Below are 192,027 nucleotides of genomic sequence, written 5' to 3'. Positions count from 1 at the left end.
ACGTTCCGAGGTTTCTTCCGATGCTGCTGGTCGGCTTGTCGCCGTAAGCGCGCGGGTGCGTCGCGATATGCGCGCCTTTGGCGTCGAGTATCTCGATCCCGAGGGCGCGCAGGCCGACGATGACCTCGCGGCCGGCATGCTCGGGACCGGTCGAGTACCGGTGGCGTCCCTGAAGCGTGACCTGCCCGTACTTGTCCGTTTTCAATCGTTTCCAGGTGACCACGTCGAAGCGTTTGGACGGCAGGGGCATCAGCGCCTTGCGATCGTCCTCGAACAGGCCCGCCTGCCCTTCTCCTTTCCTGTAGTGCTCCCTGTCTCCCAACGCGAGGCAGCGTTCGGGCAGGCGCTCGTTGAAGCTTTCGATGTTCCATACGCTCGGCACCGGCACGAACAGTTTCCGTCTCACGGCCCCGACGCGAGCCTCGACCCCTCCCTTCTCATGGCCGGGATACGGGTTGCAGAACGAATACTCGAACCCGTAATGGGTCTGGAACGCCTGGAACAAGCGGGTCAGGCGGATCCCGTCGAACCGTTTGCGCCCCACGCCCGCGGCGTTGTCGTACACGATCCTGACGGGAACCCCGCCGAGCCATTCGAAGATATCCGATAATGCCTGGCACGTGCACTCCGCGTTCTCTGCCGGCATCAGCTGGCTCAGCCCGATATTCGAATACGGGAAATCAAGCACGAAATGACGCATGCGCGTCACCGAGCCGCGATACCGGACATCGACCTCGCCGAAATCGGCCTGGCATTCTCCCGGATGCCACACCAGATCCAGAAACCCGCTCTCGCGCTCGAACGCGAACTCGCGCTTGAGCTGCGCGACCTTTCTGGTCACCGTCGACAACGAGACCTTCACCCCATGCTCGTCTCGAAGCCGCTCCCAGACCCTGGTCGCTGTATGCCGCTGCTTGCGCCACGTGACACGATCCTCGGCGAGCCACTGCTCGATGACAGGCGTCCACTCATCAAGCATCGAGGCCCGCCCCTTCCTGACCGGCGGCCTGGCCGACAGGTCATCGACCTTCAGATACTTGCGCACCGTCGGCTCGCTGACGCCTTCGGCGCGCGCGATCGAAGCGATGGACTCGCCCTCCCTGCGCCGACGACGGATAGAATTGATTCTGGACATGTTGATCATTGCCTTTCCGGCCCTCCTCGATAGATAACGAAGCACTACCAAGGTACAGCCCGACTATGGTCAGCATGCCCCACGCCCAAACCCGAAAAAACTACCTGACCAAAACCACAAAAAACAATTGAACCAAAACACGTCGCCCTGACCGTGCTGCTGGTGCCTGCGCTACCGCGCAGCCGGGCCAGGCTCAGCCCTTGGCAGATCGCGCTGTACGCGTGCGGCCTGGCGCTGGTCGTGCTCGCCCTGCAGAACGCCACGTCCATGCACTCGCCGTGGCAGCCCGCCGCATTGGCCTTGGCTGGCTTGGCGCTGCTGGCTGGATTCGCACTCGCCCAGCGCGCCGATGGCGGCCTGGCGCTGCTGCCGCTCTCTCTATTCCAGATCCGCAGGTTCTCGCTGAGCACGATATGCGTCATTCTGGTATCCATAGCGGTCAACAGCACCTTCCTCGCCGTCATGTACTACCTGGAACGCATGCACGGCGACAGCCCGTTCATCGGGGCGCTGCGAACCGTCACGATGGCCGGCACGACCGTGCTGCTGGCGCGCTTCGTGGGCACGGTGATGCACCAGTGGAAAACGGCCCCGATGATGGCCGGCGCGTTCCTGATCGCGATGCTCGGCACGCTGACGCTGGCATACGTCATGAACCCGAGCGCGGCCGTCGTCTGGATCACGCTCGGCTACCTCGTGGTCGGGATAGGAGCCTCGTTCTTCTTCTCGCCACTGGCCTATTCCTCGACCTCGAACGTCGCCTCGGGACTGCAAGGCGCCGCCTCCGGAGCGTTCAACACAGCGAGAATCATCGGCTCGGCACTGGGCAACGCGCTCATCTCAGCAGCCATCAGCTGGAAGCTCGCAGCAAGCGGGCTCATATCGAACCCGGCGCTGAACGGCAGTCTGGCCATCGGCGATGCCTCGGTCGCCGAACAATACGCCAGCGTGCTCAGGTTCTCTATGATCGTCCCATTAGCTGCTTTGGCCGTCGCACTGGTTGCCGCACTGTTCTTCTCATGGAGTGCGCCACGCGAATCTACGAGTACGGAGAAATAAGTAATGGTATGCGATATGAATGGGCTGGTCATTGCAGACAGGGGTTTATAGGCTTATAGCTTATAAACCCCATGACCGGTATCAGATTGCAGTAAAACCCGAAGGAAGCTGAGAATGCTCGCAGACATTCCCAGCTTCCTTCGGGTTTGCAAATTGATTCTAGGCGAAGGCAGCATGCGGCCTGTGGGCATTGAGGCAGTCTGCCAAGGCCTTTCGCACCAGCGCACTCTTGCCGATATGCTCGCCTTCCGCCTGCTCGCGCACCTGCTGTTCCATGTCGACGGTCAAATAGATCTTGCACAGCACATCGGCCTTGGCTCGCGGTACCTCAGCCAATGGCCGCCCTGCGAAGATGTCGTCCAAATCATCCATGGTAATCGCCCGATGCCGATGGATGATCGCCCCGATAATAGCCGGAAGGTGAGCCGCGTAGTCGTCCGAGACCTTGCCCCAGTCAATATCCATGTTCGTTTCGTTAGTCATATCCCGCTCTTTTCAATCCCGTTCATTGAACTTGCGCAGCCATTCTGGCCGGCAGTTCATCGCATGGAATACCTTTCTAGTGCGTTGGAAGACCAGAACCTCCGCCTTGCGCCACTCGAATCGGTCCACGCCAGAGGGGTTGAAGGGCTTGGGACCACGCACAGCGGGACAATCAGCACACTATGATGGACGACCTTTGCCCGGGAGCCACTGCCAATGTGTCCCTGCCCATCGTGGGCTGCTCGTCGCCCGAGCGCGTGGAGCAGGCCGCCGCAGCGCTCAACATCCACCTCGACCAGAGCGACATCGACTACCTCGAAGAGCCGTATAACGCGCATGAACTCGTCGGCCCCCACGCCAGACCCGGCGACAAGCCCCTGGCCGGCACTACCACGCCACCCAGTCGATGATGCCGTTCTGGCGTTCGAAGTCTAGGTGGAATTGTAACTGGCCTATCTTCCTTAGTGCGGTCGGCGCGAAGATCGTCACCAGACTGCGGCCGCGCTTGGACAAGCTTGGGTGCTCCTATACCTCGTCGAAGAGGACTCTGGCGGTGTAATGCACCATGCCAGGCGCGAAATCCCCGAAGGCATTGAAGAGCAGGAACTGCCGAAGTAGCGACACCCACCAGCTTTCAGCCTCTACTCATGTTCGCCCATGCCTACGCGGATCATCGCGTACTGCGATTCGTAGAGGCGGTAGTAGGCGCCCTTCTTTTCGAGGAGTTCGGCGTGCGAGCCGTGCTCGACGATCTGGCCGTGGTCGATGTAGTAGATCTCGTCCGCGTTCTCGATGGTCGAGAGTCGGTGCGCGATAATGAAACTCGTGCGGCCGGTGAGCAGATGGTTCAATCCCGCCTGCAGCGCTTCCTCGGTGCGCGTGTCGATGTTGCTCGTCGCCTCGTCCAAAATCAATATGCGAGGATCGGCGAGCAGCACACGGGCGAAGGAAATCAGTTGGCGCTGCCCGGCGGAGAGCGTGGAGCCGCGCTCCTCGACCACGGTATCGTAGCCGTTGGGCAGTTCCATGATGAACTCGTGGGCGTGCACGGCCTTGGCGGCCGCCTCGATCTGCTCGTCAGCGGCGTCGAGTCTGCCGTAGCGGATGTTCTCGCGCACGCTGCCGGAGAAGATGAAGGTGTCCTGCAGCATGACGCCCATCTGCCGACGCAGCGATGGCAGGGTCACGTCGCGCACATCATAGCCGTCGACGGTCACCGAGCCTTCCGACACATCATAAAACCTTGACAACAGGTTGATGATAGTCGTCTTGCCGGCGCCGGTCGGCCCGACGAGCGCGACCGTCTCGCCCGGCTCGACGTGCAGATCGACCAGGTTGAGGATGTTGCGGCCCTCAGGCTCGTAGCGGAACACGACGTCGTTGAAGTCGACCTTGCCGCGGATCAGCGGCAGGTCCTCGGCGTCTGGCTTGCTGACGATCTCGGGCTTGACGTCCAGCGTCTCGAAGATGCGTTCGAGATAGGCTGAGCAGGTGATGAGCTGGTTGTAGAAGTTGCCGATGTTGATCACCGGATTCCAGAAGTTGTTCGCGTAGCCCACGAAGGCGATGAGTACGCCGGTCGTCACGCTCACGCCGCCAAAGCTCATGACGCCGATGTAGTACAGCAGCGCGATTGTCGTCGAGGAAATGATCTGCACGCCCGGCCACATGAGGAACTGGATATGCACGGCCTTCATCCACGCGCTGCGCACATCGCCCTGCTGCTCTTGGAATGCCGAGAATTGCGTGCGCTCCTGCGCGAAGGTCTGCGTGGTCTTCACGCCGGCGATCGACTCGTGGATGTACGCGTTCAGATTGCTCTGCTTGTTCGAGAGCTTCTGATAGGCGCGGCGCTGGAATACCTGCAGCACGCGCACCCAAGCGATGAGCAGCGGGAAGAGTACGAGGCTCCACAGCGCGAGCCGCCAGTCGATCGCGAACATGACGATCAGCGTGATGATGAAGGTGAACACGTCGGAGATCACGTTGATCAGGCCCGAGGAGAGCGTGTCAGAGAGCGTGTTCACGTAGTTGACGACGCGGATCAATATCTTGCCGTGGGGCCGCGAATCGAAATAGCTGAATGGCAGCGTCTGGATATGCGTGAAGATGTCTCTGCGCATATCCTTGAGCATGAGCTGACCGATGCGCGTGATCTCCAGCGTGCGGTAGCGCAGCCCCAGCTCGAAGAACACGATCAGCACGGCGAGTAGCGCGGTCAGCATGCCCAGCCGGCTGTAGCTCTTGCTTGGGATGATGTCGTCGATCACGATCTTCGTCAGGTAGGGCACGGAAACAGTGATGCAGCTCATCAGCACCACCACCAGCAGAATCCGCGCGACTGCTCCCGCGTATGGCCTCAGATACCTGCCGACGCGCACAATGTCGTGCATGTTGATCTGCTCTTCGAGTTCTTCGTCCTCGCGATAGGTGTTGCGTTGCGCCATGATATCCTCCCCTTTCCTACTCGCTGAAGCCCTGCGGCTGGCCTGATTGCAGGCCCAGCTGCTTGCGATAGATCTCCCAATAGCGTCCGTGCGCCGCGACGAGCTCCTCGTGCGTGCCGCGCTCGATGATGCGCCCATGCTCCAAGACGAGGATCAGGTCGGCGTCCTTGACCGACGAGATGCGATGAGCGATGGTCACGATGGTCTTGGCGACATCCAGCTCGCGCAGGTGCTGCTGGATCTCGGCCTCGGTCTCCATATCGACGGCCGAGGTGGTGTCGTCCATGATCAGAATCGCCGGATCGTCGGCCAAGGCGCGGGCTAGGCTCAAGCGCTGCTTCTGCCCGCCGGACAGTCCCACGCCGCGCTCGCCCACGATCGTTTTGTAGCCTTCGGGCATCGAGCGGATGAATTCGTCCGCGCCGGCAATGTTCGCCATGTGCTGAATGAAGCGGTCGTCACGTCCGCCGCGTGCGCCGAAGCCGATGTTGCTGCCGATCGTGTCGGAGAACAGGAAGGTGTCCTGCGCCACGATGTTGACTTGGCTGCGCAGCATAGCCAGCGGCCAGTCGCGCGCGTCGATGCCGTCGACGAGCACACGGCCGGAGGTCGGGTCGTAGAAGCGCGAAATCAAACTCACCAGCGTCGACTTGCCCGCGCCCGTCTCCCCCAAGATGCCCAGCTTCGAGCCGGCAGGCACGAAGAAGTCGAGGTCCTGCAGAACCGGGGTGTCGGGGTCGTCGGGAAAGGCGAAGCTGACATGCTCGAAGCGAATCTCGCCGCTGATGCGGTCGGGCGTGGCAGGTCGCTTGCCGTCGACGCCGATGCGGACGGCAGACGCCCGCTTCGTTGATTCATGCGCGTCGGCGTGCTCGGTGATGCGCGACTCGGCAGTAAGCAGCCGCCTGATCTTGACGCAGCTGGCGTTGAAGCGCTGCCAGTCGTTGATCAGCCAGCCGGAATAGCGCACCGGGCCGTCGATCATCCACAGGAAGCTGTTGAAAGCCACTAGGCTGCCCAGCGTCATGGATCCGCGCATAACCAGCAGGCCGCCGAAGCCGAGCGTGATCAGCTGCAGGGCGAAGCCCAGGCCGTCGAGCCATGGCATGTACTTGCGGCTGTTCATCGCCAGATCCATGTTGCGCTGCATATAGTCGTCGTTGCGCTCATCGAATTTCCGCGTCTCATGCGGCTCGCGCACAAAAGCCTTGACCACGCGATTGCCCTCGATATTCTCCTCGACCATAGAGTTCATATCGGCCAAGGAGTTGCGGATCGCAAGAAACAGCGGTCGTGCATGGCCGGCCAGCGCCCGCGTGAGGACGAACAGCAATGGCGTCACGCAGGCCAGTGCCAGCGCGAGTCGCCAGTCAAGCGCGAACATGACGCATAGTGCGCCGACGAACATCACCACGCTGTCGGTCACCTGGTAGCTCACCCAGCTCAGGAAGTGACGAATCGCATCGGTGTCGGAGGTCATGCGGCTCATGATGTCGCCCGTGCGCGTGTGATTGAAGTAGGTGAAGTCCAGCTCATGCAGCTTCTCGTACTCGTCGCTTACGAGACGGTAGATCGAGTTCTGCCCGAAGCGCTCCATCCACATCTGATAGCCGTATCGGGAGAAGACGCGCACGACCGTAAGCACGATCATGAGCACGCATAGTCGCGCGAGCCTGTCGACATGCCCTTGCCTGATGACCTGGTCGACAATCATGCCGGCAAGCAGCGGGATAGTCAGGGCCATTGCGTCGTTGACGATGAACAGGATGGCTGCTCCGGCCACACGCGGCAGGTCAGGCTTGCAATATGGCAGGATCCATCGAAGATTTCCCGCTTGCTGGTTGCGGGCCGGGTCGACATACATGTGAGAAACTCTCGCATTCCTTGAGGTTGCGTGCTTGCGTTCGGCTGCGGACTGCTGCGTGCCGCTGCACTGTTCGTCTTGTCTTGTTCGCGGTGTCTAATCGCTACTCATGGCGTGCGCCGTGGCGGTTGCTCCGCCGCCGCAAGACCGTTGCTCCTCGTGAGCATATTTCCATGCGACCGGCGTTGCCGTTATCACGAACTGTGTTCATTCTATGCGGGCCTTTGCGAACCGCAACCTTGCTCAGGCACGCGTGTTGCAGCGCGCGGGAAATAGTTGTATCCAAGATCGAGCCGCCCTATGCCGGGTTAGCTGCCCCGTTATCCCAGAATGGTGGGCAGACACGCCGATGATGTTGTCGCCATTGGCTTAAGCCCAAGCTTTTCCAGCCATATGCAGGGAGACGTGATACATTTCTTGCATACGGCATTTGACTTTTCGAGCTGGATGCCGAACTGCTGTACGACCCCGACGAACTCAGGCTTAAGGGCTTAAGGATATGAACAGCATAGAAGGAAGAGACTCCGATGGCGATAATGACGATGATGACCATACCGGGACTGGACAACAGCGAAAAGCTGCAGCGGGTACGCAAGGAGTCCATGCGCACAGCACACAGGAACCTGTCGCGTCAAACCCGCAGCAGGTTGACGATGACGGCCTTGGCGAAGCTGGCGGAGACCCGTTACCCAGAGGACTGACGAAGGACCAGCGCAACGATTTCAAAGCCATCGAGACCCTTATTGCTTCTCTTGGGGTGAGCGAGTCGTGGTCGGGCATGCTGCCCCGTGCCGAGGACTTCAATGCCTATTCGCCTGAAGTCCAAGAGCGCATCTGCCAGTGGAACGACGCCTTCACTACCGATGAGTCCAAACGCCAGGATCGTCTTGTGGACAATGAGATACGGCAGTCCAATCTTGGCACTTGGATAAGCGCTTTCATATTCCTGCTGTCGATAGCGTTTACTTTCATCGCGTTCATGAAGACGGGCAATGCTCTTTCGTTCGGTTTCCTTGCACTGCCGGTCCTCACCATGATAGGCAATCTGCTGACGCCGGTGTTCTCTCGCAGCAGCGTTCACGACAGCAGAGGAAACGATCAGGATGATGCTTCGAATGAAGCGGGGTCCGAAGGATAAAACTTCTCGAAAATGATCTATGGGCAGAACGAAAGTCGCGCTGCCCCAATGATGGACGTGCGCGGGTTCTGACTACAAACTAGGCTTGCATCGCGTTCCCCTGCGTATCGTGTTCCTGAGAGAAATGTGGTGCCGATGCAGCCTGTTTTCGAGTCGATGCCCATGCGTCGAGGATCGCGAGATTGTCAGAGCTGGCGGAACCCGGCACGGCGGTGTAGGTGACGATGGAGACCGCGGTGCAACAGCAGCGCGAAGTCGTTGTACTCAAGATCGAGCCGGCCCACGCCAAGGTGGTTGATGAGCTGGCGGCCGCGCGAATGGCGCCGCACGTTATGCTTGGCCCAGCGTTGGGCGAAGTCCTGGCTGCACGCGCACAACGTGCCAATCAGCCCGGTCAGCTCCCGATCCGCCGGATCGTGGCCTGCTGCGGCGCGCAGCGACGAGACGATGAGGTCATGCGAGGCGTCAGTGTCGATGTAGAAGGACTCGGAGCGTGGATCGAGGAACGCATACCGAGCGAAATTCGGGACGGGCCTCGGGCTGGAGGCGATCATGTCGCTGTACAGCGCGCACCCCATCCTGTTCGCCGCGAGCATATCGAGCCGCTCGTTCTGCACAATGGCCGGCACGCTCATCGAGTCGAGCACCTGCTGGACCGAGCCGTTGATCGGATTCGACTTGCGGGTGCGCGTCATGCGCACGCGGCCGGTCGACGTCACGTTGCGCGCCAGATCGCGCAGATGCGCGTACTCGTCATCGCTGAGCTGCAGCACGCGGGCGATGGCCTCCAGCACGCTGTCGGAAGCGCCGCTCAGCTTTCCCCGTTCCAGGCGCGTGTAGTACTCGACGCTGACCCCGGACAGCATCGCCACTTCCTCGCGACGCAGACCAGAAACTCTGCGGTTGCCCCCAGCGTATGGTAGACCAGCCTGCTCGGGCGTGATCCTGGCCCGCCGACTCATGAGAAAACTGCGTATCTCCTGCTCGATTTCCATGTACATAACAATACGTCCCGTGACATCGAGGGCGCATCATCGCGAGGGGCTACTGTCAGGGACTGTTTCAGTCTGTCTTCATCTCCCTGTACAAACACTGCTGGCCGAGAGGAGAATCCGTTGCCTACCGTAGAAGTACGCGCTTTGCCGGCTGGCTGCGCGCTATTAGAAGAGGCTGAGAGTTGATTCGGCTGCTGCGCTTGTTTCGAGAGGCTCGCCGATGGCGAAGCGCGCGCGCAGCAAGTTCTCCTCTCGCGAGTTGGGTCCTACGCGCAGCTCGAACTGGCCCGGCTCCACCACGCGCTCGGCGTCCGCGTTCACGATCGAGCAGGCCGAGGCGGGAATTTCGATCCGCACAGTCGTCTCCTCGCCCGGTTCCAGCGCCGCCTGCCGGTAGCCTTTGAGCTCCTTGTCCGCCCATGTCACCGAGGTCACCAGATCGGACACGTAGGCCTGCACGATTTCCAGCGCTGGACGGGTGCCAGTGTTGCGAAGCGTCACCTCGGCGACGATAGTGTCGCCGATTCCCAGTTCCGGTTCCAGAATATGGAGATTCGAGTATTCGACCGTCGTGTAGGAAAGTCCCTCGCCGAAGGCGAACTGCGGATCCTGCGTGAGATCGGCGTACTTGGCGCCGTGCTGCCCACGAATCTGGTTGTAGTAGATCGGCAGCTGCCCCGCGTGGCGGGCGAAGGAGATCGGCAGACGGCCCGAGGGCTCGATCTGTCCGAGAATCAGCTCGGCAATCGCCTGCCCTCCCCTCATTCCCGGGTTCGCAGCCCAGATAAGGGACGAGGCGTTCAGCACGCAGTCAGGGAGCACAAGCGGCTTGGATGCCATGAGCACTACGGTCATGGGCGTGCCCGTGGCCGCCAGCGCCTCCAGCAGAGCCTTCTGCCCTCCGATGAGTTCCAGCGTCGCCGTGGAATGACCTTCTCCCACGAGCTCTAATCGGTCGCCGACGACGGCGATGACATGATCGGCGTCCTTGGCCGCCGCGACGGCTTCGGCGATCATGCCGTCATCGGGTTCGCACGCAGTTACGTCAAGCGCCGGATATGGGACGGGCTCCACAATTCCTGCGCCCTGGGCATAGGCGATGGTCCAATCGGATGGCGCCTGCTGGCGCAAGCCATCGAGAACCGTCGTGATCATCGTGCGCGGCTGCTCATCAATGAACCCGGAAGCCTGCCCCGAGCCTCCGGCCCAGTCGCCGAGCTGCTGCTGGGCGTCATCCGCGAGCTGGCCCACGACGGCGACGCGCTTGGGAGCGTCGGATGCCAGAGGAAGCGTGCCATCGTTGTGCAGCAGCACGAGCGAACGCCGCGCCGCTTCCAGATTGAGGGCCGCGTGCTCCGGCGAGCCGATCTGCGAAGCCATGACCTCGGGCTGAGGAAGCCGCGGGTCTTCGAACAGACCCAGCTCGAACTTGATCGCCAGGATCCGGCGCACGGCCGCGTCCAGATCGGTCTCGGACAGCAGGCCGTCGCCCACCGCCTGCAATGCGCCATCGAAGAATTCCGGCGTCGTCATGGACAGGTCGACGCCGGCCTTCACGGCTGCCGCCGCGGCATGCGCATGGTCGGGCTGGACCTTCTGCTCCCATACCAGCCGGCCTACGTTCGCCCAGTCGGTGACGAGGATACCTTCGTAACCCCACTCCTTTTTGAGGACATCCTTGATGAGCCATTTGTTGAGCGTGATCGGAATCCCGTCAATCGACTGGTAGCCGAGCATGAAGGCGCGGCAGCCTTCCTTGGCGACCCGTTCGAAGGGCGGAAGATACCAGGAGCGCAGCTTGCGCGGGGATACATCCGCCTCGCTGGCATCGCGCCCGCCCTGGGTCTCCGAGTACGCGGCGAAATGCTTCGCCGTCGCCATGATTCCGGTCTTGTCCTGCGGGCCGTCGTCCTGGTATCCGCGCACCATCGCCGAGGCGAGCTCGCCGATGAGGAAGGGATCCTCGCCGAATGTCTCGCCTACGCGCCCCCAGCGCAGATCGCGTGCGATGCACAGCACCGGGGAGAAGGTCCAGTGCACTCCTGTGGGAGACACTTCCTGAGCGGTCGCGCGGGCGACTCGTTCCAACAAGCTCGGATCCCATGAGGCAGCCATGCCCAACTGCGTCGGATAGATCGTCGCGCCCTTCCAGAAGGAATAGCCATGAATGCAGTCCTCGCCGATCAGAACGGGAATATGCAGCCGCGTTTGCCGCGTCAGCTCGTGAGCCCTGACGATATTCTCCGGCGACACGTGCAGAATCGATCCGACTCCCACGCGAAGAATGTCGCCTTCGAGGTCTTCTCGCGCATCGGTCTGCATCATCTGGCCGACCTTCTCCTCCAAGGTCATGCGGGAAAGGAGATCGTCAACGCGGCCGGAAACCGGCAGCGAATTGTTCATATAGGGAAGTTGCTCCATGGACATGATAGGTATCCGCTTTCTTCAGGTGGAGCGCGTCAGCTCCTTGACATTCTCTTCGCCGCCGACGCCCTTGAGCACCGCGGCTGCTGTTGCTGCGTAGTCCAATTGATGACAACCTTTCCTTCACGATGCGTCATTGCAGCGAACCATTGGATTCGAAAGCAACTATAGAACCAAGCAGGATGCGACTCACCGGCTCTGGCAGTCCCTCTTCAAAGGAGTACTGCCAGAGCCTCTGCCGCAGGCGCGTCACCACGCATAGGATTGTGGGGCCTGGCCCGGCCCGGGCCAGATCTCATCGAGTTTAGCCTTGGATTCGGCATCGAGCGTGACGGTCATGGCTTGCACGGAGCTTTCGAGCTGCTCGAGCGTGCGCGCCCCGGCGATGACGGTGGAGACGACCGGCTGGGCGAGCAGCCACGCATAGGCCACAGCGGCAGACGTCTGCCCCAGCTGCGCGCTGAAGCTCTCATAGGCCGCGATCTGATCGGCATGACGCTCACGGTTGCTTACCGTCCTGTGCTCATTCCTGCGCACGCCCTTCGCTCCTGCCGCAGGCCCAGCCAGGAGGCCGGACATCAGCGGGCTCCACGGAATCAGTCCCATGCCGAAATGCTGCATTGCGGGAATCAGCTCCTGTTCGATGGCTCGGTTCGCGAGATTGTAGATGCTCTGCTCGGATATCAGTCCCAGCAGATTGCGCTTCTCGGCGGCCGCCTGCGCCACGGCCACGTCCCAGCCGGCGAAGTTGCTCGACCCGACGTAGGCGATCTTGCCTTCGGCTATCAGTTGGCTCATCGCCTGCCAGATCTCCTCGAACGGCGTGGCCCGGTCGACATGGTGCATCTGATAGACATCGATGTGGTCGGTCTGCAAGCGCTTGAGGCTCGCCTCGCAGGCGCGCTTGATGTGATAGGCCGACAGATGCCTGTCGTTGGGGCCGTAGCCCATCAGCTGATAGACCTTGGTCGCCAGCACGATGTCGTCGCGGTGCCCGGACTGCTTGAGCCAGCGGCCCACGATCTCCTCGGATATCCCGTAGCCCTTCTCCATATCCGGTCGCTGCGGGCCGCCGTACACGTCGGCGGAATCGAAGAAGTTGACGCCCGATTCCACGGCCCGGTCCATGATCTTGAAAGCCTCGTCCTCGTCGGTCGCATCCCCGAAGTTCATAGTGCCCAGACCGATGCCGCTGACCAGTAGCCCCGAACGCCCCAAATGACGATATTGCATGATGTACGCTCCTTACCGTATTGCCCGCTTGTCGCAGTCCTTGCGATGTCACTATCCAAGGTAGGCCGAGCAGAGCGTCGCAAACAGGCCCTGACAAGGACCGCTTCACTGAGACCATACACAATCAGCGTGTGGGGAGCAGACGAACATGAACGTAACCACCAAAAATTTAGGACCTGCATGCAATGGTTGCTCGGCATAAGCTATCACTTTACGCGCGCAACCACACCGCCGAGTCGCCTTCCAGCAGCGAGCCGTTGTAGCTACTGCTTGAGGCGAGCACCTCGCCGTCCGAGGGGAAGCTCACCGGTTTGCCCGAGCAGTTGACCGCGCAGATGAGGCTGCCGCGCCGGAACGCCACGACGTTCGGATCCACGTCGAGCCAGACGAATTCGGCGCCCGCCCACGCATTGTTCTCATGACGAATTCTGAGCAGCTGGCAGGAGCCGTAGGCACGGCGTTGTTCGTGTCGGTGATGACGCAGGTGAGCTGCGTTGGCGCCAGCAGTGGAATGGACCACGCTGCCGCGCAGCTGCAAGGCGTGCACAGCGCACTGCTCTGGGGAGTGTGGATATCAGCCGCGGCGCTGCTGCTGTCGTTCGCGCTCGGCAGGCACCAGCAGCAGAACACTACGGAAGCATAAGCCGCATGAAGCCGTACGTAGCCGATTGAGAAGACCGATTCGTCACTGCACTGCGATGATTCTGTCGTCGCCTTGGCGTGGATCGCCGCGCCCGTCGGTGTTGTTCGTCAGCACCCACAGCGACCCGTCAGGCGCTTGGGCCACATCGCGCAGGCGCCCGTACTGGCCCTTGAACAGGACGGTGGAATCGGAAAGATCGTCAAGCGGCACGGTCCGCAAGGACTCGCCCCGCAGATTCGCGATGTAGATGGTTCCGTTCGCTATCGCCATCCCGCTGGGGCTGGCGTCCGAAGGATGCCATTGCTGCACGGGATCGACATACCCGTTCCGATGCCCGATGCCTTCGACGACCGGCCAGCCGTAATTGGCGCCCGCCTTGATGACGTTGAGCTCGTCCCATGTGTCCTGGCCGAATTCGGAAGAATACAGCACGCCCCGATCGTCCCATGCCAATCCCTGCGGGTTCCTATGCCCGTAGCTGTACACGGGGGAACCGGCGAAGGGATTGTCCTGCGGGATCGTGCCGTCCGGCGCCAATCTGAGTATCTTGCCCGCCAGACTATCCAGATCCTGAGCGTTGCTGCGATCGCCCGCATCGCCTGTGGTCGCGTACAGCATGCCATCCGGTCCGAAGGCGATGCGGCCGCCGTCGTGGTAGCTCGCCGAAGGTATCCCCGAAAGAACCAGCTCCTCCCGGCCCAGCGACAGGGAGCCAGGCTGGCCTTGGATGCGCTGGCGCACGATTCGATTGTCCTGATCAGTGGTCATATAGGCATAGAGATAGCCGTCATGCGTCGCGATGCCAAGCAAACCGCCTTCGCCGGAGTGCGACGCGCCGCCAAGCGTACCGACTTCACGCGTCTCCCCTGATCCGTCGAACTCGAGAATCCTGCCGGAGTCACGTTCGCTGAGCAGCGCGGCATCTCCCAGAAAGGCGATCGACCAAGGGGATTCCAAGCCCTGAACAATCGATGTACCGTCGCCGGAACCGGTATGCGCCGATGATGGCTGCGTCCCCGTCGGCTCGGCATTCCGGCCCCCTGCCGTGCAGGCAGCCAAGGAAAAGGAAATCGCGCAAGCCGCGAAGGCGGCTGCTATCCGTCGTATGCTTTGCATCGTGTTCCTCTCCGCCACAAACCTGCGTATTTTCAGGCTCCTCTCATGCCGGTTCCCGTATTGCCATGCGCAGCATGTCGCTCGCTCTTGTCCGTTCTTTACTATCCAACTAGAATCTTCTGTCTTCGTCCCATAGCGAAGCGCATATCACAGCGTCGCGGCCGAAGGCAATCGCAGTCCCTCCCGCGCATGCACCGCTATTCAGCACCGCTCAGTGCTGCTGAGGGAAATGCATGCCCCGTCCGGGAGCAGCGCCTTTCAAAGCGTCCAACCTGCTCATCTCGGCATCGGTCAGGTGGAAGTCGAGTTCGGCGTTGAGCCGGATGTGCTCGCGCGAGGTCGCCTTGGGCAGCGGCAGCAATCTGCATATCGTAATCGCGTAATGCCTTGCAGCAACGTCACTGCATTGTGGAAAGGAGTCTGCGCATGGGCAAACACCATACATCACGAGGCATGATGCGACGATTCGTCGCGAGCGCGGCGGTTCTGTGCGCTTGTTTCACCATCGCATCCTGCTCGGGATCAGCCGGCAATTCATCGCCACAGTCGTCTGCGCAATCCCAGAGTCCCAGCGCAGGCGTCACCGCCTTGCCATCCGCACCCTCATCATCTGCGCCCTCAACATCTATGCCCTCGCCAAGCAGTACCGCTGACGGGCAGTCGTCAGGAGACACCATGAACAATGAAACGCCCATCCGCATCACCGTCGGCGGCAGCAGCCTGAACGCGACGCTCAGCAACAATCCAGCCGCCCGGTCATTGATCAGCCAGCTCCCCCTTTCGCTCGACTTCTCCGATTTTGGAGGGCAGGAAGTGTCGGCCCGTCCGCCGAAGCCGCTGACGATGGAGGGCATGCCTTCGGGTGAAAGCGCCCCGGAGGGAACCATCGGATACTACACACCCGATCACGTCATCGTGCTTTACTACACCGATGTCCCCCGTTTCACCGGCATCGTTCGCCTCGGCCGCATCCAGGGCGATATGTCGGCATTCCGCGGATGGAGCGGTTCGCAAAGCGTGACCATCGAACGCCGATAAGCATAATCAAGCAATCATCGAACAAGAGAGGGAGTTGACGTGCAAAGCGTCAACTCCCTCTCTTGTTCGCGTCCAAGGCCGCTTCTAGATATTCGGCGTTCTGGTCAAGGCCAGCAGCGGAATGAAATACAGCGCGGCGCAGACCGCTCCGACGACCACCGGCCCGGTGGCGCCTAGCGGGGTTGTGATCGCGTAGTCGGCGAAGGCCGTGCCGATGGCGGTGCCTGCGTTAAGTATTGCCGTGCACATAGCCGAGGACAGTGTCGGCGCGTCCTTGGCGTATCCGACGGACATGCCGATGAGCACCGGATTCATGGACATGCCGAACAACCCCAGCAGCGCGACCAGCACAATGGTAGGTACTGCAACGTGGGAAAGAAACGCCAGCGCGAGGATGATGAGCAAGGTCGCCCCAGCCGAGGAAAACAGCAGCAGGAGAGGCCTGGTGTCGCCTATGCGTCCGCCCACGTACGAGCCGACCGCAGCGCCTACGCCATATGCCACGAGCACCAGCGGCACTGTCGAGTTCGGCAGGCCGGCGTTGTCGGTCAGCAATGGGGAGATGAAGCTGTAGACGGTCATCACCGCGCCGTTGACGAAGACGCAGCAGACTAGGATGAGCAGAACACGCCTGTCTTTCAATGCCGTGATTTCGGCCTTCAATGAGGGCGGATTGGCTGTCGGCCTGTCCTGCGGGATCATGCGGTAGATGACGAACGCGGCGATGAAGGAGAGCACGGCCAGGGCCCAGAACGGCCCGCGCCAGCCGATGGACTGGCCGGCGAAGGATCCCAGCGGCACGCCGATGACGTTGGCGACCATGCCGCCGCCGAGCACGACGCCGACAGCCCGCGTGCCCATCTCCTTGCCGGCGCTCTGGGCCGCCACCACGGCCGATACCGCCCAGAAGCCTCCGGTCGCCAATGCGGTGAGGAAGCGGGCTGCGAGGATGATCGGATAGCTGTCGGACAAGGCCACGATGACGTGGCCCGCGCAGAACACGATCAGCGACAGGCTCAGGGCGATGCGGCGCGAAAGCCGCAGCGTGAGCGCGGCCACGGTCGGCGTGCCGATGATCATGCCGATGGCGAACACCGTGATCATCATCCCCGTGCCGGCGATCGAAAGGCGCAGGTCGCTGGCGATTTCAGGCAGGATGCCGGCCACAACGAACTCCGAGGTGCCCATGAGGAACACGCCCGCGGCCAGAATATACGTTACGAGCGGCAGATGCTGCTTACTCTGCACGGTCTGGTTGGCTGGTGAAGTCACCTGAAGGCTCCTTTTGCTTAACGTTGGATTTTGCTTAGGATACGGTCAACTAGGACAAGGTCGACATGTCGATGACGAAGCGGTAGCGCACGTCCGAGGACAGCACGCGCTTCCATACCTCGTTGATCTGGTCGGCTGAAATGACCTCGATTTCCGGAGATACCCCTTGCTCGGCGCAGAAATCGAGCATCTCCTGGGTTTCGGCAATCGACCCGGTAGCCGACCCTGCATAGGAGCGACGGGCTCCGAGCAGCGGCTGCACATGCAGGCTCATCGGCCTCGAAGGCGCACCGACATTGACCAGCGTCCCGTCCTGAGCAAGCAAACCTATATATCCATCGACGTCAAGCGCGGCGCTGACGGTGTTCACAATCAGATCGAAGGTACCGGCGAGCCGCTTGAAGGTATCCGGGTCGCTGGTCGCATAATAATGATGCGCACCGAAGCGCAGCCCATCGTCCTTCTTCTTCAGGGTGCGCGAGAGCACCGTCACTTCGGCTCCCATAGCAGCCGCGAGCTTGACGCCCATATGACCCAGTCCGCCAAGGCCCACGATCGCGATCTTTTTGCCCGGACCAGCTCCCCAGTGACGCAATGGCGAATACGTGGTGATTCCCGCACACAGCAGCGGGGCCGCGGCCTCGAAGGGTATCTGCTCGGGCAGGCGCAGCACGAAATGCTCGTCGACCACGATATGCGTGGAGTAGCCGCCCTGGGTGATGGTGCCGTCACGGTCCAGCGAGCCGTAGGTCTGGGTGTTGCCTTTCAGACAGTACTGCTCGAGCCCGGCCTTGCAGTTGGCGCATTCGCCGCACGAGTTCACGATCGTGCCCACGCCGACGCGGTCGCCGACCGCGAATCGGGTGACATCGGAGCCGATCTCCTGCACGATGCCGGCTATCTCATGGCCGACGGTCAGCGGGAAGGGCACCGGGCCCCAGTCCTCGTGCACGGTGTGGATATCGGAATGGCACACGCCTGCCCAGACGATCTTGATCAGGACATCATGAGGTCCTGTTTCGCGGCGCTCGATGCTGCCCGGAATCAGGGGATCGGTGCTCGAGGTCGCTCGTATTGCTGATACACGCATGGTCTGCGTCCTTTCTACGATGCCCGCGCCGCCCCATGCGGCCACGGAATCATCACCATGCATTGCACCACCGGCCGGAAGCGCCGGCAAGTCTCGGCTGAAAGGGGTATGCGCAGAGACTCCCTAGCGCCTCGTCCATGCTGCGATACCGCGTTCAAGTCGGCCGAGCCCGTCATCGAGCCTGCTGCGCGGGCAGGCGAGGTTCATACGCAGGAAACGGCTGCCATTGCCCCGGTACACCGCGCCCGCCGAAAGAATCAGACCGGTCTCTTGGCGCAGGAAGCCAGCCAGCGCGATGCTGTCTTCGCATATGGCACCACAATCGATCCACATCAGATAGGTGGCATTCGCCGCGGTGGCGTGCAGCCCGGGGATACGGCTGGCGATGAACGACGTGGCGTGCTCGCGGTTGGCCTGCAGGTATGCGCGCAGCTCGTCCAGCCACGGTCCACCCTTGGTGAAGGCAGCGATCGCGGCGACGACCGCGAAATCGTTGGACTCGGCCACTTCGTCCCGGTTCAGGCCCTTCACCACTCTCGCCCGCAGCTCGTCGTCGGGGATGATGACGGCCGCGCCCTGCAGCCCGGCGAGGTTGAAGGCCTTGGACGCGGACACGCAGGTGACGCTCACCCGCGCGTACTCATCGGACACGGAGGCGAAGGGCGTGTATGAGGTTCCGGGCGCGGTCAGGTCGCAATGAATTTCGTCCGAGATCACCGTCACCCCATGCCGCGCGCAGATGTCGCCGACTGCGCGCAGCTCGTCCGCAGTCCAGATGGTGCCGGTTGGATTGTGCGGGTTGCAGAAGATCAGCAGCCGCACCTGCGGGTCGGACAACGTGCGTTCCAAAGCGCCCAGATCCAAATGGTACGCGCCGTCCACATAGTCCAAGTCGCAGGAGATCGCCTCGCGGCCGCTATTGAGGATTGAGTTGAAGAAGATGTTGTAGACCGGCGCGACGACCGCGACCTTGCCACCTGGCTGGCTCAACGTGCGCACGCATGATGAGAGCGCCGGCACCACACCGGTGCAGAAATCCACCCATTGCGGGTCGACGTTCCAACCGTGCCGCTCGCGCCACCAGCAAGCCACCGACTGCCTGAATTCGTCGGGGATGTCCGTATAGCCGAAGACCCCGTGCTTGGCGCGGGCGACGACAGCCTCGGTGACCTCGGGAGCGGTGCGGAAATCCATGTCCGCCACCCACATGGGCAGCTCGCCGGGGGCCACATTCCATTTGGTGGCATAGGTGCCCGACCGTTCGACCGGCTCGTCGAAATCGTAAGTCATATCATGCCTCTTCTGTGTTGTTCTGCGACTGCGCTGTCCTGTGGCTGCACTGTTCTGCACCCGCACTATTTTGGCTTTGGCAGCATGTCAGTTCGCGCATATTGCCAAGCACTGTTCGCGCTAGTGCTGCTGGGTGATGATTGTAGTGCGGGACGGGTCGACTCGGTTCGGCTCCATGATCAGCTCGTCGATGCCCGCGCACTGGATGCGCCCGGCTGTCGGGTTCATCACCGAGTCGATGCTCCCCTCGATCTCGGCGTCCACCGTGGAATACTCGAACGCCAAGGTCGTGTTGATCAGCCGGCATCCGCGCATCACGAGATTGTCGATGTAGCACAGGCCCTGCAGGCTTTCGATGGTGCAATTGACGAAGGTGAGGTTCTTTGAGTTCCAGCCCAAGTATTCGCCGATGATCGTCGAATCGCGCACGGTCACGTTCTCGCAGTTCCAGAACGCATCCTTGGACAGCAGCGTCGAATCGCTTACCTCGATGTCATGGCCGCCATCGAAGGCGTAACTGCCGTTCAGACGAAAACGCTCGGCCTTGACGTTCCCCGAATTCATGCCGAAGTAGTCGCCGTTCGCCTGCACGTCGCTCATAGCCACATGCTCGCAGGTCCACAGCGTCTCCTGGGCGTTGGGCATGGACACATGATTGAGCGTGATGTCCGAGGACCGGCGGAAGGTCTTCGGCGCGGCGATCAGCGTGTCGGTCATCGCGATGCCGTGGGTGTACCAGATGCCCGAACGCGCCGTATCAAGCAGCTCCCCGCCACGGACCTCGGCCTGCCGGGTGTACCACAGCGGATACTTCCATTCGAAGGAGCTGTCATGGAGCTTGACGTCACGGCTTTCCTTGAGCGGCGACTCCCCGTCGCGGAACACGCTATGGCTGATATCAAGCCCTTCGCCATGGAACAGCGTGCGCTCCCCCCACCAGAACCCGCTGTGACACTTGACCTTGAGAACCCTCAGACCGGCAATCTTTTGACTGGCACTCACCCATACAGCGGTTTCCTTCCTTTCATCCTCTTGCGCAGCGCTCCCGGCAATGCACCTGACCGCCTGACATCGACGTATCAGTAGGCCGCGCAATCGTGCCCGCGCATACGGAGATATCGTATGCACGCCGCCGCGTGCCGGTCAATCGGCTAGGGGGACCCTGTTACAGACTCTTTAGCCACTCGGATGCCTATTCGGACATCTCGGTCGAAATTTCAACAGCCCCGCATCGAATCTGTACTCATCCGTATTCGTGCAGGCCCACCTGCGAAAATCGGAAGATATGCAATGCGGGGAATGGCTCCTTACAAGCCCATCCCCCGCATATGCAGCTCCAGCTCTATTCCTCAGGCGAGCTCAAGCACCGACGATTCCCATGGTTTGAGTGTGGTGACGCCCTCCAGCGCACGCTCCCCGATCAGCAGCTTGGCGCCGGCCAGCTCGGGCAGGCCGTCGACGGGCAGCGCGTTTTCGTGCGAGGAGAAGTTGGCGACCACGAGAATCGTCACGCCCTCCAGGGTGCGGGTGAAGGCCCAGATGTTCGGGTCGTCGGCCAGCAGCAGCTCGAAGCGGCCCTCGCGCACGACGGGGCTGCTATGCCGCAATGCGATGAGCTTTTGGTAGTGGGCGTAGACGGAGTCCGGGTCGGCCACGGCCGCCTTGGCATTGACGCTCGCATAATTCGGGTTGAGCGTGTACCACGGCGTGCCCGTGGTGAACCCGGCGTTAGCCGTATTATCCCACTGCACCGGCGTGCGCGCGTTATCGCGGCTCTTGACCTGCAAGGACTTCAGGATCGTGGCCTCGTCCAGCCCGGCCTTCTTCGCCTGATGGTAGTAGTTGATCGACTCGACGTCCTCATACTCCCCGATCGAATGCAGCGGCAGGTTGGTCATGCCGAACTCCTCGCCCTGGTAGACATACGGGGTGCCCTTGTGCAGATGCAGCACCGTGGCCAGCGCCTTCGCCGAGGCGACCCGGTACTCGGGGCTATCGTCGCCGAAGCGCGACACCACGCGCGGCTGATCATGATTGTTCCAGTACAGCGAGTTCCAGCCCGCTTCAGCCAGACCATCCTGCCAGTGGGCCAGGTTCTTCTTGAGCACCGGCAGCGGCAAGTCGGCCAGATCCCACTTCGTTCCATCCGCCGTGTGATCCAGCTCCATATGCTCGAACGTGAACACCATCTTGAGCTCATGCCGAGTCGCGGCCGTCGCGCGAATCGCGGTCTCGACCGTGGAACCGGGCATCTCGCCCACGGTGAAGAGGTTATGCTCGTCCAAGCCGACCTCGCGGTTCATCTCGGCAAGAAACTCATCAAGACGCGGACCGTTGGAGACATCACCGGACAAATCAACCGGTACAGGACCGCCGCTGGTAAGCGCTTCGGGCTTGGAGATCAGGTTGATCACGTCCATGCGGAAGCCATCGACGCCGCGTGACACCCACCAGCGCATCATGTCGTACACGGCGTGCCGCACATCCGCATTCTCCCAATTCAGATCAGGCTGCGCCGGGCTGAAGATACCCAGATAGTATTCGCCGCTGCGCTCGTCATACGTCCAGGCCGACGGCGCGAACGCCGCAGGCGTGTCGCTGGGCTCCGCCCCCGGCTCGCCGGGAACCGCGCCCTCGCGCGCCGGCCGCCAGTAGTACCAATCGCGCTTCGACGAGGCCGGGTCGCGCGACTCCTCGAACCACGCATGCCTGTCGGACGTGTGGTTGACCACCAGATCCATGACCAGCTTGATGCCGCGCTCGTGCGCGTCGTGGATGAGCTTGTCGATGTCGCCGAGCGTGCCGAACAGCGGATCGATGTCACGATAATCGCTGATGTCATAGCCGTTATCCACCTGCGGCGAGCGATACACCGGCGACAGCCAGATCACATCCACACCCAAATCGGCCAGATAATCGAGCCGCGAATCAATGCCCGGAATGTCGCCCACGCCGTCCCCGTTCGAATCCTGGAACGAGCGCGGATAGACCTGATAGACCACCGCAGACTTCCACCAACCCTCAGGACGATCCTCATCAAACTGATTCGATACCATGTACTACTCCCTCGCAAAAAATGTGGTTACCGGCGTTCATCGCCACGTTGCTTACCAGCGTACAGCCTCGCATGAAACCTTCGACCTCGGGTGTTTCATACCGTATTCCAGCGCCTCAGCAACAGGCAAGGAAACAGTAAACGACCCGAGATATTGCGTTTGCACATCGGCAACCATGCAAAACTCCAACAAGCGAGAACGTCAAAAAGCCAATTGAATTGGATACTGCATATGAACCAGCTCGCCGCTGGCATCGTAGAATTCTCGGAGATTCATCGTTGGCACACCGAGCGCCTCCGCGACGTCAGGTATCTTCGGCTCTTTCTTCATCGGCTGGTGCGAGGAAGGATTTACAGGCCGTTCATCGGTCACGATGGTCGCTCTGAAGGTTTTTGCCGCTGCAATCAGCCACGGATCCGCCTTGCCTTCGGGTTCCCACTGTGAATACGACTCAGCCAGATAACAACCGCAAGTCACCAGATAATCCTGAACCTGCGCGTACACCTCACCAATATCATCCGTCTTGTGAGAAATCTGCCTTGCAACGAACAGTGCACGGAACCAATCGGCAAGTTCATCGCTGTTGCCTTTGCTGTCTCGTTGAGTAATCTCCTGAAATACAATGTCGAGAATTTTCACCTTGCCATGTGCAGCCATCTTTTCCATCCAGTGCCAGAATGGGTGGAATTCCTTATAATCGAAAGGATGATGAATGCGGTGGGAACTGATGAAAACGTCGGAATCGAGCAAGAACACATCTTTCATCGGATCATGCCCTTCTCTTCGAGGAGTCCCTCGTAGGCATGAATGGATTTAAGCCCTAACAGCGAAAGCCCGTCCGAATAGCCGAGCGTGCCTCGTTCGATGCCACTGCTGACCAGCCGAACGAACCGCGTATCGAGATGGGATGCGTTCGTGCGATTTTGGTTTCCACCGGAGCTCGTTCGTGCATCTGTGCGCTCTTCGCCTAACATCCGTACTAAACGTATGTCTTCCTCTGTCGCCAAGCCAAGCTGATGGGCGTAGATGGTCAGGGCAAGCCCACTCAGCCCGTACCGTTTTGCGCAGGCGTCAGCTACATCCTGTGTTTGCCCATGAATCTCAGCAGACTTGCGCCAGTAGGCATGAAAATCAACATCGTTCACAACAGACATCACCACGGCCCGATTAATCACACGCTCATTCTTCGTGTTATCCGCGGCAAAAGAAAGGTCGTTGTACACTTCGTCCAATCCCAGCAGCACATGGCCTATCTCATGCAGCAAGGAAAACAGCATCCCCGCGTAGGAATCGTTGCAATTGATGAAAATCAGCGGAGCGATATCATCGAGCAAAACAAACGCACGAAAATCATGCACGTCTAGGCGTCGAGCGAACGTACCGACTTTGGAATCGATCATAACAAGCAGACCGGCGTCAGAAGCCCTATCTCGTACATAACGGAATCGCTCTCCGGAATCCTTATGCAAAGACCAATCGGCTTGCAAAGACAGTTTCTCGCGCATTGCATCTGCAAGTTCTCGGGCAGAAGCAGCCTGAGACACACTGCCGACGAGAAGGTTGCCTCCCAGACCTTGGGAAACCATTTCGTCCCGCGCCCAGCTCTGTCTGCCACGCATGATTCGAATGATGTCCCGCAGATTCTGAGTTGGCTCAACAGTTTGGTTGCCGATTGTACGGTATCGGATTACCGCATCCTCCTGAAACTCAGGAGACACCGAACGCACCAAAGAGCCAAACGGCATATTCAGCACTTTGCCAATTGCAGAAAGCTTGCTGAAGGAAAGATGCAGCGGATCCGTCGCCATCAGCCATTCCGGAAAGTCAGCCAATCCCTTTTTATGAGCAATCGCAGAGGGGTCGGCGTCGCTTTCTCGCACTGCCCAGCGAAGCGTGGTCGGATATACGGTGATATTCGCCATAGCACGCTCCTCTCCGCACCGGTACAGATTAAAAAAATCAGCTAGTACATCAATGGTAAACCAGCATTGGTCCGAATGGACACGACTCGAATGCGCCTAACGCAAAACGTCCGGAAAACTAAGCTGTCCATCCCATAATCAAGCGGGAGGGTGTTTTCTCGTCCAACGTCATTATCGGATTGGGAAGTATCCTCCTGCTGTATCTATACGTTCTATACGTTGAGCGTGTCATTCCACGACGACATCTTCGACACCCGCTGCACCCACGGCACTGGCTGATTTCCTGCGTCGACTGCGCAGCAGGCAGTATCCACCGAACACAATCAGCCAGCCCAGGCCGGCCAGCGCCGGGCCGCGCGTGTCGGCGGCCAGGAACAGCGTGAGGTAGATGAAAGCGAAGAACGCCATAGCGACGATGTCGAGTACCTTGTAGCCCGGCAGCACGAAGCCGTCGGTGATGAAGTCGGCGGATTGGCGGTATTTGCGGTGCGCGGCCACGGTGAGTATGTAGATGAAGATGATCACCGCGCTGGATGCCGAGGAGAACAGCACGAAGGCGCTGGAAATGCCGGGAATCGCGCTGAACAGCGGGGAGATGAGAATCAGCAGGGCCGAAAGTATGATCGCACGCGCGGGCACCTTGCTCTTCGAGACAGTCGCAAAATGGCACAGCCGCGGGGAATCAAACTCGTCGGCAACCTGATAGAGATGCCGCCCGGCGGAGTACAGCAGCGAGTTGAGCGACGACGAGGCCGCGGTGATGACCACGAAGAACACCAGCGCCGAAGCCCAGTTGAGCCCGGCGTACTGGAACACCATGACGAATGGCGAGGCGAAGGAACCGTCGCGGTTCGGCCTGAAAGTGCTCCACGGCACGATGAGCATGATCGCAACCAGCGCGCCGACGTAGAAAATCAGGATTCTGGCGATGAGCTGGTTGATCGCCTTGGGCAGCACCTTGCGCGGATTGTGCGTCTCGGAGACCGTCACGCCGACGAATTCGATGGTTTCGTAGGCGAAGAAGACCATCTGGAAGCTCATCAGGAATGCCATCCAGCCGTGAGGCAAGAAGGAGAATCCGCGCGTGATATTGTCGAAGCCCGCGTGGCCGGCCGACGAAATGCCGTCCATGCCGTGAATCTGCACGGCCGGGTAATGGTAGTCGATGATGACCATGACCGCAGCGGTGGCGATCATCGCCAGAATCAGCGTGATCTTGATCATCGAGAACCAGAATTCGGTTTCGCCGAAGACCTTGACTGCGATGAGGTTGACCATAGCGAGCACCGCCAGGAAGCCAATCTGAATCAGCCAGTTCCAGTGCCGCAGGTCGATGCCGAAGATGCGGAAGAAGGTCACGAAATACGTGCCGACCGCGCTGATTTCGGTCATGCCGACCAGCACCAGGACGACCCAGTACGACCAGCCGGCGAAATGGCCCCAGGCGTCGCCGAGATAGCGCCCGATGAAATTGATGAAGGTGTGCTGGCTCGGGTCGCGGTACATCATCTCGCCGATCGTCCGCATCAGCAGGAACATGACCGCACCCACGGCGATGTACACCGCAATGATGCTCGGCCCGGTCAGGCTGATGGACTTGCCCGACCCCAGGAACAGCCCCGTGCCGATGGTGCCGCCGATGGCGATGAACTGCACATGCCGGTTCTTCAGGCCCCGCTCCATATCGTTGCTGCGGTCCAGCGTCTCCACGGATTGCAGCCCGGAAGCCGCGTCGACTCCACCCTCCGATGCAATTGCCGCAGTTCCTTCTGCCGCATGCATGCTTGGTTCGTCGCCGTTGTTTTCATTCACATTCTCATTACGCACGCAGGCAACCATACTCCCTGCCTGTCCGTTTTGGCCAGAACCATGTCAGCTATAGGACAGCATGTACAAGGCATACAAGGGAATTCTGCCCCTTTTGTGACGCTCATTCGTGATAAGAGGCACGAAAGGGGCAGTACGCCTGATACGCAAATTCCCTGAACCCCAATTCGGGATTCAGGGAATCAGCAATCAGTCAGTCACTGCCAGCTACAGAGTCAGCTACATTCAGTCCGTGCTGACCTTGGCGAAGCGCTCGGCGACATCGGCCCAGTTGGCGATGTTCCAGAAAGCCTTCACATAGTCGGCCTTGACGTTGAGATAGTCGAGATAGTAGGCGTGCTCCCACATGTCCAGCTGCAGCAGCGGGACGATGGAAATCGGCACATTGGCCTGCTGGTCGAAGAGCTGGAAGATCAGCGGACGCTTGGCGATGGTGTCCCAGCCCAGGATGGCCCAGCCGGAGCCTTGCAGCGTCGTCGCGGTCGCGTTGAACTGCGCCTGGAGCTTCTCGAAGGAGCCGAAGTACTCGTCGATGGCCGCTGCCAGCTCGCCTTCGGGCTTGCCGCCGCCGTCGGGAGAAAGATTCTTCCAGAAGACGCTGTGGTTGATATGGCCGCCGAGATTGAAGGCGAGATCCTTCTCCAAGCGGCTGATATTGGCGAAGTCGTCCTTGTCGCGGGCTTCTTCGAGCTGTTCGAGGGCCTTGTTCGCGCCGGTGACATAGGTTTGATGGTGCTTGTCATGGTGCAATTCCATGATCTTGCCGGAAATATACGGTTCCAGCGCCGAATAATCGTAGGGAAGGTCGGGAAGCGTGTAGACGGTCATAAGAGGTCCTTTCGTCGTTGTCCTGTCCTTATACAGCGTAGCAATTTCAGCGGTGCGCCGTCGGCGAAGCGCTGTGCGCGAACAATGCGGCAACAATCTTGACTGCCTGTGCACGGTGACTTCGAGCCTCAAGGCCTTGTGCAAAAGACACCGTGAGCCGACACAGCCAGAAAACACAGTCAGGAGAGCAGATACAGCTCGGAAGACCAGCTCAGACTATCGGGATGCTCGCGCGACGTTGAGCCCGCTTATTCCTGCTGCGAAGACTGCTGGTGATGTTGCTCCTGCCCTCGCTCCCACGCACGCGGAGCCACAAACGCAACGCAGATCAGCGAGCCGATAAGCAGCGCCGTCGCTGGCATCACCAGCGAATCCTTCATCGCGCTGGTGAAGCGAATCGCCGCATTCAGCGGCATATGCGCACCGCTTGCGGATGCCCCGGAGAAATGCTGCGAGGCAGCGGGAAGGTAATGCTCAAGCCGCGCAGAGACAAGCGCTGCAATAGCCGCCGAACCAATGACGGTGCCGAGCTGACGGGCCGTGTTGTACACGCCGGAAGCCGCGCCCGCCATGTACGGCGGCAGATTGCGCGTGGACACCGCGCCCAGCGGCCCCCACATGAACGCGCTGCCGATGCCGAGAACCGCCGAGGGAACCAGCAGCCAGGCCCACGAGACGTCGACCTGCATGATCCATACATAGAGCCACAACCCCAGCGAGGAGCACAGCAGCCCCGGAACGGCCAGCGTGCGCGGGTGCATGCGGTCGATCATCTTGCCGGAGATCGGCGCGAGCACGATGCCGATGATCGGCGATGGCAGCGTCATCAGGGCCGATTGGGTCGGGTCGAGGCCGCGCACGACTTGGAAGTAGTAGTACAGCGGAACCGACATGGAGGCGATTGCGAAGCCGACGAAGACGATGGCGGCCGACGACACCGAGAAGTTGCGGTCCTTGAACAGGTTCAACGGCACCAGCGGCTCCCCTTCGGCGCGTGCTTGCCACAGGAAGAAGACAGCGAACATGACGGCACCGAACACGATGGACGCGATGATCCAGCCATCCCAATGGTGCGCGTTGCCCTCCTGCATGCCGAAGACGAGGAAGAAGACGGCAACAGCGGACAGCGCCACGCCAATCCAATCGAAGGAGTGCGTGTGCGTCTCAAGCTTCGGAATGTTCACCCAGCCAAGAATCAGCGCGACGATGCCGACCGGCACATTGATGAAGAAAATCCACTCCCAGCCGAAGGAGCTGACCAGGAACCCGCCCAGCACGGGCCCTACCATTGTGGCCACGCCGGCGACGGTCCCCCACACGGCCATAGCTCCTCCCCTGCGCGTCGGCGGGAAGATGCGCTGGATGACGGCCATGGTCTGTGGGCTGATGAGCGCTGCGCCAAAACCCTGCACCGAGCGCGCGGCGATCAGATTGCCGATCTGGCTGCCCGGCAGGCTGGACGACAGCCCGCACCACAGCGACGACAAGGTGAAAATCACCAAGCCGATAAGATAGATGTTGCGCTGTCCGAAGCGGTCCCCCAGCCTTCCCGCGATGAGCATCGGCACGGTGAGCGTCAGCAGGTACGCCGAGGTGACCCAGAGCACCGTTCCGACGTCCACGCCGAGGCCCTGCTGGATGCTCGGATTCGCCACGGCCACAATCGTCGTGTCCAGCAGAATCATGAAGAATCCGATGATCATCGACCACAGCGAAACCCACGGATTGATCTTCTTGCGATTGGATTTAATATTCTCTCCCTGCTGGGATGGCTCCACGGCCGAAGACGCCGCTACGTTGTGCTCCATATATTTCCTCTCCTCAAACAAGCTTCATATCGTTACGCCGCAACCTGCAAACTGGGTCCTGCAATCCATCCGGTTCGGGAATCTTTTCAATCCATCAATACGACAAAGCCATATCAATCCTCGCAAAGAACAATACACAGACTAGCGCATCGCATGCGTCGCTCGAAGGCGATTGCGCTTACCGGCTGTCACGTGCACGATCGCCATTTACATAGTTTCCATTTACGCAGTGGTTTCTATTCATGCAGTTGTCATTTACATAGTGGTTCCTAGTATGAGCATAGTCATCATAGGAAGCGTGCGGAGGAATCGTGAAAAAACAGTATACGGCCGGGATGCAACACCCGATCGACATCGATATCAACCTGTTCGACTTCGTGGAGTCCAGAGCCGAGCGCGACCCTGACGGCACGGTGATCGAATACAAAAGCAACGGAGCATGGGCGCATTTCAGCTCGCGGGAATTCCTTGAGATCGTTGTCACCCTCGCCAAGGGTCTTATCGCGAAAGGCGTGCGGAAAGGCGATGCCGTGGCGATCGTCTCGCACACCCGCTGGGAGTGGACGGCGCTCGACATGGCCATCATGGCAATAGGAGCAGTCACCGTGCCGGTGTACGAGACCAGCTCGGCCGCGCAGATTCGCGCGATTCTCAACGACGCTTCAGTCACTCTCGTTTTCGCCGAAGACGAGGGACAGCGGGAGAAGATCGAATCCGTGCGCAGCCAGATCGGCACGCTGGGCGATGTCTATGTCATCGAGTGCGGCGCAACCGATATCATCGAGGAATTCGGCGGGAGCGTGAGCGACGAGAACTTCCAAGAGCGCAGGAAGGCCGCGCACGGCAACGATTTGGCGACTATCGTCTATACGTCCGGGTCGACGGGAACGCCCAAGGGCGTCGAGCTGACGCATGCCAATTTTGCATTCCTGTGCCTTTCCGGCCTGCAATTCATGCCGCGCGCCTGCAACATCCCCGACCGCGGGCTGCTGCTGTTCCTACCGCTTTCGCACGTCTTCGCCAGATATATGGAGATATTGAGTTTCGCAGGAACCCTGCGGCTGGGGCTTTCCAGCGATTTCTCGACGATTATCGACGACTTCCAGACCTTCAATCCCACGCTGCTGCTCGCAGTGCCGCGCGTGTTCGAGAAGGTCTACAACGCCGCATCGCAACGGGCCGGCAGCGGGTTCGCAGGCAAGCTCTTCAAGCGCGCGGTGGAGAATGCCAGAGAATGGTCGATGGCCCAGCAGCAGGGGAAGCACCTGCCGTTGCCCGGACGCATCCGCCATGCGTTCTATGCGAAGACGGTGTACAGCCAGATCCTGCGCATCTTCGGCTCGAACGCCGACTTCTGCATCACCGGCGGCGCCCCGATGGATCCGATGATCTCGCATTTCTTCAATGGCATCGGCATGCCGCTGCTCGAAGGCTACGGCATGACCGAAACCGCAGGCCCCGTATGCGTGAGCCTGCCCGGCAGCAACCGGATCGGCACGATCGGGCAGCCGCTGTCCGGCGTGAGTTTCGGCATCGGCGACGATGACGAAATCTGCATCAAGGGTACGATGATCTGCCGCGGCTACCATAATCAGCCCGAAGTCAGCGCCGAGCAGATCACGGATGGCTGGCTGCACACCGGCGATCTGGGCGATATCGACGCTGCTGGATTCCTCCATCTGACAGGGCGCAAGAAGGATCTCATCATCACGGCAGGCGGCAAGAACGTCTCCCCCGGCGGCATCGAGGCCTCCGTCATGACCTCGCCCGTCGTGGACCAGTGTCTCGTCATAGGCGACCGCAGGCCCTTCGTCGCCGCGCTGGTCACCCTCGATCTGTCCGATGCCAACGAATGGCTCAAGGCCCAGGGCGCGAAGCCTGTCGAAACGTTGGAGCAGGCAAGCCGCAACGCCATCATCCATGACGAAGTCGAGCGCGCGGTCGCCGAAGCGAACACCTCGGTCTCCCGTGCCGAATCGGTCCGCAAGTTCGAGATCCTGCCCGACTCCTTCACCTCGGAGAACGGTCTGCTCACCCCGAGCCTGAAAACCAAGCGCGCCGCCATCGAGCAAGCCTATGCCAAGCTCATCGACACCGTAATCTATGTGCCGCGCGGCAAAAAGAGCGCGGAAGGCAAGTAGATCATGCCAGCCTAACGGTCTTGCTGTCACATCATGCCGTGCTTCAGCCGTTCAGACAATAACGATGGCCAGGCATATCGAATCGATTACATTTCCGATGCAATCGGCTCGATATGCTTATTAGCATCCCCCAGCTTGATCATCCGGACTGGCCCGAGGAAAGGAAGATCGTGTCATTCACACAGCTTGCGACGCAAATCGCCTTGGCCTTCTGTCTTATGTTTTTCGGAGTGATCATCCGCAGCAGCGGCCATCTGCACCAGACAACCGCCAATGACCTCACCGACATGCTGCTGTACTACATCTCGCCGCTGGTAATCATTCGGGCATTTCAGCAGCCGTTTTCATCATCCGGCCTCCATGTTCTCAGCGCAACCGCAGCGGCCGTCGTCACCGCCTGCCTGATCAGCATCGTCTTGTCCAAGCTGCTGTTCATGCGCGTGAAAGACCCTGCCAAACAACGGACGGCGAAATTCGGGAGCGTATATTCGAACGCGGGATTCATGGGCATCCCGCTTGCCCAAGCGCTCTTCGGCAGCGCTGGCGTGTTCTACGCCGTGGTTTCGCTGGCCGTTTTCAACATCTTTGCCTGGACGCACGGGACTTCGCTCTATCAAGGTCCGCATTCCAAAAATGGTTGGAGGGCAAAGGCAAAAGCCATTATCGTGAACCCGAATATAGCGGCGATACTCATCGGCCTGGCCATGTTCGTGCTTTCCATACATTTTCCAAGTCAGATCAATCAGTTCCTCACATACGTCAGCGATCTGTTCACGCCGCTCTCCATGATCGTCATTGGCAGCAGTCTCGTCGACATGCCGTTGCGATCCGTCACCTTCGACCTGCCGATCATGATCTCCCTGCTGCTGCGGAACCTGTTCTACCCGGTGATAGCCATATTGATGCTGAAGCTCTTCGCGGTCACAGGCACGGCCTTCACCACCTCGGTCATTTTATCATCGTGCCCCGCAGCCGGGATGGTAGTGCTCTTCGCCATGCGCAACGGAGACGACACCAAGCCCGGGGTCATGCTGATGAGCCTGTCAACCATACTGAGCCTGCTCACCATCCCGCTGGTGTACCTGCTCAGCACAGTCATATAGTGCATATGCATATAGGGCATATAGTGATAGCGATACGGTAATTTGCATCATTTCATCGGATTGTCGGAGGCATAGGCCGAAAAGCTCATAACCCGATTGCCGATAGGGAATCAGCTGCCAAGGCAGGCGTCAGAATTTCGAAATCATACGATCCCAATGTTTTGAAATGCTCAAAGAATATGAATGAATCTAAATATATGATATGTGGGTGATGCAGGAATCGAACCTGCGACCCCTTCCGTGTGAAGGAAGTGCGCTAGCCGCTGCGCCAATCACCCATATTCAATTGTCAAGAGCCGATTCCTCGGCTCTGCGTGGGCGATACAAGATTCGAACTTGTGACCCCTTCCGTGTCAGGGAAGTGCGCTACCACTGCGCCAACCGCCCGGGTCTTCCTTAGCTCGCCAGACTTGCATCTGACTCACCAAGAGGTGGGTACGAGAGTCGAACTCGTCTATACGGCTTTGCAGGCCGCTGCCTAACCGCTTGGCTAACCCACCAACAGGTCGTCAACTCTTCGGACCTCGAGCGGACAACGGGACTCGAACCCGCGCTCTCGACCTTGGCAAGGTCGCGCTTTACCAACTAAGCTATGTCCGCATGTGTTTTCCGCAGCTAACCGCTGCCGAAGCACGAGTCACTACTATAACCACATCCATGGCATTTGCAACTCCAGCGTGTCGCCATACAAAAACCGCCTGGTTGCAAGGATATCGGCCGGCTTCACCTATGGCTTCAATCGCGCAACCGGCCCGCAGCCAGCCTTGTTGAAGTCCTGCTGGTCGGATTGCTGCGTTTCTCCGCTGAAACGCAGCAATCCGACCAGCAGCGACATATCGTCATACGGTACTGGACAATTTCGTGCGTTTCCCTAGCCCAGCACGCATGAAATTGTCCAGCATCACCTGCCAGCACCCGGCGCGGGGCACGATGCCGGGCTTCACCTATGGCATAAGCTGGCGAGACGTTGTTTCCACAGGTTACATTAGAACACATGAAAGAAGAAGCGAAGACACCGAAGACCGCGATGATATGCGCTTTCGAGGGGTGGAATGATGCCTGCCAGGCAGCCACCAACGTCGTTCGCCACCTTATTGGGCGCTACGATGCGATAGAGGTGCGCCATATTCGATGCGATGCCTACTATGACTATCAGGTGACGCGGCCGATGTCCTGCATGGTGAGTGGGCGCAGACGCATCCTATGGCCGCAGACCACATTCTACGATATCGCAATCGATGCGGCCACCCATGTCTTCGCCCAGATCGCCCCCGAGCCCAACTACCGCTGGGTCGAATACTGCCATCAAAGCCTGCGCATCGCCGAGGAATTCGACGTCGACCAGATACTTACGCTGGGTTCGATGTTCGCCGACTGCCCTCACACCCGCCCACTGCCGATCGACGAATCGGACGCGAATTGCCGATGCGATATGGATCGGGAATACAACGGACCGGTAGGCATCCCCACTGTTCTTGACACGATAGCCTGCGACGAGGGGTTCGAGACCAGCACGCTCTGGGCCTCGATTCCGCAGTATCTCGGCAGCGACGAATGCGCCCAGGCCACGTTGCAGATGCTCAATCATCTTTCCGGCAGACTCGGCGTCGAGCTGGATCAGGGCGACTTGCCTGAAAAGGCGCAGGCGTGGAAGGCGCAGGCCTCCGTGCTCACGCATTGCAACGACGAGCTGGCCGAATACGTCGAGCACCTCGAGCATGAATACGATAGCGAGCAGAACGCTCGTGCGCTTGCCGACCTCGGAACGCCGCAGGCCGAAATGCTGGTCAAGGAAGCCGAGGAATTCCTCTCGCATATGGACGAGTAGCGAAAAACAGCTGCATCTGCGTTGTGTGAGGCGTTAACCCGACCCTGCGGAGGTCTATCTGCGTTATGTGAGGCGCTAATTCCAAGGTACCCCGAGTATCGCTGGCCGAAAACGGCGGTTCTGGGCCGTCTGATACTCGACGCTCTGCGAATTAACGCCTCACATAACGCAGATAGACCTCCGCAGCCGACCAATAACGCCACACTTAAGCGAGATATCGACTCGACCGGCATGAAACGGCGGGGTACGAGGACTGTTCCTCGTACCCCGCCGTAATCAACGCCGCCGATAGGCAGCTGGCCCTAGCCTAGCGGCCCATCATGCCTGCCAGCCCCTGTCACGCCCCAGCATCGATGGCGGGCAACGCGCCGGTGATCAGCAGAATCGCCACCACCACGGCCAGCACGATGCGGTAGATGGCGAACGCTCGATACGAGAACGTGGAGACGAATTTGAGGAATCCGATGATCACGATATATCCCACGAGGAAGCTGACGATCGTCGCGGCTATCGTCGCGCCCCAGCCGGGGAAAGTCGCTGCCACCTGGGGATTGCTCAGATCGGAAACCGCGGAAATCGCTTCGAGGATGCCCGCGCCGAACACGGCCGGGATGGCCATCAGGAAGCTGACACGCACGGCCGCCTCGCGGGTGTAGCCCATGGCGCGTCCGAAGGTGATGGTGCCGCCGGAGCGCGAGACGCCGGGGATAAGGGCCAGCATCTGGCCGATGCCGAACACGATCGCCTCTTTCGTATTCATGTCGTCGATGGTTTTGACCTGGCGCGAGCGAGCGTCGGCGATCCATAGCAGTACGCCGAAGACGATGAGCACGGTCACCGTGATCCACAGATTGCGCAGCGTCGTCTCGATGGTGCTTTTGAACAGCACGCCCGCGAGCACGATCGGGATGGTGCCGATGATGATGTACCAGCCCAGCGCAGCATCCTTGTCGCCCGAACCCATGCGGGACTTCAGGTCCTTGCCGTTGCGCCCGAACAGGCAGCCGAACCAGTGGCTCAGAATACGCGCGATGTCGTGACGGAAGTACAGCAGCACCGCGAATTCGGTGCCGAATTGGATGATGGCGGTGAACGCGGCGCCGGGGTCGTGCCCCAGCATCAGATCGCCGATGATGCGGATGTGGGCGCTTGAGGACACCGGCAGGTATTCGGTCAGCGCCTGGACCAGTCCTAGGAAAATCGCCTGGAAGAAATTCATAACCCCTCTTTTATTCAGTACTCAGGTTTTTGCTGTCGCTGCGACCATACTACCGAAGCCGCCCTAAGATTCCGGCAAGAATTGAAGATTGCTGGTACGGCGCCACTGCATGGAATCGGTCTGCGGTTCGCCCGCGGACCAAACGTGCCAAGGCGTTTGTCGGCTCTCGTGCACACAATGAAGGCAGGAAAAAGCAGGGAGGCATACGATGGGCAAATATCGCAAGAGCCGGGACTTTGCGCCCGAAGGATTCTTCGAATGCGAAGGGCGCGGATTGCAGTGGCTGGGGCAGGCGCAGGCATCCGGCGGGCCGCGGGTGGTCGATGTGCTGGGGTGGGGCCGTGATTGGCTCGATATCGAGCGGGTCTCCTCCTCGTCTCCCACGCCGAAGGCCGCGCACGATTTCGGCGTGGCGCTGGCGCATATGCATGACGCAGGAGCCCCATACTTCGGCTCCGCTCCCGAAGGATACGACGGCACATGCTATTTCGGGCCGTTGCAGGATCCGGTGCCGATGGATACCGGCGAGTGGAGCGACCCGGCCACGTATTACGGGCAAGGACGGCTCCTGCCCATGGTGCAGCTGGGTGTCAGGCGCGGCACGCTCAACCAGGGCGATCTTGAACTCACGCAGCGCATAGTCGACAAGCTCCCGGAATTGCTGGGGCGGGCCGCCGACGACAAGCCGGCGCGCATCCATGGCGATCTGTGGAGCGGCAACGTGATGTGGACCGCGGACCGCGGGCAGAGCGAGGCCGTGCTCATCGACCCGGCCGCGCATGGCGGCCATCGCGAGGAGGATCTGGCGATGCTGCACCTGTTCGGCATGTCGTATCTGCACGAGATCCTCGACGGCTATCAGTCGGCGCATCCATTGAAAGCCGGATATCAGGACCGCGTTACGCTTTGGCAGCTCTACCCCATAGCCGGCCACTGCGTCTTCTTCGGCGGCGGCTATGTGAGCGAGTATCGGGCGATGTGCCGCTCGTTGCTATAACGGATATGCTGCGGCTCACACTTTTCCGCACTCGGTCAACAAGTGTGAGCCAAGTAAACAGGACGAATGGTAGCTTTGTGCCACATAATTGGCGAAATTCCACAGTTCAGCAGTTGTAAAACCGAACGCAGCATGTTCGGTTTGGCTCACACTTTCTCCATTGCAGCCAAAAAGTGTGAGCCTCTCTCGCAACCCAGCTAGCTCAGCGCATCCTTGAGTTTGCCGAAGAAGCCCTTCCTGGCGCTGCCGCCGTCGGGCTTCGAGCTTTGCGCGATATGCTGCGAGTCCGTGTCATGCGAGTTCGCGAAGCGTTCGATGAGGTCGCGCTCCTCGTCGCTGAGCTTGGTGGGCACGTGCACGCCGATGTGAGCGATGAGATCGCCGCGCTCGTCGCCGCGTCGCATGCGGGTCACGCCAAGCCCCTTGAGCATCACCGTCTGCTCGGGTTGGCACCCGGCAGGAATGGAAAGCGTCTCCTCGCCGTCGAAGGTGTCGATGTCGAGATCGTGGCCAAGCACCGCCCAGCTCATGGGAATCTGGACCCAGCAATGCAGGTCGTCGCCATCGCGGGTGAAGCGCTTATCCGCTTTGATGCGGATGTCGATATACAGATCGCCGGCAGGGCCGCCGCCTTCGCCGACTTCGCCCTGATTGGCCAGTCGCAGCCGCGCGTCATCGGCGATGCCCGCGGGAATGGTGACGCCGACCTCGCGCGTGGTGCGCACGCGGCCATGCCCCATGCAGGCCGGACATGGATTGCTGATGATGGTGCCATGGCCCTCGCATCGCTCGCAGGGCGCCGTCGTCATCATCTGGCCCAGCATGGTGCGCACGACTTTCTGGCGCACGCCGCGCCCGCCGCAATCGGGGCAGGTCACCGGCTGCTCGCCGTTGGCCGAGCCGGAGCCGCCGCACTGCTGGCACAGGCCGAAGGTATTGATCTTGACATGCGCCGTGCCGCCGAACACCGCCGTTTTCAGGTCGATGGAGACGCGCGCCAGCGAGTCGCGGCCCTGCTGGGTGCGTGGAACGGGGCCTTGCGAGGCTCCCCCAAAGGCACCGCCGAAGAACTGGCCGAAGATGTCGCCCATATCGCCCATGTCGAAGCCGCCTGCGCCGTAGCCGCCCGCATTGGGGTCGTTGGGGTCGACGCCCGAGTCGTACATGCGTTTCTTGTCAGGGTCGGACAGCACCTGATAGGCGTTGTTGACCTCCTTGAACTTGTCCTCGAATTCCGGGCCGGCGATGTCGGGGTGGTACTTCCGGCTCATCTTGCGGTATGCGCGCTTGATCTCGTCCTCATTCGCCGAACGCTCGACGCCTAGCACCTCGTAATAATCTGCCACTGTTCAATCCTTGGGTTTGTGTTCGCAAGTCTATGTATTGCATGTCATAGCTGCATAAATCGTATTCGCGGGTTTGCATTCGCGCAGTCATTGGTTCGCGCAGTCATTGTGCCATAAGGCTGGGTCAGCATGCGTAAGCCGACCCAGCCGTATCAGCTTCCGGCGTCCTGCTCGTCAGCATCACGGGCGCCATAGGGATCGTGGGAGACCAGCACGGTCAGGTAGCGGGCGACGGCCCGTACCGCCGCCATGGTCGTGGAGTAGTCCATATGTGTCGGCCCGATCGATCCCACGAAGGCCACCGGCTGATCGGTGCCGGTCAGAACACCTTGCAGACCCTGCCCCTGCGTCTGCGCATCGCCATGCGGATCGTTCGAACTGTGCCCATACCCGCTGGTCACCACCGAGGAGTGCATCAGCCCAGGGGTGTGGGTTTCCGAGCCGATCGCCACGCCCACGCCGGAGGTCTCCTCGCTCAGCGAGCTCATGAGCCTCATCAGCACGACCTGCTCCTCAAGCGCGTCGAACAGCGGCGCAAGGTCCACGACGCTGCGCCGATGCGCAAGGCGCGAGGTGCCAGCCATATACATATCGCCCGCGGTCTCGTCCTCGGCCATGCTTTCGAAGGCCTGCGCCAGCACGGACGCCAGTCGGTGCGCATCGGCCATGTCCGGCCGCTTGGCCAGCTGACGCACCTGCTCGGCCGCCTTGGCCAAGGAGAGTCCTACGCACTGGCCGTTCACGCGGTTCGAGAACGCGGAGATGGTTTCGCGCTCCGGCATCGCCGGCACGTCAAGCGTGTGCTGGGCCACGCTTCCGGTATCGGTGATGATCACGGCAAGCACCGTGCTCATCGCGATGGGCACGAGTTCGACGTGCCGCAACGTCGTCTTGGAGAGCGCCGGCGAAGAGACCACCGCCACCTGCCCGGTGATGTTCGCCAGCAGTCTCGCCGCACGTTGCAAGGTGTCCTGCAGGCTGATGGAGCCTTGCAGGAACCGGCTGATTCCGCGGCGCTGGGCTTGAGACAGCGGCACGACGGTAGACAGCCGGTCCACGAAATAGCGATACCCTTGCTCCGTGGGGATTCGGCCGGCGGAGGTATGCGGCTGGATGAGGTAGCCTTCGTCTTCCAGAGCGGCCATATCGTTGCGCACCGTCGCCGAACTCACTCCCAGATCATGATGCTTCGTCAGTGAAGACGAGCCCACCGGCTCCTGGGAGCGGATGTAGTCCTCTATCACGGCACGCAGAACGATCATACGACGTGACTGCGCCATGCTGCCCTCCCTTGTATCCGTGCCCGTTACATTCCCGGCAATCCACATCAGCCGCATGCCTTGCCGCACGACCGTCTGCCGACCTTGACCTTGTCTTCTGGCCGTCCGTTGAAAAGCGAACCGCACAGTCGGCTGACGAGCCGTGCAACGCGTGAAAGCCGCGGCAAAACGCATTGATGCGTGGATTGTCTTGTTCTATTGTATTAGCACTCGGCTGACCGGAGTGCTAATACTTTCGTTCTGGGATGATTTCGGTGGAAATATGCGGATTCTGTGAACGCTCACGAACCGTAAACCGGCCGAACACGCCAACGCCGCGGCGTCAAGTCGTCTGCGAAAGCTACCATGAAGGGGCAATGTGAGGGCATATATGGCGCGGCATAAGCCGTATGCGTGATGCTCGCAGTATTGGAAGGAAAGTAGATCACCTATGACCGATTTCACTTGGTCTGACTTGGACGAGCGCGCTGTGAAGATGGCGAAGGCCCTCTCCGCCGACGCAGTCGAGAAGGCCGGACACGGACATCCCGGTTCCCCCATCTCGCTCGCCCCAGTGGCCTATACGCTCTATCAGCACTATATCAAGCACGATCCCGCCGACCCCCAGTGGGCCGGACGCGACCGTTTCATCCTCTCCGGAGGCCACGCCTCGCTCACGCAGTACGTGCAGCTCTTCTTCTCGGGTTATGACGTGACTCTCGACGACCTCAAATACTTCCGCGGCGGTGCCGACACGCGTACTCCAGGCCATCCTGAGGTCGGCCTCACCCCGGGCATCGAGATGACCACCGGCCCGCTGGGTCAGGGTCTCGCCTCGGCGGTCGGCTTCGCCTATGGCCAGCGCTACGAGCGCGGCCTGCTCGATCCCGACGCTCCGGCGGGCACCTCGCCCTTCGATCACAAGGTATGGGTCATCTGCGGCGAGGGCGACGTCGAGGAAGGCGTCTCCTCCGAGGCCAGCTCGCTTGCGGGCAACCAGGGCCTGGGCAACCTCACCGTGATCTTCGATGCCAACCACATCCAGATCGAGGGCGACACCAAGCTCACCTTCTCCGAGGACATCCTCAAGCGCTATGAGGCGTACGGATGGTACACCGACGAAGTGAGCTTCATTCAGCCCGACGGCTCCTACAAGGAAGACACCGCAGCGCTGGCCGCGGCCCTCGACAAGGCCGAGCAGGTCACCGATCGACCGAAGTTCATCAAGGTCGACAGCCTGATCGCATGGCCCACCCCGGGCAAGACCAACGACGAGTCCTCGCATGGATCCAAGCTCGGCGCTGAGCCGATTGCCGGACTCAAGAAGATTCTCGGCTTCGACCCTGAGGTCGCCTTCCCCATCGACGAGGAGGCTCTGGCCCACGCACGCGAAGTCGGCGAACGCGGCGCTGCAGCCCACAAGGACTGGAACGAGAAGCTCGAAGCCTGGAAGCAGGCCAACCCGGACAAGGCCGCTCTCTACGAGCGCATCAAGGCCGGCGAGCTGCCCGAAGGCTTCGACAAGGCCATCGACGATTTGGAAGCCTCCTTCGAGGCCGGCTCCAAGGTCGCCACCCGCAAGGCCTCCGGCGCCGTGCTCAACGCCATCGCGGCGGTCATGCCCGAACTGTGGGGCGGCTCCGCCGACCTCGGTGGTTCGAACAACACCAACATCAAGGGCGCCAAGTCCTTCGGCCCCGACGCCGATGCGACCAAGACCTGGCCTGAGGTCTCCGAGTATGGCCGCCAGCTGCACTTCGGCGTGCGCGAGTTCGCGATGGGAGCCATCACCAACGGCATCCTGCTCGGCTCGGACACCCGTCCGTTCAACGGCACCTTCTTCCAGTTCTCCGACTACGAGCGTCCTTCGGTGCGTCTCGCCGCGCTGATGGAGATTCCGAACCTCTACGTGTGGACCCACGATTCCGTGGCCCTCGGCGAGGATGGCCCGACCCACCAGCCGATCGAGCACCTGGCTTCCTTCCGCGGCATGCCGCAGGTCGAGGTCGTTCGCCCGGCCGATGAGTACGAGACGGCCGAAGCTTATCGTTACTTCTTCGAGAAGGACAACACCCTGCCCACCGCCATGATCCTGACCCGTCAGGGCGTCCCGACGCTTGCCGAGACCGCCGAGAAGGCCAAGGAAGGCGTAAAGAAGGGCGCTTACGTGCTCGTCGACGTCGACGGCACCCCGGATGTCATCATCCTGGCGACCGGCTCCGAGGTCCAGTGGGCCGTCGCCGCCGCCAAGACCCTGGCCGACGAAGGCATCAAGGCCCGCGTCGTCTCCGTCCCCTCGCTCGAATGGTTCGAAGAGCAGGACGAGGACTACAAGGAGTCCGTGCTGCCCAAGGCCGTCAAGGCTCGCGTCTCGATCGAGGCCGGCATCGCCATGCCCTGGTACAAGTACCTCGGCACCTATGGCAAGGCCGTTTCCATCGAGCGCTTCGGTCTGCAGGGCGATGGCGGGCAGAACATGATCGATCTGGGCATCGACGCCGAGCATGTGGTGGAGGCCGCCAAGGCTTCCATCGCCGAGGCCAAGGCCTGATTGAGTAACCAGCCGGGGGCCGCCGCCCGAAACGCTTGGCGGAGGCCCCCGATCTTTGAAATATTTACCCATGCCAGCATCTGGTTTGGAATAAGGAGATAAACAATATGACTGAAGCAACGCAGCGCACCAGCGATTCCGGCGTCTCGATCTGGCTGGACGATCTGTCCCGCACCCGCATCGAGTCCGGCTCGCTGCAGGATCTCATCGCCAACAAGAACGTCGTAGGCGTGACCACCAACCCCTCCATCTTCCAGAAGGCCCTGAGTCAGGTCGGCCCGTATGACGCGCAGCTCAAGGAGCTGGGCAAGGTCGACGTGGAGACCGCCGTGCGCGAGCTCACCACCACCGATGTGCGCAACGCCACCGACATCTTCCGCGAAGTCGCCGAGAAGACCGATTTCGTCGACGGCCGCGTGTCCATCGAGGTCGATCCCCGTCTGGCCCACGATACCGAGAACACCAAGACCCAGGCCGTGGAGCTGTGGGAGAAGGTCGACCGCCCGAACGCGATGATCAAGATCCCGGCGACGCTCGAAGGCCTTCCGGCCATCACCGCGACGCTCTCCAAGGGCATCTCGGTGAACGTCACCCTGATCTTCTCGCTCGAACGCTACGAGCAGGTCATCGACGCCTTCATCGAAGGCATCGCGCAGGCTGACGCCAACGGCCACGACCTGAAGCACATCGGCTCCGTCGCCTCCTTCTTCGTCTCCCGCGTCGATACCGCGGTCGACAAGCTGCTCGAGGAGAACGGCTCCGATGAAGCCAAGGCTCTGGAAGGCAAGGCCGCTGTGGCCAACGCCCGTCTCGCCTACGAGCTCTTCGAGAAGAAGTTCGCCGAGGATCCCCGCTGGGCTGGCCTCGAAGCCAAGGGCGCCAAGAAGCAGCGCCCGCTCTGGGCCTCCACCGGCACCAAGAACGCCGCCTACTCCGACTGCAAGTACGTCGATGAGCTGGTCGCCCCGTTCATCGTGAACACCATGCCGGAGAAGACGCTGAACGCCCTCGCCGACCACGGCAATGGTGCGCCTTCGATCGAGGGCACCTACGAGGAGAGCAAGGCCATCATGGACAAGCTCGCCGAGCTGGGCATCGACATCAAGCAGGTCACCGACAAGCTCGAAGCCGACGGCGTCGCCTCCTTCATCGCCTCCTGGGATTCGGTGCTGTCCGACACCCAGGCCGGCATCGACCGCGTCAACGCCTGATGCCTCCGATGCACCTGATGAAGTAGCGAACTGAATCTCACGATTCAGTTCACCATCAAGGAAGCCCTCCCGATCACACTGGTCGGGAGGGCTTCCTTCGTTATTGAGCGCACCGCACGTCACATCGGCAACAGGTCCGCCCAATAGCGCAGCGCCTCGCGCACGATGTCAGGCTGGTCGATGTGCACGTTGTGGCCGGCGTCATCCACCACGGTATAGACGGCGTTGGGGTAATGCGGCAGCAAATCGCGCTGATCCTCATAGCCGACGATCTGATCCTGCCTGCCGCAGATGATGGCGACAGGACCCGCGAATACGCCTATGCTCTCCTCGGGATCCGCATCAAGCCGGTAGCTGGCGTCGAGCCGCAGCGTTGCCTCGCGATCGCATAGCCGCGTGCCAGGCAGGATGAAGCGCTGATAGCGCCGCCATGCTTCGAAGGACTGATTGACGCCCATCTCGAGAAAATCGAAAACCTGTGATTCCGGCAGTGTCGCCGTCAGCTCATCATTGGGGTGGCTGATCGTATGCTCTGCGACCGTTCGATGCGCCCTCACCGGGTCGACCACAGGGGCGATGAGCGCCATGCCGGTTAAATGTTCTGGGCGGGCGCTGAGCAGATCGCGCACCAGCGCACCGCCCATCGAGTTGCCGACCAACGCGTAATCCTGATCTCCGACGAGCGCGGGCACGGTGTCACGCAGCCAGTCGGAAAGATCCTGCAGACCGCCAGTCCCTGTCAGAGCGGGCGTCTTGCTGGAGCCGGGCAAATCGATATAGATGCGTTTCGTCTCCTCGGGGAAGGCGTCATCAAGCAGGATCAGCGAGCGATGGTCCACGCCCATGCCATGCACGAGAAGAATCGGGAAACCTTCGCCGCGGATCGCCGCAAACGGCTCTGCTGCACCTGTCATATGGCGTCATTCTCCTGTTTCACACTCTGTTCCAAGCCTGTTTGCGAGCATCGGAACTTCTGGGCATTGTTGCCAAGCATCGCTTCAGGCAACCAGCTGCTCGACCCACTGCGCCACGCCGTCTTCGTTGTTGGCCGGGCACACTTCATCGGCGATGCCCAGCACACGAGGGTTTGCATTGGCCACGGCCACGCCCGTGCCGGAGCTTTTCAGCATATCGATATCGATGAGATCGTCGCCGAAGGAGGCCGTCTCCCCCAGTCCGATGCCCAACCGCTCGCACACGGTGCGCAGGGAGGATTCCTTGTTGGCCTGTGGGTTCATGAGCATCCACATCGTTCCTTCGGATATGCTCACTTTGAAATCAGCCGGTATCAGGCCTGTGAGCTGCGCGCATTGCTCAGACCGCGGCATGATGAAGATTTTGTCGGCCTGGCCGTTGGGCACGTCGGTGAAATCAGTGAGCCGGAATTCCTGCGTTTTCCATAGCACGCTGACATCGAAATTCGTGTAGCGCACGTCGTTCATCACAATGCCGAGCTGAAGGCCGGGCATGGCGCCGAGCAGCATGCGGCATACCTCGCACGCACGCTGCGAGGAGAAGCCTATGCGGCGCAAATGCCCGTCGACCGGCAGCTCGCCGGAGGTGAGCGTGTCGAAATCCGAGCATGCGGGATTCATGTCGATCAGCGCGCCATTGAGATACACGCAGGCGTCAACCGGCAATCGGCGGGCGAAGGACAGTCCCGTACTCACTGGCCGAGCGGTCGAAATGGCGAATTTCAGCCCTTGTTCATGTGCTTTCACGAGTGCATCGACGGAACGTTGCGAAAGAAAACGCTCCTCGAAGGTCGACGCATCATGCAGCAAGGTGCCGTCAAGGTCGGCGACAATCAATCGTGTGGATCTTGGTGCAGCGCTTACGGTCATGGCACGGTGTCCTTAAGGTTCGTAACTGGAATACGGCATATGGAGCAGAGCAAATGGCCCACGCAGCAGCACGAAGGGCTCCATGATCACAGCGATCATGGAGCCCTTCGTCACAGCAGTCTATGCAGACGCATCAGACGAGATTGAATTTCGACATCAGCCCAAGCCCTATCGCGACCGCCACCCACAGCAGGGCGATGATGACGGTCCACCGATTCAGGTTCTTCTCCGCCACGCCCGAGGTTCCGGCGTTCTGAGTCAGGCCGCCGCCGAACATGTCGGACAGGCCGCCGCCCTTGCCTCGGTGCATCAGGATCAGCAGCGTGAGCAGGATGCTGAAGACGACAAGAATGATTTGCAGGACAAGCTTGACGATAGCCATAGCGGACACGAGTGAACCTCCATATATACGAATACTTGCTTAAGAATAGCGCAAGGTGGTGAACAATGCGACGCATTCTCGCCGCAAACGCAGATTCGCGAATTCAGCGAGTCGATTTCCGGACGGATTTGAGCGTGAGCCTGGCGATGCGCGCCAGCTCCTCGACGTCCAGCGACGCGCCGCCGATGAGGAATCCGTCCACATCCGCTTCCTCGATCAGCTCGGCGGCGTTGCCCGAAGTGACCGATCCGCCATACAGGATGCGCACGCCCTCGGCCACTTGCGCACCGAAGGTCTCGCGCAAATCGTCCCGGATGGCCTTGGCGGCGTCCTGAGCAGTCTGAGGCGTGGCGACCATGCCGGTGCCGATGGCCCACACCGGCTCATAGGCGACAATGACCCTGGCCGCCTCCGCATCGGATAGATCGCGTGTGACGTCGTGCACCTGACCGACGGCGAATTCGAGCTGAATGCCCTGTCGACGCTCTTCGAAGCTCTCCCCTACGCACAGAATCGGCTGCATGCCCGCGGTCAGCACGGCACGAACCTGATCGACGATGTTGGCATCGTCCTCGGGATGGTATTTGCGTCGTTCCGAGTGCCCCACGATCACATAATCACAGGCGAGCCGAGCGAGCATGTCGGCGGAGACATCGCCGGTGAAAGCGCCTTGCGTGGTGACGGATACGGCTTGCGCCCCGTAATGGATGGAAAGCTTGTCGGCTTCGACCAGCACTTGTACGCTGCGCAGCGACGTGAAAGGCGGCATCAGGGCGATTTCGCAACGCTGGTAGTCGAATCGCGCATCGCGCAGGAGCCAAGCCAGCTTCTGCACGAAGTAGGTCGCTTCCAGATGATCGAAGTTCATCTTCCAGTTGCCTGCCACCAGAGGGGTGCGTATCGCTGTCATCCGCCGTCCTTTTCCGTGCCCGTTTTCCGTGCTCGTGCGAGTTCTATGAGCCTTGCCCAGTCCCATGCGGTTTCTCGCCGCATCGCAATAGTCGACCGCAAAGCCGATTACGACGTTGCGGGCATGACCGTGAAAGGCCATGCCCGCAACGAATGCGTGCGCTGCGCTTCCTCACCGTAGCCTTCGCAGGGTTCTGCAGCTTTCCGCACAAGATGCCCTTCACACACTAGCCGTTTGCCGAAGCAAGCGCCAGTCTGCGAAGGCCGCGAATCACCCAGGAGACTACTCGAGCACCTTCAGGCCCGGCAGCTCCTTACCCTCGAGGAACTCGAGGGAGGCGCCGCCGCCGGTGGAGATGTGCGAGAAGCCGCTCTCCGGGAAGTCCAGGTTGCGCACTGCGGAGGCGGAATCGCCGCCGCCCACGATCGTGAAGGCGCCGGCCGCGGTCGCATCCACCAGCGCCTGCGCGATGGCGCGGGTGCCTTCGGCGAACTGCGGGACTTCGAACACGCCCATCGGACCGTTCCACACGACCGTCTTGGAGTCGACGACCTTGTCGTGGAAGAGCTTGGCCGAATCCGGGCCGATGTCCAATCCCATCTTGTCGGCCGGAATGGCATCGGCCGGAACAACTTCGGGGTTGATCGGGGTATCGCCCGCCGGGAAGCCGGCGTTGACGACGATATCGGTCGGCAGCACGAGTTCGACGCCGTTCTTCTCGGCGGTCTCGATGTAGCTCTTGACCTTCTCGATCTGATCCTCTTCGAGCAGCGATTCGCCGACCTCGTAGCCTTTGGCCTTCAGGAAGGTGTAGACCATGCCACCGCCGATGATGAGGCGGTTGGCCTTGGACAGCAGGTTCTCGATCACGCCGAGCTTGTCGGAGACCTTGGATCCGCCAAGGATCACGGTCAGCGGGCGCTCGGGGTTGTCGGTGGCCTTGGACAGCGCAATGACTTCCTTCTCGACCAGCAGACCGGCTGCGGACGGCAGATCGGTGGCCACATCGTAGTTGGAGCCCTGTGCGCGGTGCACGACGCCGAAACCGTCGGAAACGAAGACGTCGCCCAGCGCGGCGATCTTCTTGGCATAGGCCGAGCGCTCGGCGGCGTCCTTGCTGGTCTCCTCCGGGTTGAAGCGCACGTTTTCGAGCAGCACGACGTCGCCGTCCTGCAAAGCTGCGACCTTGGCCTGCGCGTCTTCGCCGTAGGTGTCGGAAGCCAGCGTGACATCGGTGCCCAGCAGCTCGCCCAGTCGCTTGGCCACAGGAGCCAGGGACAGCTCGGGAACGACCTTGCCCTTCGGACGACCCAGATGCGCCATGAGAATCACCTTGGCACCTTCGCCGCGCAGCGCGTTGATCGTCGGCAGCGCGGCGCGGATGCGGCCGTCGTCGGTGATGGTAGTTCCTTTGAGCGGAACGTTGAAATCAGCGCGGACAAGGACGCGCTTGCCACTGAGATCTCCAAGATCCTTGAGAGTCTTCATGAATATCCTTTCCTAACCGCCCTGTCGCCCCCGCATCGGACGCGACTGAAGCGGGAAGAGTCTGACGTGATATACGCCACACTTATATTAGCGTCAGCAATAAACAAAGCGTCGTGTTCACTCATATGCGAACACGACGTCTCCATTGTATGCCTATATGTTTTCTGCGCTTTCGCCTGACCTCTCGCCAGCTCGGTCCCTCAGCCCTGCCGACGCGCCTTCTCAGTCTTGTCGGCGAGCTGCAGCAAGCGGCGGATGCGGCCTGCTATCGCGTCTTTGGTGATCGGCGGCTCAGCCAAGCGGCCCAGCTCCTCGAGACTGGCGTCCGCGTGGTCCAGCCGCAGCCGGCCGGCGACTTTGAGGTTCTCCGGCATATCGTCGCCGAGAATCTCGAACGCCCGACGCACCTTCTCGCTGGCTTCGGCCGCAGCCTTGGCGCTGCGCCGCATATTGGCGTCGTCAAAGTTGGCCAGGCGGTTGGCCTTGCCCCGAGCCTCGCCGTCCGAGCGTTTCCCAGTCCACTCGCGGGCGGAATGCGGGGCGTCCATCAGGATGAGCATGCGCTCGATAGCATCGGGGTCGCGCAGCGTGACGCGCTCCGAGCTGCGCAGCTGCCGCGCCTTCGCGCTGATGCCCAGCCGCCGCGCCGCGCCTTGCAGCGCCAGCGCCGTTTCATGCGAAGGGCAGATGATTTCCAAGTAGCTGGCCTTGCCCGGGTCGGAGATGGCCCCCCTCGCCAGGAACGCCCCGCGCCATGCCGCCTTGATCTGGGCTATGTTGCCGCCCACGATATCGGCGGACAGGCCCTTGACCAAGCGCATGCGGCGATCCAGCAAACCGGCCTGCAGCGCCAGCGCCGTCGCGCCGCGCTCCACAAGCACGTCGTAGCGCTGCACCACCCCGTTGGGGGTCTGCCGCGTGGTGCGGCTAATCACGGCTTCCTTCTGGAAGTAGGCGGCGATGGTGTTCTGCAGCCACGTAGCGGCCTGGAGCGAATCGAATTGCGCACGTATCACGGCCTGATTGTTCACCGGGCGCAATCCGCCGCCGAATCGCATCATCGTCGAGGCCTGCGCCATTTTCGCAGCAGGCGAATCGTTTTCTATTGCGGCGAGTTCGCCTTTGACATCGTCAAGAAGAGCCAAGAACCGACCTCCTACTTCCCGTTCCTTGATGCTGGTAAGGCATGTCAACGGGTGATTTTCCCGCAACGCCACGGCTATCTGTGATACCTAACGACTTGGACAAGATTACCTTTTTGTCGCTAGATTTGAGATGAAAATTCTCGCAATATGGATATTTGAAGAATACTAAATCCATTCACGCCTCGCCAAGCTTGCGTTGACGCCGATGCAGCTCCCGTGCGGAAACCGTCACCGATAGGCCATGCGCACGCAGCCGCTGCGCCAAGGCAGTGCTCATCGCCACCGAACGATGCTGTCCGCCGGTGCAGCCCACGGCGATGGTCACGTAATGCTTGTCTTCCTTCGCGTAGCCTTCGATGGCGGTCATCATGGCCTTCTCGTAGGCATCGAGGAATTCGTTCGCGCCGTCGCTGGACAGCACGTAGTCGCTCACCGGTCGATCCTGCCCGGTCAGCTCGCGCAGGCTAGGCACCCAGTAGGGGTTCGGCAGGAATCGCACATCGGCGACGAAATCCGCGTCGAGCGGAATGCCGTACTTGAATCCGAAGCTGAAGATGTGTACGGAGACCGTGGACGCCCCCGAACCCAGCAGCGCCTCGTAGAGCTTCGTGGAGAGCTGGTGGATGCTTAAGCTGGAGGTATCGATGACGGTGTCGGCGCGTTCCTTGAGATTGGAAAGCAGCTCGCGCTCCTCGTGAATGCCGTCGATCAGCCGATTGCCGTGCTGCAGCGGATGCGGCCTCCGCACGGATTCGTAGCGCTTGATCAGCACCTCGTCGCCCGCGTCGAGGAACAATATCCTAGTCTTGACCCCCAGATCGTCGAGATGGCTGAGCACCACCGACAGGTCGTCGAAGTAGCTGCGCGAACGCACGTCGACGACAGCGGCGAGCTTATGGACCTTTGATGCGGATGCCGTCATCATGTCGACCAGCGGCACCATCAGCTTCGGCGGCATGTTGTCGACCACATACCAGCCCATGTCCTCGACGCAGTCCGCGGCATGAGATCGGCCAGCGCCGCTCATGCCGGTGATGAGCAGCACCTCGAACTCGTCCGCAGGCTTCGGCTCGCCCGCGTCTATCCCCATCGGCGCTGCTGCGCTATTGGACGCGGCGGTGCCGGATGGCGCAATGCCGGTATCCGCACCGCTGCGTTCATCGTCCCCAGACGCGGCCGACCTTGCCGCATTCGCCTTGGACGCCTCTGGCTCGCTCACATTGCCTCCTCTAACGCTTCCCTCATAGTCTGCTCCAACCGTACATCGTCTGTGTCACCAGCTGATGTAGCATGCTCGGATTCCCAGCATGCGGACATGGCATGACCGGCCGCCGCCCTTGTCTCCGACTCGGCGACCCGGTAGTTGCCTGCATCGCGGCCAGTCATCAGGCAGACCTGCACGATCGCCTGATACAGCAGCATCTCCTCGCCGCCGATTGCAATGCCACCGGCCTGCGACCACGCAAGCTGCAAGGAGCTGGGGCGCGGATCATAGGCGACGTCAAGCAAAGCGCCATGAACAGCGCCCGGCACAAGCTTGGCGTACGCCAGCTGCGCGATGCCGTCGGCGGCATGCGCCGGCAATGTGCTGATCACGATATCGGCGTTGCCCAGGCGCTCGATGGCTACGTCAAGATCGTCGCCTGCCATGGAGAGCGGCTGCACGGATATCGTACCCGCATGACGCTGCGCAAACTGCGTGATGCTGAGATGCGCTTCAGGATGCCGGGCCACCATGGTGACGTGCGCCCCGTGGGTCATCACCACGCATGCGGCGAGCGCGGACAGCGCGGTGTTGCCGTTGCCCAGAATCACGACATTCGCCGGTTCGCCGGCCTTCGGCAACTGATCGGCGACCGTTGCTTCCCACGCATGACGGAAGGCGAGCACGATGCCATCGACATCGGTGTTGTACAGCGCAATGCCGTTGCGGGAGGCAGCACTGTGGGAATCGACACTGTGGGGGTCGATAATGTGCGAAACGACGTGCGGCGCGTCGTGAGCGCTTGGTTCGCCTCGGAACACCGCCGTGTTGGCAAGACCAAGCTCCCGGCTCCATCTGTCGCATGGCGTGCCATACGACATTATGGTTTTTTTCAGCGGCATAGTCAGACTCAAGCCGGCCCAAGTGCCATCCAGCGATGAGAGGAACCTTTCGAAATCCTCTTGGCCGACTTCCTCACGGCTGTATTCCCAGCCGATCAATCCCAATGCACGATACGCGGCATTGTGCAGCACCGGCGAAAGGGAATGCGCAATGGGCTTGCCCAGCACCGCGCAGCAATGTCTCAGCGCGGGCTGGGATGCATGCTCTTGCTGCACTGCACGCTCCCGATGATTCGACGCTGCCATGGAGGCCTCCTTCTCTGCGATCTCATGCTAGCCGAAGCCCGGCGACGAGCGCCATAGCGCAGCTGCGGCTCAGGATGCCCGGGAGCCTTCTTTGTGCAACGCGCGGTAAATGGTTTGGGCTTTCGCCTCGCCGATGCCTTTGACGGCCATAAGCTCTTCGAGCGAGGCCTGTCGCATCGCCCTGACCGAGCCGAAGGCGTTGAGCAGACGCTTCTGATAAGCCTCGCCGATGCCTGGGATGTCATCCAACGCCGAGCGCAGGGCCCCCTTTCGTCTCGTCTGTCGATGGTAGGTGATGGCGAAGCGGTGCGATTCGTCGCGCACGCGCTGCAGCAGGTACATGCCTTCGGATTGGCGCTTGAGAATGATCGGGTAGTCGTCATCCGGCACCCAGACCTCTTCCAGCCGCTTGGCCAGGCCGCATACGGCCACATCGTCCACGCCGGAGTCCTTCAGCGCACGCGCCGCCGCCATGACCTGCGGCTTGCCGCCGTCGACGACGATCAGATTGGGCTTGTAGGCGAAATGATGACGCTCGGCGTTCTGCTGGACGATCGGCTCTTCGATCATGGCCGCATGCGCGGGAGCCTCAGCAGCGTCTGCGACAGCAGCGGCGCCAATGACTCCAGCATTGGCGTTCTCTTCTTTCATGTCCCCGCCTTCGGCCAAGCCGCGCTCCGAGGCTTTGCGGATGCGCTGCTCGGTTTCGAGGTCCTCGCCGGAGTCGCCGGCGATATTGCCGTGCTTGAAGCGCCTGGTGAGGGTTTCGTACACGGCGCTCAAGTCGTCGAGCGCGCCTTTGCCGTCGTCGCCACGTATCGCGAAACGACGGTATTCCGACTTTTTCGCGATGGCATCCTCGAATACCACCATCGAGGCGACCTGGAAGACGCCCCCGATGGTGTTGGAGATGTCGTAGCCTTCGATGCGCAGCGGGGCCTGCTTGAGACCCAGCGCCTTGGCGACGTCGTTCATCGCCTGGGTGCGGGCGCCCATGTCGCTGATGCGGCTGAGCTTGCTGCGCTGCAGCGCCTGCTTGGCATTGTCGTTGGCGCGGTCCATCAGCGCCTTCTTCTCGCCGCGCGAAGGAACATGAATCGTCACCGAGGACCCGCGCAGCTGACTGAGCCATATCTCCAGCTCGGCCCGACGCGCAGGCTCGACCGGCACGATGATCTCGCGCGGTATCGGAGCGATCGGGGCCAGCAGATCGGCCCGGCCGGTCTGCTGCTGACGCTCCCTGCGGGTGCGCGTCGCCTGGGCGCGCGCTATGGCATCCGTGGCGGTTATGGTCTGCGTGGAGCCAAGGGCATCGCGTCTCGCGCGGATATGCACCGACGGACGGCCGGATTGCGACGCGGCATCGCTCGAGGTCTCAGGGTCAGCCGAATCGGGTTCGTCTTGCGCGTCAAGATCCTCTTCTGTTTCGGCGCAAGCTGACGTTGCAATGCCATGAATATCCTCATGCGATGCTATGCCATCGTCCGCATTGGCATCATCGTGCGACTCGGCGCCGTACTCCGCATCCGTTTCGACCCTGGAGCTTCCGTCGCCATCGGCGGCAATCTCATGCTCGCCAGCAGCTGCCACCTCAGATTCGAGCGCAGCCGGTGCAATCGAATCCTCATACTCGGGCAGAGCCAGCCCGCCGGAATCCTGTACTCCGGAATCCTGTACGTCATTGGCAGACGCCGTCTCGATATCCGAATAGACCTGCACGATGAGGTCCGAGATCAGCTCGGCGTCGCTGACGTCTTCGACGCGTTCGACGCTCCAATTGCGTTCGCCGCGTATAGAACCGAATCGCACGAAGAACGCATGCACCGAGGCTTCGAGTTCGTCGGATTCCATGCCGAACACATCCGCGTCGACATCTTGGCTGAACACGACGGCATTCTGCTCTCCGACGGTCTGCAGCATCTGGATCTGGTCGCGCAGCCGTGCAGCCCGTTCGAATTCCATGTCGGCGCTGGCCTGCTTCATCTCGCGGGTCAGCTGGTTGATGTAGCTCTTGCCGAAGCGCCCCGTAAGCACGCCGACGAGCCGCTCGCAGTCCCGGCGATGCTCATCCAAGCCGATTCTGCCCACGCAGGGCGCGGAGCATTTGCCGATCGAGGCGAGCAGGCATGGTCGCCCGGTCAGCTGCGCCCGATGGAACACGGCAGGAGAGCAGGTGCGCACCGGGAAGGTCTTGAGCAGCTTGTCCAGCGAATGCCGCAGATCCCACACCTTCGCGTACGGACCGAAATACCGCGTGTCTTTGCGTTTGCGGTTGCGCGTCACCCAGACGCGAGGCACGTCCTCGCCTACCGAAACCGCCAGATAGGGGTAGGTCTTGTCGTCGCGGAACACCACGTTGAAGCGCGGATCGAATTCCTTGATCCACGTATATTCCAGCGTCAGCGCCTCAAGCTCGGTGCCGACCACGGTCCATTCCAAGCTTCTGGCGGTGAGCACCATCGTCTGCGTGCGCGGATGCAGCTGATTGAGCGGCTGGAAGTAGTTGGTCAGCCGGTTGCGCAGGTTCTTGGCTTTGCCGACATAGATCACGCGGCCTTCGCCGTCGCGCCATTTATAGACGCCCGGCTCGGCCGGAATTTCGCCGGTCTTGGGCCGGAACAGGTCGCGCGAGTCACCCAGCTGCTTAGCCGTGCTGCTGGCTGTCCTGCGCCATTCGTCCGGGCTGTGCCTCTCGATGATTCCTGTCATGGCCTTTCCTTTGCGTCTCGTGCGGCTTTCGAGACATTCGCCTCTTGCCATCCCGCATTTACGCCGTTTATGTCTTCCGCCGCGTCTTCTCAGCTAGGCTTTCCCTGTCGCATGGGCTTCCGCCCCGCCGCGCTTTACCTGTCGCCGCCGCAGCTGATCCTCATATCTGCACATACATGTCCATCATGCCAGCATGGGCTTGAGGAAACGACCTGTCCAGCTTTCCTCGCATTGGGCGACCTGCTCCGGCGTGCCTTCGGCCACGATGGTGCCGCCGCCATTGCCGCCTTCCGGGCCGAGGTCGATAAGCCAGTCAGCGGATTTGACGACATCGAGATTGTGCTCGATGACGATCACCGTGTTGCCCTTGTCGACCAGGCCGTCCAACACGAGCAGCAGCTTGCGCACGTCCTCGAAGTGCAGACCGGTGGTCGGCTCGTCCAGAATATAGACGGTGCTGCCTGTCGAACGGCGCTGCAGCTCGGTGGCCAGCTTGACACGCTGCGATTCGCCGCCGGACAGAGTCGGCGCCGGCTGCCCGAGGCGGATATAGCCCAGTCCCACCTGCACCAAGGTGTCGAGATACCGGGCGATGGAGGGATATGCCTTGAAGAACTGCGCGGCCTCCTCGATCGGCATGTTGAGCACATCGGCGACGGTTTTGCCGTTGTAGGTGACTTCGAGCGTCTCGCGGTTGTAGCGCTTGCCGTGGCATTCCTCGCATTCCACGTAGACGTCCGGCAGGAAGTTCATTTCGATCTTGAGCGTGCCGTCGCCGTGGCAGGCCTCGCAGCGCCCGCCCTTGACGTTAAAGGAGAAGCGGCCGGGGCCGTAGCCACGCACCTGAGCCTCCGGCGTCTTGGCGAAGAGCGTGCGAATCTTGTCCCACACGCCGGTGTAGGTCGCCGGGTTAGAGCGGGGCGTTCTGCCGATGGGATTCTGGTCGACGTGAATCACCTTGTCGCACTGGTCCACGCCTTCGATGCGGGTGTGCTTGCCCGGCACGATGCGCGCGCCGTTGAGCTTGTCGGCCAGCACCGGGTAGAGAATCGAGTTGACCAGCGTGGACTTGCCCGAACCGGAGACGCCGGTGACGCAGGTCATGACGCCTACGGGGAAGTTCACGGTCAGGTTCTGCAAATTGTTCTCGCGTGCGCCCACGACCTTGAGCTGCTTGGTCTTGCGCACCTTGCGGCGCTTCGCGGACACGGCGATGCTGCGCCGACCGGCCAGATAGTCTCCTGTCACCGAGCGCGAGGCTTCGACGAGATGCTTCGAGGGCCCGGAGTAGATGACCTCTCCCCCATGCTCGCCGGCTCCCGGCCCGATATCGACCAGCCAATCGGCCTTCTCGATGGTCTCCTGATCGTGCTCGACCACGATCAGCGTGTTGCCAAGGTCGCGCAGATGGTGCAGCGTGGAAATCAGTCGCTCATTGTCGCGCTGATGCAGTCCAATCGACGGCTCGTCCAGCACGTACATGACGCCCACCAGCCCCGAGCCGATCTGCGTGGCCAGGCGAATGCGCTGCGCTTCGCCGCCGGACAGGGTTTTGGCGGCGCGCGACAGGGTCAGGTAGTTCAGCCCAACATCGTTGAGGAAGCCCAGTCGGGCGCGAATCTCCTTGAGCACTTCGCCGGCGATCTTCACGGCCGAACCGGTCAGCTTCAGCTCGTTGACCCATGCGAGAGCATGCTCCACGGGCATATCGCAGACATCCGCGATGGACTGGTCGTTGACCGTGACCGCCAGCACCTCGGGGCGCAGCCGCTTGCCGTGGCAGGCCTGGCACGGCACTTCGCGCATATAGGATTCGTAGTACTGCTTCATCTGGTCCGAATCGGTCTCGTCATGCCGGCGCATCAAGGTTCGCACCACGCCTTCGAAGCCGGTCGAATACTCGCGCATACGGCCCCACCGGTTACGGTAGGACACATTGACTTTGAAATCATGGCCGTACATGATGGAATGGCGCACGTCCTCGGGCAGCTTCTTCCACGAAGTATCAAGGCTGAAGCCCATCTCCTCGCCCAAGCCTTCAAGCACATGGCGATAGTATTCGCCGGTGCCCTTGGTCATGCCCCACGGTTCGATGGCGCCTTCGTTGAGGGTTTTGTCCGGGTCGGGAATCACCAGCTCCGGGTCGATTTCGAGGTTGAAGCCGATACCGGTGCATTCCGGGCATGCGCCGTACGGTGCGTTGAATGAGAAAGTGCGCGGCTCGATCTCATCGAGGTCAAGCTGGTGGCCGTTCGGGCAGGCGCGCTTCTCGGAGAAGGGCCGGCGACGGTTCGGGTCCTTGACGTCAAGATCCACGAAATCGACGATGACGATGCCTTTGGCCAGTTTGAGCGCGGTCTCTATGGAATCCGTGAGCCGCTGCCGTATGCCGTCCTTGATGACCAAGCGATCCACGACGACCTCGATCGTGTGCTTTTTCTGCTTGGTGAGCTTGATGTCATCGGAGAGCTGGCGCATCTCGCCGTCGATCAGCGCACGTGAATAGCCGTCGCCGCGCAGCAGTTCAAGCAGATCCTCGAACTCGCCCTTGCGCCCGCGCACGACCGGCGCAAGTATCTGGAAGCGCGTGCGATCAGGATAAGCGAGCATGGCGTCCACCATCTGCTGCGGCGTCTGGGCGCTGACGAGCTCGCCGCACACCGGGCAGTGCGGGACGCCCGTGCGGGCGAACAGCAGGCGGAGATAATCGTAGATCTCGGTGATGGTGCCGACCGTGGATCGCGGATTGCGGTTCGTGGTCTTCTGGTCGATGGAGACGGCGGGGCTCAGCCCCTCGATGAAGTCCACGTCGGGCTTGTCCATCTGGCCGAGGAACTGGCGAGCGTAGGCGCTCAGCGATTCGACATAGCGTCGCTGCCCCTCGGCGAACAAGGTGTCAAAGGCCAGCGAGGACTTGCCCGAGCCGGACAGCCCGGTGAACACGACCATGCGGTTACGCGGAATCGCGAGATCGACGTTGCGCAGGTTGTGCTCGCGAGCGCCTTGGATGGTGATCTTCAAATCGCTGGGAATGTGTGAGATATCCGCTACCAGCGAACCATTCGACCCCTTCAGCTGCGCCTTCGCCAGTTCCCTTGAGAGGAACGTTTCGCTGTCCAAGACATGTTCCGCAACCGAGTCATGCTGCGCCGTGACGCTGTGCGCTGCCGAATGAGAAGCCACTATGTGAGAAGCCACCGATACCTCCAAAGCCGTCTGTTGATTCCACCCAAGAATACCGCATCTTCGGACTATTTTCGAACATGTGTTCGACTTTCGACACGCGGCCCTTCATCTTCAGCGAACCGCGGCCGACTGCCAGGACCATGGCCGATATACTTATGCACAGGTTGTCTGACCGCCTCGCGCGACGGAGCTCGACGCATGAGTTCAGTACCGTAGCTGTTCTCTATCGCAGCTGGTGTATGGCACCGGGCGGGTGCGTCATGTTTCGAACCTGCCGAATTCGGGTACCACGCGGCTCGCAGGCATCGGGCCAGACCATCAGGGAGGGTCATATGACAACGGCCAATGATTTCACTGGCAACTCAGCAGCCGGCAATCCGGCCGCTGCTCGCGCCAATGACCATGATTCGGACGCGCGACTCGCGCAGCAGGCACGCGAAGGGGTCCCCGCGAAGCCGTCAGGCGATGGCGGCAATGCCGATATCGCCAACGGCAAAGCCCCACGGCATTGGACTCGCACCGAGGCGATAATCGCATGGACCGCTTGGGCGGTGATGCTGGGCTTCAACGCATTCGCGCAGATCGGCAAACTAGGCGGGGTCTCGACCGGAGAGATCTCCAATGAAGCCTTCTCCTGGTTCACGCCGGCGGGATATGCGTTCACCATTTGGGGCGCGATCTACATCGGTCTTGCGATTTGGCTGGTGACATTGTCGCGCGACAAGAGCCGCAAACAGCTCGGCCCGTTGCCGATGAGCGCACGCGGCGCGTTGTTCGTCCTCACCTGCGCGCTGAATATCGCATGGCTTGTCACATGGCATTACAAGCAGTTCACTGCCAGCATCATCATGATCGCGTTGCTGTTGGCCGCCGTCTGGACACTATGCGCGCTGAGCCGAGGCGATGGGCGCAACGTGCTGGACTGGGCCCCGCTGTCGCTGTATGGCTCATGGCTTGCCGTGGCGACCATCGCCAATATCATGCATGTGGTCTCGCGCCATTTCGACCCGAAGGGCGGCAACGTGCTCGTGCAGGCCGTCTCGACGCTCGCTTTGCTTGCGCTGCTGGTCGCCGTGTCCGCGTTCATGAACGCCCGCATGCATGACTGGATGTTCGGTCTCGTCGTCATCTGGTCGGCAGTGGCCATCGGCGTGCGGCTTATGGATACGTCAAAGATATTCGCCGTGGCGCTTATCGTGTTCGCCACCCTGAGCGCGATCGTCATCTACACCCCGTGGACGCGTCTGCTGCCGCGCCGCTGATGCGCATCGGCGTGCGGCATTGCCGAGCTGCTGGATGAGCGAGCGTGTTTTGACCGTCGAAACGCGCCAACCCATCCAGTAGCGAATATGCAGCCCGCCCTGCTGGGCGGGTTCGTCGCGTTGGACTGTGCCGAAACGCGCGAATCCGCCGAGCAGGCGATGTTTTCATGGCCGTAACGCCATTCATCGATACCCCCTCGCTATGATGATGCTCCGTTGCATGACATTGAATGACGATTGACACGAGGTCGATATGCGTGTCGACGATTGAGCGCGCGATCACGCGCGCATATTCACCACATAGCTGCAGAGGAAAGACGGTAGGTAGGCCATGGCGATTGAGGCACAGGGACTTGAGATTCAGATCGGCGCGCGCACGCTGCTCCATCCCACCGACTTCCACGTAGCCAAAGGCGACAAGATCGGCTTGGTCGGCCGCAACGGCGCAGGCAAGACGACGCTGACGCGCGTCGTCACCGGCGACATGCTCCCTTCAGCGGGAAAAGTTCGCATCAGCGGCAAACTGGGCTACTTGCCGCAGGACACCCACGCCGCCGATCCGCAGCAGACCGCACTCGACCGGCTGATGAGCGCCCGCGACATCGCCGCGATCATCACCCGCCTGCGCAAGTCGGAAAAAGACATGACCGATCCCGATCCGGATATCATGATGAAGGCCATGGACCGCTATGACAGGGCCATGCAGGACTTCGAGAAGGCCGGCGGCTATGCGGCGCAGTCCGAGGCCATCGCCATGGCCGACAGCCTGGGGCTGCCGCAGGAGACGATGGAGCAGCAGCTGGGCACCCTTTCCGGCGGCCAGCGCCGCCGCATCGAATTGGCGCGCATCCTGTTCTCGGATGCCGACACCATGATCCTGGACGAGCCGACCAACCATTTGGACGCTGATTCGATCGAGTGGCTGCGCAGCTATCTCAAGCGTTTCGAGGGCGGTTTCCTCGTCATCTCCCACTCCACCGAGCTGCTGGACGAGGTGGTGAATAAGGTCTGGCATCTGGATGCGCAGCTGGGGCAGATCGATATGTATTCGCTCGGCTGGAAAGCCTACCTGCATCAGCGCGTGGTCGATGAGGAGCGCCGTCGCCGCGAGCGCGAAGTCGCCGAGAAGAAGGCCGACCGTCTCATGAAGCAGGGCATCAGGCTGCATGCCAAGGCCACCAAGGCCGTCGCCGCCCAGAACATGATGCGCCGCGCCGAGCGGCTGCTTTCGCAGACCAGCGAGGCCGAAACGAAGGAGAAGGTGGCGGATATCCGCTTCCCCGAACCCGCGCCCTGCGGCCGCACGCCGATCACCGCCGAGGGCATTTCCAAGGCCTACGGCTCGAACATCGTGTTCGCCGGCATCAATCTGGCGATCGACAAAGGCTCGCGCGTGGTCATATTAGGCTATAACGGCGCGGGCAAGACCACGACGCTGCGTCTGCTGGCGGGCGAGGAGCAGCCCGACACCGGCGAGGTCATCTACGGCCATGGCTGCAAGATCGGCTACTTCGCGCAGGAGCACGATACGCTCGATCTCGATGTGTCAGTGCTCGAAAACCTGCAGCATGTGGCCCCCGAACTCGACGATACGCATGCCCGTTCGATTCTGGGTAGCTTCCTGTTCTCCGGCGACGACGCGATGAAGCCGGCCAAGGTGCTTTCCGGCGGCGAGAAGACGCGCCTGGCGCTGGCGACATTGGTGACGTCTCGGGCCAACGTGCTGCTGCTCGATGAGCCGACCAACAACCTCGACCCGGTTTCGCGCGACGAGATACTCAAGGCCATCGCCAAATACGAGGGCGCTATCATCCTGGTCACCCACGACGAAGGCGCGGTGCAGGCGCTCGACCCCGAGCGCGTGCTGCTGATGCCCGACGGCGACGAAGATCTGTGGAACGACACCTATCTGGATCTGGTCGCCGAGGAATAGACTGTGGCTGATTACGTCGGTCAGCCTCTCCTTTCCTTGCCCTAACTCTCAACTCGCCTTCGCCACGGCTCTGCCCCCAACCTTGCCCTGCCCTGCCCCATCGTCAGCGTACGTTTTCTGTCACGCTGACGGATCCGTATCGGAAAACGTGCACTGAGCTGCGGTTATCGTACGCTTTCCAACATGAGCCTGCGAAACGTGACAGAAAGCGTACGCCCGCCATGGCAAACGGCCCGTGGATAGGACGCAGGGATTGATTGGCGACCCACGCCAGGGACTACAGTTGGTGACGTAAGCAACCGCTGCAATCGGGAGATCATATGGAACGCAATACTGAGGATTCGGAACGTCTGAACACCCTGCTGCATAGCGCCTATGACGTGGACACCGTACGCGCGATGGAACGGCCGCTGCTCGATCGCGATATGCCACTCATGCGCATGGCGGCGCGCGCTGCGGCCAGCACGGCGTTGCAGATGCTTGCCGATGCCGATCTGGACGTCGCCGAATCGCAGATCGCACTGCTCGCCGGCGCTGGAGACAATGGCGGGGACGGCTTGTATGCGGCTGCTGACTTGGCCCGTGACGGAGCCGCAGTCACAGCCATCGCCGTAGGTCGCGCACTGCATGACGAGGCCTTCGCCGCATTTGTGCAGGCCGGCGGCAAGGTGCTGGTGCTCGACCCGCAGTCCGATATCCCCGGATGCGCTTCCGGATTCAGCGCGGGCGAGGCGGGCGAACGGCTCCACACCGCCATCACGCTGGCTTCGCAGTCAGATCTGCTGCTTGACGCGATGACCGGCATCGGCATTCACGGCTCGCTGCGCGGCATTCCTTCAACGCTTGCGAAGTCGCTAGGGCTCGATGGCGACCTGCCCTCCGAACCGGCAATTCACGACCCGCAGACCATCTACGATCGCGATACGCCTTTGGTGCTTGCCATCGACACGCCATCTGGCATCGACATCGACGAAGGAACCCTGTCTGGACCGTATATTCCCGCGGACGCGACGGTGATGTTCGGCGCGCTGAAACCATGTGCGATGCTGCCGCCCGCCGCATACGCGTGTGGCGCAATCACGCTTGTCGACTTCGAATTCGACATCGACGAACAGCAACCGGCGATCGAATCGGCCGATGATGGCCTGGCCCGCCAGGCCATTCGGCTCCCCCATCTGGATGACGCCAAATACTCGCGCGGCGTCGTCGGGCTAATCACCGGATCCGCTCGCTTCCCAGGCGCAGCAGTGCTGGGCGCTGAGGCTGCCGCCCGCACGAACACGGGCATGATTCGCTATCTGGGCCCCCAACGCGCCCAGAATATGGTGCTGACTGCCGTGCCCGAGGCAGTGATCGGCAAGGGACATGTGCAGTCGTGGGTCGTCGGGTCTGGCGTGCCTACTGCGAGTGCGGACGAAACCGGCATCGACGCGCAGCGCAGCACGATCGCCGCCCTGCTCGCTCACTATTCGACGGGCGATGAGCTGAGCGGCGACGCTGAGCCGGCTCCGACGACGCATGACGATGCCGATTCCCCGCAGGATGACCCGAGCACGATCGAGGCCTACGACATGCCGGCGATATGCGTCGACGCCGGAGCGCTTGATCTGCTGCCCGCCCACGTGCCGCCGCAGGTGGTGATCACCCCGCATGCAGGCGAGCTGGCCGATCTGCTTGCGGATCTTGGCGAGGACATCGACCGCGCCCAGGTGCAGGCCGAGCCGTGGCGTTGGGCGCAGCGGGCGCATGACATCACCGGGGCAACCGTGCTGCTCAAGGGCGCCATAACCATCGTGGTCGGCGACGACGGCGATGGCGGCACGCGCACGCTGGTTTCCGGTTCGGCGCCCGCATGGCTCGCCACTGCCGGGGCTGGTGACGTGCTGGCCGGCATTACGGGCGCACTGCTTGCCCAGCAGGACGGGCTCCTGCAGCAGGATTCGTCGCTGTGCGTCGAAGTGGCCGCCGCTGCGGCCTATGTGCACGGGATGGCTGCAGGCATCGCCTCGAATAGCGACCAGCAAGGCTGGCAGACGCCACAGGTCTTCGGCATGCCGCCCGTCGTCGCCGAGGACAATGCCGGACATCCAATTGTGGCTTCGGACGTCGTTCGTACGATTGGCGAGGCTCTCGAAGAGCTGTTGTCTTGAGACTCGGCTCACACCTTTTGAACCAGCCCGAAAAAGTGTGAGCCATGTCCCCGAATGCCTTCGCCGCACCCATGCGTTACGCTGGTTCACGCGCGCATTGCACTGCGCGATACCACGAGAAACGGAGCGAAACGATGACCGACATGACCCACGCGACTGAAGCTACGGCCGACAACGCGATCACCGACGTGATTTTCGATTTCTGCGGCGTGCTCATCGACTGGCAGTGCCGGGCATGCCTTGCTGGTCATTTCCCCGATGAGCTAGTGGACGAGATCTGCGCCGACGACGACCCGTATGGCTTCTACCGCTATGAGGACCATATGGATTCGGGCGAGGAATTCGCCGATCTCATCGTGCAATACCGTGAGGAATTCGGCGATGATATGGCAAAAGTCTTTACGTATTACATCGAGCATTACGCCGATTCGCTGCCCCGCATGGTTCCCGGCATGGAAGAGCTGCTCACCGATCTGCACAGCGCAGGCATCGGCGCATGGGGACTGACCAACTGGTCGCATGAGACCTTCCACACGGCGTTCGATCGATTCCCGCAGCTCGAAGCCGCACTCGGCGGCACTGTCGTCTCCGGCTTTGAGCGCAAGCGCAAGCCGAACGCCGATATCTACGAGCTGACGCTGCAGCGCTTCAGTTTGCAGGCCGCGCATTGCGTCTTCTTCGACGATACCGCCCGCAATGTCAGCGGCGCCAACGCCGTCGGCATCCACGGCCTGCTGTTCGCCGATGCGGATATGGCTCGGCACGACCTTCGCCAGCTCGGCGTACGTATCTAGGCCGATTGCCGCCCAAGCCCGAAGAGGCCGCAGACGGCAACCGAAAACCCGGCAAAGATCGGCCGCAATCCGCATGGCAGCTGGCGCCGAAGTCACGCTGTCGGCGATATCGGCGTCGTCTCACAGCCGCATGTCGTTATAAGTAGCCTTTACGTATACCCTCGATGCTATACAAGATATTTATGACTCTGCTCCAGCTCAAGTACATCGTCAAGATAGTCGAATGCGGCTCCATGAACGAGGCCTCGCATGAACTCTACGTGTCGCAGCCGGCTCTGAGCTCCTCGGTCAAGGAGCTGGAGAACGAACTGCACATCGAGATCTTCACCCGCTCCTCGCAAGGCATCGCGCTGACCATCGACGGCGCGGAATTCCTCACCTACGCCCGGCAGGTGCTCGACCAGGCCGCGCTGCTCGAGGAGCGCTACAAGAACGCGAAGCCGCGCAAGCAGCTGTGCGCCGTCTCCACGCAGCACTACATGTTCGCCGTGGAGGCGTTTGTGGAGATGATCAACTCGACCAAATCCGACGAATACGAGTTCACGATCCGCGAGACCCGCACGAAGGACATCATCACGCAGGTCGCCAACATGCTCTCCGAAATCGGCATACTGTACCTGTCGGATTTCAACAAGGACGTGATCGGCAAGCTGCTGCGCGAGAAGCATCTCGAGTTCCACCCGCTTTTCCGTGCGCCGCTGCATGTGTTCATCGCCCGCAGCAATCCGCTGGCCACGAGGCGCAAGGTGACGATGGACGATCTCAAGCCCTACCCCTTCATCCAGTACGAGCAAGGCGAGGACGGCAGCTTCTACTTCGCCGAAGAGGCGGTCTGGCCGGACTACTCCCCCAAGCAGATCAACGTGACCGACCGGGCGACCATCCTCAACTTCATCATCGGGCTCAACGGCTACACGGTATGCACCGGCATCGACAACGGCGACCTGAACAACGAGAAGATCGTCACCGTGCCCCTCGAATCAGACGAGACCATGCTGCTTGGCTGGATCAGCAACGAGCGCGCCAAACTCTCCAACGCCGCCGAAACCTACCTCGCCAAGCTGCGCGAAGTCGTCGCCTCGCACGGCTACACGCTGATCGACGCATAACGAACTCGCCGCACGGAACCACGTATCCTTCTGCCTTGCGCGGCGGCGGGGTGCGTGGTTTTTGCTTTCGCCTACGTGATCTCCCGATTCGTGGGTGCGCCAGTGCGTGAGACGCTCGTGCAGCCCTGCCGTCGTCCAAGCCGCATCGGCGCTGCACCGGCAATCGGCATTATCGGCACGACCACCCTGCACAGCTGAATCGTTTTGACCGGCCATCGCACGCATCAGTCAGCGCCCATCCCAGCTAGCGTTTATCGAAAACTCTCCCGGGCAGCACCATCGCGCCGAGCATGCCGCCGACCGTGAGCAGCAGCAGAATCCCCATACCGACGTGAGGCATGTCAGCGCCGGCTGAAACCGCGGCTACAGCCACGCCGGCGATCACACCAATAATCGCAATGATCCCTAATGCCGCCCACGCCAGCGACCATATCCACGTACCCTTGTTCATCTGCCTTCCACTCCCCTCAGCCAGCCGCAATCCCTGTCCGACGATCAGTTCCGCCTTTCGATTTCCACACTATCTGCGCCCAATCCAGACAGTCCCCATTTTCAAATGCTTTTCATCCGCGGTTCGCCGAAGATTCATCTTGCGCCACGACGCTGCGAAACTCTTCTCGTTGCAGCGCGCGATGCCGTATACGAGCGGACGACGAGCGGCGTGGACGGCGAGCTGAATATGACGGTTGACCGATACGACAAAGGTCCCGCCGTGAATACGACGAGACCTTTGCTCGGTTTCTTGCCAGTCGGCTGCGATACGCACCGCCCCCGGGAGAGCTCAGGAGCCTTCGGCATCGCCTTTGCGAAGCCTTGGCCGCACAGCAAGCGGCCGGAACGACGGGTCAGATGAACTGGATACCGCCGTCGATCTGCACCGCCTGGCCGGTCATGTAATCGGAATCGGTCGAAGCGAGGTAGGACACGTAGTTGGCCACATCCTCCGGCGTCTCCACGCGGCCCAGCGTGATCGACTGCGCGTACTGCTTGAGGTACTGACCCTTCTCGCCTCCGTTGAGCTCGACCATCTTCTCGTCGATCAAATCCCACATGGCAGTTCCCACGATGCCCGGGCAATAGGCGTTGACCGTGATATGGTAACGGCCCAGCTCCTTCGCCGACGCCTGAGTCAGACCACGCACGGCGAATTTGGTCGCCGAGTACGCGCCGAGCAGGTCGAAGGCGATATGGCCGGCGATGCTGGAAGCGTTGATGATCTTGCGGATGCGCTCGCCGTCATCCTGCTTGCGGAACTGCTCCGCCGCTGCCTGAATGCCGTAGAGGTCGCCGTAGACGTTGATGCTGAAGATCTTCTCGATGTCTTCGGGCGTCTCGTCCTGCAGCAGCTTGATCTGCGCGATGCCCGCGTTGTTGATGTAGGTGTCCAGCCGGCCGAACTCGTCGACCGCCTTTTGCACGAACTTCTCGTGGTCCGCCTTCTTGGAGACGTCGCCCGCGACGCTGACTGCCTTGAAGCCCTTGCTGACGAGTTCCTGCGCTGTCGCCTCGGAGGTGCCCGGGTCCAGATCCGCGATGACCACGGCGTATCCGTCCTTCGCCAGACGCTCCGCGATGCCCTTGCCGATGCCGCGACCGCTGCCGGTAATAACCGCAACTCTTTGATCAGCCATATGAACCACTCCATTCATGTGCTTGTGTGCTATGTGCTACTTTGCCGAGTCGCCTTCGTTGTGACTCAAGGCCACTGTAACACTCCATGGCTTTATCGTGATTCATTATCATCAGCAATATATGTAAGCATTATCACAGTATTGGCAACGTCGCGGCGCTGGCGACATCGCGCCCACGCGGGTATCGATCCGAAAGCCGGGCATTCAGCTACTACGCGACAAGGTACTGGTCAAAGCGCGCCGGATTCGTGTCGGGCTGGAGCTACTGGTTCCCGGCCATCCCCCAGTGGGTGTCCGCCGCGGTCTTCCTAGTGGCGATCACCGTGTTGAACCTGCTGGGCGTGGCGAAGTTCGGCGAATTCGAGTTCTGGTTCGCGCTCATCAAGATCGTAGCGGTCGTCGCGATGATTCTGGGCGGGCTGGCGATTCTACTGATGCATCTGCCGACTGCCTCCGGCATCCCCGCATCGTTCTCGAACTGGTTCTCGCTGAAAGGCGGATTCCTGCCGCACGGGCTGATGACACATGTCTCTGGCGGTCATTCTGGTGGCCAGTGGACCGGCCTGCTCATGGCGCTGTGCGTGGTGATGTTCAGCTTCGGCGGCACCGAGCTGATCGGCATCACCGCAGGCGAGACCGCCGACCCGCGGCGCACCATACCGAAGGCCACGAACGGCGTCATCTGGCGGATTCTCGTGTTCTACATCGCGGCCTTGGGCATCATCATGGCGGTGGTGCCGTGGAACACCATCGACGGTACTTCCAGCCCCTTCGTGCAGATCTTCGACTCCGTCGGTGTGCACGCGGCGGCCGGAATCCTCAATTTTGTATGCCTTACCGCCGTGATGAGCGTCTACAATTCCGGGCTGTACGCGAATTCGCGCATGCTCTACTCGCTGTCCAGACAAGGCAACGCACCCAAATACCTCGGCAAGCTCAATAGCAATGGCGTGCCGATTGCCGGCGTGCTCACGTCGGCCGCCGTCACCGCGCTGGCCGTGGTCGTAGTGTTCCTGTGGCCGCAGTTCGCCTTCAACTACCTGATGAGCATCGCCACCATCGCCGGCATGATCAACTGGACGATTATCATGATCACCGAACATCATTTCCGCCGCTGCGTCGCTGCGGGCAAAGGTCCGGGATCGTTGGCGGGCAAGACAGGCCGAAAGGCGCTCGACCAGCTGCAATTCACGCTGCCATTCGCCAGCGTCACGCCGTGGGCAGTGCTCGCCTTCCTCGCAGCCGTAGTCGTGCTCATGTGCTTCTCGCCCGGCTACGTAGTCGCCGTCATCGTCGGCCCCATCTGGATCGCCGCGCTGCTGGCCGCCTATCAGGTGCTCGTGCGGCGGCGTGGCGAAAGTGAAGCAATACTCGATGAGTAAGCAGCCGCATAAGCTGCAGTATCAATAAAAATAAGGCTTTTCGCTGTTTGTGGTGGGTGGGGTTGGTTGGTGGCTGGGTGTGTTTCGGGTAGGTTGGGGGCATGGATACTGCGAATTTGTTTACTGCCGCGCTGCAGTTGCCGGATCCTTGGAAGGTCGGGTCTGTGCAGTTCCGGGACGTCGAGGACGGCGGCCGTGAGCTGCATATGGGGATCGGTTTCGAGCCCGGGTCTCGTTTCCCCTGTCCCCAGGATGGGTGCGTCCAGGCGGATTGCATGGTGCATGACACGCGCGAGCGGGTGTGGCGGCATTTGGACTTCTTCCGGTACAAGGCGTTCATCCACGCCGCCGTGCCGCGCGTCATCTGCTCGCAGCACGGTGTCGGAACGGTTGGAGCGCCTTGGGCGCGTCCGGGCAGCGGGTTCACGCTCCTGTTCGAGGCGTGGGCCGTGGAGCTGGCCAAGCACATGCCGGTAAGCGTGCTGGCCGGGCTCGTTGGGCAGAGCGACACCCGCCTGTGGCGCTTCATCGCGCATTACGCGCAAGAGGCCCGCCGACTCCTGGACTGCACGGGAGCGGAGGCGATCGGCATCGACGAGACCAGCAGGAAGGGCCACGGCTACATCACGGTGGTCGCCGACCCGGCGGAGCATGACGTGGTCGACGTGACGCCCGGCAAGGACTCCTCTACGGTCGAGCGGTTCGCCCGGGATTTCATGGATCACAACGGCGTGCCCGAGTACGTGCGCTCGGTGACGTGCGACATGAGCCTGGGCTTGCAGAAAGGAGTGCGCGAGCACCTGCCCAACGCCAGGCGCATCGTGGACAGGTTCCATGTCATCAAGCACGCCAACGAGGCCGTCGACGAAGTCGGGAAGACGCAAGGACGAGGGAACAAGCTCCTGAAGAAGACCAAATACCTGTGGCTGGGCAACGAGCGCAGCCTCTCGCCGGCCCGTCTGCAGACCAAGCGCAACCTGATGAGGCAGCGGCTGAAGACGGCGCGCGCCTGCCGGATGCGCGAGACCCTGCGGGACATCTACCAGGACAGCCAAAGCCCGGCCGGGGCGTACGGCGGCCTGACCCGGCTGTGCTCGTGGATGACGCGCTCCAGGCTCGAGCCCATGAAACGATTCGCCGCCCTCATCCGCCGGCACTGCCATGAGATCATGGCCTACTTCCATCACCCCTACGCCAACGCGATCCTGGAAGGCCTCAACAGCATCATCCAGAACATCAAACGGCGAGCCAGAGGATTGCGCAACATGGACTACTTCGCCACCATGATCTACCTCAACAGCAGCAACCTCGACCTCAAAGCCGTCACCACCAACTAACAACCGCCCACCACAAACAGCGAAAAGCCTTGATTTACAAGCGCTACAATGTACCACAAGGCAATACCGTGGTGGAAATCAACAGGGGGGGCTCGCGTTGCTCATCAAGCTGGTGGTGCGTTCCGTGGCGAGAGATGTGGAATCGTGGCTGGCGCTGATTCTTGCGACCGCGATTCTCTTCGCCGCCGAGCCGACCGGTTCGCTCGGCCCCGCCACTGCCAAATCGGTGATGCAGCTCATGCGCGCCGGAATCACGCCGCGCAGCTCGCTCATCATGGTCACGCACGACTTCGATCTCGCCGCCACCGCCGACCGCGTCATCGTCCTCGCCGACGGCGTCAACCACGCAGCGCTGCGCCACCCCACCAGCGAGCAGCTCTTCGAGCTCATGCAGCAGGCGTCATAAGCAATTGGCGGACAGGGTGCTGACATTTCCCGACACAGTTGAGCCCTGACGTTGTCCACGATTCGATTGGCGTCGCGTAATATCTTGACGTCGTAGACGACAAGTTCTGTACACATCTTGTCGTCTACGACGTCAAGATATTACGGATTCAAGACCGAAGCATTGCCAGCGAACGAGCGGTATGGGAGTCGGACATGCGTTTGAGCAGCACCTCGGCGAAGTCCGCGCGATATTCGCGTTCCCGCTCCGCCAGCCTCCGCATGATGCTAGCGCACCGCCAGAGAGATTCCGCCGCAATCCCCTATGTGCCTGAACATATGCTTCCAGCAAACGCGACAGACCGACCTCCCATGCAACGCTCACAAGGATGATTCCAAGAAATCCCAGCTATCTGCGTTATGTGAGTCGTTAGTTCACCCCTGCGGAGGTCTATCTGCGTTGTGTGAGGCGCTAATTCCTTGGTACCCCGAGTATCGCTGACTGTAAACGGCGGTTTTGGAACGCCCGATACTCAGGCCTCCTCGAAATAACGCCTCACACAACGCAGATAGACCTAGGCAACACCGGTTTAACGCCTCACATAATGCGGATACACTCATAACTGCGCAGAATAAGGCCACAATGCTTGGCTATAATTTCGCGGTACAGTTCCGCAACTGTATATCTGCAACCCACCCGAGCCATTCGGATTCCCGCCTGGGCCGATGCAGCCAGCAACAGGTATCCGCAGCTTTCTTACCCACGGTTGCCATCAGCACCAATCAACGACGCTCGAAAGTACGTCGGCGAACCAGCGGAACCACGCATACTGTCATTGCGGCGGTAGAACTGCATTGAATCGACAAATCCAGCATGTCTTTTATCGCTCCCGATTATCGCGACTGCCATCGCGAATCGCGTCTGCCATCGCTCAGTTGACGAATCGACTGCCTATCCGTCAACGCTACCGGCCAACCAGTAGCCCTGTGGATGGCTTCAGCCACGCGTCGCGCCAGTCTCTCCTCTTGCTCCTCATCCCCAAGATTCAGCTTGGTCACCTGAATATACTCCCATCCCGCACCCTGAATAGCCTGGCGTCTGCTTGTGTCTGCCAGCCACTGCCCTGCATGGTCGCCGCCATCATATTCAATGGCAATCGAATATTCGGGATATGCCATATCGAGCAGCATCGCCTTGTTGGTATGCGGGTTTCGAATGGCATAATTCACCTGTGGGCATGGCAATCCATAACGCATCAAGGCTAACCGCGTTCGCGTCTCGAACGATGAATCGGAATTCTCCCGCATCAGCCGCAATGCTCTGTAGCAGTTACGAATTCCCTTGAATGCTTTTCTGCGCTGCCCTGAATCCACTGATTCCTGACAATACTCCTCCGCCCTTTTCAAAAATGCGATGAAATCCTCAAAAGTAGCGCGTTTAAGACGATTATCCCGGCGCATCATAGAGTCTCCGAGAATCGCCAATTCCGCTACGGAGAGGTATGCCGACATCATCGCCCAGGTGCAGGCAGGCGAAGTACACACAAATCTTCGCTCGACAGTTACAGTCTCTATCGGCCCCTGCCACACAATGAATGAAACTCCATCAACATGAGAACGGCGGAGGGCATCGGACACGACGACATACATCTTATCCTTAAACCGCATACGTTCAGGCAGCTTAGGTTTTTCGATGGCGAGCAGCTCCAAGGCCGTCGGTAGGGCATACACCAGCTCTGCGTCACTTCGTCGCCGTTTCGATGAGCACACCCTCATCCGCTGATACTTGAGCTCTGTAAGTGCGCTTAAACTTATCGATTCCTGTGCCATTCCTCGACCATATAGGTATCCACCTGCTCCTGCATCCCCGAAGCTCAATAATGTGGATATGTGGATAACTGGCAGTGGTTTGGCATGCAATCCGTTCTGTTCGTTGGCTGACAGGGAAAAATACGTCTCAGCTATCGCGCCGGACATGTCAGCACCACAACCGACTAGATGCACAAGAATATTCCTGAAATCTCAAGTCATGCATACGGACACTTCAAAGACATTGGCACAGTCACTATATTGCATACCTGTGATGATGCCGTTGGGCTGAAAACCCCAAGATTGGACAAGTCGCAGCATTATCTCGCGGTTTCGCAGGCAACCTTTGCAATGATGTTGCCCGTGCAGCCGTCCAGACGATGCACTCTTTCGCCTAGATAAGGCATATCCGAATCGTACTGAGGCCCATCTGCATTATGTGAGGCGTTAACTGCTGGCCGCGGATGTCTATCTACGTTATGTGAGGCGCTATTCCGTGGGGAGTCAAGTATTGGGCTGCTAGAAGCCGCCATTTTCAGCCGTCGATACCCGGGGTACTATGGTTTTAACGCCTCACATAACGTAGATAGATATCCGCAAGGGTGAGTTAACGCCTCACATAATGCAGATACCAGATCTTTCGTCTTATTTCATCGGGCAACAAGCTGTTTTGCCGTGGACATAGCAGCATTCACAACGTGAAATCGCCCATTCTGACAAAACAGCCGAACATAGCATCCGGCGATCACGCGCCATACTGGGCGAGGTAGTCCTTGGCCCGTTGGGCGAGATCGGCGCTAAGCAAGGGCTGACCTGCGGCATCGGTCATCTGCTCGGCTGCGGCGAAGATCTCGCGCACGTTGGCGATAGGGATTACCGGGAAGCCGAACTCCTGCTCCACAGACGAGACGGCAGAGCGGTCGGAATCCTTGGTTTTCTCCATGCGGTCCACCGCGAGAATGAGACCGACGATTTCGACGTCGGCCGCCGCCTTGATCTTGGGCACGACCTCGCGCACGGCGGTTCCGGCCGTCATGACGTCGTCGACGAGCAGCACCTTCATGCCGTCGCGCAATTGGGTTCCGACGAGCATGCCGCCGTCGCCGTGGTCCTTGGCTTCCTTGCGGTCGAAGGTGTAGCCGATCTGCGCATCGTGCATCGAGGTCAGTGCAATCGCAGTGGAAACGGCCAGCGGGATGCCCTTATACGCCGGCCCGAACACGGTATCGATGTCGCTGGGCAACGCCTCAGCGGCTATGGAGGCGGCGATTCGCTCGGCGTAGAAGGCACCGAGCGTGGCGATTTTGCGGCCATCGTTGAACGCGCCCGCGTTGATGAAATACGGCGATTGCCTGCCGGATTTCAAGGTGAAGTCGCCGAATTTCAAGGCTTGTGATTGCAGCAGGAAGGCAGTAAATCGGCTGTCCAACGAGTCCGCCGCTTCTCCATGCGCTGAAGCGGCGGAAATTCCTGTTTCCGTATTCATCGTATTGGCCGTGGTTGACGCATCCTTAGTGTCTACAGTGTTCATTTTCATCCTTCTGATTGCCGTTTCTTTGATTATTCAGTTGTGTCCCATCGCATTCGCCGCGTTGGCCATACTGCATACCATCGTTCGCCCGCTTGTCATGCCCGGCATACGAAAGAATGCCCTGAATTCGCGTCAGCACTCGTATCGCGCCGGATACCGGCAGCCAACAACCGGCTCCCATTGCCAGCAGCAGGCGGACAGCGGCCGGCTTGACTGAGCAAGATCAATACGTTCGGACTCTGCATTCCCAAGCTCACCGGTAGACGGCTACACGCAGCTCGTCGCGCATGTTGAGTGCCGCCTGCCGCGCTGCGGAGGCCACGAGGTCAAGTGCCTCGTCGGCGGTCATATCGCTGCGGTATCCGCCGGATTTCTTCCATGCTGCGATGATGCCGCGCGAGGAGTTGACGATGGCGCCCGACCCGTCCGCATCGAACATGCCAGCCACATCCTGCGCGGTGCCGCCTTGCGCACCAAAGCCCGGAACCAAAAAGAACGTGTGCGGCATGCGTTCGCGCAGCGCACGGCCTTCCTGCGGATGGGTCGCGCCCACGACGGCACCCACGCGCGAATATCCTTCGGCTCCCAGCGAGTCGCTCCCCCAGCCATTCACCAGATCGGCGACATGCTCGTAGAACCGTTCTCCTGAAGCCAGTTCAAGCTCCTGAATGTCTTTGCTCGACGGGTTTGACGTGCGCACCAGCACAAAAATCCCCTTGTCGGTCTGCTTCGCCGCGTCCACGAAGGGCGTGATGCCGTCAGCGCCAAGATACGGGTTGACCGTCACCGCGTCTTCGTGCCACAGGTCGTTGTAGGAGTCGGACTCATTCGGTTCTTCGGCGGCATGTGCAGCCGCTCGATGTGCGTCAACGATGCCCGCGCTGTTGTCTGTGCGTCCAGCGGAGTCTATGCGGTCGGCACGGACTGCATGACCGATATGGCCTGCATCAGCAGGTCGCACGATACCGTCGGCATCGGCAGGTTGGACTACAGACGTGTCCGCAATCCGCGGCAAACCGCTCAGATGCTGCGCATAGGCAGCGGCGGTGGAGCCGATGTCGCCGCGCTTGATGTCACCAATGACGTATAGCCCTTGCTGCTGCGCGTATTCGCAGGTCATCGTGTAGGCGTCGACGCCGGCCGGCCCCAGCGCCTCGTACATCGCGATCTGCACCTTGACGGCAGGCACGATGTCGGCGACGGCATCGATCACCGCGCGGTTGAATTCGAAGTACCCCAAGGCAAGGCGCGAAGCCGTTTGCTGCGCGCCACTTTCGGAAGCATACCCAGCGTCCGTCTTATCTCCCGCGGCGTCCAAATCATCGCCCACCGCGTCGAACACCTGGGGCGGCACCAACGCCGTGGTCGGGTCCAGCCCGATAACGCTCGGATTCTGTACGGCCTTGATTGCCGCGATCAGACGGTCCATGGCTTTGTTCCTTTCCTGAGAACTCCTGAAGTTCTCTTGCTTGGCCGTGTCACACCTGTGTCAAGCCAACCGTGGCTAGCGTATCTAGCCGTATCTAGCGCTCGGATTGCGCGATTCTGCTGAAGACCAGCCGTCCGTCCAGAATCGTGGCCATAGGCTTGCCGGTGACTTCCCAACCGCCGAACGGCGTGTTGCGGGCCTTGGAATGGAAGCGCTCGGGGTCGATGGTCCAGCGTGCATCAGTGTCGATGAGGACGAGATCGACGCCCGTCTGGTTTGCCGTTGCCGCAGCCGAAATCCCAGCAAGGTCAAGCACCCGACGAGTCGAAGATGCTGTGCCATCATGAACGTCACCAGCCATTAGGCCGCTATGGTCCACACCATGAATCGAGGAATCGCCCGATTCCACATCAACGCCTGCCAGATCGTCGTGCCCCACGCCAAGAGCAGAAACACTGCCGTTCGACGCACCATACGCCGACTTGTTCAGCAAACCATCAATATCAACCGCCTGCCGCCTCAGCAACTCCATCGGACGAGTCGACATCAGCTCGATAAGTCGCCTGTCATCGATGTACCCGCCGTCGACCAGCACCGTATGGCAGACCGCATAGGCGCTTTCCAAGCCGATAATGCCATTCGGCGCCGATTCCAAACCGGAGCGCTTCTCCTCGATGGTGTGCGGCGCATGGTCGGTGGCGATCATATCGACCGTGCCATCGACGACGGCCTCGATCGTGGCCTGCTTGTCGGCTGCAGAACGCAATGGCGGATTCATCTTGGCGAGCGCACCGTATTTGAGCAGGTCCTCGTCGCACAGGGCCAGATAGTGCGGCGCGGTCTCGCAAGTGATCGGCAGACCCTCGGCCTTGGCTTTGCGAATCGCCTCGAAGGAGCTGGCCGTGCTCACATGCTGAAAATGGATATGGACACCGGTTTCGCGGGCCTTGTCGATGTCTCTGGCGACGATTGCCAGCTCCGTATCCGCCGGGATCCCCGGCACGCCGAGCTGGCGGGAGATCTCACCCTCGTTGATGATGCCGGAATCATGGTGCTCGCAGTGCTCAACCACGCACAATCCGGTCTGCTTGGCGTTGTTCAGAGCCGCGTCCAGGGTTTCGTCGGTCACCGCCGACCCGTCGTCACTAATGGCGGCAATGGGGTGGGCCCGCTGCTCCGCATCTTTCGCGTCGTCGTCATGTCCTGCGATATACCGCTCCCAGTCGGCCGGATCGCTTGCTTCGACACCCGCGCGTCCCTTCGAGGCGCAGACCGAAAGATCGTAATGCGAGGGCAGCGGAACGCCATGCGCCTGCTCGTAATGCTGCAAGTAGTCGATGACCGTGCCGTATCCGGCATCGAGCACTTCCGCAGCGCCCGGCTGCCCGGCATCAACCGGCAGCCCATCGATGGCCGGCTCGGTGTTGGGCATGATGAGCAGATCGGTATATCCGCCGGCAGCCGCAGCCCGGCACCCGGAAATCATGGTTTCCTTGGCCGTCTGTCCGGGATCGCGGAAGTGGACATGCGGATCGGCGAAGCCGGGCGCGAGTGTGAGGTTCGAGCCGTCGATCTCGCCGGCCGTCACGCAGTCGGGATCGGCGAAGGCACGCTCTGAGTCGGCTTCGACGCTCAGGTCGATGCGTTCGCCAGTGTCCCATACGCGGATGTTGTGCAGTGTGAGCATTGTGCTCCCCGTTCCTAATGCCGTTCTTCTGTCAATTGCTGTCAATTGCTATCAATGCAATGCCGGATGTGATGCCGCCGATGCAGCAGGGTCGCCTTTACCGCTTCGCCTTTTCGTCGCAGTAGTCGCAGCGGTATTCGCCGCGCTCGCGTTGCGCGAGGTGGAACATCTGGTCGAGGCCTGTTTCGCTGCTGGTCACGCAGCGTGGGTTCGCGCAGGTCAGCACGTTGACGAGGTGGCTGGGCATCGTCGGTCTGACTTTGTTGACGATGGTCCCGCCGCGCACGATGTCCACCGTTGCCTGGCGAGCCACGAATCCGAGCACCTCAAGGTTGATGTCCTTCTCGGTTTCGATTTTGATGATGTCCTTCGAACCGAATCGGTTGCTCGTGGTGTTCATGATCAGCGCCAGCTGCGTCGTAGCCGGGTCGATTTTGAGATATTCGAGCACTTTCAATGCCTGCCCAGCCGGGACATGGTCGATGATGATGCCGTTTTGTATGCTGGTGACTTCCATCAGACCCGCACCTCCTCCTGCTGCAGCGGCTCATAGCCCGGCAGCTTGTCTCCTATCACCGCGCTTTCGAGCGCCATGCGCATCAGCATGCCGTTCTTCACCTGTTCGAAGTAGGCGGCTCGTGGGTCGTCATCAACTTCGACGGCGATTTCGTTGACGCGCGGCAACGGATGCAGCACTGCCATATCCGGCTTCGCTAGGCGCATTTTGTCGGCGTCGAGGATGTAGGTGTCGCGCAGGCGCAGGTAGTCGTCCTCGTTGAAGAAGCGTTCCTTTTGCACACGGGTCATATAGAGTACGTCGAGGTCGCCGATGCTGCCGGCCAAATCGCTCACCTCGACGTACGAGCAGGTCTCGGTCGCGTTGATGCGGTCGAGCACGTACTGCGGAGTCTTCAATTCGTCGGGGCTGATGAGCACGAAATTGACATGGCCGAAGCGGCACAGCGTTTCGATCAAGCTGTGCACCGTGCGGCCGAAGGTGAGGTCGCCGCACAATCCGACGGTCAGATCCTGGACACGCCCGAAGCGCGACTGCAAGGTGGCCAGATCGGCCAGCGTCTGCGTGGGATGCATATGCCCGCCGTCGCCGGCGTTGATGACCGGCACCGAGGCCGCACGTGAGGCGACGAGCGCTGCGCCCTCCTTGGGATGGCGAATGGCGACGACGTCGACGTAGTTGGACACGGTTTTGAGCGTGTCGGCAATCGATTCGCCCTTGCTCACCGAGGAGAGCTGTGCGCCGGCGAAGCCGATGACCTGTCCGCCGAGGCGGAGCATCGCGGTTTCGAAGCTCAGGCGCGTGCGCGTGCTCGGCTCATAGAACAACGTGGCCAGCACCCTGCCATCGCAAGTGTGGGCCACGGTCTTGCGGTGGGCGTCGATGTATTGCGCCCGGTGCAGCAGCTCGCGAATCTGGGAGGTCGATATATCGTCAAGCGTCACCACGCTGGTGCCGACGAGCGACGAAGGATAGTCAGGAGCATGATCCGAAGCTGCGGATCGATCGGCTGCGGAGCCGACGGCGGCACTTTCCATAGTGTTATCTTCGGCAGTGCTTTTTCCAGCAGTGGAATCGACTTGCGACACATATTCGACGGACAAGGGCACACCTTTCTTTCGCGCAAGGTGGCCACCGGCGGTGACCTCGCCAATCATACGCCGTTTTTCGGACATGGAGCTCCAACTCCGAGCGTTACGCCTCGTCCGCCGACGTATTCGCCTCCCCTGGTTCGCCGGTCGCCAGCAGGCGTTTGAACTGGGATTCGTCGAGCATGGGCAGACCCAGCGACTCGGCCTTGCTTGCCTTGGACCCGGCGTTTTCGCCGACGACGACGTAATCCGTCTTCTTGCTCACCGAGCCTGCGGCCTTGCCGCCGTGGGAGATGATGGCCTCCTTCGCCGAGTCGCGGCTGAAGTCTTCGAGAGATCCGGTGACGACGACTGTTTTGCCCGTCAGCGTTTGCGGCTCATTGTTGGTCTCGACGCCGCGCCCGACTCCTGCGGCCTTCCATGCGGCAAGTATCGCGCCGCGCCAATCGCCGGGCGTATGCGCGGCGGCGAACCATTCCACGATTGATTGGGCGATCTCCGGTCCGATGCCGTCAATGTCGCACAGCTCTTCGACATTGGCCTGCTCGATGGCCTCAAGAGAGCCGAGACGAGTGGCCACCAGCCGCGCGGTGGGAGGCCCAAGCCGCCTGATCGACAGCGCCACGAGCACCCGCCACAGGTCGGCGTCCTTGGCCTTCTGGATCTCGTCGAGCATGGCGAGCGTGGTGCGCGAGGGCTTGGCGGCGATTTCGCCTGATTTGCTCTGATTATAGAACGCGGGCACCCGGTGCCACAGGCCTGAGCTGCCGATTCGCCGGCGCTGTTTGTGCTTGCGCCCGGACTCGTCGATATGCGCGCTCACCTCGATGATGGGCGCCTCGCGCCAGACGTACACGCTGCGCAGATCCTCGGCCGTGATGGAGAACAACCCTGCCTCGCTGGTGAGCACTGGCATCTGCTCGGGCGGCAGCCCCAACCCTTCGACCGGTTCATAGGGCTTGGGCGATTCACCAGGATCGACGATTATCTCGCGCAGATTCGGCGCATAGGTATCCGCCGAGCTCGGCCGATTTTCCTCCGGATTGGTCAGCGCCACGGCGCTCTGCTCGCCGAGGTGCTCGATGTCGAAGGCCTTGCGCGAAGCCAGGCTGATGATGCGCTCGGTGAGCTGGGCCGGGCACGCCTCCACATTCGGGCAGCGGATGTCCTTGTCGCCCTCTTTGGCCGGCGCCAGCACTGCGCTGCAGGAGGGGCAATGCTTGGGCATCACGAATTCGCGCAGCTGATCCTCGCGCCCTTCGCGACGGCTCAAAACCGGCCCGACCAGTTCGGGAATCACATCGCCAGCCTTGCGTACCACCACCGTGTCGCCGATGAGCACGGCCTTGCGCTTGACCTCGAAGGCGTTGTGCAGCGTCGTGCGCGACACCGTCGAGCCGGCGACCAGCACCGGCTTCAGAATCGCGACCGGGGTGACGCGGCCCGTGCGCCCGACCTGCACCTGGATGTCGAGCAGCTCGGTGTTGACCTCCTCGGGCGGATATTTATACGCGATCGCCCAACGCGGGGCACGCGACGTGGCGCCCAGCGTGCGTTGCAGCGCCAGATCGTCGACCTTGACCACGATGCCGTCAAGCGCGTGCTCGATGTCGCCGCGATGCTCTTCGTAATAGTCGATCATCGTCAGAATCTGGTCGAAATCAGTGACCTCGCGATTGTGCGGGGAGACCGGGATGCCCCAAGTCTGGTACAAGGCATAGGCCTGCGACTGGTCTTCGAGATGGCCTGCGCCCTGGGGCACCCGGCCGCCCGGCCAGCGCAGCTGCCCCAGGCCGTGAGCATAGAAGCTCAGCCGCCGCGTGGCGGTGATGCGCGGGTCCTTCTGACGCAGCGAACCGGCTGCGGCGTTGCGCGGGTTGGCGAACGGAGCCTTGCCCTCATCCTCGTTGCGCTCGTTGAGGGTGCGGAAGTCGTCCCAGCGCATGAACACCTCGCCGCGGATCTCCACGAATTCGGGAATATCCTTGGCATCGCCGGACAGGTTGGCGGGAATCGTGGCGATGGTGCGCACGTTCATCGTGATGTCTTCTCCGGTCACGCCGTCGCCGCGCGTCAGGCCCTGCTGGAGCACGCCGTTGCGGTATATGAGATTGAGCGCCAGTCCGTCGATCTTGACCTCGCACGTCATCGGCAGCGGCTTGTCCTGCGGCCAGTCGAGATCGCGGCAAACCGAATCGTACCAATCGCGCAGCTCCTCGATGGAGAACACGTCGTCCAGGCTCATCATCCGCGAGGGATGGCGCACCGAGGCGAAATCGTTCGAGAACGCGCCGCCCACGCGATGCGTCGGCGACTGCGGCGAATCCAGCGTCGGGAACGCGGCTTCGAGCGCCTGCAGGCAGCGCATGCGCACGTCATAGGCGGCATCCGATGCGGTCGGAGCGTCGTTCACGTAATAGGCGATCTGGTCGGATTCCACCCATGAGGCCAGCCGAGCCCACAGTCTGGCAGCATTCTCGGCGCTCATCGCGCTCACGTCGAGATCGTCGAGCTGCATCGCATCGGCGTCGGCTGGCTGCAGCGCGGCGATCCACGCCGCCGAGCCTGGTTCCAACGAGGTTCGTATCGTGTCGCTCATAGTCGTTTCACCTGCATGACTTACGTGGATATGGATTGTCTGTCACGATTGTATATGCGCACTACGCATGCCGCGATTCGTGTAGTGCGCACGAACCGAACATCGGGGTCGAAGCAATTCCCCTCCAAAACGGCGGAATGGCAAGGTTCATGCCAGAGACCATCGACGCCGAGCATGTTCGCTTCGTGCGCACTATGCGATGAGCTATGAGAATAGTGCGCATAGCTCCGCCTCAGGTGTTGAGCGACCTCAGGAACTGCGCCTGCGCCATATCGATTCCGTCATCGCCCGAATCGTTCATCCGCGCTGCGGCGACCGAGAGCGTGCGTGCCGGGACGAACATGGCGTTGTCGACGCACACCCTCGCCGCATCGCGCACGATGGCGGCTGCCTCGGTATGCGGCCAGACCGGCAGGTCGTGCGCGGCAAGCAGGCGCTGCGCCTGTTCCACGTCGCGCGGAACGGCGATGCATTGCGACTGCGCGCGGGTGAGCAGCTCATGCAGCTCCGCATCCAGTGCGCCGATGCTCCCGGAGGCTATATGATCGCTCATGATGTAGGCTGCGGCCGCAACGTCCAGCTCGTCACGCATCCATTCGGCGTAGGCGAAGCGATAGTACGCGAATGCGGCGTCGTTGCGGTCCAGCGCGACGCGCAATGCGTTCAGGCAGGCGGCTCTGGCCGAGTCCCAGTCCTCGTTGCGGGCCAGCTGCACGGCAAGCTTGAGATGCGACAACGGGTAGGCCGGCGCATAGGACACCATCGCATTGAGCTGCGGCAGCGATTCCTTCGCCCCCTTGAGCTGCGCAAGCACATCGGCCAGTTCCATATGCGCATAGAACAGGTTGTCGGGTATCAGCACCGTGCGTTCGCCGGGCGTGGCGAAAAGACGGTTGTAGACCACGCGTTCCGCGTAGGAGTTGAAGTACCGCGGCACGCCGTCGCCCGCTGCGAACATCTCATCAAGCCGATCGACCTGCCCGATGAGATGCTGCAGGGCCTGATCGACCTGCCCCGAGAACAGCATGTCACGGGTTTTGATCCGTTCCTGATCGAGCTGCGGCGACAGCGAAAATTCGAAATCCGGCGTGTCCTGATTGTCGATCAAGGCGCTGCCGACCTGCGGAGCCAGCCCGGCAAGCTCCGGGTCGCCGAGCTCATCGACGATGCGCATGGCCTGCTGAGCCTTGGCTACGGAAGGCTTCACAGCGTCGGCGGCAAGCCGATGGAAATCGTCGACCGCGCGCTGCAGCAGATCCTCACGCTGGATCGAGAGCCCTACCGTGCTGCTGGCACCCAGCACATGCGCCACGCTCGGCGTGAAGTCCACATCCGAGAGCTCGGGCTCCTCCTGGGAACCGAGCGGCGAGAAACGCGCGTCGCGCAGATTGAAATCAGCGTTCACGGCGCGCAGCCCGCCGCGCTCGTCCACATCCATGACCGCGCCGAAAAGACGGTAGGTCTCGACTGGGTGGCGCAACCCGTCCTGGCGCAGCCGAGCCAGCAGCTCTTCGCGCGTGAAAGTGACCGTGACCATATTGCGCACGCTGGGGTTGCGGCGCAGGGCCTCAAGCGGATCGTCGCCGCCAGCCTGCCCATCCTCCCCCGCCGTCTGAATCTCGTGGGCAGCGCCACCGCCCATCGCGTCGAACGTCATTTCATCAATGTCGGGGAAGGCGATGCCCTGCATCAGATCCTCGAACTGCCGATCGATCGAAGGCTGCGTGCCCTGTTCGCCGCGCGGCCGCGCCTGATCCTCCCGCCCATGCGTATTCTCGGACGCCTCGTCGCGCACGGGTCCGCCGGCATTCTCATCGGCGCTCGCAGCATCGTCGGCGGCACTATTCGCGGCAGCGCCTCCATTCCCGCTCGCGGTCTCGTCTCCAGCGCTGCCGGCCTCGCCGGAAGCCGGATGCATATTCGACTCCGGACCTGTCTGAGTCGCCGGATTTTCGCCCCGGCGCCGCAAATCCTCGTCATGAGGCGCCGCGTTCGAACGTGAGGGGTCCCCATGCATGTCGCCGTCCTTGGGGCCGGCCTTGGACGAATCGAAGCGCAGATCAGGCGTGCGCATACGCTCAAAAGCGTTCAGCGCCTGGTTCATCAGCTGCGTGATCGCGCTGTCCTGCTCGGCCACGGCCTCCTCCAGGCCGATCGAATCGATGTGCAGCGACACCTTCCCGATACGGGGATTGGCACCGAAGCCGAGGACCGCCATGATCAGACCGATGCGCAGATTGTATTCGGCGCTCATCGCCGCCCGACGCTCCGGGCTGATCTCCGCCCACGTGTGCGTTTCGCGCTCATAGCGCTGCGTGGGCATCATCGACATGCCCGCCGTAGTGAAAGCGAAGGCGGCATTGCCATCTCCCAGATTCGAGCGGAATTCCACGTCGAAACGATAGGGCAGCCGCAGTCGGCGCAGCAGCGTCGCCAGCGTCTGGCGGTATACCCACTCCGAATCCGAACGGGCGTTCGCGTTGCCTGCCGGGTCGGGCGATTCATCGGCAATGGCATGCGCACTCTCCTGCGCCACGTCAAGCATATGCTCGATGGCCCGTATGCCATCGTCATCGCTCAGGTCAGCCGCCTGCTGGTCGTCGAAGCCGAGTGCGCTCAGGGCGGGGTCTTCGAGCAGCGCCAGATCGATCTGAGCGGCCTGAATGCGAGTGACCGTGTCTTCAATCGGCATGGCGCCGATGCGCGCATTGCGTTCCAGCCATCCGCTGACCGAGGAGAAGCGATTGAGATTGCCTTCGATGCGCAGCGCTGTAAGCGCAGGAGCAAATTCCATCGAGGAATCCCATGCGAAGAAGTAGCTTCCCGAGTAGCTCGACGTATACAGATGCAACGGCTCCGCCCCATGCACCGCCTCCAGGCCCGCAGTCGGCTCCATCGCGCCGGCCTGCTCCATGAGATCGGAGAAATATTCTTCCAGCCCTGAGACGCGCAGGCCGCGCGAGCGCGCGTCGTTCATGTCGCGCACGCATCGCCTGATGGCCCCCATCGGGGCCTCGCGGTTGAGTCTGCGGAAGATATTGCCCGAGCCGAAGCCAATCAGCTGCCCGCCGATCTGCACCAGCATGTAGGCGCCAAAGAAGGCGATGGCTATGGCGTCGCGATATTCCAGATCGAAGCGCATCGATTCGGGCAGCTCCATGCGCAGCTGCTCAAGCGTGTAGCGATTGGCGTGCTTGAGCCATGAGGCGAGCCACATCATCTGCCCGCTCGTATCGCGTCCCACGATGCCGCCGCGTACGACGTCGACGCCGTGCTGCCCTTGCCCCGACTGCCCGGGCTGCGCCGCCAGCCTCAGCTGCCTCAGCACTGATTCGAACGATGATTCCTGCGTCACGCCGGATTTGCCCAAACGGCTGTCCTGCGACAAGCGGGACAGCCCTTCCTTGCCGAAGATCAGACAGGGCTCCATGCCATGCGTGTCCATGGCCGGATCGGTGCCGATGAACACGCGTCCCTTGCCATCGGCGAGCGCAATCTGGGCGAAATGCCGTTCGCCCATGAATACGCCGAGCGAGAACGCCTGGCCATTGCTTTGCGGCAGCTGGGCCCAGCCCAGCGCCAAGGCATCGGGAACGCCTTCGAATTGCGTGAACATCCGGTGCTTGGTCAGTGCGGGAAGCGTCAATGCGCCTTGGCGCAAATCGTCTAGCAGACCGGCAACGCCGTCGTGCGAGGAGGTCGAGGGGCCGGCGTCATGCGCGCCGCCTGGCTGCCGCCTGCCATCACCCGCCATGCCGAGGGAGCGAATCGCGCGTCGCAACCGTGCGAATATGGCAGATCCGCGCCCTGAGCGGGCATGCTCGTTCGTATCGTGGATGAATTCAGGCATGCGTCTCATTGTTCCAATCCACTCAGACATGATGCTTATAGAATAATGGGGTGATCGCACGCATGAGACCCTTACGAAAGCACCGCCGGACGCTGCTACGCGCCCTGCTGGCGGCGGCGTTGACGCTGGTGATGGAATGCGTGGTCTTCAACCTCCCGTTCTGGACCACCCTCGCCGCCAGCACCGATTCCGATGGGGCGAGCAATGCGATGGGACCGGGCGTGGTCCGCACCGCCGACGGGCTGCTCAAGGTGGTCGATCCCACCCAGGCCTATCTCGAATTCGAAGCCGACGGCTCGTCGTCGTTCGCGCGGCTCGATCCGCTGCCGATGCCACACGGGCCGCGTGCAAAGGATGCGCCGGGCACGCTCTCGACGGTGCGTGTGCGACTGGATTCAGACGGAAACGCGGGTCGCTCGCAATCGGTGGATCTGCGTGCGCCTCGCTCCTTGTATCTGCATGCCGATGCAGGCGCGACTATACGCCTGTGGCTGCAGGAGCCGGCAGGGTCGCTGATTGCGATTCGCGCGGCTCGCGCCAACGTGCGCGTGCCGTTCCGGTTCGACTGGCTCAGGGTGGCCGTCATGGCCTCGATCATGCTGATCATCGCGGCCTTGCGCCCGAGATCGGCGTTGTGGCGGATCACGCTCGATCCGGCAAGCGCACGGCAGCGCCTCGCCTTCGCCGTTCCGCTGCTGCTCATGGTCGCGCTGGCTGCAGCTGGCATCATCGGCCAGCTGCGCACGGCGGCACCGTTGGCTTTTCATGTCCCCGGCGAATACACGTATGATTTCGACCAATACGGCCATATGGCCGATGCCTTGCTGCACGGCCGGACCTGGCTCGATCTGCCGGTGCCCGAGCAGCTGGCTGCCGCGGCCAACCCCTATGATACCGCGACGCGCGAGCAATTGCTTGCACGAGGGGTCAGCCCGATCTACTGGGATTATGCGTTCCATCAGGGTCATTGGTTCTCGTATTTCGGCGTGCTGCCTGCTATCGCGCTGTTTGCGCCGTATCGCATGATTTCCGCGCTGTGGACGCCGGGCGGGGAGATGCTGCCCGCCTCGGCCGCAGTGCTGCTGCTCGTGACGGGCTTCGTGGTCGTCGGCAGCCTGCTTATCGTCCGACTGGTGCGTCGCCTCGCGCCGCACGCTTCGCTCGGGGCCACGTCGATGGCGCTGCTGCTGTTCCTGATTGGATCGAATGTCGCATATCTAGGGCTGCGCAGGAATTTCTATTCCGTGCCCTTCGCGGCTTCGCTGCTGCTCAGCGCACTCGGCTTGTGGTTCTGGATAGCGGCGAGCGGCCCCAGGCACGACGGGCGTGGCATGTGGCGCATCGGCGATGCGCCGGCGATATCGCTGCCGCATCTGGCTGCGGGCAGCCTGTGCATAGCCGCCAACGTCGGGTGCCGGCCGACCTTCGCTCTGGTCGCGTTGCTGGGCTTCCCGCTCTTCCTTCGGCAGATCGCCGCCGTGCTGCGCGCAGCGCGACCGGGCGCAACGCCGGCGATCGGAGCGCTGCGCGCAGCGTGCGCGGTGCTGGTGCCGGCGTTATGCATGGTTGTGCCGATTGGCGCATACAATGCGGCGCGATTCGGCTCCCCCTTCGATTTCGGCGACAGCTACCAGCTCACAGTCACCGATATGACGCGGTATGCGCCCTCGTCGTCCAACATCCTGACGATCGCCGGTTATTATCTCGCGCTGCCATTGCGCGTGACGAGCGGCTTCCCCTTCCTAGCGCTCTCCCCGACCCCGCTGGCGCAATGGGCGTATACGGAACCGCTGGTCGGCGGCTTGTTCGTGCTGTGCCCGGCGCTGCTGCTGGCCTGGGCGCTGCCGTTCCTTCGACGCCGGCTGCGCGCCTCGGGATTGTGGGGCACCATGATGGTCTGCCTGTCGCTGGCCATGGCTCTGATACTGGTGGATGCCGCGCGAGGAGGGCTCGGCTGGCGCTATATGACCGATTCCGGATGGCTGTTCTCCCTTGGCGCCATCGCCGTCATGCTGGTGATGCTGCGGGAAACCGATTCGCCGCCATCTGCGGAGAGGGAGTTGAGCACGGGTCCGGATACGCGTTCGTCCGGGCTGCGTCGCCTGGCATCGCGCCACGAATCATGGCGCGGAGGAGAACGCCGCGGCAGCCATGGCACGGGCAGCTGCCGGCTATTCTCCGCGCTTTGGTTCATGCGGATCATGATGCTGGCGCTGATGCTTGCCAGCCTCGTGACAACGGTGCTGTCCTTCTTCGTCCCCGGACGCGATGACGCGCTGATCCACACGGCCCCCGCGCTCTACTACGGGGTGCGTTCTTGGTTCATGTAGTGTTTCAATCCAAAAGTCCTGCGACGGTGTCGAGCACCGCCCGCACGTTACGTGTGAATTCCTCAGGTTCGGGCAGCAATGACAGGGCGAGGTAGCCGTTCGACGTCATGTCGAAGAAGTAGCCGGGCTGACCGGAAAGCCTGTGATCGCGAATCATCGCCAGCACCACATCGTTCTCATCCAATACAGCCGGCAGTCGCAGCAGCACATTCCACCCGCCTTCCGCTCGCAGCACGGACACCAGTCCGTCAGGGTCCCGGCTCAGCATCGCATGCAGCGCGGCGAGATTCCCTTGCACGCGGGATCCGACTCGTTCCGTCTGCGCTGGGGCGGCGGCCAGCAGCTCCGGGATGCGTTCGGCGATGATATCGCTCATCGGCAGGTAATCGTCGGCGATTACGTCGAGCCGGCGTAGCGCCTCGTCCACGTCAGGCTTCGGCCCGGAGACCTCAATCCATCCGACTTTGGCGTGCGGGGCGGCCAGCATTTTGGAGAAGCCATCCAAGGCGAAGGTCACAACCCCATTTTCGCCGGCAAGACGCGCATTGCCGGCGAAAGGCTCAAGCGCATAATCGAAGAACACCTCGTCGGCGATCAGCGCGACGTCATGCGCGCGGCACAGCGCAACCACTGCGCCGCGTTCCTGCGGTTTGATGTACGAACCGGTGGGATTATTCGGATTGATGAGCACCAAGGCTCGAATGCGCGGGCCGTCCGGGCCGTTCAGCAACGTTTTCAAGGCCGCCGCGTCGATGAACCACGAACCGTCGAAGCCCAGCTGATATTCGCGCGTCCGCACGCATTCCAGGCGTGCGATCGATTCGATCAGCGGATAGCCGGGCTTGGGCACGAGCACGATGTCATCGGCGTCGCACAGCAGTTTGAACAGCCAGGAGTAGGCCTGCGAGGTCGAGCTGAGCAGATACAGCCGTTCGGGGTCGACAGCGCGCCGAGAGCCGCCGCGGCTCTCGAGATCGCCGCCGCCCTGGGAACCACGCATATCGCGCGAGCCAAGAAAATCCGCCAGCGCCTCGCGGGCCTTGAGCGGCCCGCGAGGCTGAGCGGCGTAGACGCCGGGAATCGCAGCGGGACCTAGGCCGTGCCGCGTCGGATTCGAATCGTTGAGCCTGCCCAATGCCATGCCTCGGCTCGCAGCCCGCGCATCTGCCTGAGCTATGGGATTGGGCTCGCTGATATCCACTCGTGAAGAAAAACGCACATGCCCAGCCTAGCCGCGCAACAAGAATTCGCGACGATATGCCTGCTTGCGAAGCGACGACAGCCAGTTTGCCGATGTGCGCAAGGCCGTGGTTCGACAAAAGTCGAGCGAGCGGCATGCGAAGGCCCGCCGACTCCCGCCGGCGGGCCTTCGCTCGAAGAACATCGATCCTTATTCGCCGCTTACTTTACTGCCCGTTTCGCTTCGTCGTCGCGTAGTAGGCGGCGCCGACGATACCGGCGGCGTTGCGCAGCGTGGCCGGGACGATGGGGGTCTTGATGTCGATATAAGGCAGGAACTTCTCGCTCACGCGGCTCACGCCGCCGCCGACGACGAACAGATCCGGGTTCAGATACGTTTCCAGCAGACCGTAGTATTTGGTCAGCCGCTTCGCCCACTTCTTGTAGTCCAGATCCTCCCGCTCGCGCACGGCGGAGGACGCCCACTTCTCGGCATCGCCCTTGCCTTTGGGAAGTTCGATATGGCCCAGCTCGCTGTTGGGGATGAGCACGCCGTCATAGATCAGCGCGGTGCCGATGCCTGTGCCCAGCGTCGTGGCGATCACAAAGCCATCCTGGCCCTTCGCGGCGCCGAATTGCTGCTCAGCCAAGCCCGCGGCATCAGCATCGTTGACCACGGTGACCGGGCGTCCGCAGGCGGCGGAGAAGACCTCGGTGACATCCACGCCGATCCACGACTGGTCGAGGTTGGCCATGAAATCGAGCTTGCGTCCGGGCTTGATCGGCGCGGGGAAGGCGATGCCCACAGGAACGTCCTCGGGCACCTCGAAATGGTCAAGCTGCTGACGCACGATCTGCGCCACCGAATCAGGAGTGGAGACCTCCGGGGTGAGGATCTTCAGACGGGGTTCGGCGAACTGGCCCTGCTCCAAGTCGACGGGTGCAGCCTTGATTCCCGAGCCGCCGATGTCAACGCCGAACGCCTGTGCTGTTTCAATCATCTCTTACCTCTCTGTAGGATAACGGTATCGATATCCGCGATTCTATCGCGCCCGGTGCCCGACACGCTGCTGGCCCTCGCAAAACTTAGGCAAACGTTTTCATGCAAGCTCGCGCAGGGGCGCGGTCTAGGGCAAAACCCGTTGCTTCGGCGTTCTCAATCGCTCGTCAGCGGCGTTTCCTGGATGCCATGCAGGCTGATATGCGCGATAATCTAAGTATGTCGCACACCCAGCTCATTGACGCCGTCGCCGTCCGCACAGCCATCCGTCGCTATGACCCCGTTCCTATCGACGAGGACACGGCCCGCCAGCTCGACATGACCCTCGACGCCGTCAATACGCTGTCAGGACTGCATCTTCAGCTCATTTGCAACGAGTACCGGGCGTTCTCCTCGGCTGTCGCATCCGGCCGCTTCGCGAACGTCATGAACTATCTGGCCATCGTGGGTCCGCGCGGCGACAACGAGGGCAGGGAAAAGGCCGGCTTCTATGGCGAGCGCGTGGTGCTTACGGCCGTGCAGCGTTCGCTGGGCACCTGCTGGGTGGCCGCAAGCATCGATCGCGAGCAGGTGGAGCGCCATTGCAGCATCAATCGCGGCGAGGAGCTCTACCTCGTGGCTGCCATCGGGCATCCGGAGCATCATGAGGACTATGCTCAGCGCAGCTACGAGGACCTTGCGCAGGAGCAGCGTGCACATCGCTCGAGCAGATCCTTCGAAGAGTTCACTCCGGCCATGAGTGCCGAGGACCGGGCTTCGGCGCTGAAGTGGTTCACCGCAGGAGTCGAGGCGGCGATGAAGTCTCCCAGCGCCAGAAATCTGCAGCCGATCCGCTTCCGTTACGATGCCGACGACGATACGGCCACCGCGCATATCGATTACAGCGTGCAGGACAATCACGCCTTCAACGATCTGGGGATAGCCAAGCTCCACTTCCAGATCGGAGCCGGCTCAGGCAGCTGGACATGGGGTGATGGCGGACGATTCTCGCGCCGGCAGGCCTGAACCGAGCACGCGGAATCGATGGGCTGCGCCGCCGCAGGACTCGGCGACGAGACCACGATGCCGCAGCTTCGCCAAGGCCGCGGCATCGTGGTCTGCAGACAGGCATTCGCCGCGCCTGCCCTCTGGTCATCTTGTCCGCTACAAGAGATGCCCCTTGCATCGCGCCCCGGCGAGGGGTATAAAAGAACTCGCAAGTTTCAGGGAAGGTGAAAATCCTTACTGGCGGTAACTTCCATTCCGATGTCTTTCGACGCATAACGGTGAAGAAGAAGCCCGCGACCCGCGTCAAGCGGCTGATCCGGTGGGAATCCGGGGCCAACGGTTACAGTCCGGATGGAAGAAACGAGGCTCTTATGAGCGACCTTTCGCGTGCCGGAAATGCTCCGGCGTCATCATCGACTTCGGCATCGCCGGAGCTTCAGCGCAATTCCCAAGGAAGGACCGAGAATCTTTCGCATGCGCCGTCCGGCGGGCAGACATCGGCATCGGCAGCGGAAGCATCGCATGAGCCGTCCTTCGACGTTGCCGCGGCGCAGTCGACGGCCGCGCGCAACGCGCATGATACCGGGGTCTCGGACTCCGGGCGCTGGTCGACCAGACGCATCGCGATCTACGCGCTGTTCGTCGCACTGGCCATGGCCACGAGTTTTGTTGAGTTCCCGATCATGCCGGGCGTCCCGTGGCTCAAATATGATCCCTCCGGCATCGTATGCCTTATCGCCGGATTCACCTTCGGGCCTTCGGCCGCGGGCATCGTCAGCGTGCTGGGCTTCACCCCGCACCTGCTGATGGACCCATGGGGCACGCTTATGGCGGTTCTGGTCTCCTTGGCGCTGAGCGTGCCGGCCGCATTGGTCTACAAATACCGTCGCAGCCAGGGCGGCGCCATAGCGGGCATTCTGCTGGGAGCGGCGTGTGCGCTGGTCGCGGCCATTCTGGGCAATCTGGTCGTCACGCCGATCTATGCGCATATGAGCGTCGCGCAGGTCGCCGCGCTTATCGTGCCGGCTCTGTTGCCGTTCAATCTCATCAAGTTCGCGATTCACGGCGTCGCCACATACTTGATTTACAAGCCGGTTTCGAATCTGCTGCATCGCTGAGCGCCGCATGACGAATGTGATCACGCAGTCGCGTCCCTCAGCACTCGCCGCCGCGATGCCATGCACCGAATCGTTCGGGCATGCCTCGTCGTTGGCAGGCGCTGGAATGCCAACAGGCATTGCGGCGCCAGCAGATCCTGCGCCGTCGCCAGGACAGGCGTTGCAGGCCGTGGAACTGCACGGCGTGCGCTTCAGCTATGACCGCGGCGCGACCTGGGCGTTGGACGGCGTCGACTTGAGCATTCGACCCGGCGAACGCATCTGCCTGGTCGGCCCGAACGGCTCGGGCAAGTCGACCTTGTCAAGAGTCATCGCCGGTCTGGTAGCGCCCGACAACGGCAGCGTGCAGCTGCTGGGGCATGAGGTCTTCGATGGCGCGAGGCCTGATCCGCAGGCGTACCGGCAGGCCCGCCACGGCATCGGCGCGGTGTTCCAGAATCCTGAGGACCAGATCGTCACCACCGTAGTCGAGGATGATGTCGCGTTCGGGCCGGAGAATCTCGGTCTTGAGCGCCCCTGCATCGCACGGCGTCTTGCTGCGGCACTCAGGGCCGTGGACATGGCGGCGTACCGACACGGCGATCCCGCGCATATGAGCGGCGGCCAGCAGCAGCGCATCGCGATCGCCGGAACGCTGGCGATGGCGCCCTCGATGATCGTGCTCGACGAGCCCACCGCCATGCTTGATGCGCAGGCGCAGGACGAGGTCATGGCCATACTCGACGAGCTGCAGGCCCGCGGCACCACGATCGTGCATGTCACGCATCGCGGCAGCGAAACCACGCGCGCCGACCGCATCATCCGCATGGAGCATGGCCGCATCGCCTCCGACGCCACCGTCGCCGGGGCCGGCATCCACGCTTTCGATGCCGATGCCGGCCCCGGCCTTGATGCAGACTTCGACACGGCTTTTGCCGCCGGATCCAGCGACCCTCTCAATGCCGAATGGCACGCCATGACGGCGGATTGGCGTGCGCATACCACCCGCCCCGCCATCGAGGTGAGCCATGTTTCGATGCGCTATCCGAATGCCGAGGAGCCGACGCTCCATGAGCTGTCGCTAACGATTGAGCCAGGCGAAACCGTTGCGATCATGGGTCGCAACGGCTCGGGCAAGACGACGCTCGCCCGGCTGCTGGCCGCGTTGGAGAAGCCCACTACGGGCACGATCCGCATCGCCGGCATCGACCCGGCCACACGGTCGAGACGCGCCCGCAAGGAGCTGCGGCGCCAGGTCGGGCTGGTGATGCAACGGCCCGAACGGCAGCTGTTCGCCGACACCGTGGCCCAGGACATCGCCTACGGCCCATCGAATCAGAATCTCGCTTCGGATGAAGTCGCCGGCCGCGTGGACGATGCCATGGCGATGCTGCACATCAGCCATCTTGCGCAGCGCTCCCCCGCCAGCCTCTCCGGCGGCCAGCAGCGCCTGGTCGCCATTGCCGGCGTCATCGCATGCCGGCCCGGCATCCTCATCATGGATGAGCCGACGGCCAGTCTTGACGCCGCAGCCGTCGCGCGCATCCATGAGCTGGTGCGCGTGCTGCACGGACGCGGTGTGACGATCGTCATGATCACCCACTCGCTCGCCGAGGCGCGAGCCTTGGCCGGTCGCATCATCACGCTTCCCGAGAACGAGGCCACCCCGCTTTCCGTTGTCGAAGAGGGCGAACAGGGCGAGCCGCGCCCCGCATCGTTTGTGGCCGGTCTCGACCCGCGGGTGAAAATGGTGTCCTTCCTGGCTCTCATGTTCACGGCGTTCATGATCCACACCCCCGCGCAGCTGGCGCTGAGCGCCGCGCTGGTGACCGGCATCGTCGCGGCGGCTCGAATCAGCCCGCTGCGACTGCTCGCCTCGATCCATATGTTCCTGGCGCTGTTCGTGATGATGGGACTGCTGAACGTGTTCTTCGTGCGCACGGGGACCCCGCTGTTCACGCTCGCGTCCGTGCCGGTCACTACGGACGGCCTGACCGTTGCGATGCTGTACATGTGTCGCTTCGCGCTTGTGGTTATACTCGGCGCCGTGCTGTTGGAGACCACGACCCCTACCGCGCTGACCGACGGCTTCGGCTCGCTGCTCTCCCCGCTGCGTCGCGTCATGCACACCCAGGAGCTTGCGCTCGTGATGAGCCTGGCGCTGCGCTTCCTGCCGACTTTGGGACGTGAGACGCGCGCCATCATCGACGCGCAGTCGGCGCGCGGAGGCAGCATCGAAACCGGGGCGCCCGCCAGACGGATCAAGGCGCTGAGCGCTATCATCGTGCCCGTATTCGCCGGCACCTTGCGGCACGCCGACAATCTGGGGCTGGCGCTCGACGCCCGCTGCTACGAGGAGGGCGTGCGCCGAACCCATTGGCGGCTCATGCGCGTCAGGTCTCGCGATATCGCGTTTGGCACGCTTGCGGCAGTCTATATCGCGGCTCTTGTCGTGCTGGGACTACTCTGATTCCTGCCTTGTCGGGCGCTTGATTGGTCGCTCGTTCTCGTCCGCACTGCGCTTTGCGCCTCGGGCGCATCGACGCCATATGCAGGTGATACAGTGAACGGATATCCACGACCATCAAAGGAGATTGACCATGGCGCTGCGCAAACGGAAAACCGTCATCGAACCGTTCGCTCTTGAGCATACGAACATCGTCACCGGCGATGAGGACGGCCGCACGCTGGACGATATGACAATCGTGATCGACGAGAACGGACGCATCTCGCAGGTCATGCCCAGCAAGCAGATCGGGGTGCCGCAGGGCTACCACCGCATCGACGCCTCCGGCAAGTTCGTGGCACCCGGGCTGATCAATCTCCACGTGCATCTCTTCTCCGACGGCAGGCCGATCGACCCCAAACAGGCTACGCCAAAAGGCCAGGCCCTGCTCTCCAAGCTGGTCCGCACCCCTGCAGGACGCGCGTATATCCGCACGAAGGCCATGTCGGGCATTGACGCGCTGCTCAATTCCGGCGTCACCACGATTCGGACCGTCGGCGATGTAGGGTACACCGTGGTCGGCCTGCGCGACAAGATCGCGGCCGGCAAGATGCTCGGTCCGCGGGTCTTCTCCTCCGGCCCGATGCTTGCCGCTCCCGGCGGCCACGGGGCTCCTTTGGTGGCGTTGGAATGCGATGATGAGGCTGCCGCCCGCACGAACGTGGAGGCGAATATCGATCACGGCGTCAACGCCATCAAGATCGCGGCCACCGGCGGTATCACCGACTCCCAAGTGCCCGGCGAGGCGGGAAGCCCGCAGATGGACGTCGAAAGCATGCGCACGATCTGCGATGCTGCGCACGCCTGCGGCATCCTGGTCGCCGCGCACGCTCAAAGCCCTGAAGGCGTCAGAAATGCGCTGACGGCCGGTGTGGATACGATTGAGCACGGCAGCGCACTTGACGATGAGCTGCTTGATTTGTTCCGCGAGAATCCCAATTCGCTCAATGGCTATTCCTCGCTCATCCCCACACTGTCCGCGGGCTTGTCCATCAATGCGTTCCCGCGCGAGGTCACGGGCATCACCGAAGTCCAGTACGAGAACTCCAAGCCGGTATCCGAAGGCATGCTTGCCGGTGCCCGGCAGGCGCATATGAACGGCATCCGCGTCGGCGTCGGCACCGATACCGGCATGACATTCGTCACCCAGTACGCCACATGGCGCGAGCTGTACCTGCTCTCTCATTACGCTGGATTCACTGCAGCTCAGGCGTTCCACGCGGCTACGCAGGTCAATGCGGAGATTCTCGGCATCGAGCAGGAAACCGGCTCGATCGAAGTCGGCAAGGCTGCTGATCTGCTGGTGCTCGACGCCGACCCGGCGCTTGATCTTCGCACGCTCACCGCGCCGAAGCTCGTAGTCGCCGCAGGACGACCCGTATGGCGCCCGAAAGTAAAGCGCTACGACGACATCGACACGATGCTTGATGAGCGGCTCTGACATTCCCAACGCATCAGCTTTGCAGCAGAGTCAGCCGATCGCCTCGCTCCTTGGCTAGCCGCTGCTGGGCGGGTTCGTGCGTTTTGGCGTCTGAAATGCAGCGATGCCCAGCACTTGGTCGAAGAGTCGGGTTTGGATGGATTCGTGCGTTTCAGCGTCTTAAATGCACGAATCCATCCAGTAAGGCATGCTGACGAACTCACTGTACGATCGCGGCTGCCGTGAGCAGATCGTGCACGTTGCCCGCGCACTCGCCCGGTCAGCGTCGACGGTTGACGAACGGCTCTCTGGCCGCATACCTCCTCACATTTTCGAGCGCGATTGCGATGATCGCGTCACTCGTCTGCGCAAGATGATTGCCGCCTGCGACATGCGGCGTGATCAGGCAGCGCGGCTCGTCCCACAGCGGATCATCCGCAGGCAGGGGCTCCGGCTCGGTCACGTCGAGTCCTGCGCCGTGAATGCCTCCGACCCGAAGCACATCCAGCAAGGCCTTGGGGTCGATGGCATCGCCGCGTCCGGCGTTAATCACGATTGCATTGGATTTCATCAGGCCAAGGCGACGCGCATCCAGCAAATGATGGGTCTGCGGCGTGGAGGGAACCACCATCGCCACGACATCCGCGAGCGCAAGCAGACCGTCGAGATCCTCGAAGCCGTACATGTCGTCGATGCCTTCGGCGCCTTGGTCCGCATTCCTGCGCACGCCGTAGGTGCGCATGCCCACTGATTTCACTAGTTTGGCGAAGCATGAGCCGATGTCGCCGGTGCCGATCACCACGGCCGCAGCGCCTTGAGGACTCATGACTTTGCCGGCATCGGCCCAGCGATGGGCCGCCTGATTGCGTGCATAATCGGGGAGCTGCTTCATCAGCGCCCACATCAGCGCGAACATATGCTCCGATACGGTAAGCCCGTAGGCTCCGGTGGCGTTGGTGACGGCCACAGGCTCAGCCAGCGCACCCGGCGCCACGTAGCGGTCGACGCCCGCGCTCGTGGTCTGCAGCCATTCCAGGCGCGGGCATTGCGCAGCGTCGGCGGGCGGCACGTTGCCGATGATCGCGGTCGTTTCGGGTCGAAGGGCGGCCGGCAGCTCGGCATGCCATATCATATTCTCACGGTCAGCGGTGTCGTTGACGAACTCCTGCCGGATGCCGTCTGCCGCTTGGGCGAATCGCCCGCGCTGCTCGGCGTTCAGCGGCAAGGTATTGACGATGAGGCGCGGGGAGTGAATGCCATTCTGCTGCGAGCCAGCGGACTCGGGCTGCGTTGTGTTCATGACTCCAATGTAAGCCCCGACATAGCCACCCGGTTACCTACGCTTCGCGCGAATCCGAAGCGGCTGTGCCCTGATTGCCGTCCCTGCTGCCGGTCGTATTCCCACTGCCATGCAGAATCGAGCGAATGCGTTCCAAACGCGGGCCGAGCTCATGCTCGTAGCCGCGCTCGTTGGGGTGGTAGTACTCGTGGCCGACCAGCTCGTCGGGCATGTACTGCTGCGCGGCGACCGCGCCGGGCGCGTCGTGGGCGTATTGGTAGCCTTCGTGGTTGCCCCAGGATTTCATGAGCTTGGTCGGCGCGTTGCGCAGATGCAGCGGCACCTGACCGATCAGCCCGGCGTCCACGTCGGCGAGCGCGGCGTTGATCGCATTGTAGCTGGCGTTCGACTTGGGCGCGGTAGCCACGGCGATGGTCGCTTCGGACAGGATGATGCGGGCTTCGGGCATGCCGATCATCGCGACGGCCTGCGCTGCGGCCACCGTCACCTGCAATATCTGCGGCGCGGCCATGCCGACCTCCTCGGCCGAGGCAATCATGATGCGCCGGGCGATGAACCGAGGGTCCTCCCCCGCCCTGAGCATGCGCGCCAAGTAGTGCAGCGCGGCATCGGGGTCGGAGCCGCGCATCGATTTGATGAAAGCGGAGATGACATCGTAGTGGTCGTCGCCCTTCTTGTCGTAGCGCACCGTGGCCGCGTCCATGACCTTGCCGACCGCCTCCGGCGTGATGATCGGCTTGCGAGCGCCCTTTTTGCGCTCCTTGTCACCGGTGACCGCGCCCGCTGCGGCTTCGAGAATGGTCAGCGACTTACGCGCATCGCCCGAAGCCATGCGGATGATCTCATCGATAGCCTCGTCACTGGCCTTCACCTCGCCTTTGAGCCCGCGCTGGTCGTCGAGCGCGCGCGTCAGCAGCACCTGCAGGTCGTCAGGCTCCAAGGCTTCGAGCTTGACCACCACGGAACGGCTCAACAGCGGCGAAATCACGGAGAAGCTCGGGTTTTCGGTCGTGGCGCCGATGAAGGTCACATCGCGGTTCTCCACGCTGGGCAAGAGCGCGTCCTGCTGCGACTTCGAGAAGCGGTGCACCTCGTCGATGAACAGCACGGTTTCGCGCCCCTGCGCCACCAGCCGCTCATGCGCCCGCTGCAGCACCGCGCGCACATCCTTGACCCCGGAGGTGACCGCCGAAAGCTCCTCGAACACGCGCCCGGACTGCTTGGCGACAATATAGGCCAGCGTCGTCTTGCCCACTCCGGGAGGGCCAAACAGAATAATCGAGCTCGGCGCGGTCAGCGAACCCTTCGATGCGGGATTGGCCAGCCGCCGCAGTGGCGACCCCTCCCCCAGCACACGATCCTGCCCCACCACCTCGGCCAGCGTCGAAGGCCGCATCCGCACCGCCAGCGGCCGCGTCATATCCTCGGGCGCATCGGCCGCGCCAAACAAATCCTCAGTCATACTGCCAGTGTAGTCAGGCCGCGTCCACCGCGCTCAGCCATATGGCTGCAAGACAACCGGACGCAGCAACGAAAACCTTCATATCAAGTATGTTTGTCAATCAGATTAGTCTATCTGCGTTATGTGAGGCGTTAACTGGGCCGTGCGGAGGTCTATCTGCGTTACGTGAGGCGCTAATCCTGCAGCACCCTGAGTATCACCGGCCGAAAATGGCGGTCTGTAGCCGTCTGATACTCAGCTCTCTATGAAATAGCGCCTCACATAACGCAGATAGACCTCCGCAGCATCCCGATAACGCTACACGTAGCGGAGATACCAGGATTATTCTGGTCAATTACGAGATATCAGCGCAACTGAAGTCGATGAGCGCGTCGGAGAGCCCTCGGCATATGCATAACAACACGAAATTCACCATTCGGCAGACTCGTACAGCAGATCCGTGCCGCCACAACCGCCCTTGAATCGAAAATGTGTCACACCGTCGCGACTGGGCCGACGTGGTAGTCGACGAAGACGACTTCGCCGCCTTCCTGCGTGGCGTCGAGATCGACGGTGCCGGTGATGGCCCAGTCGTGGTCGCCGTCGGAGTCGTCGATGATCTGGCGGATCTTCCACGTGTGCTCGTCGCGCTCACGGGCATCATCCAGGATGAACAGCTCGCCGCTGCGGGCCTTTGCGTCGATGCCGACGTACTCATGCTGGTCGTAGTAGTCGTCGAGCGTGTCCTCCCACTCATGCACGTTGTAGCCCCAGTCCTTGTCGAGCGCGCCAAGCTCGGCGGGCTTGTCGAGGTCCATGAGCTGGACGCGGCGGAACATGGCGTTGCGGATGAGCACGATGAGCCCGCGCCGGTCCTCGACCACCTGGTGGGCAGCACCCGGAGCGGCTGCGGATAGCGCGTCGAGTTCGCTCTGCGAGGCATCGCCCGCATGCTCCCACTCGTCGATGAGGCTCGAATCGACCGAGCGCACGACGACGCGCAGCCAGGAGATCACATCCTCAAGCTGCTCGTTGCGCTTCTCGACCGGCACGGTGCGGGCCAGCGACCGGTAGGCGTCCGACAGGTAGCGCAGCAGCGTGCCCTCCGACCGCGCGATGCCGTAGCGGGAGATGTACCCCGTGAAATCGCTCGCCGTCTCCACCATGTCGCGCACCACGGATTTGGGGCTCAGCCAATAGTCGTTCGCCCACGGCACATCCTTGCGATACTGCTCGAAGGCCGCGTCAAGCAGCTCCTCCAAAGGCTTGGGATACGTGACCTCCTGCAGGCGCTCCATGCGCTCCTCGTAATCGAGACCGTCCGCTTTCATCGTCGCCATCGCCGCGTCGCGGGCTTGGCGCTGCTGCGCCTTGAGCACCTGACGCGGGTCGTCCAGCGTGGCTTCGACCATCGAGATCACGTCGAGCGCATAGCTGCTTGACTCGGGGTCGAGCAGTTCCAGCGCAGCCAGCAGGAATGGCGACAGCGGCTGGTCGAGCGCGAAGTTGTCCGGCAGATCGATGGCGAGATAGTAGTCCTTGCCGCCGCGATCGTTGTCTTCCACCTCGATGAACTCCGAATCGAACATCGTCTGGAATATCTCACCGACGCGATTATGCAGGTGCTCTTTCTGATCCGGCGTCTGCGCAGAATCGTCAACGAGCTGGTCGAGCCGCGCCCGCGCATCGCCGCCCTGCGCGACTTCGTTCAAGACCATGGCATGCGTGATGACCATATGCGGCACCAGAGTCTCCGGCTCGGCGCTCACCAGCTTCTCGAAAGTGCCCTTGTTCCAGGTCACGAAACCCTCGGGAGCCTTCTTGCGCTTGATCTTCTTGAGCTTCTTCGGGTCGTCGCCCGCCTTGGCGATCACCCGCGCGTTCTCGATCTCGAACTCGGGCGCTTCAGTCACCACCAAGCCTTCGGTGTCGAATCCCATGCGGCCCGCGCGGCCGGCGATCTGATGGAATTCGCGGGCGCGCAAGCGGCGCATTTTCGTGCCGTCGAATTTGGTCAGCGCGGTCAGCACCACGGAATGAATCGGCACGTTGATGCCGACGCCGAGGGTGTCAGTGCCGCAGATGACCGGCAGCAGACCCTGCTGCGCCAGCTGCTCGACCAGGCGCCGGTAGCGCGGCAGCATGCCGGCATGATGGATGCCCACGCCGGTGCGCAGCAGTCGTTGCAGAATCTTGCCGAAGGCCGTCGTGAACTTCGTGCCCTTCATCGCCTCCGCGATGGCCTTGCGCTGCTCCTTGCTCGACACGCCGGTTCCAGCCAATGCCTGCGCGGTTTCCAGCGCGGCATCCTGCGAGAAGTGCACGACGTAGATCGGCGTGTCCTGCCGGTTGAACAGCAGCTCCACGGTTCCGGCAAGCTGCTTGTCGGTGTACTCGTAGCTCAGCGGCACCGGCCTGGGCGCGTCCGCGATGACATCGACATCCGTGCCGGTCATTGCCTCCAGCTTGTCGGCTATCGCGTCGACATTGCCCAGCGTGGCGCTCATCAGCAAGAACTGCGTATGCGGCAGCGTCAGCAGCGGCACCTGCCACGCCCATCCGCGCTCACGGTCGCCATAGTAATGGAATTCGTCCATCGCCACGCAGCCCACATCGGCGTGCTTGCCTTCGCGCAGCGCCTGATTGGCCAGAATCTCCGCCGTGCAGCAGATGATCGGCGCATCGGCGTTGATGCGCGTGTCCCCTGTGATCATGCCAACGTTCTCGCGCCCGAAGGCCTCGACCAAGTCAAAGAACTTCTCGGAGACCAGCGCTTTAATCGGCGCGGTGTAATACGACCGCCTGCCCGTGCACAGCGCGGCGTAATGCATGCCCAGCGCTGCCAACGACTTGCCCGAGCCGGTGGGCGTATTGAGCACCACATGGTCGCCGGCCAGCAGATCGGTGATGGCTTCCTCCTGATGCGGCCACGGCTCGATGCCCTTGACCTCGTCCACCCAGTCGAAGAAGCGCTCGTATATCTCGTCAACGTCGATCGCGCCGCCTTCGTCGCCCCAGCGCGGCGCGAGCTCGCCCAGTGTTTGTCTATCGTTCTTTTCCTGTGAATCCGCCATAATGCGCCCAGTCTATCGTTCAGCCGTTACCGAGCAGTCATCCGCGCCCGTATATCCCCTTCACAGGAATGCAACGAGATAGATAGGCAGGTAGTCGCGACCGTTCCCCCGTTTGATATTGGCGGTGTAACAGTTTTAAAGCGAAGTAAAAAACTCTGTCTCGTTTATGACAGTTATGGTGAATAAATGTCACAAACGAGACAGAGTACACATCTGCCACGTGATAGGGAACCAGCGCCTGCCGCTACTTGCGCTTTGCCGCAGCAGCCGGCGCCGACTGAACAGATTTCGCTGGCTGCGGCAGCTCCTTGGGTTTCTCAAGCGTATCCGGATGCGCGCCTTTGGCCAGCGGAATCAGATCACTGATGCTGTTGACGACGTGCGAGGGCTTGAAGGGGAACTTGTCGACCGAGTCGGCCTTGGAGATGCCGGTGAGCACGAGAAAAGTCTCGACGCCGGCCTCAAGTCCTGCGCGGATATCGGTGTCCAACCGGTCGCCGATCATCGCGGTGGTCTTGCTGTGCGCGGTCAGCTTGTTGAGCGCCGTCCGGAAGAAGATCGGGTTGGGCTTGCCGATGAAGTACGGCTCGAAGCCCGACGCCTTGTGAATCATCTCGGCCACCGCGCCGGCCGCGAGCAGGTCGCCGCTGGACGACGGGCCGGTGTAGTCAGGGTTCGTACAGATGAAGCGCGCACCGCCCTGAATGAGCTGAAGCGCACGAGTCAGCTGCTCGAAGGAGTAGTTGCGCGTTTCACCGATGATGACATAGTCCGGGTTCTTGTCGGTGAGCACATAGCCGACATCATGCAGCGCCGTGGTCAGCCCCGCCTCGCCGACAACATACGCCTTGCCGCCCGGCATCTGCTGGCTGACGAATTCAGCCGTAGCCAATGCGCTCGTCCAGATGTTCTCCTCGGGAATGTCGATGCCGCTGGCATGAAGCCGCCAGTTCAGATCGCGCCGTGAGAAGATCGAATTGTTGGTCAGCACCAAGAAGGGCGTGCCAGTCTCTTTCAGCGTTTCGATGAACTCGACGGCGCCAGGAAGCGCCTCGTCCTCGTGAACGAGCACCCCATCCATATCAGTGAGCCAGGCCTGTATGCCATGATTCTTCATTGATTCATTCATACGTTCAGCATACCCCACACTGTTGGCATCAGCAGGAGCCGCACTGCTCGTTTCATCGTCTCCGCCATCCGCCGCAGGCAATGGCACCGGAAAACGCCGAAGGCGGCAAAAATGCGCATTGCCCGGGCACAGGCAACCTGCCGGAATACATACGGAAAAGAGGGGCGCAGCATGATCACTCGTGCTGCGCCCCTCCTCTGGAGTTCAGCGCCATCTACTCAGTGCCATCTACTCAGTGCCGCCCATTTTCTCGCCGGTCTAATCCTCTTTGCGTTTGTCTCCGTCGAGTCCGGGAATGATCGGTTTGAGGAAGTCGGGAATCTGCAGGGATCGCACGTCGATCTGGGTTTCCGGATGCGTGAAATCGTAGCCCTGAACATACTCGACATGCTGCCAGTCCTGAATCGCAGCATTCGAACCCTGGTAGCGCACGTGATGCTGGAGCGGAGCGCCGCCGAAGGGCAGCTCCTCGCTTTCCTTGGCGACCGCTATCTGGCTGCGGTTGGACGCGTCCAGAATCGCGATGGGAGCAAGCGGCTCGGGCCCGGCGTCACCTGTGGTGCGCCGCTGCATGCGAGTGGGAAGCCATTCCGCGAACTTCGACAGCAGCCAGCAGATGATGAAGTAGATGACCGTGACGACGACCAGGGCCTGCAGAATATTGAAGTAGGAGGAGCCGAGTCGGCGGGCCTGCTGCAGCAGATCGGTGTAGACGATGATCGAGCCCAGCGCGGTGTCCTTGAGCACCACGACGAGCTGGGTGACGGCGGCGGGCAGCATGGCGATGATGGCCTGCGGCACCTCCACCGACAGCAGGGAGCGCAGCGGGCTCATGCCCAGCGCGGTCGCCGCCTCACGCTGGCCCTTAGGCAGGTTGCCCACGCCCGAACGCACCAGCTCGGCGATCACCGAACCGTTGTACAGAATCAATCCCAGCACGACCGCATAGAAGGCGGCCTGCTCGGAAATGCCCATCGCCGAGAACCAGCGCCAGAAGAAGATCATGAACATCAGCACCGGCACGGCCCGGCAGAACTCCACCACGACCGAGCATATGGCGCGCACCGGCCACGCGGGCATAAGCCGCCCGATGCCGAAGATGACGCCGAAGATGACAGAGCCAATCACCGCGATAATCGACGCCTTGAGCGTGCCGAGAAGACCGGGCAGGTAGAAGTTGATCCACGCATCACTCGACAGCGCGGGCTTCCACAGCTCGGCGCTCAGCTGGTTCTGCCCCTGAGGAGGCTTGTGCAGGCGCATAAGCACGAGCACTGCAAGAGCCACGAATACCAACACGCCAAGCACGTTGGCCACTGCGATCTTGCGCTTGGCGCGCGGCCCCGGCTCGTCGAACAGCACCGACGCGGAAACGCTTTTCTTGCGCCGGCGCGGCTGCGATTGCACTGCCGGCACGGAAGAAGCTGCGCTCGTCATATTCGATTCTCCACTCATCGTCTCACCGCCAGTTTGTTCGAAAGCCATGTGGTCAGCAGCCCGATCGGAATGATCAGGATGACGTAGCCAAAGGCGAAGATAAGGAATATGGTGATGATCGCGTTGGCGTTGTCCTCGATCATCGAACTCATCAGGCTCGAGCTCTCGGTAGCGACGGATGCGGCTGCAGCGACCGTGGAGTTCTTCAGCAAGGCGATGAAGGTGTTGCCCAGCGGTGCCACGGCCCCGCGGAAGGCCTGAGGAAGTATGATCTGCGTGGCCGACTGCACGAATCCCAAGCCGAGCGAACGCGCCGCCTCGGATTGGCCCAGCGGCACGGTGTTGATGCCCGAGCGCAGCGACTCGCACACGAAGGCCGCCGTATACAGGGTGAGACCGGTGACCGCGAGCCAGAAGAAGTTCGTGTCGAAGTTGTTCGAGAACTGAAACTTGAGCTGGCCGAAGACGCCCAGCACCATGAACACCATGATGATCGTCAGCGGCATGTTCTTGAAGAACTCCACGTACCCGGAGGCGAACGCCCTGAGCGAGGACACCGGGGAGATGCGCAGCGTGACCAGCAGCACGCCGAGCAGCAGCGAAAACAGCGAGCTCCACAGCGTCAGCTCGATATTGACCACGAACGCGCCCACGATATTGTAATTGCTAAATAGATTGATCAGAACATCCATAGTGCCTCATCCGCGATTCGGCGGCGCGTCATATGCGACGCGCCGCGCAGACCCATCCTCATCCTGTATGCCGTGTGCCGACCCAGCATCGAAAAAGCCATGTCGGCACATGCCCGCAACCGAGCCGCTCAGTCCTGGAGCCAGCTTGCATCGCCGATCTTGGTCGGCGGGTTGAACTTCGCGTTCGGCTTGTAGCCGGTGCCCTTGGTGGCCTTGTCAACGGCTGCCTTCCATGATCCGTCCTTGATCATGTCTTCGATGGCGGCGTTGATCTTCTTGACCATATCGGTCTTGCCCTTCTTCACGCCGATGCCATAGGGCTCCTCGGAGAACGGCGTGCCGAGCACCTTGAGCTGGCCGTTGCCCTTGGCGGCAGCAAGGCCGGCGAGGATGATGTCATCCGTGGTCACCGCGTCCACGGTTCCCGACAACAGCGCGGTCACGCACTCGGCGTATCCCGGCTGCTCCATGAGCTGCGTGTTGTGGGCGAATTCATCCTTGACGTTCTGAGCTGAGGTCGAGCCGGTGACGGAGCACAGCTTCTGGCCGTCCAGCGCCTTCGGTCCGGTGATCTTCTTGTCGTTCGAGCGAACCAGAATGTCCTGCGCCGCCACGAAGTACGGGCCGGCGAAATCGACGACCTTGGCGCGCGCCTTGTTCATGGTGTACGTGGCCACGACCATGTCCACAGTGCCGTTCTGCAGCAGGGTTTCGCGCTGCTTGGAAGGCGCTTCCTTCCATACGATCTGATCGGCGGAATAGCCGAGCTTCTTCGCCACGTACGTAGCGACGTCCACATCGAAGCCGCTGTAGCTGCTGCCCTGCTTGAAACCGAGCCCCGGCTGGTCGACCTTGATGCCAATGGTGATCTTCTTGCCGCCATCGGACGATCCGGACGACGAGCCTCCGCACGCCGCCATCGACGCCATCGTCGCAACGGTTGCCACCGCCGCGATGGCCTTCATTACCTTACCCATGCGCTTCATCATCAGATGCTCGCTTTCTCTTCTTCATTAATTGTTGGATACATGTTGATATTTATCGGTATCGCGAAACCGTCTCGTTCCCCGCCCGTCTCGCCGCAGCCCGGCAGCCAGCCAGGACAATGCATGGCCTGCTGCCGATTACGGCCGTTAAGACGCGAACAGCCTCGCGGATCAGGAATCAGTGCGTCAGGATCTTGCCCAGGAAGTCCCTGGCCCTTTCGCTGGTCGGATTCTCGAAGAACTCCTCAGGCGATCCCTCTTCGAGGATCTCGCCGTCGGCCATGAACACGACGCGGTTCGCGGCCTGACGCGCGAAGCCCATCTCGTGGGTGACGACGATCATCGTCATCCCCTCCTTGGCCAGATTCACCATGACGTCGAGGACCTCGTTGATCATCTCAGGGTCAAGCGCCGAGGTCGGCTCGTCGAAAAGCATGACCTTGGGATGCATGGCCAGCGACCTCGCGATGGCGACGCGCTGCTGCTGGCCGCCTGAAAGCTGCACGGGCAGCTTGCTCGCCTGCGTATCCACGCCGACCCGCGAGAGCAGCTCGATGCCTTCCTTCTCCGCATCGGCCTTGGACGTGCCCCGCACCTTGCGCGGGGCAAGGGTCACATTGTCGAGAATCGTCTTGTGCGAGAACAGATTGAAGGACTGGAACACCATGCCCACCTCGGCGCGAAGCCTGGTGAGCTGCCTGCCCTCCTGAGGAAGCGGCTGCCCGTCGATGAGGATCTCGCCCGAATCGATCGACTCGAGACGATTGATGGTGCGGCACAGGGTAGATTTGCCCGAGCCAGAGGGTCCGATGATCACCAGCACCTCGCCTTTGGACACCGAGAGGTTGATGTCCTTGAGCACATGCAGGTCGCCGAAGTATTTGTCCACATGCCGCAACTCGACCAGCGGACGTTCCGCCGCCTGCCCGGTATGCGTGGCATCGGATTTCGTCAGTTCTTCGACTGTGGTCGAATCCAAAGATGTCATAAGTGTCGCTCCTCTCCTTAAGCACAACTCGCGTTTTAGCCTAGCCAAGAATTATTACGATTAGGTACGAATAAGGCCGGCATGATGTTTTTTGATGAAGTTTCCCTCCAATGAAACACCATGCCGGCCTGAAAATAAAGGCATACGGCTGTATTTTTGTATGCTGTCCAAATTACGAGACAGACACCGCATCATATAGCCGGCCGCCTACGCTGGCCCGTTATGGCTCAGTCCTTGTCCTCGTCCGGGTCGTAGTCGACGCCGGTTTCGGCGCGCTGCGCGTCCGAGATCGGTGCGGGGGCGCCGGTGAGCGGATCGCGGCCGCCGCCGGCCTTCGGGAAGGCGATGACGTCGCGGATGGAATCAGCCCCGGCCAAGATCGACACAGTGCGATCCCAGCCCAACGCGATGCCCGCGTGAGGCGGGGCGCCGTACTTGAACGCCTCAAGCAGGAAGCCGAACTTCTCCTGCGCCTCTTCTGGCCCGATGCCGAGCACGTTCAGCACGCGGTCCTGGATGTCGTCGCGGTGGATACGCACAGAGCCGCCGCCCAGCTCCTCGCCGTTGCACACGATGTCGTAGGAATCGCTCATCGCATGTTCGGGGTCCTTGTCGAAGGTGTCGATCCAATCGGCCGAAGGCATGGTGAACGGATGGTGCATCGAGGTCCACTTGGAGTGGCCGACAGCCACATCGTCGTCATCGGGGTCGTCGGTACGCTTGAACAGCGGGAAGTCAACAACCCAGGTGAACGCGAATTCGTCCGGGTGCAGCAGCCCGGCGCGGCGGGCCAGCTCGACACGGGCGGCACCAAGCAGCAGCTGGGAGGATTCGCGCGAACCCGCGGCGAAGAACACGGCGTCGCCGTCCTCGGCGCCGACTGCGGCCTTCAGGCCGTTGCGCTCGTCGTCGGAGAGGTTCTTGGCGACAGGGCCCTTGAGCTCGCCGTCTGCCGTGAACTGCACGTATGCCAAGCCCTTGGCGCCGCGCTGCTTGGCCCATTCCTGCCAGGCGTCGAACTGGCGACGCGGCGTGGAGGCACCGCCTTTGAACACGATCGCGCCGACATACGGGGCCTTGAACACACGGAACGGAGTGTCCTTGAAGTATTCGGTGAGCTCGACGAGCGGGTTGCCGAAGCGCAGATCGGGCTTGTCGGAGCCGTACTTGTCCATAGCATCCTGCCAGGAGATGCGCGGCAGCGGCAGCGTGACCTCGTAGCCGCGGGTCTTCCAGATGGCGGCGATGACCTGCTCGGCCATGCCGATGACGTCTTCCTGGCTCACATAGCTCATCTCGATGTCGAGCTGGGTGAACTCGGGCTGACGGTCGGCGCGGAAGTCCTCGTCACGGTAGCAACGCGCCAACTGGTAGTAGCGTTCGACGCCGCCGACCATAAGCAGCTGCTTCAACAGCTGCGGCGACTGCGGCAGCGCGTACCACGAGCCCGGTACCATGCGGACCGGCACCACGAAGTCGCGTGCGCCCTCCGGCGTGGACTTGATGAAGGTCGGGGTCTCCACCTCGGTGAAGTCCATATCCTCCAAGGCGTGGCGGGCGGCGCGGGTCATGTCGGAACGCAGCTTCAGGTTGCTTTGCATCTGCGGACGACGCAGATCGAGGTAGCGGTACTTGAGGCGCACATCCTCGCCGGGCAGCTTGTTCTCGGACTCGTTCTCAAGCGCGGTCGAGACCTGGAAGGGCAGCGCGTCGGATTTGGCGAGCACGGTGAGCTCGCGCACCACGACCTCGATCTTGCCGGTCGCCAGATGCACGTTCTCATTGCCTTCGGGACGTTCGCGCACATCGCCGACCACCTGCACGACGAATTCGCTGCGCAGCGGGCGCGCAATCTCCTCATCATTGATGACGACCTGCACCAAGCCGGTGCTGTCGCGCAGATCGATGAAGGCCACGCCGCCGTGATCGCGACGCCGATCGACCCATCCGGCGAGCGTCACCGTGCTGCCGATAAGCGCCTCGGTCACCTCGATGGCATGATGTGTTCTGTAAGCCGTGCGGCTCATGCTGCCTCTATTCCTTGAATCCTTGTCAATCCGTAACATTTTCCATGCCGCGCCTGAAGTGCGGCCGCCTTGCAAAGCCTTGGAAATCAGGCCTTGAGGCTGACGGTTTGCCGAGCGTACACAGTATCCGGCTCCCACGACTTGATATCAGCCGACTGCTGCTCGCCGGACATGATGTCGCGCACCTCGTCGCCGGCCGTTTCACCGTTCTCCTCGTCGCCTTGCGCCGCCTGTGCCGGGAACCAGACATACGGTATGCCGAGCCTGTCCGCATACTTGATCTGCTTGCCGAGCTTCGCGGCCTTCGGCGCGACGTCGGCAGCGATGCCGCGGACACGCAGCGCATTGGCGATGGCGTTCGACTGCGCCCGGTCCGCCTCGTTCCATACCGCCACCAGCACCACGGCGGGAGAGACGCGCGAAGCGTGCGCCCCTGCGGTATGCAGCATATACGACACCAGCCGCGACAGCCCGATGGACAGACCCACTCCCGGATAGCGCTTGGAGCCCTGTGTGGCCAGATTGTCATAGCGCCCGCCGGAGCATATCGACCCCAGGGAATCCGCGCCATCGAGAAAGGTCTCGTAGACCGAACCGGTGTAGTAATCCAGTCCGCGGGCGATCTTCAAATCCGCGATCACCGACCCGGGGCGTATCTTCGCCGCCTCATCCACGATCATCGCCAGAGTATCGAGTCCTTCGCGAGCCAGCGTGTAGGCGTCACTGTCGCGGCTGATGCCTTGGCTTTCGCATAGCGCGTCGAAACGCTCGGCAAGCTCGGCGCCATTGGCGGCAGTCAGCTCGGCAAGCGCAAGACAAGCCCTGGCCTGAGCGACGTTCGCGCCGCAGGTCTCAACCAGCAGCCGTGCCACTTCGTCGGCGCCGACCTTATCGAGCTTGTCGATCTCGCGCAGCACGCCTTCGATATCACTTAAGCCAAGCCCTCGATAGAAGCCTTCGGAGAGCTTGCGATTGTTGGCATGCACCGTGGCCTTAGGCAGACCGAACGTGCGCAGCTCCTCCAAGGCGCTGACCATCACCAGCGGCACCTCAACTTCATAATGCGCCGGAAGATCGCCGTTGCCCACCACATCGATGTCGGCCTGCACGAATTCGCGGAAGCGGCCCTCCTGCGGGCGCTCGCCGCGCCACACCTTCTGAATCTGCCAGCGCTTGAACGGGAAGGCGAGCGCACCCGAATGCTCGACGACATACCGGCTTAGCGGCACGGTCAGGTCGAAATGCAGACCGAGTCGATCCTCGATCGGAGTGTCGGATTCATGGCCGACCTCCTGCAGCCGCGAGAGCAAGTAGATCTCCTTGCTGGTCTCGCCCTTTTTAAGCAGACTCGAGCCTTGCTCCACCGCGCGTGTCTCGATGCCGATGAAGCCATTCAGCTCGAAAACCCTACGTAGCGTATCGATGACGCGCTGCTCCACAACCCGCTCGGAGGGGAGCCACTCCGGAAATCCTGATATTGATGCACCTTTTGACACGATTCCCTATAATAGGTGAAGTCGCGGAAAAACACGGGAACAACTCCCGCGCCTGCGTACCCTGTGCACCACAAGCCGTAAGGAGCTGGCCATGGCCGACGAAACCGTCACCGAACCCGAACACACCCCACAGACCCCTCAACAGGCTCCGACGCCGGCAGCCCCCAAGCAGCCCAGCGCCGCGCCGCAGGCCAAAGCTCCCGTACCCAAGGCCCCTGTACCCAAGCCTCGTATTCCCTCCCCTGCGGCGCTGGCGAAAAAACCCGCGCAGCACAAGGTTCCACTCCCCGCGAGCATCCATTCCCAGGCCGATGTCACGACCGCCGAGTCCTTCGGACGCGTGAATGAGCAGGGCACTGTTTTCGTGCGTGAAGGCGAAGGCGAGCGTGAAGTCGGGCAATTCCCAGGCGCTACCAATGAGGAGGCCCTGAGCCTGTACGCGCACCGCTTCCTTGATCTGAAGGCGAAGCTCGAAGTGTTCGCGGCCCGTCTAGAGGCGACGAACATCAAGCCCAAGGAGATCGACGATTCGATCAAATCCCTTGGCGAGGAGGTCGCGCAGCCTGCGGTCGTCGGCGATATCGCCGCGCTGCAGGCACGTTACGAGGAGCTGAAGAAGTCCGGCGAGGCCAAGAAGGACACATTGGCGAAGGCGCACCGGGAAGCCGTGGCGAAGGCGGTGGCCGAGCGCACCGCGATCGTGGAGAAGGCCGAGGCGCTGACCGCATCTTTGGGAGACAGCACGAACTGGCGTTCGACTGCCGACAAGTTCCGCTCCCTGTTCGACCAGTGGCAGCAGCATCAGCGCACGTCGGTCAAAATCGACAAGGCAGATGCCGACGCGCTGTGGAAGCGCTTCTCTTCGGCGCGCACCGCCTTCAACCAGGCTCGCCGCAAGTGGGCGCAGAACCGCGACAACGAGCGCAACGAGACCAAGCGCCTCAAAGAGGAGATCATCACCGAGGCCAACGAACTCAAGGACTCGACAACCTGGGGCGAGACCTCACGCAAGTTCAACGAGCTTATGGACCGTTGGAAGCAGGCCGGCCGCGCCGGGCGCAACGAGGACGACGCGCTGTGGGCTCGCTTCCGCGAGGCCGCCGATACCTTCTTCAATGCGCGTCAGGCTGATCGCGAGCAGACGAATTCCTCCGAGCGGGAGAATCTGACCAAGAAGGAAGAGCTGCTCAAGAAGGCCGAGACGCTGGTTCCGGTCAAGGATGCGAAGGCAGCTAAGCAGGCCCGTCAGGCTTTGGCCGCCATCCAAGAGCAATGGGACGAGATCGGCTACGTGCCGCGCGAGGATATGCGCCGTATCGAAGGCCGTCTCGACGCTGTCGACAAGCAGATCAAGGCCGTCGAGGATGCCGAATGGAAGAGCCGCGACCCTGAGGCCGATGCCCGAAAGTCGAGCTTCGAGGAGCAGCTGACCGCGCAGCTCGCCGAGCTGGACGAGCAGATCGACGCAGCGAGCGATCCCAAGAAGAAGGCCAGGCTCGAATCCGAGAAGGCCACCAAGGAGCAGTGGCTCAACGCCGTGAAGTAGGGCAGGTCCGTGGCCTTCGGCCATACCCCTGCAACGTGTAAAGGCCGGTCTGCTTACCTGAGATCGATCTCAGGTAAGCAGACCGGCCTTTACACGTGCTGTTCAGGCACCTGCCCGTGCGGACTACTGGCTGCGGCGGCTACTCCTCAGCGTCGTCTTCGGCATGATCCTCGGCGTTGGGAACGTCAGCCGCAACCGGCGCATCGCCCGAGCCGACGGATGCGCCGACCAATTCGCCCTGAGGCTGCGGATCATCGAAGTCCTCGCCTTTGAAGGTGAATTCGCCCAGGATGCCTTCGCCCTCGGAATCGACCAGCACGCGCTGACCGTCTTCGAGCTTGCCCATGAGAATCTGCTCGGAGATGGCGTCTTCGATGTCGCGCTGGATGACGCGACGCAGCGGTCGTGCGCCCAGCAGCGGGTCGAAGCCCTTCTGCGCGAGCAGATCCTTGGCGTTGTCGGTCAGCTCCAGCGACATATGACGCTCGAAGAGACGATCGTTGAGCTGGCTGATGTCCAGGTCGACGATCTGGCGCACCTGCGGCTCAGTGAGCTGCTGGAAGACGATGATGTCGTCCAAGCGGTTGAGGAACTCGGGGCGGAACTGCTGCTTGAGCTCGCTCGTGACCTGATCCTTCATGCGTTGGTAGCTCGTTTCGGCGTTCGATCCTAAGTTGAAGCCGGTGTTGGCCGCCTTCGCGATGTCGCGTGTGCCGAGGTTAGTGGTCAGGATGATGATCGTGTTCTTGAAATCGACCTTGCGTCCCTGGCCGTCGGTCAGATGGCCGTCATCCAGCACCTGCAGCAGCGTGTTGAAGATGTCGGGATGAGCCTTTTCGATCTCGTCGAACAGCACCACGGAGAACGGCTTGCGGCGCACCTTCTCGGTGAGCTCGCCGCCCTCCTCGTAGCCGACGTACCCCGGAGGGGCACCGAAGAGACGCGAGGCCGCGTACTTCTCGGAGAACTCGGACATGTCGACGCGGATCAAAGCGTCTTCGTCATCGAACAGGAACTGCGCGAGCGTCTTGGCCAGCTCGGTTTTGCCCACGCCGGTGGGGCCGGCGAAGATGAACGAGCCTGCGGGCCGCTTGGGGTCCTTAAGTCCCACGCGCGTGCGTCGGATCGAGCGGGACAAGGCCGAAACGGCCTCATCCTGACCGATGATGCGCTTATGCAGCTCGGACTCCATGCCTAGCAGCTTCTTGGACTCGGCTTGGGTGAGCTTGAAGACCGGAATGCCCGTGCTGTTCGAGATCACCTCGGCGATCACGTCCTCGTCCACGACCATCTTGACGTCGGAGCCGCCTTCGCGCCAAGAGGCCTCCTTCTCCTTGCGCTGGTCTTCGAGCTTCTCCTGGCTGTCGCGCAATTCGGCAGCCTTCTCGAAGTCCTGGTCCTTGATGGCCTGATCCTTCTGCTCCGAGATCCTGGCGATCCTCGAATCAAGCTCCTTGAGCTCCGGCGGAGCGGTGAGACGCTTGATGCGCAGCCGTGCGCCAGCCTCATCGATCAGATCGATGGCCTTGTCGGGCAGGTTGCGGTCCTGGATGTAGCGCGAGGAAAGCTCGGCCGCGGACTGCAACGCGCCGTCGGTGATCGTCACATGATGATGGTTCTCATAGCGTTCGCGCAGGCCTTTGAGGATCTCGATGGTCTCGGCGATGGTCGGCTCGTGGACCTGGATGGGCTGGAAGCGGCGTTCCAGCGCGGCATCCTTCTCGATGTATTTGCGGTACTCGTCAGTGGTCGTGGCCCCGATGGTCTGCAGCTCGCCACGCGCCAGCAGCGGCTTGAGCATGTCGGAGGCGCCCAGTGCGCCGTCCGCGCTGCCCGCACCGACGATGGTGTGGATCTCGTCGATGAAGAGCACGATATCGCCGCGCGTCTTGATCTCCTTGAGCACCTTCTTGAGGCGTTCCTCGAAGTCGCCGCGGTAGCGCGAGCCGGCCACCATCGAACCCAGATCAAGCGAATACACCTGCTTGTCCTTCAAGGTCTCGGGCACATCGCCAGCGCTGATCTTCTGCGCGAGCCCTTCGACTACAGCGGTTTTGCCGACGCCTGGCTCGCCGATCAGCACGGGATTGTTCTTCGTGCGGCGAGAAAGCACGACCATGACGCGCTCGATCTCGTTCGAACGCCCGATGACCGGGTCCAGCTTGCCTTCGGCGGCCTCGGCCGTCAGGTTGCGGCCGAACTGATCGAGAATCGCGGAGCCGGTCTGCCGGCCCTTCTCCTGCACGCCGCCGGCATTGGCGAGATCACCCTTGCCGCTGGCGTCCGAAGATGCGGAGTTGCCGCGAATCATGTCGATGGTGGAGCTGCGCAGCTCGCCCAGATCCACATCCATCTTGATCAGCACCTGGGTGCCCACGCCTTCGCCCTCGCGTATCAGGCCGAGCAGGATATGCTCGGTGCCGATATAGCTGTGCCCCAGCTGCAATGCTTCGCGCAGGCTGAGCTCCAGCACCTGCTTGGCATGCGGCGTAAACGGGATATGCCCGTTCGGCGCGGCATTGCCCTTGCCGATCATCTCCTCGACCTGCTTGCGAGTGTCTTCGAGGTTCACGCCTTTCGCGGCGAGCGCTTTGGCGGCAACGCCTTCGCCCTCGCGTATCAGGCCGAGCAGCAAGTGCTCGGTGCCGATATAATTGTGCTGGAGCGCTCTGGCTTCTTCCTGCGCCAATACGATCACACGCCTGGCACGGTCGGTAAACCGTTCGAACATGCTTGTCCTTCCACTTCTTGATAATCCACTTCACTCTACCGATTCGCGGTGACGTTTATTTCCGGGCATCTGCGAATTGCGCTGTGAACGCAACGGCGAGTTAAGATTGAAGACATCAACCGGTATCAAGGAGGACACCATGGATGACAAGCAACAAACGCAAACCACGCGCCAAGGCGACGCTTCTCTCGGGAACGCTGCCGAAACGGATATCGTCGTCGGCGTGGACGGGTCGCCCGAGTCGTTCGCCGCGCTGCGATGGGCGCTGCACGAGGCCGAACTCAGCAGGCAGCATGTCAATGCGGTCTTCGGATGGACGACTTCGTGGGGCATGGGCGGCGAGCCGCAGACCGATGAGGACTGGTTCGCCATGCGTGATCGGATCACAGGCAAGCTGCGGGAATGGGTCGCCGAAGCCTGCCAAGACATCGACATTGACCCTCATGACATCACGCTGACGCCTGTCAGGGCCTCCGGCACGGCGGCGCTGCTGCACATCGGCTCGCAGGCGCAGCGGATTGTCGTCGGACGGCGTTCGCTGGGGCGCGTGATGCGCTGGCTCTCCCCCTCCACTTCCGCAGCGTTGGCTGAGGAGTCGCATGTGCCCGTCACCATCGTGCCGAGCGTGGAAGCCGACGAGGACGCTGTGAGCAACAGCATCGCGGCGGCTCTGGGATCGTCCCGGGATTACGCCACGACGGCAATAAAGCCAGCGCAGGATCAGCCCGTCGTGGCTGCTGTCGATGGCTCCCCCGCCGCGCAGCGCGCATTGCTCCTCGCATCGCGCACCGCGCAGCTGCATCGCGTGCCGCTGCATGTCGTGCTCTGCTGGCAGCTCAAAGAGCTGGGTCCCATACCAGGGTACGAGAATGCGGTCGCGCCGATCGCTGCCGGTCAGGCCCATGCCGAGGAGCTGGTCAAGGACATAGTAGAAACGGCGCACATCCCTGACCTGATTGAGGTTCAGGCGCACGCCTTCCACATTCCTGCGGCCAAGGGACTGCTCAATGCCTCGCGTTACGCCGGACAGCTCATCATGGGCTCCAGGGGTCTTAACGGTTTGGACGCGCGCTTTCTCGGGTCGGTCTCTCGTCAGGTCGTGAGCCTAGCTCAGTGCCCCATCACCGTGGTGCACTGAGCCGAACATCGTTTCTTCTGGCACCAAATCGGTTCCGGCTTCTCATTCGTTGTCGGAGGCTTCTTCGGAAATCTCCGACAACGGCGCCGTTCCCTGCAGTTCAGCGGCATTGGCATCGCTGGCAGCGGCGACATCCGTTTCGCCTATCGCGGCGCGATGCTCTTCGCTCCGGGCATCGGTCGCCGCGGGTTCTAAATCATCGGTGTCCGTGAGCTTCTCGATGAGTTCGACCTCGCTGCGCTCTTCGCGCGGAGCCTGCGCGACGACATCGATGTGCAGGTCATCGAACGCCGGCTCGGATTGGACCCACAAGGGAGCGGTCTCAGGCGGTTCGATCTCCGAATGCTCTCCACAGCCGTGGTCGATGGAAACGACACGTCCATCATCGGGACTCCACTTGTTCGCGCACACACCGAACAGCACGTTGAGGTCGCCCTTGAGCGGAATGAAGAAGCCGCAAGTCGAACAGACCTTGCCCGCAGCCGTCTTCGTAGACAGCGATTTGGGTCCACGCGGGCCCTCATACCAGCGCTTCGCGGTTTCCGAGCGGCCCAAAAGGCTCATCACATGGCGGCGCGACAGATCGAACTCCTCCACCATCTCGTCCACATCCGACTGCGAGGCGGCTGGCTCGGCCTCCTCGCTGCCGGAATCAGCGGCCGCGGCGGTTTGCGCTGCATTCGTGCCGTTCTCCTCGCCCGCAGGGCCTTGGGAGGTTCCGGAGTCCTGCGCCGGATCCGAAGGATCCGCATCGGACGACTCCTCAGCAGAGGACTGTACGTTGGAAGGCTGCGCGTCGGATGGATCTTTTTCTAGCGAAGGAGCGGTCCTGCGGAATCCGTCTTCCAAACGCGGATCATCCGGCTCGGTGCCGATCGAATCGGTCACCGACAGGTCGGCGGCCGTCAGACGATCCTTCCACGGCACCCATGCCGGCGGCCGCAGAGCCGCATCCGTGGGAATCAGCGTGGTCTCGTTAACCGTCCACCGGTCGAGTTCGACATCATGGTAGAGCATGGCCGACCACTGCCATCCTTCATAGCCGCGATTAAGCGCCACGAAACGGAAATCGGTGACGCCGCCATCCATATCGATGGATTCGACGAAGTCGCCGACCAGCTGCGCATCCTGAGCGGCCTCGGCTGCGGCATCGCGGGCGATGCTGCGGGGGTCCTGTGTCGTTTCAGTCATGCGTTCTCAGTCCTGCACATCGAAGTTATCAGCCACGGCGCGCAGCAGCGTGGCGAGTTTTCTGCTCTCCGCCGCCGAAGGATAGCGGCGGCGGCGCAGGCCGTTGCCTGCCGAATCGAGCAGCTTGATCAGATCCTCGACGATGGCCGCCATATCATCCGGCTTGGGCCGGGTCGCTTTGACCAGCGATGGCGCAGCCGCCGCAAGCGTGACGTCCATGGCCTGCGGGCCTTTGCGCCCATCGGCGACTGAGAATTCGACCTTGGCGCCTTTGCGCAGCGTCGTCACGCCTGCAGGCAGCGCCGCCGACGGCAGAAACACGTCTTTGCCGTCGTCGCCTGTGATGAACCCGTACCCCTTGTTCGCGTCAAACCAACGTACCCGTCCGCTGGGCATAGCAACACCTCACTCGTTCCATCGCTCCTTGCGGGATCTTCTGTGCATCCCGCGAATCAACACACCAGTTTAGCGCAACCCCGGCCAGAGCGCGGATCCCTGCGTTGCAGGCGCACCGTCACGCTCGCGAAGGTAACGGCTACTGGGCTGGTTCATGCGTTTCAACGCAGGAAATACACGAGTCCGCCCAGTATCGGCAGCATATGGGCAACAGCGCGGGGGATGGATACGCGCCTATCGCTGCTTGGGCTGCTTAGGATCTTTGGACTCCCTGCTCCTTTTCGGACGTTTCTCCTGCTTGGCTTTTGGTCTTGACCTGCCCTTGGCCTTCGCGCCTTCGGCCTCCTGGCCGCCCGCCTGCTCGGGTTTGACATGGCTGGTGCCGGTAGGCAGCACGACGGTAAGCGTCAGGCCGCCGCCTTCGGACGTGGAGGCGCAGATGAATCCGCGATGCGCCTTGACGACGGACTGCGCGATCGACATGCCCAGTCCCGTGCCGCCCTTCTGCCGCGCCCGGGAGGGATCCGCGGTGTAGAAGCGTTCGAAGATCTGGGATTGCGAGGATTCGGGAACCCCCGGCCCGTGGTCGATGAAACGCACCACGGCGTAATCCATGCCGTTGCGCAAAGACTGCCCCACTTCCGCGGCTTCGATGAAGCGTCGCAGGGATGCCGCGTCAGACGCCATTGCGGAGAGCCGCCCCAGCTCGATGGAGGCCGGCAGCACGCCCAAGGCTATTTCGACCGGCGAATCGGCCGGAGTGTAGCGGTGGATGTTGCCCACGATATTAGTGATCACCTGACGCAGCCGCGAGCCGTCGCCTTTCAGCGCCACCTGCGGCATATCGCCCTGTTCGAATCGCAGATAGGTCCCGCTCGTCCCGCCATCCAGCCGCACGATGCCACGGGTGATGCCCCGATCCGGATCCAGCGCATGCAGATCGTCGGCGGCGTCGGCGAGCAGGCCGGTCAGCTGCACATGCTGGGTGACGTCGATGCCGCGCCCTTCGTCGAGCCGCGCCAGCGAGAGCAGATCCTCCACGAGCAGCGTCATGCGCGCGCTTGAGGCTTCGATATGGGCTATGGATTCGTCGGCGCGTTCCAGTGCGCCCGGCGTGTCGCGCTGCATCGCGTAGAGCTCGGAGTAGCCGTGTATCGTCGCCAGCGGCGTGCGCAGCTCATGGCTGGCGTCGGAGACGAAGCGCTTCATCTTCTCCGTGGTCTCCTCCTGCTCGTGGAAGCTGCGTTCGATACGCGCCAGCATCGTATTGAGCGAGGCGGCGAGCGAGCCCACCTCCGTGTTCTCCGGAGCCGAGGGAACGCGTTGGCTCAAATCGCCGGCGGCGATTTTCGCAGCGGTTTTCTCGATGCGTTTCAATGGCGTCAGCGTCTGCTGGATCAGCAGGGAGGCGATCGCTCCGCCGAGCAGCACGATGACGATGCTCACCATCGTGCAGTAGCGCGTCAGCCTGTTTACTGTGTCGATCTGGTCGCTTAGGGACAGTCCGATGTATACGACCCCGCCCACATTGGTTGTGCTGTCGTCGACTTTGGCGACCCATCGCAACGCCAGCACGCGCCAAGGGGCTTGCGCCGCGACCATGGTGGCGCGCGAGGCGCTCGGACCGTTCATCTTCACGCTCGCCGGCGTGGTGAAGGGCTTGTTGAGCTCCACGCCGCCCATCGAGCCGTCAGCCGGCAGCGTGGGCATCGAAACGACGCCATCCTTGAGCGTGGGCACCAGAACGTCGCCGACCACGGCGTTATGCGTATTGCGTATCTGCAGGAAATAGTCGGTCGGCCCGGCCGCAGCCTGGTTCGTGTCTTTGCTGCGCAGCAGATCGACGTTGTTGTACACCAGCTCCGCCTGCTGGCTTAGCTGCGTATCGGTTTTGTCCAGCAGGTACTTGCTCACCAGCTGCCGGATCGACAACGAGATGCCGACGGTGCCGACCAGCAGGAGCACCAGCATGCAGGCGAGCAGCTTGGTGCTCAGCGGTATGGCGTCGAGACGTCGACGCGTTGCCGAACGAAGCCAATCAAGCGAATCGAGCGACGCGCCGCCCTCCGTCGTCATCAGGCGGCCTGGTTCGTCTTCGGCTCGCGGATCATGTAGCCGATGCCGCGCTTGGTCTCGATGAGCGGCACCACCTTGCGCTTGCCGCCCTGTCCGTCGTAGACCTCAAGCCCGTCGACCTTCTTGCGCAGATAGGAGATGTAGGACTCCACGATGGCTGCGTCGCCGCCCCAGTCGTACTGCCAGACATGGTCGAGAATCTGCGCTTTGGACAGCACCCGCCCCTCGTTGTCCATCAGATAGCGCAGCAGCTTGTATTCGGTCGGACTCAGATCGATGCTCTGACCGGCGCGCGACACGTCGTGCGAATCCTCGTTGATTTCAAGATCGGCGACCCGAATGATCGGGTCGTCTTCGATTTCATCCCGGGTGCGGCGCAATATGGCGCGGATTCGAGCCACGACTTCCTCAAGGCTGAAGGGCTTGGTGACGTAGTCGTCGCCGCCCACGGTCAGCCCCATGACCTTGTCCTGCGTGTCGTCACGAGCCGTGAGGAACAGCACCGGGGCGGTGATGCCCTCCTGCCTGATGCGACGGGTCACGGTGAATCCGTCGATATCGGGCAGCATGACATCCAGAACGATCAGATCGGGCAGCGTCTTTTCGATGACCTCGATGGCAGCCGATCCGGAGGCGGCCGTCTCGACTTCGAATCCCGAGAAATGCAGAGAGGCGACGAGCAGCTCCCTGATGGAGGGCTCGTCGTCTACGACAACAATCGATGCTTCTATGGAATTGCTCATAAACTTCAGCTTTGCTCCTACTGCTGATGATTTCCTGAATGTACCCTGAATCTTGCAGAACAACATTGCAGTCGCAGCAGGGCAGAAAACAGTGTGCTACGTTCGCTCAGCGCGGAACATCGGACGTCGGTGTGTTGTTCGATCCTTCACGGTCCTGCGGCCATCACCGACGATGCCGTCCGCTTCGACGCCCCCGGGTCGGCGCCGGCGCAGCAGAGTCCTCAGCTGCTTCGTCTGCTGCTTCCGTGCCATCGGTCCGCATCGAGCCGGCGGCGGCCGCATCGTCGGCAATGGCGCCGGCGGCGCGTCGCCGGCGCAGCAGCTTCACTATGGCGACCGCGGCCAGCAACGCCACGGGAATCGCAATCATCAGGCCCACGCCGATGCGCGAGGTTCCGCTCGATGTCGAAGTCTGGCTGAGCGTGTCGAGCCGATTCATCATCGCGATGGCGGAGCCGGACCAGTCGGGCGTATCCTTAGAAGTCAACGGATCCAAGGCGGCCTTCGAAAGCTCGTCGGCGGTTTTCTTGCTGCTGAGCCATTCATCGGACTTTGGCGAGACCACGACCACGAGATTGCCATCTCCCGATGCGATGGCGAGCATAACCGTGTTCGGCGCGGGCTTGGTCGATTCGAGCACATCCGAAGCCCATCGCTCCGGATTCGAGACATCGCCGAAGGTGTCCACATACAGCAGCCTGACGTCGACGCCCGACTCCTTCTTCGTCTTCTTGATGGCATCGGTGACGGCTCCCACATTGTCCCCGAGCAGATTCTGCGTATCGGTGATGTTGTCGGTGACGGTCATCTGGCCCGGCGTATTCCGGCTCTCATCGGCGAACGCAACGTTGACGGGCATCGCGCATAGGAGCAGCACGAGGCAGACCAACAGCGCAACGGCGCCGTAGCCGCCGGCATATTCGCATCGGTGCAGTGCCTTGCGCCGCCACGCAGTGCGGTTATTGTCTTCGCACGGCCGCGACACGCCGAAGCAGGCCGAAATCGGCAAGCCTTCGACCACATGACCCGTTTTTGCGCACCTGTTCCTCGTCATTCGCATAGCTTCTAGAGTAGCGGCCGGGTTCCACCGCCCGATCGCCAAGCAGTATCAGCAACCCAGCACAATAGCAGTGCGCCAACAGCAAAGGAGCCATCATGGCACAGTATCAAGTCGACTCGGAAGAGATCCAATCCTCAAGCGCGGCAGTGTCCGCATCCGTTGCATCGATCAGGGAGGCGGTGGCCGGCATGTATGCCAATCTCGCCGCCTTGCAAGGCGTGTGGAAAGGCGCGGCGTCCACGCAGTTCTCTGCTGTGGCCGAGCAGTGGAGGGCTTCGCAACAGCAGATGGAAGCTTCGCTGGAATCCATCCAGAATGCGCTGACGCAGGCTTCGAGCGTCTACGCCGACGCCGAAACGCAGGCTTCCCATCTCTTCGCCTACTGATATGACCCTGCGCATATGACGAGGTCCCGACCCTTTCGGATCGGGACCTCGTGCGCACCGTTTATTTCACCGGTTCGAACTCATGACTGAGTCACACGCCTCGGCTGAACTCAGTAGCCCATGTCGGCGCCTGGAGCGGGAGCGGCGGCCGGCGGTTCGGGCTTGTTGGCCACGACGGCCTCGGTGGTCAGGAACAGGCCCGCGATCGACGCCGCATTCTGCAGCGCGGAACGGGTCACCTTCACCGGGTCTGCGACGCCTGCGGCGAGCAGGTTCTCATACTCGTTCGTCGCGGCGTTGAAGCCTTCGCCCTCGGGCAGCTCGCGCACCTTGTTGAGCACCACGTCGCCGGAGACGCCGGAGTTCTCGGCGATCTGCTTGATCGGCGCCTCGACGGCGCGGAAGACGATGGCGGCGCCCGTGGACTCCTCGCCGGTCAGCGAGGTGATGTCAGCGGACTTCTCGGCCTTCACGGCAGCCTGCACCAGGGCCACGCCGCCTCCCGGCAGCAGACCCTCTTCGATGGCCGCCTTGGCGTTGCGCACGGCATCCTCGATGCGGTGCTTGCGCTCCTTGGCCTCGACCTCGGTGGCCGCGCCGACCTTGATGACCGCCACGCCGCCGGCCAGCTTGGCCAGACGCTCCTGCAGCTTCTCGCGATCGTAGTCGGAATCGGTGTTCTCGATCTCGCCACGAATCTGGGAGACGCGCGCAGCGACCTCGTCCTTGGAACCGCCGCCGGAGACGATGGTGGTCTCGTCCTTGGAGACGATGACCTTCTTGGCGGTGCCGAGCACGGACAGATCGATGGACTCGAGCTTGAGGCCCAGCTCATCGGAGACGACCTGCGCCCCGGTCAGGATGGCCATATCCTGCAGCATCGCCTTGCGGCGATCGCCGAAGCCGGGGGCCTTGACCGCGCAGGAGTTGAAGGTGCCGCGGATCTTGTTGAGGATCAGGGTCGGCAGCGCCTCGCCGTCGACGTCCTCGGCAATGATCAGCAGCGGCTTGCCGCTCTTCATGACGAGTTCGGCGATGTGCACGACATCCTGCTGGCTCGAAAGCTTGCCCGAGGTGAGCAGAATGTAGGGATCGTCAAGAACAGCGGTCTGCTCTTCGGCATTGGTCACGAAGTAGGGAGCGATGTAGCCCTTGTCGAAGCGCATGCCCTCGGTGAACTCGAGGTCCAGGCCGAAACGGTTGTTGTCTTCGACGGTGACCACGCCATCTTCGCCGACCTTGTCGAGCGCCTCGGCGATCTGCTCGCCGACCTCCGGATCAGAGGCGGAGATCGTTGCGGTGGCGGCGATCTGCTCCTTGGTCTCGACTTCCTTCGCGGAAGCGATCAGCTCCTTGACGATGGTGTCGGACGCCTTTTCGATGCCCCGGCGCAGCGCGATCGGGTTCGAGCCGGCGACCACGTTCTTCAGGCCCTCATGCACGAGGGACTGCGCGAGCACGGTCGCAGTCGTCGTGCCGTCGCCAGCCACGTCGTCGGTCTTCTTGGCGACTTCCTTGACCAGTTCGGCGCCGATGCGCTCGTACGGATCCTCAAGCTCGATCTCCTTGGCGATCGAGACGCCATCATTCGTGATGGTCGGCGCGCCGTAGCTCTTGTCGAGCACCACATTGCGGCCCTTGGGTCCAAGAGTCACCTTGACGGTATCGGCGAGCTTATCGAGGCCCGCGAGCATACCCTGGCGAGCTTCCTCGTCATATGCAATAATCTTTGCCATTATTCCTCCACATATGGCTACATGGGACATTTCCACACCGAACCCAGAAGCAACGACCAGCCGTCAGCTGCCGATTATCACTCTCAGGCTCCGAGTGCTAATTGGGAGATTAGCACTCGGCCCCGTCGAGTGCCAACACGAGTCTGCCGATTGCGCTGTTGGCAAGAAAATCGCAGGCGTCGCCGCCCGTACCCGCGCCATACAACGCAAAGGACCCCGACCGTATCGGTCAGGGTCCTCACAGACATTGGCATCGATTCCGCTCTCGCCTAAGCACTGTTAGCTTACAGCACCGCCGGACAGCACGGATTTCGCGTCCAATCGTCGAATCAGAGCTTCACCACGCTCGTGGCCTGCAGGCCCTTGGGACCCTGCTCGGATTCGAATTCAACCTTGTCTCCATCATCGAGCTTCTTGAAGCCGTTGCTCTGGATCGCGGAATAGTGCACGAACACGTCCTCGCTCCCGTCGTCGGGGCTGATGAAGCCGTATCCCTTGCCTGCATTGAAGAACTTAACAGTGCCTTGTGCCATAATTATCATCTCTCGTTCGAGTAGCCGCGAATACATACAGAAAGTCCGGTTGATTCCGGGCCTCCCACCTCGCAGCTGAAAATCATTGTAACGTTTGGCCACGTCAGAAACGCCGAGCGGCTCGCCGAAGCATCAGGGCAAGGCGTCAAAGGACCAAGCCGCGCAAACCGCATAAGCGGGCCGTCATGCGACATCGGACCGTGCGGCGGCCTGCGCCGTCCGCGCCTAGTTCAGCAGCACCACGACAATCGGCGTGCCGATCTGCTGCGACTGCTCGACGTTGGCGATGCCCAGGGCGTTGGCCACGTCCTGCGCCGTCGTCTGATCGGTCTCGTTCTGGTACCACACCACCGAAGCGGCCGGAATCTGGCCGGTGGAATTCGCGGCGGTCACGCTGGTGTAGCCGTTCTGCGTCAGCACGGCGGCCTTCTGCGCGGCATATCCTGTGACTCCAGTGGCATTGAGCACCTGCACGGCCGCGGCCTTGTTGACGGTCTGCTGAGGAGCCGGCTGCGAGGTCTGAGCCGGCTGCGACGGCTGATCACTGGGGCTTTGCGACGCCGTCTGCGACTGGGAATCGGAAGGCGCGGCCGTCGCAGACGACTTGCCCGGCGTGCTCGCCGGCTGCGACGACGTGGCCGCCGACTGCCAAGGCATGTGGATCTTGGCGATTTCACCGGAATAGATCCCCCATACGAGCAGACCCGCCAGCGCGGCGATGACGACGACCACGACGAATGGCATCGCGCGGCGCGAGAAGGCCTGCTTGCCACGATGCACGCCGACCGGCCCTGCCGGGGGCGTATCGAATGCATCCTTCTCGTAGGAATCCGCCGCGTTCTCTTCCTTGCGCGCCATACCACGTCCCTTTCCTTGCAGCCGCTGCACCAGCATGCACCTATCATGCTGCGTGCGATATCACACCGAGTGTAACGCGACCCGAAGGCCGAACCGCATTCGGCGCGAATCACGGCGCCGCGCAAATGCGGCATGCACAACTCATGCGCCGCTACTACAGTGGAGTCCATGACCCATACGCATGTCAAGCCGCTGTCCGAGATCATCGACCCGGGATGGGCGTCGGCACTGGCCGACGTCGAGCCCGAGGTCCACCGCATGGGGGATTTCCTGCGCGGCGAACTCGCCCAGGGGCATCGCTATCTCCCGGCGAGCAGAAACATTCTTCACGCCTTCACCATCCCCTTCGACAGCATCAAGGTGCTCATCGTGGGCCAGGACCCCTACCCCACTCCGGGGCATCCGGTGGGCCTGAGCTTCAGCGTCGCGCCTGAGGTGCGGCCGCTGCCCAAAAGCCTGATCAATATATATAAGGAGCTTGGCGACGATCTGGGCCTGCCGATGCCGGCCAACGGAGATCTGACGCCGTGGACGCGCCAAGGCGTGATGCTGCTCAATCGATGCCTCACCGTCCAGGCGGGCCGCCCCAACAGCCACCAAGGCAAGGGGTGGGAGATCGTCACCGACCAGGCCATACGGGCGCTGAACGCCAGAACGGACGATCAGGGCAGAGCGAAGCCGCTTGTGGCGATTCTGTGGGGGCGCAATGCGCAAAGCCTGGAACCGCTGCTCACCAACGCTGTCGTCATCAAGTCGCCGCACCCCAGCCCGCTGTCCGCCTCGCGCGGATTCTTCGGCTCACACCCCTTCTCCAAGGCCAACCAGGCGCTGACATCGATGGGATCCACGGCCGTCGACTGGTCGCTGCCCGCAGCCCCCTCTCGCCCATAGCCGCTACAATACTTGAGACTGTATTGCCCAAGACAACCGTAATGCTTGACAATAATCGCAACCGAACGCCGGATAGAGTGAAATAATGCCGTTAATCCCCACCCCACCGCATATGCCCGAACAGCCCAGCCTTGCGCCGGCGAATCCCCGAGGAGGCCATCCGCTTGCCGCCGAAGACCTCAGTCGTGCGCACGTGCTGGCGGACCGCCTTCGCTCACGCTTCGCCCAGACCCTCGTCGGCCAGGAGACCCTGCGCGAATCCCTGATCGTCACGCTGGCCGCCGGCGGCCACATCCTGATCGAATCGGTGCCCGGGCTGGCCAAGACGACGGCCGCGCAGACTCTGGCCACTTCGGTGTCCGGCACCTTCAAACGCGTGCAATGCACCCCAGATCTCATGCCCTCCGATCTGGTCGGCACGCAGGTCTTCGACTTCTCCACGCAGCGCTTCAGCACACAGATCGGCCCTATTCATGCCAATTTCGTGCTGCTGGACGAGATCAACCGTTCAAACGCGAAAACCCAGTCCGCGATGCTCGAGGCGATGGCCGAAGGCGCTACGACCATCGGAGGCGAGCGCATCGCGCTGCCAAAGCCGTTCATGGTGATCGCCACGCAGAATCCGATCGAGGAGGAAGGCACCTTCAACCTTCCCGAAGCGCAGATGGACCGTTTCATGATGAAGGCCGTCATGACCTACCCCACTGCCGACGAGGAGGAGCGCATGCTGGAAATGCTCACTCGCCGCGGCTCCGATACCTTCGACCCGCTGACGCTGAACCGAGATGCGCTCTCCATCCAGGACGTGGAGTTTCTGCGCTCCTGCGCGCGTCGGGTGCATGTTTCGGACTCGTGTCTGCGCTACGCGGTCGATCTCGCCGCGACTTCGCGCGGCGCCGGCACCCACCCGCTGCGCGATCTGTCCGCGTTGGTGCGGCTGGGAGCCAGCCCCCGAGCCTCGATCGCCCTGGTGCGCATTGGCCAGGCGAACGCGCTGCTGGCAGGGCGCGACTATGTCATACCCGAAGACATCAAATCATTCGTGCACGAAGTGCTGCGCCATCGCATCGTGCTGACCTTCGAGGCGATGGCCGATGGCGTGTCGGCCGATCAGGTCGTCGATTCGGTGCTGGAAGCAGTGCCGGTCCCATGAGTTTTGGGACACGAATCGGCAGGGCGCGTGCCGGCACGGCTCAGATACGGACCGGCAGGGCGCGAATCGGCGAGGCGGAAACCAGCAGCGCTCCGCACGACGGGACAGTGAGCGGCGCGGCGCGGCATAATGGGGCGCAGTCGCCCGCGAGTGTCTCGACCCGTCGGCGCATTGAGGCGCTCGCGGGCTCGCTCACGCTGCCGACTGTGCGCAAGGCCTTGGGCGTCGTGGAAGGCGAGCATACCTCGCGCCGACGCTTCGGCAGCGACGACGTGATGGATATCCGCTCCTACACCTTCGAGGACGAGGCGCGGCTCATCGATTGGAAAACGAGCGCTCGCGCGGGCCGGCCCATGGTCGTGCAGCGCGAGCGGCTGGTCACCTCGCGCACATGGCTGCTGCTCGATGTCGGACGCGAGATGTGCGGCACCTGTCCTTCAGGGGAAATGGCCCATCAGGTCGCCGCCAATGCCCTATGCATGTTCGCCGGGCTGAGCCTGAAACGCTCGGACGATGTCTCTGTGGTATTCGGTGACGCGGCGTCGATCACCCGGGTGCCCTTCCATGGAGGGTTCGCGCAATTCGAGCGTACGCTTGATGCCGCGCTTGAACGCGAGTGGCGTCAGGCGCGCAACATCGATGCGCTGCTGAGCTATGCCCGGCGCATCAAGGACCGCGAGGCGCTGATCGTGCTGGCCACCGACGAGCATGCGCTGCGCGAACGCCATCTGCGCACGATTCGCACCATAGCCCGCACCCATCCGCTGGTGCTCATCGACGTGGCGACCCTCAATCCTTTCGACGTCGAAGCGTGCGATCAGGTCGTCGACGGCGTTTCGCGCCGCCGCGTACCAGCGTTCGTGCGCGACGCGAAGGCCGCGCAGGAGGTCAGAACGCACCGCGAGTTTCTGGCCGCCGCGCTGGAGCATGAGCTGGCGATCTGCGGCTCGAAGCTGATACGCGCCGGCTCCAGCGAGGCGATGTTCTCCCGCTTCGTCTCCATGGTCTCGTTCGCGCTGATGCGCCCCGCCGCCGGCCAGCTCGCAGCCGGCGCGCATGCTGGCATACGCGCCGGTCTGCCGGAGATGCGCACGGTGCCGGAGGTGCAGGGATAATGAGGCTCAACGCCCTGAATCATGAGGACCTGAAGCCCTTGGAGCAGCTGCCGTTGTATGGGCCGCTGCTCATCGTGCTGGCTGCAAGCCTTGCGCTCGCCATCGTCGCGATCGTGCTGGCCGTGCTGCTCTCCCGCCCCCGGCGCGTCGAAAAACAGGCCAGGACATTGGGGGCGCATAGCCCAGCCAGCGGCAAATCCGTGTGGCACGGCAGAATCAACGAGGTGCTTGCCCGCCACCAGCGCGGTGAACTCGCCCGCGACGAGTCCTTCGACGAACTGGCACGAATCGCGCGGGATTACGCTTCGACGGCCAGCGGCTCGGACATGAGCACGCAGACCCTGCTCGATCTGAACCGGGGCACGCGCACCGACATGAATCGCCGAGGGCTGGATCTCTTGCGGCAGACCATCGCCGCGCTCTACCCGCCCCAGTTCGCCGACGACGCGCTCAACGCCCAGGCGCGTGACACTTCGGTGGAGCAGGCCTGCGCATGGGTGTCCCGGCTCGTGGAGAGGTGGCGCTGATGATGCTGTCATGGCAATGGCCGCTAGCCGCGCTGATCGCACTGCCCATAGTGCTGGCCGTTATCATAATCGCCGCCGCCTTCGGCGGCTCACGCCGGCGCGACACCGCTGGCGCCGCTCAGGTCTTCGACCTTGACGACGCCCTGGGCGGCGAGCATGCCTCGCAGCTGCTGCGGCAGTGGCGCACGCTGGGACGGCTGGCCGGCGCGGCGCTGGTTGCGGCGCTGATCATATCGATTGCGCTGGTGGCTCGTCCCGCACAAGTCGACCAAGGCGAGGAACGCGCCGGCAGCAGGGATATCGTGCTCTGCCTCGACGTCTCAGGCTCGACGCTTCCCTATGATCGCGAAGTGATCGCCACATACCTGTCGCTGGTCTCCAGCTTCCAAGGCGAGCGCATCGGCCTGAGCATCTTCAATTCGACCTCCCGCACGGTGTTTCCGCTGACCGATGACTATGCCTTGGTCGCCAAGCAGCTCAAGACGGCCGGCGCGATTCTCAAAGGAGTCGAAACGCAAAGCGATATCGACCATATGAGCGATTCCGACTACCAGAAGATAGCCGATTGGCTTGAGGGCACGCAGAACCGCACCGATGAGACCTCGCTGATCGGCGACGGCGTCGTGAGCTGCGCCGCGATGCTTCCCGGCTTCGCCTATGGTTCCAAGCCGGCGCACGATGCGCGGCGCGCCCGCGCCTCGTCCATTGTGCTGGCCACCGATAACGTGGTCTCCGGCAAACCCACCTACACGCTCGGCGAGGCGCTCGATCTGACCGCAAAGGCGCAGATAGGCGTGGATGGCCTGTATGCAGGCCCCAAAGCGAGCGAGCAGGACGAATCGGCCGTACAGATGAAATCGCTGATCGAATCGCATGGCGGCACGTTCATCACGCAGCGGGACGGCTCCTCGGTGAACGATCTGGTGCGCGACATCGAACGGCGCAAGGATGCTGCGGACCACGTCAATTCACGCGCCGCGATAATCGACGCGCCCGGATGGTGGACGCTGGCGCTGGCGGTGCTGCTCGCCGCGTGGCTCGCACTCGCCTGGAGGCTGCGACGATGAATGGACTGACTCTCTCCCCCGCATTGGGATGGCCGCTCGGAGCGGCCATAGCAGTCGCGATGGCCGTGCTCGCCGTGCTGACTGCGGTCATGCATGTGAAGCATCGCTTACGCAGCGACGAGACCCTTGCCGCCTGCATTCGCCGGACGGTTTTGTGCCTGCTGGTCGCCGTCATGGCGCTGACCCCCAGCATTGCGGCGCCCACTGCCTTGCGCGCGGTGAACACGACCGATGTGGTGCTCGCCGTCGACGTCACCGGCTCGATGGCCGTCGAGGACGCCGGATACGAATCCGCAGGCGGCATATCGAGAATCGATGCGGCCAAACAGGCGGTCGACGGGATTGCGGCGGCCTACCCGAATTCAAGCTTCGCGGCGCTGCGCTTCGGGGTCAGCGGCACATTGGATGTTCCGCTGACCCCTGACACGCTGGCGATCCGCAGCTGGGCGGACACGCTGTCCGTGGAGCCGACGTCGCTCTCCACCGGCTCTCGGCTCGACGCGCCAATCGACCAGCTGCTGCTCACTGCGAAATCCATACGCGCCGAGCATCCGCAGGACGCCATCGTGCTCTATCTCATCACCGATGGCGAGCAGACCTCGACGAAGGCCCGGCGCACTTACTCCTCGCTGCGCCAGTACTTCGACGACGCCTTCACCGTGGGAGTAGGATCGACGCAAGGCGGCAAGATACCGCAGACCGGCACGACGCCGGGCGCATCCCATGAGCAGTCGCAGTGGGTGATGGATCCGAGCACCGGCCAGCCCGGCATCTCGGCAATGAACGAGAAGAACCTCAAGGATATCGCCGACGAGTTGAGCGGGCGCAGCGTCATTCTGAGCCAAGGTCAGAGCGTCGCGAGCCACGTCTCCGACAAGGTCTCCCGACGCTGGAGGGTGAGCGATGACGCGAAGCGGCGCGAACGCGTCACGCCGATCGTATGGCCGTTCGCCATCGCCGCGGCGGCGCTGCTCACATGGGAGCTGGGCGCATGGATCGTCATGTCAAGGAGGTCGCTATGACGCGGAATGCGAAAATCCGGAACAATGCGGATCGAGGCCCCGGGAATCTCCGCAAAGGCACTCGTCACAGGACGGGCGCGATCCGCAGGACCCGCGCATCGCGCCCGACGCGCGTGGCGTTGATCGCCGTAGCGGCGCTGCTCACCGCCGTGGCAACGGTATGCGGATTCAATATAGCCGCCATCCACTCCTATAATCAGGCGACGCGGTCCCTTACTTCGAATCTCAAGTCGGCAGCCTCCCCCAATGCCGATCTCGATGATCTGAAAACCCGTCAGCAGCAGACCGACGAGCAGTTCGACGAAGCCGGAGCGTTCGGCTTCCTGCTGCTGCCGCAGGTCAAAACGTCGATTCACGCCAATTCCCAAGTCTCCAAAACCCTGACCACACGCACGAGCCAGGAAATCACCAAACAGCAGACAGGGCAGGCGAGCTCCTCCGGCACCGCCGGCAAGGGCACGCTGGAGAACGGCCAGCAGAGCGATGGTCTGAGCCAAGAGCAGCGCGACAAGCTCAATGATCTGCTCAAGGCGAATCAGCAGTCGCCTTCCCCTGACGACGCGCAATCGGATTCCGGGGACGCCGCAGGCACCGACAATGGGAATTCCGCCGTCAAACCTTGGTGATCGGCGTGTCTTTTGCGCCTCATCGCCAATGCCTTCCCGACGACACGCCGAAATGTGGATAACTGCGGGCGTTCGACCACATGCCCCTGCACCGCTTGCCGGCATGATGAGGCATCGCGTTCAATGACGGTATGCACTACACCGCCGATATCAGCCGCCCCGCGTCTTTGGCAGAGGCGCGGGGCGAGGTTCCTGTTCTGCCTGGGCTAGCCCAGCGACCGCTCGGCACGGGCTCATGCCCATGCCATAATGCCGTCGCCTCAAGCCGTGACCTCATCGCTTCGCTGGCGCGCTCCACGCTCGAAGCAACGGATTACGCGCGAGCCGCGATCACCCGATCCGCGACAATTGAATGGGAAGGCAAGGCCGCCGAATACTTCCACGCACGCATGAACGCCGACGCCGCCTCATCCGTGCGAACGGATGAGGATATCGGCGCGATGCAGACGATGCTCTGGCAGGACGGCGCATCATGAAATGGCGCGTCACCTCCTCCATCGGCGGCGGGAAAAGCTACACAGCGGCGGCACGGGAGGAATACGCCGGCATCGCACAGGTTTTGGACGATGCCGCGTCGCAGCTGTCCGGACAAGCCACAGCCTGGTCCGCTGCGGCGCTGCAACTGGGCAATTACCGCGCCAGCGGCATCTGCCAGCTGACCGGCAGCGGCGCGTCAGGACTGGCGGCTGGCTCGGACGCGGCTGATTTCGGCATCGGCATTGATCATGAAAGCCTGCCTTACCATGCGCTTATCGAAGGCTGCGACAATGCCGCAGTCCAATGCCAGACGCTCAGCCAGGGTCTCAGCGCCATGGCCAGTCTGCTGGTCCGGGCCCATTCGCTCTACTCGCAGGCGGAGCATGCCACCCGCGGCGCGATGAACTCGCTGATGGAAGGCTCCGGCACGATATTACCTTGGCAAACCGCCGCAGGGTTCCTCGCGCTGGCCACAGGCGGCGCCATAGCCAGCTCGGTCGGAGAACGTCGTTTCAATCCCCTAGGCGCACTGTCCAGCACCGCATGGGCCCAAGAAGGCGCACTGCGCGCGGCAAGCAACCATGTCAACGTCCGTGCGATGGGAGTAAGCGGTCTGGGAGCGGGTGTGGATCGCGCTGCAGGGATCCTGTCCATGGGAACCTCGCGCCTCGTCGATTTCGCGCAAGGCAATCTGCTGCGCGTCGAACGCGTGGAGGCCACCCGACCGGTGGTGGGCGAATCCCACAGCGTCGCGCAATCGCTGGCGAATCTGCAGCGTCTTGCCGCGCAGCGTCGCGACGCCGCCGGCGCCAGCGCGAACGGCAACGGCAGCAACCTCGACTACGGAACGATAGCGATTCAGAAGTACCGCAATGCGGATGGCACGCTCTCATGGCTGGTCACGATTCCCGGTACGGACGGCAAGCCGGATTCGGCATTCGGATGGCCGCATAATCTGGAGGTGATGAGCGCAGACGCGGGCCAGCGGATGCGCGGCGACAGCGCGCGCATGGTGGCCGAAGCGATGAAGCAGGCCGGCATCGGGTCCACGGATCAGGTGGCGCTGATCGGGCATTCCCAAGGCGGCATCGTCGCTGCGGCGATCGCCTCCGACATGAAGGACAGCTACCGCATCGAGCATGTCGTGACCGCGGGGTCGCCGGTAGCCAATCACCCCGTGCCGCATTCAACCTGGATGACGAGCATCGAGATGGAGGACGAGCTTGTGGCGGCACTCGACGGGGCGGCGAATCCATCGGATGAACATTGGCTGACCATACGCGGCAGGGCGCTGCCCGAACCCTCCGGAACGTCTCCGGCAATCAACGCCGACGAATCATGTCTGCCCGGGGCGGCGCCCGCGTTCGTCAACCCGTTCTCCTCCGCGCCCGTCGAAGGAGCGGCGGAGCGCAAGGAGAGCACCCATCATCTGCGATACCACCAAGCGGCGTACCGCAATGCGAGCGATCTCGGCTCCCCGGCCGTGCAGTGGCACGAACGGCATTTCCAGGACATCGTCAGCGGCAAGCTCGAAGAGACCTCCTATTGGCAGGGCCGCATGGCCTCGGGTCCGCCGACCGCGCCTGGCGAGCGCATCGGCGCCCGCACGCCAATGCGATAGGCAATGCAAGCGGCAAAGAAAGGCAGCGAACAAGGCGCGATGAATCACAGTGCGCGGCATCGCGTCACAATGCGCATGACCCGTGCATGACCCCATGCATGACCGGGCATGCACGGATGTGCACGAGCGGTTCTTCGCCCGTCCTCGAGGATCTGATTCGTTTCGAGGCAGAGCCATCCATGCGTGAGCGGTTCGTTGATGCGTTCGAACGTTTTGCGATCCTGAGCGGCATAGCCAGGCATGCGTGAGCGGTTCACGGCTCGAAGTACGCTGTAGCCTATGCAGCTGACTGATATCTCCCCCGCAATCGCCCTGACCTCATTGGATGGCCGCTATCACCGCCAAACCGCGCCGCTGGTTGAATTCTTAAGCGAACCCGCGCTCAACCGCGAGCGTATGCGCGTCGAGGTGGAGTGGATGATCCTGCTGAGCAACGGCTTCGACGGCAATGCCTCGGCACCGGTGCTCCAAGGTCTCAATCCGCTCAGCAAAGCCGAATGCGAATTCCTGCGCGCCATCCCCGAGGGCTTTGATGCCGCGGGCATCGCCCGCCATGCGGCCTACGAAGCGGTGACGCATCACGATGTGAAGGCGGTCGAGTACTACATCGACGACGAGCTGGACAAGGCCGGCAGCGTTCTCGGCTCGGACAGCGCGCTGCCGGGACTCAAAACCCTAGTGCATTTCGCCTGCACCTCGGAGGACATCAACAATCTCGCCACGGCCCGCTGCGTGAAGAACGCCGTCGAGCAGGTCTGGCTGCCCGCAGCGCGACGCGTAACCGACCAGCTGAGCGATATGGCGCAACGCTATCGCGCGTTGCCGATGCTCTCGCTGACGCACGGCCAGCCCGCCACGCCAACAACGCTGGGCAAGGAGATCGCGGTGTATGCGCACCGGCTCGGGCGCCAGCTGGGCCATGTCGAATCCCAAGAGTATCTCGGCAAATTCAACGGCGCGACCGGCACTTTCGGCGCACATGTCGCAGCCTGCCCGGACGCGGACTGGATCGCGATCTCGCGCGAGTTCGTCGCCAACCGCATGGGGCTGACTTGGAATCCGCTCACCACGCAGATCGAAAGCCACGACTGGCAGGCCGAGCTCTACGGCACGATCAGCCACACGAACCGCATACTGCACAATCTCGCCGTGGACATCTGGATGTACATCTCGCGCGGTGTCTTCGCGCAGGAGCCGGTCAAGGGAGCCACCGGCTCGTCCACGATGCCGCACAAAGTCAACCCCATCCGCTTCGAGAACGCCGAGGCGAATCTCGAACTGTCCTGCTCGCTGCTCGACACCCTCTCCGCCACGCTGGTGGAAAGCCGCTGGCAGCGCGATCTGACCGACTCCACCACCCAGCGCAACATCGGCGCCGCGCTCGGCCACGGGCTGCTGGCTCTGGACAATCTGGGCGGCGGGCTGCAATCCATCCACCCCAACACGATCGTCATAGCCCGTGAGCTCGAAGAGAACTGGGAAGTGCTCGGCGAACCCATCCAGACCGCGATGCGCGCCGCCGAGCTGGCCGGTCTGCCCGGCATGGAGAAGCCCTACGAGAAGGTCAAGGAGCTGATGCGCGGACACGAGATCTCGCGCGAGGACGTCGAAGGCTTCATCGACTCTTTGGCCTTCGACCCCGCCACCGCCGAGCGCCTCAAAACGCTGAGTCCTGCAGGATACACCGGCCTGGCAAGCACCTTGGTGGACTACGAGAAGCGATGAGCCGGAGCGAAGCATCCGCTCCGGCGGCGACGATGCAGGATTCTTCCCCATCATCGTCGTCGCCGGCGCCATCGCCGTCACCACAGCCTTCTCCCTCTGTGCGCATCAATGATGTCGCGCCTGAGCGCTCGCGTGACTTCGCCGACCTCATGCATGCCGCGCTGGCGCTGATCATCACTGTGGCGGTCATCCTGATGGCCGTGTATCTGCGCGGATTCACCACCGGCGTCGAATCCGACGCCCGCACCGCGAGCCGGGCCTTCGACTGGCTGCTGAACATGCCCATCTCGGTGGTGCAGCAGCTGACGACATTCGTCATCGTCGTCAGCGTGCTGGCCCATATGCTCATCGGGCGCGAATGGCTGCAATCCTCCATCGCGGTCATCGCGTTGTTCGGCGGCTACGTGGCGATTCGCGTCCTGTCCCTCGCACTGTCGCATTTCGGCGGGATGGCGCTGATCGCGCCATTCGCCTCCCCCGGCACGACGATGGGAGGCTCCGGCCTGCTGCCGGACATCTACGCCGGCATCGGCGCTTTTCTGACCGTCGCCGGCCCGCGCCGGCTGCGCTCCACGGTGCGCTGGAGCTGGAACATTCTCTACGCCGTGGCCGTCGTGCTCGTCATTCTCTCCTGGCATTCCCTTTCCGGAGCGCTCGCCTCCTTCGCGATCGGCCGTCTGGTCGGCATGCTGCTGCGTTTCGCCGCCGGCACGCAGAACAAGGGCGAATGGGGGCAGGAGATCGTTGATTCCCTGCGCAACATCAATCTGCGGCTGGTCAGTCTCACGCGCCGGCAGAGCGACAAAGGCGACGCCGGCGTGCTGCAGACCTCGCTGGACGATGATCTCATAGAGAATTCGCGCATCTACGACGCCGTGGACGATGCCGGCGAACGCTATATCGTCTCCGTCCTCGACGCCCAGACGCACAGCGCGGGCTACTTCAACCAGCTATGGCAATGGCTGCGGCTCACCGGCGTCCCGATGCGGCGGGATCGTTCGGCAACCGACGCCAACCACCATCATCTGGCGATGATTCTTGGGCTGGCTCACTTGGGGCTGTCCACGCCGAAAGCGTACGGCGTCACCGATAGCGAGGAATCCTCGCTTTTCGTCTTCCAAGCAGAGGGCGTCGCGCAGCCCTGCGATCCCGACTCGCTGAGCGACGAGGACGCGGTAGCGGCCATGCGCTATCTGCGCACCGCCAACAACCGCGGCTACACGCACCGGCGCATCACGCCCGAGTCGCTGGCCCGCACAGGCGAGGGCGCGATAGTGCTGGCCGGCTGGCATAACGGCGATTGCGCCAGCAGTGGCGCGAACGTCGCGCTCGACAAGGTGCAGCTGCTCAGTCTGCTCGCCTCCCTCATCGGCGTCGAGCGCACCGTCGCGGCGGCGCGTTCAGCCTGGGGCGACGACATGCTCATCGCGCTGACGCCGTTCCTGCAGAAGGTCGCCGTGCCCTACGCCACGCGCGCATTGCCCGGCTGGAGCAAGCAGCTGCTAGGCGAGATGCGCACTGCCGTGAATGCGCTGGCCCCTGAAGATCGCACGGAGAACGCCGAGCCCGTGACGCTGTCGCGCTTCAGCCTGCGGTCCTTCATCGTCATCGCCATGGCCGTCGTGGCCGTCGCCGTCATCCTGACCCAGCTGCAGCCCGACGAAGTCATCAACGCGGTGCGCCGGGCCAAAATCGGCCTGGCCTTCCTGTGCTTCGCGTGCAGCATTCTCGCTTGGGTGGGCGCTTCGATATCGCTGGGCGCGTTCATGGATAAGGACAAACGGCATCCATTCGCGCTCTTCTGCTCGCAGGCGGCGTCAGGATTCACGGCTGTGTCGATGCCCGCCGGCGTCGGCCCGGCCGTCGTGAACCTGCAGTACCTGCGCAAAAGCGGGTACCGCAGCGCCGCTGCGACGGCGATCATGAGCGCCACTTGGCTGGTGCAGGCGCTCAGCACCATTGTGCTGGTGCTGAGCATCGGCCTGTTCACCGGCCGCAATACGCTCTCGGGCATGATACCGGGCCCCACGCTGATCGTCGTGATCGGCATCGCCGCGCTCGCCTTCTGCGCTGCGATGGTCATCGCGCCGCTGCGCCGGCTGCTCGTCGTCAAATACCTGCCGATCATCAAGGCCTACGCACGCCAGCTCGTGGATGTGATTTCGCAGCCCACGAAGATGCTCGTCTGCGTGCTGGGCTCCCTAGTGCTCAATATCACCACTGGGCTGGGATTCTGGGCCGCGCTGCTGGCCTTCGGCTATCCGACGAATCCCATGGAGACGATTTTCATCTTCCTGCTCGCCAACACGCTCGGCTCCGCCGTGCCGACCCCGGGCGGCCTGGGGGCTGTCGAAGCGGCCCTGCTGTTCGCCTTCTCGTCAGTCGGCGTACCTTCCGCGGTGGCGCTGTCGGCCACGCTGCTCTACCGTGTGTGCTTCTATTGGCTGCGCATCCCGTTCGGCGCGCTGGCCATGAAATGGCTCGACCGTCGCAATCTGATATGACCACGCCGCGCGAACGCGCCTCAGCCGGCTTCCATTTTGTGAATCATCGGCTAAAACCGTTGAAAATGCGGCATTTGGGATGGATTTGCGCTAATATCAATGGGTGAACGTGGCTTTTGAAGAAATACGAAAGCCCCTGACTCAAGAAGGATGCTTTATGGCATACAACAAGTCTGATCTCGTCTCGAAGATCGCCCAGAAGTCGAATCTGACCAAGGCTCAGGCCGAGGCAGCGGTCAACGCATTCCAGGACGTGTTCGTCGAGGCTCTGCAGTCTGGCGAAGGTCTGAAGCTGACCGGTCTCTTCTCAGCCGAACGCGTCAGGCGCGCTGCCCGCACCGGTCGCAACCCGCGCACTGGCGAGACCATCAAGATCCCCGCCTCCTACGGCGTGCGCATCTCCGCTGGCTCGCTGCTGAAGAAGGCCGTGACCGAGTAAGGTCCGCCTTTCGCCATGCAGTGCAGGCGATTGATATGAGTGAGTCCTGGCTGAAAACAGTCAGGGCTCACTCATATCAGGCTCATTCATATCGATTGTGGAGCCGCGTCAATGAAAACGATCGGCAAGGCTGGCTCCGTGCAGACTCTTCGTGCCGGCTTCTTCGCCGATCGGCGTCATGCATGCCCAGCGGCGTGCTGCTACGCTCCGAGCCGGCTCATAAGACGGCGGTAGTCATCGCCGGGTTGCGTCTCGAAGGGGTCGATCAACACGGCTTCCGCCCGCTCGCCATCCTGGCCGGAGGTTCCCAGCGTCAGTCTCGTCCAGTCGCAGGAGAAGCGCGCGTCGCATTGCAGGGCCTTGGATACAAGGGCTCCACGCAACGCAGCGCGAGTGTCCTGTGGCGCATGCACCATGGCCTCGTGCACCTGCGACGGGGTAATAATCGTGCGCATCGCACCGTGCCGCACCAGCGAATCATAGGCTGTGCCGTTGGCCACATCGTGATAGTCCAGGTCGAGCTGCGCGAAACGCGCTGCAGGCATGCCGGGATGGCGTCGGCGCAGCGCTTCGAACAGCGATTGTTTCGCTATCCAATCCACGCGGTTCTCAAGAGCCGCGAAATCGCCTGTTCCCAGACGATCCAGCGCATCGTTCCATTCGCGCATCACAGCTTCGATATCCAGCCGTGGCATCGCCTCGCGCACCTGCGTGCCGTAGTCCTCAAGAAAACGCGCTACAACGGCCGCGTAGTGGCGTTGCATGCCCAGCGCATCGACGGCTTGCGCGCAGGGCTTTCCGCCGCCAGCCGCGGCCGAATTCATTTCGCCGTATTCAGCCTGCGCTTTGGCGAATCCTTGCGCGTCCGCAAGTTCCAGCGGCGTGCCGCTGAATTGCAGGTCGCGGCTGACCGCGCGATTGGCGCTGCTGGGGTCCTTCAATGCGCATGCTTCAAGACCTGAGCTCACGCCGCGCCGCGCCGCCTGCTCGATGACGCACAGCACGAGATGCGTCGTGGCGAGCTTCATCAGCCCCGCATGCTGCGAGCGGTTCGAGTCGCCGATGATGACATGGAGGCGTCGGTAGCGTTCGGGGTCGGCATGCGGCTCGTCGCGCGTGTTGACCATCGGACGCTCGCGCGTTGTGGCCGAGGAAATGGACTCATCCAAATAGTCGGCCCGCTGCGAGATCACCAGGCCGCGCTCGGAAAGCCTGCCGGCTCCTGAGAATATCTGACGCGTGATCAGGAATGGCAGCAGCGCCCGCTCGACATCGTGCAGCGAGACGAAGCGGCGCACCAGATAGTTCTCGTGGCAGCCGAAGGAGTGCCCTGCCGAATCGACGTTGTTCTTGAACAGGTGCACAGTCGTGCCCTCGCCGCATTCGAGGCTCAGCCTGCGTTGGGCATCGAGCGCCAGCTGGCGCATCAGCCGCTCCCCCGCCAGGTCCTGGGCCAGCGCAGTGAGCGGATCGCGCGCTTCGGCGGTCGCGTACTCGGGGTGCGAGCCGACGTCAAGGTAGAGCCTGGCGCCGTTGGACAGGTAGGTGTTCGTTGAGCGCGAACGCGAAACCACCGGCCGGAACATCGCCATGGCCACCGTCGCGGCGTCGCACGGCTTGTTTGAGCCGGTCACGCTGACGCCGTATTCGGTTTCGATGCCGAAGATCCTGGCGAAGCCGTGCTGCTTCTCATCGTCCCGGAGGCTGAACGCCGAGCCGGTATTGCCGCTGTCGCGCAGCTGAGGCATCACTGCCCGCCTTTTTGCACAAAATTGCCGACGTACTCCTCCGCATTGGACTCCAATGTGGACTCGATGTCGTCCAGAATGGAATCCAGCGCGTCGCCCTGATCGGCTTTGCTGTTTGTTTGCCGCGCAGCGGCAGCGTCTTCGGCTTCGCGCGTGCGCAGCGCCTCGACGTTGTCGAACTGGTCATCCTGTGATTGTCTGCGTTGGAATTGCTGTGGCATATCTCCTCGATTCTTGTCACGTTATCATGCGCGTCGCATGCGGCCTGCCAGCCGTGCGCCGCTGAAAACACTGCGAACGAACTGCCCGATTCCGTGGGCTTCAGGACAGATACGGGCGAAGCTCGTCGATGATCAGCCCGTTGGATGCCACGACGTCGTTCTCGCGACGCCAATGAATCGGCTCGCCGTTCCATTGTCGCAGCCTGCCCTCGGCCTCCCACACCACGACCGCTCCGGCTGAAACCGCCGGCACGTCCCACTGATGCAGATTCGGTTCGAAATAAGCGTCATATGTGCCGTCTGCGACCTTGCACAAGTCGAGCGAGGTCGGTCCGACGCGCTTGATGTCGGCCGGCTTGCCGGCGATGGCGGCGACCACATCCAGCGAACGCTTGGATTCCTCGGGGAAGTAGGACATGCCGTAGCATACGACCGATCCATTGAGCGATGCGGTGGTCGAAGGCATGATCTTCTCGCGCCGATCCCCGGTCTGAGCGTGCCAGATGCGGATCGCCCCTTTCCCCTTAGCGGCCAAGTAGGTCAAGCCGAGAGCCGGAGCGTGCACCACGCCGAGAATGGGCTGCGCCGAACCCTCTTCGTCGAATTCGAACAGCGATACCGTCACCGTCCATTCGGACATGCTGCGCATGAAGTTGATGGCCCCGTCGATTCCGCTCACGCACCAGAAGCGGCTTCCCGGCTCGCATTGCTCGGGTCGCGTCGCCCAGAAGCCATCGAAGGGATCGAGGTAGGTCAGACGGTTTTCGATGAAACGGATCAGCCAATCGTCGACGCCTGAGGTGACCTGCTCGCGGTCGTCGGGGATGCTCGGCGTGGACGCCGTAACGAGATCGCGGGGCATCAGCTGATCCCGCAACGCGCGCTTGCCCGCATCCTGAGTCACATCGGCCACTTTCAGCGCCAAAACCCGTAGATCCATAGTCTTCTCTCTCACCTCATGCCTTATGCTGCCTGTACTGTGGCCTGTTGGGACGCCGGCCGTGCTCGCTAGATTCTACTTGCCGTCCATGATGTTTATGCTGCACTGATGCTGCGATCGCATCGGCATTGATTGCACCGGCATTTCATGTAGCGCCGATGTCCATGATGCCTTTGAGCGCCGAAGCGGCCGTCGGTCCCTTATGTTCCCGCAGCGCCTCCGCGCATGCTGCGGCGGTCCAGCGCTGCGGATCCGACATATCCATGCTGAGCAGCCCTGCGGGCGAGTCGGGGTCGCGCACGGTGACGCGCGACCACGAGACGGCCGCCAATTGATCGGGATAATGCCTCAGCAGCCAGGCACGCAGCCAGGCACGCGTGTCGTCCGGCGGCTGGGCTTCGGCGCTCTGCAGTTGCGCGGCATCATCCAGACAGACCGTGCGCGTGCGCAGTTTCTCCCAAGGCGAAATCGCAGGGTCCAATGCGGCCCAGCGCAGATCCAATGCAGCTATGCGACTGTCCGACCATAGGCAATGCAGCCGGCGGCGCAGCCGTTCGAGCAGCTGCCATTTGAGCAGCCATTCCAAGCGCGAGGCCTCGGCGGCCATACCCAGCCGCTGATCGTCATCGGCATGGCGCACCGCCGCGGTGTCGGCCATGGCCTGCCGCCACATCGCCATGACGCGCACGGTGGGCCCATCCGGCCACAGCGGCTCCCCACGGCTGTCGGTGCCATACGTGCGGGCGCCGGCCTCGTACACCGCCGACAATAATCTGGCCTGCAGCTGCCAAGCGGTGATCGCGCCGCCGTTTTCGAGCGGCAGTTCGGCGGCAAGCCCCAGATCATGGGACACCGCATGTACTGCGGCCACCGGTTCGGCCAGGCGAACCGCCTCAAGCAGACCCGCGATATCCATGCCGCAGGCCTGAGCGTTTTCGAGCAGCCACAGCAGCATGCTCGTGGTGCCGAGCTTCAGCGCCTGCGGCGTATCCATGCGGTTGGCATCCCCGACGATGACATGCAGCCGGCGGTACTCCCCCGGCGCATGCGGCTCGTCGCGCGTGTTCACGATCGGCCGGTCGAATGTGGTCTGCAGGCCGATTGCCGTATGCAGGTAGTCCGCGCGCTGGCTGAGCTGGAATCCGGCCGTTTCGCTGCTTTCGCCAAGCCCCACGCGTCCGGAGCCGGCGTAGATCTGCCGCGAGACGAAATGGGCGGTCGTCAGCGCCGCGACCTGCTCGAAGGGCACGCTCCGCAGCATCATATAGTTCTCATGGGTGCCCCAGCTCGCGCCTTTGCCGTCCACATTGTTGCGATGCAACGCGATTGCCTTGCCGGAACATTCGCTGGCCTTCCGGGCCGCCTCACGCATCAGGATATCGCCCGCATGGTCGTATCGGACGGCCGTGAAGGGGTCTTTGGTCTCCGGGGCGCTGTATTCGGGGTGGGCGTGGTCGACGTAGATGCGCCCGCCATTGGGAGCCACGACATTCGTGATATTGCGCTGCGGCTCGTCGGTGAGCATGTCGGGGCGGGCCTGTGCGCGGGGCAGCCGTCCACCGCGTGCGTCGTTGACCGGGTCCTCCCGCTGGTAGTCCCATCGGATATGCGCCGTGCCCGGGTCGGCCGCGGCAGCCACCACGGCAAAGGAAAGTCGGACCGGATCATAGGACCCCGCGTTCGCCAGCGAAACCGCGTATTCGGTTTCCGTGCCCATCACGCGCACGACGCTCATGAGCGCATCGCCCCCGCCGGGCGCAGCGCGACGACCCGGCCGCCCGCCACGCCGTTGATCCGCGACCACTGCTGGGCGTCGACGTCCAGCACCGAATCCGCGCTCTCGCCATATTCCTCCTCGACCGCGGCGCCCAGCAGCTGCGCGTCAAGCCTGATGTCGCTGCGCGACTCGATGGACTGCTTGACGGCATGGGTTTTGGCCCGGTCGATGATATTGCGCAGCATGGCGCCGGAAACCAGATCCGCCAGATACAACGGACTCCAACGTCCCTGCTCGTCGCGCAGGTCGGCGATATGCCTCCGTTCATCGCGCGCGTAGATGTCGTTGACCAGAACACCGGACAGAGCGTCGGCGTCCATACCCGGATCGAGCGGCAGATCGTCGGTCAGGTAATGCCGGACGATCTGCTTCGCCTGCGCCGCGCCGGGCCGGTCCACGCGGATTTTCACGTCGAGGCGCCCAGGGCGCAGCACGGCCGGATCGATCATGTCGACGCGATTCGAAGCACCGATGACGATGACGTTGTCCAGTCGCTCCACGCCATCGAGTTCAGCCAAGAACTGCGGCACGATCGTCGTCTCCACGTCGCTGGAAACCCCGCTGCCGCGCGTGCGCAGCAGCGAATCCATCTCATCGATGAATACGATGACCGGCCGGCCGGATTCGGCCCGTTCTCGCGCCCGCTTGAAGATCATGCGAATCAGCCGCTCGGACTCGCCGACGTATTTGTTGAGCAGCTCAGGGCCTTTGACCGAGAGGAACACGCCGGAACCGGTGCCGCTTCCCTCGGCCAGCGCGTGCGCCACGGCCTTGGCGATCAGCGTCTTGCCGTTGCCGGGCGGGCCATACAGCAGTACGCCTTTGGGAGGGTTGAGATCATAGCGCTCGAACAAAGCACGATGCAGGAAGGGCAATTGCACGGCATCGCGAATGCGCTCGATCTGCGCGTCGAGACCGCCGATGTCGTCAAATGTGACATCCGGGGTCTCCTCGAGCACCAGATCGGTGGCGTCCTCGTTGGCAATCGCCTCAAGGGCGAGCCGCGCGGCAGGGTCGACGCTCACCCTGTCGCCGGCGGAAAGCGCGACACGGCTCAGCGCCGAGCCACGGCGCACGAGAGCCGCGTTGCCGGAGGCATCCGCCACGACCAGACGGCCGTCGCCGAGCACCTGCGTGATGCGCCGGACCATCCCCAAGCCGTCGACGTCGCGCTGATCGACCAGCACCATGTTCTCGTTGAGCAGCACCGTGCAGCCTGCGGCGAGCCGCGAGGCGTTGACGTTCGCCGCCACCGGGACGATCATGCGCCGGGCGCCCGAGATGACCTCGGCGCTGGCATGGCGCACGCCCTGCTCGTCGGTGTGTGAGGATTCCAAGCGCACCATGACAGCGAAGGTCATTGGCGGCTGGACGAGCTGGGCCAGCTGCGACTTCGCCTTGTTCAGCTCTCTGCCCGCGCGCTGCAACGCCGCCGCGAGCGCATGGTTCTTAGCCATGAGCTGGTCGTTGAATGCGGCAAGCGCCTCGGGGCTTCGCCCTATACCCCCATGGCTCTGCGCCGATTGCGCGCCGTCGGCCCCATCGGCCATATCCGGGGTCGCGCCGGCCGCACCCGTGGCCTCGTCGGCCTTGCTGTTCTCCATCACGTAAGTTGCCTCGTTCGCCTTGTCCGTGCTCGATCCATCTGCATCTGTTCGCCCGTGCCCATTTGCCTGCGCACGTTAAACATGCGCATGCCGCTCCACGTTCATTGTTCGTTCTCCTCGCGTCGTTTGCTCACCACCAGATTACGCATCCATCGCGCCAGAAGCACAATTATGGCCACAACGAACAGCGCAATGACGATATCCTCCGCAACGCCCAGCACTCCCAGGATCGCGCACCATTGATCGCCGAGCAGATATCCGGCCCCCACCAGCACCGAATTCCAAATGGCCGAGCCCAGCAGCGTCCAGCCTGAGAACTGCAGGAAGCTCATGCCGTTGAACCCTGCGGGGATGGAGATCAACGAGCGCACAACCGGTATGACACGCCCGAAGAGAACCGACCATGTGCCATAGCGGGTGAACCAGTCATTGGCTTTGTCCACGTCGGCTCGGGAGACGCCTGGAATGGCGTCGGCCGCGCGGCGGATGCGCACGATGCCGACCAGCCGGGAAACGCCGTACAGCGTCCACGCTCCGAGCAGCGAGCCGATGCTGGCCCATACGATCGCCTCGACAAGGCCCATGGAGCCGCGGGCCGCAGTGAATCCCGCCAACGGGAGAATGACTTCGCTGGGGATGGGAGGAAAGATGGATTCCAAGGCAATTGCCGCCGCCACGCCGATGCCGCCGACGGCATCCATCAGCGAGACCAGCCAGCCGGTAAGCGTGCCGATGAGACCGCCGCTCGCAGTCGGGCATGAAGCGATCGCGTTCGCCAGAACCGTTATATGCATGCCGGCCATTGTCCCAGTGACTCTAGAGAATCGAGAGCATGCACGAACAAATTTCGCAAGCCCTTGACAAGCCGACCCTTTCCCAGCCAGGACTGCTGGTGATGGATGTGGATTCCACGCTGATCGACGAGGAGGTCATCGACCAGCTCGGCAAGGAAGCTGGAGTGGGAGCGCGAATCGCCGATATCACCGCCCGGACGATGGCGGGCGAACTCGACTTCTGCCAAGCGCTGCGCGCGCGGGTCGCGCTGCTCGAAGGCATGGATGTCGCCGTGTTCGACGCGGTGTACGCGACGCTGCATTTCACCACCGGCGCGCTTGAACTCGTCGAAACCCTGCACCGGCACGGCTGGAAGGTGGGCGTGGTCTCCGGCGGCTTCCACGAAACCGTGGACCGGCTGGCGCAGGAGGCGCAGCTGGATCATTGGCTCGCCAACCGGCTCGACGTGCGCGACGGCCGGCTCACCGGCGAGGTGCTGGGCGATATCGTGTGCCGCACGACCAAGGAGCAGGCGCTGCGCAGCTGGGCACGGGAAGACGGTGTCGCAGCAGGACAGACCGTAGCCGTGGGCGACGGAGCCAACGACATTCCCATGATTCGGCGCGCGGCGCTCGGAGTGGCCTTCTGCGCCAAGCCTGCCGTGCGCGAAGTCGCTGATGCAGCCATCACCACACGCGATCTACGCCTAGTGCTCGACCTGCTGCGCGGGTAGTGCCAACGCGGATGCGTCCTGCCTGCGAGACGAGAGCGTCCTAGCGGCAGCGGGCCTGGGGCGTCAGTCGTGCGCCTCGCGCCCAGTCGGCGGCAGCCATGGCCTTCTTGCCCTGCGCCTTGACCTGCAGCAATTCGATGGGATCGCTCGCCGTGCCGACCCAGACGTGCTGCTTCGCCGTGGCGATAGCACCCGGAACCAAATCTGCCGGAGCGGCTTCTTGCGCCTGCGTATCGGCCCCATCGCCCTCGGACGTGCCAGGCGCATCAGCGACGCGGGCTTGCAGAACGTGCATCGTGATGGCATCGCCGCTCTCGACGTTGCCGCCATCGTTGCCGCCGCTATTGCCACCATGCGTTCCATCGATGTCAACGAGGCACCATGCGCCCGGATTGGGAGTGCAGGCGCGTATCTGGCGGTCCACGGCGAAGGCCGGCACATCGAAGCGAATATGGGCATCCTCGACGCGGATCTTCTCGGCGATCTCGTAAGCGCCCACCTGCTGCTCCACGGGCTGGATCTGGCCGTCCGCCATGGCCTGCAGCGCGGCGGCCAGCAGACGGGAGCCATCTTCGGCCAACCGGGCCAGCAGATCTCCTGCGGTCTCATGCGGACCGATCTCGATGGTCGATTGCGCCAGAATCGGCCCGGAATCCATGCCGCGCGTGATGCGGAACACGGTGGCCCCGGTCAGCGTGTCGCCAGCCCAGATCGCGCGCTGGACCGGAGCCGCCCCGCGCCACTGCGGCAACAGGGAGAAATGCAGATTGTACCAGCCCATCGGCAGCGCCTCGAGCACGGATTCCTTAAGGATCCTGCCATAGGCGACGACTGCTGCGGCCTCGGCGCCGGTCGCCAGCAGTTCATCGACGAAAGCCGGCTCGTTGGGGTCGCATTCGAGCACGGGAAGCCCCAGCTCCAGCGCCGCTTGCTTGACCGGGCTGGGTTCGAGACGGCGTCCGCGGCCACGTAACGCATCCGGCCTGGTGAGCACGGCGACCACCTCGAAATGCTCGGGGTCTCCCGCCAATGTTCGCAGCGAGGGCACCGCCACATCGGGAGTACCTGCAAACAACACTCGTACCATGTGTTTCTTCCATTCCACTGGTTATTTGAACTGATCAATATTTGAACTGATGAATATCTGAACCGCACGCAACCTGAACTGCCGTGGTCGCGAACCGCAGTGACGCATGACGAAGACCTGAAATATGCTGTTCGGCCTTTGCGATGCGTGAATTCGCATGGCCGCAGCCATCGTTATCGGCAGCCCGTAGCACGTCGAAGCAGACCGTCGTTGCGCATGGCCGCGTCAATAAGCGGTGCCGATCTCACCGGGCAAAGGCCTACGACCATGCTACCGAACGCTATGACACTGAACGGATTGGCGGAATACCGATTCCCAGATCGATCAGCACAGCCCGCAGCCGGTAGGGGTCGGAGAAGCGGATGCCGCGGATGCCGGCCTCGTTCGCACCGACGATGTTCATGGCCTTGTCGTCCACGAACACGCTGGTGCCGGCGTCGATACCGAAGGTGCTCAGCGCAAACTCGTAGATGCGGCGCTGCGGCTTGCGCATCGAGACGAGCCCGGATATGACCTTGCCATCGAGCTCGCGCAGCGCGGCGAACTGCTGCTCGGCCTGCGGAAAGCTCTCCTTCTGCCAGTTGGACAGTCCCCACACGCCTATGCCTGCGGCCTTAAGATCGCGAATCAGCATGCGCGCGCCGGGAATCGGCCCCGCCAGCGAATCCTGCGTGTGGCCGTAATAATATCGGATGACTTCAGCCCATTGCTCGCCGTGCTTTTCCCGCACCATCGCCAAGGCATCGTCCACCGAGCCGCCTTCGTCGACCATGTCGTCGACGTCATAGAATCCCGAAATCTCGTTATCGAGAAAACGTGCGATGGTGTCTTGATCGTAGCGCGGAACCAGCGCCGCGCCCGGGTCCCAGTTCAGCAGCACGTTGCCGAAGTCGAAGATCACATCCGTCACCGGCCGCCCTTGCGCCTGCGCCGCATTGCCTTCGGCCTGCAGCAGGTCATAGCGCATATCAGGTTCTCCTGGATAGCCTTGCACCAGCATCCTCCTTATGACTTCTCGAACGCTTCTGGCGCTCTTTCGCGGTCAAATTCGCGCCGAAGCCAAAGCCTTATCATACCTCGCCGCCCGTCGCCGTTCTATGCTTCCATGCCGTGCAGACCTCGCAGCCGGCCCACGCCCCGGCTACTGGCGCGAAAAGGCCACTGACGACTGGAAGTGCGGGCGGAAAGTTGGCTATGCTTTTCGTCCGCACCCCCTACGTTGAGCGTCCGTTTTGTAGCGCTAGCTATGGCCTGTCGCTACACAACGGTCTGTAAAGCTTCGCTAGCGGCAGGATTGTAGCGTCAGGACATAGCTAGCGCTACAAAACGGACGCTAAGCCTAGGGGGGCGGATGTTGTGTTCCATGAGCACAGCGGGCCCTTTCGTGGCAGTTGGCCACCGATAACGCTGATGAACGCTACAGCAGGTCCTTGGGGTCGACTTGGAAGCGCAGCTCCCCTGGCTCACGCGCGGCCACATGCCGGGCCACTTCGTCACGCAGCCGCAGCGCGAGCATCGCCCGGCGCTCGGGAGCTGCCCGAATCACCGCCTTGACACGGTCGCGCGTCGCCTCAAGCTCGTGCGCATCCATCGTGCGCGGCGCAGCGATCGGCACTGGCCCCAGGACGGCGGGCATCATCTCTCCTGCCATGTCAAGCGTGGCAAGATCGCCGTCCAATGCGCCCACATGACGCAGCAGCCCCATGACCGCGTCACGTCTGCCCCAGACGCAGGCGCAGGCCACGACTGGCGGCAGGCCAGTCTCCGCACGCTCTTCGAGCTCGCGCATAGCTAGCAATGAGGAATCCCACAGCACCAGCGAGCGAGCCAGCGCCGGGTCGCTCTCCCCGATCAACAGCGCCTGGCCGCCTCGGGAACGCGGCGCACACAAGGAAACCGCCCGCATCCACGCATTCAACGCGTCCACTCGCGCATCCACGCCCGGCGCATACAGGCTCGTCCAGGCGTCGAGTATCGCAACGGCAGCATACTCATTGCCAGGAACGCTGTCATTGCCAACCACGCTGGCGTGTTCGCTCTCGCCATTATCGCCGTTGCGGTTCACCGAAGACTGCGCGACGGCAGGAGACCACGTTGCTGACTGGGCAGCGGCAGCCGAATGCGGCGGCGCAGCCGAATGCGGTGCCAGACTATCGGCAGACCGCACTCGCGGCTCCGCGCCGGGCGTGGCGATCACCAGCATCGGGCGGCAGGGCACCGATTCCACGATGCCCTGGGGCTGGCTGGGGGCGGAAAGCACCATCGGCACATTGCGAAATAGGCCCTGCAGCTGCGCGGCTGTTCCCGCAGCGCCCACACGCACCGCGCGCATGCGCTCGCCCGAGCAATGCGAACAGCGCCAATTCGCAGCGGCGGCCCCGCACCACCGGCAGCGGGCCGTGCCATCGTTGCCCCGCATCAACGGCCCCGTGCAGCGCGAGCAACGGGCCTGGCGATGGCATTGTGCGCAGCTGAGCGCCTCGGCAACGCCGTCATGGGGTATCGAGAGCAGCACCGGACCGCGATCCAACGCTTCGGAAAGCGTACGGACAGCGAAATGCGGAACACGCGCTCCTACCGCCGAATCAGCCAGACGAGTCAGTTCCTCGCGATTGAGCCAGCGAATCCACGGGATATCCTCTTTGACGACGGAACGCAGCGGCCTGATTTCCTGACTTGCACCGCTGACCGGCGTGCTCTGTCCAGCCTTGCCTGACTCGGAAACCTCCCATTGGCTGATCGGACTGCGGGCATTGGCCATGGCCACGAACACCCCGCGATGCGCCTTCGCACGCAGCCGCAGCACGCCACGCGCATTCGCGTACGGCATCATGCCGTCGGCGTTCTGGTATGCGGCGTCCTCGACGATGGCGAACAGCCCCGGCCCCTCTACCGGCGCGTACATGGCCGCGCGCGTGCCGATCACGCAGCGTATCGCGCCACTGGCCGCAGCGCAGTATGCGCGGTATCGCTCGACAGGCGGCAGGGCGGCGCTCAGCACGATGAAGTCACCATGATACGAGCCGTGCACCGGCTGTCCGGCATCGAAGGCTCGCAGCCCCAATCGGCGCAGCTGCTCGGCGATATCCCGGGTCTCGCGCATGCCGGGCAGCACCAGCACCGCAGCTTTATCGGACGCCAACGCATCCACGGCCAGAATCGCCAAGTCTCGCGCCCAACGGGCGGCGCCGGGAAGCATATCAAGCACGAAGGAGGCGAATCCGCCGCCTTCGATCGCACCACGCAGGCGCGTCGCCGAGTCGTAGTCGCGCAGCACCCGCTCGAATTCACGAGCGAGCGCCGATCCGGCCGCGCGGGGTATGCCTCTGCTGCCGCCCACCGATTGGGCGGATGCGATGCCCTCGCGCTCCTTGTCAACACGCGCCACGCGGGCGGGGACCGCCAGCCGCAGAATGTTGGCCCGCGTCCCGCCATAGGCGTCGGCGATCATGGCGATGTCCTCGCGCATCGAAGGCCCCACCAGCGGCTCGGCGCTGAGCACGCGTTCGATGTAGCGCAGCGCGGAGGCTGGAGCATGCGAGGACGCGACCCGGTTCCAGATGACGCCGTTGACTCGCTGGCCGCCGAAACGCACACGAACCATCACGCCCGGCAATGCCTGGGCCGAGAGCCGCTCATCGATGAGATAGTCGAAGGTCTGCCCCAGATGCGTGGCTTGGACATCGAGCACCACCTGCGCTACCGGCAATTCGTGAGCCCGCTCGCGTACCGCGGCACGCTTGCGCCGTTTGCGGGGCGCCAGCCCGTCAAGCGCGAGCTGTTCGGCATGCGTTTCGATCATGGTTATAGCGTACGCTCCCGGCGCGGTCCAAATCCCGACGACCTAGATTCCAGCAGTTCAAGCCGCTCTGTCCGCCCAGACGGCAAATAGACTGAGCCGCCGCAGTGTGCGCTGCGACGACTCAGCCCGTGTCGATCTGCCGATTGACCCGGCGGAATACCGAACTATTGGCTATTGACGGCTGGACCCGTCATACCACCATGGGCGCAGCGGGTAGGAATCCGTGCCCTCCTTGTTTGGCTTGACGCACAGGAACTGATGGATCTGAATGTTGTTCAGTTCGAAGTTCAGCGCGCTGCCGGCGATGTACAATCCCCACAGCCGCGCCTTCGGCTCGCCGACCATCGCCACGGCCTCGTCCCAGTGGTCCTGCAGGTTCTTGTTCCACTGGTGCAGGGTCAGCGCGTAGTGCTGGCGCAGATTCTCCTGGTTCACGACCTCGAAGCCCGTGTCCTGGATCACCATTTCGATCTCGCCGGGCGAGGCCAGCTCGCCGTCAGGGAAGATGTAGCGGTCGATGAATTGCCCGGCGGTTTTGCCGTCGGTGGACCGCGTGCGCGTGATCTGATGGTTCAGGAGCGTGCCGTTGGGCTTGAGCTTGTCCAGAATCTCCTTGAAGTAGGAGGGATAGTGCTTGAAGCCGACGTGCTCCATCATGCCCAGCGAGCAGATCGCGTCGAAGTCGCCCTCCGGCACATCGCGGTAGTCCATAAGCCGCACTTCGGCCAGATCCTCAAGGCCTTCGCGCCTGATCCAGTCCTGCGCCCAATCGACCTGCTCCTGCGACAAGGTGACGCCGAGCACATGGATGCCGCGCTTGGCAGCCAGGACTTCCATGGAGCCCCAGCCGCAGCCGATGTCGAGCATCCGCTCGCCGGCCTTGACGCCGAGCTTGTCGAGCACCAGATTGAGCTTGCGCTCCTCGGCCTCTTCCAAGGAATCATCCGGCGTGTTGAACACCGCGCAGGTATACGTCATCGAGGGGCCGAGGAAGAGCCGGTAGAACTCGTTCGACTGGTCGTAGTGATAGCTCACTGTGGCCGCGTCGCCTGCCTTGGTGTGCGGCAGCAAGCCTTCGGTGATGCGCCGCAGCTTGCTCGGGCCTTCGATGGCCGGGCGTTCCGGATGCCTGATGCCGTGCTTGGCGACGGTGGACAGCATCTTGGCCAGGCCGATCGAATCGGGCCGGTGGAAGCTGCCTTCGAGTTCGGTCAGCCGTTTGAAAACCTCGTACGGGTCGCCGGGAAGAATCTCCGGAGAGGCGATGTCGCCCTGCAGATAGGCGCGGGCAAGCCCCAGATCATTGGGGTGCTCGACCATATAGTAAACGGCTCTCGAATTCTTGACGATGAGATGCAGCGGCGCATCATCAGGCCCGAACGTCGACCCATCGAACGCCGTGACATTCACCTGCCCGGTATCATCCGCAAACAGCCCGATCATGTCCGCAACGGTCATACCCGCCATATACACGCCTCCATCCACAGGAATATTCCTGTTTTAGCCTAGTTCTCCTATTCGCGCCCTGCGTGACGATTTCGCACTCGGTAAAGATTTTACTTATACCCAAAGCGCAAGGAATCGGCCCGCGCCTTTCCTCGAATGAGAAAAGGCGCGGGCCGAATCGTTATCACCGCAGCGCGGCCTTGAGCGCCGCCACTTTGTCAGTGCGCTCCCATGTGAAATCAGGGTCGGTGCGGCCGAAGTGCCCGTAGGCGGCGGTTTTGAAGTATATGGGTCGCAGCAGGTCGAGCTCGTCGATGATGGCGGCCGGCCGCAGGTCGAAGACCGTGCGCACCGCCGCCTGAATCTGCTCTCGGGTCACGCCCGCCGTTTCGGTGCCATAGGTCTCGACGTTGACGCTGACGGGATCCGCCACGCCGATGGCATACGCGATCTGCACCTCGACCTTGTGCGCAAGACCGGCAGCGACGATGTTCTTGGCCACCCAGCGCGCGGCGTAGGCGGCCGAGCGGTCGACCTTGCTCGGGTCCTTGCCCGAGAACGCGCCGCCGCCGTGATGGGCCGCGCCGCCGTAGGTGTCCACGATGATCTTGCGGCCGGTCAGGCCCGCGTCCGCAGCCGGTCCGCCCAGCACGAACGATCCGGTGGGATTGACCAGCACGCGGTAGTCGTCATGCTTGAGATCGCCGCCGCACACCTCGTCGAGCACCGGCTCGATGACATGCTCCTTGAGCTGGCCGAGCAGCCAGTCATGATCCACCTCGGGGTCATGCTGCGTGGAGATGAGCACGGTGTCGACGCGCACCGGACGGCCCTGCTCGTCGTATTCGATGGTCACCTGCGTTTTGCCGTCCGGGCGCAGATGGCCGATGATACCCTGCTTGCGTACTTCGGTCAGACGATATGCCAAGCGGTGTGCAAGGTGGATCGGCAGCGGCATGAGCACGGGCGTCTCATCGCTGGCATAGCCGAACATCACGCCTTGGTCGCCGGCGCCCTGCGCGGCGTAGCGTTCCTCGCGCGAGACGGCCGACTCCTCGTCGCACCCCAGCCGGGCCACGCCTTGGTTGATTTCCGCGCTCTGCCCGGTCAGCGAGACCAGCACGCCACAGGAATCGGCGTCCAGGCCGATATCCGAACTCGTGTAGCCGATGTTCTTGACGACTGAGCGCACGATGCTCTGAATGTCGCTGTACCCGTCGCTGGTCACTTCGCCGAAGACGAAGAACTGGCCTGTCGTGGCCGAAGTCTCCACGGCCACATGCGAATGTGGGTCCTGCCGCAGCATGTCATCGAGAATGGCATCCGAAATCTGGTCGCATATCTTGTCTGGATGGCCTTCGGTGACGGATTCCGCTGAAATCAGACGCTGTTCCATAATTCCCCCTGCTCCGGGCATCCAGAGCTCCGCCATGTCGTCACCGGATCGCATGGGCGGCTGCATGTCGCGCCCCGGCTCCTTGTCATGCCGCATATAGTACGCCCCGACCCGCGACGTGTCACGCCTTGCGTGCACATCGCGAATCGGGGCGAATGCGGTATGCTTCCTCGTTTGCCTCAGCTAGTCACCTGCTGCGCGATGCGGCTGCGGCGGGCGGAAACGTCCGGAGATTCAGTTGCCTTCGCTCAGATCGTCCTCGCCGAGAGTCTCTTCGAGCAGGCCCTCGTTGATTTCGCGGAAAGCGATAGACAGCGGCTTCTCCTGGTTCTTGTATTCCACGAGCGGCCCGACGTTCTGCAGCAGGCCCTCGTTGAGCTGCGTGAAGTAGGAATTGATCTGACGGGCTCTCTTCGCGGCGAAAATCGACAGCGCATACTTGGAATCCGCGTGCTCCATCAGATTGTCGATCGTCGGGTTCGCCAATCCCTGCGGATTAGGCTCGGTGCCAAATGCCATGTTGTTATCTCCCAATCGCGTTATCTCCCAGTCATCATCACATGAAACCCTAAGGCTTTCAAAGTATTTAGTATATCGCATCATGCCGATTTCAGCATTCGCAATTCAGCGATCGGGGTATCCGCTGAGAGCAGCGGCAGCGCCGCTCATCGGCGTGGTGCGCGATCCGCAGGCCATGAGCGCTACCGGCCTTTGGGTGCACAGACGTTTCACTATGCGGCCGTAAGCATGCAGGTGTCGCACGTTGACATTTGAATGGAATATATGCAAATGCGATCTGAAAAACTTATGAAGGGCCGGATGTTCGCCGGGGCCCGGGCACTCTATCGGGCGGCCGGCGTGGACGGCAAGGATTTCGGCAAGCCCATCGTGGCCATCGCCAACTCGTTCTCCGAATTCGTGCCGGGGCACGTCCACCTCAATAAGGTCGGGCGGCTGGTGTCTGAGGCGGTCAAGGCCGCCGGCGGCATCCCGCGCGAATTCAACACGATCGCCGTGGATGACGGCATCGCGATGGGCCACACCGGCATGCTTTACTCGCTGCCGAGCCGCGACCTGATCGCCGACGCGGTCGAATACTCGGTCAACGCCCACTGCGCCGATGCTCTGGTGTGCATTTCCAACTGCGACAAGATCACTCCCGGCATGCTGCTGGCCGCGATGCGGCTCAACATCCCCACGATCTTCGTCTCCGGCGGTCCGATGGAGGCCGGCACCACGACGCTGTCCGACGGCACCAAGAAAAGCACCGACTTGATCGACGTCATGTACGCTTCGGCCGACGACAACGTCTCGGATGCCGATCTGCTCGCTTACGAGACGAGCGTATGCCCGACCTGCGGCTCGTGCGCCGGCATGTTCACCGCCAATTCCATGAACTGCCTCAATGAGGCGCTGGGTCTGGCGCTGCCCGGCAACGGCACTGTGCTGGCTTCGCACGTCTACCGCAAGGAGCTTTTCACGAAGGCCGGCAAGATGATCGTGCGACTGAGCGACCGCTACTACCACGAGGACGACGCCTCGGTGCTGCCGCGCAGCATCGCCACCAAGCACGCCTTCGAGAACGCGATGACGATGGATGTGGCCATGGGCGGCTCCACCAACACCGTGCTGCACATCCTCGCCGCAGCGCAGAGCGCCGACGTCGACTTCACGCTCGAAGACATCGAGCGCATCAGCCACACCGTGCAGTGCATCTGCAAGGCCAGCCCCTCCGGCCCTTGGGAGATCTCCGACGTGCACCGCTCCGGCGGCATCAGCGGCATTCTGGGTGAATTGGATCGCGGTGGCAAGCTGCACCGCGACGTGCATTCGATCGACTTCCCCTCGCTGGAAGACAAACTCAACGCCTGGGACATCATGCGCCCGACCTGCACCGACGAAGCCAAGAAGCTCTTCCACGCCGCGCCCGGCCATATCATCTCCCCCGAACCGTGGACGCATGAAACGCTGTTCGACGATCTGGACACGGACCGCGTCAATGGCGCCATCCACGACATCGAGCACCCGGCCGTGACCGAAGGTGGACTCGCCGTGCTGCGCGGCAATCTCGCGCCCGATGGCTGCGTGGTCAAAACTGCCGGTGTGCCCAAGGAAATCTGGAACTTCCGCGGACCGGCGCTCGTCGTCGAATCGCAGGAGGAGGCCGTGGAGGTCATCCTCAACGACACGCTCAAGCCCGGTCAGGCGCTCATCATCCGCTACGAGGGTCCCAAGGGCGGCCCGGGCATGCAGGAGATGCTCTACCCGACATCCTTCGTCAAGGGGAAGGGCATCGGCAAGGACGTCGCGCTGATCACTGACGGCCGCTACTCCGGTGGCTCATCGGGCCTGTCCATCGGCCACGTCGCCCCAGAGGCAGCAAGCAAGGGTCCGATTGCATTGGTCAAGAACGGCGACATCATCAAGATCGACATTCCCAATCGACGCATTGATGTCGAGCTGAGCGGCGAGCAGCTTGCCCAGCGCCGTGCCGAACTTGAGGCCGGCGACGGCTATGTGGCGCATCGTGACCGCAAGGTCTCGCTCGCGCTCAAGGCCTACGCGGCTTTCGCCCGTTCCGCCGACAAGGGCGCGACCAGAGATCCCGAGCTGATTAATAAGCTGTCTGGTCTCGCCTGACAGCAGTCCATATTGGAGTTCTGCCCCTTTCGTGACGCTTATCCGTGGTTAACGTCATGAAAGGGGCAGAGCCCTTTGCGTAGTGCCCCTTTTGTGACGCTGATTCGAGTTATCAGTCACGAAAGGGGCATTGCACGTATCCAACCTGCCAAACCAGCCGCTGGCAGCTACTATTCCAGCCCGTATTCCTTGGCGATGATGGCCCAGAGGTCTTCGGCGCACTGTTCGACGGTGTTGTTGACGATGGTCACGTCGAATTCGCTCTCCGAAGCCAGCTCGAGTTTCGCGGTTTCAAGTCGCTTGCGACGCTGCTCCTCGTTCTCGGTCCCCCGGCCGATCAGGCGCCGCACTAATTCGTCATAGCTTGGCGGCGCTATGAACACATACACGACGTCAAGCCCCATGTCGCCGGCCCTGTCTTTGACGCGCCGAGCTCCTTGCAGATCGATTTCCAGGATCGTCGGCGTGTTGTCTGCGATATGATCGAGTACCGGTTGAAGCGGCGTGCCGTAATGCGCCATATTGTGCACAACCGCCGTTTCCAGGAACCAGCCTTGCGCTTCCTTGGCGAGGAATTCCGCTTCGCTCATGAACCAATAAGTGCGTCCGTCGACCTCGCCGGGTCTCGGTGCGCGCGTGGTGGCGGAGACGGATACCCAGACTTCGGGATGATGCGCTCGAAGCTCGGCCTCAACCGTGCCTTTGCCCACGGCTGTCGGCCCGGTCAAGACGATGAGCCGGCCCTTATGGTCAGCATGATGAGCGCAGGACTGAGCCTTCGTATCAGCATCATCAGTTCTCGTGGTCATCGTCCTGCCTCTCCTCGGTCGCCTCCAGCAATGCCTGACGTATATCCAGGGAAATGGATTCGGTTGCCTGCGACAGCTGGGAGATATCGGCGCTGTGCGAGGCGATGAAGCGCGACACCGTCATCAGCACATTGCCTTTGGTCCCTTTGAACACGGTTTTGAGATCTTTGGCATCAGCGCCCTGCCAGCCGTATCCGGGAGAAAGGATAGGACCGGAGAAGCTGGACGGATCCACGCCGCTTTCGTCCATCCACTGGCCGATGGTCGCGCCAACGATAAGACCGACGGAACCCATGCCTTCGCAGCCCTCATTGAATTTCTGAGCGCAGCTTGCGATGCCATAAGCCACCGTCTCGCCTTTGTATTCGCCCCGCTGCCGGATGGCGGTCTGCAGGCTCGCGCCCTCCTGATTCGAAGTGAGCGAGGCTACGAATACGCCACGGCCGTTGTCGAGCGCCTCTTCGACCAGCGGGCTGATCGAACGCGCCCCATAATAGGGCAGCAAGGTGATCGCATCCGCCAGCATCGGCGAATCCTTCTTGAAATAAGCATCCGACAGCGCGGAGATGGTCGTCGGCAGCCCGCCTCGCAGGCAGTCGACGATGGTGATGATACCCATCTGGCGTGCGGCGTACAGCACGCGCTCCAAGGCCGCAAACCCTTTGGAGCCGTAGCGCTCAAACATCGACGTCTGGAATTTGACCGCCGCAGCCCGGCCGCGCGACGCCTGCAGCATGCGCATCGAGAACATCTCGGCGCCATCAGCATCCACGTTGTAGCCCCAGTTGGTGAGAATCTTGCGGTGCGGATCGATGCCGATGCACAAAGGTCCGTACTTCGCCATCGAATTGCCAAGTCGCACTCCGAAATCACAGCGCTTCGCAAGCATCTCCGTTTGGCTGGGGCGTTCGGTCATCAGATATCACTGCCTTTCCATGGCGAAGAGCTGACGGGCATGCTCCTGTATGCTCATGATCTGGTAATCGTTTTTCTTCACCGCTTCGATCGCCATAAGCACGGCCGAGAACTCGGTCATGGTCGTGAACTGCGGCAGATCTGCGGCAATAGCGGCCGCGCGAATCGAATAGCCGTCGGAACGCGAGCCGCGCGAGTTCGGGGTGTTGAGAATCATATCGATGGTGCCATCCTCGATGAGGTCCACGACATTCTTGCCCACGCTGCCGTCGGCGTGCTCGATCGGAACGGGAGCGTCAGCGGCCGTGTCCACGCGGGTCGAGATCTTGTCGACGATCTTCGACTCGATGCCGTAGCGGCGCAGCACCGAAGCGGTGCCTTCGGTGGCCCAAATGGTGAAGCCGAACTCGATCAGGCGCACGGCCATCAGCGGCAGCTGACGCTTGTCGGTATCGTTGACCGACAGGAACACGTTGCCTGAAGTCGGCAGGCCGCCTGCATAGGCTGCCAGCTGGCTCTTGGCGAAAGCATGCGGGAAGTCGCGATCGAAGCCCATGACCTCGCCGGTCGAACGCATCTCCGGCCCGAGCAGCACGTCGACGGTTTTGCCCACCGGAGTGCGGAAGCGCTTGAAGGGCAGTACGGATTCCTTGACGGCCACCTGCTGGCCGGGGCGAATGATGCCGCCGTCGCCTTTGGGCAGCAGCAGGCCGTTGGCGCGCTGCTGGGCGATGCTCTCCCCCACGACGATGCGTGCGGCGGCCTTGGCCAGCGCCACGCCGGTCGCCTTAGACGCGAAGGGCACAGTGCGCGAAGCGCGCGGATTGGCTTCGATCACGTACAGCGTGTTCGCCATGAAGGCGTATTGCACGTTGATGAGCCCGCGCACGCCGCAGCCTTGCGCGATGGCCAGCGTGGCCTCGCGCAGACGGCGCATCTGATCGTCGGACAGCGTGCTCGGCGGCAGCGTGCAGGCCGCATCGCCGGAATGCACGCCGGCCTCCTCGACATGCTCCATGATGCCGCCGATGTACAGCTCATCGCCGTCGTACAGCGCATCGACGTCGATTTCGATGGCGTCCTGCAGGAATTTGTCGATGAGCAGCGGCGACGGCAGCCGGCCCGACACCACGGTATCGGCCTTGGCCTCGTCGAGCGCACGGTCGACATACTTCTCAAGCTGCGTATCGTCGTACACGATTTCCATGCCGCGGCCGCCAAGCACGTAGCTGGGCCGCACCAGCACCGGGTAGCCGATCTCATGGGCGGCAGTCCGCGCCTCGTCCAAGCTCAGCGCAGTGCCGTAGCGCGGCGCGTTCAGGTGCTCGCGGCGCAGAACCTCACCGAAGAGCTCGCGGTTCTCCGCCAAGTCGATGCTTTCAGGCGAGGTGCCCAAGATCGGCACGCCAGCGGCCTTCAGGCGCGCGGCCAGCGAGAGCGGAGTCTGCCCGCCGAGCTGCACGATGACGCCCTTGACCGGGCCCATCTTCTTCTCGGCCGCGTAGATCTCCATCACGTCTTCGAAGGTCAGCGGCTCGAAGTACAGCCGGTCCGACATGTCGTAATCGGTCGAGACGGTCTCCGGATTGCAGTTGACCATGATGGTGTCGTAGTTCTTGCCCAGCTCCTGCACCGCATGCACGCAGGTGTAGTCGAACTCGATGCCCTGGCCGATGCGGTTCGGGCCGGAACCGAGGATGATCACGGCTTCGCGCGTGCGCTCGCGCAGCTCGCTTTCGTCGGCGTAGCAGGAGTAGTAGTACGGCGTGAGCGCGTCGAATTCGGCGGCGCAGGTGTCGACGGTCTTGTAGACCGGCCGCAGGCCGTAGTTCCAGCGCAGCTCGCGAATCGTGTTCTCGCCCTCGTCGCCGAGGTTTCTCAAATGCGCAATCTGCAGATCAGACAGACCTGCCAGCTTGGCCTTCTTGAGCAATCTGGCGTCAAGCGTCTCGGCCTCGCGCACCTCCATGGCGGTCTGGTTGATGAGCGCCAACTGCCTCACGAACCACGGATCGATCTTGGTCGCGTCGAAGATCTGCTGTTCGCTGGCCCCGCCCCACAAGGCGCGCTGCACCTGCAGATAGCGGTTCTCGGTCGGCGTGGACATCTGCTCAAGCAGTTTGCCGACCTCATCGGCGCCCGGGCGTTCGCCATCCCAGCTGAAACCAAGGTGGCGCTTATCGATCGAGCGCAGCGCCTTGCCTAGGGATTCCTGGAAGTTGCCGGCCAAGGCCATGGCTTCGCCGACCGATTTCATCGATGTAGTGAGCAGCGGATCGGCGCCCGGGAATTTCTCGAAGGCAAAGCGCGGCACCTTGGTGACTACATAGTCGATGGTTGGCTCGAAGCTGGCCGGAGTCGACTGGGTGATGTCGTTGCGGATCTCGTCAAGCGTGTAGCCCAGCGCCAACTTGGCGGCGATCTTGGCGATCGGGAAGCCGGTGGCCTTCGAAGCCAGCGCCGACGAGCGCGAGACGCGCGGGTTCATCTCGATGACGATGATGCGGCCGTTCTCCGGGTTCACGGCGAACTGGATGTTGCAGCCGCCGGTTTCCACGCCGACGCCGCGGATGATGGCGATGCCGATATCGCGCATGCGCTGGTATTCGCGGTCGGTCAGGGTGAATACGGGCGCGACGGTGATGGAGTCGCCGGTGTGCACGCCGACCGGATCCACGTTTTCGATCGGGCACACGACCACGACGTTGTCGTTCTTGTCGCGCATGAGCTCGAGTTCGTATTCTTTCCAGCCTTCGATGCCCTCTTCGACGAGGACCTCGTTGGTCGGCGAATAGTGGATGCCGGCTCCCGCGATGCGGTGCAGCTCCTCGATATCATGCGCGATGCCGGAGCCGAGGCCGCCCATCGTGAAGCTGGGGCGCACGACCACCGGGTAGCCGAGCTCGTCGACGATGCGATCCACCTCTTCGAGAGTGTGGGCGACATCCGAGCGGGCGGATTCGCCGCCGGCTTTGTCCACGACCTTCTTGAACTGCTCGCGGTCCTCGCCGCGGTTGATCGCCTCAAGCGAAGCGCCGATCAGCTCAACGTCGTACTTCTTGAGGACGCCGGCTTCGCCCAGGGCTATGGCCGCATTCAGCGCGGTCTGGCCGCCGAGGGTCGGCAGCAGCGCATCCGGGCGCTCCTTGGCGATGATGCGTTCGAGAATCGGCGTGGCGATCGGCTCGATGTAGGTGGCGTCCGCCATTTCGGGGTCGGTCATGATGGTCGCGGGGTTGGAGTTAACCAGAATGACCCTGATGCCCTCCTCGCGCAGGACGCGGCATGCCTGAGTTCCTGAGTAATCGAACTCGGCGGCCTGCCCGATGACGATCGGGCCGGAGCCGATGACCATGACGGATGAGATGTCGGTGCGCTTAGGCATTGAGGAGTTCACCTTTCTTGGCGGAGGCCATGAGGTCCACGAAACGGTCGAAGAGATAGGCGGCGTCATGCGGACCCGCCGCCGCCTCGGGATGGTATTGCACGGAGAACGCTGGGATGTCGAGGCACTGCAGGCCTTCGACCACGTCATCGTTGAGGTCGATATGCGAAACGAAGACCCGGCCGAATTCGCCGTTTCCGTAGGGCGATGGCACCGTTTCGCCGATTGGCGCGTCGACGGCAAAGCCGTGGTTCTGCGTGGTGATCTCGACCTTGCCGGTGGTCATGTCCTTGACCGGCCGGTTCGAGCCGCGATGCCCGAATTTGAGCTTGTAGGTGCCGAAGCCCAGCGCACGGCCAAACAGCTGGTTGCCGAAGCAGATGCCGAAGAAGGGGTATCCGGCTTTCAGAACCTTGCGCAGCAGTTCGACCACCGGGTCGGACTGTTCAGGGTCTCCCGGGCCATTGGAGAAGAAGACGCCATCGGGATGCAGTGCCTCGATCTGCTCGAAGGTGACGGTCGAAGGCACGACATGCACGCGGCAGCCGCGCTCGGCCAGACGGTGCGGGGTCATGCCCTTAATGCCCAGATCCACCGCGGCGACAGTGAAAAGCGGCTCCTTGCCTTCGAATTCCCCAGCAGGCTCGATGGTGTAGCGCTCTTCGGTACTGACCTCGTCATAGAGGCTCAGGCCTTTCATCTGCGGGGTCTGCCTGACCTGCGCAAGCAGCGAGTCGACGCTGCGCAACGTGCCGGTCGCCGAATCCTTGAGCGTATCGCCGGAGAAGATGCCGGCCCGCATCACACCTGCGGAGCGCAGATGACGCACCAGCTTCCTTGTATCAATGCGGCAGATGCCGACGATGTCCTGGGCGGCGAGATCGTCATCAAGACTGCTCGAAGCCCTCCAATTGCTCACATTGGGGCTTGGCTCGCGTACGACGTAGCCGGCGACCCAGATGCGCGAGGATTCAGGGTCTTCGCCGTTCACACCGGTGTCGCCGATGTGCGGGAAGGTCTGCACGACGATCTGCCGGTCGTAGCTGGGATCGGTGAGCGTCTCCTGATACCCGGTCATGCTGGTCGAGAAGACGATCTCAGCGCAGGTCGAGCCGACTGCGCCGTACGGATCGCCGACATATACTTGCCCATCTTCAAGCACGAGCACGGCATCGGATGGCGTAAAACTGCTGGCCACGGAATCGTTCTGGTTCACCAAAACCCCTTTTCCCTCGAATTCGTATCGGAACTCAAGATTAGTGGCCGGTTGGGACTCGCGGCCCGGCCATTCGCCGCTGTCGGTTGCCTTATTCTGTCGTGTTGCTCACACCGGGATCCATTTGAGAAGAAGGTATAGCATCCTGCGATTGCGCTGAGATTTCCTGTGCCGCGGTTTCTTGCTCCGAGGCTTCCCGATCGCTGCCCTGCTGAGGCTGGTCGCCGGAAACTACAGGCTGCAGGGCATTGGCATCAGGTACGCTGCCTTCGGACTGCGCTGGTTCATTCGCTGCATCTTCCGCATCCGACTCCGCCGCTTCGTCATTTTCGGACGACTCATCGCTCTCGGATGCATCGGCTGCCTCTGCCTTATCGTCCTCATTACGGACGGGATACTGTTCCTTGTCGGCACACAGCGCGCTGAGCAGTCCGTGGATGAAGGACAGGGAATCGTCATCGCTCAATGTTCGGGCCAAACTCAGCGCCTCGTCGATGGCCACCTTGTCGGGGACTTCGTCGTTGCGCAGAATCTCCCAAGCGGCGATACGAAGGATGTTGCGATCGACCACGGCCATGCGGCGTATCTTCCAGCCGGTGGAGTGCTCGTCAAGCGCCCGATCGATGGTCGCGCGGCTATCGGCCACCCCGCGCACGATCTCGATGGCGTAATCGGGCAGAGGAGTCTGCGCCCCGGGCTGCGCGATGCGCTCAGCAAGAAGGGACAGGAAATCCTGTCCCTTCTCATCAGCCTCGTACAGCGTGTTCAGCGCTCTCTTGCGAGCAGTGGAACGTGCCATGGACTCGTCCCGCCTTAGTTCTCGCGGCCCAGATAGGAGCCGTCGCGCGTATCGACTTTCACCTTCTCGCCTTCGCCCACGAACAGCGGCACCTGAATCTCGGCGCCGGTCTCCACCGTCGCCGGCTTCGTGCCCGCGTTCGAGCGATTGCCCTGCACGCCGGGTTCGGTGTGCGTGATGGTGAGGATAACCGATGCCGGCAGCTCGACGCTCAACGGCGTGCCGTCATGGAAGCTCACGATGCAGTCCGTGCCCTCGAGCATGTACTTGGCCTGATCGCCGACGAGCTCATGAGGAATATTGACCTGATCGTAGGTCGTCATATCCATGAACACGAAAGTGTCGCCGTCGTCATAGGAGTACTGCAGCGTGCGGTTGTCTACCGTCTCGAATTCCATTTTCATGCCGGCGTTGAAGGTCTTGTCGACGATCTTGCCCGAAAGCACGTTCTTGATGGTGGTGCGCACGAAGGCCGGGCCCTTGCCGGGCTTGACGTGCTGGAACTTGGTGACGGCCCACAGTTGTCCGTCCAGGTTCAGAACCGAACCGTTCTTGATGTCATTGGTTGTTTGTGCCACGTAAAGTCACCTATTTTCAATCTGATGGGCAGGGTCAAAATTTGCCTTCGCTATTATGCCACGGTGCCTATACACACAGCATTCACGCAGCGACGACCTCATCTTCGTAGCACATTGTGCAGTGATTATCGAAAGCATCGAAAGCATCGAAAGCCATGTCCGCGTGAAAACGTGCACCGTGACCATGCCTCCAGCGTGGCCCTGCCGATTCGGAACGCGAACGCTCCCGGCCGGCCGCGTTGACAACAATATCCATAACTGCCTGCCGCAGAATTTCCGCATGCGCAAAGCCGCTGCTGGAAGCGATGCTCATTGTGGCAACGGACCGAGTTTGTTGCCACAATGAGTTCGCGAGCTGCCCAACTAGAACTGGCGGCGGTCTGCGTGGGCGATGCCTAGCCAGGTATGGCGGTTGTTCCACCAACACCAGCCAAGTTTCGGAGCGTCCTCGTTCTCTTCTGCATCGCGCCCGGTTCCATTACTGATCCAGAGCGCGGGAGTCCGCGCGTCAAAGCCGCCGTTTGCCTTCTTTTTACGGGATGCGATGGTCATATAGCAATGGTTCCGCTCCAGCATTCCGGGTGCCTGGATTGCCAACATCAAGCCTTCGACAATCGACAGGGCAACTCGATTCGATGCGGTTACTTCAGCCAGTGCCTCAGACGGGGAAGCACTCTCGAACTCGTCTCCACGCTGCGGGTCAACGAGCAGATACCAATCGTTCTCAGTCATCTGAACAGCATGCTGATCCGAACCTTCGAACACCTCGTAATCAGCAGCGTCGGTAAAGTCCACGACGACAAATCCACGCTTCCCCCTGTACTGAATCAACTGCGTCAGCGCGGAGTAGTTCGACGGTTTCCCTGAGGGAACAATCAGCGCCTTGGTCGGATAGCGATCAAGCTGATTAGCAAAATCGCGCAGGGATTTCTCGCTAAGACCGAACTGGGTCGGGACCCCAAGCTCTGCGAGACGCTCGACCTGTGCGGCAATGCCAGGGACCCGTTTCTCGTCATTCGTGCTCATACCATCTCCCGTCTAACCTGTTTCTACGAATGGGTGAATTATACTCGACGGTTCAATGGCATCGACTCTTCACTCTCTGCTTAACTGGGCACGCATTCGGTTGAGCAATAATGCCTGTCGTTTAACCCCCAATGCAAGAATCCCCAAGAGCCTAAGCCCTTGGGGATTCCTTCGTTCGTTGCCTATGCAGGCAGCATCAACGCAGCTGCGTCAGCGGATTGCTCACTTGAGGATCTTGGTGACACGACCCGAGCCGACGGTGCGGCCGCCTTCGCGCACGGCGAAGGTCAGGCCTTCCTCCATGGCGATGGGCTGGATGAGCTCAACGGTGAAGGTGGCGTGGTCGCCGGGCTGGACCATCTCGACGCCTTCCGGCAGCGTGATGACGCCGGTGACGTCGGTGGTGCGGAAGTAGAACTGCGGACGGTAGTTGGAGAAGAACGGCGAGTGACGGCCGCCCTCATCCTTGGTCAGCACGTAGACTTCGCCCTCGAAATTGGTGTGCGGAGTCACGGACTTCGGAGCAGCCACGACCTGGCCGCGCTCGACCTGCTCGCGGTTGATGCCGCGCAGCAGCAGACCGGTGTTGTCGCCAGCCTGAGCCTCGTCCATCTGCTTGTGGAAGGTCTCGATGGAGGTGACGGTGGTGGTCTGGGTGTCGCGAATGCCGACGATCTCGACGTTGGTGTTGATCGGCAGCTTGCCGCGCTCGACACGACCGGTCACCACGGTGCCGCGGCCGGAGATGGTGAAGACATCTTCGATCGGCATCAGGAAGGGCTTGTCGAGGTCGTGGACAGGAGTCGGGATGTAGTCGTCGACGGCGTCCATGAGATCCTTGACGGACTGGACCCACTTCTCGTGATCCGGGGCGTCGTCGTGCAGCGCACCGTAAGCGGAGGTGTGGATCACCGGGCAGTCGCGGTCGAAGCCGTTCTCCTCAAGCAGATCGCGGACCTCTTCTTCGACGAGCTCGACGAGCTCTTCATCGTCGACCATATCGCACTTGTTCAGGGCGACGAGGATCTTCGGAACGCCAACCTGACGGGCGAGCAGCACGTGCTCGCGAGTCTGGGCCATCGGGCCGTCGGTGGCGGCGACCACGAGGATCGCGCCATCCATCTGAGCGGCGCCGGTGATCATGTTCTTCACGAAGTCGGCGTGGCCGGGGCAGTCGACGTGCGCATAGTGGCGCTTCTCGGTCTGGTACTCGATGTGGGCGATGTTGATGGTGATGCCGCGCTGCTGCTCTTCGGGAGCGGCGTCGATCTGGGCGAAATCATACTCCGGGTTGACATCGGGGTACTCTTCGTGCAGCACCTTGGAGATAGCCGCAGTCAGGGTCGTCTTGCCGTGGTCAACGTGGCCGATGGTGCCGATGTTGACGTGCGGCTTGGTGCGCTCGAACTTTTGCTTTGCCATTATGTTTTGTCCTCCTGGACGTCTCGTAGTTTGCCTGTGCCCTGAGCACCAGGCACCCGCTACATTTTACTGGGTTTCTGGGTCGCTTGCCATAAACGGTGCCCGAACCCAGTCAGCGCTACAAAATCATAGTGCCGACTGGGGACAGATGCACCGTCTGCAGCCTCGCGTGTCACTCGCCGCGCTGGGCCTTGATGATCTCGTCGGAGACCGCCTTGGGGACCTCCGCATACGAATCCATCTGCATGGTGAACATCGCGCGGCCCTGCGTCTTGGAACGCAGATCGCCGATGTAGCCGAACATCTCGCTCAGCGGCACCTTCGCGTCGATGACCTTGACGCCAGTGGCATCGTTCATCGACTGAATGGAGCCACGGCGGGAGTTCAGATCGCCCATGACCTCGCCCATGTACTCCTCGGGAGTACGGACCTCGACAGCCATAATCGGCTCGAGGATGACGGGCTTGGCCTTGGGGGCCGCGGTCTTGAACGCCATGGAGCCTGCGATCTTGAACGCCATCTCCGAGGAGTCGACGTCATGGATCTGGCCATCGGTAACGGTCGCCTTGACGCCTACCACGGGGAAGCCGGCGAGGATGCCGGATTCCATGGCTTCCTTCACGCCCGCATCGATCGAAGGAATGAATTCCTTGGTGATGTGGCCGCCGGTGACCTTGTTCTCGAACTCGTAGGTTTCGCCGGACTCGGTGTCCAGCGGCTCGAAGTTCATCAGGACCTTGGCGAACTGGCCGGAGCCGCCGGTCTGCTTCTTGTGGGTGTATTCCTGATTCATGACGGCCTTGCGGATCGTCTCGCGATAGGCGACCTGCGGCTTGCCGACGTTGCAGTCGACCTTGAACTCGCGGCGCATGCGGTCGACGATGATGTCGAGCTGCAGCTCGCCCATGCCGGAGATGAGGGTCTGGCTCGACTCTTCGTCGGTCTTGACCTGGAAGGTCGGATCCTCTTCAGCGAGCTTGGCCAGCGCCAGGCCCATCTTCTCCTGATCGGCCTTCGTCTTGGGCTCGACGGCCACTTCGATTACGGGATCGGGGAAGGTCATCGATTCGAGGGAGATCTGGTTCTTCTCATCGCACAGCGTATCGCCGGTAGTGACGTTCTTGAGTCCCACGAAGGTGTAGATGTTGCCAGCCTCGGCCGAATCGACCGGATTCTCCTTGTCGGCGTGCATCTGGAAGATCTTGCCGACGCGTTCCTTCTTGCCCTTGGTGGAGTCGTAGATGGAGTCGCCGGGCGTGACCCTGCCGGAGTAGACGCGCACGAACACGAGCTTGCCGTAGAACGGATGGGTCGAGATCTTGAAGACCAGCGCCGAGAAAGGATCCTCGATGACGGGCCTGCGGTCAATCTCGATGGACTCATCCTTCGGATCGAAGCCGACGATGGACGGCACGTCCTCGGGGCTCGGCAGATAGTCGACGACCGCGTCCAGCATCGGCTGCACGCCCTTGTCCTTGAATGCGGAGCCGCACAGCACCGGATACGCTTCGCGAGCGACGGTGAGCTTGCGGATGCCGGAGCGGATTTCGGCTTCGGACAGCTCGCCTTCCTCGAGATACTTCTCGAGCAGCTCTTCGTCGGATTCCGCGACCGCGTCGAGCAGCTCCGAGCGGTACTGCTCGGCCTTGGCCTGCAGATCGGCGGGGATGTCGGTGGTGTCGTAGTGTGCGCCCAGATCGCCGGAGACGTCGTTCCAGACGTACGCCTTCATGCGGATCAGATCGACGACGCCCATGAAGTCGTTCTCAGCGCCGATCGGCAGCTGGACGACGAGCGGGGTGGCGCCAAGTTTGGACTTGATGGTGTCTACGGAGTAGTAGAAGTCGGCGCCGAGCTTGTCCATCTTGTTGATGAAGCAGATGCGCGGCACGCCGTACTTATCGGCCTGACGCCACACGGTCTCGGACTGCGGCTCCACGCCTTCCTTGCCGTCGAAGACGGCGACGGCGCCATCGAGCACGCGCAGCGAACGCTCCACCTCGGCGGTGAAGTCGACGTGGCCGGGGGTGTCGATGATGTTGATCTGGTACTTCTGCTCGGGATCGTGCGACTGGCGATTCCAGAAGCAGGTGGTCGCGGCGGACTGGATGGTGATGCCGCGCTCCTGCTCCTGCGCCATGAAGTCCATGGTCGAAGCGCCGTCGTGGGTCTCGCCGATCTTGTAGTTCTTGCCCGTGTAGAACAGAATACGCTCGGTCGTCGTGGTCTTACCGGCATCGATATGAGCCATGATGCCGATGTTGCGGACCTCATTGAGGTCGTTGAGCACATCTAGTGCCATGTGTATTTCCTTACGCTTTCGCTCTTGGACGGATTACCAGCGGTAGTGGGCGAAGGCCTTGTTGGCTTCCGCCATCTTGTGGGTGTCCTCGCGACGCTTCACCGAAGCGCCCAGGCCATTGGAGGCGTCGAGGATCTCGTTGGCGAGACGCTCGGCCATGGTCTTCTCGCGACGCTTGCGGGAGAAATCAGTCAGCCAACGCAGCGACAAAGCGTTCGCGCGGACAGGCTTGACCTCGACGGGGACCTGGTAGGTCGCGCCGCCGACTCGGCGGGAGCGCACCTCAAGGCTCGGGCGGATGTTGTCCAGCGCACGCTTCAAGACGGCAACCGGCTCCTGGTCGGTCTTGTCCTTGACCTGTTCGAGGGCGGTGTAGACGATGTCCTCGGCGATGGCCTTCTTGCCGTCGAGCAGAATCTTGTTGATGAGCTGAGCCACCACGGTCGAACCGTAGATCGGATCGGGCAGCAGCTGATGCTTCTTAGCGGGTCCTTTACGTGACATATCTCTTACTTCGCCTTCTTTGCACCGTACAGGGAACGTCCCTGCTTGCGATCTTTCACACCCTGCGTATCAAGGGCGCCACGCACGATGTGGTAGCGCACACCCGGCAGATCCTTGACACGGCCGCCGCGCACGAGCACGATGGAGTGCTCCTGCAGGTTGTGGCCCTCGCCCGGGATGTAAGCGGTGACTTCGATGCCGGTGCTCAGGCGCACACGGGCGACCTTACGCAGAGCCGAGTTCGGCTTCTTCGGCGTGGTCGTATATACACGGGTGCACACGCCGCGGCGCAGCGGGCTCCCCTTCATTGCCAAAGTCTTCGACTTCTTCGGCTTTGCCTGGCGTCCTTTGCGGACGAGTTGTTCAATAGTAGGCAACTGATTCTCTCCGATTCAGATGATGTATTTCGTCTCTTGTGAAGCCGCCGCGCTGCAGCCCCATCTCGAGCGACTTCGAATCGCGAAAGATAGCCACAGTCCACCGGCCCGATGGCCCTTCATCCTTTCGCCGGCCGCATTGCTGCGCGCGATCAAACGGATGTCGGGATATCCCAATGCCCACGCCTATCACATAAGGCATGCCATTGGCACATACAAGCGTTTATCGTATCACAAGGAACAGCTGCACACAAATCCTCGTATCCGACGCCAGCACATCAGCTGCGGACGAAGAAACTTATGCGCCAGTATGTGGAAAACGCCGTAGGCGACAGCTGGACCGAACGTCTGAACTGCGCGACGCAAGCTGCCAAACCACGTCACGATTCTCACGAAATTCCACAGGCATTGTTGCGGGCTGCTGCCATTTCGTGCCAACGCGTCTTGCATCTAGGCTGGGCCGCGGCAGGGACGAAGCCCTCGAACACGACAATATCAACGCAGCAACAGCGAACTTCAGCCTTCGGTCTTCGTCGAGATGCTTTCGCGGCGCATCACACCATCAGTGATGGAGTACAGCGCATCCACGTAGCGCTCCAGGCGCGTATCGTGCGTGACGACGACAATGGTCTTGTCGAGCGAGTGAGCCAGATCACGGAAGATCTCCATGACTTCGAAGGCGCGCGGGCTATCCAGTGAAGCCGTTGGCTCGTCGGCCAGCACAATTTTCGGATCGGCGTACAACGATCGGGCGATCGCCACACGTTGCCGTTGCCCACCGGAGAGGGACTCAGGGTATTTGTTCAGCAACGCATCGATCCCGAGTCGGCTGAGCACCCGGGCAAAGGTGTCCTGATCCAGATTCGGCGTGCGCTTGACTTTGCGCACGAGTTGGAACTGCTCATCGACAGTTAGGTAAGGGACGAGGCTGTAAGCCTGCAGCACGAACCCTATCGAATTGAGGCGCAGCTCTTCACGCTTTCCAGCCGAAAGCCCTTGGTACGGATGTCCGTCGATGGCAAGGGTGCCGGCAGTGGGAGGCTGCAATCCGCCGGCGATCTCCAAAAAAGTACTTTTGCCAGATCCCGATGGCCCAACAACGGCGATGAGCTGCCCGTAGCTGGCGCTGAAATCGACGTGCTGCAGCGCCTGTGTCTGATTGCCGGCACTGCCGTAGACCTTGGAGATGGCTTTCATTTCAATAGCTGTTTTGCCATGCCCGGCCGATCCAGCAACTGTCTTGAGTGTCGTATTCATATCAATTGCCTTCCATAATGGCGATGGGATCGATACGAGCGATGGTGTGTACCGAAGCCAACGAACCAATCGCCGACATAATCAACAGCAGCCCTCCTGCGGCCGCAAGCAAGGGGACGTTGAAACTCATTGGCACTGAAGGAGGAATGAATATCGCGGTGAGCGCGGTCAGGATCGCGCCGATAGCCACGCCGATGAGAGTGATGAGCAATGCCTGCGCAATGGTATTGCGGATGAGGTATCTCGTGAGGATACCTTGCATTTTGAGTACGGCGAAATTCGGTATCTTTTGCATCGTAAGGATATAAAGAAACACAGCGACAATCACCAGCGTAATGATGAACAGAAACACAAGCATAAATTGGAACGTGAGATTCTGCGCGCGATAGCCAGGAAGCTCCTGGATGAAATCGCCGATCGTCAAGCGCTCCACACCATCCGGAGTCGTTGAATGCTGCGCGTTATTGAACACGACAGCACTCGCAGCAGGCACCTCAGCCGGCGAGGCGCCGGTGAATCCATTAGAGCCGGAACCAAATTTCAGCTGGCTCCAAGCGCCCAGGGGCATATAGATCACGGGAGCTACACTCAGCTTGGCGCCGTCGGTGAATCCAACGATGGTGAACTCAGCATTGCTCGACCCGACCGTGATGGTATCGCCTAATCGATAGCCGACGTTACGCAAACCTGAATCGGCGATTACGTTATGCTCATCGAAGTCCTTGCGACCATCAGCAATGCGCAATTGCCGGTAAATGAACTCATCAGTCCGGATGCCGAGAATCTGAACGGTTGTTTTGTCCTGCCCAGAGTCTTTAGCGACAGTTGCGGCAAGCTGCCCGATGCGTGCAGCAGATCCCTCTGAGACAAGCGCCGATGTCTGTGCGGGGCTGAGCGAGGATTGGGTGAGCCCGCCGTCTGCGTCGGCGTTGAGCGCGATGGATTGCGCCTGCCAGGAATCGATGGCCTGACGGTTTGATTCGGCCAGACCGTACGCCAGTGCGGTGAGCACGAAAATGAGGTAGCTGATGAGCACGATCATAACGATGATAAGCGAGAAACGCAGCTTACTGTGCTTCATTTCCTTAAGTGCGAGGAACATGAGTCCGTCGCCTCCTTCGTATTAGCGTTTTCGACAACAGGACTCTCTGCGCAGTTCCCGGCACGGCATCGCAACCCGTCCCGCATGATTTGAAGCAGCATGGCGAAGTCAGCCATGACGTTCCCGACTGTTTTGCCTGCAAGTACATCGCGCACGCAGCAATGGCTGGCCTGCGTGAGCATGCGGACTGCGACGCAGTTCGCATCGCTGTCGCGCAGCGGTTGGCCAGCGATGATAAGCGGGTGGTCGCCGAAAAACCGTTCCACTTCGCTCCGCCCCTCCCCCATTTTTCCCCTGAGGCCGGCAGCCTCATCGTGGCCCTGGAGCTGGTCCTCATTGATCTGCCAGTGCAGCCGAAGCAGATCAGCATAAGGCGAGGAAGTCATTTGATGCACCACTGCCGAGGTGTACCGATAAAAGACGTCAAGAGTATCGTCGGGACTGTCCTGCAAAGCATCAATCAGTCCGCCGTGAATATCGCGCAACGCGATGGCAAGCGCACACCGATAGGCGTCGTCCAAATCATCGAAGTAAACATAGAAGGCGCCGCGCGCAATGCCGGCGTCACGCACGATCCTGGCCACCTGCGCCTCACATAGCGGATGGGATGAGAATTCATGCAGCAGCGCCTGTTCGATGCGCTCGCGCTTAGCCGCGCCGAGACCAAAGAACGTCTGCGTAGGCATGAGCCCCCTCCCTCTGCGATAGCGCTACGACAACCCACAGCTGTTGACACGATGTCAACTGCGAAATCACCATACGCCCTCGTTGACATGGTGTCAATCTTGCTATGCAATTCCGGCATCATTATCTATTCGCTTTCGCGGCTACGGTGTCGCAGACCCCGTGCTGGCGTTCCCCGGACCGGTCGAAACTTGCAGGCCTGACCGGAAGGCGTTGCCGTCGCGTCTGCTGTCGCATGTGCCCTTGATCCGGCGAGTGATCGTGGGTTTGCTGCAAGAACCTGCACCTGCCGGTGCAGGCCCTTCTTCGCCGTGCGGTTCAGGAACGCCTGAAGTCTGTGCGTGTGCGGCGGCGAGACCCGTCTATATGCCCCCGAACAAGGGCCTTCGCCTCTGGAAGCAGTCCGATCAAGCATCCATCTTTTCCGTTGCTGCTTTGGCTAGTGTTCGATAATCAAATTGAGTTTCTCGATTGAGGCATGAACCTGCTCAGGAGAGCCGATGTCCATGATTTCTTGGTTTGCGACGATGATGACGGTATCAACCATGCTCAGCACTTGAGGAGTGATGCGGCCATGCATGATGAGCAATCCTCCGATAATCCATACGCCGTAATGCAGAATATCCATGGCCACGGCTGTGCCATGGCGCGCGAGATCTACAGGTCGCTTCGCCACGATGGGTGCCAGTGCCATGGGAACGCATAGAACTAAGGCGCATGCTCCGAGAACTGGATTGATGAGCAGCACGGCGGCAACGGAGAACAGGAATTGCAACGATCACTAAAACTCGCCGCTCGTAGCTGCCGTTGGCGGGATTCGTGTTGCGCCGGATCTCGCGGCTGATGCTCGACGGGCTTCGACCCAGACGCCGGGCGATCGGGCGGATCGACTGGCCGGCGCGCGGATCGACTGGCCATCGTGATGCGTTCGACCTGGCTCAGATACCGCGAGCTGATGGGTCTGGGCTTACGATACCAGTCTACCGACGCGTGCTCGTTCCTTCCCGTGCTCCTGGTGCGCCCGTTGCGCCATACCTTGCCGGTGTGCTTGGATACTCCGGCCGCGCTGGCCGCCTGGGTGAAGTTCAACCCCTGGTTCAACACTTCGATATAGCGAGCGCGTTTCGCCGCGCACATCAGGCCCCTCCTGGGATAGATAATCCCCCGGTACTCGTAAAATGCGACATCCGTCCCCCCTCTCGAAAGAACAAGCGTTACAACAATCACTAAAACTCGCCCAGTCGTATCCCAGGTGAACACGTCTGGGTTGCGCGATCCCTTCACGGCCGACGGCTTCGCCACCGTCGGCGACGGGTTGGCGTGTGCGGTCGGCGCGGTACTGGGCGGTGTGGCTGCCGATGAGCGCGCGGCGGGTGGCGTGGGGCCGGCGGGCAGGCCGTAGATGCCGACCCCGGCCAGCAGCATGAGGGCGAGGGATGCGGCGATGAGCGCGTAGAGGTGGACTCGAGAACGGGAGTCAGTGGAAGTCTTCATGCCCGGAAGGTACGCACCGCGCCCCGCAGGATTGGTCTTCGAGAGGCTGATGATGCCCAGACTGCTGTGCGCGCGGCTCAGTCTGTTGCGTCTTGCAGGAGGCTCCGGGAACGAGTTCGTCGTTGTCAGCGCTGTCGATGAGGACAGCTGGCAAGAGCTAGGAGGACGGTGGGTCGGGTCAGGCTTTGTCGTGCATGGTCACGGTGTAGCCGTCGGGGTCGAGGAATGAGAAGGAGGCGGCGAGCGTGCTGAATGATTCGAGGATGAAGAGTTGACCGGCGAAGGCGATGGGTAGTCTGGTAAAGTCCTGGTCCCGGAACATGGTGGCCAGCCGTGAGGAGACGTGGTCGAGGGTGAGGCTGCCGAGCGCGAGTCCGGTCCAGTCGAATCCGGGCTGCGTGGATTTGCGCACGGTCCATGGCAGGGCGATGAGGATGAAGGGCAGAGTGGCGCGAGGACCAGGCGCCGCCGACGACGAGAGGCTGATTGCGGCGGCCGGCACTACTGCTCGATCACCTGCCAGGACCGCGCCCGGCAGACACAGTTCCGTGAGCGCTGCCAGGAGCCGACGACAGCAAAATCCGCCGGTCGCCGCCCGCAACCTGCCGCGGAGCAGGGACGGTGGCCATCCTGCTAAGAGGCTCGTCGCCGGCCCACGCCCCCGATGACGACGATCCGGAGCTGTCCTTCGATCGTCATCGCTGATGGGTCCGGTGACGATCGGCTCCGGACCGGCCGGGGTGGTGTCGACACGCGGTTTCTTGACTTGAAGTTGACTTCAAGTTCTATGTTCGATGGTATGAAGGTTGTCACGACGCGTATGTTGGGCGAGATTGACGGGGTGCCGCCCGCCTGGTTGGAGCCTCGCTGGTCGATTGGGCAAGTGGCGGCGCGCACGGGCGTGCCAGCGGACACGCTGCGCTACTACGAGCATGTTGGCGCGGTCATCCCGGCCGGTCGCACATCGGGTGGGGCCCGCCGCTATAGCGACCTCGACGTGGAACGGATCTCCTGCACCCGCTGGCTGCGTGAAGCGGGAGTGCCGATCCCTACGATTCTCCAGTTCAACAAGCTGCGCGAACAAGGTCGGCTGGGCCGTCAGGGTCGACGTGCCTTGCTTGCCGACTACCGTGACGAGCTGATTCGACGCCGCAAACAGCTCGATGCGTCCATCACCGCGGTCGAGGGCAAGATCGCCAAGTACGACCGTCTGACAGGCAGCGAACAATGAATGCGCATGCACGCGCCTACCTGGCACTGATTGCGGCGGCCTTGTTCTGGGCCGGCAATTACGTGTTCGGTAAAGTCGCGGTCGCTGGCATGAGCCCGTTCAGCATCGTATTCCTGCGTTGGACGATCGCATTGGTTCCACTCGTCGCGATCGCCAAGGTCGTCGAGCATCCCGACTGGATGGCCGTGCTGCACCACTGGCGGTTCCTGCTCATGCAGGGACTGCTCGGTCTGTTCGCCTACAACTTCCTGCTCTACGCGGCGCTGCGCACGTCAAGCGCGTTCGCCGCCTCGCTGATCAATGCGGCCAACCCGGCGCTCATCGCTCTGACTGCCCTCATCGTGCTCCATGAGCGGGTTGGGTGGCGTGGTGGGGTCGGCATCGCCTTGGCCCTGCTGGGCGTGCTCGTCGTGCTCACGCACGGCGATCTTGCCCACCTGCTCACCACGCCGTTCAGCGCGGCAGATCTGCTCATGCTCGGTGTGATCGTCGTATGGACGGCGTACACGATTGCCGCCCGGAAAGGCCCACGACTACCGCCCATCACCCAGGTCGCCATCCAAACCGCGCTCATCGTCGCCGGGCTCACCTTCGTCGCGCCCTTCGCGGGGGTCGCTCTGCCGGATTCGACCCCCGCATGGTGGTCGCTGGCGTTCATCGCGATCTTCCCCTCCGGTGGCTCCTACGTGCTGTGGAACCGCGCTCTCAGCGTCGTCTCCTCCGGCCGCGCTGGTGTCTTCCTCAACCTCATCACTCTGTTCACGGCCCTCGGGGCCCTCGCCACCGGCACACCGATCACCATCGCACAAATCGCAGGCGGCCTCATCATCATCGGCGGCGTCCTCCTCACCACACTCCCCGCACGCTCACACCGCGGCGCGGACAAGGCAAACACGTCAGGCACGTCGTAAATCATAAGAACCGGATTCACAAACGATCGTCACGTCCGTTTCCGCCAGCTTACGGTGAAGGGCGTGGACGTCCTAGCAGTGGAAACGGGTTTGTTGTGAGGTTGGTTGGCTGTGTTTCTTGTGTTTGTGTTATGCCTTAGTTGGTTGCTGATGGCAGGTACTGTTTCGTGTTCCGCTAGTGTGAGCTTGCTCAGGGAGTGTTGTCGTCTCTTGTTGTGCGTGCTCTCGATCCACTGGATGATCATGTGTCTGAACGTGGTGATGTCGGGCCAGCGGAGACGCTGGTTACGTACGTTCTTCTTCTGGCAGACAGAAGAACGATTCCATGGCCGCGTTGCCCGCGCACGTGCACGCCTGACCCATGGAACGACAGATTCTGACTCTCCTGCACATTGCAATATACCGGCGTGACCCGAACGGTGATCCTTTTCACCAGGATCTACATCGACGAAGACGGCGAGCGACGGGTCAGGGTCGAGTTCCAGAAGCCCTTCGACATGCTGTGCGATCCCGAGGTGCAGGGCAACGCCCTGAACTGGGCGGCCGAAGCGAAGCAGAAGGGCCAAGTTCAGACCGGACCGAGGATGGTTCCTTTGGTCGAAGGTTTGAACCTGGCCCAAGTGGGGTGGCTAACGCGGCTCGAACGCGCGACCTCCTGAACCACAATCAGGTGCTCTACCGACTGAGCTATAGCCACCATGTAGTGTCGACTCCGCTAGCGAAATCGCACAACAGATGGATACTATACACGATTCTCATGCTTTGCGCATACGGCGAGTCGCAGAAGTCTCGTTTGACACAGCCTTAATCTCACATTCCCAACTTGGCTCCCACGCGCACTTATCGCGACACGCCGGGCTCTCGGTAACCATGTTCACATCAATCGGAATCGCACATTCAAACCGCTTTGATGTCAGATCTTGTGCGTTTGACACAGCCGTGCAGGAACACTACTGAACATTATGTTTCCAAGGCATTGATTGCTGGCTTTTTGGCGAGGATCGCACTATACTATGAAGCGAAGGCCGGAGTTGCAATCGGTCGATTAGCCGATGGGTTGCAATGAAGCGCAAAGCCTGAGGAATGCCGAGGGCCCCTACGCAACGCCTTCAACAGATAATTGAAGAACATGACGACGGCGGCAATGAGGCAGTACGGTTTGGGAACCGGGCCGCGGATGTGATTGCTGGTGATTGAATGGTGCTGACGAATGATATAAGGCATCAGGATGATGCCAGAAACCGGCTCAGGTGAGTGGATTGAGTGAATGAAACACACAGGTCGCGCGACGTGGCGCGGCAGCAGGCACAGGAACACAGGGCGTTCCTCCTCGGAGTGGCCCCGGATGACGCAGTCTCCGGGGCCACTCTTTTGTCTTGTGCAGCTTGCGGGCTGCCGGACTTACGTCCGTAGGGAGGCGCACGCGATAGACTCGCAGCTGTTTGCCGGTTTTCGCTGTGCCTTATAACCCGCATATGCCTATTAAGCCATATGCGTGTGAGCACAGCGCCTGCTAACACAATGCTTGCCACTGCATTACCCGATCCAAGGAGTCTGCCATGCTTTCATTCACGAACGATTACAGCGAGGGCGCGCACCCGCGCATACTCGAACGCCTCGCCGCAACCAACATGGAGCAGGTGCCGGGCTACGGATCCGACCATTACAGCGAAAGCGCGGCAGCGAAAATCCGCGAGGCGTGCGATGCTCCCGAGGCTGACGTGTGGTTCCTGGTAGGCGGCACGCAGACGAATCAGACCGTCATCGACGCTGTCACACCGCCTTATGCCGGTGTCGTGGCCGCGACCAGCGGGCATGTCAACGTGCATGAGGCCGGAGCCATCGAACATACCGGCCATAAGGTCCTCACGCTGCCGGAGCACGACGGCAAGGTGGACGCCGACGAACTCGACCAGTATTGCAAGGATTTCTACGCCGACGGCAACTACGAGCACATGGTCTTCCCCGGCACGCTGTACATATCGCATCCCACCGAATACGGCACGCTGTATTCCAAGGCGGAGCTTGAGGCGCTTGCCGAGGTATGCCATCGCTATGAGCTGACCTTCTTCCTCGACGGGGCGCGGCTGGGCTATGGTCTGACCGCCGAAGGCACCGACGTGACGCTTGAAGACATCGCCCGGCTCACCGACGTGTTCTACATTGGCGGCACCAAGGTCGGGGCGCTGTGCGGCGAGGCGGTGGTCTTCCCGAAAGGCAATAGCCCGAAGCATTTCCTGACGCTGGTCAAGCAGCACGGTGCCTTGCTCGCCAAGGGCTGGCTGACCGGATTGCAGTTCGACACGCTGTTCACCGACGGGCTATATCTCAGCATTGCCCAGAACGCCAACGACAAGGCCGATCAGATTCGCAAGGCGCTGGTGTCCAAGGGCTACGAGCTGGCCTACGAGAACCCCACGAATCAGATCATGGTGAATATGGACACCGCCACCATAGAACGCCTGTCGAAGGACGTGGAGATGGGCTTCATGCGCAAGGTCGACGACGGGCATACGATCATGCGCCTGTGCACCAGCTGGGCCACCACGCAGGAGCACACCGACCAGCTCATCGCGCTGCTGTAGGAACATACCCGCATATCCTTTGTCGAATGGATTATGACGTACCGTTAGCCAGATTTTCCTAGGAATTGCTGCGAACAGGGTCTGAAACAGATCGAAACAAGTCAGCAACGCGATTTCCCGGAATTGTGTTGAGATCAGCTAGTACAGAAATTGGTTCACGCGAATCCCTACAGGTTGATTCCAGATATCGCACTGGACGACCGCGCATTGACGAGACTGTCATGCTCGGGCATGAATAATGATGACAGCCGATGCATAAGCAGCCTCATTCGGCGCATGCGACCAGCGCTTCGACCAGTTTGCGCGAGCCTTCGGCATTGAGATCGTATGCGTCTTGAATGCTGCCGCCGCTGATGGTGATGTTGCGGTCGCAGGCGGCCAGCGCAAATTCCGCGTCGTGCGTTACTACGACCACCGTACGCCCCATATCCGCGAGCCTGCGAATAAGCGCCGCGACCTGCTCCATGTGACGCATGTCCAAGCCGCTGGTAGGCTCGTCGAAAATAATGATCGGACGTTCGGAAGCGACTGCGGCCGCGATGGCCACACGCTGCTTCTGGCCGCCGGACAGCGACAACGGGTGCCGGTCAGCATAAGTCTGCAAGTCGAGCTGCTTCAAGATATCCACGGCCGCATCACGCCGCTCCTGCGGCTGCGCGAGCAGCACTTCGTACAGCACCGATTCGGTGAACAGCTCGCAGTTCACATCTTGCAGCACCGTAAAACAGGCTTTCAGCCGACGCTTTCGGTTCAGCCGCTCGCCGCTCGGCGCGATAAGCGTGCCGTGGCATCGTCTGTCCAGACCTTGCAGGCAGCGGGCGAAAGTGCTTTTGCCTGCGCCGTTGAACCCGGTGACAGCCGTGACCATTCCCTGAGGCAGCTCTGCACCCGCGATATGCAAAGCCGGAACGCGCTGTCCCTGATACGTGTACGAAAAATCGGAAATCCGGTATGCTCCGTCTTTGCTATGCGCTCCCCAGCTGGTTTCGTCGCAGGAGGTCAGTCGGTCTGTGAGGCCTAGGGTCTGCACGATCTGCTCGCCCGTCACCGGTCTCAAGCCCAAGGTCTGCCGCTCATGCACATCAAGGTCATGCAGCTGTTCAGCGCTCATTTCGCGTGCGATACGACCGTCTGCTATGTACCAAGCGCGGTCGATGAGACCGTCAAGCCAGTAGAGCCGGTGTTCGGCGATAAGCACCGTCTTGCCCTGCTTCTTCCACAGACGCACGATCTGCCGCAAATCAGCAATCGAACGCGCGTCGAGATTGCTGCTCGGCTCGTCAAGCACCAGCACTTGCGGCTCCGCCGTAGAGACCGAGGCGCAGGCCACTCGCTGCTTCTGGCCGCCGCTCATCTGTGCAATGCCGCGGTCAAGCAACGACTCAATACGAAAATCGCCAGCGGTTCCGTCGATTCTGCTGCGAATATCCTCAGGAGACATTTCGAAATTCTCACAGGCAAAGGCCAGCTCACCGGTCACGTTCAGCGTAAAGAACTGGCTTTTAGGATTTTGAAACACCGACCCGACACGACGCGCGATTCGAGCCAGCGGGGTATGCGCGTTGTCATTCCCAGCTACTTCGACATGGCCTTGGAGCGAGCCTTCGAAATAATGCGGCGCAAGGCCGTTCGCCAGTCTGGTGATGGTCGTCTTGCCACAGCCAGAGTCGCCGCATAGCAGAATCACCTCACCGGTTTCAATGCCGCCGCTGATGTCCTGGACTCCGGCATGCGAGCCCCCGCCGTAAGCGAAGGAAACGTGGTCGAAGGCGAGGATCGACTTTCCTGCAGACGGCATATCGCCATTGCGCAGATTCTCGCCCGCCTGCTCAGATGAAAAGTCTTGCATATCGCCGTGCGATTGCGCACGAAGAGGAGCCGAAGCGATGCCGGGCAGGCCGTTATCGGCATCCCGAGCCGTCATGCCAGCACTCCCAAAGAAGTCAGCGCCCACACGGCGAAACAGCCGAGACATAGCAGCCATACCAGTGCATCGGAGAAACGGAACCCTATCCGGGCGATGCTCGTACGCCGCTTGCCAGCGCCGAGTCCGCGCGTGAGCGCCACTTGGCTAAGCTCATCGGCTATGCGCACAGAATTGGTCATCAGCGGCATTACACGGTATTCCAAGATCTCCGACATCTTGCCGCCGCCGAAGCGCACGCCGCGCATGATCATGGCATCGTTGATCGAACGCTGTTCGGCAACAGCCGTCGGGAAGAACCGAAACATGACCGCCAGCGAGATGGTAACGCTTTGCGGCACATGCATGCGTTGCAGCGCAGCTATCAGCTCGCTTGCCGTGGTGGTGGAGAGCAGCCAGTAAGCGGTCATCGCGCTGGGCAGCAGCTGCGTGACGATGCCTGTGGAGGCATACAACATCCATCCAATGAAGCCGCCAGCATAGGGCAGCACGAACGACGCTACGAGGAAGCATCCCACTATTGCGATGAGGGAAAATACCGCGCCGCGAACCCGGCCGTTGGCAAGCAGCAGCAGGAACGGCGAGATTGCCAGCATACACCGCACCACCAGTATCCAGTAGGCGTCTGCGCCCAGCAGCGTCAGGCAGAAGCACCCCACCGTCAGCACGTAGAAAAGCTTGGTGCGCGGGTCGAAGCGCAGCCAGCCGCGATATTCTTCACTTCCGATGTCCATAAGCGTGCATTGTCCTATCTGCCATATGTCAGACTAAGCCGGCTTTTTCAAAGTGCTTTCGAATCACCAGTTTGGCGAACCACGCGCCCAACACGCCGCCGAGTACGCCGAGAACGGGCAGCGCCGGCAGCACCCAGCCGGGGAACAACCCTGCGAGACCGGCGGAGTACTGTGCGCCGTTTTTGGCCGTCAACGCCCCCAGATAGTCGTTTCTGCCGATGTAGAATGGCAGAAACATGCCGATGCTCCACAGGTTGAACACGCCTGCGGAGATGATATTCACATTGAGGCTGCGGTAGCGCCCGGCCCACGCGATCAGGTCGGCTCCCACCGACGCGGCCACAGCCGTGGCAATCGTGTAGTAATTGCCATGCATCGCGCCCATCAGCACGGCGAGCAGTATGCCCATGATGGTAATCGCCCCGAAACGATGCGATTTCGCAGCCACCATCATGTACGGAATTCCACCGAAAAGCCCGCAGGCGAAGCCCGTGAGCGGCATGCCCACGGGTATTACATGCGTCACGCCGGCGGCGACGGAGATGAGCACGAAATACAAGACGTTATACACGCCGATGGTGATGTAGTCCCGCGTCTGCAGCTTGCCGCTGCCTGGTAGCTGCGGCTTCGTCTCGCCCGCACCAGCGTCGCTGACGTGCGTTGCCATATGTGCCATGGTATTCCTCATATCCGCTGATCCAACTGTGCCTTCAGCCGTTGCGATGATGACGAAACCATAAAAACCATAGGCGCCTTATCGCAACAGACCTCTCATGACTGTAACGGCTATCTCTTGCAAAGTCACTACTATCGCCCGAGCAGAACATGTGCTACGCGAAATATCTGTCGCGGCCGCGGTTTCCCGAAGCATCGCGGGCGAGCGCACACAGCCCGCTGCTCGTAGCCGACGCCGCCGACGGCGACCAGGCCAACGCCGCACAGCGCAAGAGCACGCGCTCCCGATACACCACATCTTCGATACACCACAGATGGCACAATGGTCATATGAGCGAAAACAGCCTGAATCGTCCTGCCTCGACGTCCGCCACCATGCAGTCCATTTCTCCCATTTCTTCCTTGACTATCAATCGGCCCCTTGGCACGCCCTTGGGCGCGAAGCCGACCCGCGTGCTGCTGCTGGGTTCAGGCGAGCTGGGCAAAGAGGTCACCATCGAGCTGATGCGGCTAGGCGCGTGGGTATGCGCTGCGGACAGCTACCCTGGCGCTCCGGCGGCCCAAGTGGCGCATGAGGCGCAGGTGCTCGATATGGCGGACGCGCAGAAACTCAATGCACTCATAGCCCGCGTAAAGCCGGACATCATCATCCCCGAAGTGGAGGCCATCGCCACTGCAGAACTGGCCAAAGCGGCCCAATCGGGCATCCAGGTGGTGCCGAGCTCCGGCATCGCCGCGATCTGCATGGATCGGGAGCGGTTGCGCGTGCTGGCCCATGACGAGCTTGGCCTGCCCACGACGCCGTACCGCTTCGCCGGGTCCTTCGAGGAGCTGCAATCCGGCGCTGAGGCTGTGGGCTACCCCTGCGTCGTCAAGCCGATTATGAGCTCATCTGGACACGGACAGTCGGTCGTCAAGGGCGCAGAACAGCTCGAACAGGCTTGGCAGGAGGCGCAGACCGGCCGACGCGCGGCGAACGACGGCACGGTTTCGCGTGTCATCGTCGAGGCTTTGGTGCCATTGGCCTATGAGCTGACTGTGCTCACCGTCAGCTCCCGCGCGGGCGTGGTCACCTGCGCGCCTATCGGGCAACGGCAGGATCATGGGGATTACCGCGAGTCCTGGCAGCCGGCCAACGTCGATGACGCGACTCTGGCGACGGCGCAGCGCATCGCCTGCACTGCGGTGCTGGGCATGGTCGATCAGGCACAGCGCGAGGGCGAACGCGGCTGGGGCGTGTTTGGCGTGGAATTGTTCGTGCTCGACAACGGCACCGTGCTCTTCAACGAGGTCTCCCCCAGGCCCCACGACACGGGCATGGTGACCATGATGTCCCAGCGCCTGAGCGAGTTCGCGCTGCACGCCCGGGCCGTGCTAGGGCTGCCAGTGACGCAGGAGCATCTGAATCTGACCTTGCGGCAGGGTTCGGTCGCGGCCAGCCATGCGATTGTGATCGAGGGCGAAGGCGAGGCCGTGTTCTCGAATCTGCCCGAAGCACTGGCAGAGCCGGATACCGACCTGCGCATTTTCACCAAGCCCGCCGTGCACGGCCATCGGCGCATGGCGGTGTCGCTGGCGACCGGCAAAGACGTTGACGAGGCGCGAGCACGGGCCGCGCAGGTGGCGGATACACTGCACATCGCGATTAGCTGATGTTTTCATGCAATTTGTGTGCCATATCGGCTCGTTAGCCACCTTATTCGGGTGTCTTCAAGTTGCAATGCGTAGAAATTGTCCGGTTTTCGATGGTATCTGCGTTATGTGTAGCGCTAATTCACCCTTGCGGAGGTCTATCTGCATTGTGTGAGGCGTTAATTCCTTGGCACCCTGAGTATCGCTGGCCGAAAACCGCGGTTCTGACCACCTGATACTCGACTCTCCGAAAAATAGCGCCTCACACAACGCAGATAGACCTCCGCAGCACCTCGATAACGCTACACACAACGCAGATACCCGGTTTGTTGAGGTATGACAGCACAAAGTTCGTCGTCCGCCCGAGCAATCCGTGTCGTTGTAACCTCTGCTTGCTACGCTGTGAGCGTCAATTCACTGCTCCAAATCTTGTGGAAAAGGCATACGCGAAAGGCGGGTCATGGAGAAACTGGAGAAGCTCTACGAGGGCAAGGCCAAGAAACTCTACGCAACCAACGATCCGGACATTCTCTGGGTCGAATACATGAATCAGGCGACCGCCGGCAACGGCGCGAAGAAAGCCCAGATCGAAGGCAAGGGCGAGCTGAACAATCACATCACCTCTGTCATCTTCGACCTGCTCAAGGCCCGAGGCGTGGAAAGCCACTTCGTGCAGCGCTTGTCCGACACCGAGCAGCTGGTGCGCCGCATGGACATGTTCCCGCTTGAGATCATCATGCGCAACACCGCCGCAGGGTCGTTTGCGAAGCGCTACGGCGTCGCCGAAGGCACGGAGCTGAAAAAGCCGATTCTCGAATTCTGCGTGAAGTCCGACGAGCTGGGCGATCCCTTCATCAACGATGACGGCATCATCGCCCTGGGACTGGCCAGCGAAGAGGAGCTTGCCACGATCTCGCGCCAGGCGCGCGCGGTCAACGATGCGCTGCTCGACATCTTCACGAAGATCGGCGTGCAACTGGTCGATTTCAAAATCGAAGAGGGCAAGACCGGCGACGGGAAGATTCTCCTGGCCGACGAAATCACCCCCGACACCTGCCGCCTGTGGAACAAGGGCAGCAAGGATGGCAAGGTCGAGCATCTCGACAAGGACCTTTTCCGCCGGGATCTGGGCGATATCATCCCCGCATACGAGGATATCTACGCGCGCCTGACCGCATTGGCCAAGGACGAGGGCATCACCCCCAGCGCATGATCGCAATCGCCTGCATCCGTCAGCCTCGGGTGCAGGCGATGCTCATTTATCCAGTGTCATGTCACACTGCATTGACCACAAGCCATACGGCACTCTGTGGAATGAAACACTGTGAAACGAAATACTCAGTGCAGTACACACTTGACGCAATATGGCACTCAGTGCAATACAGCACTCGGTGAAGACCGCAAGCATCCAACAATAACCGCATAGGCATTCCGTGTATTCCGTGCTCAAGCACCGACCGAAGGACAGGACAAGAGTGGCTCAGACAAACACCGCGGCACAGGCAAACGCAACGGCGCATGACAATCATGACAATGCATCCGTGTTCCGTATCTACGTGGAGAAGAAGCCCGGATTCGACGTTGAAGCGCAGCAATTGCGCAGCGAGCTCGTCACGATTCTGGGCATCACGGGCATCACCGGGCTGCGCATGATCAACCGCTATGACGTGCAGGGCATCGATGCCGCGCTGTTCGATCAGGCCGTGGCGACTGTGTTCAGCGAGCCGCAGGTCGATACGGTTTCCGAGACGCTTCCCGGAATCGACAACAAGGCCGGCGACAATACCGCAGCCGGCGCCGCATCCAACGCCATCTTCGGCGTGGAGTACCTTCCCGGCCAGTTCGATCAGCGGGCCGATTCCGCAAGCGAATGCATCCAGCTCATCTCCCAGGGCGAGCGCCCCACCGTGCGCACAGCCAGAATCTACATCATCGCCGGCGACCTCTCCCCCGAGGACTTGGCAGCCGTCAAGCGCTATGTGATCAATCCGGTCGAATCGCGGCCGGCCTCGCTCGACCCGGTGACCAGCCTGAACGACGAGGTCAAGCAGCCCGGATCAGTCGAAATCCTCAGGGGATTCAACGAACTGGACGAACAAGGCCTGGGCGATTTCCTTGTGGATCGCGCTCTGGCGATGGATCTGGCGGATGCGCAATGCTGCCAGCGCTATTTCGCCGGCGAGAAGCGCGAGCCGACCATCACCGAAATCAAGGTCATTGACACGTACTGGTCCGATCATTGCCGCCATACGACCTTCGGCACGCGTCTTGACGACATCGCCTTCGACGATGACAAGGTGAGCGAGGCCTTCAACCGTTATCTTGCGATGCGCAAGGAGCTGGGCCGCGACGCGAAGCCGATATGCCTTATGGATATGGCCACCATCGGCGCGAAATGGCTTGCGACCAAGGGCCTGCTCACCGGGCTGGACGAGTCCGAGGAGATCAACGCGTGCACCGTCAAGGTCAAGGTCGACGTGGACGGGCGAGACGAGGACTGGCTGTTCCTGTTCAAGAACGAAACGCATAACCATCCCACGGAAATCGAGCCCTTCGGCGGCGCGGCCACCTGCATTGGCGGCTGCATCCGCGACCCGCTTTCCGGCCGCTCCTATGTATATCAGGCGATGCGGGTCACCGGTGCCGGCGACCCGACTGTGCCGGTGAGCGAGACATTGCAGGGCAAGCTTCCCCAGCGCAAGCTGGTGACCGGGGCCGCCGCTGGATACTCTTCGTATGGCAACCAGATCGGCCTAGCCACCGGGCAGGTGGACGAAATTTACCACCCGGGCTACGTGGCCAAGCGCATGGAAGTCGGTGCCGTGGTGGGTGCTACGCCAGCCGATCATGTGCGCCGCGAAACCCCGACTCCGGGCGACAAGATCATTCTGCTGGGCGGGCGTACTGGCCGCGACGGCATCGGCGGGGCCACGGGCGCTTCGCAGTCTCTGGACGTCACCTCGACCACTGAGCTCGGCGCCGAAGTGCAGAAGGGTAACGCACCTGTCGAACGTAAGCTGCAGCGGCTCTTCCGCCGCAAGGACGCCTGTCAGCTCATCAAGCGCTGCAACGATTTCGGCGCAGGCGGCGTGTCGGTGGCGACCGGCGAAATCGCCGACGGGCTGATCATCAATTTGGACGCGGTACCCAAGAAGTACGCGGGACTCGACGGCACCGAGCTGGCCATATCCGAGTCGCAGGAGCGCATGGCAGTGGATGTCGCCGCTTCCGATGTGGACGAATTCCTCGAATACGCGCGCCAGGAGAATCTTGAGGCCACGGTTGTCGCGACCGTCACCGAAGAGGCTCGGATGCGCATGAACTGGCAGGGCGACGCCATCGTCGACCTGAGCCGCGCCTTCCTTGCCTCGAACGGTGCCGAAAAGCATCAGCGGGTGCAAGTGGGGCCGAGCAGCAACTATGCCACGCCGGCATCGTGGAACTCGGGGACATTAGCGGCGCGCATGCACGCGCTGGTGAGCGATCTGAACGTCGCTTCGAACAAGGGGCTTGGTGAGCGCTTCGATTCGACCATCGGCGCAGGCACGGTGCTGATGCCCTATGGCGGTTCGCGTCAACTCACGCCGAGCCTGGCGATGGTGGCGAAGCTGCCGGTCTTCGGCGAAACGACCACTGCCTCAGCCATGGCGTGGGGCTTCAATCCCTACATCATGGAGCGCGACCAGTTCACCGGCGCGTATCTTTCCGTGGTCGAGTCGCTGTCGAAGCTCGTGTCCAGCGGCTTCAAGCGCGAGAACGCTTATCTGAGCCTGCAGGAGTACTTCGGCAAGCCCGGCACTGAGCCGAGCCGTTGGGGCAAGCCGTTGGCCGCAGTGCTCGGCGCGCTGAACGCGCAGGTCGATCTGGGCGTGGGCGCCATCGGCGGCAAGGACTCCATGAGCGGCAGTTTCGAGGATCTCGACGTGCCGCCGAGCCTGATCTCCTTCGCCGTGGCCATCGGACCGGTGAACCACGCCACTTCGCCTGAGTTCAAGGGTGCCGGTCATCGCGTCGTGCGCATCGCGCCGCGCTATGCCGCCGACGGATTGACTCCGGATACTGAGGGCCTGCTGGGTGCGATGACCGCCGTCGAGGAGCTTATCGAAGACGGTTCCGCGCTAGCGGTCTCCACGCCGGGCTACGGCGCGAGCGCCGCGGCGCTGTTCGAAATGACCGTAGGCAACGGCATCGGGCTTGCGCTTGAGCCGGAAATCGCGGTTGACGATCTCTTCAAAGCCGCATATGGCTCGTTCTTCGTGGAACTGGCCGATGGTGCCGCACTGCCGAAGGTGACTAACCGGGTGTGCATGGGCACAATCGGTACCACGACGGCGGATTATGCGTTCCGTACGAGTGCGGAAACGTTGGATCTCGCGCAGGTGCAGGAAGTCTGGGAGGGCGGCATCGAATCGGTGTACCCCTACCGCGCGGACGGCCCCCAGGTCGAGACGATCAGCCATATTGCTGGTCAGACGACTCGCCGTTCCGGCACGAGCATCGCCAAGCCGCGCGTCGTGATTCCCGTTTTCCCCGGCAACAACTGCGAATATGATTCGGCGGCGGCATTCGAACAGGCGGGCGCCGAGGTGAGCACGCTGATCATCAACAACCTCACCCCGGGCGCTGTCGCGGAATCGACCGCGCGTCTGGCGCAAGAGATATCCCGCAGCCAGATCGTCATGATTCCCGGCGGCTTCTCCGGCGGCGACGAACCGGACGGCTCGGCCAAGTTCATCACCGCGTTCTTCCGCTCGCCGCAGGTCACCGAGGCCGTGCGCGACCTGCTGAACAACCGCGATGGACTGATGCTAGGTGTGTGCAACGGCTTCCAGGCACTTGTCAAGCTCGGTCTGGTGCCTTTCGGCGACATCGTGCCGATGACGGCCGAATGCCCGACGCTGACCTTCAACACCATCGGTCGCCACCAGAGCCGCCTCGTGCATACGCGCGTGGCCTCCGATCTGTCGCCGTGGCTGTCCAAGACGCAGGTCGGCGACATCCACACGATTGCGATATCCCACGGCGAAGGCCGTTTCGTCGCCCCGCAGCCAGTGCTCGACCAGCTCAAGGCCTCCGGCCAGATAGCGACGCAATATGTGGACGAAAACGGCGTGCCAGGCATGAGTCTGGACGTGAATCCGAACGGCTCCCTGCTTGCCGTCGAAGGCATCACCAGCCCCGATGGCCGCGTCTTCGGCAAGATGGCCCACTCCGAGCGCTCCGGCGCAGGCCTATACCGCAACGTCCCCGGCACCGAACGCCAGCCGATCTTCGAAGCCGGAGTCGAGTACTTCACGGCGTGAGCGGGTTGCGCTGGATCGGCGCAGGCTAGAGCAAACCGGTATACATAGCATTGGTAAGGCCGCTGGGGAATCGGGCACCGCATGAGTGTCGTACGATTCTCTGGCGGCCTTGCTTGTCATTCCGTCCGTATACCTGTCAATGAACGAGTATCAAAAGATTGGCATACAGGCCAAACGGTTCCCAGTAGCCAGTAGATGTTGTGTGTGAATCTGAATTTACCCCGACCTCAGTTCGCTGGCAATGTCGTGGATATATAGCATGAGACCTGGTATAGCGGCGCCGATGCGCATTGTGCCTATGACGCACGTTTTGTTCCGGAGATAATGACGGCGTAACGCAGGACTTTTGGCGTGTTCATCGGCCATCGCAAGGGAAGTGCTGCGGACAGTACGGTCTGTTCCTCGATTCGACCGCCAGCATCACGGATAGCAGCCAATACGCACTCACGACTTCCGTAGATCTTCGTATCATCGAATAAATCAACAAAGGCAAAACGACCACCGTCCGCTACAACCCTGATGGCCTCGGCGATGCTCACGTTTTTGTTGTCAGCATCTTTGACTTCATGAAAGGTAAGGCAACTCACCACGCGATCAAACTCGCCATTTGAGAATGGCAACCTTGACACGGAACCATGAACGAATGCTATTTGCGGAACATGTTCCAATCTTGCATTCCGTTCTGCCTGAACCCGCGCAAACTGGCCCCACTCCCCAGGCCAGTAATCCAGGCCGATGAATTTCCCCGGCCACGTCTTCGCAAGCTTGATCAGCAGTTCGCCGCTCCCGCACCCGATATCGAGATAGTTCTCGCCGTCGCCAACTCGCTCGACGATCTGCTGATGAACCTTTGCCTGAATATCATCGCCTTGCGGGCTCAGCCGCCACGATGTCACACTGATGACGACCAGCGATGTAGATACAAGGCACCGCCACTATGGCCAACGCAAATCCAGGCCTCCAGATGACGCCAGCCACAACGGCTGCAAGCACAATCGCCACCGAAAGCATCCAGAACAATCGGATTCTCGATGGTTTGATCCAAGTCGGGTAACTGGGCATATCACGCATGGCTCCATGATAAGTCTGCGCCGTCCCACATTCGACTGACTACATTGCTCCTTCGCTGCCTATACCCGCGTCTTCCCATCACCCGGCTTATCCAAATCATCTAGGGCGATGATTTCTTCAAGCGGAATCGCCGTGTGGTCTTCGAGCACGAGGGCTTTCCGTTCTCGGTCGATAAGATGGATGATGCCTTCTGCGGTGATGTAGTCGCCGCCGTCCTTGCTGCCATCCTTGCGAAAATAGGTGATTGCGAGCCGATGCCGGGATTCGCGCTGATCCAAGGCGCGTTGCAGCTTCGCGTTGAGTTCGCGTTGTGCGTCCTCGTCCAGCAGCACGTGCTGATGCGTTTCGCGTGCCGCTTCCATGATGATGGCGTCGTATCCGGTGAGCGCAGCGAATGGCATGAACTGCGCGGCGCGACTGCGCAGAGCCATCCGCGCGTGGGTGCGTGACTGGTGGTGCGGCATCGCGATGATGTCATCGTAACGATGGGTTGCTTCAAGCGTCATGCGGCATGACCTCCTATCTGCGCGTTGCGCTTGATGCCGGTGGCGCCTTCTTCCAAATCCATGCCTTTGACAATGGAGTTGCGGCCGAATCGTCGCTTGACACCGATCATCGCACGCTGCACTTCGAGTTCGTTGCGCTGATCCTGTTCGGCTGCCTGACGGGCCGCCTCCTCGTCGTCTCCGCACGAGAACAGGTCAGGCTGCTCATAGCGCTGCTCCCCCGTGCCCGATGCATATGCCGGCCGCAGCCGACCCACGACGACGTTCATCCGGCGCACCATAAGCAGCGGGTCGGTCACGCGGTCGTAGAGCGCCATCATAGCCTTGATGATGACTTTGGATGACGACGTGTACGAACCAAGCTTCGTCGTGCCTCGTGAAGGTTTGGGCACCTTGCGTCCAAAACGGTCCTGCACCACGGCTCGCGATGACGGCTTGCGCATGACGGCACCGACGTCAATGCCTTCTGCACCGATGCTTTCGACGTCGGCACTTTCAGCGCTGCCGTTCTCCTCATCGGTACCTTCTCTGCCAGCATACCTACCGCCAGCATGTCCCTCGCCAGCACGGTCAGCGGCACCAGCACCAGCAGCACGTGCTTGGCCAGTGCTGATACTGGCACTGGTACCCGGCGCAACATTGTTCAGCCGCTCATAGCCGACATACAGCCCGATCTGATCGGTCTGCATCCGCTTGTCCACCATTTCCAGGACGAGCATATCGGTCATCTCCTTGATCACGAGCCGGGCATGCTTCCAGTCATAGGGCGTTTGGAGCACCTGACCGGAACTCATGCTGGTGGCCGCAGGCTTGTAGGCCTTGATCTCCTCGATGGTGCAGGGTTCGTAGCCCCAGGCATGGTCGATGAGCAGCTCGGCGTTGATGCCGAACATTCGGTAGAGCAGATCCTCGTTGTAATAATCGCAAGATCTGCCTGCTGAACAGCGAGCGATATCCCCCATCGTGAGCAACCCGTGCGCTTCAAGCTTCTTCGCATATCCGCGCCCAACCCGCCAGAAATCGGTCAACGGCCTGTGCGCCCACAGCAGCTGACGATACGACGTCTCATCGAGTTCGGCGACGCGCACGCCGTCCTCATCGCCCGGAATATGCTTCGCCACAATATCCATCGCGACTTTGCTCAGATACATATTCGTGCCGATTCCGGCTGTGGCAGTCAGCTTCGTATCCTTTTGGATATCATGCACTATCGCAACCGCCATCTCATGCGCGCTCATGCCCGAAGCCTTGAGATAATGGGTCACGTCCATGAACACCTCATCAACCGAATACACATGGATATCCTGCGCACCCACGTATCGCAGATAAATGGCATACACTTCCGCACTGCGCTGCAAATACCGCGCCATCTTGGGCTTGGCGGCGATGTAAGTCGCCTTCAGATTCGGCGACGCGCTCAGCTCATCGGCATCGAAAGACTCCCCTTCGAGACGCCTTCCCGGGGCGTTCAGGCGACGGCGCTCATTGACCTCCGCCATCTTCTGCACCACTTCGAACAGCCGCGCACGACCGGGAAGGCCATATGCCTTGAGCGAAGGCGAAACTGCCAGGCAGATCGTCTTCTCGGTGCGGCTGACATCGGCCACCACCAGATTGGTCGTCAGCGGGTCAAGGTTGCGCTCCACGCATTCGACGGAGGCATAGAACGATTTGAGATCGATCGCTATGTAAGTCCGATCTGCCATAGCTCGCCTCCTTATGCGCTCCTTCGTGGCCGGTTTCCGATTCGGTAGGTCATACAATACACAAGCAGTAGAACATATGTTCGAACTCGTGTCGTACGTAAGAATGCACGGTTTCGGAGTTTTGGGGAGTTGTTTTCGTATTATGGTTGCATGACTGTTGAACACAATGCGCCCGACGACAACGAGACGACCGCGAAGGTATTCAAGGCGCTGTCAGACCCGGTTCGGCTTGAGATCGTTCGCTATCTGAAAAAAGTCGGGCGAGGCGTGACGTGCGAGGAAGTCGGCCTGGCAGTCGATATCACCAGATCCGCCGGATCCTACCATTTCCGCACATTGCGCGAGGCTGGCCTGATTCACATGCGCAAGGACGCGCGGGAAAAGTACGTCACCCTCGACTACGAGGCCTTCGACCGGTACGTCACCCACTTCTTTGACTCCCTGAACTAGGAAATAAACACCCATTACGGCGTAGTCATCACTCCGTTTTATAGTTTAACAATTGTTTAATTATTCAACTATAAAACAGGAGATCCTATGCATAGGTTATATCCGGATGCCACCTCTTCCGAGGCGGAATGACCCAGCAACCACAGCGGTGCCCAGGAGGTCACGTCACCGTTGTCCAACCAAAGAGTTTCGCAGGGGTGGCTGATGGCACTAACCTCATTGGGCATCTTCATGGCGATGATGGATTCGATGATCGTGACGACGGCTTCGGGCGCGATAGGACGCCAGTTCGGCCTGGATGTGGTGCGCTTGCAGTGGGTGCTCAACGCGTACAACATCACGATTGCGGCGCTGCTTCTGCTGGGCGTCGCCATCGGCGACCGGATCGGGCGGCGCAGGACCTACATCCTCGCGCTTGGCCTGTTCACCTTGGGGTCAGCAGCCTGCGCCTTGTCGGTAAGCTTCGCATGGCTGCTGGCCGGGCGGATCGTCCAGGGCGTGGGCGCGTGCGCGATGACGCCCATGTCGATGACGATTCTGACCTCGGCGACTCCGGCAAGCAAGCGAGGCGGCGCCCTGGGCATATGGAGCGGCGTGGGCGGTCTGGCTCTGGTCGTCGGCCCTGCTTTGGGCGGGCTGATCACCGCGTCCTTGTCGTGGCAGTGGATCTTCTGGATCAACGTGCCCATCGGCCTGGCCGGCATGATCCTCGCGCACTATAAGCTGCCCGAGTCGCGCGTGCCCGCCTCCCGCATTGACCCGTTTGACGCGGTGCTGGTCGTGGCCGCGTCCGGGCTGGTGGTCTGGGCGCTCTCCGAGGCGCCGAACGTGGCGATGCGCCTGCCTGCGGGCGTGGCCGGCTTGGCCAGCGTGCTGGCTGCCGTGGCGTTCGTCACCAGGCAGCGGGGCAAGGACCATTCTCTGTTGCCGCTGCGCCTGTTCTCCTCCAAGGCACTCTCGGGCGGGGTGGCGGCCACGTTCCTGCTGTATGCGGCGATGTACGGCGTCGTGTTCTTCCTGCCGCAGTATCTGCACGCGGCCCTCGGCCTGGGCACGCTGAGCGCTGGACTGGGTCTGCTTCCCTGGACCGGCGCGTTCGCCGTACTCTCTCCCTTCGCAGGAAGGCTTGTCGACCACTATGGCGAACGCAACATGGCGCTGGCGGGCATGGCGATGCAAGTCGTCGGCTATGCGAGCCTTGCCGCTGCCGTGCTCTTCGGCGGCTGGTACTGGCTGCTCGCGGTCCTCTTGGTCCTATCAGGAGCCGGTCTCGCCCTGGCCGGGCCCGCGTTGCAGAAGGGCGTGCTGGGATCCGTCGAACCCATGCTCATGGGCAAGGCCTCGGGCGTGTTCAACATGTTCCGCCAGCTCGGCGGCGCGGCGGGAACGGCCCTGTCCGTCATCGCTGTTTTTAGTCAAGTTGGTTTTTTGTGGTTGGTCACTTATTTTTTTCGGGTTTCGGCGTGGAGCGTGCTGTTGGTTATTGGTTGTGGATTTCCTTGCCGAACATGAGGGCTTCGCTCACGCGCCGGCTTGGTCCGGTGAATTCGATGAGGCGGCCGTGGTGGACGATGCGGTCGATGATCGCGGCGGCGAGTTTGTCGTCGGCGAAGATCGTGCCCCATTTGCTGAACTCGATGTTGGTGGTGAAGATGATGCTTCTTCTCTCGTAGCTGCCGGTGATGATCTGGTAGAGGAGTCTGGCGCCGTCGATGTCGAAGGGCACGTAGCCGAACTCGTCGAGGATGATCAGGTCGGCGCGCGCGAGGTCTCT

General features: G+C 61.9%; 148 protein-coding genes, 5 tRNA genes, 2 pseudogenes and 1 riboswitch. Of the genes and pseudogenes, 49 read left to right on the top strand and 106 right to left on the bottom strand.

Features of this window, described 5'->3' with window-relative positions; translation table 11 throughout:
* A partial coding sequence (gene istA / locus BISU_RS01820; RefSeq protein ID WP_051921990.1) for an IS21 family transposase occupies positions 1-1,135 on the bottom strand: 1,135 nt, incomplete at its 3' end.
* Between the two features lie 162 nt (positions 1,136-1,297).
* On the opposite strand from istA, the gene BISU_RS01815 reads away from it, so the two are divergent.
* On the top strand, positions 1,298-2,194 hold the full coding sequence (locus BISU_RS01815; RefSeq protein ID WP_161787745.1) for an MFS transporter: 897 nt from the start codon (positions 1,298-1,300) through the stop codon (positions 2,192-2,194).
* A 159-nt stretch (positions 2,195-2,353) separates the two neighbouring features.
* Here BISU_RS01815 and BISU_RS01810 read toward each other — a convergent pair whose 3' ends face one another.
* Complete coding sequence (locus tag BISU_RS01810) at positions 2,354-2,677, bottom strand: hypothetical protein (protein WP_024463819.1); 324 nt, start codon at positions 2,675-2,677, stop codon at positions 2,354-2,356.
* Between the two features lie 182 nt (positions 2,678-2,859).
* On the opposite strand from BISU_RS01810, the gene BISU_RS01805 reads away from it, so the two are divergent.
* Positions 2,860-3,087: a hypothetical protein gene (locus BISU_RS01805; RefSeq protein ID WP_024463818.1), complete on the top strand. Its 228-nt coding sequence runs from the start codon at positions 2,860-2,862 to the stop codon at positions 3,085-3,087.
* Between the two features lie 231 nt (positions 3,088-3,318).
* Here BISU_RS01805 and BISU_RS01800 read toward each other — a convergent pair whose 3' ends face one another.
* Together BISU_RS01800 and BISU_RS01795 are read right to left on the bottom strand one after the other, a co-directional pair.
* The gene (locus tag BISU_RS01800; RefSeq protein ID WP_024463817.1) at positions 3,319-5,124 is read right to left on the bottom strand and encodes an ABC transporter ATP-binding protein; all 1,806 of its coding nucleotides are present in this window, start codon (positions 5,122-5,124) and stop codon (positions 3,319-3,321) included.
* Positions 5,125-5,140: 16 nt separating this feature from the next.
* Positions 5,141-6,988: an ABC transporter ATP-binding protein gene (locus BISU_RS01795; RefSeq protein WP_024463816.1), complete on the bottom strand. Its 1,848-nt coding sequence runs from the start codon at positions 6,986-6,988 to the stop codon at positions 5,141-5,143.
* A gap of 499 nt (positions 6,989-7,487) precedes the next feature.
* Between BISU_RS01795 and BISU_RS12385 the strand changes: the two genes are divergently transcribed.
* On the top strand, positions 7,488-8,126 hold the full coding sequence (locus BISU_RS12385; RefSeq protein WP_024463815.1) for a hypothetical protein: 639 nt from the start codon (positions 7,488-7,490) through the stop codon (positions 8,124-8,126).
* A gap of 185 nt (positions 8,127-8,311) precedes the next feature.
* Here the strand turns inward: BISU_RS12385 and BISU_RS01785 are convergent, their stop codons facing one another.
* The 4 genes from BISU_RS01785 to BISU_RS12380 form a co-directional block, all read right to left on the bottom strand.
* The gene (locus BISU_RS01785) at positions 8,312-9,121 is read right to left on the bottom strand and encodes a helix-turn-helix domain-containing protein (RefSeq protein ID WP_202805536.1); all 810 of its coding nucleotides are present in this window, start codon (positions 9,119-9,121) and stop codon (positions 8,312-8,314) included.
* A gap of 165 nt (positions 9,122-9,286) precedes the next feature.
* A complete protein-coding gene (locus BISU_RS01780) occupies positions 9,287-11,548 on the bottom strand; it encodes a glycoside hydrolase family 3 N-terminal domain-containing protein (protein ID WP_024463814.1) in 2,262 nt (753 codons plus the stop codon).
* Positions 11,549-11,794: 246 nt separating this feature from the next.
* Positions 11,795-12,778 carry an aldo/keto reductase gene (locus tag BISU_RS01775; protein WP_024463813.1) on the bottom strand — a complete coding sequence of 328 codons (984 nt, stop codon included), beginning with the start codon at positions 12,776-12,778 and terminating at the stop codon, positions 11,795-11,797.
* A gap of 211 nt (positions 12,779-12,989) precedes the next feature.
* The gene (locus BISU_RS12380) at positions 12,990-13,154 is read right to left on the bottom strand and encodes a hypothetical protein (RefSeq protein WP_155803822.1); all 165 of its coding nucleotides are present in this window, start codon (positions 13,152-13,154) and stop codon (positions 12,990-12,992) included.
* 42 nt (positions 13,155-13,196) lie between these two features.
* Between BISU_RS12380 and BISU_RS01770 the strand changes: the two genes are divergently transcribed.
* A complete protein-coding gene (locus BISU_RS01770; RefSeq protein ID WP_034532909.1) occupies positions 13,197-13,421 on the top strand; it encodes a hypothetical protein in 225 nt (74 codons plus the stop codon).
* A gap of 42 nt (positions 13,422-13,463) precedes the next feature.
* Here the strand turns inward: BISU_RS01770 and BISU_RS01765 are convergent, their stop codons facing one another.
* Together BISU_RS01765 and BISU_RS12375 are read right to left on the bottom strand one after the other, a co-directional pair.
* Positions 13,464-14,537 carry a PQQ-dependent sugar dehydrogenase gene (locus BISU_RS01765; RefSeq protein ID WP_024463811.1) on the bottom strand — a complete coding sequence of 358 codons (1,074 nt, stop codon included), beginning with the start codon at positions 14,535-14,537 and terminating at the stop codon, positions 13,464-13,466.
* Between the two features lie 211 nt (positions 14,538-14,748).
* Positions 14,749-14,898 carry a hypothetical protein gene (locus BISU_RS12375; protein ID WP_156100185.1) on the bottom strand — a complete coding sequence of 50 codons (150 nt, stop codon included), beginning with the start codon at positions 14,896-14,898 and terminating at the stop codon, positions 14,749-14,751.
* Positions 14,899-15,212: 314 nt separating this feature from the next.
* Here BISU_RS12375 and BISU_RS12760 point away from each other — a divergent pair, with 314 nt between their 5' ends.
* A complete protein-coding gene (locus tag BISU_RS12760; protein WP_024463809.1) occupies positions 15,213-15,575 on the top strand; it encodes a cyclophilin-like fold protein in 363 nt (120 codons plus the stop codon).
* Positions 15,576-15,659: 84 nt separating this feature from the next.
* On the opposite strand, the gene BISU_RS01755 is transcribed toward BISU_RS12760, so the two are convergent.
* The 10 genes from BISU_RS01755 to BISU_RS01710 form a co-directional block, all read right to left on the bottom strand.
* Entirely contained in the window at positions 15,660-16,847 is a 1,188-nt protein-coding gene (locus BISU_RS01755) for an MFS transporter (RefSeq protein ID WP_024463808.1), read from the bottom strand.
* 49 nt (positions 16,848-16,896) lie between these two features.
* The gene (locus BISU_RS01750; protein ID WP_024463807.1) at positions 16,897-17,937 is read right to left on the bottom strand and encodes an NAD(P)-dependent alcohol dehydrogenase; all 1,041 of its coding nucleotides are present in this window, start codon (positions 17,935-17,937) and stop codon (positions 16,897-16,899) included.
* A gap of 123 nt (positions 17,938-18,060) precedes the next feature.
* Positions 18,061-19,227, bottom strand: coding sequence for a MalY/PatB family protein (locus BISU_RS01745; protein WP_024463806.1), 1,167 nt, complete (start codon positions 19,225-19,227; stop codon positions 18,061-18,063).
* A gap of 120 nt (positions 19,228-19,347) precedes the next feature.
* On the bottom strand, positions 19,348-20,229 hold the full coding sequence (locus tag BISU_RS01740; protein ID WP_226839158.1) for a DUF3737 family protein: 882 nt from the start codon (positions 20,227-20,229) through the stop codon (positions 19,348-19,350).
* 347 nt (positions 20,230-20,576) lie between these two features.
* Complete coding sequence (locus tag BISU_RS01735; protein WP_024463804.1) at positions 20,577-22,283, bottom strand: glycoside hydrolase family 13 protein; 1,707 nt, start codon at positions 22,281-22,283, stop codon at positions 20,577-20,579.
* A 201-nt stretch (positions 22,284-22,484) separates the two neighbouring features.
* A complete protein-coding gene (locus BISU_RS11450) occupies positions 22,485-23,048 on the bottom strand; it encodes a DUF4411 family protein (protein ID WP_024463803.1) in 564 nt (187 codons plus the stop codon).
* Positions 23,045-24,205: an ImmA/IrrE family metallo-endopeptidase gene (locus BISU_RS11445; RefSeq protein ID WP_051246127.1), complete on the bottom strand. Its 1,161-nt coding sequence runs from the start codon at positions 24,203-24,205 to the stop codon at positions 23,045-23,047. Before BISU_RS11445 ends, BISU_RS11450 begins: the two co-directional genes overlap by 4 nt.
* Positions 24,206-24,433: 228 nt before the next feature.
* Complete coding sequence (locus tag BISU_RS01720) at positions 24,434-25,987, bottom strand: amino acid permease (protein WP_051246140.1); 1,554 nt, start codon at positions 25,985-25,987, stop codon at positions 24,434-24,436.
* Positions 25,988-26,257: 270 nt separating this feature from the next.
* The gene (locus BISU_RS01715; protein ID WP_033503039.1) at positions 26,258-26,860 is read right to left on the bottom strand and encodes a superoxide dismutase; all 603 of its coding nucleotides are present in this window, start codon (positions 26,858-26,860) and stop codon (positions 26,258-26,260) included.
* Between the two features lie 248 nt (positions 26,861-27,108).
* Entirely contained in the window at positions 27,109-28,668 is a 1,560-nt protein-coding gene (locus BISU_RS01710) for an MFS transporter (RefSeq protein ID WP_024463800.1), read from the bottom strand.
* Between the two features lie 335 nt (positions 28,669-29,003).
* Here BISU_RS01710 and BISU_RS01705 point away from each other — a divergent pair, with 335 nt between their 5' ends.
* Both BISU_RS01705 and BISU_RS01700 read left to right on the top strand, forming a co-directional pair.
* Entirely contained in the window at positions 29,004-30,809 is a 1,806-nt protein-coding gene (locus BISU_RS01705; RefSeq protein WP_081672725.1) for an AMP-dependent synthetase/ligase, read from the top strand.
* A 170-nt stretch (positions 30,810-30,979) separates the two neighbouring features.
* Positions 30,980-31,912 (top strand): AEC family transporter, encoded by a 933-nt coding sequence (locus BISU_RS01700; protein WP_024463798.1) that lies wholly within the window; start codon positions 30,980-30,982, stop codon positions 31,910-31,912.
* A gap of 205 nt (positions 31,913-32,117) precedes the next feature.
* Here BISU_RS01700 and BISU_RS01695 read toward each other — a convergent pair.
* The 4 genes from BISU_RS01695 to BISU_RS01680 form a co-directional block, all read right to left on the bottom strand.
* Positions 32,118-32,190, bottom strand: a tRNA-Val gene (locus BISU_RS01695).
* 37 nt (positions 32,191-32,227) lie between these two features.
* Positions 32,228-32,299, bottom strand: a tRNA-Val gene (locus BISU_RS01690).
* A 42-nt stretch (positions 32,300-32,341) separates the two neighbouring features.
* Positions 32,342-32,412: transfer RNA gene (locus BISU_RS01685), tRNA-Cys, on the bottom strand.
* Positions 32,413-32,439: 27 nt separating this feature from the next.
* Positions 32,440-32,512 (bottom strand) — tRNA-Gly (locus BISU_RS01680).
* A 394-nt stretch (positions 32,513-32,906) separates the two neighbouring features.
* Here BISU_RS01680 and BISU_RS01675 point away from each other — a divergent pair.
* The gene (locus BISU_RS01675) at positions 32,907-33,740 is read left to right on the top strand and encodes a PAC2 family protein (RefSeq protein WP_024463797.1); all 834 of its coding nucleotides are present in this window, start codon (positions 32,907-32,909) and stop codon (positions 33,738-33,740) included.
* A gap of 337 nt (positions 33,741-34,077) precedes the next feature.
* Here BISU_RS01675 and BISU_RS01670 read toward each other — a convergent pair whose 3' ends face one another.
* Positions 34,078-34,959: an undecaprenyl-diphosphate phosphatase gene (locus BISU_RS01670; RefSeq protein ID WP_024463796.1), complete on the bottom strand. Its 882-nt coding sequence runs from the start codon at positions 34,957-34,959 to the stop codon at positions 34,078-34,080.
* A 208-nt stretch (positions 34,960-35,167) separates the two neighbouring features.
* Between BISU_RS01670 and BISU_RS01665 the strand changes: the two genes are divergently transcribed.
* A complete protein-coding gene (locus BISU_RS01665; RefSeq protein ID WP_024463795.1) occupies positions 35,168-35,956 on the top strand; it encodes a fructosamine kinase family protein in 789 nt (262 codons plus the stop codon).
* Between the two features lie 197 nt (positions 35,957-36,153).
* On the opposite strand, the gene dnaJ is transcribed toward BISU_RS01665, so the two are convergent.
* On the bottom strand, positions 36,154-37,302 hold the full coding sequence (gene dnaJ, locus BISU_RS01660) for a molecular chaperone DnaJ (protein ID WP_024463794.1): 1,149 nt from the start codon (positions 37,300-37,302) through the stop codon (positions 36,154-36,156).
* Between the two features lie 152 nt (positions 37,303-37,454).
* Positions 37,455-38,582, bottom strand: coding sequence for a heat-inducible transcriptional repressor HrcA (gene hrcA, locus BISU_RS01655; protein WP_024463793.1), 1,128 nt, complete (start codon positions 38,580-38,582; stop codon positions 37,455-37,457).
* Between the two features lie 430 nt (positions 38,583-39,012).
* Between hrcA and tkt the strand changes: the two genes are divergently transcribed.
* The gene (tkt, locus tag BISU_RS01650) at positions 39,013-41,112 is read left to right on the top strand and encodes a transketolase (RefSeq protein ID WP_024463792.1); all 2,100 of its coding nucleotides are present in this window, start codon (positions 39,013-39,015) and stop codon (positions 41,110-41,112) included.
* 107 nt (positions 41,113-41,219) lie between these two features.
* On the top strand, positions 41,220-42,323 hold the full coding sequence (gene tal, locus BISU_RS01645; protein WP_024463791.1) for a transaldolase: 1,104 nt from the start codon (positions 41,220-41,222) through the stop codon (positions 42,321-42,323).
* Between the two features lie 119 nt (positions 42,324-42,442).
* Here tal and BISU_RS01640 read toward each other — a convergent pair whose 3' ends face one another.
* The 10 genes from BISU_RS01640 to uvrA all read right to left on the bottom strand — a co-directional run bounded on the left by BISU_RS01640 (position 42,443) and on the right by uvrA (position 56,273).
* Complete coding sequence (locus tag BISU_RS01640) at positions 42,443-43,237, bottom strand: alpha/beta fold hydrolase (protein ID WP_024463790.1); 795 nt, start codon at positions 43,235-43,237, stop codon at positions 42,443-42,445.
* A gap of 84 nt (positions 43,238-43,321) precedes the next feature.
* Positions 43,322-44,167, bottom strand: a complete 846-nt coding sequence (locus BISU_RS01635) for an HAD family hydrolase (protein WP_024463789.1) — start codon at positions 44,165-44,167, stop codon at positions 43,322-43,324.
* 133 nt (positions 44,168-44,300) lie between these two features.
* Positions 44,301-44,549: a preprotein translocase subunit SecG gene (gene secG / locus BISU_RS01630; RefSeq protein WP_024463788.1), complete on the bottom strand. Its 249-nt coding sequence runs from the start codon at positions 44,547-44,549 to the stop codon at positions 44,301-44,303.
* A 103-nt stretch (positions 44,550-44,652) separates the two neighbouring features.
* Positions 44,653-45,459 carry a triose-phosphate isomerase gene (gene tpiA, locus BISU_RS01625; protein ID WP_024463787.1) on the bottom strand — a complete coding sequence of 269 codons (807 nt, stop codon included), beginning with the start codon at positions 45,457-45,459 and terminating at the stop codon, positions 44,653-44,655.
* Between the two features lie 282 nt (positions 45,460-45,741).
* Positions 45,742-46,947, bottom strand: coding sequence for a phosphoglycerate kinase (locus BISU_RS01620; RefSeq protein ID WP_024463786.1), 1,206 nt, complete (start codon positions 46,945-46,947; stop codon positions 45,742-45,744).
* A gap of 200 nt (positions 46,948-47,147) precedes the next feature.
* Complete coding sequence (whiA, locus tag BISU_RS01615) at positions 47,148-48,092, bottom strand: DNA-binding protein WhiA (RefSeq protein ID WP_024463785.1); 945 nt, start codon at positions 48,090-48,092, stop codon at positions 47,148-47,150.
* 175 nt (positions 48,093-48,267) lie between these two features.
* Entirely contained in the window at positions 48,268-49,182 is a 915-nt protein-coding gene (gene rapZ, locus BISU_RS01610) for an RNase adapter RapZ (protein WP_051246137.1), read from the bottom strand.
* A gap of 125 nt (positions 49,183-49,307) precedes the next feature.
* Positions 49,308-50,444: a shikimate dehydrogenase family protein gene (locus tag BISU_RS01605; RefSeq protein WP_051246125.1), complete on the bottom strand. Its 1,137-nt coding sequence runs from the start codon at positions 50,442-50,444 to the stop codon at positions 49,308-49,310.
* A 69-nt stretch (positions 50,445-50,513) separates the two neighbouring features.
* Complete coding sequence (gene uvrC / locus BISU_RS01600; RefSeq protein ID WP_024463782.1) at positions 50,514-53,153, bottom strand: excinuclease ABC subunit UvrC; 2,640 nt, start codon at positions 53,151-53,153, stop codon at positions 50,514-50,516.
* 183 nt (positions 53,154-53,336) lie between these two features.
* On the bottom strand, positions 53,337-56,273 hold the full coding sequence (gene uvrA, locus BISU_RS01595) for an excinuclease ABC subunit UvrA (protein WP_226839157.1): 2,937 nt from the start codon (positions 56,271-56,273) through the stop codon (positions 53,337-53,339).
* 398 nt (positions 56,274-56,671) lie between these two features.
* Here uvrA and BISU_RS01590 point away from each other — a divergent pair, with 398 nt between their 5' ends.
* The 5 genes from BISU_RS01590 (at position 56,672) to BISU_RS01570 (ending at position 63,587) form a co-directional block, all read left to right on the top strand.
* On the top strand, positions 56,672-57,601 hold the full coding sequence (locus BISU_RS01590) for a TspO/MBR family protein (RefSeq protein WP_024463780.1): 930 nt from the start codon (positions 56,672-56,674) through the stop codon (positions 57,599-57,601).
* Between the two features lie 331 nt (positions 57,602-57,932).
* Positions 57,933-59,534, top strand: coding sequence for an ABC-F family ATP-binding cassette domain-containing protein (locus BISU_RS01585; RefSeq protein WP_024463779.1), 1,602 nt, complete (start codon positions 57,933-57,935; stop codon positions 59,532-59,534).
* A 320-nt stretch (positions 59,535-59,854) separates the two neighbouring features.
* Positions 59,855-61,684, top strand: a complete 1,830-nt coding sequence (locus BISU_RS01580; protein ID WP_024463778.1) for a bifunctional ADP-dependent NAD(P)H-hydrate dehydratase/NAD(P)H-hydrate epimerase — start codon at positions 59,855-59,857, stop codon at positions 61,682-61,684.
* Between the two features lie 134 nt (positions 61,685-61,818).
* Positions 61,819-62,478: an HAD family hydrolase gene (locus BISU_RS01575; RefSeq protein WP_024463777.1), complete on the top strand. Its 660-nt coding sequence runs from the start codon at positions 61,819-61,821 to the stop codon at positions 62,476-62,478.
* A gap of 182 nt (positions 62,479-62,660) precedes the next feature.
* Positions 62,661-63,587 (top strand): LysR family transcriptional regulator, encoded by a 927-nt coding sequence (locus tag BISU_RS01570; protein ID WP_024463776.1) that lies wholly within the window; start codon positions 62,661-62,663, stop codon positions 63,585-63,587.
* 244 nt (positions 63,588-63,831) lie between these two features.
* Here BISU_RS01570 and BISU_RS01565 read toward each other — a convergent pair whose 3' ends face one another.
* Both BISU_RS01565 and BISU_RS01555 read right to left on the bottom strand, forming a co-directional pair.
* Positions 63,832-64,038 (bottom strand): hypothetical protein, encoded by a 207-nt coding sequence (locus BISU_RS01565; protein WP_024463775.1) that lies wholly within the window; start codon positions 64,036-64,038, stop codon positions 63,832-63,834.
* A gap of 394 nt (positions 64,039-64,432) precedes the next feature.
* Positions 64,433-65,218 carry an acetoin reductase gene (locus tag BISU_RS01555; RefSeq protein ID WP_024463773.1) on the bottom strand — a complete coding sequence of 262 codons (786 nt, stop codon included), beginning with the start codon at positions 65,216-65,218 and terminating at the stop codon, positions 64,433-64,435.
* A 191-nt stretch (positions 65,219-65,409) separates the two neighbouring features.
* On the opposite strand from BISU_RS01555, the pseudogene BISU_RS01550 reads away from it, so the two are divergent.
* The 3 genes and pseudogenes from BISU_RS01550 to BISU_RS01540 form a co-directional block, all read left to right on the top strand.
* Positions 65,410-66,600: pseudogene (locus BISU_RS01550) on the top strand (amino acid permease); the annotation flags it as partial.
* A gap of 101 nt (positions 66,601-66,701) precedes the next feature.
* On the top strand, positions 66,702-67,937 hold the full coding sequence (locus BISU_RS01545; protein ID WP_024463771.1) for an ISL3 family transposase: 1,236 nt from the start codon (positions 66,702-66,704) through the stop codon (positions 67,935-67,937).
* 97 nt (positions 67,938-68,034) lie between these two features.
* Positions 68,035-68,343 (top strand): hypothetical protein, encoded by a 309-nt coding sequence (locus tag BISU_RS01540; protein WP_024463770.1) that lies wholly within the window; start codon positions 68,035-68,037, stop codon positions 68,341-68,343.
* Between the two features lie 872 nt (positions 68,344-69,215).
* On the opposite strand, the gene BISU_RS01535 is transcribed toward BISU_RS01540, so the two are convergent.
* The 8 genes from BISU_RS01535 to BISU_RS01495 form a co-directional block, all read right to left on the bottom strand.
* Positions 69,216-70,151: a hypothetical protein gene (locus BISU_RS01535; protein WP_024463769.1), complete on the bottom strand. Its 936-nt coding sequence runs from the start codon at positions 70,149-70,151 to the stop codon at positions 69,216-69,218.
* 724 nt (positions 70,152-70,875) lie between these two features.
* Complete coding sequence (pyrE, locus tag BISU_RS01530) at positions 70,876-71,616, bottom strand: orotate phosphoribosyltransferase (protein ID WP_024463768.1); 741 nt, start codon at positions 71,614-71,616, stop codon at positions 70,876-70,878.
* A 298-nt stretch (positions 71,617-71,914) separates the two neighbouring features.
* On the bottom strand, positions 71,915-73,090 hold the full coding sequence (gene pyrF / locus BISU_RS01520; RefSeq protein WP_024463766.1) for an orotidine-5'-phosphate decarboxylase: 1,176 nt from the start codon (positions 73,088-73,090) through the stop codon (positions 71,915-71,917).
* Between the two features lie 94 nt (positions 73,091-73,184).
* Positions 73,185-74,777, bottom strand: coding sequence for a dihydroorotase (locus BISU_RS01515; RefSeq protein WP_024463765.1), 1,593 nt, complete (start codon positions 74,775-74,777; stop codon positions 73,185-73,187).
* 97 nt (positions 74,778-74,874) lie between these two features.
* On the bottom strand, positions 74,875-75,294 hold the full coding sequence (locus BISU_RS01510) for an aspartate carbamoyltransferase regulatory subunit (protein ID WP_024463764.1): 420 nt from the start codon (positions 75,292-75,294) through the stop codon (positions 74,875-74,877).
* Positions 75,294-76,397, bottom strand: a complete 1,104-nt coding sequence (gene pyrB, locus BISU_RS01505) for an aspartate carbamoyltransferase (RefSeq protein ID WP_226839156.1) — start codon at positions 76,395-76,397, stop codon at positions 75,294-75,296. The genes BISU_RS01510 and pyrB overlap by 1 nt, the downstream gene beginning before the upstream one ends.
* Before the next feature lie 91 nt (positions 76,398-76,488).
* Positions 76,489-79,014, bottom strand: a complete 2,526-nt coding sequence (ligA, locus tag BISU_RS01500; protein WP_051246123.1) for an NAD-dependent DNA ligase LigA — start codon at positions 79,012-79,014, stop codon at positions 76,489-76,491.
* Positions 79,015-79,216: 202 nt separating this feature from the next.
* On the bottom strand, positions 79,217-82,834 hold the full coding sequence (locus tag BISU_RS01495; RefSeq protein WP_024463761.1) for a tetratricopeptide repeat protein: 3,618 nt from the start codon (positions 82,832-82,834) through the stop codon (positions 79,217-79,219).
* Positions 82,835-82,896: 62 nt separating this feature from the next.
* Here BISU_RS01495 and BISU_RS01490 point away from each other — a divergent pair, with 62 nt between their 5' ends.
* The gene (locus BISU_RS01490; RefSeq protein ID WP_081672732.1) at positions 82,897-85,164 is read left to right on the top strand and encodes a hypothetical protein; all 2,268 of its coding nucleotides are present in this window, start codon (positions 82,897-82,899) and stop codon (positions 85,162-85,164) included.
* A 4-nt stretch (positions 85,165-85,168) separates the two neighbouring features.
* Here the strand turns inward: BISU_RS01490 and BISU_RS01485 are convergent, their stop codons facing one another.
* Together BISU_RS01485 and ppgK are read right to left on the bottom strand one after the other, a co-directional pair.
* Positions 85,169-86,383 (bottom strand): pyridoxal phosphate-dependent aminotransferase, encoded by a 1,215-nt coding sequence (locus BISU_RS01485; protein WP_024463759.1) that lies wholly within the window; start codon positions 86,381-86,383, stop codon positions 85,169-85,171.
* Between the two features lie 187 nt (positions 86,384-86,570).
* Positions 86,571-87,344, bottom strand: a complete 774-nt coding sequence (gene ppgK / locus BISU_RS01480; RefSeq protein WP_024463758.1) for a polyphosphate--glucose phosphotransferase — start codon at positions 87,342-87,344, stop codon at positions 86,571-86,573.
* Between the two features lie 218 nt (positions 87,345-87,562).
* Between ppgK and BISU_RS01475 the strand changes: the two genes are divergently transcribed.
* The 4 genes from BISU_RS01475 (at position 87,563) to BISU_RS01460 (ending at position 93,374) form a co-directional block, all read left to right on the top strand.
* Positions 87,563-88,348 carry a nitroreductase family protein gene (locus tag BISU_RS01475; RefSeq protein ID WP_226839155.1) on the top strand — a complete coding sequence of 262 codons (786 nt, stop codon included), beginning with the start codon at positions 87,563-87,565 and terminating at the stop codon, positions 88,346-88,348.
* A 189-nt stretch (positions 88,349-88,537) separates the two neighbouring features.
* Positions 88,538-88,697: riboswitch (FMN riboswitch) on the top strand.
* Between the two features lie 4 nt (positions 88,698-88,701).
* Positions 88,702-89,448 carry an ECF transporter S component gene (locus BISU_RS01470; RefSeq protein ID WP_024463756.1) on the top strand — a complete coding sequence of 249 codons (747 nt, stop codon included), beginning with the start codon at positions 88,702-88,704 and terminating at the stop codon, positions 89,446-89,448.
* Between the two features lie 106 nt (positions 89,449-89,554).
* Entirely contained in the window at positions 89,555-91,897 is a 2,343-nt protein-coding gene (locus BISU_RS01465) for an energy-coupling factor transporter ATPase (protein ID WP_081672731.1), read from the top strand.
* Positions 91,898-92,027: 130 nt separating this feature from the next.
* Positions 92,028-93,374, top strand: coding sequence for a metal-dependent hydrolase family protein (locus tag BISU_RS01460; protein WP_024463754.1), 1,347 nt, complete (start codon positions 92,028-92,030; stop codon positions 93,372-93,374).
* A gap of 259 nt (positions 93,375-93,633) precedes the next feature.
* Here the strand turns inward: BISU_RS01460 and BISU_RS01455 are convergent, their stop codons facing one another.
* From BISU_RS01455 to hisS, 10 genes are all read right to left on the bottom strand, one after another.
* Positions 93,634-94,653 (bottom strand): D-2-hydroxyacid dehydrogenase, encoded by a 1,020-nt coding sequence (locus BISU_RS01455; protein ID WP_024463753.1) that lies wholly within the window; start codon positions 94,651-94,653, stop codon positions 93,634-93,636.
* Between the two features lie 37 nt (positions 94,654-94,690).
* Positions 94,691-96,115, bottom strand: coding sequence for a replication-associated recombination protein A (locus BISU_RS01450; protein ID WP_024463752.1), 1,425 nt, complete (start codon positions 96,113-96,115; stop codon positions 94,691-94,693).
* A 473-nt stretch (positions 96,116-96,588) separates the two neighbouring features.
* The gene (locus BISU_RS01445; protein ID WP_024463751.1) at positions 96,589-99,168 is read right to left on the bottom strand and encodes a DEAD/DEAH box helicase; all 2,580 of its coding nucleotides are present in this window, start codon (positions 99,166-99,168) and stop codon (positions 96,589-96,591) included.
* A gap of 244 nt (positions 99,169-99,412) precedes the next feature.
* Entirely contained in the window at positions 99,413-100,297 is an 885-nt protein-coding gene (locus BISU_RS01440; protein ID WP_233419496.1) for an HAD-IIA family hydrolase, read from the bottom strand.
* 258 nt (positions 100,298-100,555) lie between these two features.
* Complete coding sequence (locus BISU_RS01435) at positions 100,556-101,734, bottom strand: amino acid ABC transporter permease (protein ID WP_024463749.1); 1,179 nt, start codon at positions 101,732-101,734, stop codon at positions 100,556-100,558.
* A gap of 14 nt (positions 101,735-101,748) precedes the next feature.
* The gene (locus BISU_RS01430; RefSeq protein WP_024463748.1) at positions 101,749-102,426 is read right to left on the bottom strand and encodes an ABC transporter permease subunit; all 678 of its coding nucleotides are present in this window, start codon (positions 102,424-102,426) and stop codon (positions 101,749-101,751) included.
* A 128-nt stretch (positions 102,427-102,554) separates the two neighbouring features.
* Positions 102,555-103,403 carry a glutamate ABC transporter substrate-binding protein gene (locus BISU_RS01425; RefSeq protein ID WP_404801777.1) on the bottom strand — a complete coding sequence of 283 codons (849 nt, stop codon included), beginning with the start codon at positions 103,401-103,403 and terminating at the stop codon, positions 102,555-102,557.
* A gap of 187 nt (positions 103,404-103,590) precedes the next feature.
* Positions 103,591-104,400 (bottom strand): amino acid ABC transporter ATP-binding protein, encoded by an 810-nt coding sequence (locus BISU_RS01420; protein ID WP_033503050.1) that lies wholly within the window; start codon positions 104,398-104,400, stop codon positions 103,591-103,593.
* A gap of 227 nt (positions 104,401-104,627) precedes the next feature.
* A complete protein-coding gene (aspS, locus tag BISU_RS01415; protein ID WP_024463745.1) occupies positions 104,628-106,427 on the bottom strand; it encodes an aspartate--tRNA ligase in 1,800 nt (599 codons plus the stop codon).
* An 86-nt stretch (positions 106,428-106,513) separates the two neighbouring features.
* On the bottom strand, positions 106,514-107,923 hold the full coding sequence (gene hisS / locus BISU_RS01410; RefSeq protein WP_034532907.1) for a histidine--tRNA ligase: 1,410 nt from the start codon (positions 107,921-107,923) through the stop codon (positions 106,514-106,516).
* Positions 107,924-108,014: 91 nt separating this feature from the next.
* Between hisS and BISU_RS01405 the strand changes: the two genes are divergently transcribed.
* Positions 108,015-109,469, top strand: a complete 1,455-nt coding sequence (locus BISU_RS01405) for a DUF349 domain-containing protein (protein ID WP_024463743.1) — start codon at positions 108,015-108,017, stop codon at positions 109,467-109,469.
* Between the two features lie 139 nt (positions 109,470-109,608).
* On the opposite strand, the gene BISU_RS01400 is transcribed toward BISU_RS01405, so the two are convergent.
* A complete protein-coding gene (locus BISU_RS01400; protein WP_024463742.1) occupies positions 109,609-112,200 on the bottom strand; it encodes an ATP-dependent Clp protease ATP-binding subunit in 2,592 nt (863 codons plus the stop codon).
* Positions 112,201-112,339: 139 nt separating this feature from the next.
* Between BISU_RS01400 and BISU_RS01395 the strand changes: the two genes are divergently transcribed.
* A complete protein-coding gene (locus BISU_RS01395) occupies positions 112,340-113,338 on the top strand; it encodes a universal stress protein (protein ID WP_024463741.1) in 999 nt (332 codons plus the stop codon).
* Between the two features lie 42 nt (positions 113,339-113,380).
* On the opposite strand, the gene BISU_RS01390 is transcribed toward BISU_RS01395, so the two are convergent.
* The 5 genes from BISU_RS01390 to BISU_RS01370 all read right to left on the bottom strand — a co-directional run bounded on the left by BISU_RS01390 (position 113,381) and on the right by BISU_RS01370 (position 118,798).
* Complete coding sequence (locus BISU_RS01390; RefSeq protein WP_024463740.1) at positions 113,381-114,529, bottom strand: DUF3027 domain-containing protein; 1,149 nt, start codon at positions 114,527-114,529, stop codon at positions 113,381-113,383.
* 6 nt (positions 114,530-114,535) lie between these two features.
* Positions 114,536-114,925, bottom strand: a complete 390-nt coding sequence (locus tag BISU_RS01385; protein WP_024463739.1) for a cold-shock protein — start codon at positions 114,923-114,925, stop codon at positions 114,536-114,538.
* A gap of 234 nt (positions 114,926-115,159) precedes the next feature.
* Complete coding sequence (locus BISU_RS01380) at positions 115,160-117,001, bottom strand: sensor histidine kinase (RefSeq protein ID WP_024463738.1); 1,842 nt, start codon at positions 116,999-117,001, stop codon at positions 115,160-115,162.
* Positions 117,001-117,744, bottom strand: coding sequence for a response regulator transcription factor (locus BISU_RS01375; RefSeq protein WP_024463737.1), 744 nt, complete (start codon positions 117,742-117,744; stop codon positions 117,001-117,003). The genes BISU_RS01380 and BISU_RS01375 overlap by 1 nt, the downstream gene beginning before the upstream one ends.
* Before the next feature lie 163 nt (positions 117,745-117,907).
* Positions 117,908-118,798 carry a TPM domain-containing protein gene (locus tag BISU_RS01370; RefSeq protein WP_226839152.1) on the bottom strand — a complete coding sequence of 297 codons (891 nt, stop codon included), beginning with the start codon at positions 118,796-118,798 and terminating at the stop codon, positions 117,908-117,910.
* 101 nt (positions 118,799-118,899) lie between these two features.
* Here BISU_RS01370 and BISU_RS01365 point away from each other — a divergent pair, with 101 nt between their 5' ends.
* Positions 118,900-119,190, top strand: a complete 291-nt coding sequence (locus BISU_RS01365; protein WP_024463735.1) for a WXG100 family type VII secretion target — start codon at positions 118,900-118,902, stop codon at positions 119,188-119,190.
* 110 nt (positions 119,191-119,300) lie between these two features.
* Here BISU_RS01365 and groL read toward each other — a convergent pair whose 3' ends face one another.
* The 3 genes from groL to BISU_RS01350 form a co-directional block, all read right to left on the bottom strand.
* A complete protein-coding gene (gene groL / locus BISU_RS01360) occupies positions 119,301-120,926 on the bottom strand; it encodes a chaperonin GroEL (protein WP_024463734.1) in 1,626 nt (541 codons plus the stop codon).
* Positions 120,927-121,255: 329 nt separating this feature from the next.
* On the bottom strand, positions 121,256-121,459 hold the full coding sequence (locus tag BISU_RS01355) for a cold-shock protein (protein WP_024463733.1): 204 nt from the start codon (positions 121,457-121,459) through the stop codon (positions 121,256-121,258).
* 225 nt (positions 121,460-121,684) lie between these two features.
* Positions 121,685-122,317, bottom strand: coding sequence for a LytR C-terminal domain-containing protein (locus tag BISU_RS01350; protein WP_024463732.1), 633 nt, complete (start codon positions 122,315-122,317; stop codon positions 121,685-121,687).
* A gap of 168 nt (positions 122,318-122,485) precedes the next feature.
* Between BISU_RS01350 and BISU_RS01345 the strand changes: the two genes are divergently transcribed.
* The 12 genes from BISU_RS01345 to BISU_RS01290 all read left to right on the top strand — a co-directional run bounded on the left by BISU_RS01345 (position 122,486) and on the right by BISU_RS01290 (position 135,484).
* On the top strand, positions 122,486-123,208 hold the full coding sequence (locus BISU_RS01345) for a uracil-DNA glycosylase (RefSeq protein WP_024463731.1): 723 nt from the start codon (positions 122,486-122,488) through the stop codon (positions 123,206-123,208).
* Between the two features lie 85 nt (positions 123,209-123,293).
* Positions 123,294-124,361: an AAA family ATPase gene (locus BISU_RS01340; RefSeq protein WP_024463730.1), complete on the top strand. Its 1,068-nt coding sequence runs from the start codon at positions 123,294-123,296 to the stop codon at positions 124,359-124,361.
* Complete coding sequence (locus BISU_RS01335; RefSeq protein ID WP_081672720.1) at positions 124,358-125,476, top strand: DUF58 domain-containing protein; 1,119 nt, start codon at positions 124,358-124,360, stop codon at positions 125,474-125,476. Before BISU_RS01340 ends, BISU_RS01335 begins: the two co-directional genes overlap by 4 nt.
* Entirely contained in the window at positions 125,476-126,003 is a 528-nt protein-coding gene (locus BISU_RS01330) for a hypothetical protein (protein WP_024463728.1), read from the top strand. The genes BISU_RS01335 and BISU_RS01330 overlap by 1 nt, the downstream gene beginning before the upstream one ends.
* The gene (locus BISU_RS01325) at positions 126,003-127,070 is read left to right on the top strand and encodes a vWA domain-containing protein (RefSeq protein WP_024463727.1); all 1,068 of its coding nucleotides are present in this window, start codon (positions 126,003-126,005) and stop codon (positions 127,068-127,070) included. The genes BISU_RS01330 and BISU_RS01325 overlap by 1 nt, the downstream gene beginning before the upstream one ends.
* Positions 127,067-128,092: a vWA domain-containing protein gene (locus BISU_RS01320; RefSeq protein WP_024463726.1), complete on the top strand. Its 1,026-nt coding sequence runs from the start codon at positions 127,067-127,069 to the stop codon at positions 128,090-128,092. Before BISU_RS01325 ends, BISU_RS01320 begins: the two co-directional genes overlap by 4 nt.
* Entirely contained in the window at positions 128,089-128,718 is a 630-nt protein-coding gene (locus tag BISU_RS01315; RefSeq protein ID WP_024463725.1) for a DUF6466 family protein, read from the top strand. Before BISU_RS01320 ends, BISU_RS01315 begins: the two co-directional genes overlap by 4 nt.
* A 131-nt stretch (positions 128,719-128,849) precedes the next feature.
* Complete coding sequence (locus BISU_RS01310) at positions 128,850-129,194, top strand: hypothetical protein (protein ID WP_024463724.1); 345 nt, start codon at positions 128,850-128,852, stop codon at positions 129,192-129,194.
* Positions 129,191-130,816, top strand: coding sequence for a PGAP1-like alpha/beta domain-containing protein (locus BISU_RS01305; protein WP_024463723.1), 1,626 nt, complete (start codon positions 129,191-129,193; stop codon positions 130,814-130,816). The genes BISU_RS01310 and BISU_RS01305 overlap by 4 nt, the downstream gene beginning before the upstream one ends.
* 279 nt (positions 130,817-131,095) lie before the next feature.
* The gene (purB, locus tag BISU_RS01300) at positions 131,096-132,541 is read left to right on the top strand and encodes an adenylosuccinate lyase (protein WP_024463722.1); all 1,446 of its coding nucleotides are present in this window, start codon (positions 131,096-131,098) and stop codon (positions 132,539-132,541) included.
* Positions 132,542-132,573: 32 nt separating this feature from the next.
* A complete protein-coding gene (locus BISU_RS01295) occupies positions 132,574-135,045 on the top strand; it encodes a lysylphosphatidylglycerol synthase transmembrane domain-containing protein (RefSeq protein WP_081672730.1) in 2,472 nt (823 codons plus the stop codon).
* A 157-nt stretch (positions 135,046-135,202) separates the two neighbouring features.
* The gene (locus BISU_RS01290) at positions 135,203-135,484 is read left to right on the top strand and encodes an HU family DNA-binding protein (RefSeq protein WP_024463720.1); all 282 of its coding nucleotides are present in this window, start codon (positions 135,203-135,205) and stop codon (positions 135,482-135,484) included.
* 200 nt (positions 135,485-135,684) lie between these two features.
* Here the strand turns inward: BISU_RS01290 and BISU_RS01285 are convergent, their stop codons facing one another.
* From BISU_RS01285 to BISU_RS01260, 6 genes are all read right to left on the bottom strand, one after another.
* Positions 135,685-137,232, bottom strand: a complete 1,548-nt coding sequence (locus tag BISU_RS01285) for a proteasome accessory factor PafA2 family protein (RefSeq protein ID WP_024463719.1) — start codon at positions 137,230-137,232, stop codon at positions 135,685-135,687.
* Entirely contained in the window at positions 137,232-137,453 is a 222-nt protein-coding gene (locus BISU_RS01280) for a ubiquitin-like protein Pup (protein ID WP_024463718.1), read from the bottom strand. The genes BISU_RS01285 and BISU_RS01280 overlap by 1 nt, the downstream gene beginning before the upstream one ends.
* Before the next feature lie 100 nt (positions 137,454-137,553).
* A complete protein-coding gene (locus tag BISU_RS01275; RefSeq protein ID WP_024463717.1) occupies positions 137,554-138,393 on the bottom strand; it encodes an inositol monophosphatase family protein in 840 nt (279 codons plus the stop codon).
* A 145-nt stretch (positions 138,394-138,538) separates the two neighbouring features.
* Positions 138,539-140,128 carry a depupylase/deamidase Dop gene (dop, locus tag BISU_RS01270; RefSeq protein ID WP_024463716.1) on the bottom strand — a complete coding sequence of 530 codons (1,590 nt, stop codon included), beginning with the start codon at positions 140,126-140,128 and terminating at the stop codon, positions 138,539-138,541.
* Entirely contained in the window at positions 140,125-141,774 is a 1,650-nt protein-coding gene (gene arc, locus BISU_RS01265) for a proteasome ATPase (RefSeq protein WP_404801776.1), read from the bottom strand. Before arc ends, dop begins: the two co-directional genes overlap by 4 nt.
* A gap of 104 nt (positions 141,775-141,878) precedes the next feature.
* Positions 141,879-142,571, bottom strand: coding sequence for a DedA family protein (locus BISU_RS01260; RefSeq protein ID WP_404801775.1), 693 nt, complete (start codon positions 142,569-142,571; stop codon positions 141,879-141,881).
* A 38-nt stretch (positions 142,572-142,609) separates the two neighbouring features.
* Between BISU_RS01260 and serB the strand changes: the two genes are divergently transcribed.
* Positions 142,610-143,284, top strand: coding sequence for a phosphoserine phosphatase SerB (gene serB / locus BISU_RS01255; RefSeq protein WP_033503053.1), 675 nt, complete (start codon positions 142,610-142,612; stop codon positions 143,282-143,284).
* 40 nt (positions 143,285-143,324) lie between these two features.
* On the opposite strand, the gene fmt is transcribed toward serB, so the two are convergent.
* From fmt to rpoZ, 6 genes are all read right to left on the bottom strand, one after another.
* Positions 143,325-144,371 (bottom strand): methionyl-tRNA formyltransferase, encoded by a 1,047-nt coding sequence (gene fmt / locus BISU_RS01250; protein WP_024463713.1) that lies wholly within the window; start codon positions 144,369-144,371, stop codon positions 143,325-143,327.
* Positions 144,372-144,651: 280 nt separating this feature from the next.
* A complete protein-coding gene (locus BISU_RS01245; protein ID WP_024463712.1) occupies positions 144,652-145,365 on the bottom strand; it encodes an HAD family hydrolase in 714 nt (237 codons plus the stop codon).
* Between the two features lie 423 nt (positions 145,366-145,788).
* Positions 145,789-148,173: a primosomal protein N' gene (locus tag BISU_RS12755; protein WP_024463711.1), complete on the bottom strand. Its 2,385-nt coding sequence runs from the start codon at positions 148,171-148,173 to the stop codon at positions 145,789-145,791.
* 171 nt (positions 148,174-148,344) lie between these two features.
* The gene (locus BISU_RS01235; protein WP_034532904.1) at positions 148,345-149,640 is read right to left on the bottom strand and encodes an SAM-dependent methyltransferase; all 1,296 of its coding nucleotides are present in this window, start codon (positions 149,638-149,640) and stop codon (positions 148,345-148,347) included.
* Positions 149,641-149,803: 163 nt separating this feature from the next.
* Positions 149,804-151,018 (bottom strand): methionine adenosyltransferase, encoded by a 1,215-nt coding sequence (metK, locus tag BISU_RS01230; RefSeq protein WP_024463709.1) that lies wholly within the window; start codon positions 151,016-151,018, stop codon positions 149,804-149,806.
* A gap of 231 nt (positions 151,019-151,249) precedes the next feature.
* On the bottom strand, positions 151,250-151,534 hold the full coding sequence (rpoZ, locus tag BISU_RS01225; protein ID WP_024463708.1) for a DNA-directed RNA polymerase subunit omega: 285 nt from the start codon (positions 151,532-151,534) through the stop codon (positions 151,250-151,252).
* Positions 151,535-151,798: 264 nt separating this feature from the next.
* Here rpoZ and ilvD point away from each other — a divergent pair, with 264 nt between their 5' ends.
* Entirely contained in the window at positions 151,799-153,655 is a 1,857-nt protein-coding gene (gene ilvD, locus BISU_RS01220; protein ID WP_024463707.1) for a dihydroxy-acid dehydratase, read from the top strand.
* A 170-nt stretch (positions 153,656-153,825) separates the two neighbouring features.
* Here ilvD and gmk read toward each other — a convergent pair whose 3' ends face one another.
* From gmk to BISU_RS01135, 18 genes and pseudogenes are all read right to left on the bottom strand, one after another.
* Entirely contained in the window at positions 153,826-154,464 is a 639-nt protein-coding gene (gene gmk / locus BISU_RS01215) for a guanylate kinase (protein ID WP_024463706.1), read from the bottom strand.
* Positions 154,448-155,380: an orotidine-5'-phosphate decarboxylase gene (gene pyrF / locus BISU_RS01210; protein WP_024463705.1), complete on the bottom strand. Its 933-nt coding sequence runs from the start codon at positions 155,378-155,380 to the stop codon at positions 154,448-154,450. The genes gmk and pyrF (BISU_RS01210) overlap by 17 nt, the downstream gene beginning before the upstream one ends.
* A gap of 6 nt (positions 155,381-155,386) precedes the next feature.
* A complete protein-coding gene (gene carB / locus BISU_RS01205) occupies positions 155,387-158,764 on the bottom strand; it encodes a carbamoyl-phosphate synthase large subunit (protein WP_024463704.1) in 3,378 nt (1,125 codons plus the stop codon).
* A complete protein-coding gene (gene carA / locus BISU_RS01200; protein WP_024463703.1) occupies positions 158,757-159,980 on the bottom strand; it encodes a glutamine-hydrolyzing carbamoyl-phosphate synthase small subunit in 1,224 nt (407 codons plus the stop codon). Before carA ends, carB begins: the two co-directional genes overlap by 8 nt.
* A 91-nt stretch (positions 159,981-160,071) precedes the next feature.
* Complete coding sequence (gene nusB / locus BISU_RS11875; protein WP_024463702.1) at positions 160,072-160,779, bottom strand: transcription antitermination factor NusB; 708 nt, start codon at positions 160,777-160,779, stop codon at positions 160,072-160,074.
* A 14-nt stretch (positions 160,780-160,793) separates the two neighbouring features.
* Positions 160,794-161,357 carry an elongation factor P gene (gene efp, locus BISU_RS01190; protein ID WP_024463701.1) on the bottom strand — a complete coding sequence of 188 codons (564 nt, stop codon included), beginning with the start codon at positions 161,355-161,357 and terminating at the stop codon, positions 160,794-160,796.
* Between the two features lie 82 nt (positions 161,358-161,439).
* A complete protein-coding gene (locus BISU_RS01185) occupies positions 161,440-161,670 on the bottom strand; it encodes a hypothetical protein (RefSeq protein ID WP_024463700.1) in 231 nt (76 codons plus the stop codon).
* 50 nt (positions 161,671-161,720) lie between these two features.
* Positions 161,721-162,383 (bottom strand): DUF5701 family protein, encoded by a 663-nt coding sequence (locus BISU_RS01180; protein ID WP_024463699.1) that lies wholly within the window; start codon positions 162,381-162,383, stop codon positions 161,721-161,723.
* Positions 162,384-162,605: 222 nt separating this feature from the next.
* Complete coding sequence (gene tuf, locus BISU_RS01175) at positions 162,606-163,805, bottom strand: elongation factor Tu (RefSeq protein ID WP_024463698.1); 1,200 nt, start codon at positions 163,803-163,805, stop codon at positions 162,606-162,608.
* A gap of 172 nt (positions 163,806-163,977) precedes the next feature.
* Positions 163,978-166,107, bottom strand: a complete 2,130-nt coding sequence (fusA, locus tag BISU_RS01170) for an elongation factor G (RefSeq protein WP_024463697.1) — start codon at positions 166,105-166,107, stop codon at positions 163,978-163,980.
* A 33-nt stretch (positions 166,108-166,140) separates the two neighbouring features.
* Complete coding sequence (gene rpsG, locus BISU_RS01165) at positions 166,141-166,611, bottom strand: 30S ribosomal protein S7 (protein ID WP_024463696.1); 471 nt, start codon at positions 166,609-166,611, stop codon at positions 166,141-166,143.
* Between the two features lie 5 nt (positions 166,612-166,616).
* Positions 166,617-166,988, bottom strand: coding sequence for a 30S ribosomal protein S12 (gene rpsL, locus BISU_RS01160; RefSeq protein ID WP_024463695.1), 372 nt, complete (start codon positions 166,986-166,988; stop codon positions 166,617-166,619).
* A gap of 516 nt (positions 166,989-167,504) precedes the next feature.
* Positions 167,505-168,245, bottom strand: coding sequence for an ABC transporter ATP-binding protein (locus BISU_RS01155; RefSeq protein ID WP_024463694.1), 741 nt, complete (start codon positions 168,243-168,245; stop codon positions 167,505-167,507).
* 1 nt (position 168,246) lies between these two features.
* Positions 168,247-169,347: an ABC transporter permease gene (locus BISU_RS01150; protein WP_024463693.1), complete on the bottom strand. Its 1,101-nt coding sequence runs from the start codon at positions 169,345-169,347 to the stop codon at positions 168,247-168,249.
* Positions 169,323-170,033, bottom strand: a complete 711-nt coding sequence (locus BISU_RS12365; RefSeq protein ID WP_051246116.1) for a TetR/AcrR family transcriptional regulator — start codon at positions 170,031-170,033, stop codon at positions 169,323-169,325. Before BISU_RS12365 ends, BISU_RS01150 begins: the two co-directional genes overlap by 25 nt.
* A gap of 437 nt (positions 170,034-170,470) precedes the next feature.
* Entirely contained in the window at positions 170,471-170,725 is a 255-nt protein-coding gene (locus BISU_RS13060; protein ID WP_024463692.1) for a hypothetical protein, read from the bottom strand.
* 100 nt (positions 170,726-170,825) lie between these two features.
* Positions 170,826-171,168, bottom strand: a pseudogene (locus BISU_RS13055) (helix-turn-helix domain-containing protein); the annotation flags it as partial.
* A 535-nt stretch (positions 171,169-171,703) separates the two neighbouring features.
* Positions 171,704-172,027: a hypothetical protein gene (locus BISU_RS01135; protein ID WP_024463691.1), complete on the bottom strand. Its 324-nt coding sequence runs from the start codon at positions 172,025-172,027 to the stop codon at positions 171,704-171,706.
* A 297-nt stretch (positions 172,028-172,324) separates the two neighbouring features.
* Between BISU_RS01135 and BISU_RS01130 the strand changes: the two genes are divergently transcribed.
* Together BISU_RS01130 and BISU_RS01125 are read left to right on the top strand one after the other, a co-directional pair.
* Positions 172,325-172,756, top strand: a complete 432-nt coding sequence (locus BISU_RS01130) for a MerR family transcriptional regulator (protein ID WP_161787746.1) — start codon at positions 172,325-172,327, stop codon at positions 172,754-172,756.
* Positions 172,753-173,667 (top strand): DMT family transporter, encoded by a 915-nt coding sequence (locus BISU_RS01125; RefSeq protein ID WP_024463689.1) that lies wholly within the window; start codon positions 172,753-172,755, stop codon positions 173,665-173,667. The genes BISU_RS01130 and BISU_RS01125 overlap by 4 nt, the downstream gene beginning before the upstream one ends.
* A 621-nt stretch (positions 173,668-174,288) precedes the next feature.
* Here the strand turns inward: BISU_RS01125 and BISU_RS01120 are convergent.
* A tRNA-His gene (locus BISU_RS01120) sits at positions 174,289-174,364 on the bottom strand.
* Between the two features lie 862 nt (positions 174,365-175,226).
* Between BISU_RS01120 and BISU_RS01115 the strand changes: the two genes are divergently transcribed.
* Positions 175,227-176,252 carry a threonine aldolase family protein gene (locus tag BISU_RS01115; protein ID WP_024463688.1) on the top strand — a complete coding sequence of 342 codons (1,026 nt, stop codon included), beginning with the start codon at positions 175,227-175,229 and terminating at the stop codon, positions 176,250-176,252.
* 265 nt (positions 176,253-176,517) lie between these two features.
* On the opposite strand, the gene BISU_RS01110 is transcribed toward BISU_RS01115, so the two are convergent.
* From BISU_RS01110 to BISU_RS01100, 3 genes are read right to left on the bottom strand one after another with little or no spacing between them, the layout of a single operon-like run.
* On the bottom strand, positions 176,518-178,176 hold the full coding sequence (locus BISU_RS01110) for an ABC transporter ATP-binding protein (protein WP_226839151.1): 1,659 nt from the start codon (positions 178,174-178,176) through the stop codon (positions 176,518-176,520).
* Complete coding sequence (locus BISU_RS01105; RefSeq protein WP_024463686.1) at positions 178,173-178,910, bottom strand: energy-coupling factor transporter transmembrane component T; 738 nt, start codon at positions 178,908-178,910, stop codon at positions 178,173-178,175. The genes BISU_RS01110 and BISU_RS01105 overlap by 4 nt, the downstream gene beginning before the upstream one ends.
* A gap of 28 nt (positions 178,911-178,938) precedes the next feature.
* Positions 178,939-179,577, bottom strand: coding sequence for an MptD family putative ECF transporter S component (locus BISU_RS01100; protein ID WP_024463685.1), 639 nt, complete (start codon positions 179,575-179,577; stop codon positions 178,939-178,941).
* 338 nt (positions 179,578-179,915) lie between these two features.
* On the opposite strand from BISU_RS01100, the gene purT reads away from it, so the two are divergent.
* The 3 genes from purT to BISU_RS01085 all read left to right on the top strand — a co-directional run bounded on the left by purT (position 179,916) and on the right by BISU_RS01085 (position 186,520).
* Positions 179,916-181,238, top strand: coding sequence for a formate-dependent phosphoribosylglycinamide formyltransferase (gene purT / locus BISU_RS01095; protein WP_024463684.1), 1,323 nt, complete (start codon positions 179,916-179,918; stop codon positions 181,236-181,238).
* A 439-nt stretch (positions 181,239-181,677) separates the two neighbouring features.
* A complete protein-coding gene (purC, locus tag BISU_RS01090; protein WP_024463683.1) occupies positions 181,678-182,430 on the top strand; it encodes a phosphoribosylaminoimidazolesuccinocarboxamide synthase in 753 nt (250 codons plus the stop codon).
* 343 nt (positions 182,431-182,773) lie between these two features.
* Positions 182,774-186,520, top strand: a complete 3,747-nt coding sequence (locus BISU_RS01085; RefSeq protein ID WP_404801787.1) for a phosphoribosylformylglycinamidine synthase — start codon at positions 182,774-182,776, stop codon at positions 186,518-186,520.
* A gap of 296 nt (positions 186,521-186,816) precedes the next feature.
* Here the strand turns inward: BISU_RS01085 and BISU_RS01080 are convergent, their stop codons facing one another.
* The 3 genes from BISU_RS01080 to BISU_RS01070 form a co-directional block, all read right to left on the bottom strand.
* On the bottom strand, positions 186,817-187,416 hold the full coding sequence (locus tag BISU_RS01080; RefSeq protein ID WP_051246113.1) for a class I SAM-dependent methyltransferase: 600 nt from the start codon (positions 187,414-187,416) through the stop codon (positions 186,817-186,819).
* Positions 187,417-187,650: 234 nt separating this feature from the next.
* Positions 187,651-188,097 carry a YolD-like family protein gene (locus BISU_RS01075; RefSeq protein ID WP_024463681.1) on the bottom strand — a complete coding sequence of 149 codons (447 nt, stop codon included), beginning with the start codon at positions 188,095-188,097 and terminating at the stop codon, positions 187,651-187,653.
* A complete protein-coding gene (locus BISU_RS01070; protein WP_024463680.1) occupies positions 188,094-189,803 on the bottom strand; it encodes a Y-family DNA polymerase in 1,710 nt (569 codons plus the stop codon). The genes BISU_RS01075 and BISU_RS01070 overlap by 4 nt, the downstream gene beginning before the upstream one ends.
* A 150-nt stretch (positions 189,804-189,953) precedes the next feature.
* Between BISU_RS01070 and BISU_RS01065 the strand changes: the two genes are divergently transcribed.
* Both BISU_RS01065 and BISU_RS01060 read left to right on the top strand, forming a co-directional pair.
* Positions 189,954-190,253 carry an ArsR/SmtB family transcription factor gene (locus BISU_RS01065; protein WP_024463679.1) on the top strand — a complete coding sequence of 100 codons (300 nt, stop codon included), beginning with the start codon at positions 189,954-189,956 and terminating at the stop codon, positions 190,251-190,253.
* A gap of 204 nt (positions 190,254-190,457) precedes the next feature.
* Positions 190,458-191,765 (top strand): DHA2 family efflux MFS transporter permease subunit, encoded by a 1,308-nt coding sequence (locus BISU_RS01060; protein WP_155803816.1) that lies wholly within the window; start codon positions 190,458-190,460, stop codon positions 191,763-191,765.
* Here BISU_RS01060 and BISU_RS01055 read toward each other — a convergent pair.
* Positions 191,734-192,027: ATP-binding protein (locus BISU_RS01055; protein ID WP_034532902.1), on the bottom strand; the 294-nt coding region annotated here is incomplete at its 5' end. The genes BISU_RS01060 and BISU_RS01055 overlap by 32 nt on opposite strands.

This window comes from Bifidobacterium subtile (assembly GCF_000741775.1).
Taxonomy (GTDB): Bacteria; Actinomycetota; Actinomycetes; order Actinomycetales; family Bifidobacteriaceae; genus Bifidobacterium; species Bifidobacterium subtile.
This window is presented reverse-complemented; position numbering and strand designations above follow the sequence as displayed.

Coding starts and splice junctions, on each gene's coding strand:
- BISU_RS01810 (WP_024463819.1), bottom strand. CDS start 2,677: ATGACTAACGAAACGAACATGGATATTGACTGGGGCAAGGTCTCGGAC.
- BISU_RS01805 (WP_024463818.1), top strand. CDS start 2,860: ATGATGGACGACCTTTGCCCGGGAGCCACTGCCAATGTGTCCCTGCCC.
- BISU_RS01800 (WP_024463817.1), bottom strand. CDS start 5,124: ATGGCGCAACGCAACACCTATCGCGAGGACGAAGAACTCGAAGAGCAG.
- BISU_RS01795 (WP_024463816.1), bottom strand. CDS start 6,988: ATGTATGTCGACCCGGCCCGCAACCAGCAAGCGGGAAATCTTCGATGG.
- BISU_RS12385 (WP_024463815.1), top strand. CDS start 7,488: ATGAACAGCATAGAAGGAAGAGACTCCGATGGCGATAATGACGATGAT.
- BISU_RS01785 (WP_202805536.1), bottom strand. CDS start 9,121: ATGGAAATCGAGCAGGAGATACGCAGTTTTCTCATGAGTCGGCGGGCC.
- BISU_RS01780 (WP_024463814.1), bottom strand. CDS start 11,548: ATGTCCATGGAGCAACTTCCCTATATGAACAATTCGCTGCCGGTTTCC.
- BISU_RS01775 (WP_024463813.1), bottom strand. CDS start 12,778: ATGCAATATCGTCATTTGGGGCGTTCGGGGCTACTGGTCAGCGGCATC.
- BISU_RS01770 (WP_034532909.1), top strand. CDS start 13,197: ATGACGAATTCTGAGCAGCTGGCAGGAGCCGTAGGCACGGCGTTGTTC.
- BISU_RS01765 (WP_024463811.1), bottom strand. CDS start 14,537: ATGCAAAGCATACGACGGATAGCAGCCGCCTTCGCGGCTTGCGCGATT.
- BISU_RS12760 (WP_024463809.1), top strand. CDS start 15,213: ATGAACAATGAAACGCCCATCCGCATCACCGTCGGCGGCAGCAGCCTG.
- BISU_RS01750 (WP_024463807.1), bottom strand. CDS start 17,937: ATGCGTGTATCAGCAATACGAGCGACCTCGAGCACCGATCCCCTGATT.
- BISU_RS01745 (WP_024463806.1), bottom strand. CDS start 19,227: ATGACTTACGATTTCGACGAGCCGGTCGAACGGTCGGGCACCTATGCC.
- BISU_RS01735 (WP_024463804.1), bottom strand. CDS start 22,283: ATGGTATCGAATCAGTTTGATGAGGATCGTCCTGAGGGTTGGTGGAAG.
- BISU_RS11450 (WP_024463803.1), bottom strand. CDS start 23,048: ATGAAAGATGTGTTCTTGCTCGATTCCGACGTTTTCATCAGTTCCCAC.
- BISU_RS11445 (WP_051246127.1), bottom strand. CDS start 24,205: ATGGCGAATATCACCGTATATCCGACCACGCTTCGCTGGGCAGTGCGA.
- BISU_RS01720 (WP_051246140.1), bottom strand. CDS start 25,987: ATGCATGCGGCAGAAGGAACTGCGGCAATTGCATCGGAGGGTGGAGTC.
- BISU_RS01715 (WP_033503039.1), bottom strand. CDS start 26,860: ATGACCGTCTACACGCTTCCCGACCTTCCCTACGATTATTCGGCGCTG.
- BISU_RS01710 (WP_024463800.1), bottom strand. CDS start 28,668: ATGGAGCACAACGTAGCGGCGTCTTCGGCCGTGGAGCCATCCCAGCAG.
- BISU_RS01705 (WP_081672725.1), top strand. CDS start 29,004: ATGCAACACCCGATCGACATCGATATCAACCTGTTCGACTTCGTGGAG.
- BISU_RS01675 (WP_024463797.1), top strand. CDS start 32,907: ATGAAAGAAGAAGCGAAGACACCGAAGACCGCGATGATATGCGCTTTC.
- BISU_RS01670 (WP_024463796.1), bottom strand. CDS start 34,959: ATGAATTTCTTCCAGGCGATTTTCCTAGGACTGGTCCAGGCGCTGACC.
- BISU_RS01665 (WP_024463795.1), top strand. CDS start 35,168: ATGGGCAAATATCGCAAGAGCCGGGACTTTGCGCCCGAAGGATTCTTC.
- hrcA (WP_024463793.1), bottom strand. CDS start 38,582: ATGGCGCAGTCACGTCGTATGATCGTTCTGCGTGCCGTGATAGAGGAC.
- tkt (WP_024463792.1), top strand. CDS start 39,013: ATGACCGATTTCACTTGGTCTGACTTGGACGAGCGCGCTGTGAAGATG.
- tal (WP_024463791.1), top strand. CDS start 41,220: ATGACTGAAGCAACGCAGCGCACCAGCGATTCCGGCGTCTCGATCTGG.
- BISU_RS01640 (WP_024463790.1), bottom strand. CDS start 43,237: ATGACAGGTGCAGCAGAGCCGTTTGCGGCGATCCGCGGCGAAGGTTTC.
- BISU_RS01635 (WP_024463789.1), bottom strand. CDS start 44,167: ATGACCGTAAGCGCTGCACCAAGATCCACACGATTGATTGTCGCCGAC.
- secG (WP_024463788.1), bottom strand. CDS start 44,549: ATGGCTATCGTCAAGCTTGTCCTGCAAATCATTCTTGTCGTCTTCAGC.
- tpiA (WP_024463787.1), bottom strand. CDS start 45,459: ATGACAGCGATACGCACCCCTCTGGTGGCAGGCAACTGGAAGATGAAC.
- BISU_RS01620 (WP_024463786.1), bottom strand. CDS start 46,947: ATGAAGACTCTCAAGGATCTTGGAGATCTCAGTGGCAAGCGCGTCCTT.
- rapZ (WP_051246137.1), bottom strand. CDS start 49,182: ATGGGGATAGACGCGGGCGAGCCGAAGCCTGCGGACGAGTTCGAGGTG.
- BISU_RS01605 (WP_051246125.1), bottom strand. CDS start 50,444: ATGGCAGCGTCGAATCATCGGGAGCGTGCAGTGCAGCAAGAGCATGCA.
- uvrC (WP_024463782.1), bottom strand. CDS start 53,153: ATGACAGGAATCATCGAGAGGCACAGCCCGGACGAATGGCGCAGGACA.
- BISU_RS01590 (WP_024463780.1), top strand. CDS start 56,672: ATGACAACGGCCAATGATTTCACTGGCAACTCAGCAGCCGGCAATCCG.
- BISU_RS01585 (WP_024463779.1), top strand. CDS start 57,933: ATGGCGATTGAGGCACAGGGACTTGAGATTCAGATCGGCGCGCGCACG.
- BISU_RS01580 (WP_024463778.1), top strand. CDS start 59,855: ATGGAACGCAATACTGAGGATTCGGAACGTCTGAACACCCTGCTGCAT.
- BISU_RS01575 (WP_024463777.1), top strand. CDS start 61,819: ATGACCGACATGACCCACGCGACTGAAGCTACGGCCGACAACGCGATC.
- BISU_RS01570 (WP_024463776.1), top strand. CDS start 62,661: ATGACTCTGCTCCAGCTCAAGTACATCGTCAAGATAGTCGAATGCGGC.
- BISU_RS01565 (WP_024463775.1), bottom strand. CDS start 64,038: ATGAACAAGGGTACGTGGATATGGTCGCTGGCGTGGGCGGCATTAGGG.
- BISU_RS01555 (WP_024463773.1), bottom strand. CDS start 65,218: ATGGCTGATCAAAGAGTTGCGGTTATTACCGGCAGCGGTCGCGGCATC.
- BISU_RS01545 (WP_024463771.1), top strand. CDS start 66,702: ATGGATACTGCGAATTTGTTTACTGCCGCGCTGCAGTTGCCGGATCCT.
- BISU_RS01535 (WP_024463769.1), bottom strand. CDS start 70,151: ATGGCACAGGAATCGATAAGTTTAAGCGCACTTACAGAGCTCAAGTAT.
- pyrE (WP_024463768.1), bottom strand. CDS start 71,616: ATGAATACGGAAACAGGAATTTCCGCCGCTTCAGCGCATGGAGAAGCG.
- pyrF (WP_024463766.1), bottom strand. CDS start 73,090: ATGGACCGTCTGATCGCGGCAATCAAGGCCGTACAGAATCCGAGCGTT.
- BISU_RS01515 (WP_024463765.1), bottom strand. CDS start 74,777: ATGCTCACACTGCACAACATCCGCGTATGGGACACTGGCGAACGCATC.
- BISU_RS01510 (WP_024463764.1), bottom strand. CDS start 75,294: ATGGAAGTCACCAGCATACAAAACGGCATCATCATCGACCATGTCCCG.
- BISU_RS01495 (WP_024463761.1), bottom strand. CDS start 82,834: ATGCCTGAATTCATCCACGATACGAACGAGCATGCCCGCTCAGGGCGC.
- BISU_RS01490 (WP_081672732.1), top strand. CDS start 82,897: ATGAGACCCTTACGAAAGCACCGCCGGACGCTGCTACGCGCCCTGCTG.
- ppgK (WP_024463758.1), bottom strand. CDS start 87,344: ATGATTGAAACAGCACAGGCGTTCGGCGTTGACATCGGCGGCTCGGGA.
- BISU_RS01475 (WP_226839155.1), top strand. CDS start 87,563: ATGTCGCACACCCAGCTCATTGACGCCGTCGCCGTCCGCACAGCCATC.
- BISU_RS01470 (WP_024463756.1), top strand. CDS start 88,702: ATGAGCGACCTTTCGCGTGCCGGAAATGCTCCGGCGTCATCATCGACT.
- BISU_RS01465 (WP_081672731.1), top strand. CDS start 89,555: ATGCCAACAGGCATTGCGGCGCCAGCAGATCCTGCGCCGTCGCCAGGA.
- BISU_RS01460 (WP_024463754.1), top strand. CDS start 92,028: ATGGCGCTGCGCAAACGGAAAACCGTCATCGAACCGTTCGCTCTTGAG.
- BISU_RS01455 (WP_024463753.1), bottom strand. CDS start 94,653: ATGAACACAACGCAGCCCGAGTCCGCTGGCTCGCAGCAGAATGGCATT.
- BISU_RS01450 (WP_024463752.1), bottom strand. CDS start 96,115: ATGACTGAGGATTTGTTTGGCGCGGCCGATGCGCCCGAGGATATGACG.
- BISU_RS01445 (WP_024463751.1), bottom strand. CDS start 99,168: ATGGCGGATTCACAGGAAAAGAACGATAGACAAACACTGGGCGAGCTC.
- BISU_RS01440 (WP_233419496.1), bottom strand. CDS start 100,297: ATGAATGAATCAATGAAGAATCATGGCATACAGGCCTGGCTCACTGAT.
- BISU_RS01435 (WP_024463749.1), bottom strand. CDS start 101,734: ATGACGAGCGCAGCTTCTTCCGTGCCGGCAGTGCAATCGCAGCCGCGC.
- BISU_RS01430 (WP_024463748.1), bottom strand. CDS start 102,426: ATGGATGTTCTGATCAATCTATTTAGCAATTACAATATCGTGGGCGCG.
- BISU_RS01425 (WP_404801777.1), bottom strand. CDS start 103,403: ATGGGTAAGGTAATGAAGGCCATCGCGGCGGTGGCAACCGTTGCGACG.
- BISU_RS01420 (WP_033503050.1), bottom strand. CDS start 104,400: ATGACATCTTTGGATTCGACCACAGTCGAAGAACTGACGAAATCCGAT.
- aspS (WP_024463745.1), bottom strand. CDS start 106,427: ATGAGCCGCACGGCTTACAGAACACATCATGCCATCGAGGTGACCGAG.
- BISU_RS01405 (WP_024463743.1), top strand. CDS start 108,015: ATGGCCGACGAAACCGTCACCGAACCCGAACACACCCCACAGACCCCT.
- BISU_RS01400 (WP_024463742.1), bottom strand. CDS start 112,200: ATGTTCGAACGGTTTACCGACCGTGCCAGGCGTGTGATCGTATTGGCG.
- BISU_RS01395 (WP_024463741.1), top strand. CDS start 112,340: ATGGATGACAAGCAACAAACGCAAACCACGCGCCAAGGCGACGCTTCT.
- BISU_RS01390 (WP_024463740.1), bottom strand. CDS start 114,529: ATGACTGAAACGACACAGGACCCCCGCAGCATCGCCCGCGATGCCGCA.
- BISU_RS01385 (WP_024463739.1), bottom strand. CDS start 114,925: ATGCCCAGCGGACGGGTACGTTGGTTTGACGCGAACAAGGGGTACGGG.
- BISU_RS01380 (WP_024463738.1), bottom strand. CDS start 117,001: ATGACGACGGAGGGCGGCGCGTCGCTCGATTCGCTTGATTGGCTTCGT.
- BISU_RS01375 (WP_024463737.1), bottom strand. CDS start 117,744: ATGAGCAATTCCATAGAAGCATCGATTGTTGTCGTAGACGACGAGCCC.
- BISU_RS01370 (WP_226839152.1), bottom strand. CDS start 118,798: ATGACGAGGAACAGGTGCGCAAAAACGGGTCATGTGGTCGAAGGCTTG.
- BISU_RS01365 (WP_024463735.1), top strand. CDS start 118,900: ATGGCACAGTATCAAGTCGACTCGGAAGAGATCCAATCCTCAAGCGCG.
- groL (WP_024463734.1), bottom strand. CDS start 120,926: ATGGCAAAGATTATTGCATATGACGAGGAAGCTCGCCAGGGTATGCTC.
- BISU_RS01355 (WP_024463733.1), bottom strand. CDS start 121,459: ATGGCACAAGGCACTGTTAAGTTCTTCAATGCAGGCAAGGGATACGGC.
- BISU_RS01350 (WP_024463732.1), bottom strand. CDS start 122,317: ATGGCGCGCAAGGAAGAGAACGCGGCGGATTCCTACGAGAAGGATGCA.
- BISU_RS01345 (WP_024463731.1), top strand. CDS start 122,486: ATGACCCATACGCATGTCAAGCCGCTGTCCGAGATCATCGACCCGGGA.
- BISU_RS01340 (WP_024463730.1), top strand. CDS start 123,294: ATGCCGTTAATCCCCACCCCACCGCATATGCCCGAACAGCCCAGCCTT.
- BISU_RS01335 (WP_081672720.1), top strand. CDS start 124,358: ATGAGTTTTGGGACACGAATCGGCAGGGCGCGTGCCGGCACGGCTCAG.
- BISU_RS01330 (WP_024463728.1), top strand. CDS start 125,476: ATGAGGCTCAACGCCCTGAATCATGAGGACCTGAAGCCCTTGGAGCAG.
- BISU_RS01325 (WP_024463727.1), top strand. CDS start 126,003: ATGATGCTGTCATGGCAATGGCCGCTAGCCGCGCTGATCGCACTGCCC.
- BISU_RS01320 (WP_024463726.1), top strand. CDS start 127,067: ATGAATGGACTGACTCTCTCCCCCGCATTGGGATGGCCGCTCGGAGCG.
- BISU_RS01315 (WP_024463725.1), top strand. CDS start 128,089: ATGACGCGGAATGCGAAAATCCGGAACAATGCGGATCGAGGCCCCGGG.
- BISU_RS01310 (WP_024463724.1), top strand. CDS start 128,850: ATGCACTACACCGCCGATATCAGCCGCCCCGCGTCTTTGGCAGAGGCG.
- BISU_RS01305 (WP_024463723.1), top strand. CDS start 129,191: ATGAAATGGCGCGTCACCTCCTCCATCGGCGGCGGGAAAAGCTACACA.
- purB (WP_024463722.1), top strand. CDS start 131,096: ATGCAGCTGACTGATATCTCCCCCGCAATCGCCCTGACCTCATTGGAT.
- BISU_RS01295 (WP_081672730.1), top strand. CDS start 132,574: ATGCAGGATTCTTCCCCATCATCGTCGTCGCCGGCGCCATCGCCGTCA.
- BISU_RS01290 (WP_024463720.1), top strand. CDS start 135,203: ATGGCATACAACAAGTCTGATCTCGTCTCGAAGATCGCCCAGAAGTCG.
- BISU_RS01285 (WP_024463719.1), bottom strand. CDS start 137,232: ATGCCTCAGCTGCGCGACAGCGGCAATACCGGCTCGGCGTTCAGCCTC.
- BISU_RS01280 (WP_024463718.1), bottom strand. CDS start 137,453: ATGCCACAGCAATTCCAACGCAGACAATCACAGGATGACCAGTTCGAC.
- BISU_RS01275 (WP_024463717.1), bottom strand. CDS start 138,393: ATGGATCTACGGGTTTTGGCGCTGAAAGTGGCCGATGTGACTCAGGAT.
- dop (WP_024463716.1), bottom strand. CDS start 140,128: ATGAGCGTCGTGCGCGTGATGGGCACGGAAACCGAATACGCGGTTTCG.
- arc (WP_404801776.1), bottom strand. CDS start 141,774: ATGGAGAACAGCAAGGCCGACGAGGCCACGGGTGCGGCCGGCGCGACC.
- BISU_RS01260 (WP_404801775.1), bottom strand. CDS start 142,571: ATGCATATAACGGTTCTGGCGAACGCGATCGCTTCATGCCCGACTGCG.
- serB (WP_033503053.1), top strand. CDS start 142,610: ATGCACGAACAAATTTCGCAAGCCCTTGACAAGCCGACCCTTTCCCAG.
- fmt (WP_024463713.1), bottom strand. CDS start 144,371: ATGGTACGAGTGTTGTTTGCAGGTACTCCCGATGTGGCGGTGCCCTCG.
- BISU_RS12755 (WP_024463711.1), bottom strand. CDS start 148,173: ATGATCGAAACGCATGCCGAACAGCTCGCGCTTGACGGGCTGGCGCCC.
- BISU_RS01235 (WP_034532904.1), bottom strand. CDS start 149,640: ATGGCGGGTATGACCGTTGCGGACATGATCGGGCTGTTTGCGGATGAT.
- rpoZ (WP_024463708.1), bottom strand. CDS start 151,534: ATGGCATTTGGCACCGAGCCTAATCCGCAGGGATTGGCGAACCCGACG.
- ilvD (WP_024463707.1), top strand. CDS start 151,799: ATGCAAATGCGATCTGAAAAACTTATGAAGGGCCGGATGTTCGCCGGG.
- gmk (WP_024463706.1), bottom strand. CDS start 154,464: ATGACCACGAGAACTGATGATGCTGATACGAAGGCTCAGTCCTGCGCT.
- pyrF (WP_024463705.1), bottom strand. CDS start 155,380: ATGACCGAACGCCCCAGCCAAACGGAGATGCTTGCGAAGCGCTGTGAT.
- carB (WP_024463704.1), bottom strand. CDS start 158,764: ATGCCTAAGCGCACCGACATCTCATCCGTCATGGTCATCGGCTCCGGC.
- nusB (WP_024463702.1), bottom strand. CDS start 160,779: ATGGCACGTTCCACTGCTCGCAAGAGAGCGCTGAACACGCTGTACGAG.
- BISU_RS01185 (WP_024463700.1), bottom strand. CDS start 161,670: ATGAGCATCGCTTCCAGCAGCGGCTTTGCGCATGCGGAAATTCTGCGG.
- BISU_RS01180 (WP_024463699.1), bottom strand. CDS start 162,383: ATGAGCACGAATGACGAGAAACGGGTCCCTGGCATTGCCGCACAGGTC.
- tuf (WP_024463698.1), bottom strand. CDS start 163,805: ATGGCAAAGCAAAAGTTCGAGCGCACCAAGCCGCACGTCAACATCGGC.
- fusA (WP_024463697.1), bottom strand. CDS start 166,107: ATGGCACTAGATGTGCTCAACGACCTCAATGAGGTCCGCAACATCGGC.
- rpsG (WP_024463696.1), bottom strand. CDS start 166,611: ATGTCACGTAAAGGACCCGCTAAGAAGCATCAGCTGCTGCCCGATCCG.
- BISU_RS01155 (WP_024463694.1), bottom strand. CDS start 168,245: ATGAATACGACACTCAAGACAGTTGCTGGATCGGCCGGGCATGGCAAA.
- BISU_RS01150 (WP_024463693.1), bottom strand. CDS start 169,347: ATGTTCCTCGCACTTAAGGAAATGAAGCACAGTAAGCTGCGTTTCTCG.
- BISU_RS12365 (WP_051246116.1), bottom strand. CDS start 170,033: ATGCCTACGCAGACGTTCTTTGGTCTCGGCGCGGCTAAGCGCGAGCGC.
- BISU_RS13060 (WP_024463692.1), bottom strand. CDS start 170,725: ATGGCACTGGCACCCATCGTGGCGAAGCGACCTGTAGATCTCGCGCGC.
- BISU_RS01130 (WP_161787746.1), top strand. CDS start 172,325: ATGAAGGTTGTCACGACGCGTATGTTGGGCGAGATTGACGGGGTGCCG.
- BISU_RS01125 (WP_024463689.1), top strand. CDS start 172,753: ATGAATGCGCATGCACGCGCCTACCTGGCACTGATTGCGGCGGCCTTG.
- BISU_RS01115 (WP_024463688.1), top strand. CDS start 175,227: ATGCTTTCATTCACGAACGATTACAGCGAGGGCGCGCACCCGCGCATA.
- BISU_RS01110 (WP_226839151.1), bottom strand. CDS start 178,176: ATGACGGCTCGGGATGCCGATAACGGCCTGCCCGGCATCGCTTCGGCT.
- BISU_RS01105 (WP_024463686.1), bottom strand. CDS start 178,910: ATGGACATCGGAAGTGAAGAATATCGCGGCTGGCTGCGCTTCGACCCG.
- BISU_RS01100 (WP_024463685.1), bottom strand. CDS start 179,577: ATGGCAACGCACGTCAGCGACGCTGGTGCGGGCGAGACGAAGCCGCAG.
- purT (WP_024463684.1), top strand. CDS start 179,916: ATGAGCGAAAACAGCCTGAATCGTCCTGCCTCGACGTCCGCCACCATG.
- purC (WP_024463683.1), top strand. CDS start 181,678: ATGGAGAAACTGGAGAAGCTCTACGAGGGCAAGGCCAAGAAACTCTAC.
- BISU_RS01075 (WP_024463681.1), bottom strand. CDS start 188,097: ATGACGCTTGAAGCAACCCATCGTTACGATGACATCATCGCGATGCCG.
- BISU_RS01070 (WP_024463680.1), bottom strand. CDS start 189,803: ATGGCAGATCGGACTTACATAGCGATCGATCTCAAATCGTTCTATGCC.
- BISU_RS01065 (WP_024463679.1), top strand. CDS start 189,954: ATGACTGTTGAACACAATGCGCCCGACGACAACGAGACGACCGCGAAG.
- BISU_RS01060 (WP_155803816.1), top strand. CDS start 190,458: ATGGCACTAACCTCATTGGGCATCTTCATGGCGATGATGGATTCGATG.